148 protein-coding genes, 2 tRNA genes, 3 pseudogenes and 1 riboswitch are annotated in these 169,386 nt (G+C 63.6%); of the genes and pseudogenes, 72 read left to right on the forward strand and 81 right to left on the reverse strand.

Annotation, left to right across the window (positions count from 1 at the left end; all coding sequences use genetic code 11):
* Positions 1 to 103 precede the first annotated feature (103 nt).
* The gene (locus ADIAG_RS09930; protein WP_007271222.1) at positions 104 to 1,939 is read right to left on the reverse strand and encodes a glycoside hydrolase family 15 protein; all 1,836 of its coding nucleotides are present in this window, start codon (positions 1,937 to 1,939) and stop codon (positions 104 to 106) included.
* A 127-nt stretch (positions 1,940 to 2,066) separates the two neighbouring features.
* Between ADIAG_RS09930 and ADIAG_RS09935 the strand changes: the two genes are divergently transcribed.
* From ADIAG_RS09935 to ADIAG_RS09950, 4 genes are all read left to right on the forward strand, one after another.
* Positions 2,067 to 3,443: a sensor histidine kinase gene (locus ADIAG_RS09935; protein WP_007271223.1), complete on the forward strand. Its 1,377-nt coding sequence runs from the start codon at positions 2,067 to 2,069 to the stop codon at positions 3,441 to 3,443.
* Positions 3,440 to 4,132 (forward strand): response regulator, encoded by a 693-nt coding sequence (locus ADIAG_RS09940; RefSeq protein WP_007271224.1) that lies wholly within the window; start codon positions 3,440 to 3,442, stop codon positions 4,130 to 4,132. The genes ADIAG_RS09935 and ADIAG_RS09940 overlap by 4 nt, the downstream gene beginning before the upstream one ends.
* 141 nt (positions 4,133 to 4,273) lie before the next feature.
* Positions 4,274 to 5,155, forward strand: a complete 882-nt coding sequence (locus ADIAG_RS09945; protein ID WP_007271225.1) for an ABC transporter ATP-binding protein — start codon at positions 4,274 to 4,276, stop codon at positions 5,153 to 5,155.
* Positions 5,152 to 6,384: an ABC transporter permease gene (locus ADIAG_RS09950; protein WP_007271226.1), complete on the forward strand. Its 1,233-nt coding sequence runs from the start codon at positions 5,152 to 5,154 to the stop codon at positions 6,382 to 6,384. Before ADIAG_RS09945 ends, ADIAG_RS09950 begins: the two co-directional genes overlap by 4 nt.
* Positions 6,385 to 6,472: 88 nt before the next feature.
* Here ADIAG_RS09950 and ADIAG_RS09955 read toward each other — a convergent pair whose 3' ends face one another.
* The 3 genes from ADIAG_RS09955 to ADIAG_RS09965 all read right to left on the reverse strand — a co-directional run bounded on the left by ADIAG_RS09955 (position 6,473) and on the right by ADIAG_RS09965 (position 11,081).
* On the reverse strand, positions 6,473 to 6,709 hold the full coding sequence (locus ADIAG_RS09955; protein ID WP_007271227.1) for a helix-turn-helix domain-containing protein: 237 nt from the start codon (positions 6,707 to 6,709) through the stop codon (positions 6,473 to 6,475).
* Positions 6,709 to 7,389: a hypothetical protein gene (locus ADIAG_RS09960; RefSeq protein ID WP_007271228.1), complete on the reverse strand. Its 681-nt coding sequence runs from the start codon at positions 7,387 to 7,389 to the stop codon at positions 6,709 to 6,711. The genes ADIAG_RS09955 and ADIAG_RS09960 overlap by 1 nt, the downstream gene beginning before the upstream one ends.
* Positions 7,390 to 7,541: 152 nt before the next feature.
* Positions 7,542 to 11,081 (reverse strand): bifunctional proline dehydrogenase/L-glutamate gamma-semialdehyde dehydrogenase, encoded by a 3,540-nt coding sequence (locus tag ADIAG_RS09965; protein ID WP_007271229.1) that lies wholly within the window; start codon positions 11,079 to 11,081, stop codon positions 7,542 to 7,544.
* 233 nt (positions 11,082 to 11,314) lie between these two features.
* Between ADIAG_RS09965 and ADIAG_RS09970 the strand changes: the two genes are divergently transcribed.
* From ADIAG_RS09970 to ADIAG_RS09985, 4 genes are all read left to right on the forward strand, one after another.
* Positions 11,315 to 12,253 carry a LysR substrate-binding domain-containing protein gene (locus ADIAG_RS09970; protein WP_007271230.1) on the forward strand — a complete coding sequence of 313 codons (939 nt, stop codon included), beginning with the start codon at positions 11,315 to 11,317 and terminating at the stop codon, positions 12,251 to 12,253.
* Between the two features lie 190 nt (positions 12,254 to 12,443).
* Entirely contained in the window at positions 12,444 to 13,976 is a 1,533-nt protein-coding gene (gene putP / locus ADIAG_RS09975) for a sodium/proline symporter PutP (protein ID WP_007271231.1), read from the forward strand.
* Between the two features lie 109 nt (positions 13,977 to 14,085).
* Positions 14,086 to 14,487 carry a DUF4282 domain-containing protein gene (locus ADIAG_RS09980; protein WP_007271232.1) on the forward strand — a complete coding sequence of 134 codons (402 nt, stop codon included), beginning with the start codon at positions 14,086 to 14,088 and terminating at the stop codon, positions 14,485 to 14,487.
* Positions 14,488 to 14,638: 151 nt separating this feature from the next.
* Positions 14,639 to 16,159 carry a S10 family peptidase gene (locus ADIAG_RS09985; protein ID WP_007271233.1) on the forward strand — a complete coding sequence of 507 codons (1,521 nt, stop codon included), beginning with the start codon at positions 14,639 to 14,641 and terminating at the stop codon, positions 16,157 to 16,159.
* A gap of 73 nt (positions 16,160 to 16,232) precedes the next feature.
* On the opposite strand, the gene ilvD is transcribed toward ADIAG_RS09985, so the two are convergent.
* On the reverse strand, positions 16,233 to 18,101 hold the full coding sequence (gene ilvD / locus ADIAG_RS09990) for a dihydroxy-acid dehydratase (RefSeq protein WP_043474357.1): 1,869 nt from the start codon (positions 18,099 to 18,101) through the stop codon (positions 16,233 to 16,235).
* 78 nt (positions 18,102 to 18,179) lie between these two features.
* Here ilvD and ADIAG_RS09995 point away from each other — a divergent pair, with 78 nt between their 5' ends.
* From ADIAG_RS09995 to ADIAG_RS10005, 3 genes are read left to right on the forward strand one after another with little or no spacing between them, the layout of a single operon-like run.
* Positions 18,180 to 19,049 (forward strand): helix-turn-helix transcriptional regulator, encoded by an 870-nt coding sequence (locus tag ADIAG_RS09995; RefSeq protein ID WP_007271235.1) that lies wholly within the window; start codon positions 18,180 to 18,182, stop codon positions 19,047 to 19,049.
* 9 nt (positions 19,050 to 19,058) lie between these two features.
* A complete protein-coding gene (locus ADIAG_RS10000) occupies positions 19,059 to 20,459 on the forward strand; it encodes a DUF1731 domain-containing protein (RefSeq protein ID WP_007271236.1) in 1,401 nt (466 codons plus the stop codon).
* Positions 20,452 to 20,979 carry a methylated-DNA--[protein]-cysteine S-methyltransferase gene (locus ADIAG_RS10005; RefSeq protein WP_007271237.1) on the forward strand — a complete coding sequence of 176 codons (528 nt, stop codon included), beginning with the start codon at positions 20,452 to 20,454 and terminating at the stop codon, positions 20,977 to 20,979. The genes ADIAG_RS10000 and ADIAG_RS10005 overlap by 8 nt, the downstream gene beginning before the upstream one ends.
* A gap of 20 nt (positions 20,980 to 20,999) precedes the next feature.
* Here ADIAG_RS10005 and ADIAG_RS10010 read toward each other — a convergent pair whose 3' ends face one another.
* A complete protein-coding gene (locus ADIAG_RS10010) occupies positions 21,000 to 21,776 on the reverse strand; it encodes a DeoR/GlpR family DNA-binding transcription regulator (protein ID WP_007271238.1) in 777 nt (258 codons plus the stop codon).
* Positions 21,777 to 22,027: 251 nt separating this feature from the next.
* Between ADIAG_RS10010 and galT the strand changes: the two genes are divergently transcribed.
* From galT to ADIAG_RS10025, 3 genes are all read left to right on the forward strand, one after another.
* Positions 22,028 to 23,164, forward strand: coding sequence for a galactose-1-phosphate uridylyltransferase (galT, locus tag ADIAG_RS10015; protein ID WP_007271239.1), 1,137 nt, complete (start codon positions 22,028 to 22,030; stop codon positions 23,162 to 23,164).
* Entirely contained in the window at positions 23,161 to 24,321 is a 1,161-nt protein-coding gene (gene galK / locus ADIAG_RS10020) for a galactokinase (RefSeq protein ID WP_007271240.1), read from the forward strand. Before galT ends, galK begins: the two co-directional genes overlap by 4 nt.
* 275 nt (positions 24,322 to 24,596) lie before the next feature.
* Positions 24,597 to 25,019, forward strand: a complete 423-nt coding sequence (locus tag ADIAG_RS10025; protein WP_007271241.1) for a hypothetical protein — start codon at positions 24,597 to 24,599, stop codon at positions 25,017 to 25,019.
* An 87-nt stretch (positions 25,020 to 25,106) separates the two neighbouring features.
* Here ADIAG_RS10025 and ltrA read toward each other — a convergent pair whose 3' ends face one another.
* From ltrA to ADIAG_RS10040, 3 genes are all read right to left on the reverse strand, one after another.
* On the reverse strand, positions 25,107 to 26,531 hold the full coding sequence (ltrA, locus tag ADIAG_RS10030; protein ID WP_235045878.1) for a group II intron reverse transcriptase/maturase: 1,425 nt from the start codon (positions 26,529 to 26,531) through the stop codon (positions 25,107 to 25,109).
* 457 nt (positions 26,532 to 26,988) lie between these two features.
* Positions 26,989 to 27,061: transfer RNA gene (locus ADIAG_RS10035), tRNA-Ala, on the reverse strand.
* A 231-nt stretch (positions 27,062 to 27,292) separates the two neighbouring features.
* Complete coding sequence (locus ADIAG_RS10040; protein ID WP_007271243.1) at positions 27,293 to 28,768, reverse strand: zinc ribbon domain-containing protein; 1,476 nt, start codon at positions 28,766 to 28,768, stop codon at positions 27,293 to 27,295.
* A 627-nt stretch (positions 28,769 to 29,395) separates the two neighbouring features.
* Here ADIAG_RS10040 and ADIAG_RS10045 point away from each other — a divergent pair.
* Positions 29,396 to 30,004 (forward strand): TetR/AcrR family transcriptional regulator, encoded by a 609-nt coding sequence (locus ADIAG_RS10045; RefSeq protein WP_007271244.1) that lies wholly within the window; start codon positions 29,396 to 29,398, stop codon positions 30,002 to 30,004.
* A gap of 16 nt (positions 30,005 to 30,020) precedes the next feature.
* Here ADIAG_RS10045 and ADIAG_RS10050 read toward each other — a convergent pair whose 3' ends face one another.
* Positions 30,021 to 31,253, reverse strand: coding sequence for an MFS transporter (locus ADIAG_RS10050; protein ID WP_007271245.1), 1,233 nt, complete (start codon positions 31,251 to 31,253; stop codon positions 30,021 to 30,023).
* Positions 31,254 to 31,463: 210 nt separating this feature from the next.
* Positions 31,464 to 32,717: an NAD(P)/FAD-dependent oxidoreductase gene (locus ADIAG_RS10055; RefSeq protein ID WP_007271247.1), complete on the reverse strand. Its 1,254-nt coding sequence runs from the start codon at positions 32,715 to 32,717 to the stop codon at positions 31,464 to 31,466.
* 250 nt (positions 32,718 to 32,967) lie between these two features.
* On the opposite strand from ADIAG_RS10055, the gene ADIAG_RS10060 reads away from it, so the two are divergent.
* A complete protein-coding gene (locus ADIAG_RS10060) occupies positions 32,968 to 33,954 on the forward strand; it encodes an endonuclease/exonuclease/phosphatase family protein (protein ID WP_007271248.1) in 987 nt (328 codons plus the stop codon).
* 11 nt (positions 33,955 to 33,965) lie between these two features.
* On the opposite strand, the gene ADIAG_RS10065 is transcribed toward ADIAG_RS10060, so the two are convergent.
* From ADIAG_RS10065 to ADIAG_RS10075, 3 genes are all read right to left on the reverse strand, one after another.
* Positions 33,966 to 34,637, reverse strand: coding sequence for an alpha-ketoglutarate-dependent dioxygenase AlkB family protein (locus ADIAG_RS10065; RefSeq protein ID WP_007271249.1), 672 nt, complete (start codon positions 34,635 to 34,637; stop codon positions 33,966 to 33,968).
* Positions 34,638 to 34,703: 66 nt separating this feature from the next.
* The gene (locus ADIAG_RS10070) at positions 34,704 to 35,858 is read right to left on the reverse strand and encodes a N(5)-(carboxyethyl)ornithine synthase (protein ID WP_007271250.1); all 1,155 of its coding nucleotides are present in this window, start codon (positions 35,856 to 35,858) and stop codon (positions 34,704 to 34,706) included.
* Between the two features lie 136 nt (positions 35,859 to 35,994).
* A complete protein-coding gene (locus ADIAG_RS10075) occupies positions 35,995 to 37,191 on the reverse strand; it encodes a hypothetical protein (RefSeq protein ID WP_152426118.1) in 1,197 nt (398 codons plus the stop codon).
* A 219-nt stretch (positions 37,192 to 37,410) separates the two neighbouring features.
* Between ADIAG_RS10075 and ADIAG_RS10080 the strand changes: the two genes are divergently transcribed.
* Positions 37,411 to 37,878, forward strand: coding sequence for a hemerythrin domain-containing protein (locus ADIAG_RS10080; RefSeq protein ID WP_007271252.1), 468 nt, complete (start codon positions 37,411 to 37,413; stop codon positions 37,876 to 37,878).
* A gap of 37 nt (positions 37,879 to 37,915) precedes the next feature.
* Positions 37,916 to 39,100: a DUF4232 domain-containing protein gene (locus ADIAG_RS20190; RefSeq protein WP_007271253.1), complete on the forward strand. Its 1,185-nt coding sequence runs from the start codon at positions 37,916 to 37,918 to the stop codon at positions 39,098 to 39,100.
* A 23-nt stretch (positions 39,101 to 39,123) separates the two neighbouring features.
* On the opposite strand, the gene ADIAG_RS10090 is transcribed toward ADIAG_RS20190, so the two are convergent.
* Positions 39,124 to 39,196: transfer RNA gene (locus tag ADIAG_RS10090), tRNA-Ala, on the reverse strand.
* A 78-nt stretch (positions 39,197 to 39,274) separates the two neighbouring features.
* A complete protein-coding gene (locus tag ADIAG_RS10095) occupies positions 39,275 to 39,484 on the reverse strand; it encodes a helix-turn-helix domain-containing protein (protein WP_007271254.1) in 210 nt (69 codons plus the stop codon).
* Between the two features lie 402 nt (positions 39,485 to 39,886).
* Here ADIAG_RS10095 and ADIAG_RS10100 point away from each other — a divergent pair, with 402 nt between their 5' ends.
* Positions 39,887 to 40,363 carry an Lrp/AsnC family transcriptional regulator gene (locus tag ADIAG_RS10100; protein ID WP_007271255.1) on the forward strand — a complete coding sequence of 159 codons (477 nt, stop codon included), beginning with the start codon at positions 39,887 to 39,889 and terminating at the stop codon, positions 40,361 to 40,363.
* A 32-nt stretch (positions 40,364 to 40,395) separates the two neighbouring features.
* Here ADIAG_RS10100 and ADIAG_RS10105 read toward each other — a convergent pair whose 3' ends face one another.
* From ADIAG_RS10105 to ADIAG_RS10120, 4 genes are read right to left on the reverse strand one after another with little or no spacing between them, the layout of a single operon-like run.
* Complete coding sequence (locus ADIAG_RS10105; RefSeq protein WP_007271256.1) at positions 40,396 to 41,532, reverse strand: acyl-CoA dehydrogenase family protein; 1,137 nt, start codon at positions 41,530 to 41,532, stop codon at positions 40,396 to 40,398.
* Between the two features lie 59 nt (positions 41,533 to 41,591).
* On the reverse strand, positions 41,592 to 42,524 hold the full coding sequence (locus ADIAG_RS10110; protein ID WP_007271257.1) for a cytochrome b/b6 domain-containing protein: 933 nt from the start codon (positions 42,522 to 42,524) through the stop codon (positions 41,592 to 41,594).
* 58 nt (positions 42,525 to 42,582) lie between these two features.
* A complete protein-coding gene (locus ADIAG_RS10115) occupies positions 42,583 to 43,551 on the reverse strand; it encodes an electron transfer flavoprotein subunit alpha/FixB family protein (RefSeq protein ID WP_007271258.1) in 969 nt (322 codons plus the stop codon).
* Between the two features lie 14 nt (positions 43,552 to 43,565).
* Complete coding sequence (locus ADIAG_RS10120; RefSeq protein WP_007271259.1) at positions 43,566 to 44,330, reverse strand: electron transfer flavoprotein subunit beta/FixA family protein; 765 nt, start codon at positions 44,328 to 44,330, stop codon at positions 43,566 to 43,568.
* A gap of 418 nt (positions 44,331 to 44,748) precedes the next feature.
* On the opposite strand from ADIAG_RS10120, the gene ADIAG_RS10125 reads away from it, so the two are divergent.
* Positions 44,749 to 46,044, forward strand: a complete 1,296-nt coding sequence (locus tag ADIAG_RS10125; RefSeq protein ID WP_007271260.1) for an MFS transporter — start codon at positions 44,749 to 44,751, stop codon at positions 46,042 to 46,044.
* Between the two features lie 249 nt (positions 46,045 to 46,293).
* On the opposite strand, the gene idi is transcribed toward ADIAG_RS10125, so the two are convergent.
* The 4 genes from idi to ADIAG_RS10145 all read right to left on the reverse strand — a co-directional run bounded on the left by idi (position 46,294) and on the right by ADIAG_RS10145 (position 50,900).
* Positions 46,294 to 46,824 carry an isopentenyl-diphosphate Delta-isomerase gene (gene idi, locus ADIAG_RS10130; RefSeq protein ID WP_007271261.1) on the reverse strand — a complete coding sequence of 177 codons (531 nt, stop codon included), beginning with the start codon at positions 46,822 to 46,824 and terminating at the stop codon, positions 46,294 to 46,296.
* A 139-nt stretch (positions 46,825 to 46,963) separates the two neighbouring features.
* Entirely contained in the window at positions 46,964 to 48,490 is a 1,527-nt protein-coding gene (locus tag ADIAG_RS10135) for an APC family permease (protein WP_007271262.1), read from the reverse strand.
* Positions 48,491 to 48,589: 99 nt separating this feature from the next.
* Positions 48,590 to 49,468, reverse strand: a complete 879-nt coding sequence (locus tag ADIAG_RS10140) for a universal stress protein (RefSeq protein ID WP_007271263.1) — start codon at positions 49,466 to 49,468, stop codon at positions 48,590 to 48,592.
* Positions 49,469 to 49,475: 7 nt separating this feature from the next.
* Positions 49,476 to 50,900 (reverse strand): flavin monoamine oxidase family protein, encoded by a 1,425-nt coding sequence (locus tag ADIAG_RS10145; protein WP_007271264.1) that lies wholly within the window; start codon positions 50,898 to 50,900, stop codon positions 49,476 to 49,478.
* A 116-nt stretch (positions 50,901 to 51,016) separates the two neighbouring features.
* On the opposite strand from ADIAG_RS10145, the gene ADIAG_RS10150 reads away from it, so the two are divergent.
* Positions 51,017 to 51,694: a TetR/AcrR family transcriptional regulator gene (locus ADIAG_RS10150; RefSeq protein WP_235045879.1), complete on the forward strand. Its 678-nt coding sequence runs from the start codon at positions 51,017 to 51,019 to the stop codon at positions 51,692 to 51,694.
* Between the two features lie 37 nt (positions 51,695 to 51,731).
* Entirely contained in the window at positions 51,732 to 51,971 is a 240-nt protein-coding gene (locus tag ADIAG_RS10155) for a hypothetical protein (protein ID WP_007271266.1), read from the forward strand.
* Between the two features lie 88 nt (positions 51,972 to 52,059).
* Here ADIAG_RS10155 and ADIAG_RS10160 read toward each other — a convergent pair whose 3' ends face one another.
* The 3 genes from ADIAG_RS10160 to ADIAG_RS10170 form a co-directional block, all read right to left on the reverse strand.
* Entirely contained in the window at positions 52,060 to 52,446 is a 387-nt protein-coding gene (locus tag ADIAG_RS10160; RefSeq protein WP_007271267.1) for a hypothetical protein, read from the reverse strand.
* 181 nt (positions 52,447 to 52,627) lie between these two features.
* Entirely contained in the window at positions 52,628 to 53,128 is a 501-nt protein-coding gene (locus ADIAG_RS10165; protein WP_007271268.1) for a DUF456 domain-containing protein, read from the reverse strand.
* A gap of 53 nt (positions 53,129 to 53,181) precedes the next feature.
* Entirely contained in the window at positions 53,182 to 53,370 is a 189-nt protein-coding gene (locus ADIAG_RS10170; protein WP_007271269.1) for a hypothetical protein, read from the reverse strand.
* Between the two features lie 211 nt (positions 53,371 to 53,581).
* Between ADIAG_RS10170 and ADIAG_RS10175 the strand changes: the two genes are divergently transcribed.
* The 4 genes from ADIAG_RS10175 to ADIAG_RS10190 are packed head-to-tail and all read left to right on the forward strand — an operon-like array spanning position 53,582 to position 58,447.
* On the forward strand, positions 53,582 to 54,340 hold the full coding sequence (locus ADIAG_RS10175) for a LamB/YcsF family protein (RefSeq protein ID WP_007271270.1): 759 nt from the start codon (positions 53,582 to 53,584) through the stop codon (positions 54,338 to 54,340).
* Positions 54,337 to 55,980, forward strand: coding sequence for a 5-oxoprolinase subunit B/C family protein (locus tag ADIAG_RS10180; protein WP_007271271.1), 1,644 nt, complete (start codon positions 54,337 to 54,339; stop codon positions 55,978 to 55,980). The genes ADIAG_RS10175 and ADIAG_RS10180 overlap by 4 nt, the downstream gene beginning before the upstream one ends.
* The gene (locus ADIAG_RS10185; RefSeq protein WP_007271272.1) at positions 55,977 to 57,719 is read left to right on the forward strand and encodes an ATP-binding protein; all 1,743 of its coding nucleotides are present in this window, start codon (positions 55,977 to 55,979) and stop codon (positions 57,717 to 57,719) included. Before ADIAG_RS10180 ends, ADIAG_RS10185 begins: the two co-directional genes overlap by 4 nt.
* A gap of 47 nt (positions 57,720 to 57,766) precedes the next feature.
* Positions 57,767 to 58,447, forward strand: coding sequence for a GntR family transcriptional regulator (locus ADIAG_RS10190; RefSeq protein WP_007271273.1), 681 nt, complete (start codon positions 57,767 to 57,769; stop codon positions 58,445 to 58,447).
* Between the two features lie 17 nt (positions 58,448 to 58,464).
* Here ADIAG_RS10190 and ADIAG_RS10195 read toward each other — a convergent pair whose 3' ends face one another.
* On the reverse strand, positions 58,465 to 59,229 hold the full coding sequence (locus tag ADIAG_RS10195; protein ID WP_007271274.1) for a SurA N-terminal domain-containing protein: 765 nt from the start codon (positions 59,227 to 59,229) through the stop codon (positions 58,465 to 58,467).
* 47 nt (positions 59,230 to 59,276) lie between these two features.
* Between ADIAG_RS10195 and ADIAG_RS20195 the strand changes: the two genes are divergently transcribed.
* Positions 59,277 to 59,927 carry a hypothetical protein gene (locus ADIAG_RS20195; RefSeq protein ID WP_007271275.1) on the forward strand — a complete coding sequence of 217 codons (651 nt, stop codon included), beginning with the start codon at positions 59,277 to 59,279 and terminating at the stop codon, positions 59,925 to 59,927.
* Positions 59,928 to 59,954: 27 nt separating this feature from the next.
* Here ADIAG_RS20195 and ADIAG_RS10205 read toward each other — a convergent pair whose 3' ends face one another.
* Both ADIAG_RS10205 and ADIAG_RS10210 read right to left on the reverse strand, forming a co-directional pair.
* The gene (locus ADIAG_RS10205; RefSeq protein WP_007271276.1) at positions 59,955 to 61,205 is read right to left on the reverse strand and encodes an MFS transporter; all 1,251 of its coding nucleotides are present in this window, start codon (positions 61,203 to 61,205) and stop codon (positions 59,955 to 59,957) included.
* A gap of 114 nt (positions 61,206 to 61,319) precedes the next feature.
* Complete coding sequence (locus tag ADIAG_RS10210) at positions 61,320 to 62,594, reverse strand: MFS transporter (RefSeq protein WP_007271277.1); 1,275 nt, start codon at positions 62,592 to 62,594, stop codon at positions 61,320 to 61,322.
* A 182-nt stretch (positions 62,595 to 62,776) separates the two neighbouring features.
* On the opposite strand from ADIAG_RS10210, the pseudogene ADIAG_RS22125 reads away from it, so the two are divergent.
* A pseudogene (locus ADIAG_RS22125) lies at positions 62,777 to 63,112 on the forward strand (adenosine deaminase); the annotation flags it as partial.
* A 263-nt stretch (positions 63,113 to 63,375) separates the two neighbouring features.
* Here the strand turns inward: ADIAG_RS22125 and ADIAG_RS10220 are convergent.
* Complete coding sequence (locus ADIAG_RS10220) at positions 63,376 to 64,191, reverse strand: putative hydro-lyase (protein WP_007271279.1); 816 nt, start codon at positions 64,189 to 64,191, stop codon at positions 63,376 to 63,378.
* 59 nt (positions 64,192 to 64,250) lie between these two features.
* Positions 64,251 to 65,468, reverse strand: a complete 1,218-nt coding sequence (locus ADIAG_RS10225) for an NRAMP family divalent metal transporter (protein ID WP_043474371.1) — start codon at positions 65,466 to 65,468, stop codon at positions 64,251 to 64,253.
* A 581-nt stretch (positions 65,469 to 66,049) separates the two neighbouring features.
* Here ADIAG_RS10225 and ADIAG_RS10230 point away from each other — a divergent pair.
* Entirely contained in the window at positions 66,050 to 67,507 is a 1,458-nt protein-coding gene (locus ADIAG_RS10230) for a GuaB1 family IMP dehydrogenase-related protein (RefSeq protein WP_007271281.1), read from the forward strand.
* A gap of 7 nt (positions 67,508 to 67,514) precedes the next feature.
* On the opposite strand, the gene ADIAG_RS10235 is transcribed toward ADIAG_RS10230, so the two are convergent.
* The 3 genes from ADIAG_RS10235 to ADIAG_RS10245 all read right to left on the reverse strand — a co-directional run bounded on the left by ADIAG_RS10235 (position 67,515) and on the right by ADIAG_RS10245 (position 69,977).
* Positions 67,515 to 67,988, reverse strand: a complete 474-nt coding sequence (locus ADIAG_RS10235; protein ID WP_051059905.1) for an Lrp/AsnC family transcriptional regulator — start codon at positions 67,986 to 67,988, stop codon at positions 67,515 to 67,517.
* Positions 67,989 to 68,120: 132 nt separating this feature from the next.
* The gene (locus ADIAG_RS10240) at positions 68,121 to 68,573 is read right to left on the reverse strand and encodes a DedA family protein (protein ID WP_043474539.1); all 453 of its coding nucleotides are present in this window, start codon (positions 68,571 to 68,573) and stop codon (positions 68,121 to 68,123) included.
* Between the two features lie 117 nt (positions 68,574 to 68,690).
* Positions 68,691 to 69,977: an MFS transporter gene (locus ADIAG_RS10245; RefSeq protein WP_007271284.1), complete on the reverse strand. Its 1,287-nt coding sequence runs from the start codon at positions 69,975 to 69,977 to the stop codon at positions 68,691 to 68,693.
* A 203-nt stretch (positions 69,978 to 70,180) separates the two neighbouring features.
* On the opposite strand from ADIAG_RS10245, the gene ADIAG_RS10250 reads away from it, so the two are divergent.
* Entirely contained in the window at positions 70,181 to 71,014 is an 834-nt protein-coding gene (locus ADIAG_RS10250) for a hypothetical protein (RefSeq protein ID WP_007271285.1), read from the forward strand.
* Here the strand turns inward: ADIAG_RS10250 and ADIAG_RS10255 are convergent.
* From ADIAG_RS10255 to ADIAG_RS10265, 3 genes are all read right to left on the reverse strand, one after another.
* Positions 71,011 to 71,370, reverse strand: a complete 360-nt coding sequence (locus tag ADIAG_RS10255) for a Rieske 2Fe-2S domain-containing protein (RefSeq protein ID WP_007271286.1) — start codon at positions 71,368 to 71,370, stop codon at positions 71,011 to 71,013. The two genes, ADIAG_RS10250 and ADIAG_RS10255, sit on opposite strands and share 4 nt — an antisense overlap.
* Before the next feature lie 80 nt (positions 71,371 to 71,450).
* Positions 71,451 to 72,662, reverse strand: a complete 1,212-nt coding sequence (locus tag ADIAG_RS10260) for an NAD(P)/FAD-dependent oxidoreductase (RefSeq protein ID WP_007271287.1) — start codon at positions 72,660 to 72,662, stop codon at positions 71,451 to 71,453.
* A gap of 244 nt (positions 72,663 to 72,906) precedes the next feature.
* On the reverse strand, positions 72,907 to 74,829 hold the full coding sequence (locus ADIAG_RS10265) for a BCCT family transporter (RefSeq protein ID WP_007271288.1): 1,923 nt from the start codon (positions 74,827 to 74,829) through the stop codon (positions 72,907 to 72,909).
* Between the two features lie 419 nt (positions 74,830 to 75,248).
* On the opposite strand from ADIAG_RS10265, the gene ADIAG_RS10270 reads away from it, so the two are divergent.
* Positions 75,249 to 76,109 carry an alpha/beta fold hydrolase gene (locus ADIAG_RS10270; protein WP_007271289.1) on the forward strand — a complete coding sequence of 287 codons (861 nt, stop codon included), beginning with the start codon at positions 75,249 to 75,251 and terminating at the stop codon, positions 76,107 to 76,109.
* A 182-nt stretch (positions 76,110 to 76,291) separates the two neighbouring features.
* The gene (locus ADIAG_RS10275) at positions 76,292 to 76,756 is read left to right on the forward strand and encodes a PaaI family thioesterase (RefSeq protein ID WP_007271290.1); all 465 of its coding nucleotides are present in this window, start codon (positions 76,292 to 76,294) and stop codon (positions 76,754 to 76,756) included.
* Between the two features lie 24 nt (positions 76,757 to 76,780).
* Here the strand turns inward: ADIAG_RS10275 and ADIAG_RS10280 are convergent, their stop codons facing one another.
* Positions 76,781 to 77,350 carry a helix-turn-helix domain-containing protein gene (locus ADIAG_RS10280; RefSeq protein ID WP_007271291.1) on the reverse strand — a complete coding sequence of 190 codons (570 nt, stop codon included), beginning with the start codon at positions 77,348 to 77,350 and terminating at the stop codon, positions 76,781 to 76,783.
* 129 nt (positions 77,351 to 77,479) lie between these two features.
* Between ADIAG_RS10280 and ADIAG_RS10285 the strand changes: the two genes are divergently transcribed.
* Positions 77,480 to 78,289 (forward strand): IclR family transcriptional regulator, encoded by an 810-nt coding sequence (locus ADIAG_RS10285; RefSeq protein ID WP_007271292.1) that lies wholly within the window; start codon positions 77,480 to 77,482, stop codon positions 78,287 to 78,289.
* Between the two features lie 80 nt (positions 78,290 to 78,369).
* Here the strand turns inward: ADIAG_RS10285 and ADIAG_RS20200 are convergent, their stop codons facing one another.
* The 7 genes from ADIAG_RS20200 to ADIAG_RS10320 all read right to left on the reverse strand — a co-directional run bounded on the left by ADIAG_RS20200 (position 78,370) and on the right by ADIAG_RS10320 (position 84,965).
* On the reverse strand, positions 78,370 to 78,840 hold the full coding sequence (locus ADIAG_RS20200; protein WP_007271293.1) for a hypothetical protein: 471 nt from the start codon (positions 78,838 to 78,840) through the stop codon (positions 78,370 to 78,372).
* Positions 78,840 to 80,432, reverse strand: coding sequence for an AMP-binding protein (locus tag ADIAG_RS10295; RefSeq protein ID WP_007271294.1), 1,593 nt, complete (start codon positions 80,430 to 80,432; stop codon positions 78,840 to 78,842). Before ADIAG_RS10295 ends, ADIAG_RS20200 begins: the two co-directional genes overlap by 1 nt.
* Positions 80,429 to 81,277: an SDR family NAD(P)-dependent oxidoreductase gene (locus ADIAG_RS10300; protein ID WP_007271295.1), complete on the reverse strand. Its 849-nt coding sequence runs from the start codon at positions 81,275 to 81,277 to the stop codon at positions 80,429 to 80,431. The genes ADIAG_RS10295 and ADIAG_RS10300 overlap by 4 nt, the downstream gene beginning before the upstream one ends.
* 67 nt (positions 81,278 to 81,344) lie before the next feature.
* Positions 81,345 to 81,890: an aromatic-ring-hydroxylating dioxygenase subunit beta gene (locus ADIAG_RS10305; RefSeq protein WP_007271296.1), complete on the reverse strand. Its 546-nt coding sequence runs from the start codon at positions 81,888 to 81,890 to the stop codon at positions 81,345 to 81,347.
* Positions 81,891 to 81,928: 38 nt separating this feature from the next.
* Positions 81,929 to 83,140 carry an NAD(P)/FAD-dependent oxidoreductase gene (locus tag ADIAG_RS10310; protein WP_007271297.1) on the reverse strand — a complete coding sequence of 404 codons (1,212 nt, stop codon included), beginning with the start codon at positions 83,138 to 83,140 and terminating at the stop codon, positions 81,929 to 81,931.
* A gap of 51 nt (positions 83,141 to 83,191) precedes the next feature.
* On the reverse strand, positions 83,192 to 83,536 hold the full coding sequence (locus ADIAG_RS10315; protein WP_007271298.1) for a bifunctional 3-phenylpropionate/cinnamic acid dioxygenase ferredoxin subunit: 345 nt from the start codon (positions 83,534 to 83,536) through the stop codon (positions 83,192 to 83,194).
* 64 nt (positions 83,537 to 83,600) lie between these two features.
* On the reverse strand, positions 83,601 to 84,965 hold the full coding sequence (locus tag ADIAG_RS10320; protein WP_007271299.1) for an aromatic ring-hydroxylating oxygenase subunit alpha: 1,365 nt from the start codon (positions 84,963 to 84,965) through the stop codon (positions 83,601 to 83,603).
* A gap of 430 nt (positions 84,966 to 85,395) precedes the next feature.
* Between ADIAG_RS10320 and ADIAG_RS10325 the strand changes: the two genes are divergently transcribed.
* Both ADIAG_RS10325 and ADIAG_RS10330 read left to right on the forward strand, forming a co-directional pair.
* Positions 85,396 to 86,724 (forward strand): MFS transporter, encoded by a 1,329-nt coding sequence (locus tag ADIAG_RS10325; protein WP_007271300.1) that lies wholly within the window; start codon positions 85,396 to 85,398, stop codon positions 86,722 to 86,724.
* Positions 86,725 to 86,857: 133 nt separating this feature from the next.
* Complete coding sequence (locus ADIAG_RS10330) at positions 86,858 to 87,307, forward strand: PaaI family thioesterase (protein WP_007271301.1); 450 nt, start codon at positions 86,858 to 86,860, stop codon at positions 87,305 to 87,307.
* A 19-nt stretch (positions 87,308 to 87,326) separates the two neighbouring features.
* On the opposite strand, the gene ADIAG_RS20205 is transcribed toward ADIAG_RS10330, so the two are convergent.
* Positions 87,327 to 88,115 carry a TetR/AcrR family transcriptional regulator gene (locus tag ADIAG_RS20205; protein ID WP_235045880.1) on the reverse strand — a complete coding sequence of 263 codons (789 nt, stop codon included), beginning with the start codon at positions 88,113 to 88,115 and terminating at the stop codon, positions 87,327 to 87,329.
* Between the two features lie 34 nt (positions 88,116 to 88,149).
* Here ADIAG_RS20205 and ADIAG_RS10340 point away from each other — a divergent pair, with 34 nt between their 5' ends.
* From ADIAG_RS10340 to mhpA, 9 genes are all read left to right on the forward strand, one after another.
* Positions 88,150 to 89,091, forward strand: a complete 942-nt coding sequence (locus ADIAG_RS10340) for a 3-carboxyethylcatechol 2,3-dioxygenase (protein WP_007271303.1) — start codon at positions 88,150 to 88,152, stop codon at positions 89,089 to 89,091.
* On the forward strand, positions 89,088 to 89,894 hold the full coding sequence (locus ADIAG_RS10345; protein ID WP_200859387.1) for a 2-keto-4-pentenoate hydratase: 807 nt from the start codon (positions 89,088 to 89,090) through the stop codon (positions 89,892 to 89,894). The genes ADIAG_RS10340 and ADIAG_RS10345 overlap by 4 nt, the downstream gene beginning before the upstream one ends.
* Positions 89,895 to 89,942: 48 nt before the next feature.
* Complete coding sequence (locus tag ADIAG_RS10350) at positions 89,943 to 90,881, forward strand: acetaldehyde dehydrogenase (acetylating) (protein WP_007271305.1); 939 nt, start codon at positions 89,943 to 89,945, stop codon at positions 90,879 to 90,881.
* A gap of 17 nt (positions 90,882 to 90,898) precedes the next feature.
* The gene (gene dmpG, locus ADIAG_RS10355; RefSeq protein WP_007271306.1) at positions 90,899 to 91,927 is read left to right on the forward strand and encodes a 4-hydroxy-2-oxovalerate aldolase; all 1,029 of its coding nucleotides are present in this window, start codon (positions 90,899 to 90,901) and stop codon (positions 91,925 to 91,927) included.
* A 167-nt stretch (positions 91,928 to 92,094) separates the two neighbouring features.
* The gene (locus ADIAG_RS10360) at positions 92,095 to 92,697 is read left to right on the forward strand and encodes a cysteine hydrolase family protein (RefSeq protein ID WP_007271307.1); all 603 of its coding nucleotides are present in this window, start codon (positions 92,095 to 92,097) and stop codon (positions 92,695 to 92,697) included.
* A gap of 128 nt (positions 92,698 to 92,825) precedes the next feature.
* On the forward strand, positions 92,826 to 93,614 hold the full coding sequence (locus ADIAG_RS10365) for an SDR family NAD(P)-dependent oxidoreductase (RefSeq protein ID WP_007271308.1): 789 nt from the start codon (positions 92,826 to 92,828) through the stop codon (positions 93,612 to 93,614).
* Positions 93,615 to 93,665: 51 nt separating this feature from the next.
* Positions 93,666 to 94,637 carry a zinc-binding dehydrogenase gene (locus tag ADIAG_RS10370; protein ID WP_007271309.1) on the forward strand — a complete coding sequence of 324 codons (972 nt, stop codon included), beginning with the start codon at positions 93,666 to 93,668 and terminating at the stop codon, positions 94,635 to 94,637.
* 29 nt (positions 94,638 to 94,666) lie between these two features.
* Positions 94,667 to 95,374, forward strand: coding sequence for an IclR family transcriptional regulator (locus ADIAG_RS10375; RefSeq protein WP_235045881.1), 708 nt, complete (start codon positions 94,667 to 94,669; stop codon positions 95,372 to 95,374).
* 161 nt (positions 95,375 to 95,535) lie between these two features.
* Complete coding sequence (mhpA, locus tag ADIAG_RS10380) at positions 95,536 to 97,260, forward strand: bifunctional 3-(3-hydroxy-phenyl)propionate/3-hydroxycinnamic acid hydroxylase MhpA (RefSeq protein ID WP_007271311.1); 1,725 nt, start codon at positions 95,536 to 95,538, stop codon at positions 97,258 to 97,260.
* 58 nt (positions 97,261 to 97,318) lie between these two features.
* On the opposite strand, the gene bioD is transcribed toward mhpA, so the two are convergent.
* Genes bioD through bioB form a run of 5 tightly spaced genes read right to left on the reverse strand, consistent with a single transcriptional unit; the run spans position 97,319 to position 103,061 of the window.
* On the reverse strand, positions 97,319 to 98,131 hold the full coding sequence (gene bioD, locus ADIAG_RS10385; RefSeq protein WP_235045882.1) for a dethiobiotin synthase: 813 nt from the start codon (positions 98,129 to 98,131) through the stop codon (positions 97,319 to 97,321).
* Complete coding sequence (locus ADIAG_RS10390) at positions 98,095 to 99,264, reverse strand: cytochrome P450 (RefSeq protein ID WP_007271313.1); 1,170 nt, start codon at positions 99,262 to 99,264, stop codon at positions 98,095 to 98,097. Before ADIAG_RS10390 ends, bioD begins: the two co-directional genes overlap by 37 nt.
* Positions 99,261 to 100,475 carry an aminotransferase class I/II-fold pyridoxal phosphate-dependent enzyme gene (locus tag ADIAG_RS10395; protein ID WP_007271314.1) on the reverse strand — a complete coding sequence of 405 codons (1,215 nt, stop codon included), beginning with the start codon at positions 100,473 to 100,475 and terminating at the stop codon, positions 99,261 to 99,263. Before ADIAG_RS10395 ends, ADIAG_RS10390 begins: the two co-directional genes overlap by 4 nt.
* Positions 100,459 to 101,835 carry an adenosylmethionine--8-amino-7-oxononanoate transaminase gene (gene bioA / locus ADIAG_RS10400; protein WP_007271315.1) on the reverse strand — a complete coding sequence of 459 codons (1,377 nt, stop codon included), beginning with the start codon at positions 101,833 to 101,835 and terminating at the stop codon, positions 100,459 to 100,461. The genes ADIAG_RS10395 and bioA overlap by 17 nt, the downstream gene beginning before the upstream one ends.
* A complete protein-coding gene (gene bioB, locus ADIAG_RS10405) occupies positions 101,832 to 103,061 on the reverse strand; it encodes a biotin synthase BioB (protein ID WP_043474561.1) in 1,230 nt (409 codons plus the stop codon). The genes bioA and bioB overlap by 4 nt, the downstream gene beginning before the upstream one ends.
* 279 nt (positions 103,062 to 103,340) lie before the next feature.
* Between bioB and ADIAG_RS10410 the strand changes: the two genes are divergently transcribed.
* The 3 genes from ADIAG_RS10410 (at position 103,341) to ADIAG_RS10420 (ending at position 107,088) form a co-directional block, all read left to right on the forward strand.
* On the forward strand, positions 103,341 to 104,450 hold the full coding sequence (locus ADIAG_RS10410; RefSeq protein WP_007271317.1) for a CdaR family transcriptional regulator: 1,110 nt from the start codon (positions 103,341 to 103,343) through the stop codon (positions 104,448 to 104,450).
* An 83-nt stretch (positions 104,451 to 104,533) separates the two neighbouring features.
* The gene (locus tag ADIAG_RS10415; protein WP_007271318.1) at positions 104,534 to 105,739 is read left to right on the forward strand and encodes a glycerate kinase; all 1,206 of its coding nucleotides are present in this window, start codon (positions 104,534 to 104,536) and stop codon (positions 105,737 to 105,739) included.
* Positions 105,733 to 107,088 (forward strand): GntP family permease, encoded by a 1,356-nt coding sequence (locus ADIAG_RS10420; RefSeq protein WP_007271319.1) that lies wholly within the window; start codon positions 105,733 to 105,735, stop codon positions 107,086 to 107,088. The genes ADIAG_RS10415 and ADIAG_RS10420 overlap by 7 nt, the downstream gene beginning before the upstream one ends.
* Before the next feature lie 200 nt (positions 107,089 to 107,288).
* On the opposite strand, the gene ADIAG_RS10425 is transcribed toward ADIAG_RS10420, so the two are convergent.
* Positions 107,289 to 107,627 (reverse strand): bifunctional 3-phenylpropionate/cinnamic acid dioxygenase ferredoxin subunit, encoded by a 339-nt coding sequence (locus ADIAG_RS10425; protein ID WP_007271320.1) that lies wholly within the window; start codon positions 107,625 to 107,627, stop codon positions 107,289 to 107,291.
* A 514-nt stretch (positions 107,628 to 108,141) separates the two neighbouring features.
* On the opposite strand from ADIAG_RS10425, the gene ADIAG_RS10430 reads away from it, so the two are divergent.
* From ADIAG_RS10430 to ADIAG_RS10440, 3 genes are read left to right on the forward strand one after another with little or no spacing between them, the layout of a single operon-like run.
* Positions 108,142 to 109,458: a quaternary amine ABC transporter ATP-binding protein gene (locus ADIAG_RS10430; protein WP_152426119.1), complete on the forward strand. Its 1,317-nt coding sequence runs from the start codon at positions 108,142 to 108,144 to the stop codon at positions 109,456 to 109,458.
* Positions 109,458 to 110,303: an ABC transporter permease gene (locus ADIAG_RS10435; RefSeq protein WP_007271322.1), complete on the forward strand. Its 846-nt coding sequence runs from the start codon at positions 109,458 to 109,460 to the stop codon at positions 110,301 to 110,303. Before ADIAG_RS10430 ends, ADIAG_RS10435 begins: the two co-directional genes overlap by 1 nt.
* Before the next feature lie 56 nt (positions 110,304 to 110,359).
* A complete protein-coding gene (locus ADIAG_RS10440; protein ID WP_007271323.1) occupies positions 110,360 to 111,268 on the forward strand; it encodes a glycine betaine ABC transporter substrate-binding protein in 909 nt (302 codons plus the stop codon).
* Positions 111,269 to 111,555: 287 nt separating this feature from the next.
* Here the strand turns inward: ADIAG_RS10440 and ADIAG_RS10445 are convergent, their stop codons facing one another.
* The 5 genes from ADIAG_RS10445 to ADIAG_RS10465 all read right to left on the reverse strand — a co-directional run bounded on the left by ADIAG_RS10445 (position 111,556) and on the right by ADIAG_RS10465 (position 118,236).
* Entirely contained in the window at positions 111,556 to 111,945 is a 390-nt protein-coding gene (locus ADIAG_RS10445; protein WP_043474377.1) for a hypothetical protein, read from the reverse strand.
* Between the two features lie 79 nt (positions 111,946 to 112,024).
* The gene (locus ADIAG_RS10450; protein ID WP_007271325.1) at positions 112,025 to 113,395 is read right to left on the reverse strand and encodes an FAD-dependent oxidoreductase; all 1,371 of its coding nucleotides are present in this window, start codon (positions 113,393 to 113,395) and stop codon (positions 112,025 to 112,027) included.
* Between the two features lie 142 nt (positions 113,396 to 113,537).
* Entirely contained in the window at positions 113,538 to 116,252 is a 2,715-nt protein-coding gene (locus ADIAG_RS10455) for a multicopper oxidase domain-containing protein (RefSeq protein ID WP_007271326.1), read from the reverse strand.
* Positions 116,253 to 116,281: 29 nt separating this feature from the next.
* The gene (locus ADIAG_RS10460; RefSeq protein ID WP_007271327.1) at positions 116,282 to 117,526 is read right to left on the reverse strand and encodes a hypothetical protein; all 1,245 of its coding nucleotides are present in this window, start codon (positions 117,524 to 117,526) and stop codon (positions 116,282 to 116,284) included.
* A gap of 2 nt (positions 117,527 to 117,528) precedes the next feature.
* The gene (locus ADIAG_RS10465) at positions 117,529 to 118,236 is read right to left on the reverse strand and encodes a helix-turn-helix transcriptional regulator (RefSeq protein ID WP_007271328.1); all 708 of its coding nucleotides are present in this window, start codon (positions 118,234 to 118,236) and stop codon (positions 117,529 to 117,531) included.
* Positions 118,237 to 118,371: 135 nt separating this feature from the next.
* On the opposite strand from ADIAG_RS10465, the gene ADIAG_RS10470 reads away from it, so the two are divergent.
* Entirely contained in the window at positions 118,372 to 118,692 is a 321-nt protein-coding gene (locus ADIAG_RS10470) for a DUF2249 domain-containing protein (RefSeq protein ID WP_007271329.1), read from the forward strand.
* 290 nt (positions 118,693 to 118,982) lie between these two features.
* Here ADIAG_RS10470 and ADIAG_RS10475 read toward each other — a convergent pair whose 3' ends face one another.
* Complete coding sequence (locus ADIAG_RS10475) at positions 118,983 to 119,414, reverse strand: VOC family protein (protein ID WP_007271330.1); 432 nt, start codon at positions 119,412 to 119,414, stop codon at positions 118,983 to 118,985.
* A 154-nt stretch (positions 119,415 to 119,568) separates the two neighbouring features.
* Between ADIAG_RS10475 and ADIAG_RS20890 the strand changes: the two genes are divergently transcribed.
* A complete protein-coding gene (locus ADIAG_RS20890; protein ID WP_007271331.1) occupies positions 119,569 to 120,195 on the forward strand; it encodes a MarR family winged helix-turn-helix transcriptional regulator in 627 nt (208 codons plus the stop codon).
* A 303-nt stretch (positions 120,196 to 120,498) separates the two neighbouring features.
* A riboswitch (SAM riboswitch) is annotated at positions 120,499 to 120,617 on the forward strand.
* A 41-nt stretch (positions 120,618 to 120,658) separates the two neighbouring features.
* Entirely contained in the window at positions 120,659 to 121,204 is a 546-nt protein-coding gene (locus ADIAG_RS10485) for an OsmC family protein (protein ID WP_007271332.1), read from the forward strand.
* A gap of 90 nt (positions 121,205 to 121,294) precedes the next feature.
* On the opposite strand, the gene aztD is transcribed toward ADIAG_RS10485, so the two are convergent.
* Complete coding sequence (gene aztD, locus ADIAG_RS10490; RefSeq protein ID WP_235045883.1) at positions 121,295 to 122,602, reverse strand: zinc metallochaperone AztD; 1,308 nt, start codon at positions 122,600 to 122,602, stop codon at positions 121,295 to 121,297.
* Positions 122,603 to 122,855: 253 nt separating this feature from the next.
* On the opposite strand from aztD, the gene ADIAG_RS10495 reads away from it, so the two are divergent.
* Together ADIAG_RS10495 and ADIAG_RS10500 are read left to right on the forward strand one after the other, a co-directional pair.
* Positions 122,856 to 124,598: a bifunctional metallophosphatase/5'-nucleotidase gene (locus tag ADIAG_RS10495; RefSeq protein ID WP_007271334.1), complete on the forward strand. Its 1,743-nt coding sequence runs from the start codon at positions 122,856 to 122,858 to the stop codon at positions 124,596 to 124,598.
* Between the two features lie 607 nt (positions 124,599 to 125,205).
* Complete coding sequence (locus ADIAG_RS10500) at positions 125,206 to 126,723, forward strand: amino acid permease (RefSeq protein ID WP_007271335.1); 1,518 nt, start codon at positions 125,206 to 125,208, stop codon at positions 126,721 to 126,723.
* 17 nt (positions 126,724 to 126,740) lie between these two features.
* On the opposite strand, the gene ADIAG_RS10505 is transcribed toward ADIAG_RS10500, so the two are convergent.
* The gene (locus ADIAG_RS10505; RefSeq protein WP_007271336.1) at positions 126,741 to 127,910 is read right to left on the reverse strand and encodes an MFS transporter; all 1,170 of its coding nucleotides are present in this window, start codon (positions 127,908 to 127,910) and stop codon (positions 126,741 to 126,743) included.
* A 215-nt stretch (positions 127,911 to 128,125) separates the two neighbouring features.
* On the opposite strand from ADIAG_RS10505, the gene ADIAG_RS10510 reads away from it, so the two are divergent.
* Both ADIAG_RS10510 and ADIAG_RS10515 read left to right on the forward strand, forming a co-directional pair.
* A complete protein-coding gene (locus ADIAG_RS10510) occupies positions 128,126 to 128,515 on the forward strand; it encodes a DUF1304 domain-containing protein (RefSeq protein WP_007271337.1) in 390 nt (129 codons plus the stop codon).
* A gap of 41 nt (positions 128,516 to 128,556) precedes the next feature.
* Entirely contained in the window at positions 128,557 to 129,567 is a 1,011-nt protein-coding gene (locus tag ADIAG_RS10515) for an NADP-dependent oxidoreductase (RefSeq protein ID WP_007271338.1), read from the forward strand.
* 19 nt (positions 129,568 to 129,586) lie between these two features.
* Here ADIAG_RS10515 and ADIAG_RS10520 read toward each other — a convergent pair whose 3' ends face one another.
* Both ADIAG_RS10520 and ADIAG_RS10525 read right to left on the reverse strand, forming a co-directional pair.
* Positions 129,587 to 130,321 carry a FadR/GntR family transcriptional regulator gene (locus tag ADIAG_RS10520; protein WP_235045884.1) on the reverse strand — a complete coding sequence of 245 codons (735 nt, stop codon included), beginning with the start codon at positions 130,319 to 130,321 and terminating at the stop codon, positions 129,587 to 129,589.
* Positions 130,322 to 130,490: 169 nt separating this feature from the next.
* Positions 130,491 to 132,224, reverse strand: coding sequence for an L-lactate permease (locus ADIAG_RS10525; protein WP_007271340.1), 1,734 nt, complete (start codon positions 132,222 to 132,224; stop codon positions 130,491 to 130,493).
* Positions 132,225 to 132,465: 241 nt separating this feature from the next.
* Between ADIAG_RS10525 and ADIAG_RS10530 the strand changes: the two genes are divergently transcribed.
* From ADIAG_RS10530 to ADIAG_RS10540, 3 genes are read left to right on the forward strand one after another with little or no spacing between them, the layout of a single operon-like run.
* On the forward strand, positions 132,466 to 133,266 hold the full coding sequence (locus ADIAG_RS10530; RefSeq protein ID WP_007271341.1) for a (Fe-S)-binding protein: 801 nt from the start codon (positions 132,466 to 132,468) through the stop codon (positions 133,264 to 133,266).
* Complete coding sequence (locus tag ADIAG_RS10535) at positions 133,263 to 134,768, forward strand: LutB/LldF family L-lactate oxidation iron-sulfur protein (RefSeq protein ID WP_007271342.1); 1,506 nt, start codon at positions 133,263 to 133,265, stop codon at positions 134,766 to 134,768. The genes ADIAG_RS10530 and ADIAG_RS10535 overlap by 4 nt, the downstream gene beginning before the upstream one ends.
* Positions 134,769 to 134,772: 4 nt before the next feature.
* Positions 134,773 to 135,411, forward strand: a complete 639-nt coding sequence (locus tag ADIAG_RS10540; protein ID WP_007271343.1) for a LutC/YkgG family protein — start codon at positions 134,773 to 134,775, stop codon at positions 135,409 to 135,411.
* 68 nt (positions 135,412 to 135,479) lie between these two features.
* Here the strand turns inward: ADIAG_RS10540 and ADIAG_RS21195 are convergent, their stop codons facing one another.
* Positions 135,480 to 135,911 carry an IclR family transcriptional regulator domain-containing protein gene (locus ADIAG_RS21195; protein WP_007271344.1) on the reverse strand — a complete coding sequence of 144 codons (432 nt, stop codon included), beginning with the start codon at positions 135,909 to 135,911 and terminating at the stop codon, positions 135,480 to 135,482.
* Positions 135,912 to 135,917: 6 nt separating this feature from the next.
* The gene (locus tag ADIAG_RS21200; RefSeq protein WP_007271345.1) at positions 135,918 to 136,301 is read right to left on the reverse strand and encodes a helix-turn-helix domain-containing protein; all 384 of its coding nucleotides are present in this window, start codon (positions 136,299 to 136,301) and stop codon (positions 135,918 to 135,920) included.
* 269 nt (positions 136,302 to 136,570) lie between these two features.
* Here ADIAG_RS21200 and ADIAG_RS10550 point away from each other — a divergent pair, with 269 nt between their 5' ends.
* Positions 136,571 to 137,608: an MFS transporter gene (locus ADIAG_RS10550; RefSeq protein ID WP_007271346.1), complete on the forward strand. Its 1,038-nt coding sequence runs from the start codon at positions 136,571 to 136,573 to the stop codon at positions 137,606 to 137,608.
* A 133-nt stretch (positions 137,609 to 137,741) separates the two neighbouring features.
* On the opposite strand, the gene ADIAG_RS10555 is transcribed toward ADIAG_RS10550, so the two are convergent.
* A complete protein-coding gene (locus ADIAG_RS10555; protein ID WP_007271347.1) occupies positions 137,742 to 139,472 on the reverse strand; it encodes an L-aspartate oxidase in 1,731 nt (576 codons plus the stop codon).
* A gap of 80 nt (positions 139,473 to 139,552) precedes the next feature.
* Between ADIAG_RS10555 and ADIAG_RS10560 the strand changes: the two genes are divergently transcribed.
* From ADIAG_RS10560 to ADIAG_RS10575, 4 genes and pseudogenes are all read left to right on the forward strand, one after another.
* Positions 139,553 to 140,500, forward strand: coding sequence for a LysR family transcriptional regulator (locus tag ADIAG_RS10560; RefSeq protein ID WP_007271348.1), 948 nt, complete (start codon positions 139,553 to 139,555; stop codon positions 140,498 to 140,500).
* 248 nt (positions 140,501 to 140,748) lie between these two features.
* Positions 140,749 to 141,588, forward strand: coding sequence for a DUF4184 family protein (locus ADIAG_RS20210; RefSeq protein ID WP_007271349.1), 840 nt, complete (start codon positions 140,749 to 140,751; stop codon positions 141,586 to 141,588).
* 363 nt (positions 141,589 to 141,951) lie between these two features.
* Positions 141,952 to 142,436 (forward strand): annotated as a pseudogene (locus tag ADIAG_RS10570) (nucleoside deaminase).
* A 160-nt stretch (positions 142,437 to 142,596) separates the two neighbouring features.
* A pseudogene (locus ADIAG_RS10575) lies at positions 142,597 to 142,944 on the forward strand (hypothetical protein); the annotation flags it as partial.
* Here ADIAG_RS10575 and ADIAG_RS10580 read toward each other — a convergent pair.
* The 7 genes from ADIAG_RS10580 to ADIAG_RS10610 all read right to left on the reverse strand — a co-directional run bounded on the left by ADIAG_RS10580 (position 142,888) and on the right by ADIAG_RS10610 (position 151,482).
* On the reverse strand, positions 142,888 to 143,514 hold the full coding sequence (locus ADIAG_RS10580) for a nucleotidyltransferase family protein (RefSeq protein WP_007271352.1): 627 nt from the start codon (positions 143,512 to 143,514) through the stop codon (positions 142,888 to 142,890). The pseudogene ADIAG_RS10575 and the gene ADIAG_RS10580 overlap by 57 nt on opposite strands.
* Positions 143,515 to 145,323: a plasmid pRiA4b ORF-3 family protein gene (locus ADIAG_RS20215; protein WP_007271353.1), complete on the reverse strand. Its 1,809-nt coding sequence runs from the start codon at positions 145,321 to 145,323 to the stop codon at positions 143,515 to 143,517.
* A 389-nt stretch (positions 145,324 to 145,712) separates the two neighbouring features.
* Positions 145,713 to 147,599, reverse strand: coding sequence for a plasmid pRiA4b ORF-3 family protein (locus tag ADIAG_RS20220; RefSeq protein ID WP_007271354.1), 1,887 nt, complete (start codon positions 147,597 to 147,599; stop codon positions 145,713 to 145,715).
* A 206-nt stretch (positions 147,600 to 147,805) separates the two neighbouring features.
* The gene (locus tag ADIAG_RS10595) at positions 147,806 to 148,798 is read right to left on the reverse strand and encodes a glycine betaine ABC transporter substrate-binding protein (protein ID WP_007271355.1); all 993 of its coding nucleotides are present in this window, start codon (positions 148,796 to 148,798) and stop codon (positions 147,806 to 147,808) included.
* Positions 148,799 to 148,800: 2 nt separating this feature from the next.
* Positions 148,801 to 149,583 carry an ABC transporter permease gene (locus ADIAG_RS10600; RefSeq protein WP_007271356.1) on the reverse strand — a complete coding sequence of 261 codons (783 nt, stop codon included), beginning with the start codon at positions 149,581 to 149,583 and terminating at the stop codon, positions 148,801 to 148,803.
* A complete protein-coding gene (locus ADIAG_RS10605) occupies positions 149,580 to 150,848 on the reverse strand; it encodes an ABC transporter ATP-binding protein (RefSeq protein WP_007271357.1) in 1,269 nt (422 codons plus the stop codon). The genes ADIAG_RS10600 and ADIAG_RS10605 overlap by 4 nt, the downstream gene beginning before the upstream one ends.
* On the reverse strand, positions 150,841 to 151,482 hold the full coding sequence (locus ADIAG_RS10610) for an ABC transporter permease (protein WP_007271358.1): 642 nt from the start codon (positions 151,480 to 151,482) through the stop codon (positions 150,841 to 150,843). The genes ADIAG_RS10605 and ADIAG_RS10610 overlap by 8 nt, the downstream gene beginning before the upstream one ends.
* Positions 151,483 to 152,248: 766 nt before the next feature.
* Between ADIAG_RS10610 and ADIAG_RS10615 the strand changes: the two genes are divergently transcribed.
* From ADIAG_RS10615 to ADIAG_RS10640, 6 genes are all read left to right on the forward strand, one after another.
* Complete coding sequence (locus ADIAG_RS10615) at positions 152,249 to 153,856, forward strand: N-acyl-D-amino-acid deacylase family protein (RefSeq protein ID WP_007271359.1); 1,608 nt, start codon at positions 152,249 to 152,251, stop codon at positions 153,854 to 153,856.
* The gene (locus tag ADIAG_RS10620) at positions 153,853 to 154,488 is read left to right on the forward strand and encodes a bifunctional 4-hydroxy-2-oxoglutarate aldolase/2-dehydro-3-deoxy-phosphogluconate aldolase (RefSeq protein WP_007271360.1); all 636 of its coding nucleotides are present in this window, start codon (positions 153,853 to 153,855) and stop codon (positions 154,486 to 154,488) included. Before ADIAG_RS10615 ends, ADIAG_RS10620 begins: the two co-directional genes overlap by 4 nt.
* A gap of 74 nt (positions 154,489 to 154,562) precedes the next feature.
* Positions 154,563 to 155,405: a fumarylacetoacetate hydrolase family protein gene (locus tag ADIAG_RS10625; RefSeq protein WP_007271361.1), complete on the forward strand. Its 843-nt coding sequence runs from the start codon at positions 154,563 to 154,565 to the stop codon at positions 155,403 to 155,405.
* 94 nt (positions 155,406 to 155,499) lie between these two features.
* Positions 155,500 to 155,964 (forward strand): ribonuclease E activity regulator RraA, encoded by a 465-nt coding sequence (gene rraA, locus ADIAG_RS10630; RefSeq protein WP_007271362.1) that lies wholly within the window; start codon positions 155,500 to 155,502, stop codon positions 155,962 to 155,964.
* A 206-nt stretch (positions 155,965 to 156,170) separates the two neighbouring features.
* Positions 156,171 to 156,821 (forward strand): SDR family oxidoreductase, encoded by a 651-nt coding sequence (locus ADIAG_RS10635; RefSeq protein WP_007271363.1) that lies wholly within the window; start codon positions 156,171 to 156,173, stop codon positions 156,819 to 156,821.
* 90 nt (positions 156,822 to 156,911) lie between these two features.
* The gene (locus ADIAG_RS10640) at positions 156,912 to 158,465 is read left to right on the forward strand and encodes a long-chain-fatty-acid--CoA ligase (protein ID WP_007271364.1); all 1,554 of its coding nucleotides are present in this window, start codon (positions 156,912 to 156,914) and stop codon (positions 158,463 to 158,465) included.
* Positions 158,466 to 158,481: 16 nt separating this feature from the next.
* On the opposite strand, the gene ADIAG_RS10645 is transcribed toward ADIAG_RS10640, so the two are convergent.
* The 8 genes from ADIAG_RS10645 to ADIAG_RS10680 all read right to left on the reverse strand — a co-directional run bounded on the left by ADIAG_RS10645 (position 158,482) and on the right by ADIAG_RS10680 (position 168,566).
* The gene (locus tag ADIAG_RS10645) at positions 158,482 to 159,126 is read right to left on the reverse strand and encodes a class I SAM-dependent methyltransferase (RefSeq protein ID WP_235045885.1); all 645 of its coding nucleotides are present in this window, start codon (positions 159,124 to 159,126) and stop codon (positions 158,482 to 158,484) included.
* Between the two features lie 172 nt (positions 159,127 to 159,298).
* On the reverse strand, positions 159,299 to 160,144 hold the full coding sequence (locus ADIAG_RS10650; RefSeq protein ID WP_007271366.1) for an HpcH/HpaI aldolase/citrate lyase family protein: 846 nt from the start codon (positions 160,142 to 160,144) through the stop codon (positions 159,299 to 159,301).
* Positions 160,145 to 160,591: 447 nt separating this feature from the next.
* On the reverse strand, positions 160,592 to 161,992 hold the full coding sequence (locus tag ADIAG_RS10655; protein ID WP_007271367.1) for an LLM class flavin-dependent oxidoreductase: 1,401 nt from the start codon (positions 161,990 to 161,992) through the stop codon (positions 160,592 to 160,594).
* Positions 161,989 to 163,245, reverse strand: coding sequence for an acyl-CoA dehydrogenase family protein (locus ADIAG_RS10660; RefSeq protein ID WP_007271368.1), 1,257 nt, complete (start codon positions 163,243 to 163,245; stop codon positions 161,989 to 161,991). Before ADIAG_RS10660 ends, ADIAG_RS10655 begins: the two co-directional genes overlap by 4 nt.
* A complete protein-coding gene (locus ADIAG_RS10665; protein WP_007271369.1) occupies positions 163,242 to 164,951 on the reverse strand; it encodes a dipeptide ABC transporter ATP-binding protein in 1,710 nt (569 codons plus the stop codon). Before ADIAG_RS10665 ends, ADIAG_RS10660 begins: the two co-directional genes overlap by 4 nt.
* A complete protein-coding gene (locus ADIAG_RS10670) occupies positions 164,951 to 165,916 on the reverse strand; it encodes an ABC transporter permease (RefSeq protein ID WP_007271370.1) in 966 nt (321 codons plus the stop codon). The genes ADIAG_RS10665 and ADIAG_RS10670 overlap by 1 nt, the downstream gene beginning before the upstream one ends.
* Positions 165,913 to 166,932 carry an ABC transporter permease gene (locus ADIAG_RS10675; protein ID WP_007271371.1) on the reverse strand — a complete coding sequence of 340 codons (1,020 nt, stop codon included), beginning with the start codon at positions 166,930 to 166,932 and terminating at the stop codon, positions 165,913 to 165,915. Before ADIAG_RS10675 ends, ADIAG_RS10670 begins: the two co-directional genes overlap by 4 nt.
* Positions 166,929 to 168,566 (reverse strand): ABC transporter substrate-binding protein, encoded by a 1,638-nt coding sequence (locus ADIAG_RS10680; protein WP_235045886.1) that lies wholly within the window; start codon positions 168,564 to 168,566, stop codon positions 166,929 to 166,931. Before ADIAG_RS10680 ends, ADIAG_RS10675 begins: the two co-directional genes overlap by 4 nt.
* Positions 168,567 to 169,017: 451 nt before the next feature.
* Here ADIAG_RS10680 and ADIAG_RS10685 point away from each other — a divergent pair.
* A partial coding sequence (locus ADIAG_RS10685; protein WP_043474382.1) for an LLM class flavin-dependent oxidoreductase occupies positions 169,018 to 169,386 on the forward strand: 369 nt, incomplete at its 3' end.

Below are 169,386 nucleotides of genomic sequence, written 5' to 3' on the forward strand. Positions count from 1 at the left end.
CTCAGCCCATGGGGCACATCGAAAATTCTTGCACACGCCGGGGAACCTCTCAAGTGTTCTTCGGCGAGCGCCGAGGCGTGAACCGAATGCCTGCTGCCGGAGCCTAATGGGGGCCGCTGCGTGCCCTGTACGGCCGGGTGCCTTCTGCCTCGGCGATGGCGTCGGCTGCCCGGATCAGTCCCAGGTGTGAGAGCGCCTGCGGAAAGTTCCCAGCCATGTGTCCCGAGACCGGATCGAATTCCTCGGCAATCAATCCCACGTCGTTCACGATCCCGGCCAGCTTGGCAAAGAGCCGCTTGGCATCTTCGAGGCGCTCCGAATGGGCATACTGTTCCACCAACCAGCAGGTGCACACCAAAAAGGGGAACTCCCCCGGCGGTAAGCCATCCCCGCTTACCTCGGTGCGGTAGCGGCGGATGTACCCGTGCTCGTCGATGAGGTCCTTTTCGAGTTGCGCGACGGTGCCCAGCATCCGTGGGTCGGCGTAGTCAACGAACCCGACCTGGGCCAGTACCAGCAACGAGGCGTCCACTTCGGTGGTGGCATAGGTCTGGGTAAACGAGTCGAGGTCTTGGTTGAAGCCCTTCGTCAGGATCTCCTCGCGCAGTTCATCCCGGGCGCGCTCCCACCTCTGCGTGTCTCCCGCCTGACCATGGTGTGTCACCGCGCGCACCCCGGCATCCAGAGCTGCCCACATCATGACCCGCGAGTGGGTGAAGTATTGCGGCGTTCCGCGCATCTCCCACAAACCGTGGTCCTTGCGTTTGAGGTTGTTGAGCACGTATTTGAGCAGGGCCTTTTGCAGCGGCCAGGAGAAGTGGTCCTCGCGGGCGCCCATGGTGCGCAGGTCATCCAGCGCCACCATCACCTCCCCGACCACGTCGCCCTGGTATTGGCGCACTGCCGCGTTGCCGATGCGCACCGGCTTGGCTCCCCCGTACCCGCCCAGGTGCTGCAGGATCTTCTCGGGCAGCTCTCGCTCCCCGCCGACCCCGTACAAAATCTGCAGGTTCTCGTGGTCGCCGGCGATGGCCCGCAGCAACCAGTCACGCCACCTCAGGGCCGCTTCCTCGAACCCGTGGGTCATCATCACCTGCAAGGTCATGGCCGCGTCCCGCAACCAGCAGAAGCGGTAGTCCCAATTGCGTTCCCCGCCAAAGAACTCGGGCAACGAGGTCGTGGGGGCGGCCACGATGCCCCCGGTCTCCCGGTGCGTCAGCGCCTTGAGCACCAACAGCGAGCGACGCACCAGCGCGTCGTGGGACTCGTGCTGCGGGATCTTCGCGGCCCAGTCCTGCCAGATCCGTGAGGTCTGCGTCATCGCCAACCCCACATCGCTGGCCGCGGGGATCGCTGCTTCACCCGGATAGCAATTGAACTCGAAGTCGTACACGTCCCCGGCACGGACCTCGAAGGTGTCGCGGTGCGTGTGGTGGCTGGCCTTGGGCAGCCGTGCGGCATGGAGCACCGCGGCATTCGGGCCGGCGACCGCCACCAACGACTCGGTGCCCTGCACCGGGTCGAAGTTACGCCGCACCCACGGCGGCACCTTGCCATATCCGTAGCGCATGACCAGCTCGTGTTCGAAGGTCATGGTGCCCGAGAGCCCCTCGACGCGGCGCATGATGCTGGAGTCGGGGTCCTCCATGGGCATGAAGTCGGTGACCAGCACCTGCCCGGTGTCGCTGGCCCACAGGGTGCGCAGCACGAAGGAGGAATCAAGGTAGTTGCGGCTCACCACCTCGCCGTGAACCGGGGCCAGCAGCCAGCGACCGTTTTCCGGGCCGCCGAGCATCGCAGTGAAGACCGATCCGGAGTCGAACCGTGGGACACAAAACCAGTCCACCGACCCGTGCTTCGAGACAAGTGCGGCGGTGCGTTGGTTCGAGAGCAACGCGTAGTCCTCAATGAAAGTGCCCATGTGGCCAGCCAATCGCATAAACCGCTCCCAGACAAGGGAATTTTGGTTGCAGTGCCGCAACAAGAAACTCCGGCTCACCTCGCCGTGAGATAAGTTCATGGGTGGGTCCAACACCCACCAGTACTTGCACTGCTAAGGACGAGACATGAAATTCCTGGCCCTGCGCCAACGCTTTTTGCCCGGAAACTTCCCGCCCGAGGGCTGGGAACGCCCGCAACCGACCCCCGAGTTGCTGCGCCGGGACATCTGGACGGCACTGGTCATGGCGGCGGTGGCGCTGCTCGGCATGGAAATGATGCTCAGCTTCGGCGACGGGGAGAACACCCCGGACCGGGCCCTGAGCTACCTGGCCACGGTGGCGCTCATCCTCCCGTTGGCGGTGCGGCGCCGCTTCCCCATCAGCTCCATGCTGGTGCTCTCGGCGATGTTCATCGGGTTCGGCACCTGGCTTCCGCAGGTGATGATGCAGCTGGCCCCGCAGGTCGCCTACTTCGCCGGACTCTACTCGGCGGCCAGCTGGGCCAGGGACCGGCGGGCACTGCGCCTGGCGCTGTCCGGGGTGATCATCACGATGTTCCTGTGGCTGGTGGTGGGCCTGACCAACGTCAAGTTGTTCTTCGGTACGGACCTGGATCTGCCGCAGGCCTTCGAGACCACCGGACTCATCGACCCGGTGGTGGCTTGGGCCGGATACAACTTCCTGGTGAACCTCTTTTACTTCGGCGGAGCCATCTATCTGGGGCTGGCCTCCTGGCGCAGCTCCTGGCAGCACGAGGTCGTGGTGGCGCAGGCGGCGCAGCTGCGCGAACAGGCGGCCGAGCTGGCCCGCCGCGCGGTCATCGACGAACGGCTGCGCATTGCCCGGGAACTGCACGACGTGGTCGCCCACCACATCTCCGCGGTCGGGGTGCAAGCCGCCGCGGCCCGGATGGTCCAGCCGCGGGACCCGGAACGTGCCACGGAACTGATGCGCGGCATCGAGGAGTCGGCGCGCCACGCGGTGGGCGAGACCCGCTCGCTGCTGCGCGTGCTGCGCCACGAAGAAGCCGACGGACCGGCACAGCCCGGTCAACGTTCCCCCGAGCCATCGCTGGCCGAGCTGCCGGCCCTGGTGGAGCAATCGGCCCGCGCCGGGGTGCGCGTCGAGCTGATCACCGTTGAGCACCGAGAAGGGTTCTTGGAGGGAATCGGCGCCGGCCTGGGTTTGGCCCTGTACCGGATTGCCGCCGAGTCCCTGGCCAACGTGCGTGAACATTCCACCGCACGCAGCGCGGTCCTCTCGCTGCGCAGCGGTAGGGACGATGCCGGGGAATGGGCCGAGGTCGAGGTGACCGACGACGGCAACGCCCGACCAGGAACTGCCGGAAGTGGCTTCGGTCTGCGCGGGATCACCGAGCGCGCCGAGCTGCACCACGGACTGGTGGACATCGGACCGCGCTCCCCCGCCGGTTGGCGCACCCGTGCCCGACTGCGCACCCAGCACACGCTCACTCCCACCCCCGTTGAAGGACAGAGACCATGAGCCCCATCCGCATCCTGATCTGCGACGACCAGGCTCTGATCCGTTCCTCGCTGGAATTGATCCTGGGCACCGAGGAGTCCTTCGAGGTGGTGGGCACCGCCGCCGATGGGCAGGGGGCCGTGGACGCGACCCTGGAACTGCGCCCCGATGTGGTCCTAATGGACATCCAGATGCCGGTTCTCGACGGGGTCGGTGCCACCGCGAAGATCACCGCCGCCACCGATGCGAAGGTCGTTGTGCTAACCACCTTTGACCGCGACGACTACCTGTTTGCTGCCATCGATGCCGGGGCCAGCGGCTTCCTGTTGAAGAATACCGAACCGGAAATGATCATCCAGGCCGTGCAGGCTGCCGCCGGAGGCCAAGCGCTGCTCTGCCCCGAGGTCACCTTGCGCATCATCCGGCGCGGCACCTCGGGCACGGAGGAGCAGTCCGCGGCAGCACCGCAACCAGCGCTGTCGCCCGAGGACGCGAGGGTGCTCGGGGAGCTGACCAATAGGGAACGCGAGGTGCTGATCAAGCTGGCCTCGGGCCTCTCCAACGCCGAAATTGCCGTGGCGTTGTTTGTCTCCGAGGCCACGGTGAAAACGCACCTCTCCAACGTCCTGGCCAAAGCCGGAGTCAGGGACCGGGTCCAAGCGGTGGTCTTCGCCTACCGTGCCGGACTCATCCCTTCGACGGAGAGCTGAGCCCCGACCCCGCCCGGCGGGGTGCGAAGTTCATTCCTTTGAGCGATCCGTCATAGCGGGCGGCCGCATAGATTAGAAACCAGGCAAGCACGGGCGCTATCAATGGTCCTGCGCATCAACCCAAGGCAAAGGAAAACACTGGTGTTAGAGGTACAGAGTCTCACCCGGAGGTTCGGGGATCGGACGGTGCTGGATGAGGTGTCGTTCGCGGTTCCGGCCGATGGGATGACAGGGTTCGTCGGCGCCAACGGGGCCGGCAAGACCACCACCATGCGCATCATCATGGGGGTGCTGAAGTCCCATTCCGGCACCGTGTATTTCAACGGCACGCAGCTGGCCGACACCGACCGGGCCCGCTTCGGCTATATGCCCGAGGAACGTGGCCTCTACCCCAAGCAGCAGGTGCTCGACCAGCTCCAGTACTTGGGCCAACTGCACGGCATGAGCAGGGCCGATGCCCGCACCGAAGCACTTCAGTTGCTGGATCGCTTTGGCATCGCCGATCGCACCAAGGACAAGCTCGAATCGCTCTCCTTGGGCAACCAGCAGCGCGTGCAGGTGGCCGCCTCGCTGATGCACCACCCCACCGCACTGATCTTGGACGAACCGTTCTCTGGGCTAGATCCGCTGGCCGTGGATTCGATGACCTCGCTGTTGGCCGAACGCGCAGCGACGGGGGTGCCGATCCTGTTCTCCAGCCACCAGCTGGATCTGATCGATGCGCTCTGCGACAACCTGGTGGTGCTGGCCGGAGGCAAGATCGTCGCCTCCGGAACCGCTACCGCGTTGCGGGCCCGGGCCAGCGCCAAACATGTGGTGGTGACACCGCCGGATGCCGGCTGGCTGCGCGAGCAGCCCGGGGTGCGCGTGCTGGATGTCGCGGGCCCGCGCGCGCTGGTCGAGTTCGATGATGAAGGCACGGCCCAGCGGATCCTACGCACCGCGGTGGATCGCGGTGCGGTCACCGAGTTCGCCCCGCAACGTCCCTCGTTGGCAGAAATCTACCGGGAGGTCATCCGATGAGCACCACCAAGCTGGGCACCAGGCCCGCACCCACCCCGACCCCGTCCACCGGCAAGCAAGACGCCCCGTGGCTGATCGTGACGCTGCGCGAGGTCACGGTGAAGATCCGCGACAAGTCCTTCATCATCTCCACGCTGATCACCCTGGCGCTCATCGTCGGCTCGGTGGTGTTCTCCGGAATCATGGCCGACAAGACCACCACCTCAACGATCGCCTTCGCCGAGAACAGCAGCACCGCTGCACTGGTGACTTCGGCCAACCAGCTGGCCCTGGATGATCAGAAGAACATCGAGTTGATCGCCAACCCGGTGGTCGATGAGGACGCCGGCCTCCAGTTGCTGCGCGACAAGGAAGCCGATCTGGTACTCACGCCCACCCCCGAGGGCTTCAGCATCACCGGACTCAGTGACGTGCCAGCCAACATCCAGTCCCTGCTCGCCGACGCGGCAGAGACCCAGGCCTTGGACTCCAACGCGGTCAAGCTTGGCGTCACCCTCGAGGATCTGACCGCAGGGTCCACCGTCACCCAGGTGCTGCTGGAGGGCAGTCAGGAACGTAACTCCATGGCGATGGTCATGGGCTTCATCTTCTCGTTCCTCTTCTACATGTCGGCGATGATCTTCGGCATGCCGATCGCCAACTCCGTGGTGGAGGAAAAGCAGAACCGCGTGGTGGAGATCTTGGCCACCGCCATCCCGATCCGCCAGCTGCTGGCCGGCAAGATTCTAGGCAACCTGATCTTGGCCATGGGGCAGTTGTGTCTGTTCGTCGGCATCGGGCTGCTCGCGCTGAACATGATGCCCACCGAAATCCCGTTCATCTCGGTGCTCTTTGCCACCGCAGGCTGGTTCCTGGCCTTCTTCCTGGCCGGCTTCCTGATCCTCGCGGCGGTCTGGGCGGCCTTGGGCGCCATGGCCTCACGCACCGAAGACCTGCAGCAGTCCACGGGTCCGGTGATCATGGTGCTGGTGGCGGTGCTGTTCACCGGCATCTACGCCAAGGGCACGTTGCTGGTGGTGGCCTCCTACGTCCCGGTGATTTCCTCGGTGGCCATGCCCATCCGGTTGCTGAGCACCGACGTGCCGTTGTGGGAGCCGATCGCTTCGCTGGGCGTCGCCATTGCCGCGGCCTGGGTTATGGTGTTGATCGGTGAGCGCATCTACCGCCGGGCCATCATGCAGACCGGCGGCGCACTGTCCTGGCGCAAGGCTCTGAAGCTCGAAGATTAGCCCCCCTCCCAAACCGAAACGGCCGTGGTGTGTGATCCCCTGAAGGGGATCACACACCACGGCCGTTCATTTTGCAGTATCACAGGAGCTATTTTTCCAGCACTAGCAGCTCACCGATCTCGCATTCCAAGGCTCGGCAGATTGAAACGAGCGTGCTGAATCGGATGGCCTTCGCCCGGTCATTTTTCAGCACCGAAAGGTTCACAATGCTGACCCCCGCCAGCTCGCCCAGACGGGTCAGTGTCATGACGCGATCCTGCAACAGCTCATCGAGTCGACAGTGCACACCACTGCCCAGCTCGATCTCGTCTTTTCGCCGTCCCATCAAACCAATCCGTCGGTCGCTTGGTGCAGTTTGATGCCACGTCGCATGACCAGCGACAGCAGGATCAGCACGACGCCGATCGCCAGCAGGGAATGGTTCGCGTCCTGGAAGCTGAATTGCGCGGAGCTGGCAACCCAGCTGATATCTCCGGGATCCTCCGGCAGTCCAAGTGCAGTACCGGGGAGACCGAGTTCCAGCACGGCCAGATGCGTTGAAACATCCTTGAGCCACGGCGCAAGCAGTGCCGCGGCTGCCGCAAGCGCGCCCAAGACAAGAAGGGTCCAATGGACCAGCGCGGTAAATGGTTGGTTTTTCCAGAGCCGTCGGCAGATCAGGATGACGGCTACGCAGCCGGAAATAAACACAAGGAAGTACAGGGCTTCGGAAGCCGCCAACGCAAGACGTGGCCCGGCGAGGCTCTCGTAGCTTTCTATGTTCGCAGTTCCGTAGGTGACGAAGGATTCTCCCGTGGTGCTGCGAAGATCCGGCACCGAATTCAACGGAGTCACCAGGGACGCTTCGAAAAAGAAGGACTGGGTGAAGTGCACCGCGGTGAACCACACGAGGTATAACACCGCCAGCAACCCTGCCGCCGCCGCAAGTCCAGCCACTGACAGCAAAAATGTCCGGCCCCCGAGGTGGCCCAGTTTTTGCACCGTGCTATCCACGTTTCTGCTCACAACGCACACCTTAACGATTGTCGATAATAACGATAATCGTTAACTTACGTGGCTGCGCCGATGACGTCAAGCGACAACCACGACCGCAAAAGGGCCCGCGGCCTTCCCTTTTGGAGGAATGCCACGGGCCCTCGTCGCCAGGAGCCTACTGCTTAGATGATCGAATCGCTGAGGTGGTTCGGGGTACCGAAGCGGTGTGCGGTGATGGAGATTGCCTGCTCGCGCAGGAAGGTCAGCATTTCCACACGTCCCGCGGAGACCACGTTGCTGCCGTAGATGGCAACATCGGGCTTGCCGTCGGTGGCTTCTGCCACGTCCATGACCGAGCCGCCGATCAGGCGGATGCGGGCGCCGGAGTCAGGGCCGGTCTTGGCTGCCAGACGAGCGGCACGGGTACCGAACGCCTGCGCGTCTTCGATAACAACGACAGCCGAGGATTCGGTCAGCACCGCACGGATTGCCGCAGGCACTTCGGTCGACGAAGACACCGTGACACGGGATCCGGCGGCGATACCCGCGGCAACCACGCGCACCAGCTCGGCCAGGCCGTGACCGGAGGTCTCATGCTCGAAGCGAATGGTGACCGGCAGTGCGCGGTAGCGGAACACGTTGCGCTCGGCATGCAGGCCGGAGACGTCCTTGGCGGTGTTGAACTCGTTGATCCAGGCATCGTTATCCGAGGCCAGTGCGGATTCGAGCCAGGTGAGGTCGGCTTCATCCAGTCCGGATTCGCGCGAGGCCTTCAGCAGTGCCGCCGAAGTCGCCGAGAGCATGCCCGCGGCGGTGGCCACCGGGGCGTCTTCCCAGGTGCCCATGCCCACCAGGTAGTTCGGTCCGCCGGCCTTGGTGCCTGCACCGATGGCCGACTTCTTCCAGCCGCCGAAGGGCTGGCGCTGCACGATGGCACCGGTGATGCCGCGGTTGATGTAGAGGTTGCCGGCCTGGATGTTCTCCAACCAGTAGCCCATCTCCTCGGAGTCCAGCGAGTGCAGGCCCGAGGTGAGCCCGTAATCGATGTCGTTGACGATGGCCACTGCCTCTTCGAGGGTTTCCGCGGTCATCACGCCGAGGATCGGGCCGAAGTACTCGGTGAGGTGGTACTCGGAGCCGCGCTTGACTCCCGAGCGGACGCCCGGGCTCCACAGCTTGCCGGACTCGTCGAGCTGCTTGGGCTCAAGCACCCACTTCTCGCCCTCGCCTAGGGTGGTCAACCCGCGCAGCAGCTTGCCCTGCGCTTCTTCGATAACCGGGCCCATCTGGGTCTGCGGGTCGCTGGGGTAGCCGACCTTCAGCGAGCGGATGTCATCGATGAGCTGGTTGTGGAAGCGCTTGGATTCCGCTGCGGTTCCCACCAGGATCACCAACGAGGCTGCCGAACACTTCTGCCCAGCGTGGCCGAAGGCCGAAGCCGCGACATCCTTGGCGGCCAAGTCCAGGTCCGCGTGCGGGGTAACGATCAGCGCGTTCTTGCCGCTAGTCTCGGCCAACAACGGCAGGTCCTTGCGGAAGGAACGGAACAGCTGGGCCGTCTCATAACCGCCGGTCAGGATCAACCGATCAACACTCGGGTGGCTGACCATCGCGGTGCCCAAGGAGCGCTCGGAAAGCTGAACCAGCTGCAACACATCGCGCGGCACGCCTGCTTCCCACAATGCCTCGACCATGACGGCGCCGGAGCGTGCGGCTTGGCCTGCGGGCTTGATGATGACCGAGGAACCGGAGGCCAACGCCGAGAGCGTCGAACCTGCCGGGATAGCCACGGGGAAGTTCCACGGCGGGGTGACGACCGTCAGCTTCGAGGGCACGAAGGTGGCGCCATCGGTCGTTTCCAGATCCAGTCCACGCTGGGCGTAGTAGTGGGCGAAGTCGATGGCCTCGGAGACCTCGGGGTCGCCCTGGTCCAGGGTCTTGCCACATTCGGAGCCCATGACCTCGAGCAGGTCGGCGCGGTGCGTTTCCAGTGCTGCACCGGCACGGTGCAGGATGGCGGCGCGGGCGGCGGCGCCCATTCCCTGCCATGAGGCGGAGGCGGCGACGCCCGTCTCGACGATCTCGTTGAGCTCATCCTCGGTGCGGATCAGGGCCTTGGCCACCGCTTCCTTGCCGAGGGTGGAGGCTTCCATCTTGTTGACGATGGCCCGGCCCCAGGCGCGGTTGCCCGGCAGGTCCGGGTCGGTGTCCGGGGTGTTGGAGAAGTCGGCGGTGCCATCGGCCAGTGCGGCCAGTTGGGCTTCGACGGCCTCGGTGTCCACGATGTTGCGGTCCTGGATGCGGTGCGGAGCCGGGACGCTGTCATCCAGATCTGCTAGCGAGGCCAAGAAGCGCTGCTTCTCACGCTCGAACAGGGCTTCGTTCGAATCCAGCTCGAAGACCGCGGACATAAAGTTTTCCTGGCTGGCGCCTTCTTCTAGGCGACGAATCAGGTAGGCAATGGCTACGTCGAACTCGGCGGGGTGAACCACCGGCGTGTACAGCAGCAGACGCCCGACGTCCTGGCGGACGGCCTCGGCCTGGCCGGTGGCCATGCCCAGCAGCATCTCGAATTCGATGCCGTCGGTGACGCCGCGGCCCTGGGCCAGCAACCAGGCCAGAGCGATGTCGAAGAGGTTGTGGCCGGCGATGCCGATGCGCACGTTCTTGACATGTTCGGGGCGCAGCGAGTAGTCGAGTACCGACTTGTAGGAAGTATCCGAATCCTGCTTGGTGTGCCAGGTGGCTACAGGCCAGCCGTGAACGTTTGCTTCGGCCTGTTCCATCGGAAGGTTTGCACCCTTCACGACGCGCACCTTGATGGGGGCTCCGCCGCGGGCCACGCGCTTGGCTGACCATTCCTGCAGGTGAATCATGGCCGAAAGGGCATCGGGCAGGTACGCCTGCAAGACGATGCCTGCCTCAAGATCAAGGAATTCCTCGAGGTCCAGGAGCCGGGTGAAGACCGCGATGGTCAAATCCAGGTCCTTGTATTCCTCCATGTCCAAGTTGATGAACTTTTTCTTGGGCGCGGAGGAGGCAGCCAGACGGTAAAGCGGAATGAGCTTTTCCACGATGTGGGCCACGGCCTCGTCGAAGGCCCAGTGGTTGTGCGGGGCAACGGTGGAGGAAACCTTGATGGAGACGTAGTCGACGTCGTCGCGGGCTAGCAGCTGGTGGGTTCCCTCGAGGCGGCGGGCGGCTTCGCTCTCGCCGAGGATGGCCTCGCCCAGCAGGTTGAGGTTGAGGTCGATGCCTTCTTTTTTGATCTTGGAGATCGAGGCGCCGAGCTTCGCGTCGGTGGCGTCGATGATCAGGTGGCCGACCATCTCACGCAGCACGCGGCGGGCGATCGGGACCACGATGCCCGGAAGAATCGGGGCCATGGTGCCACCCAGTGCCACTGCCTGGCGCATGTACCACGGCAGGAAGGAGGGGACCTTGGGAGCCAGTGACTTGAGGTTGCGAGCAGCAACCTTCAGGTCTTCGGGGCGGATTACTCCATCAACGAATCCGACGGTGAAGTCCAGCCCACTGGGGTCCTTCAGGACTCCTGCCAGCTGTGCAGCGGAGGCGTCCACTGGAAACTTCGACCCCTCAGTGAGCCAACGGCGCACCAATTTGATCGTCTGGTCGGCGAGGTCCTGAGGGCGGACTGACGGCGTGCCGTCGGCATCCAGGGCCGCCGGAACTACACGTACGTGCGGGGTCGTTAGTGACACGTCTGCTACTCCTTACAAGGAATGGGTGGGGTGATGCGGAATACCACTACCCATCTTGCACGCGTATGACGGCACATTGATAGGTGGGTTCACCAGCAAGTATGGACTGAACCGACACTTAAGCGAAAGTGAATAAAGCCGAAGGATTTACTTCGGGTTTCCCAATGTATTCTAGGACTCACTGAACCTCTCTGTTTGGGGGTTCCCCCTTTGGCCGTCAGGAGCGTCCTCTCATGTTGGAAATCCGCCGTCTGCGACTGCTGCGCGAACTGAGCATCCGCGGCACCATCGCCGAAGTTTCCGACGCCCTGAGCTACAGCCCTTCCTCGATATCCCAGCAGCTCTCCCTGCTGGAAAAAGAAACAGGAGTGCCCCTGCTGCGCAAGGTGGGCAGGCGCTTGCACCTGACCCCGCAGGCCGAGGTGTTAGTCGCCCACACGCACGAGCTGCTTGATTCCATGGAGCGCGCTGAGGCAGATCTTGCCTCGACGCAGCCGACAATTGCCGGTACGGTGCGCATGGCCGTCTTCCAGACCGCGGTGCTCTCGCTGATCCCTTCGATGTTGCGAGAGCTGCGCCAAAATTTCCCGCACCTGCGGGTGGAAATGGTGCAGCACGAGCCAGAAACGGCGCTTCGCGAGACGTGGGCGCGGGATTTTGATCTGGTTGTCGCCGAGCAGTACCCCGGGCACGCGGCCCCGCACTATGCGGCACTGGACCGCAAGCTCCTGGCGCACGACACCATCCGACTGGCTCTTCCGGAACGCAACGATGCGATGCCCGCCGAATTCCACCACGTCACCTCGATCGAGGCCGCGGCATCCCTGCCTTGGGTCATGGAACCGAGAGGAGCCGCATCACGCCACTGGGCGGAGCAGGCCTGCCGCACCGCAGGCTTCGAACCCGATGTGCGTTATGAAACCGCCGACCTACAGGCCCACGTGCGACTGGTCGAGTCCGGCAATGCCGTCGCGCTACTTCCGGACCTGGTGTGGGCCGCCCGCACCCGCGAGCTACGCATCGCCGACCTACCAGCGGCGCCGCAGAGAACGATTTTCACGGCCATGAGACATTCCTCGACCCAGCACCCCGGGCTGCTTGCCGTGCGTAATGCGTTGCATCAGCAGGCGCAGGGGCTTTCGGGGATCAATCCAGCCGAACAATCCATGTAATCCAGGTCACAGGCGTGTAACGGCGCGGGTGCTGCTCTTCGGCGTAGGTTGTTTTTACCGACATATTCATAGACGGTTACTAAACGACAGGTACGTGTCGAGCAGCAGCACCATCGCTTCGCCCGGCAACATACATTCCTTTCGGGGATCACTTTTCCCCGGCTCGCCCAACCTTCATGAGGTCCACAACATGTCCGACTCAACATTCCAGCTGATAGCCATTGCGGTGTATCTCGCAGCAATGCTCGGCATCGGTTACTTCGCTTTCAAACGCACCAACAACATCGACGACTACATGCTCGCAGGCCGCGGTCTGAAGCCCGGGGTTTCGGCGCTCTCGGCCGGCGCCTCGGACATGTCCGGCTGGCTCCTGATGGGCTTGCCCGGCGCCATCTACCTCAACGGCCTCATCGAAGCCTGGATCGCCATCGGCCTGACCATCGGTGCCTGGCTGAACTGGAAGTTCGTCGCCCCGCGCCTGCGCTCCTACACCGCGGTGTCGCAGAACGCGATCACCATCCCCAGCTTCTTCGAGAAGCGGCTGAAGGACAACAGCCACTTCCTGCGCATCGCCGCCTCGGTGATCATCCTGGCGTTCTTCACCTTCTACGTTTCCTCCGGCATGGTGGCAGCAGGTAAGTTCTTCGAGTCTTCCTTCGGCTGGAACTACTTCACCGGCTTGTTTGTGGTCGCCGCAGTCACGCTGGTCTACACGCTCTTTGGAGGATTCCTCGGAGCCACCCTGACCGACGTGGCCCAGGGCCTGCTGATGTTTGCCGCACTCATTGCGGTACCGATTGTCGCGATCTTCCAGGTGGGCAACATCGAGGATATCGCCAACAAAATCACCACGGTCAACCCGGATGCTCTGAACCTGTTCTCCAGCTTCAACGGCAGCACCAACGGTTTCCTGGCCGCCGTGGCCATTTTCTCCACCGCAGCCTGGGGGCTGGGCTACTTCGGCCAGCCGCACATCATCGTGCGCTTCATGGCCCTGCGCTCCCCCTCCGAGGCCAAGACGGCCCGCCGCATCGGCATCGGCTGGATGGCCATGACCGCAATTGGCGCGATCATCACCGCCCTGGTGGGCATCGCCTACTTCTCCGATAACCCGGCCAAGGAAATCACCGACCCTGAGACCGTATTCCTACTGCTGAGCCAGGTCTTCTTCCACCCGTTTGTTGCAGGACTGGTACTCGCGGCTGTTTTGGCGGCCATCATGTCCACCATGTCCTCGCAGCTGATCGTGTGCTCCTCGGCCCTGGTCGAGGACCTGTACAACATCGCCGGCAAGAAGCTGAGCCCGAAGCGCGAAGTCGTGCTCGGACGCACCGGCGTGCTGGTTGTTGCCGTCGTCGCCGCATTGCTGGCGTTGAACCGGAACTCGAGCATCCTCGAGCTGGTCTCGTTCGCGTGGGCCGGATTCGGTGCCGCGTTCGGCCCGATCGTCTTGCTGAGCCTCTACTGGCGCAAGCTGACCTCCACCGGCGCCCTGGCGGGCATGATCACCGGTGCGCTGACCGTATTCATTTGGGGCAACATCGACGCGCTTGCCTCGAACATGTACGAGATCGTCCCCGGCTTCGTGCTGAACCTCGTGGTCACCGTGCTGGTGTCCCGTGCCACCTACAAGCACAACCCACTCATCGAGGAAGAGTTCTCCGCGATGGAGGCCGAAATCGAAGAAAACGCTCCGTACGTGGCTTCCGAGCCACAGCGGTAGTCGCGCAACATGCCCCCTCACCGTTTCCGGTGAGGGGCGTTTTGTGTTTGACTGGAACCGAAAGATCATCAATCGCTTATACATAAGTTGAGAAAGGGAGAGTTGACCCGTGAAAGAACTTTTTGATTTCAATTTCGACAGCTTTGTAACCCCCAAGATCGTCAAGATCGTATACGTCTTGATCACCATCGGCCTGGGTATTCTGTACCTGATCATCGTGATCAGTTCCTTCATGTCCGGAGAGACGGCGCTCGGCTTCCTCTCCATGATCATCATTGGCCCTCTAGTGGTGCTGATCTATCTGGCGCTGGCCCGCATGGGCTTGGAATCGCTGGTCGCCACAATCCGCACCGCTGAGAACACCGGTGAACTGGTCCGCCTGTCCGGCGGCACGGCACCGGGAAACACTCCTCCTGCACCCGGCGGCTACCCGGGCGGCCCGTCGTTCGGCGGACCCGTTGATCCGCAGGCACCGCCGGCGAACCCGTACCAGACCCCGCCGCAGGCCTAATCATTAGCTGACGCAGGCCGCCGGGGCGGCGGGCCGGAAAACCACTACTGCACGTGGTTTACCGGTCCGTCGCCCCGGCTTTTTTCATTCCCGTTTCCTGCCGTCTGCCAGGTACTGCCTGCTGCTGGTCATCGCCGGTAGGATGCACAGCATGCCCGACGCCCCAGAAGTCACCCCCACCGCAGCAGAGTCCGTCCCCACACCCGAAGTCTCCGATGATTTTGTGATCAAGAGCCACAGCACCGCCTCCGGGCTGCGCTACACCAGCACCACCGGCCGCATGGTGCTGCGCAAGGAAGAGGACTCGGCGGGTAAAACCAGTGGGTTTACGGCGAAAGCCGAAATCTTTCTCGTCGCCTACACCGCCGACAGCGCCGCGGATTCCTCGCCGGCAACCGGTACCAAAGCGCGGGCGACCAAGCCTGCCGGTCCGGTGGGTGCCAACCGCCGTCCGGTGGTGTTCGCCTTCAACGGCGGTCCCGGTTCGGCCAGCCTATGGCTGCACATGGGGCTGCTCGGTCCGCGGATCGTTGACTCGGGCGATGTGGGGAACATGGTTCCGGCACCCTACGGCGTGATCGATAACCCCGAGTCCCTGCTGGAGCATGCCGACGTGGTGATGATCGACCCGGTCAATACCGGCTTCTCCCGCGTCGTTGACGGCGGAACCACCGACGAGTTCCATTCCTTCACCGCCGACCGCGACCTGGTGGCGGAGGTCATCCGGCTCTGGGTGACCCGCAACCAGCGCTGGCTCTCCCCCAAGTACCTCATCGGGGAGTCCTACGGGACCATGCGCGCCGTGGCGGTGGCCCGCCGCCTGCAGGAAGCCCACGGCATGAACGTGAACGGGCTCGGGCTCATTTCCACGGTGTTGAACATGTCGACACTGGATTTCGCTCCGGGCAACGACACCCCCTATCCCCTGCATCTGCCGACCTACGCCGCCATCGCCCACTACCACGGCCGCCATGGCAACCGTCCGCTGCCAGAGGTGCTCCGGGATGCCGAGGACTATGCCTCCGGCGACTATGTGATGGCCCTGCATCTGGGTAACCGACTCTCCAAGCGCAAGCTCGACTCCGTGGTCAAGCACCTGGCGGAGATCACCACGCTCTCCGAATCCTTCATCCGGCGCACCAACCTGCGCTGGGACTACATGGAATTCGCCACCGAGCTGCTGCGTGACGAGGGTCTGATGGTCGGGCGCATCGACGGCCGCTTCACCGGGGTTCCCCCGCGTCTGCAGGAGTCGCACACCTGGCACGATCCGTCGATGCGCGCCATCACCGGGCCCTACGCCGCGGCCATCAACCACTATGTGCGCGCCGAGCTCGGCTACGCCTCGGATTTGCCCTATGAGGTGCTCACACCGCGGGTGCAACCGTGGAGTTACGATGGGTTCGAGGGCACACCGGTCGATGTCACCGGGGATCTGGAGCGGTTGCTCATCGAGATCCCGGAACTGCGGGTACACGTGGACTACGGGTACCACGATGGAGCCACCCCGCACTATGCCGCGGAGTATGTCTGGGCGCATCTCTTAGTCCCCGCAGCCGCCAGGGAACGTATCACCCACCATTACTACAAGGCCGGGCACATGATGTATCTGGACCCCGCGGTGCGCGCCGCGCAGCTGGCCTCGCTGGCCACCTTCGTCACCGGCGAGTAGTACAGCGGCCCCTGAGTGGGAATGGTTCCGGGGACGCCGCTGCAGCTTGGCGTCCCCGGAACCGCTTGCTGGCTTAGGCCAGGACTCCGCTCGGCTGGTTTAGCAGCGGCACGTGGCGCACCGCGCCCTTGTCTGCCGACTGGGCGAAGGCCGCGTAGGCCCGCAGTGCCGGTGAAACCACCCGGTCCCGGTCACGGGGTTGGTAACCGATGCTCGATTCCAGCACGTCCCGGCGCCGGGCCAGTTCCTGGTCAGTGACTTCCAGCGTGATCGAGCGGGCCGGGATGTCGATGGAGATGGTGTCGCCGTTTTCCACCAGCGCGATGGCGCCCCCTGCCGCGGCCTCGGGCGAGATGTGCCCGATCGAGAGCCCCGAGGTACCACCGGAGAAGCGGCCGTCGGTGATCAGCGCGCATTTCGCCCCCAGCCCCAGACCCTTGAGGAAGGAGGTGGGGTAGAGCATTTCCTGCATGCCCGGGCCACCGCGTGGACCTTCGTAGCGGATCACCACGACGTCGCCGGGGACAATTTCCTTGCTCAGGATCGCGGTGACCGCGTCGTCCTGGGATTCGAAGACCACAGCCGGGCCGGAGAAGCGGAAGATCGACTCGTCCACGCCAGCGGTTTTCACCACGCACCCATCCAGGGAGATGTTTCCGCGCAGCACGGCCAGGCCGCCCTCGACGGAGTGTGCGTGTTCCATCGAGTGGATGCAGCCATTGGCGGCGTCCAGGTCCAAGGTGTCCCACCGTTCGGACTGGGAGAACGCCTCGGCGGAGCGCACGCAGCCGGGGGCCGCATGGAAAAGCTCGGTCGCGGTGTCCGTGGCCTTGCCGCCGCGGATATCCCAGTCATCGAGCCAGGAACGAAGCTCGGTGCTGTGAATGGATCGGACATTGTGGTTGAGCATCCCGCCACGGTCCAACTCCCCCAGGATCGCGGGGATGCCCCCGGCGCGGTGGACGTCCTCGACCAGGTAGTCGCCGTTGGGGGCGACCTTGGTCAGGCAGGGGGTGCGGCGGGAGATCTCATCGATGTCATCGAGCGTGAAGTCCAGCTCGGCCTCCTGCGCGGCTGCCAATAGGTGCAGGATCGTATTGGAGGAGCCTCCCATGGCGATGTCCATGGTCATGGCGTTCTCGAACGCGGGGCGGTTGGCGATGGCGCGCGGCAGGACCGAGACGTCATCGTCGAAATAGTAAGACTTGGTGATGTCCACGATCGCGCGCCCGGCATCCTCGTACAGGTCCTTGCGTGCGGTGTGTGTGGCCAGCGTGGTGCCGTTGCCCGGCAGGGCCAGGCCCAGGGCTTCGGTGAGGCAGTTCATGGAGTTGGCGGTGAACATCCCCGAGCAGGAACCACAGGTGGGACACGCGGCTTCCTCGACGCGCAACAGGTCTTCGTCGGAGACCGAGTCGTTGACGGCGTCGGCGATGGCGGAGATCAGGTTCAGGCGCTTGCGCACCGTGCCGTCCACCAGCACCGCCGTGCCGCCTTCCATCGGTCCGCCGGAAACAAACACGGTGGGGATGTTCAGGCGCATGGCGGCCATCATCATGCCCGGGGTGATCTTGTCGCAGTTGGAAATGCAGATCAGCGCATCGGCGCAGTGGGCGTTGACCATATATTCGACGGAGTCGGCGATGAGGTCGCGGGAGGGCAGCGAGTACAGCATTCCGCCGTGGCCCATGGCGATCCCGTCGTCGACGGCGATGGTGTTGAATTCGCGCGGGATTCCCCCGGCCTCGAGGATCGCATCGGAGACGATGCGACCCACCGGCTGCAGGTGGGTGTGGCCGGGGACGAATTCGGTAAAGCTGTTCGCCACGGCGATGATCGGCTTTCCGAAGTCGGAGCCCTTGACTCCGGCGGCGCGGAGCAGGGCTCGGGCGCCGACCATATTGCGGCCGTGGGTGACTGTTCGTGAGCGTAATTCAGGCATTGGACCAGTCAACCAGCAACGTTGCGGTGGCGGAAGACGCTCCTAATACTAGTAGTGGCAGTGATAGATTTATCTTCAATGAGTGATGGACGAAGACAAGAACTAGGGCAGTTTCTGCGCGATCGGCGCGGCAACTTGGTCCGGGCGGAGCTGGGACTGCCACCGATCGGCCGCAACCGCACGCTGGGACTGCGCCGCGAGGAGATTGCGGCCTTCGCCGCGGTCAGCATCACCTGGTACACCTGGCTTGAACAGGGCAGGGACATCAACGCCTCCCGTCAGGTGCTCGAATCCATCGCCCGGGTGCTCACCCTGACCAGTGCCGAAACCGCCTATGTGCTGGCGTTAGGCGGATACACCCCGACGCCGTCGAACGAGGTCATTACCGTCGAGCAGGCACCGGAGCACCTGCAGCGGCTGCTGGACACCTTCGATTTTCCGGCGTTCGCCGTGGCACCCGATTGGGGCATCGCGGGCTGGAACCGCGCCTACGCTGGCCTCTACACGCGCATCGCCACCGTGGACCCGGAACAGCGGAACCTGCTCTGGCTCATCTTCACCGACCCGCACCTGCGCAAGATGCTGCCCGACTGGGAAGAAACCTCACGACACTTTGTCGCCGAATTCCGTGCCGAAGCCGGCGCCCGCCTCGGCTCGGCGGCCCACACGACATTGATCAAACGGCTCAGCGAAGCCAGCACACAATTCGCCAAACTCTGGGCCGACCGCGGCGTGGAACGCTTCGCCTCCAGACAACGCGTCTTCCTGCACCCGGTGGCCGGCGAGCTGGTCTTCGAGCAACACCGATTGGTGCCCTCGGATGCTCCGGAGCTGCACCTGGTGATGTATGCCCCGGTGCCGGGCACCCCGACCAAGGAACGGCTGCAGATACTGCTGGAGGACAGGGTGCCGCCAGCGGCATATCCGCTCGACCACAACGTTGGCTAAGCTGGGCTAATGGCATGGCAGCGCACGCAAACCCATTTTCTTGCACTTCCCTCCGCGACACTCTGGGAGGTATTGCGCGATCCGGGACGTGTTCCCGAATGGAACCGCGCCGTGGCAAAGCTGGAGCCACACACCCGGCCCGTGGTCGCCGGAACCTCCTTGGACCTGGTCCCGGCAGGAAACCTGATCGGGCCGATCCATGCCAGAACCGCGCCCCAGGCAGTGGTCACCCGGGTGGAACCAGGCAAATCAATGACGTGGCGCCAACCCCAGCCAGGCGGCCATCTGCTGGTGCACTTACAGCTGCGCGATGTCCCCGGCGGCACCGAGCTGACCCAGCAGTTGACTGTTACAGGTCCCCTGTCCGCGGCATTTACCGAAACCGCTGCCAAACCAATCGCCGCGAACTTCGCCGAAAACTGTGCCCGGCTCTACACCGTGGCCGGCGGCCAGACGGCAAAGAACCTGCGGATCGTGATTGCCGGTGGTCACGGATTCCTGGGCTCGCGGGCCGCCGCTGATCTGCATTGCCGCGGACACGAGGTCGTGGTCCTCACCCGCCGGAAACGCGCCGACAGTCCTTACCAACAGCAGTTGTGGGACGGGAAGTTCCAGGGCCCGTGGTCCACCACATTGCACAAGCCCGGTTACCAGACAGCCGTGCTGAACCTGGCAGGTGAACTGGTGGACCTGCCGCCCACCGAATCCAACATCAAGCTGCTGCGCTCCTCCCGGATCGACGCCACCGGCGCTCTGGTGGACGCCTCGAGGGCCGCAGCGGCACCCCTGGCAGCATTCCTGCAGTCCAGCACCACCGCGATCTTCGCCGACGCCGGGGAAACACGCCTCACCGAATCATCCCCACTGCCCGTGGGTGCGGCCGCACTGCCCCAGATGACAGGCGTCGCCCAGCCGTGGGAAGAAGCGGCGGCAGGTGCCAACACCGAGCACCTGCACATCCTGCGCACCTCTTTGGTGTTTGAGCAGGAAAGTCCGCTGGTGGACCGGCTCTCCCTGCTGGCTCGTGTGGGCCTCGGCGGTCCGGTGGCCGGTGGGGAACAGTGGGTCAGCTGGATCCATTTGGCCGACTGGCTGCGCATCGTCCGCGCGGCACTGGGACTGGAGGAACACGTTTCGCTCCCGGACGGGGTCCTGCATCTGGCCGCACCGCACCCGGTGCGCAACCAAGACATGATGGCGGCCCTGCGGGCCCGACTCGCACCGGGCCCCTTGCGCCGCTTCTTCCTGCCGACTCCCGCCCCGGTATTGGCCCTCGGCGCCAGGGTGCTGCGCACCGATCCTGCGCTAGGAAGCACCGGACGGCACGTGACCTCGGAGGTCCTGGCGAGGGCCGGATTCACCTTCGAACACCCGGACTTCGAGACCGCGTTGGACCAGGTCCTTGGCTGAGGCACGGCGGTTACGCCACGCACTGACGGATTCGCCCGCCGGGCCGCTGCGGATCGTTGCCTCGGAGCGCGGGATCTCCGGGATCTATTGGCAAAACCATGCCCATCCCCCGGGGCCAGAGGTCCTGGGAGAACGACTGCCCTCCCCCGATGCCGATGCGCTGGTTAGCCAATGCGCCACGGAACTTGCCGAATACTTTTCCGGGACGCGCAAGGAATTCGAGGTGCCTTTGGATGCCCAAGGTACCGAGTTTCAGCACCGCGTCTGGGAGCAGCTGTCCCGCATCCCGTGTGGCGAATCGCGTTCCTATGGCCAGCTCGCCCTGGCACTGGGGGACGTCAAGCTGACCCGGGCGGTGGGCACCGCCAACGGCAGGAACCCGATTTCCATCATCGTCCCGTGCCACCGGGTCATCGGCTCCGATCGGTCACTGACCGGCTACGCCGGTGGGCTGGAAGCCAAGTTGTTCCTGCTTCGTCTCGAAGGCATTGAACCGGCGGCCGAGGCGACACTGTTCTAGATGTTTATCCTTGAACCGCGTCAGGCCAGGATGAGGCTGTCCAACGACTGCCGCAAGATGTTCTGGGCCTCGGGATCCAGACGGTGGCCGGAGATCAACGCATCGACCTGGCCCAACGGGACGATCTGACACAGGCCCGTCACTCCCCACTTGGTGTGGTCGGCCACGATGATTTGCTGGGCCGCGGCCTTGATAAACGCCTGGTTCGTCTGCGCCTCCAACATGTTCGGGGTGGTGAACCCGTCTTCCGCCGTCATGCCGTGCACCCCCAGGAACAGCAGGTCAACATGCAGCTGTCCCAGGGCCGACAACGAAAGCGGACCGACTAGGGCGTCGGAAATGGTTCTGATCCCGCCGGTGAGGATGATGTTCTGGCTCGGGTTGGCCGCCGCATAGAAGACTTCGGCGATGCGTGGGGAGTTGGTCACCACCGTGAGGTCCTTGATGCCGGTGCATTGGGCGGCCAACGCGTACGTGGTGGTGCCGGAGTTCAGGGCGATGGACATGCCCGGTCTCACCAGCCCCGCGGCCGTTTGGGCGATCGCCTGCTTTTCGCCGGATTCCAGTGCGAGCTTGTGCACAAACCCCGGCTCGTTGCTGGTCGGGGCGGCATCCAAGGTGGCCCCACCATGCACCTTCACCAAGGCGCCGCGAGCTGCCAGCGTGTTGAGATCGCGGCGCACCGTCATCTCCGAGACCCCCAGCTCGGCGGCCAGCGAGGTCACACGCACCTGCTCGCGTTCACGCAGTGCATCGAGGATGCGTTGGTGGCGGGCGCTGGCCAGCATCTCGGTCATGGGGATTCCGTTCGTTCGGGCGTTTGGTCAGATTCCAATGGTAGCGAAGAACCGAACACAAAGGCGCAAAACATGTTCGAAGTTGCGCGACTTGCGTCGGATTCGTCGGGGTCACGGAAAAGTTTCCGCGGCTTACTAATGCCTAGGAACCGATGAGAGTCATATATTTGGCGAGTTTCATCCAAAGTTGTGTTCCGATAGAATGTGATCGGAATTGTTTGATTATTTCCGTTTTCGCTCAAGGAGCACCTGTGGACCAGAATCTAAGCCAGGCCGAACCCGTGCGATCAACCCTTGCTGACGGTCGTGAACTGCTCTACTTCTTTGACGGCGGAAAAACCCCGGTGGGATTCGTACCACCCAAGGACACGCGCAGCCTTCCTGCCCGACCGGCGCCCTCCGACCTGCGTTACGACGCATTGGCCGGAGAATGGGTTTCCTTTGCCGCGCACCGGCAGACCCGCACCCACCTGCCGGCCGCCAGCGACTGCCCACTGTGCCCCACCGGTGCTGGCATGGCCGGGGAGATCCCTGCGAACACCTACGACGTGGCGGTCTTCGAAAACCGTTTCCCGTCCTTCGGTCCGGAACAACACCTCGGGCAAGGTTCCGCAACACTCGGCGCCGCACATCCCGCCCACGGCCGATGCGAGGTCATTGCCTTTGGTCCCGGACACACCGAATCCTTAGCGACGCTGGGCAGCGACCGAATCCGCACGGTCATCGATGCCTGGGCCCATCGCACCGCCGAACTTGCGGTCATGGACGGGGTCGGGCAGGTCTTCCCCTTCGAGAACCGCGGCGCGGAAATCGGGGTGACGCTGCACCACCCACACGGCCAGATCTACGCCTACCCTTATACGACGCCGCGCACCGATAACCAGATGGCCAGGGCCGCTGCACACCGGGCCAGCACCGGCAGGAACCTGATGGCCGACATCCTTGACTTCGAGATTTCCGATGGACGCAGGATCCTTGAACGCGGCACCCACTTCACCACCTTTGTCCCATTTGCCGCACGCATGCCCATCGAGGTACATCTGGTGCCGCACCGCCAGGTGGGCGGCCTGGACGAACTCAGCGAAGCCGAACGCACCGAACTGGCCGAGATGTACCACCGGCTGCTGCAGTGCGTCGATGGCCTGTACTCCACCGACACCCCCTACATCGCCGGCTGGCACCAGGCCCCACGGTTCCACGAGCACCGCTCCGAGGCACGTTTGCACCTGCAGCTAACCTCCCCGCGCCGCGCCGAGAACAAACTCAAGTACCTTGCCGGATCGGAGGCCGCCATGGGAGCCTTCATCGGAGACGTCACGCCCGAGGCCGCCGCTGCGGCCCTGCGTGAATCAGCAGCCCGACTTCAGAGAAGGACCGAGGAGAAGTGAACTCCGACGCTGTGACATCCCTAGCCGGGACCTTCGCCGCCCTCTACGGCGCAGCCCCCGATGCCTACTTTGCTGCCCCGGGCCGGGTGAATCTGATTGGTGAACACACCGACTACAACGAAGGCTTTGTCCTACCCTTCGCCATTGACCGCGTAGCAACCATCGCGATCAAGCTTCAGGAGACCGGTGGCGTCCGGCGCCTGCGTGTGGCCTCCACCCAGGGCGGGCCCGTCGTGGAGGCCGCATTCGATGGATTGGTGCCCGAGTCCGTGGCCCCATGGGCCAGGTACGTGGCAGGGGTCTTCTGGGCCTTGGAGCAACAGGGTTTGCCGATGCCCGGAGCAGACGTGCTACTCGATTCCTCGGTACCCATCGGGGCGGGACTTTCTTCCTCGGCCGCCATCGAATGCGCCGTGGGCCTGGCTTTGAACACCCAGCTGGGGCTGGGCTTGTCCCGCGAAGAACTTGTGCTGATCTGCCAGCGGGCGGAAAACGACTTCGTCGGGGCACCTACGGGCATCCTGGATCAATCGGCCTCGCTGTTGGGCACTGCCGAACATGCGTTGTTCCTCGACTGCCGCAGCAGGGAAGCAGTGCACGTCCAGCTGCCGTTGGAGGCCGCGGACCTGGCACTGCTGGTGATCGACACTCGGGTCAGCCATGCGCACGATTCGGGCGGTTACAAGGAACTGGTGGCAGCCTGCACCCGCGGGGCCCAGGAATTGGGTGTACCGGCCCTGCGCGATGTCGGCATTGAACGGCTGGTCGAGGCCCAACAGGTCCTGGCACCGCAGATCTACCGGCGGGTCAAGCACATCGTGACCGAGAACCAACGGGTCCTGGACACGGTGGAGCTCTTGGGCGCCCGGGGGCCGGCGGCGATCGGCCCACTGCTGACGGCAAGCCACGTCTCGATGCGCGACGACTTCGGGATCTCTTGCGATGAGCTGGATCTGGCGGTTGATACGGCGATGGCTGCCGGCGCCCTAGGTGCGCGCATGACCGGTGGCGGATTCGGCGGATCGGCCATTGCGCTGATCCCCGCTGCGCGTGCGGATGACGTGTCCGCTGCGGTGCGTGAGGCATTTGCCCGTGCCCACTACCTCGCCCCGGAGATCTTCTCCGTGATTCCCGGACCTGGGGCCCGGCAGCTGTAGCCAACGCGGCAGCATGGTCGCCCACCGGGCAGCGACAGATTCGCCACCTTCGGTAAGACTAGACTCCGGCCGATGACCGCGCCAGTGGGACTTGTGCTGGGGTCGCTGAGGTGTGCGAAACGATCTAGCTGAACCCGACGGACCACTTCTTGCTCCGTGGCTCCAGTGCCCGATTCCCAGCTAATTCCCCGTCCCCGCGCCTATTATGGGAGGGAACAATGCTCTGGCGCGCTTGCCCGGTGCATAGGTTCGGTGCAGGAAAAAGAGGTAGTCAGATGGATCGCGTCGCCATTGTCTATTACCAGCGGGATGCCCGGGCGAAGTTGCTTGCCGCAGAGCTTGCCGCCCAGTTGAAAGTCCATGCGCTGCGTTCCGAGCTGCTGGCCGTCACAAATTCTTCGGCCCACGAGCTGATCTATTTTGACGCCATGGTGCTAGTTGGACCGGTGCGGTTCTCACGCATGCACGGCCTGGCCTTGGTCACGGCGGTCTTCGGTTTCCGCCCGGTGGCACTGCTGATCAGCGGAGGCACGGACGGCAAACGAATCCTGCGCCGGCTTCCCAAGCACATGCGCGGTGAAGTGCCGGTTTTCATGGCCGGTGACGATGACCCGCAACCCAACGGGGTCTCGCATCTGGTGACTTGGTTGCGTGCCATGATCGGGTTTTCCGGATATCGCGCCATTCGGTTGAGCTGAGGCCCACAGAATTGTTAATGGAGTAGGTGGGAGGGTTTGCCTCCCACCTCTCACACCACCGTACGTGCGGACCTCGCATACGGCGGTTCACTGGGTCGTTTGAAACCGATCCCACGCTTGGCGAAAGAGCAACGGGCCTTGATCAACCCAGTGTTCGTTGGGCAATGCCCTCTTAAGGATGGGCGATCCCGCGATACGCCAATATGCGCGACTGCTCATGCCCCACTGATACGCCAAATCTGGTCGTATCCCGAGCTTGCGCAGGTTCGTGACTCCCGTCCGCGGTCGCTTCCATTCCTTCCACCGGATCTGCCGCACCCGACGCCTAAACCACGTATCCAGATCGGAGAACTTCTTCGGTGTCTGTGACAACCGGAAATAGCCCATCCAACCCCGGACATAGCGGTTCAATCGTCCGATGCGGTACCCCATGGACACACTCCACTTCCGCGAAGTCAGAGCACGGATACGATCCTTCATGCGTTTGAACGCCTTCGGAGCAATCCTGATCTTGACCCCGCCCTTGACGAAGTAGAACCCGAAACCCAGCAATGTTGCAACGTTCGCTGGATTGATCGTGGACTTCTGCCGGTTCACCCGAAGCGACAGGCGCTCCTCAAGCACTTTCGTGGCTTGATCAAGCACCCGGATCGCGGCCCTCTTCGATTTCAGGAACAGCCGGATATCGTCGGCATACCGCACAAAGCGGTGCCCCCGACCCCAGAATTCCTGGTCAAAATCGTCAAGCATGACGTTCGAAAGCAACGGTGACAAGGGAGAACCCTGAGGCGTTCCCTCAAACGTTTCCCGTCGAACACCATCGGCCATGATCCCCGCCTCAAGATAGCGGCGAACCAACTTCAAGACCCGTTTGTCTTCCACTTTCCGCGCAACCCTGGCCATCAGCATGTCGTGATTAACCCGATCAAAGAATGCATCAAGGTCAACTTCAACCACCCACCGATACCCTTGGGAGATCACCGTTTGGGCGACCTTCACCGCATCGTGGGCGCTTTTGCCCGGCCGGAACCCATAAGACACCGGCACGAACCCCGGCTCGAAAACCGGGGACAGGACTTGCGCGAGAGCTTGCTGGATTAAACGATCCAGCACGGACGGCACCCCCAACATCCGTTGGCCGCCGTCAGGTTTCGGAATCATCACCTGACGCACCGGCAACGGTGCATACGTGCCAGCGTCCAACGCTTCGCGGGTCTCCGCCCAGTGTTCAGCCAGCCAGTCACGAAGATCCTCCGTGCCCAGCCCGTCAACACCGGCGGCGCCCTTGTTGCGTTCGACGCGTTTCAACGCGACCAACAGGTTCGCTTGGGAAAAGACACGTTCCCACAGTTCCTGTCGATCCCTGACGTCATCCCCGATATCCGCCGGAATCTCACTACTACGCACAGACAGGGGCCCTCCCGGATTCACCGGTACTTCCAACAAACCATCTGCTCCGCTCTCCACGGATTTACTGCGATGCCAATGAGTCACGAGAAATATCGCTTCCAATCATCAATTCCCAGCGTTCGGCCCTTCCCCACCACCAACAAGATTCCGGTGGGTACTATGGCGTCTGCTGACTTCTGCCCCGTCAGTCACGACCCTTAAGACCGAGCCGCTTCACCCCAACCGCTGGTGATGCACCGGGACAGATCTCCCCAGATAAGAACATTTACTTTCCCCCTGCCGCCGCCGCATTTACACACTGGCCGTTTTGGTGGAGCGGGCTTCACCGTCTCGTGCCGGCTTACCCCAACCAGCATGCCTTCTATGCGGTTCGTGTCCCTCGGTGCAGGGTTTTGCCTCCGGCTTCCTTCCCACCCCACCTCGCGGTGACGCAGCTGCCATTGGCTAGAAGTTAAACCACCTTCTCCTTCAGAGGACTTTCACCTCCAAGCAAATGCCCATGCTGGGCGTACAGACACGAAAGGCCCCAAACTAGAAGTTTGAGGCCTTTCGATTTTCGTGGAGGTAAGGGGATTCGAACCCCTGACCTTCTGCATGCCATGCAGACGCGCTACCAACTGCGCCATACCCCCGAAAAGGTTTGGTTCCGGACTTTCCCGAAGGGCTCCCGAACCGAGATAACAATCTACAGCACCCTGATGCCCAAACACCAATCGCCACCGCACGCCCCATGACAAGTGACCCCTGAACATCGACTTTCACGACACCGAACACGCTGGAACATGCACCTAAATCGACCGAGAATGACGTCCATCACAGTACGAAATTGTATGGAATTCCATGGAACCCCCCGCTCTTGCCGGTCAGGCAGCCAAAGCTGCCTGACCGCCCGGGGCCCCGGCAAGGCCCGGGTCCGCTCCAGTGGCCGGTCTCAGACCCCAGCGCTGCCGGTGTCGTTGATCGAGCCGTTGGAGGGTGTTTCTCCGCTGCGACACGCTGGTGTGATCCTTAGGGGGGAACGAACGTCGTTCTCGGATGACACGTGCGGCGTTGATGTCGCAGTGGAGTTTCTTCCCGCAGAACCGGCACCCGAAGTGCCTGCCCCTGCGGTTGCTTTTTGCGGTGTACCCGCAGCCTGAGCATTCCTGGCTCGTGTACGCGGAGCCCACCTCGGTGACAAGGATCCCGTACTTTGGTGTGAGCGCCGCGAGGCGGGCTTTCACACAGGCGCGTCCGGTGCGGGTGAGCAGCCGGTTCATGCGCCGGGACATGCCATGGCCGCGGAAATCCAGCTTCTCCACCACCAGCTCCATCACCCGTTCATCCCCGCCGTCGCGGGCGAGGATGTTCAGCACCCGCCCGATTTCGTTGGTGACAAAATCCTTGATGCGCTGGTTGAGGGCCCGGTATTCGGGGTTGTCACGGAGTTTGAGGCCGCGGGATTGGTGTTCGGCGGCGATCTCGTTGAGCCGCTGGTCCCAGGATTTGAGGGTGTGGAGCATGGCTTGGCCCAGGAGCCGTCCGTCGCTGGTGGCAAACAGGGCATTGGCCAACCCGAAATCCAGGCCCACCACGATCTCGGTTTCTCTTTTGGGTGCGTCGGGGGTGTTCAGCAGCAGGGAGATCGCCGCCCCGGCGGGTTGCCCGGCCCCGGTGGTTTCCAGATGGAGCTGGATGACCCCGGCCAGTCTGGCCCCGGGTTGGGCTGCCAGGTTCTCGAAGTACGAATTGTTTTTCAGTGGGATACGAACTGGCTTGCCACGAGAGAGGGTGGCGACAGTGACCCACCAGGAGTATTCGGTGGCGCCGGTGGGGCGTTCGGGTTTGGCGATGATCGAGTCCAGGAGAAGGGTCCGCACCCGGGAGAGATCAGGGCGTCGAATCTTTCGGGAGCCGAGGTGTTTGGCCAGGTGGCGGGCGAGCTTCAGGTCGGCCGGTTCCACCGGCACCCACACGCACTGCTCGGGATGTGCCTGGGCCCAGGCGTGGGTGACATGGACCAGTTCCCCGCCGACGGCCTGACTCCAGGGCAGGATTATTTCGGTGGCCCACCAGGCGTGGCGCGAGTTGATGCGATAGAGGGTGGTGCGCTGGATTCCGGTCAGGGTGGAGGCGGTGATCGTTTCGCGGACGACGGCTTCCAGCAGGGCCAGCCAGGAGACGTGGGCCGCATGGACCTGGTTTTGCGCGGATTTGACTTGCCGGGCCGACAATTCGGTGTTGAAGGGTAGGCAGGTAAGGATCCTCCACTTGGGCAGAGGCGAACCGGCCTGAAGTTCCCGCACGGTCAGGGAGGAGAGATTCGCCAGGGTGTCCCGGAAGGCGGGGAATAGGGCCATGAGGGCTTGTTCCTTGCAGGGGTTGGCGGCCAGTTGGTGGCGGTGGGCGGTGATCATCCCAAGGCCCGGGTGGGGTGCGAGATGCCATCGGGTGGGTGCCACCGAACCCCTGGTACGACGTGATGTCGTTGCGTGATCTCTGCTGTGTGCATGTATTCACTTTAGGTGTGGGCCCCGACACTTTGGACTCGCCGCGGGCGGGCTGTGGATTGCGGTTTCCCCGGGAAACGCCAATGCCCGGGGCCATGGCCCCTGCCAAGGGTTCGCCCTTCGTATACCGGTCGGGGTCCGCACCATGGTACGGGGTTGCGCTACCTGCGCGACCGTGTATCCGGACTTACCCCAACCGGCATGAATTGACGGGTGCAAACCAATACTTGCACCGAGAAGGTCCATGGTTATGGATCTTTTTCCATGGAATCGGTGAACTAGTACGAACACCACCGTCGCCGGCCGTGGCAGCTGCACTCGTTCTCGCCCAGAATACCGATTCCCCGGAGCCGTCCACACCGGGCATTCCATGCTCCCCTGAACGACACCTCAGGCCTATCGAAACAAGAACCCGAGAGCGGTGGGTTAAATGTTGGGTTAATTAGCGCTGAACGATTTTGTCGCTAGTCTAGCAATATGGCAATCCGTGGTTCATACGCAAAGGGCATCGCAAAGCGTGCCGAAATCCTTGATGTAGCGCTGGAAGTATTCGCAACAGAAGGCTACCGTGGCACGTCCCTGAGAAAAGTCGCGAGCCTCTGCAATCTCTCCCTGGCCGGGGTCATGCATTACTTCGAGTCCAAGGAGGACCTGCTGGTCCAAATCTTGCGCCGCCGCGACGACGCCAATACCATCGCGGGAACCACCGAAGAGCAAGAGGACGCCTTTGCCGCCGCCTTGGGTCGGGGCCCCAGCGAACCCGGACTGGTCGCGCTCTACGTGACGATGGCGGCCGCCGCAGCGAACCCCGAGCACCCCGCTGCCGCCTACTTCCAGGAACGGAACGCGAAACTCATGGAGTTGTCCGTGGATTCGTATTACAAGGACAAGCACCAGCCTGGAGCCGAAGAGCTCGACTATTTCCGTGCCATGGCACGAGTCATCCTTGCGGCCGCCGATGGCCTGCAACTGCGCTGGCTGGTCGATCCGAGCGTGGATGTCGCAGGTGATATCAAGCTGCTGACGAAAGCGACCAGGGAGAGCATGAGCCTGAAGCTGAAGCAGTGGGCTCCCGCGTCCGAATAGCCCGTTTCCTTTCTGTCTAGCGGTCCCGGGCGGAAGCCAGCTTCTTGGCCCGCAGACCGGTGGCCAAAGCCAGGAGCAGTCCCAGCAGGGCTAGTCCCGCACCGAGGAACGCCGGTGCCCGATATCCCATCCCCGCGGTGATGACCGCCGCGCCAAGCGCGGCCCCGAGGGCATTGGCAACGTTCAGGGCCGAGTGGTTCAACGAGGCGGCGAGGGACTGAGCGTGTGGTGCGGAGTCCATGAGCAATGCCTGAAGCGCGGGAACTAGCAGCGATCCGGTCGCGCCGAGGATGAACACCAGTAAGAGGGTCGGAGCCGCGTGTGTGGCTACCAGACCAAAGATCGCCATGAAGATCACCATGGCGGAGGTGGCAACGTAGATGGCCCCCAGGACTGACCAATCGGCCAGGCGTCCGCCGACCAGCGAACCAGCCACCATCCCGATCCCATAGAGGCCAAGCACCAGCGGAACCATGGTGATCGGCAGCCCGGTGACGTCGGTGAGGATCGGGCTGATGTAGGAGTACACGGCAAAGAAGCCACCGAAACCGACGATTCCCGTCAACATGGCCATCCAGACCTGTCCGCTGCGCAGGGCGGTTAATTCCCTGCGGATGCTGGCACCCTCGTGTGCCGGGGCGAAGGGCACGAAGGCGCGGATGCATATCCAGGTCACCGCACCAACCAGTCCGACAACGGCAAACATCCAGCGCCAGCCGAAGCTCTGCCCCAGGAACGTGACCACCGGTACACCCAGCACGTTGGCCACAGACAGGCCCAGCATCACCCAGGCGATGGCGCGCCCGCGCATGGACGCCGGAACCAAGGTGCCGGCCAAGATGGCGGCGATACCAAAATAGGCTCCGTGCGGGAGCCCGGCCAGGAAGCGGGATACGAGCATCCACTCGTAGTTCGCCGCGAAGATCGAGCTCAGGTTTGCCACGGTAAAGAACGCCATGAGCCACAGCACCATGGTCTTGCGCGGGACCTTGGCACCCAGTGCCGTCAGGATCGGGGCACCCACCACGACGCCCAAGGCGTAGGCGGAGATCAGCAGGCCCATTTGTGCGTTGCTCACGCCCAGATCAGCGGCGCCTTCCTGAAGCAACCCCATGATGGCGAACTCGGTGGTGCCAATGCCGAACCCGCCCATTGCCAAGGCAATCACGGCCCACAACAGGGCCTTGCCCGAAAGCTGAGTCGATTTGGCTGGCGACAAATGGGTGGGTGCGGAGGCGTCTTGATTCACGGATACCTTTTCAGGATGCTGCTGGAAAGCGAAATTTGGTCGTTGCGGGCTCGTTGAGGCCATATACAGCCTACGCGCAGGTACCTGTCGCCGAAGGAAAAAGTGTCCTCGCCCACCTGTGCAGGGAATTCGTCGCCCGACGCTGACACGACGCATGCCCCCGCCGCGGGCGGGGGCATGCGGGCGCCGGCCATGAATCCGGATGGATTCTCAGAGAGACAGTAGGTCGTTGCCCATGTCCTGGAGCGTCGCTACGGGAATAGCCTTCCCGATCATGGACCGCAGATGGTCGTTGACATCCCAGATGTTCACGTTCATGGCAGCGCTAATGGTCCCTTCACGCACCCAGAAAATAATGAACTCACCCGAGGCCATCTTTCCGCGAACCACCGCTACATCATCGGTCTGGCGGTCCCCCACATATTCCATGCCCAGATCGAATTGGTCGGTGAAGAAGTAGGGCAACCAGTCATACGATTCATCGCGCCCCAGGATCGTGGCGGCGGCGAGCTTTCCCTGACGGATGGCATTGTCCCAGTGCTCCACACGCATCGTGCGTCCCAGGGTGGTGTTGTAGGCCTCGGCGATGTCCCCCATGGCCAGGATGCTCGGATCGCTGCTGCGCAGGTGCGCATCAACCACGACACCGGTGACGACCTCCAGGCCTGCGGCAACGGCCAGCTCGTTGTTGGGCACCGCACCGATGGCCAACAGGACCAGGTCCGCCGGAATGTCGCCGGTCCCCGTCTGGACAAGCAACTTGCCGTCAATACCCTGTCCGATGCCCGATACTTTGGTGCCGAAGCGGCATTGCACCCCGTTGGCGATGTGCAGTTGAGCTACATGGGAGCCGAAATCGGCGCCCATGGCAGTGGACAATGGGACCTCGTCCGGGGTCAACACCGTCACCTCCAGGCCGGCGGCCCGAGCCGAGGCTCCTACTTCCATCCCGATCCATCCAGCACCGATGATGACCAGGGCCTTGTCTGACACCAGGTGGTCCTTGAGCCCTCTGGCGTCTTCCAACGACCTCAGGGTGAGGACCCCGGGCAGATCCCAGCCGGGCATATTGGCGTCACGGCCACCCAACCGGGACCGGCAACCGGTGGCGAGCACCAGATGTTCATAATCGATGCTGCTTGAATCCGAGAGTTCCACGCGCTTGGCTGAGGCATCGACCGATTCTGCCGTGATGCCTAAACGCAGCACCACCTTGTTCTCGGCGTACCAGTCGGCGGGAAATGGTGCGAGCTCCTGGGCCGGTTTGCTGCCTTGGAGGAATTCCTTGGACAGGGGCGGCCTTTCATAGGGTACTTCGTCCTCGGTGGCGATGATCGTCACCGCCTTGGTATAGCCGCCATCGCGCAATGCCCGGACGCAGTGAGCGGCGGCGAGTCCCCCACCAACCACCACGGTTCCCAGTTCCTGCTGTGTTGTCGGCCGTGCCGATGATGCTGCTTCCATGGTGTTCGTCTCCTGCCGTGTTCGGGTCTCGCCGCCTCGGGAGAATGCGGGATTGCGGTGGTGACCCTAGGTATTCTCCATCTTCAGAATGTCATCTTGTACCCACGGAGTCGAGAGCGGGTGAAGCACACACATAAGTAGCTCACCAACGGTGCAAGGCAACGGCATGGGAACCGGTTGATAGGTGTCAGGGAGGATTTCCAGCCGACATCCATGCACCAGACAGCTGCATGTGGGATTCTTGGTAACGATGCCTGATTACTCGACCCAGCCGCGTGCTGCCAAGCGAACACCACGGTCTCGCTCGCGCCCCAGAAAATTCCTCCGCTTCTTGGTGTTCCTTGGTGCCTTGGCGGCGTCGTTGCTGATCGCTTTTCATACGCGCATTCCCGATCGCCTGGGTTTGGGGCTGCTCGTGGACAACGCCGCCCCGTGGTTCGGCTTGCTCATACCGGTGTTGCTGCTTGCGGCGTTGGTATCCCGCAGTAAGACTTCCCTTGTGGTGCTCTTGGTCCCGATCCTGACCTGGGTTGCAGCATTTGGTCCAAGCATCATTCCGCTTTCGTGGACCGCACCGGAAGCAGCGGCCCAGACACTGGTGTTGGCGAGCCAAAACATCAAGGCCGGAACCGGAGCAGCCGCGCAATCGGCACTCGAGCTGGCTGCGGATGGAAGCGATGTCATCGCGCTGCAGGAACTTGATGCGGACAGCGCCAACAAAGTCACCGATTCCCTGGGCGCTGCGTACCCCCACCATTTTGTGGTTGGCACCGTCGGGGTGTGGAGCAAGTATCCCCTGGAAGGTTCCCGGTCCCTGGACCTGGGGCTCGGCTGGAAACGTGCCTTGAGAACACAGGTGGTCACCCGAAACGGCGAGGTCCAGCTTTACGTCATCCATGCTGCCTCGGCCCGCCCCAACGATCACATCGACCGCGACGTGATGCTGGACGAATTGGCCTCCACGGTGGAAACCGATCCCCAGAAGCATGTGATCGCCTTGGGCGACTTCAATGCGACCAGCACCGATCGTTCCTTCGCAAGGATTTCCTCGGTCCTGAAGGAACCCAACCAAGACGATGGACTTTTCGGCTTTACGTGGCCTCGGGACCCCTTTGGCATGATGCGTCTTGACCATGTGCTGGTCCGCGGGCTTGAGGTTACTTCGAACACCACCGTCCCGGCGGGGATCAGCGACCATCTGGCCGTTCGTGCCACAGTGAACCTGCCCGAGTCATGATCCCGAACGGGTCAGTCAGTCAGTCCGGTGACCCGCATGGTGATGTTGATGCGTCCGCTTTCCATCCCGCATGCTTCGGGTGCGGTTCCGGGCATGACCTTGGTGACGCCATGGTAGGCGAGGCGTGCCGGCCCTCCGAAGACAAAGAGGTCCCCCGAGGCCAAGGAAATATCCTCGTAGGGTTTGTTTCGGTTCCGAGTGTTGCCGAATCTGAAGGTGCAGGTGTCCCCGATGGATAATGAGACCACCGGGGCGACCGAACGTTCGTCGCGGTCCTGGTGCATGCCCATCTTGGATTCGTTGCCGTAATAGTTCACCAGGGCGGTGTCCGGGGTGTAGCTCTCCGCCTGTGCGGCATCTCCCGTTGCGGCGTATAACGCCTTGCGTCCCAAGCGCACCATCCAGTCGGGAAAGGCCAGGACCCGGTTGCCGTTGACGTCAACGGCTTCACGCGTATACGTGTAGGGCCGCCAGTGCCAGCCCAGGCAGAGGGTCCGGACCGACATTTCGTGGTCGCCGATCTTCGCCGCGCGCGGCGGCACCGGGCCCCTCCCCCATTCGTGGAAGCGTTCAACAATCCAGCGCTGTTCCTCCACGCTCAACCAGTCCGGAATCCACACAGCACCGGGCGCGAGTTCGCGTCGGGGTCGTTCCAGGAAGCTGTCCGAAAAGAGCATGCCCATGATCGGTCTCCTTGCTTGCTGGAACGCCCCAGATTGCGGGGCCGCGCGCCCCTCATGAGCGTCGCGTTAGCTGACGTTAGCCGCGTGCGGGTATTCCGCGCTCCGGTGTTGGAATTCGAGAATAGCCGGATTCCGGATCACACCGTCTTGGATTTCAATGGCGCGATCAATGGTCTCGTTTTTTTTCCATGCCGCAGGCCCCTCCAGCACTACGTCCAGGAACGGCAGGAGCCCGTCGCTGATTTCCCAGCTTGCGGAGTTCCAGAGGTACGACGGCGAGTGATCGACCGCGTAGTAGTTGATGTTCTGGCCCACGCTGAACATGGGGTCAACGAACGTGGTCGGCTTGGCCCATTCGAAGCCCATGCCCTCATCACAGGAAACATCGACGATGATGCTTCCCGGGGTGAACGCGCCGAGATCCTCGGTGCGCAGGTACATCAAGGGTGCGTTAGGGTCCTGCAACGTGCAGTTCACCACGATGTCACTCTCGGCGAGGAACGGTGCCAAGGGCAACTTGCCCTCATCGGTGATCACTTCGCTGAGGTTCGGTCCGCCATCGTGCTCAAACTGCACCAAGGTGGCTCCGTGAATGGGTGCGGCCACGGCAGCCACCGAGCGGCCGGTAAGTACTCGCACATCGTGGATCCCGTGTCCCCGCAATGCGGTGACGGCACCGCGGGCGGTCGCCCCGAATCCGATGACGACGGCAGAAAGCCGGCGTCCGTAGTCACCGGTGACGCCGCAGAGCTGCAACGCATGAAGCACCGAAGCGTAGCCTGCCAACTCATTGTTCTTGTGGAAGACGTGCAACCCGAAGCTACCGTCCGTGCCCCAGTGGTTCATGGCTTCGAAGGCGATGAGGGTGAGTTGCTTTTCCACGGCCAGCTGCGTGAGCGCAGTGTCTTGGACGCAGTGTGGCCAGCCCCAGAGCGTTTGGCCTTCGCGCATTTCCTCGAGGTCGGCCAGCTGTGGTTTGGGCAACAGCACGATATCCGCGGAGGCCAAGACTTCGATGCGCGACGCGATCTTGCCGACAAAAGGTGCCAATTGTTCATCGGTTATTCCACACGGTAACCCGTATCCGGATTCAACCATGATGCGCTCCCGGAAGCGCTCGTCGATTCGTTCAAAGTGCGCTGGGTGGATCGGCAAACGCCGTTCGTCCGTCTTGTGCGAGGTGGCAATTACGCCCAGTGAAAGGTCGTTCGTCAAGCTCATGCGTGGTGTTCTCTTCCTATGTGGAGAGGGTCAAAGTGACCCGCCCCATAGTGGCCACAGTACACTGCCAAGTTTTTTCGCATCTTCAATTGGCTGTTCCAACCAGTGATCGACCGTTGGAAATGCGTGGTGTTTATCAGCGCTCCAGGTCCCAGTTCTGCGGCTTTTGGGCATGCGCCTCATCGACGGTGATCTTGTCGTTTCTAATCAGCCACGCCGCATAAAGCTCGCGGCGACGATTCATGATATTCCCGGCTGTAAGCATGAACGGTGATAACGATGCCATGCCGATTGCGAACGCGAAAACATAAATAACGAACTCGGGGTCCGAGGTACTCCTGGCGATCAAGGCGCCTGAGATGAAAATGGCGGCGGAACCCACATATCCGGCAATGGCACTTCCGCGGTTGGCCCGCGCCGACCAAGACAAGTTCTTTGCGTAGAACTTTGCAGGGGCAGGTTTCCCCCGGAGATCAAGTTTCAAGAGGAAGGCACCAATGGAGCAGCACACGGCCATGATTGCCGCGGCCACCAGCACGGGAACAATCCAGTGATCGTATTCTTCCCCCAGCGCCCATTTGGCACCCAAGATCGGAGCTAGAAAGCACGTTAAGAACGGACCCATCAAGACCAGCGCCCAGCCGCGAGAACGTTTCCCTGCATAGCCGAAGGCCTGCAGTTCAAAGCCGGAGGGCTCGCTGTCGATGATACTCGGGCCGGGTACGACGTCCCGGACGGTTCGTGGCGATGAGCCGGAGGATTTCCCGTGTCTGGACAGATAACCGGAGTAAAGCTCATCACGATGCAACCGCATGTATCTGGCGCGAAGAAGACCCAGGACTCCGATGGCTATCCCTACCCACATTCCGAACAGAATGCTCGACACCCGAGGAAGCTCCGGGCCCCACGCCAGGAGCACGACGATCGTTGAATAGATGGCCCCCAGAACCACCAATATGATGCTGGTCTTTTTGTCGTTTCGAATGGACTGGTCTGCCACGGCAAATGCAACGGACGGCCTGATACGGGCCAGTGCCGCCACGCCTGCTGCGGCCAGGCAGACGAGCAACACTAGGATGCCGAAATCCGTCATTAGGGCCGCGCCCCACGGCTCGACACGAGTAAGCCAGCGCATCAACAGTGTCGCCCCCGAAGCAAGGTAAATGCCGGAGCCGAAGAGAACAATATGTAGGAGCCGAATTCGTCGTTGCACATACCCCAAGGCCATGTATTGGAATTCGAGGGGATCTGGGATCAGCGGATCTTCAACGGTGGGGTCGTAGCGTTGTTTCATTCGATTCGATGCTCCGCCATTCGCGATGGGTGGTTCCATGCTCTTCAAACTTCGCAGCACCCGAAAAACAAGATTACACTCCGTTTGCCCACCGATTGAGTTTACGTGGGTCTATGTTCTGCAACGCTGCCCGGTTTGATGGCTGCACTGTATTTCATGGTTTGGCTCGGCTTGGTATCACCCCCGCTAACGGCTCCGGGTCTGTGGGTACCGGGGCTTAGGCTGAAGGTGACACATTCCCTCGGCCCAGGACGGATCATGGAACACCGGACGTTGCGTACCGCACTTGAAGCAGAACACCGCGATATCGATGGCGGGATCGAAACCTTCTTGGAACAGGTCTCCGAGGAACTCGGATCTACCGAAGAACTTCGCCGTTCATTGGCCGGTTTGCGCCGACATATTTACCTCGAAGAGGAGTTCTTGTTTCCTCCGTTGAAATCCGCTGGCTTGATGGGGCCGATCTTCGTCATGGAACGCGAGCACGGTGCCCTCTGGAAAGCCATGGATGAGGTGGATGGTTTGATCGCAGAGAACGACGGAACTGCCGTCCATAAGGCCTGCACCCACATGCTCGAGGTCCTGGCCAAGCACAATGCCATGGAAGAAAAAGTTATCTATGCGCAGGCCGATGAATTACTGGATCAGTCGGCAGGCCGCGAGCTATTGGAGTTCATGGAGTCGGGTTCCGCGCCTGCGGGTTGGGTGGCTCATTCTGCCCGCTGAAAGGGGTGCCGGAGAGACACCGATTAGACTCTCCGACATGGGCAATCAGAAGAAATCCGTGATCGTCACGGTGTGGGTCACAGCAGTGGCGGGGCTGGCATGGCTGCTCAGCGGAGCGATTCGCGGCTGGTTGTTGGGGCACCCGACGCGGCTCCCCGGCCAGTTTGTGGCGCTGCTCTTCCCAGAAACCCTGGCACGGAGGACCTGGCAGTCGGTCGAACCATGGCCGGCACTACTCGCCTTGGCCTCGGTCGTCACCATGATGGCCATCACCGCATTCTTCGTCTGGGTGATCGTGACCCGTTCCGAGCACAGATCTCCTGGTCAACGGCTTGGTTTCTTGTCGCTATGGATGGGTGTGGTGCTGGCCGCTTTCAGTACTGCTGCATTCACCTCACTCGGCTACATCGTGGCGACGTGGCCACCTGCACGCGTGGCGGCCCTGCTCGATGGAATTGAGCCCTTATTGTTCGCCGCAGGTTACTGGGGAATCATCTGGGGCTGGATTCCGGCTTGGGTCGGATCGCGACTGACACGATCCGCGGAGTCTTCTCACAAGCACAAGCCCGCGACCAAAAGATCCACGGAGTTGGTCCTGCTTCTCAGCGCCGGGGTCCTTGCGGTGGCGCTGATGGCGGCGTTCCCAGCTGCACACCGCTCCACCGAAGAAGCCCGTGCCATGTCAGAACCGAGTCCGCCGCCGGTACAGACCCCGGAACCGGTGGTGTACGGGTCCCCCGAGGTATCCCACGCGTTTCAGCCACCAGGTAAGAACTGGTGCGAGGGTGACGAGGTGGCGATTTCATGGCAGGAGCCGGAGGGAGCGACAGGGCACCGAGGCATGCGTTTCGAACTGACGAATACCGGAACCGGGCCTTGCCTACTGGAGTCCTACCCCGATATCGCCTTCGATAACGTGGATGGTTGGGCCATGGACGTACTAGTTGTCCACGGTGGATCGTTCATGACCGATGACCCCGGAGTTTCGGCGGTCACGGTGTTGCCCGGGCAGGGCGCCCAAGCATTCCTGGGCTGGAACGCCATGGCGGCTGCCGGCGATATGCGTACCGGCACCATGTTGGTAGCGCCCTACCCCGGGACATTGCGCCACAGCTCACCGGTTGATTTGGACATCATCGACGGCGGCGCAGTATCTCTCACCGCATGGGCACCGATCAAGGAAGAGTCTGCGGCAATAAAAAACACCCGCCCTAAACCGTGAGGTTTCGAGCGGGTGCCGATGTGTGGAGCTTAGGGGAATTGAACCCCTGACCTTTTCGTTGCGAACGAAACGCTCTACCAACTGAGCTAAAGCCCCGGGTCGAGGGAGAATCCCACAACATTTTTAGCCTAGACCCGCGGTGGCTTACGCGCAAAATCGATGGGTCCACCGCACCTAGGCTTCGTCTTTCTCCGCAGCGCCGGCGTCAATGGATTCCCGCGCTGCGGTGTATTGACGCTGGATATAGGCTTCCAATTCGCTGCGCTCCACGCGCCAGACGCCACGACCGCCGATCTTGATGGCGGGAAGATCACCGCTGCGCACCAAGGAACGCACCTGTGGCAGGTTTACATTCAACTCGTCGGCGACGTCTTCTAGACGCATGAACCTCATGTATTGAAGGCTACCCGTTGGTGCGATTGCCCAACCGCCTTCAGACACTATTGTGGATAACTTTTGTCCATTCGGGCCGATGAATCGCACCGTGCAGCCCAAACGACAAGAGTGGCCAGCGGTGACTCCAAGTTCTTGGAATCGTTGCGGACCACTCTTAGTCTGCGACCTGAGACCTTGTAGGCCAACCTGTAGCGCGCCCGGGATTTGGTCCCGCTACGGGGGTCTGCTCTCCGTAGCTTGTGACCTTGGTTGAGCTTCTAACAACTACTAAAGCAACAACCGGGCATACCGCGCAACACAGTTGGGGTTCACTGATCATTCTGACTAACATGGAGCGGTAGCCACCGAACAACTTGGTCAATCTGACTGAACATAGGCAAAGGAGCCCGGATGACGCCGGAATCGTACCAACTCGACGATACGGACAGGCGCATTCTCTTGGCCCTGGACGAGGACCCACGGGTCCCCACCATGATGCTGGCGCAACGCTTAGGACTGGCTCGCGGCACCGTGCAAACCCGTATGGAACGGCTCGCTGCTTCCGGCGCATTGCGGCCCAACTCCAGCCGCATCAAGCCCGCATCGATCGGACGAGGAGTCTCGGCCATGGTCAGTGCGGAACTTGACCAGTCTCATCTTGACGAGGCGATAGAAGCCTTGCGTAGGATCCCTGAGGTCCTTGAGTGTGTGGCCCCGGCCGGCGACACCGACCTGCTTATCCGCGCGGTGGCTACCGATCCCGACGATCTCTACCGGGTCAGCGAGGAAATCCGGCTGTGCCCGGGAATCACCCGGACCTCAACCTCGATGATCTTGCGCGATGTAATCCCGTATCGCACCACGGAGCTTTTGAACCGCCTCCGTTAGCCAACGGCGCCCATCTTCAGGGCGCCGACCGGCTAACGCTCCACGGCCAGGCGTCCAACGATCAGCCGCATGATTTCGTTGCTGCCCTCCAGGATCTGGTGCACCCGCAGATCGCGCACGATCTTCTCGATCCCGTATTCGGAGAGGTAACCATAGCCACCGTGCAACTGCAGGGCGGTGTTGGCCGCGTTGAATCCCGCGTCAGTGGCAACGCGCTTGGCCATGGCACAGAGTCGCACGGTGTCCTTGGTGCCACGTTCCAGGGCGTCGGCGGCCCTCCAGATCATGGTGCGCGCGGTTTCCAATTCGATTTCCATATCGGCGATGGCAAAGAGCAGTGCCTGTTGGCTGATCAACGGTTTGCCAAAGGCCTCGCGTTCCTTCAGGTAGGCAATCGATTTGTCCAGTGCTGCCTGGCCGCCGCCGATGGAGCACGCCCCAATGTTTACCCGCCCTCCGTTCAGGCCCTTCATCGCGATCCCGAACCCTGTGCCTTCTTCACCCAGACGGTTTCCCACCGGGATGCGCACGTCTTCCATGACCACCTGACGGGTGGGTTGGGCGTTCCAGCCCATTTTGGCTTCTAGTGCTCCGAAGGAGAGGCCTTCGGTGCCGTCGGGGACGATGAATGCTGTGATCCCTGCACTGCCGGTGTCTGCGGTGCGCGCCATCACCAGATACACCCCGGAGGACCCGGCGCCGGAGATGAACTGCTTGGTCCCGTTGAGCACATAGTGCTCCCCATCGAGGACCGCACGGGTGCTCAGTGCAGCGGCGTCGGATCCCGCCCCGGGCTCGGTGAGGCAGTAGCTGCCCAGCGATTCCATGGAGCACAGCCCCGGTAGCCAGGCGGCATGCTGCTCGTCGTTGCCGAACTTGTCGATCATCCACGCGACCATGTTGTGGATGGAGATGTAGGCAGCGATCGTGGGATCGGCCTTGGAGAGTTCCTCGAAAATCAGCGCGGCGTCCAGCCGGCTCATGCCCGAGCCTCCGGATTCTTCCCTCACGTAGATGCCGCCCATGCCCAGTTCCCCGGCCTGGGCCAACACGTCCACCGGGAAATGGTGGTCACGGTCCCAGGCTGCTGCGTGCGGGGCGATGTTCTCGGTAGCGAAGTCGGCCACCATCTCCACGATGGAGACTTGGTCCTCGGTCAGGTCAAACATGCGGTGCTCCCTTGGGGCGTTGGTGGTGTGCACGGACGAATTTCGACGGCCTGAGCCGGCTATTTGCCGACCTTGCCGGTCAGCGAGGCCAGCGGGCGTAGGAACACCGGCTGAGCCAGGAACCAGACGCCCACGATGACCACGATGGAGACCGCGAACAGGATCAGGCCCGTCCAGGATGTGGTGTCGTTGGAGGCGTACATGTGGTTCAGGTTGCGTAGGGCGCCGGTGGCCAGCACCAGGGCCACGTGCACCACGGTGAAGGCGACGAAGTAGATCATCACCGGGAAGTGCAGGGCGCGGGCCGCTTCCATCGGGTAGGCCTTGTTCAGGGCCACGGCCTTCTTGGGCCAGGCTCCGGACATCCGCAGTCCGGTGATGATCGCTAACGGAGCGGCGATAAAGACGGTGGTGAAGTAGGCCAGTAGCTGCAGCGCGTTGTAGTTGACCCAGCCGTCCTCGATCGGCCAGTTTAGCGAGAGGTATTGCAACCCCGCGGAGAGCGCGTTGGGGAATACGTCCCAACTGGTGGGCACGATGCGCACCCACTGGCCGGAGGCGAAGAGCACGATGATGAACACGATGCCGTTCAGGACCCACAGGGCGTCCAAGCACAGGTGGAACCAGAGCTCGAGGCTGATGCGTGCTGGTGCGCCCTTGGTGCGGATCAATCCCTTGTTGTTGCGCACCCAGTGCGCCGCTGGGCGCGTGGTGGTGCGCACCTGCCAGCCGGTGCGCACGATGAGCACCAGGAAGAACATGTTCAAAAAGTGTTGCCAACCCAACCATGCGGGGAAACCCGTGGGTGAGCCATCGGGCAGTGCCGAATGCCCGGTGTAGGTTTCCATCCATGTTTTGACCGGTTCGAGGGTGACCAGCCAACGGGCCGCGAAGACGGCGATGAGCAGCAAGACGACCAGGGATCCGGCGATCAGACCGGCTCGCGCCCATTTGTTGGGTGCCTGCTTATGGGGGGTGGACCGGGCGGTCATCTGTGGTGCCTCGCGTTCGTGGGTGGGTGTGGATATCCGGGCAGGTGCCGCAGGTTCGCTAGGTGCGGGCCTTGAGCAGCTCAATCACCTGCGGAACCAGCGTAAAGACATCTCCGACGATCCCCAAGTCGGCGATCTCGAAGATCGGGGCGTCCTCATCCTTGTTGATCGCCACGATGGTCTTAGCCGTCTGCATCCCGGCCCGGTGCTGGATGGCCCCGGAGATCCCCAAGGCGATGTAGAGCTGCGGGGAAACCGAGACGCCGGTCTGCCCGACCTGCGCATTTTGCGCAATGTACCCGGCGTCCACCGCAGCGCGGGAGGCACCGACCGCGCCACCCAGGGCGTCGGCAAGTTGTTCGACCAGGGAGAAGTTTTCCGCCGAGCCCAGCCCTCGGCCACCGGAGACCACGGTGGATGCACCGCGCAGCTCGGGCCGCGAGGATTCCTCGGGGACATCGGCGAAGGACTCGATGGTGGCGTTGGTCGTGCTGCTCGGCGCCGGGGTCACCTCGAGCAGTTCTCCTGCGGCCGGGGCCCCCGCCTCGTCGATGGCTCCGCTGCGCAGCGTGATGATGGGCAGGGCGCCGCTTACCTGGGCGTCCACGGTGTAGTTCCCGCCGAAGACCGAGTGCTCGGTGACGATTGAGTCCTCGGCCATCCGCACGTCTACGACGTCGGCCAGCAATCCGCCGCCGGTGCGTACAGCCAGTCGGCCGGCCGCCTCGCGACCGTCGGTCGATGCGGCGATGAGCACCGCGGCCGGGGCGTGGGCGCCCACGGCGTCGGCCAGGGCATCGACCAGCGGGGTGATCAGGGTGCTGTTGGCCGCAGGGAATTGCGCGGCGTGAATGTGTGCGGCGCCGAGTTCGGCCAGTTGGGCCACGGTCTCGGGGCCCAGGGGCTCGGCGGTGGCGGTGACCGCCACGGGGGTGCCAAGCCGTGCGGCGACCGCGAGCAGGCCGCGGGCGGATGGTGCGAGGTGTCCGGTGTGAGTCAGTTCCACCAGTGCCAGAATATTTGCCATGTTCTTCTCCGTTGCTAGATCAGGCGCCGGGAGGCGAGGAAGTCGACGAGTTGTGCCGCGGCGTTTCCGTCATCGGTGATCTTGGCCCCCGCGGTGCGCGGCGGGCGTTGGGATACTTCCAGCACCGAGCTGGATATCTGCCCGGTATCGCCGAGTTCCGCCGCGGAAAGTGTGCTCACCGGTTTGCGTTTGGCGCCCAGGATGCCCTTGAAGTTGGGGAAGCGGGCCTCGGCAAAGCGTTCGGTGACGGTGACGATTGCCGGATATGCGGCCGATACATCTTGGGTTCCTGCCTCGGTGGCGCGTTGACCGCTGACCGATTGCGCTGAGATGTCGGCGGCGACCAGGGAGCCGAGCAGTGGAAGGCCGAGGTGCTCGGCGATCATGGCCGGAAGCATCCCGGCCCGCCCGTCGGTGGACTCGTTGCCCGCGATGAACAGATCCGCACCGGTGTCGCGCAAGGCCGCTGCCAGCACCGATGCGGTGACGACCAGGTCGGCCCCGGCCAGTCCGTCATCGAGGACGTGGATCCCGGAATCGGCACCCATGGACAACGCCTTGCGGATCGACTTGAGGGCTTCCTTGGGGCCCATCGTGGCCACAACGACCTCGGTGGACTTGTCCCCGTCTTTCACGCTCAGAGCCAATTCAAGGGCGCGTTCGGTGATCTCATCGATCACCGCGTCGCTTGCCTCCCGGTCCAGTCGCCCGGTGGCGGGATCCAGGATCCGCTCCTCGGCGGTGTCCGGGACTTGCTTGATCAAGACCACGATTTTCATGCGTTTACCTCATCAGTTGTGCCGTGCCGTTCACTCATTGGCGACATTACTAGGAAGCGGGAAAATTTACTAGGTCTTCCTACTAAATTCTGTCTCGACAATTTTCTCCTCAAAACATCCATTCGCGAACTGACCAGCGGATACTACAGTTGCTCACGGTGTCGACGATCGTTCCCATCGGTTTTTTCGGGACGGGGAGAGGAACTTATGCGGCACCTTGGTGGACAACACAGGCCTCAGGTAAGCGCGAAAAGGATGCGTCGAATGAGGTGCACATGAGATCTCATAACCGGTGGGCATTTGCCGATGCGCGGTCTTTATGTCGCCTCAAACGTCAGTGTCGAGGAGTGTCCCAACCCCTGTCGCTGACATGCTGGGTGACCCATGACACAGAACCACAAGTGGAGCCGCCCGAACCATGAATGGCGTCAAAGAAGCCGCCGTAGTACTTCGCCATCGGCAGTTTCGAAGCTTCTGGACCGGACGAGTGGTTTCGTCGCTCGGTTCGGCCGCTGCCCCGATAGCCATCGCGTTCGCGGCACTCGAAGCAGGATGCGGAGTCGAATGGTTGGGCTTCATTCTCGCCCTGAATATCGCTCCCCAGGTGCTCCTCCTGCTCGTCGGGGGCGTGCTGGGCGACAGGGTTCGACGTGACCTGGTGATGGTCATTGCGAACGCGGTCTCCGGGGTGGTGCAAGTGAGCATAGCCATCCTGATTCTGACCGGCGTGGCTGAGCTTTGGATGCTGGCAGCTTCCGTCTTCCTCCTGGGTGTGGCCTCCGCCTTTTTCCAGCCGGCTTCCCAAGGTTCAATCGTCCAGCTCGTTCCCGCAGAGTTACGGGTAGCCGCGAATGCGGTACTTCGGCTGCCCTTGAATGTCGCGAAGGTGCTGGGCCCGGCACTTGGCGGTCTGGTGGTCGCGCTGATCGGCCCGGGGTGGGCGCTGGCATTCAATGCGTCCACTTTTCTTGTGTCGGTATTTTTCTTGGCTTCGATCCGGTTGCCTCAACCGATCAAGAGCAAGGCCTCTGCGCTATCGGCCTTCCGAGCAGGCTGGATGGAGTTCAGCGCTAGGAGTTGGTACGTCATCATGGTGGCGCAGTCCACCGTCACGGTCCTTATGTGGCTGGTCGGATTCCAGCTCTTCGGACCCGTCGTTTCCCACTCGTCCCTCGGTGGCGCCTTCGCGTGGGGATTGATCAGCGGTGGCTTTGCTTTCGGATTAGTCGGAGGATCATTGGTCGCCGTGGCGGTTCGACCCCAGCGAGTGGGGATCACGGTGTCGGTCTGTTTGGCTGCCCAGGCACTGCCGCTGGTGGCCCTGGCTTTTGTGGCCCCGCTCTGGTTGATCGTCGCTGCAGCCGTCTTCGCTGGCGTCGCCCTTGATATTTCGATCGTGTCCTGGTCGGCATTCTTTCAGGAGCAGATTCCAGAAGGTTTGCAGTCACGGCTCTCTTCGATCAGTACCTTTGGGCAGTTGCTTCCCGTTCCAATCGGTTATGTATTATTCGGGTTGCTCAGCGGTTACTTCAGCAACACCGTGATGGTGAGCCTCATGTCGGGGATCCTTGTGGTAGCTGCGTTGCTGCCACTGCTTCTGCCTTCCATTCGCCACTTGCGGCTGGGGCAGGCGACCGAGGAGTCCGTCGCTGGTGCTGATGTTCTGTCACCGGAATTGCTGGCGAAGACGAGCGCAACTGAAGGATCGGCCTAAACGCCACGTTTTGATTCTCCGACCCACGGCGGCAATTCCGGTGAGTGTCCACCTCTCGGGGCCACACAGGCCGGGCCCGGGGATACTGAAGACCACCGGGGTTGGGGGGCACTGTCGGTGGCTGCCGGCCACGCCGCGGGCCGAGCTTCACCATGGCGCAGTTCCACAGTGGGCGCGACCGAGCGAAGACGTGCCGGCGCTGCCCTGGACCTTCCGACTTGATGCTCGGGACCGAGTTTCCGGGACCCGCTATTGCAGGTTTTCCTCCAGCGAGCCCTGGGCGATCTGCTCCAGAAGCCAGGGAGAAAAGGCGAAGGGCGTTGCCCGGGCCGCTGTCTTCAGGCCCTGCGGGTCCACCCACGCGTATTCGGCAACCTCATCTGGGTTGGGGGCCAAGTCCCCGGTGATGCGCGCGGTGAAGACCGGGCAGATTTCGTTCTCTACGATCCCCGAGGCGTCCACCGCACGGTAGGCGAAGTCGGGAAGTAGCGGGGCGATCGAGTCGATTCTCGTGCCAAGCTCCTGCTCGGCACGCCGGGCCATGGCGTCCTCGAAGGACTCGCCCTCCCCCGGGTGCCCGCAGAAGGAGTTGGTCCACACCCCTGCCCAGGTTTTCTTGGACAACGCACGCCGAGTCATCAGCAGCCTTCCCTCCCCGTCAAAGAGGTAGCAGGAAAATGCCAGGTGCAGCGGCGTGTGTGCGGTGTGCACGGTGGCCTTGGCAGCGGTTCCAATGCGGGTGCCGTCTTGATCCAACAACACCACAAGTTCCTCGCTCATGACTCTCTTTCGCTCCAAAGTGTGGGCCCAAGCCCCGGGGATTCCATTCTCCCATGCCTCGGCGGGCACGCGGACAGCGCCCGCCGGAAGGGAAATTTCCCCGGCCCGCGGGCGCCACACTTCCGAAGGGCCACCGCGCCTAGGACATCCGTTTGAGTGTCTCGCCCTTGAAGAACCCGGGGTGGCGCACCCGCTGGTAGAACATCACGCCCACGCCCAGCAGCAGTACGCCCATGCCGAGAATGAATACCATGCCGAGCCCGCCGATGTTGGATCCCGAACCGTAGTCGGGGCTCATCGAATCGCGCGCCGTGCTGGCGAACATCACCAACAGGATCACGCCGCCCACCAGCGGGGCCAGGAATTTGAAGAAGCAGCCGCGCGCGGTAGCGAATGCCTCGCGGCGGAAGTACCAGACGCAGGCCAGCGCCGTGACCCCGTAGTAGAAGCAGATCATCAGGCCCAGCGCCGTGATGGTGTCCCACAGCGCGTTTTCGCTCAGCAACCGGGTCACGACATAGAACACTGCCGAGGCGGCGCCAGCGGTGATGGTGGCCGTGGAGGGGGACATAAAGCGCGGGGAGATCTTCCCGAAGCTCTCCGGCAGCGCCTTGTAGAAGCCCATGGCCAGCAGGGTGCGGGCCGGGGAAACCATGGTGGACTGCAGCGAGGCGGCCGAGGAGGAGAGGATCGCCAGCGACATCAGGATCGCGAACGGGCCCATGACAGGTCCTGCTAGTACCGCGAAGATCGATTCTTGGTTCTCCGGGTTTCCTGCACCCAGCCCGGTCTCCCCAATGCCCGCGTAGGAGATCACCGACAGCGAGATGATCATATAGATGGCCATGATGATCAGGATCGTCAGCGTCGCGGCTCGGCCCGGGACCTTGTCCGGATTCTTGGTTTCCTCGTTCATGGTCAGGGTGACATCCCAGCCCCAGAAGATGAAGATCGACAGCGAGACGCCGGCTGCGAAGGCACCAAAGGTCGGCACCGCCAGCGGGTTGAACCAGTCCAGAGACACGGGGGTGGCATCGAACGCGGTGCCGTTGGCTACGTGGCTGAAGGCGGCCACGGCAAACCAGGCCAACACGATCAGCTGGAAGGCGACCAGCCCGTATTGGAAGGCCTTGGTGGTCTGCATTCCGCGGTAGGAGATCCAACAGGCGGCGGCGATGAACACCAGCGTGGTGGGGATGTTGACCCACAGATTCTGGGTCAACTCCGCGATGGCGGCATTGCCGGTGAGCTGCGCGATCAAGATGTAGAAGAAGTCGACCGCGACGGCGGCAAGGTTGGAAAGCACGATGATGGTCGCGGCGATGAGCCCCCAGCCGCCCATCCAGCCGATCCAGGGGCCGAAGGCGCGGGTGGCCCAGGTAAACGAGGTGCCCGAGTCCGGCATCGCGGAATTCAGTTCACGGTAGCCCAGGGCCACCAGCAGCATCGGCAGGAACCCTGCCAAGAAGATCGCGGGAAGCTGGGTCCCAACCTCGGCGACGGTGGGGCCCAGGGCCGCGGTCAGCGTGTAGGCCGGGGCGATGCAGGAGACGCCGATGACCACGGCGCCCAGGACACCCACGGTGCCCTTGGCCAGCCCCTTCTCGCCCATGCCCGTTTCGAGGGACCGTGTGGTGGTGGAATCGGTCGCTGGTTCATGACTCATGGTTGGTTTCCTTCATCCGTGGCGTGGTGCCGGGTTGCCCCGGTTCCGGCGGACGGACGGGGTTGGTGGGGCATGACGCATCGCCATATGGCGATGCGGTCAGGACGCGGGCTCTTGGGTGTGGTGGTTCCGCGGGACCACCAGCAGCGGCACCGGGAGGGTCCGCAACATGCGCTGGGCGGTGGAGCCCAGGAAGAGCCGGTGCTTGCGGGCCAGGCGGCTGGAGCCCACCACGGCGATCTCGCCGTCCTTCCAGTCGATTTCGCCGATCGCATCGTCGAGGTTGTTGCCCGAGGCAATGGAGATTTCCGCACCGAGGTCAAGGTCGGCCAGCAGCGCCTCGATGTTGGCGCGCATGGCTGCACTCGAGTCGTCGCGTTCCGGGGCCGGTTGCCCGGAAGCGTCCTGGGCCGCCAGCGAGATGATCCGCAGTTCCAGGCCCTGGGCGGCGGCAACATCTGCCGCGGACTGCACCACGGCCCGCGCCCCGGGGCGGGTGCCCACGAAGGCGGTGACGCGGCCCAGTTTCCCTTCGGCCCGATGCAAGGCGGCCACCGCGCCGGGGGCGCTCATGGCCACCGGCAACGGGGAGGCATGCAACAGTGCGCTGGTCACCGTGCCCGGGGCAAAAAACCCGGCGACATGGCGCTTGCGCCCGCCGAGCACGATGGCACGGGCCCCGGTTTCCTGGGCCAGCTCGATCAGCCCTGCCGCAGGGGAGGTCACGGCCCGGGCGATCACTCGGGCGGTGTGCCCTTCCGGCACCAATGCCAGGGCCTCGCCTGCCCAGGCATCGATGCGGGCGGCCAAGATGGAGGAGTATCCGTGGTCGCCGCCCGGGTAGTTCGCCGAGAACGGGGTATGTTCGGGCAGCACGATGGCAATATCCAAGTGGGCTCCCGGTCCACCGAGGGCCGCGGCCAGGGCGATGGCTTCGGCTCCCCGCGCGTCGGCGGTGTATCCGATCAACAGTCGCATGGGAAACTTAGGCCTCCAGCGAATCGCGGGTGCCGAACAGCGAGCGGACCCCGTCGTACGCCGGTTCCGCGTCGGTGCCGTCGATGGCGGAATTGATGCGCACCGCGGTGCGCCGACCCATGCGCACCGCTCCGTCCACGTGCTGGTAGCCCTCGCCGGCCAAATCCGAGGAGGAGAAGTAGATCGGTCCGACGTTCTTGTTCTGGTCCGGGCCGAAACGGAACAGCCCGCCCAGGTCGTAGCTGGTCGCGTAGGCACCGCGTGTCCATTCCTCGGAGCCGAAGTCCGAGAGGTAGAAGACCTTCGCATCCAGGGCCTGGGGGCCGAGGAAGTCGGCGAAGCCCTCGAGGATGGCGGCCTTGCGTTCGTCTTCGGGCAGCTCGAACATCGCGTCAGCCTGCGTGTCCGAGATGAAGCCGACCAGGGTGCCGGTGCTCTCCCCGAGGTAGGTGTTGTCGTAGATTTCCTGCACGATTCCGGTGGGCCTGAAGCACGTGCCCGAGAGTCCGTCTTCGCGCCAGAACGGGGTTTCGTAGACGGCGTGGACCTTGATGACCAGGCCCATCGACTGGTGCTGGTGGGTGACGTGCTGGCGTCGCGGCAGCGGCGGGTTGTAGGAGATGCGCGAGTAGAGGTTCGGTGGGACAGCGATGATGACCTTCTTGGCGTTGACTGTGACGTCGGTGCCGTGGGCCCGCACTCCTTGCTCGGACCAATCGAGCTTAAGCACCGGGTTGTTCAGGAAGACGTCCTGGCCCAGGACCTTGGCCACGGCGATCGAGACACCCTGCATGGTCCCCACGATGCGCCGGTCCAGGATGAAGTCCTCGTCCACGAGGTTGGCGAAGGACCCCGCGGAGGCGGACATCAGCAGCGCCTGCAGCGCGGAGAAGGTGTGGGCGGGTTTGGTGAGCATGCCGCCGGCGATGAACAGGCCGACGTTGTTGCAGGCCGCTTCGTCGGTGGAGAGGGTACGCAGCCAATGGTGGAAGGAGATCATGTCCAGTTCCTCGGCGCGCGGGTGCTCCCATGGGGCGTCCGGGTCGACCTGTGCGGTGAGTCGGTCCATCTCGGCAATGAGCCGGTTCATTTCTGCCACCGTGGATTCACCAACCGGGAAGTCCTCGCCGGTGTAGACGGTGCGTTGACCGGCTTCGGATATGTAGACCGAGGCGCCGGCCTTGTAACGCTCGTAGGTCTCGATGCCCAGCTCCTCGATCAGCGAGTACAGGCCGGTCTGGTCCGGGGAGATCCACTGGCCGCCGATCTCGATGGTGGCTCCGTCCATGTCTTCGCTCCAGGTGCGACCGCCGACGCGGTCGCGTGCCTCGAGCACTGCTACTGATTTTCCGGCCTTGCGTAGCTCGTAGGCTGCGGTTAGGCCAGAGGGGCCGGCTCCGATGATGACGACGTCGCGATCCAGGATTCTCATGGTTCCCACTTCTTCCGAGGTTTTAAATGAATGTCGTTCATTTACTAGACTGGTTCTATAGTAAGGCATAAAGTGCAGTGTTGTGAAGTAGGCCACGTCAGGAGCGGACTTTGAATGTGAAGCAGGAACCGGGATCTCCCGCCAGGGAACCGCGCCGTCGCGCGGGCAGGCCACGGTCGGTGGTGCTGGATCGCGAGCTGATCGCCCAGGCGGCACTGAAGCTTGTAACCACTGGTGGCTACGCCTCGCTGACCATGTCGGGCGTGGCCAAGTCGCTATCGGTCTCGCCCTCGGCGCTGTACAACCACGTGGAGTCCAAGCAGGAGCTCATGCAGTGGATCCAGGAAATCGTGATGGACGGGGTCGACTCAACGGTCTTCGAAACCCTGCCACTGGCTGAAGCGCTGATGGCCTGGGCGGTGACCTACCGCGATGTTCTCGCCGGGCACGCACCGCTGATTCCGCTCATCGCGGTGTTGCCGGTTTCGGGGTCTCCACACACGCTGGAAATGTACGAGAAGGTCGCCGCCGGATTCGCCCGAGCCGGGTGGGAGTCCGCGCAGATCGTCCCGGCCATCGTGGCCATTGAATCGTTCATCTTCGGCTCGGCACTTGATGTCACGGCCCCGCTGGACATCTTCGACCCGGGACCGAATGCCGGAAAAATCCCGAAGTTCGAATCCGCACTGGCCGCGCAACGTGCCAGTGGCCAGCCCAGCGCCGATGCAGCATTCAACACCGGGCTGCGAGCCATCGTGGGCGGGCTGGTCGGTTCCGGCGACCGGCGCCATTGATCCTTGTCAGCAGTGGATCACACACTAGTCTTGGGGCATGACACAAACCCCTGAACGCGGCACGAGCCCAATCGGCCGACTCCTGGCCAAACTGAGCGCAAAAAACTGGATCGCGGTGCTGGGCGGAATCCTGGCCGTGGTCTTCATCCTGCAGAACCACCAGCGCGTGAGGATCGAGTTCCTTTTCCTGGATACGAGAGCCCCGTTGTGGATTTCCCTCGGTGCCGTGCTGCTGATCGGTTGGATCATCGGACGGTTTTCTTTCCGCAAGCGCTGAGCACCCCCTGACCCATAGAAAAACGCCCCGTTGGAACACCCGCCCAAGGGCGTGGTTCCACGAGGCATCGGATAACACGCGCTGATGACTACATCATCGGGGTACTCATGACCTGCATCATCAGTTCCGGGTCCCCGAACTTAACGATAACCCAGCCCATGCCGCCAATGAAGGCCGCCGAGGCGAGCGCCCAGGCGCCGGTGAGCTTAGCCATGAACCGGATTTCCTTGCGGCTGACAGGCAGCCGGTCGGCTGAGTAATCGTCGGCGGCCTTGCCGAACCGCTCGGCCGGGGTAAGCGCGGCCATGGCGTTGAGGCTGACGAGGAAGTTCGAGGCCGTGTCGACGCTGCCATCGACGAGCCGAGCACGGGTGAGGTTGTTCTTACGGTCCTGGGTCATCTCAACAATGCTGGACCCGTGGCGGGCCAACAAGATGTCTTCACCCAATGGCATTGCCTTGCGCACCAACAACATTCACTATCCCCTTTTCGCTCGCGGGGAAAGCCGACACCCGCACATATCTCGATCGTTACAATATCGAGATTACGTGCACATTCTCACTCTCATGCACTATTATGCGCTTTCGGTTGGCAAGCTCACAGGGGGGTGTGGCCCGCGCCGCCCCAAAGCCGTGGCCCGCCACACATCAAGGGTCTTACCGTGTATAAAAATGCACAATGACGCCGATCATCCACACCGACGACGCCAGGGCCGCGCAGCCGAATTCAACCAGCACGCCCAAGCCCATGGCCTTGAGTGCCGCACCGGAGGAACGCAGCGCCGCGCCGAAGTCCCTGCGCCGCCAGTACTCCCCCACGATCAGGCCCAGTGCGAAGCCGGCAAAAAGTCCCACCACCGGAACCACAAACATGCCCACTATCGCCAATGCGATGGCCAGGAGGATCGATCCGCGCGGAATCTGCTGTTGCTTCAGGTTCCGGCCGGTGAACACCGTCGAGGCGCTCCACCCGGCGAGCGCGATGCCGATGCCGATGCCCGCGCACCACCAAGCGGCGGGGCTACCTAGGATCCAGCCCCAGGCCAGCAGCGTGCCGATGGCCAACAGGCTGCCGGGGAGCACGGGAATAACCGTGCCCAGCACGGCGATCGCCAGGAGCAACCCGGCACCGAGGGTCGTGATGATTTGAAGGTCCACGATCCCAAGTCTGGCAGGTGCGACCCCCGGAAGGACGTGACGCGCCGTAGGCTTTAGTCTCCGACGATGGCCCAACTGCCGGCGGCCTTGTATTCACTGTCGAAGATGTCTTCCCCGGCGCCGGCCTCCATGGGGTAGTTTTTGAGGTTTCCAGCCCAGTAGCGCAGTGCGCGGCCCAGTTCTGCTTCGGGGTCCACCTTCATGGCCTCGGTGTTCATGTCGACTTCGAAAATGAATTTCACGTGCCCACACTCCTTGGTTCGCGCCGGCGCCGGTTTTGGAAGGCACCGCCGCCTATGTTTTCCCATCCTAGGTGCCCGTTTGCCGGTTGGGCCATGACGAAACGCGCGACCGGGTGGAGCGCCCGGCAAAAACTCCTCGCGAAAGATTGTTGAACAATCCGTCTTATTGGTGCATCCTTTAAGGAACCACTACAAGAGACGGGGGTCACAGATGACTTACATCGACCTGAATTCCGACGTCGGGGAATCCTTCGGCAACTGGTCCATGGGCGACGACGCCGCCATTTTCACCTCCGTATCCTCGGCAAATGTTGCCTGCGGATTCCACGCAGGGGACCCCAGCACCATTGCGGCGACCTGCCGCGACGCGCTCGCCGCGTCCGTCACCATCGGCGCCCACGTCGGCTACCGGGACCTGGCCGGATTCGGCCGCCGCTTCCTTGACTGCTCCCCCACGGAACTCGCCGATGACGTGCTCTACCAACTCGGTGCACTCGAGGCACTGGCCCGCGCGGCAGGCTCCGAGATCAAGTACGTCAAGCCGCACGGCGCCCTGTACAACACCATCGTGCACCACGAGGCGCACGCCCAGGCCGTCATCGACGCCATCGTCGCCTTCGGCTCCCAGCTTCCGGTGCTGCTGCTGCCCGGCTCCGTGGCCCTGGCCAAGGCGGAAGCCGCCGGGCTGCGCCCCGTCGCCGAAGCCTTCGCCGATAGGAACTACAACCCCGACGGCACCCTGGTCTCCCGCCGCGAAGCCAACGCGGTATTGCACGATGCGGCAACGGTCACCGCCAACATGGTCCGGCTGGCCACCGAGGGCACCATCGTGGCCATCGACGGCTCGGTGATTCCGATGAATGCCGAAAGCATCTGCGTCCACGGGGACACCGCCGGCGCCGTGGCCATGGCCACGGCCGTGCGCCAGGGACTCCAAGACGCCGGCGTCAGCATCAAGAGCTTCGTATGAGTGTGCTTGGCACCCGCTTTGCTGGCACCCGGTCGGTGTTGGTCGAACTCTCGGATCTGGACTCGGTACTGGCCCTGGGCGCCATATTGGAGGCTTCCCCACTGCCGGGCCAATGCGATCTGCTCACCGCGGCCTCCACCATCCTGATCAAGGCCGACTCCTGGGCCAACGCCCGCAGCATCGCCGCGGCGATCCCGGCGCTGGAACTTGGCACCGCGGCGCCGGACACCGGCTCGCTGGTATCCATCGATGTGCATTACGACGGCGAGGACCTAGAGGAGGTCGTCAGGCTCACCGGGCTGAGCCCCGAGGCAGTCATCAACGCCCACACCTCCCAACAGTGGCGGGCCGCCTTCGGTGGGTTCGCCCCCGGATTCGCCTACCTGCATAGAGAAAACCAGCTGTTGCAGGTACCGCGCCGCGACACCCCGCGCAAGGCGGTCCCCGCCGGCGCCGTCGCCCTGGCCGGGGACTACTCGGCCATCTACCCGCGCATCTCCCCCGGCGGCTGGCAGCTGATCGGGCACACCGATGCGGTGCTCTGGGATCTGCAACGGGAAAATCCTGCGCTGATCCGTCCGCAGGACCGGGTGCAATTCACCGCCTCCCGCGCCTCGCTGACCCTCTCCACCCCTGCCGCTCCCCAGGCAGCCCCCGTCTCTGTGGCGCCGGGCTCCCCCAGCCTGGAAATTCTTGACCCGGGACTCCAATCCCTCATCCAGGACCTGGGCCGACCGGGGCTGGGCAACCTCGGGGTCTCCGCCGCGGGTGCTGCCGATACAAGCTCGGCCCGCGCCGCCAACCGGCTGGTGGGCAACTCCCCCTCGGCGGCACTGATCGAAAACCTGCTGGGCTCCATGACCCTGCGCGCCATCGGGGACGCCGTCCTGGCCGTGAGCGGAGCCAACGCCGAGCTGCTGATCACCCCGGTGGACACCGACGACTTCCACGAGGAACGCGTGGCCCCCATGAACACCCCCTTCGCCTTGCTGGACGGCGAGACGCTGGTGCTCTCGCCAACCGGCGGCGGGCTGCGCAGCTACCTGGCCGTACGCGGAGGCTTCGATGTCGCTCCGGTGCTGGGCTCCTGCTCCACCGATTCCATGTCAGGGATCGGGCCCGCCCCGCTGGCCGCCGGGACCCTGCTGGGCATTAACCCCATCCACGGCGCCCATGTGGTGGGCAATCCCGAGCCTTCCACCTTGCCCCGCCCCGCGGCCGACGGCTGCCACATCTTGCGCATTGCCCCGGGCCCACGCGAGGACTGGTTTGGCGGCGCGGGCCTGGAGCAGCTGACCGGCCAAACATGGGTGGTCTCGGCCGAGTCCAACCGGGTGGGCGTCCGGCTGGCCCTGACCGACGGGGCCGAACCGTTGGAGCGGATCCGCACCGGCGAGTTGGCCTCCGAGGGCGTCGCCGTCGGTGCCCTGCAGGTTCCGCCCTCCGGGTTGCCGGTGCTCTTCCTGGCCGATCACCCGGTCACCGGCGGTTACCCGGTCATTGCCGGGCTCATCGCCGAAGACGTGCCCGCCGCGGCGCAACTGGTCCCCGGCACCCGCATCCGCTTTGAACTTGTTGATCCGCTGACCCACCATCCACTTGCACCGCTGACCGCGCGTACCGAAGGAAACCCAGCATGAAGAAGATCCTGATCGCCAACCGCGGCGAAATCGCCGTCCGTATTGCCCGGGCCTGCGCCGATGCCTCATTGGTGTCCGTGGCCGTGTATTCGGACCCCGATGCCGATGCGCTGCATGTGCGCCGCGCCGATGAGGCCTACGCACTGGGCGGCACCACCGGGGCCCAGACCTACCTGGACATCGACAAGATCCTTGATATCGCCGCCCGCTGCGGCGCCGACGCGGTGCACCCGGGCTACGGCTTCCTGTCCGAGAACGCCGACTTCGCCCAGGCCGTCCTGGACTCCGGGCTAATCTGGATCGGGCCCACCCCGGACGCCATCCGCGCGCTGGGCAACAAGGTCACCGCCCGCGAGATCGCCGTGCGTGCCGGTGCCCCGCTGGTGCCGGGCACCGATGGGCCGGTTCAATCCGGTGCCGAGGTCCGTGCCTTTGCCCAGGAGTTCGGGCTGCCGGTGGCTATCAAGGCGGCCTTCGGCGGCGGAGGGCGCGGGATCAAGGTGGTGCGCACCTTCGAGGAAATCGACGATGCCTTCGACTCCGCGGTCCGCGAGGCCACCGCCGCCTTTGGCCGCGGCGAATGCTTCGTCGAACGCTTCCTGGACAAGCCCCGCCACGTCGAGGCCCAGGTTCTGGCGGACACCCACGGCAACGTCGTGGTGGTCGGCACCCGTGACTGCTCGTTGCAGCGCCGCAACCAAAAGCTCGTCGAGGAGGCCCCGGCCCCGTTCCTCAGTGATGAACAGCGCACCTCCATCCATGCCTCGGCCAAGGCCATCTGTGCCGAGGCCGGCTACGTGGGCGCAGGAACCGTCGAATACCTTGTGGCTCCCGACGGGCTGATCTCGTTCCTGGAGGTCAACACCCGGCTGCAGGTCGAGCACCCGATCACCGAGGAAACCACCGGCGTGGATCTGGTGGCCGAACAGTTCCGCATTGCCAATGGCCAGGAAATCAGCTTCACCGAGGACCCGGTGCCCACCGGGCACTCCTTCGAGTTCCGGCTCAACGCCGAGGACCCTGCCCGTGGCTTCCTGCCCGGCCCTGGACGCATCACCGCCTTTGAAGCCCCCACCGGTTCCGGCGTGCGCGTGGATTCAGGGGTGCGCACCGGTTCGGTGGTCCCCTCGCACTATGACTCCCTGATGGCCAAGCTGATTGTCACCGGTGCCACCCGCGACCAGGCGTTGCGCCGGGCCAAGGTTGCCCTGGATGAGATGGTCATCTCCGGGGTGCCCTCGGTGTTGCCCTTCCACCGCTCGGTGGTGCGCAATGCGGACTTCACCAACAATGACGCCTACGGGGTTTACACCACCTGGATCGAAACCGAGTTCGCCGAAGAGCTGGCTTCCAGCCCGGAAATCGCTGCGTCCGAACCCGATGCGGAGCGTGAGACACTGACCGTCGAGGTCAACGGCAAGGCCATGCACATCGGTTTGCCGGCCTCGCTGGTTGCCTCGATCCGCCACGGCGGCACGGGTTCGGCCCTGGAGGCGTCCGCCGACACCGTGGCCACTGCCGCCAACGAGGCCACGGTGCTGGCCCCCATGAACGGGAACCTGGTCAAGTGGGTTGCCGCCGAGGGTGCCACGGTCGCCGAGGGCGATACCGTGGCGGTGCTCGAAGCCATGAAGATGGAATCGAATATCACCGCGCACCGCGCCGGGACCTTCAGCCAAGGCACCCATGAACCAGGAATGCCGGTGGCTCGCGGCGAAGCACTCGGGAACATCGCTTAACGCATCAGGTCCCGGGCACGGGCTTGGAATAGATTGGATGAATGCCCATGAACCCCATGATCTCTTCCCTGCCGCTGGCCGAGGGATCGACCCACGCACACACCGGCGCGTGGGTCGCAGCGGTGCTGCGCTCCCGCATCGCCGAGGGTGCACTGTTGCCCGGCGCCAAGCTCTCCGAGCTGGCGCTGGCCCAGGCCATGGGAGTTTCCCGCAATACGCTGCGGGAGGCCTTCGCGGTCCTGGACCACGAATTGGTCCTCACCCGCATCCCCAACCGCGGAGTTTACGTTTCCTCCCCCGGCCCCGAAGGCGTGCGGGAGATCTATTCGGTGCGCCGGATGATCGAACCCGCCGCGGTGTTGTGGGCCCCGAATCTTGATGTCGAGGCCCTGTCGGCGGTCATTGGCGATGCCCGCGCCGCGCTGGCGGAGGGCGACATCGCCAAGATGGCCGATGCCAACCAGTGCTTCCACGAGGAACTGGTCCGCGCCACCGGCAGCCGACACCTGCAGGAGCTGATGACCAAGGTCCTGGCGCAGATGCGCCTGGTCTTCCACGCCATGGGAGACGCTCCGGACTTCCACTCGCACTATGTGGAATTGAACGCCGGGTTGGTGGAACTCTTGGTGGCGGGGAAACGCGAGGAGGCCTCGGCGCAGTTGCGCGGCTACCTCGACCGCGCCGAGGCCGAGCTCTTGGCCCACCTGGAGGTCGGCGAAGAGGAATAGGACGCAGCGCCAAGGTCCTACATGTTCAGGGTGATCTTGGCGTCCTTGCGCAGCGTCTCGGTGTATTTCTTGACAGCCGCGCCTTCCTTCTGGAGCTTGAGCTGCTGTGCCAGCTCCTTCTTGATGTCATCGTACTTCGGCGCCTTGGCACCCTTCTCGTCCGTGGTCGACTGGCCCTTGTACTGGTCAAGAACGACCTGGTAGGCGGCCTTGGTTTCCTTTTCGGAGGGCTTGAAGTCGCCTACCTCTTTGGAAATCAACCGCTCGACCTCAAGCTGAGTCTTCAGCTGCAGACGCACCGCGTCCTCGTTCAGGCCTTGCTTGTCCATGGCTGCCAAGAACGCCTTGGTGTCCATCTCATTGGACTTGGCCACGTCACCGAGCGCTGCCGTCATGTCTTTCTCCGTGGCGAAGATCTTCTTCTTGGCCGCCTGTTGGATCAACAGCTCGGTGTTCACCAGACCCTCCGCGGTCTGCTTGCGCAACTGTTCTTGATCCATTTTTTCACCGGACATTTCCGCCTGCTGCTGGACTTGGGCGAATTGGCCTTCATAGATCCGCACGAAATCGTCCTTGGTGATCTCTTCTCCGTTGACGGTGGCGACCACGTCGGGGACCTTGGACACATCGGGCGTCGGACCCTCGGCTTCCGCCGCCGCAGATTCTTCGGCGGCCTCACTGGATACCGCAGCCGCTTCCGGCTCTGCCGCGGCACTGCATCCGGTCATGAACGACAATGAGGCGACCAGCGCCATGGATAGAACCCATTTTTTCTGCAACATAAACTCCCAGCATTTGGATAGACCCTTGGAAGACTAACAGGCGAAACATGGCGGTCGCTGGACACCCGGTGGCCCGCTGGATGGCAGGGGCTGTTTCCAAGCACCCCGGGGCGCAGCACAACGCTGAGGCAACGTTGTTGCCACCGGCCTGTCGATTAGTGCACCGGTCGTGGACGCTGGGGCCCAGGAGGCGGACGTCAATCGCGGCGGTGCAGGCGGCACGCTGTGCCCGGGTGTTGCTGTCCGGAGCCTTCAGCGCGGGCCCGGTGCTGGCCGTCGCCGGGTGCGCCGCCCCCATCCACACGTCCGATCCGTGCATGCCGCCGGCTTACACCCTAGAATCCCCGGTCGCTGCCCCGGGCGAAACCCTGGGGATATCGGCGCCCGGTGCCACGTGCAACCCGGGCTACGGCAAGGATGCCCAGGTGCGCATCGAACTCGTCGACAACCAGCAGCAGGTCGTGTCCACCGAGCTGGCTCCGATGTCGGATGACGGCGCGTTCACCCACGACCTGCGCATCCCCGGTGGAACCACGCCGGGTTCCTACGGCATCACGGCCATTCCGGATGGGCTGGATTGGTGCGACGACACCGGCCGCGACAACCGCTTGTGTGTCGCCGACCTCGGGGTCAATGGCATATCCGCGGCCCGTGCATCCTGTGCCGTGCCCCGAATCGGGTTCCAGGTCACCACGTGACCGGTGGGCGATCGGGCACCACCTGGGTCAGTGGGTCGATTGTTCGTGCCCATGCTCGAGAGGCAGCGGTTCGACCCGCTCCAGGGCGTGGGGCAGGAACCTGCGCGAGTTCGTCCCGATGAAGGCCAGGGACACCAGGGCCAGGCCCATCATGGCGGCCATGATCCAGGCGCCGTCGGCCCATTGCGCGGCCACCGCGACCGCGGTCGGGGCGAGGAAGCCCACGTAGGCCAGCGTGTAGAAGAACCCGGTGAGCTTGCCCAGCTCGTGGGCCGCGGCCAGCCGCTGGATCTCCAGCAACCCGCCGACCATCAGCAGCCCGTTTCCGCAGCCCAGCACCGCGGATGCCACCAGCCCCAGCGCCGGGCTTGGCAACAGGATTGCCGCAAGCAGGGAGGCCAGACCCACGAAAACGATGACGGTGCCGGTGAGCAGCGAGCGGGCCGAAACCACGGTGTCCAGCCGGCGGGCCAGCGGCTGTATCAGCACGCTGCAGCCCAACGTGATGGCCACCGCGGCGGTGGCGTACGCCAGCCGCCCCTCCCCCAGCCCGGGGATGACGGCGGGGACGACGGCAAATCCGGTGGTGCCGGAGGCAAACACCCACAGCGCCGCCGGCGCGACCACCAGCCGGAACCGTTTGCGGGCCTGCGGGTTGGCGGCCTGCGCTTGCGCGGCCCCGCCTAAGGAGGCTCCTGCTCTGCGGGTCTCGGGCAGCCTGGCCACCACGAAGAGCACGGGAACGCACAGTGCGATGTGCACCGCGTACGGGAGGAACGCCGGGGCGGGGGCGTTGTTGGCCAGCAATCCGCCGACCACCGGGCCGAACCAGAACCCGGCGCTGGTCAGCAGGGACGCACGCCGGGCTCCCGAGCCTGCCACCGAGTGCAGGTCCCACGGCGCCTGGGAGAGTTCCTTGACCCAACTGGTGGCGGCGGCCATCACCAGACCCGTGGCGACGCCGGCCATGAGGCGCCCGGCAAAGAGCGGAAGGGCCCCGAAGATCGAGCCCATCATCGCCACGTTGGCCGCCATGGACAGGGCCACGGCAAAGAGGGTGATGTGTTTGCGCCCGGTCCGGTCCGAATAGCGCCCGCCAAGCAACAACGCCGGCACCAGGCCCAGCACGTACACGCCGAGCATCGAGGTGACCATGACCTCGGAGAAGCCGTGCTCCTGCCGGTAGTACACCAGCAGGGAGACGAACTGGTTCGCGCCCCAGCCGACCATCATCAGGCTCAGTGCTGCGGGGAACCAGGGCTTGGGCGTGCGGGACATCGGGATGTGTACTCTTGGCTTTCGTTCGGCGGGGATCGGTGAAGAATTCAGGAAACCGTGCATACCAGTGTTTCACGCCCGGCCGGACCGCCCAGCGTCATGACGAGCCGGCGGCTACCGGGTCGTTTCGGGCCGGGCCCGGCGCACCTGGCGGGACTCGACCCGCTCCAGGGCATGCGGCAGGTGCTTGCGCGAGTTCAGCGCGACGACGCCCAACGAGATGGCGCACAGCACGATGGTCCCGGCCATGATCCACGTGTTCGAGACCCACTGGGCGATGAACGCCACCGCGGTCGGCGCGAGGAACCCCGCGTAGGCCAGCGTGTAGAAGAACCCGGTCAGTGTGCCGAGCTCGTCGGGACCGGACGCACGCTGCAGCTCAAGCAGCCCGCCGACCATCAGCAGCCCGTTGCCGCAGCCCAGCAGGGCCGCCGCCGCGAGCCCCAACACCGGGCTGTTCAGCAGGATCGCGGCCAGCACGGTGCCCATGCCCAGCAGCACCACCGCGACGCCGGTCAGCAGCGAGCGGGCGCTGCTGGTGGTGTCTACGCGGCGGGCCAGCGGCTGGATGAGCACGCCGCAGCCCATGGTGATCGCCACCGCCACGGTGGTGTAGGCCAGGCGTTCTTCCCGCATGGCCGGGACCATTTCAGGGATGACGACAAACCCCATGGTGGCGGCCGCGAAGACCCAGGGTGCAGCCGGGGCGATGACCGCCCGGAAGCGCTTGCGTCCGGCGCCGGAGCGCGGGGCGGGGGCACCGCCCGAGGCTACCGGCCTTGCCACGCTCGGGACCGGGCGCGGTTGCCGCTTCCTGGTTTCGGGCAGCCGCACCAGCACGAAGAGCAGCGGGACGCAGAGCAGGATGTGCACCACGTACGGGACGATGTCGGGCACCGGTGCCCAGGCCACCAGCATCCCGCCGGTCACCGGGCCAAGCCAGAAGCCCGCCGAGGTCAGCAACGAGGCCCGCCGCGCCCCGGAGCCCGGCACCGAGGAGGCGTCCCAGGGCAGCTGGGAGAGTTCCTTCACCCAGCTGGTCGCCGCGGCCATGGCCAGGCCCGTCGCCGTTCCGGCCAGCAGCCTGCCGATGACCAGCGGCACCGGGCCGAAGGCCGAGCCCATCAGCGCAAAGCTGGCCGCCATGGACAGGGCCACGGCCAGGATCGCCAGCCGCTTGCGTCCGGTGCGGTCCGAGTAACGGCCACCCAACAGCAGCGCAGGGACCAGGCCCACCACGTATATGCCCAGCAGCGAGGTCACCAGGACCTCGGAGAATCCGTGCTCCTCCCGGTAATGGACCAGCAGCGACACGTACTGGTTGGCACCCCAGCCGACCATCATCAGGCTTAGCGCCGCGGGGAACCAGGGTTTGGCGGGGCGGGACATGGCTGAGATCTCGATCCTTCAACGGGCGGTGGCATGCGTGCTTGCTGGCAAGTGTTTCATGGTTTGACCCCATCAACGGGGTTGATGACTTGGCGCAGCACCGTCCGGGTTGCGGCGCGCCCGATACACTGGGTGGGGTGGGTGAACAGCCCCGGCAATGCCCGAATCCCGAGCAGCCAGCACCCGCCCTGGTTGAGCGGCTGGTGGCAGGACAGGTGCCGCTGACCGTGTGCCCGCTGTCAAACGTGCGGCTGCGAACGGTTGACACCATGGCCGGGCATCCGTTGCGGCGGATGCTGGAGGCTGGACTGAAGGTGTCGATCCACTCGGATGATCCCGCCTACTTCGGCGGCTACCTGGACACGAACTTTGCCGCGGTCATCGGGCAGTTCGAGCTGAGCCGCGGGGAGCAGGCGGTGCTGGCCCGGAACTCGATCGAGTCTTCCTTCCTGGAGGAGCCGGCGAAGGCGCGCCTGTGCGCCGAGGTGGACGTCTGGCTGGCCGCCGAACACCTGTAGCCGGCAGTCAAGGGCGCCCGGGAAGCGAACGGCTGGGAACAACGGTCGCTTCCCGGGCGCGGGATGCACGGCCATCGGGTTCCTGGGGGGAGAACCGGGCCGCGCTTCCCACGGGCGTCGACGCTGGGCAGCAGCCCGGCAACGACGGCCCTTTGGAGCGCCAGGAAGAACCCTGCATGGGGGGGGGGAACAGGGACTTCCATGGCGGATCGAGGACCACGAACCGGCTCCCGCTGAAACCGGCTCGTGGAAGAGCTGCCTTGCTAGGGCACCAGGTAGTTGCTGTCGCGGGCGTCGGTGATCAGCATGTGCCCGGGCGCGTGGCCGATGGCCAGCGCGGGCCTGGATTCCATGACGGCGGCCTGTGGGGTGACCCCGCAGGCCCAGAACACCGGGATGTGCCCGGCGGGGATGTCCACCGGATCGCCGAAGTCGGGCTTCGACAGATCCATGATGCCCAGTTCCTCCGGGTTGCCGATGTGCACCGGGGCCCCGTGGACCGCCGGGTAGCGGGAGGTGATGCGCACGGCATCGGAAACCTGGGAGGCGGGGATCGGACGCATCGACACCACCATGGGCCCGGACATCGACCCGGCCGAGGCGCTGCGGATGTTCGACTTGAACATCGGTACGTTCACACCCGCCTCGATGTGGGCGATCTGGATGCCGCCCTCCATCAATGCGGTCTCGAAGGTGAAGGAGCAGCCGACGATGAAGGTGACCAGGTCATCGCGCCAGTACCCGGTCAGGTCGGTCGGTTCGGCGACCTTCACGCCGTTTTCGTAGACCACGTACTTCGGCACGTCGGTGCGGATGTCCCCGCCCTTCAGCAGTTCCCCGCTGGTCTCCCCGGCGTCCAGCACGCCCAGGATCGGGCAGGACTTGGGGTTGCGCTGGGAGAAGAGCAATACGTCGAAGGCCTGGTCTTTGGGCACAATGATCAGGTTTGCCTGCGCGTAGCCCAGGGAGAACCCGGCGGTGGGCACCGCCAGTCCGTTGCGGAAGAGTTCACGTGCCTGTGCCGGGGAGAGAGTGGTGCGATCCTCCGGAAGCATGGTGCTGCCTGGCGTGTTGGTCATGTGAGGTGTTTTCCTTTCGGAAAGCTCGAGGCTGGGGATCAATGGCGCGGGCGTGGTGGTTAGGCCCAGAGCTTGGATAGGCCGGCCAGCGAGTTCCAACCCAGGTAGAGGGTCAGCAACCAGGTCGCGACACCGATTCCCAGCAGCCACTTGGGGTAGGCGTAGCCGTGCAGCAGGTCCCGGCGGCGCCATGCGGCGTAGAGCAGGATCGCAAAGCCGAAGGGGAGGATCAGTCCGTTGAAGGCGCCGGCGAAGATCAGCAGCGTCTGCGGGGCTTGACCCAGGAAGAGGTAGATGACCGCACAGACCGCGATGAAGGCCACGGTGATCAGGTTGCGGGTGCGCTCGGGGGTGGTGGACTTGGTGATGAAGGAAACCGAGGTGTACGCGGCGCCGATCACCGAGGTCAGTGCCGCGGCCCAGAGGATCACGCCGAAGGAGCGCATCCCGATCTCGCCTGCCGCATGGCCAAAGGCCTCGGCGGCCTTGTTGTCGCTGGTGAGCACGACGCCGCCGGCGACTACGCCGAGGATTGCCAAGAAGAGCAGCACGCGCATGATGCCGGTGACGATGATGCTCAGGATCGAGGTCCTGGTGATGTCCTTGACGTTCTCGATGCCGGCCGCACCGGAGTCGAGCATGCGGTGGGCGCCGGCGTAGGTGATGTAACCGCCGACGGTGCCGCCGATCAGCGTGGTGATGATCAGGAAGTTGATGTTCTCCGGCATGACCGAGTTCTTCAAGGCCTCGCCCACCGGAGGTGCGGCGACGATGGCCACGTAGAGCATCAGCAGGATCATGATGGCACCGAGCAGCACCACGATCTTGTCCAGGGCCATGCCTGCACGCTTGGACAGGAAGATCAGGATCGCCACGACCGCGGAAAGGATGCCGCCGATCTTGGGGTCCAGCCCCATCATGGCGTTGACACCCAGGCCGGTTCCGGCAATGTTGCCGATGTTGAAGACCATGCCGCCGATGAAGACCAGGGCAGCCAGGGCCCAGCCGATGCCGGGGAGGATTTTATTGCCCAGTTCCTGGGCACGGAGTCCGGAGACCCCGATGATGCGCCAGACATTCAGCTGGACGGCGATGTCCACCAGAATCGAGACAAGGATCGCGAAGGCGAACGATGCTCCGATCTGGACGGTGAATTCGGTGGTTTGGGTGATGAAGCCCGGCCCGATGGCGCTGGTGGCCATGAGGAACATGGCGCCGAGCATTGCTGTGCGCCGGGCTGAAGCACTGAGCTTCGGTTTTGTGCCTGGAGTGGTCATGATTCCATCCATCGGGTTGCGGGTGACTGCTGTCACAGGGTGGGGAGCGATGAGAAGTACATTACAGGTTGTTGAACAATCCTGGCAAGAGGTTGTTCAACAATCTTTGTCGGTTGGTGGCGCGGCCAGCTCCGGTTTCAAGAATGCACAGCAGGTCCGGCATCCAGCACGGGGCCCCCGTGGGCGACGGGACGGTGCCCAGGTTGGACCGCGCGTGCACGGATCAGGCAGTCGACATGGTGTGGGTCCGGCCCCATCCGCTTCGACGCAGCGGCGCACGTCAGGTGATCGTTGTGCGCGCATTCGAAGCGCGGGAAACGCGTCGGCCATGACGAAGCCCTTGAACCGGCGGCCACGCGGGTTTCGGGCCGCTCCGCCCTCTCACGGTAACCCCAAAAGGTCAGGAAATTTGGTGCAGGACGCGTCTCTCAATCGGGAAAATTTCACCACGGAAAACACCCGTCCGCCCTGCATTCTGCTTCCGACTCCGAAACCCGTAGCATCCTGCCCATCCCCCATGCCGCAGTGTCTCAGTGTCGCACCTCACGCACCCCGGGGCCTGTGGGTTGTAGCCTGAGCGGGTGAAGTTTCTCAACGATATTAACCCCGCCCACGACCTGACCTACAGCGATACCTTCATGGTGCCCTCACGATCGGCGGTGGCATCCCGCTCCGGAGTGGACCTGACCACCCCGGATTCCGTGGGCACCACCATCCCGCTGGTGGTCTCCAATATGACGGCGGTGGCCGGCAAGCGCATGGCCGAAACCGTCGCCCGACGCGGCGGGATCACGATCCTGCCGCAGGATATTTCTCCGCTGGCCCTGACCGACATGGTCTCCCAGGTCAAGGCAGCCCATCCGGTGTTTGAAACGCCGATCACGGTAGATGTCAACGACTCGGTCTCCATCGCGTTGGCGTTGCTGGGCAAACGCTCGCACGGGGCCGCAGTGGTGCTCGACGGGCACCAGCCGGTAGGCATCATCACGGAGAAGGACTGCCAAGAGGTCGACCGATTCACCCCGATTTACCAGGTCATGACCTCCGAAATTGTCACGGCGTCCAAGGACGAGCACCTGGATTCGGTTTTCGAGACCATGGCCGCCCGGCACCTGGGCATGGTTCCGGTGCTCGATGGCGAACACCTCGCCGGGGTACTCACCCGCAAGGGCGTGCTGCGTTCGGCCCTCTATACCCCGGCACTTGATCCGGCCGGCCGGCTGATGGTCGGTGCCGCGGTGGGCATCAACGGAGATGTCGGATCCAAGACCCGGGAACTACTTGATGCCGGGGTCGATGTCCTGGTGTTGGACACCGCCCACGGCCACCAGGAAAAAATGCTTGAGGCCCTGCCGGTGGCCGTGGCGGCCCGCGACGACTTTGCCCAAGGCACCGGGCGCCGAATCCAGGTTGCCGCCGGCAACGTGGTTTCGGCCGCCGGCACCATCGATCTGGCACGCGCCGGAGCCGACATCCTCAAGGTCGGGGTGGGCCCCGGTGCCATGTGCACCACGCGGATGATGACCGGAGTGGGGCGCCCGCAATTCTCCGCCGTCTTGGAATGCGCCACTGCGGCGCAGGAATCGGGCGCCGAGGTCTGGGCCGACGGCGGGGTCAAGTACCCGCGCGATGTCGCACTCGCCCTAGCCGCCGGGGCCGCCAGCGTCATGATCGGCTCCTGGTTCGCCGGGACCTATGAATCGGCCGGGGACCTGGCCTCCGACGGGGACGGCCGGCTCTACAAGGAAAGCTTCGGCATGGCCTCGGCCCGCGCGGTCAAGCAGCGCACCAAGCACCAATCGGCCTTCGACCGGGCGCGTGCGGCGCTCTTCGAAGAGGGGATCTCGCACTCGCGGATGTATCTGGACCCGCAGCGTCCGGGGGTGGAGGATCTTATCGATTCGATCGTTTCCGGGGTTCGCTCGGCCTTCAGCTATGCCGGTGCTGACTCGATTGCGCAGTTCCGCGAACGGGCCATCGTGGGTGTCCAGTCGGCTGCCGGATACGACGAGGGGCGACCACGCGAAGTTTCCTGGTAGGTCTTCGTTACAGCCAGGGCACGGCGCCCTGGCTGTGTTCGAAGACCAGCGAGGTCTGCGTGGTGGCAACGGCGGGATTGGCCGACAGGTTATCAAGCACGAATTGGCGTACGTCCTTGGAATCTCGCACTGCCACGTGAATCAGGAAGTCGTCCGCTCCGCCCAGGAAGAACAATTGGGTGACCCCGGGCTTGGCACGCATCTCCTCGGCGAAGGCCGACATCAGGTGTCGGGCCCCGGGGCGGATCTTCACGAAGATCAAGGCCTCCAGTGCGTGACCCAGAACCTCGGGATCAATTTCCAGGGTGAAGCGGCGGATGACACCGGCCGAGCGCAGGGCGTTGAGCCGCGCCAGGCAGGTGGAGGGGGCGATGCCCAGTTCCTCGGCCAGCGAGTTGTTGGTGCGCCGCGCATTTTCCGTGAGCATGCGCAGCAGTCCGCGGTCGATGTCATCAAGCTCGACGGGATTGACCTGGTGCATGTTTTTTTGGGTGATGGCCACGATGCTGCCCGGCTTTCGCAAAGATTCATTGGTTTCCTGAATCGTACCGATGTTTCTTTGCCTCGGGGATCAACTCGCCGCAGGAAGGACGCTTTCGGGAGGTTAGGCTCGTCAGCCGTTGCGGCGGCGATGACGGATCCACGCCAAGGTGATGATGACCAATACCAGTGCCCCGGCAACGATCCACTGCCAACCCAAGGCCAGCCAAGCGTAGACCACGGCCATGCCCACGGTGGAATAGATGGTGGCCCAGATCAGGCAACCGACCACGACGGCCGGAAGGTAGCGCAGCACCGGCATCCTGGCGATGCCCGCGCTGGCATTTACTGCTGTCTGGATGCCCACGGTCATGAACGAGAGCGGGATGGCAAAGATCCCCCATCGCTGGATGAAGCGCTCGGCACGGCGGTAGATCGGACCGGTCAGCACATGCTGGAAGCGGGTGTGTTTCACCCCGGAGGCAATGCCACGGCCGATCCAGTAGGTGCTGTTGGCCCGGGCCATGGAAAGCAAAAAGAGGAACGCGAAGGCCCAACCAAAGGGCGCGTCTCTTAACCAGTCCATGAGCCCCAGCATATCGGTGTAGGCAGCACGCTTCGGGCTTTGGTGAGCTAGCAGACAATGAGCGCCCCGGGTGTCGGTTCCCTCCTCGAATGAGTGCTTAAAACGTGGGTGGGGTGGCTACGGCACCGAGCGGATGTTGCGCACCAGCAGTGCGCCGCAGATCCCGATGAGGGCCGCGACAATGAACAGTGCGGTATACCCGCCGAGCAGCTTCACCGAGATGAACGCCAGGGTCGGGGCGATGACCTGCGGCAGCGCGTTGGCCACGTTGATCACTCCCATGTCCTTGCCGCGGCTCGTGGCCGAGGGCAGCACCTGGGTCAGCAGCGCGAAGTCCACGGCTAGGTAGGCTCCAAAGCCCAGTCCCAGCACCGCGGCACCGAGGATGGCCCCGGTGAAGTTCTGCGACACGGCAATGATCAAGGCGGAGCAGGCCACCACGATCGAGGAGCCGATCACGTAAATCTTCCGCTTGCCGCTCCTGTCGCTGACCGGGCCCACGAGCACGGCGCTGATGATCACCATAACCGCGTAGATTCCTGTCAGGATCAGCACCCCGCCGGCCGGGTTCGGGTAGCGGACCACATCGGTGAGGAAGAACAGCAGGTAGACGATCGTCATTTGGTTGCCGGTGTTCATCATGAAACGGGTCAGCCAGGCCCAGCCGAAGTCGCGATGAACCATCGGGTTGATCCAGAAGCCCTTGAAGAAATCCAGCAGATTGAAGGACTCCCGGAATTCGCGCGGCAGGGGCGGGTCATTGGGTCGCACCACATAGGGGATCACCGAAACCACCAGGGCCGCGGCGCAAATGAAGTAGCCCACGGCAATGTTTCCGGAAATCACGAAACCCACCACCGCCCCGAGCAATACCCCGACGGTCTGCCCCATGGCGGCCAGTCCCCCGATGGCACCGCGCCGGCGTTCGGGCACCCGGTCCGGGATCGTGGCGGTGACCGAAGAATATGCGGCGTTAGCCCCGGCTTGAAGCCCGCACCAGCCCAGCAGCATGAGCCCCACGGTGGTGGCCCCGGAGAGCAGCAACAGCGACGCGGCACCCAGAATCGCTCCAGCGAGGATCCAGGGGGAACGCCTACCCATCTTGGAGACCGTGCGGTCGGAGAGTGCACCGAAGAGCGGATTTGCCACCAATGCCACGGAGGCTCCGCATGCTGTGACCAACGACAGGATCGCTTCCTTGGACCCTGCATCAATCTCGGTGGCCTGCAAGCCCAGCAACACGTTGATGGGCGCAAAAAAGACGATGTTGATGCCGATATTAATGGCAACGATCGAGGCAACCCAACCGGCCTTGACGTTCTTGGTCGGGCTGCGGAGCGCCTCGGGCAGACCGGATTCTCCACCACCGGCCAACGCCGTGGGGTCGGTGGGATTGCTGGGCACCTAGATCACGCTCGAAAGCATTCCGGCACCAGTACCGAGTACGAGCGAACCAACGAGGATCCAGGTGATCATTTTGACGCGTTTACGAATTGATTCCATGGTTCGTTTATCGTAGGCGAGTTCAAGCACGGATGCCCCATCCCACGAAGTGATATTGCGCGGGCCGCAGTTCCAATCCCGCGAAGACAGATTACGCTATTGGCATGAGCAAACATGGATCCGGGCAACGCCTGTGGGCACCGCGCCACAGCGGTTGGACCCTGGCCCACCATTTGCTGCCTTCCTTCGTCTTGTTCGCGTTCGTTTCGGCCACTGGAACCTATGCCCTCCTGCATGGCCGCCCGGTGCTCTCGACCGCCTTGTTCGCCAGCGCTCTGGCCGTGCTGATGGGTATTGTTTCAGCCCTCCGGCGCCCCACCGCCGATCAGCCGGTCCAGGAAGCCGCGGTTGCCACCAGCACCGGCACCCGCGCCGCAACCTGGTTCCCGATGGTGCGAACCTCGGCCGTATGGGCTGCTGCAGTGATGGGACTGGCGGTGGTGATCTTGGTGGCCAGCATTGCCTTGAGCGCCAGGCTGCTGTTCATCCACAGTTATGACCCGCTGCTGTTGATTCTGTTGCTCGCCGTGTTGCTGGTCATGGGCGGGGTCTACGTCCTGAACCGTGGCATCCATATGGCTCGGGTGGCCGCGACCGCCCAGGAACCCGGCGTCTATCTGACGCGGAGCCGTATTCTGCTCTACGGATCGCGGGGAACCCAGGAAATTTATTGGAACGACGTCACGGGGATCACGGAGGCGGATCCGCCGCGCCGTAGGCCGCTGGGCAAGCGAGGTCCGGCGTGGATCGTGCTCTCGCAATCGTTGGAGCAACCCGGAGCTCGGGGGAAACTGGTGATCCCGGTCCATGAGTTGTCGGCAAATCCCGACCAATTGAAGCGCACGCTCGATCATTATTGGGTCCATGCCGCCGAACGGCTGGAACTTGGCACCGAGGCCGCTCTGCTTCGTGTGGAAGGATTCATCCCACTGGATTAGGTTCGGGTGGCTGCGGTCCCGGGGTACAGCAGCACCCTGTCCTCACGGACCTCGATCCGGTGGGTACGGGCGTCACGGACCGCCGGTAGGCACAGGACACGGCCGTCCGGCAGGCAAAAACGCGAGGAGTGCAGCGGGCATTCGATTTCCTCGCCCTCGATCCACCCTTCCGAAAGCGAGGCCACCTCGTGTGGGCATTCGTCATCCAGTGCGTAGTAGCTCCCGGTCTCGGCACGAAAAAGCCCGATGTCCTCCTGGTACCCGCTTGTTTCCGTGGGGATCAGCAGTGCGGTGCCGGGCTCAAGCATCTCTGTGGTCCCCAGGTCCACCGCCGGCAACCCGGTTCCTTCTCGCATGTTCCCCACCCCTGATCCTTGGTCTTTCCCCTCAGTCTGACTCCTGTCCAGCCACCGGGGCAAGGGGACAGGCCTACTTTCTAGCGAGCGAGTTTCTTCAGCGCGATTCCAGGATCGGCGAGCGATTCGGGAGGAACAATGATGCCCCGGTCGATGATGCGGCGTGCTGCCCGGATGGTCAATCCCCCGTCGATGGACGCCGCTCCGAGCATCCGCCCGTCTTCGGCCAGGTGGAACGCGGCGATCGGATCTTCGCCGGCCAGGCGCAGCACCGTGGCGCCAACCCCATTCATGTCCCCCACGCCCTCGACGTGGGTCCCGTGGCGGTCGGACCAGAACCACGAGGCTCCATGCACCGGAAGTTCCTGCTCCAGGATGGCTGCGGCAGCCGTGGCACCGGTGTTCATGGCGTATTCCCAGTGCTCCCCGCGGCGCTCCAGTGACCCATCAGGGTTCCTGGTGCGGGCCATGTCACCGACGGCATAAATCAGCGGGTTCGATGTGCGTTGGTTTTCATCGACGAGCATCCCGTTCTCGGTTTCCAGTCCGGCCGCCTGGGCGAGCGCGGTATTGGGTACGATGCCAATACCCACCAGCACCTCGTCGCAGTCGATGCTTCGGCCGTCATCGAGGATGAGGCTATGACCGTGGGTGGTCTTGGAGATGTCCACCGGGGTCCCATGGACCAGGGTGATTCCGGCATCCAGATGCATGGCATGCAGCCGGCGAGCCAGGGCCTGGCCGACGGCGGGGACCAACGGCGGGTCAACCGGGTCGATCAGGGTAACTTCCGCGCCGAGGGTCCGGGCCGAGGATGCCACCTCCGCACCGATCAGCCCGGCGCCGACGATGACCAGGCGCATTCCTGGGGTGGTCTTTTCCCGCAGGACATCTGCATCCTCCTTGTTGCGCAGGGCGAGCACGGTTTCCAGGTCTCCGCCGGGGATCGGCAGCGGGCGGGGTGAACCGCCGGTGGCCAATACCAGCCGATCGGCATGCACTCGCCGCCCATCCGCGAGCTCTACGCCTAGGTACTCGGTATCCAGCTTCCGCACCGTGCCGCGGATCAACTCGACGCGGTGCTCTGCGTACCATTCGGCCGGGGCAAGTGCGATCCCCGCGGTGTCCTTCTGACCCAGCAGGTAGGCCTTGCTCAATGGAGGCCTGTCGTAGGGGATCCCTGCGGGGTCGATGATGCTCAGCGCTCCGGCATAGCCACGGGCACGCAGGTTCTGCGCAACCGTGAATCCGGCTAGGCCACCGCCGATGACCAGAATCGATTCAATGCTCATGGGGGGATGTTGCCGATCCGTTGATAAATGAATGGGCGCGTGGTCTATGGGAGCAAGCACCCGGGGTCTTGCTCCCATTATCCCGCGCTGACAGGCTTCCGCACAAAGTCGCGGTCCCGCCTCAGGCACCGCCAAATATTCGCGGTGCTCACCAAGCGGCGCCACCGGGCGGGGCATGGGAACACCGGTGGGGCCCGGATAAGGATCCGGGCCCCACCGGCGTACGGCAGGGATTTCGGCGAGGTCAGACCGTGGGCTTCACCTCGTCGTCCTCCTCCTGTGCCGGTGGCTCGCCGCCCTGGTCGAGGTACTCCTGCGAGGACTCGAACTCCGGCGTATCGAAGGTCTGTCCGGCGAGGGGGTCCTTGTGCTCGCCATTGATCTGGATGGCCCCGGTCCGCGGATCCACGCTCGTGGCCTCGGGGTCAACATTGCGGAAGGTGATGACTTGATTCGGCTCCGCCGGCTCGGATTTCGATCGACGCTCCCCCTCGCTGAACCCGGAGAGCGACGTCGTGGTGCCCCCGATGCCGCGCAGTATCCGCCGGCTCGTGGCGTGCTCCGGGTCGGGCCGCATCTCGGGGGCGGTGGTAGCGGTGACCTCCATGTAGTTGGGCATCGTGGCCACGTCGTGGCGGAAGGCCCGCGTCAGCGAGATGCAGGCCAACAGGAGGATGATCGAGAACGGCGCCGCCGTCGAGATCGAGAGCGTCTGCAGGGCGGTCAGTGCGGCGCTGCCGCCAACCACCAGCAGCACGGCCGCCGCGACCCCTTCCAGCACGGCCCAGTAGATGCGGGTGGATTTGGGTGTATCGGTGCTGCCGCCGCTGGCGAGCATGTCGATCACCAGCGATCCGGAGTCCGAGGAGGTGACGAAGAAGAAAACGACAACGATCATGGCAATGACGCTGAGCACTGTCGCGAACGGGAACGCATCGAAGAACGCGAACAGCGCCGTCGTGGAGTCCACCGCCCCGTCTGTGACCATATTGACAGTGCCCTCGCGCTGGAACAGAATCGCGGAGTCGCCGAAGATCGTGAACCAGACCAGGCTCACCATCGTCGGGGCCACCAGCACGCCGAGGATGAACTGACGGATCGTGCGGCCGCGGGAAATCCGGGCAATGAACATGCCCACAAACGGCGCCCAGCTGACCCACCAGCCCCAGTAGAAGATCGTCCAGTCGGCCTCCCAGCCGTCGGTCGAGAACGGCCCGACGTGGAACATGATCTCGGGCAGGAAGTTCAGGTAGTTGCCCAAGTTCTCGGGGAACGCCTTGAGCAGGAAGATCGTCGGGCCCAGGACGAACACGGCGAGGGCGAGCAGCGCCGCGACGGACATATTGATGTTCGAGAGCCACTTCAGGCCCTTGTGCACGCCGGAGACCACCGACCATACCGCGATCGTGGTGATGAGGGTGATGATGACGATAATCAGCCAGTTTGAGGACTCCGCCCAACCGAGGAATTCGAACCCGCCGATGATCTGGCTGACGCCGAAACCGAACGAAGTCGCGATGCCGAAGAGCGTGCCGACGATGGCGACCGTGTCGATAGCGTGCCCGATCCACCCTTCGATGCGCTCACGGCCCAGCAGCGGCTCAAGCAGCCAGCGCACCGCCAGCGGACGGCCACGGCGGAAGGACATGTAGGCAAGGCCGAGGCCGACGATCGAGTAGATCGCCCACGGGTGCAGCCCCCAGTGCAGCATCACGGAGCCAAACGAGGTGTTGATTGCTTCGGTCGTTTCCCCTTCGACACCGAGCGGAGGGGTGATGTAGTGGCTCATCGGTTCGGCCACAGAGAAGAACACCAGACCGATGCCCATGCCGGCGCTGAAGAGCATCAAGAACCAGGAGACGATTCCGAATTCGGGCTTCTCGTCGTCGCGCCCGAGCCGGATGCGCCCGATCTTCGAGACGGCAAAGTAGATCGCGAACGCCAGGAAGACGTTTACGACGATGACGTACCACCAGCCGACGCCGTTGGAGATGATGGAATTGAGCTTGCTCGTGGCCTCCTCAAGCTCGTCGCCGGCCACCCTGCTGAGGACCACCGTGATCAGCAGCAACGAGATAATCACGATGGACGCCGGAATGAAGACCGGCTTCAGGATCTTGGACCGGGGCGGCGAGGCTGTTCGCCGGTCTGTGGACGAGGAAGACATTTCAGTACCTCTTTCGTCGTGTTGGGTAGCGCTCGGGCTGCCAACGCGTGGAGACTTTCCCTAGAACGTAACACAACGTGAGGCAGCTCACGCCCTGCAAGTTTTCCCTGGAATGCTCGCCGCCGGGCGGCTCGCGCCGGGGCACCTTCCACCTCGGGCCCATGCCCGGCAGCACCATCCACGCTCCGGGACGGGCCTGCCCAGGCGACAGGACGCTGGGAGGCGCCGGGTTCGGGCACGGATTTTTGCACTCATGCAAACTCTTGTTGCCTAATCGCATCTCTTATATGGGTGACGCGGCTTCTGCCTCATCCACTTCGTGCCGCACCTTGGCACGGACCATCCCCAGCCGAGCTGACGCGCGTCTAGGGTGGATCTAATCCATCTTCCGATTCACCGATTTTCGCAGGAGTTTCACGATGACCGTCACCCAGATTCCCGATTACACAACCGATGCCTTCTTCGGGCTCGAAGACAAGTGGCTGGAAACGGCCGAGGGCGAACTCACCCACTACCACGAGCTTGGCGAGGGCACCCCGCTGCTGTTCCTGCACGGCTCCGGCACCGGCGTCACCGCCGCCGCCAACTGGTGGCTGAACCTGCCGGAACTGGCAGAGGCCGGCCGCTGCATCGCCATCGACTCGGTCGGCTACGGCCAGACCGTCGTGCCCGAGGGCATCGAATACGGCATCAAGGAATGGGTCCGCCACGCGGTCCGCGTCCTGGACGCCCTGGGCATCGAGAAGACCTGGATCGTGGGAAACTCCATCGGCGGCTGGGTCGCCATGCAGTTCGCCATTGACTTCCCCGAGCGTCTGCTCGGTATCGTCTCCATGGGCACCGGCGGAGCCAAGAAGACCGCAGCTCTCTCCGGACATGCTAAGCCCGAGCTCTCCGAGGCCGGCATCCGCCGCACCCTCGAGCAGTTCGTCGTGGACAAGGCTCTGGTCACCGACGAGCTGGTGTCCCTGCGTTACGCCTCGGCCCTGAACGACACCGCATCGGACCGCCTGGTCGACGTTGTCACCGCACGCGACCGCGACCGCGATGCCCTCCCGCTGGATTTCGAGGTCCTGGGCAAGCTCGAGATCCCGGTGCTCCTGATCCACGGCATGCAGGACGTCGTCATTCCGGTGACCCGTACCCACGAATTGCAGGGAGTCATCCCCACCGCCGACGCTCACATTTTCAACCAGTGCGGCCACTGGTCGCAGGTTGAACGTGCCAGCGAGTTCAACCAGGTCATCAAGTCATACCTCGCACAACACATGGCCAAGTAGCCCCGACATATCACCATCAGCGAAGCCCCGCAGGTCCCGACAAGGACCGGCGGGGCTTCCGTGTTCCGGCCAACGGCATGACCCCTGCCCCCGCCAGACACACACCCCTAAACTGAGGAATATCCTCTGGCCGACCGAAAGCGGTCTCGCCACCAAGAGCACCACCACGGGAGTAAATCAACATGCAGATTTGGTCGCACAACATCGATGTCCAGGACCTCAACGACAAGGGCAAAGGCACGTTGAATGCGGCACTAGGCATCGAAATCACCTCGTTCACCGAGAATACGCTGACCGGTCGGATGCCGGTCAACGAGCAGACGATCCAACCTGCCGGGGTATTGCACGGCGGGGCTTCCGTGGCCTTCGCCGAGACTTTGGCCTCGTGGGCAGGATCGCTGGCGGTGGACGACTCACGTTTCCATGTGGTCGGTCAGGAAATCAACGCCAACCACTTGCGTGCCGGCATTTCGGGGCAGTGGGTTCAGGGAACCGCCAGCCCCGTTCACCTTGGGCGCAAGACCCATGTGTGGGAAATCCGGATCACCAACGAAGACCACAAGCTCGTGTGCATATCGCGATGCACACTGGCGGTCTTGGAAATCCCCGGACAGTACACCCGCGCCGAGGAACGAACCGGATCCTAACAACCGAGGCCGTACCGGCGGCGGTCAACCTTTGGAAGCAAACTGCGCCACGTGTGGCGCTGTGCTGGTGATGTGCAGCAACGCCTTGGCCTCGAGGGCGCCGAAGGCGTGCTCGACATCGGCAGGGAAACGCAAGAAATCGCCTTCGAAGAGCCGCACAATTTCGGTTCCGTAACGGATATCCGCTGGTCCTTCAATGACATAGACCTGGTGAAGCGAGCCGGTACTCAAGGTAGCGCCCTTGGCGCTTTCTAGCGGCACCTCGACAGCCAGCAGTTGGGTGCGTACATAGCCTGAACCATAGATCTGGTCGAGCTCCCGGGTGGGCCCCTGGGGTTTGGTGCTCCACGACCCGTCGGCCTTGCGACGCATGAGCACGGGCGATCCCCACTCGGTGAGCAGTCCGCCGATACGAATACTTAGGGCACGAGCCACTTCCTCGAGCGTGCCGATGGTGGGGTTCCCCTGGCCCTGTTCAATCTTGGACAGGGTCTGCTTGGAGACGCCCGCCCGGCGGGCCAGTTCCCCGAGCGAAAGCTCCCGTTCCATTCTGATGCGCTGGATATTCCGTGAAATCACGTGGTTTGTCGCCATGATTCAATCGTCACTTATAACTGACAAATTGTCATGTTTGACTTACTTCTTTTTCCCCGTGACACTAGTAGCACGCCCGGAAACTCGCAAGTATTCTCATCCGGGCCGCGATCTTGGAGGTTTCCCACAATGTCCCCGAGCCCGGTGCCGCAACGCGACGACCGTACCGCAGTAGATAAGGCCATGTCGCTACTCAACGCCTTCGGCCAGGACTCGGTGGGTGGTGTCGGCGTCAGCGAGCTGGCCCGCCGCGCGGATTTATCCAAGTCAACGGCCTTCCGTCTGCTGGGGATGCTGCAGCGAAACGGTGCGGTGGAGCGAGCAGGAAACGCCTACCGCTTAGGCAAGATGATCCTGAACCTCGGAGACACCCAGGAGTCGGCCGCGCACGGGCGGATGCGCGACGCGCTCACGCCCTACCTCGCCGACCTCTACGAATTGACCAAACAGACCGTCCATCTGGCGGTCCTGCAGGGCTCCAACGTCGTTTATCTCAACAAGCTTTATGGGCACCTGCAGGTGCGCAGCCCCTCCCGGATCGGCGGTCAGGCGCCTGCCTACTGCACCGCGGTGGGAAAGGTGTTGCTGGCCTTCGACTCCACGAACGCCGATGAGGTCCTGCGCGGCGAGCTCCCGGCGTGGACACCGCACACCCTCACGGATCCGGAGGCACTCCGGAGCGAACTGGCCACGATTCGCAAGGATCATGTGGGCTACGATCGGGAGGAAATCCTGATGGGGCTTAATTGCATTGCAGCCCCGGTCATGGGACCCGGAGGAAAGCCAGTGGCAGCCTTGTCGATTTCCGGGCCCACCGGGAAATTCATCCCCGACTCGCAGTCCGAGGTACTGCGCAAGGTCTGCTACGCGGCCTCACGCGCCGTCGCCGCGGTCAGCGCACGCCAACGCCAGCAGCTTCGCCACGCACAAACAGTCTAGAAACTCTTAACGAACCAGAAGGGGTATCGCCCGGGGCGCAATCGTCCCGGGCGATACCCCTTCTGCTGTCGAGACAGTATCTAGACGGTGGGGACCTCGTCGATGTTCCGCGATTCTTCCAGAACCCACGCTGGTTCGGCCGTCAGCAACGCAAATGATCCTCGATTCAGATCAACGTCCACGACAAATCTGTACCCGGCTGCCTCGGCGACGCCAATGGCTTTCAGGTCCTCTTCCTCGCACGCCACGACCAAACGACGGCACGCGGGGTCCTGTGACATGACGAATTCCGAAGCCAACTGGATCGCTTCGGCCGGGGCTCCCTCCTCGGGAACTAACAGCCTGTCGCGCAGCCCCGAAGGGTAGGTGGCGGCAAATTCGGATTCAACGATCCGCTTCACACCCACCGTGGCCACGTGGTTTCCCTCGTGCCCTATGGCAAGCGCGGTTCCGCCGCCCAGTCCTGCTGCCACGGGCTCGCAGGTCCATTCAGGGCCCAACGCGTCGGGCCATTTGAGCAAGTCGACATCGTCGTGGTGATGATCGGACATTACTTGACCTCCAAGGTTTTATTGGCCAGCAGCCGAACCGCTGCCTTGTCCAGTTTCCCGGACCCGTTGCGCGGTACCGAACCGGTGAGGATGAGCCGCTTAGGAAGCTTATAGCGGGCCAGCAACCCGGCGGAGAATTCTCGCACGTCCTCGATGCTCGGCACGGTGCCATCGACACAACTCAGCACCGCGACCACGGCTTCTCCCCACTGGTCATCGGCCACTCCTACCACCGCCACATCCAGTGCCCCGGGGTATTCCATCAGGGCACGTTCGACCTCGGCCGGGTATACGTTCTCGCCTCCGGTGATGATCATGTCCTTGAGCCGGTCGACCACGTAAAGGAAACCGTCGGCGTCTCGATAACCAATGTCTCCGGAACGGAACCACCCATCGCTGAAGGCGTCCTCCGTGGCCTTGGGATTGTTCCAGTATCGCCGGGTGACGTTGGGTCCCTTGACCCACAGCTCACCGGTTTGCCCGGATTCTTCGACATCGATGGAGGTCAGCGGATCAACGACCTTGATCTGCGTGAACGGCATCGGCACCCCGCAGGAGCCCGGACGCTGATGAGTCAGCTCGGCCGGAAGATACGTGGCGAAGGGAGCGGTCTCGGTCAACCCCCAAGCCTGCTGCACTTCCACACCTTTGGCCTGGTACTGACGCAGCAGAATGGTGGGTACCGGGGCGCCGGCGCAGATCAGGGCGCGCAGTGACTCGATCTTGGAATCGGCGAACTCGTCGGTTTGGGCCATCGCCGAGAGCATCGCTGGCACCAAGAACGCCTGGTTGACTTGGTATTCTTCGATGTCTTTCAATGCTTGCCGGGGATCGAAGGTGCGCCGGACCACCACATGTCCACCACGAACCATGACCCTGATGGTGAGGGCGTTGAGCCCGCCAATGTGGAAGAGCGGTGCTACCGCGAGGTTGGTGTCCCCGCGGCGGGTGTCCACCAACGAATCCACGTTCACGGAGTTCCACCAGATATTGCCGTAGGACAGTTCCACGCCCTTGGGCTTTCCGGTGGTACCGGAGGTGAACATGAGGATTGCCAGGTCATCCTCGTCGGCACCCTGGACGGCGGGGTCGGCGGCGTCCGCTACATGTTCGGCGATCCACGTCGATGCGGGGGTCCACGGTGCGTCGATGGCGGAGGGGTTCTCGATGGCGTGGTCGTCGTCGATGAGCAGCAGGACCATGTCGCCGATTTCAACGTCCGGGTAGCCGAGCATGGTCTCGATGGTCTCCAGGTGTCCGGGTTCCACCAGGAGCACCCGCGGGGCGCTTTGTTCCAGCAGTCCGGCGATTTCGCGGGGCGCCAGACGGAAATTCAGGGGGACAAATACCGCTCCGAGCCACCAACAGGCGAACATGGTGCGCATGAAGGAGACCGAGTTCAGGCCCAAATACACCACACGGTCCCCGGGCTTCACCTCGGCGGCGTGCAATGCCGTGGCTTGTTCGCGGACCTCGGCGAAAAACTCGGCGTTGTTCCACGTCCGTCCCTCGTAGGTGAGCAGCAGCTGTTCGGGGAAATATATGGTTTGGCGCTCGAGGCCAACCACTGGGTTGCGGTCGATGAAGCTCACAGGTTATCTCCTCCAGCTGATTGAGCGCCGAACCCACGTACGGCAATGCCGCCGTCCGCTGGGATGATGGCGCCGGTAATGTTTCCCGCGTTGGCTGCCGAAGCCAGTAGGACGTATGAGCCAGTGAAGTCCACCGGATCGACCGAGGCGTGGTGCAGCGGGATCAGCGGGTTGTTCCCGGTGATTTCCGAGCGCGCAAACGACTCGGAGATCTTGCGGTCTTCCAGACCCGTGGAGCCCGGTCCGCGCAGGTCGGTGTCCATCCCGCCCACGGCCACCCCGTTGACCCGGACCTTGGGCGCGAGCTCGTAGGCAAGCTGCGTGACCAGGCCGCGGGCAGCGAATTTTGCTGCCGTGTAGACCGGTCCGCCGCCGGCGGGATGGAAGGATGCGTTGGACAGGGTCATGACAACCGATCCATTAGCCGCGACCAGTTCCTTCCATGCTGCCTGGACGGTGAGCAGATATCCCTTGACATTGATCTCGAAGAGTTCGTCGAAGCTGTCACCAAGCTCCTGGGCCGAAAGCCTGGTCAAGGAGCGGTTGAAGTCCCAAATCCCCGCGTTGGGCACCACGGTGTCAAGTTTCCCGAAACGCGACACCACCTCCGCAACGGCGGCTGCCAATGCATCGGCATCGCGTACGTCACCGGCGATGGCCATCATCCGCGACGGGTCGGCGGAGGCGTCAACGACCGCCTGCAACTTCTGCGCATCCCGGCCGAAGATCGCCACGCTGGCTCCTTCGGCGAGGTATCGCTCGGCCACCGCACGTCCGATGCCGGAGCCTCCTCCGGTGATCAGTGCGACGTTGCCCTCGAGCCAGCCTGCTGCCGTGGTGCTCATGATCTGCTCACTCTCGTGTTCTTTCATAGAATTTTAGGGACGGGTGCCGAGCGTGGCGGACGCCGGGTTAGAAGAAGGTGGACAGGTTCTTGGCCTGCAACACGTTCGCGTCGAAGAGGATCTCGCGTGTGGCCACCTTGAAGCCGCCATCGGGCTGCATCCTGATCACGTCGGTACGCCCGCCTGCATAGATGTCCGTTTCGGTCTGCAGGCGGTTGCGGTAGACCAGGAAGGCGCAACGCACGGTGAGCTCGTTCTCCCCGGTGTGCCGCACCATCACGTTGGAAATGAGGTGACGGGTGCGCGAGGGCGGATCCTCGGCCCAGGCCATGCCCGAGTCGTATCGGCGGATGCGCCAGGCCAAGGAATCCTTGGTTTCGTCGAAGTACGCGGCTTCTCCGGGCTGCCCGATGGACAGGGCCGCCTGGCGGCGAAGCCGGTTGGTGCGCAGCGGGGCAAAATAGAAGAGGTCTTCGTCGAAGATCTCCAGCCAGTCGGCAAAGCGCCCGTCATCGAGCAGTTCGGCCTCGTAGAAATAGAACTGTGCCACGGCATGGGTGAGTTCGGCGTCGGCCAGACGCACCTGGAACTCGGTGTCTGTTTCCTGGGTCATGATGTTTCCGTTTCTCTTCTCATCGTGGCCGCGTGCTGCTAGCGGGCCAATTTCTTCAGCGGGGTGGCCGGGTCGGCCAGGGCAAGCGCATCGACCTTGATCAGGCGGTCGATGATCCGCCGGGCAGCCCGCACGGTCAGGCCGCCGTCGATGGCCGCGGCCCCCAGCATCAGGCCCGCCTCGTCAAGGCGGAAGGCTGCGATCGGCACCCCGTCGAGCATCCGCACAATGTGTTCGCCTTCCCCATGCATCGAGCCCACGCCTTCGACGTGCACCCCGTGCCGGTCCGACCAGAACCAGGAGGCTCCGTGCACCGGCAGATCCTGTTCCAGGATCGCGGCGGCCGCCGAGCTACCGGCGTTCATGGCGTGTTCCCAGTGCTCGGCGCGGCGCAGTAACGTGCCGTCGGCCAGCCGGGTGCGGGCGGAGTCCCCCACGGCGAAGACTCGTGGGTGCGAGGTGGCACCGCGTTCGTCCACCAATACCCCGTTGTCGGTGTCCAGTCCGGCTGCTTCGGCCAGTTCGGTGGCGGCGGTGATGCCGATGCCCACCAACACCACATCGGCCTCGATGGTTTCCCCGGTGGACAAGGCCAGACGGTAGCCCCGTGCGTCGTGGGTGATTTCCTCCGGAATCCCTGTCACGGTGCGCACCTGGTGTTCGGCGTGCATGGCGTGCAGGCGCGTGGCCAACACTTCGCCGATCACCGGCACCAACGGGATTTCCACGGGATCCACGAGCGTGACCTCCGCACCGAAGCCGCGGGCCGATGAGGCGGTTTCCGCACCGATTAGCCCGGCGCCGACGATGGCCAGCCGGACCCCGGGTGCCAACAGGCTCCGCAGGCGGTCGGCATCGTTTTTGGTGCGCAGTTCCAGCACCCCGGGTAGGTCCCCGCCGGGGATCGATAGTCGGCGGGCCTTTCCACCGGTGGCCAATACCAAGCGGTCCGCGGCCAACACACGGCCGTCTTTCAACGTTGCGGTGCCGGCGTCGGGGTCCAGTGCTGCCACCGTGCCGGTGACGATAGTGACATGGTTTTCTTCGTACCAGCTGGCCGGGGCCAGCGCAATGCCGGTGGCATCCTTGGAGCCGGCCAGGTAGTCCTTGCTCAGCGGCGGGCGGTCATAGGGCATGCCCTCCGGATCGATGATGGACAGCATCCCGGCGAAGCCGCGCTCGCGTAGTTCCTTGGCGGTGGTGAAGCCGGACAGGCCGCCGCCGATGATCAAAACTGATTCGATGCTCATCGATTATTCCTTGGGATTCTGGTGCGCGGGAAGAATAGTGAAGATGCGGATTTAGGCGTCGACGACGCTGACGGCTGGGTAGAGCAGCACATCTTGGCCGGAGACCTCGACCTTGTGGGTGCGCGCAGCGATGGTGGCCGGCATGCACAACGCGGTACCCGATTTCAGGCAGAACTTAGCCGAGTGCACCGGGCATTCGACTTCGGTGCCTTCGATCCAGCCGTCGGCCAGCGATGCGGTTTCGTGCGTGCAGGTGTCATCAAGGGCGTAGAAGTTTCCGTCTTCGGCGTGGAAGACGGCGATGTCCTGGTCGGTGCCGTTTTCTTCGGCGGGGATGACCCGTGCTTCGCCCTCGTCGATGTCGTCAATGGTGCCGATGTTGATTGCTTCGCTCATGGCGGTGTTCTCCTGACGTGGAAGTCTTCTGGTGGTTACCGGCAGTACCTGCCGGATCGCAGGCTTATTCGCCTGCAGGGGCCGGCGCGGGGTGCTCGTGCCAGGCCGGGGTGTTCATCAGCTTGCTCCAGTGCTTGTAGAAGCTTCGGCCCGCGGCGTCGGAATACAGTTCGGAGGTCTGACCGGGGTAGACACCGTCTTCCTTTTCCGAGCCGATGCCCATCTGGAAGTTCAGCGGGACCGAGTTGGTGATAAAACCATCGGAGATCGCCTGGATCTCGGACCAGTTCTCTCCGTCGTCGGCTTCAAAGATGCCCGAGGGGCCGAAGGTGCGCAGGTTGTAGAGACGCTGGGCGTCCTTGACGTCGTCGGGCATCGACTTGTCCACCAGGATCCAGGCCCAGACCTCGATCTTGTTAGGTCCCTTGGGATGCCAGATGCGGATCGAGCCGTTGACCGGCAGGTAGGAGAACGAGGGGAAGACTGTGGCGTGGCCGGTGGTCATCGGGCCCTCCACCGCCGCATCGCCGAGGCGTTCGCGCAAGGCCTCGTAATCGTAGTGCTCGTGCACGGCCTGGGCATCGAAGCGGGATTTGGGGTGCGTGGGGAAACCTGCCCCATGCCCGTTGGGCGAGACATATTGGCGCCCGGGGGTCGCAACAATCTCGGTCTTGGGGCCCTTGCCCGTCGGGGACATGACCATCAGCGCCGAAGCGTGGGACATGTTCACGTGGTACCAGTCGGTGGCGAATTGTTCGGCGGCGAGCTTCCAGTTCCCTTCCAGCTCCCACTTCATCACCCCGCCCATGACCTCGGTACCTTCGGGATCGCGGTCCAGCATCGCGTCCATGTAGTAACGCATATCGCCCAGGGTATCTTCAAGGTCCTCGGCGTCCTTGTCCCAGTTGGCGAAGAGCAGGCCCTTGTACTCGGACAGGCGCGGCACCTCGATCAGGGACCAGTCCTTCTTGTCGAAGTCTTCCGGGTAGGCCTTCTCGTTGGGTACCGTCTTCAGCGCACCGGCCAGGTCGAAGGACCAGCCGTGGTAGGTGCAGGTGAACATCTTGGTGGCGCCGGCGTCGGCACGGCACAGCCGCACTCCGCGGTGGCGGCAGGAGTTCAGGTACGCGCGGATCGTCTTGGTCTTATCCATGGTGACGATCACCGGGTCTTGGCCCATGAAGGTAGTGAAAAAGTCGCCGGGCTTCTTGAACTGGCTGGTGTGTGCCAAGAAGAGCCAGCTGCGGGCGAAGATGCGACGCATTTCCTGATCGTAAATCCCCGGGTCGGTGTAGATGGACCGGTCGATGAGTCCGCCCTCGGTGTCGACCAAGGCCGAGACATCGATGTTCTTCGGGCCGTGTTCGGGGCCGCGCATCTTGCCGATGGCTGCGTTCGCCTCAGAGGGGCAGTGTTCCGTGGTGCTCATGTGGATCGTTTCCTCCTGGGCGCTCGCCGCCCGACGGATCATTGGGGATGTGGTCTTGACCTCTATCACACCGGAGTCGGGCACAAAGCACCAATGTCCGTGCCGAACCTCAGCACACCCGGCCGTGTCAACATGGGCCGAAACGCCCATTTTCCGCGGTCGGCGATCCCCTCGCGGTAGGGCCTGTCTGGTGCCGGCGCAGGCGCCGGGGTGGACCAAGTGCAGCACCTTAACGGTTCCACGGGAACCACCGAAACATGTCGCCGGATCGGGCTGTCGATGCCATCGCTGTTATCCCGTGGGCACCTTCGGTGGCGTCGTGCCACGTTCACCTCGCGTTCCGCACCGTGGCACGCGGAGTGGGTCTTCTGCAGCAGTGCCCTCCATGCTTCCATGTGACACAACTCGCAAACCTCACCACGGAGTCACTATGGCAAACCAATCCCCCACCGGGCTGGACACCTCCCAGCACCACCTCGAGATATCGCCCAAGGCCCGACGCCGGGCACTGGTATCCAGCTTCTTGGGCTCGACGGTCGAATACTACGACTTCCTGCTCTACGGCGCCGCCGCAGGGCTGGTCTTCCCCCACCTATTCTTCCCGGACACCATGGACCCGGGGTTGGGGACCGTCCTGTCCTTCGTGATCCTGCTGGCCGGCTACATTGCCCGCCCGGTAGGCGGTGTGCTCTTCGGCCACTTCGGCGACAAGTTTGGCCGCAAGAACATCCTGTTCATCACGCTGATGATGATGGGCATCGTTTCCGTTGCCATCGGCCTGATGCCGACCTATCACACCATCGGCATCGCGGCCCCGCTGCTGTTGGTTCTGTTGCGTGTCATCCAGGGCCTGGCCGTGGGCGGCGAGTGGGCCGGTGCCACACTGATGGCGGCCGAACACGTGCAGGAAAAGAACCGTGGCTTCGCCGCCTCGATCGCGGTCACCGGCGGTCCGACCGGCTCAGTGTTGGCCACCCTAATCCTGGGTCTTTTCGCCGGCCTGCCCGAGGAGGACTTCCTGGCTTGGGGCTGGCGCGTCCCGTTCCTGCTGTCCGCGGTCCTGGTCATCATCGGTCTGTACATGCGCTACCGCGTGACCGAATCTCCGGACTTCCTCAAGGCCAAGGCCGAAGGCGCAACCAGCACCGGAATGCCGCTGACCCGGGTGCTGCGCGATTACCCGAAAGAAACCATCCTGGGCACCTTGGCCGTGGCCGGCCCGCTGTTCATGCAGGCCATGCTGGCGATCTTCATGGTTCCGTATGTGGTGTCCACCGGTGCGGTGGACCGACAGACCGCGCTGATGATGCTCACCGCTTCATCCTTCGTACACATCTTCGCCATCCCGTTCTTCGCCTGGCTCTCGGACCGTTACGGTCGTCGCCCGGTGATGCTCGGCGGGGCACTGATTTCTGTGGCCCTGGTATTTCCGATGTTTGCGATGTTCAACTCCGGGGTGTTCTGGATGGTGGCGCTGGGCTTCATGGTCGGAAACCCGATCATCCAGGCGTCGATGTACGGACCGATCGGCGCTTTCCTGGCGGAGAAGTTCGACACCGAGTCCCGCTACACCGGGGTATCGATCACCTTCCAGGTCGGTTCGGTGCTTGGCGCAGGTCTGGCCCCGCTGATGAGCCAATGGTTGGTCGGGCTGGAGAACGGCGGCGGAACCAACAACATCGCTTGGTACTTCATCTTCCTGATTGCCGTCGGCGCCGCGTGCGTGCTGCTCTCCAAGGAAACCCTGAAGCGTAAGTAATCGTTCACCGGCAGCCCGTCCGCCCCGCGGCGGGCGTGCTGCCAGATGGCACCCGGCTACCCTGCTCGGGTGCCATCAATGGTTAAGGTGGGAGACAACGCCCCCACCCCCTGACATCTGGAGGAAAACCATCATGGCACTACCGGCAACCCTGTCCGAATTCACCGCACGCTGGGATAAGTTCCGCGATTCGCTCGGTTTCGAGGACATCACCTTTACGCTGCGGCTGACCCCGCATGCGGTCACGGAAGACTCGATGAGCTTCTCGATGCCGCTCTGCGATGAGCTGTCGCAAGCCAATGGGATGTTTGCCGCGGCATCGCTCTTTGGTGCCGCAGACATCGCCGGAACCTTCCTGGCCATGAATGCCTACGCCGATGCCGGACAGTTCCCGCTGGCCGTGCAATCGAATGTGAACTTCATGTCCAATTCCAAGTCCGGTCCGGCCGTGGCCACCGCGCGCATCCTGCGCGGCGGCTCCTCGGTGGTCGTGGTCGAGGTCCAAGTCGCCGACGCCGAAGCCAAGGCGCTGGTACACACCACCTTCACCTACGTGCTCAAGGAACGCCGACTGGGAAAATAGTTGCTTCGCGGTACCTCGTTCAGCGCACCGGCGGATCCAACAGCGAACTAAACATGGCGCTGGCTCGCACCACGGCAGATTGCCAGTCGTTTGCAAATTCCTCCGGATCCTCGGTGAACGCGTAGCGAGTGATGGTCCCGGCCAGCAGCACCAAGGCGTGCTGCGCGCCGGGATCATGAGGCAATTCGTGGGCAAGCAACGCTGCCTGATGCGGCTTGAGCCGCTCAATGAGTGCGTCGGCCACCAGTTGTTCTGCCGCTTGGACGTGAACATGGGTGCGCCGACGCAGCTCGGGAAAGGCCCGCACCATTTCACGGCGTCGGCGAAACCCCTCCCCTGCTTGCGTGCTGGTGTTCAGCACCGCGGCCAGAAGCTTGGCGGTTCGGGGCAGAACCTCCAACTTTGAAGAAACAAATTCCTCCCAATCGGCTTCCGGCAGCCAGGGGGCGCGGGTGCCGAGCACCGCATCTTCCTTGGTGGGGAAATAATTGAAGAAGCTGCGCCGCGAGACTTCCGCTTCCGCGGCGATGGAATCAACGGTGGTCGCCGCGAGGCCTTTCTCCAGCACCAATAGCACCGCTGCCTCATGGATCTTCATCCAGTGCTGATTTCGGCGGGCAGCGCGCGCACCCTGATTCATCTCATTCATTCTTAGATTATGCACTAGTGCACGATTGATGGGTGCCAAGCAATTCCAGAATTTCCTTGGAATCTCGGACTTCAACGAAAAAGAGTTATTGGTTCGTGCCGCCCAATGGAACAGAGACGTGCCTTCGCACCCCACATCGGATGGAATGAGAACAAGCAAATTTTCCAGTCACCAACCGAATGGAGCGCCAGGAATGCAACAAGCACTGATCGCCATGTCGCACTCTCCCTTGCTGGAGCACACCAATCCACCCGAGGACGTCAAGGCTGCAGTCGAGGCGGCGTTCGATCATGTCCGCGCCTTCGCCAAGGACTTCAACCCGGATCTGGTCGTGAACTTCGGTCCTGACCACTACAACGGTTTCTTCTACGACCTGATGCCCCCGTTCTGCGTCGGCTACGAGGCGCTGGGAACCGGCGACTACGACTCGTGGGATGGGCCGATCAACGTCCCGACCAACGAGGCCGAAAAGCTGGCCCAGTACATCATTGACCAGGACATCGACACCGCGATCTCCCGCAAAATGGAAGTTGACCACGGGGCAGTGCAGCCCATGGAAATCATCTTCGGCGGGTTGGACACCGTCCCGGTGATACCGATCTTCGTCAATTCCGTGGCCCGCCCCTTCACCAAGGTTTCGCGCGTGCGCAAGTTCGGCCAAGCCGTCGGCGAGTACTTTAAGGATTCGGACAAGAAGGTCCTGTTCATCGGCTCCGGCGGCCTGTCCCACGATCCACCGGTCCCGCAGATCGCCACCGCAACCGAAGAACAGCGCGCGTTCCTGACCGACGGCCGCAAACCCACCCCCGAGGCACGCGCAGCCCGCCAGGCCAACACCATCAATACGGCCATCAAGTTCGCTGCCGGCGAGGCCGACATCATGGACCTGAACCCGGAATGGGACCGCGCCTTCCTCGAGGTCTGCAAGTCAGGAAACGTCGAGGGCTTCGATGCCTACACCGCCGATGAGATGGATGCGGTTGCCGGGCACTCCTCGCACGAGGTCCGCACCTGGGTCGCCGCCTACTCGGCGCTGCGCGCCTGCGGCGAATACGAAGTCGACTACGAGTTTTACAAGCCAATCAAGGAATACATTGCCGGATTTGGCGTGACCACCGCGGTATTGAAGAAATGAGCGAACCCATCATGAGCACCGAACGCACGCTACTTCTGGATTCTCTGGCCACGGATTTGCTGACGGCCACCGAAACCCTTGAACCGATTGCCCCATTGCGCGACCGTGTCGAGTCCATGAACGTCAACGATGCCTACCGCATCCAAGATATCCAGCTGCGCGCCCATGTTGCCGCCGGCCGTGTGTTGGCAGGGCGCAAGGTCGGACTGACCTCACTGGCCATGCAGAAGCAGCTCGGCGTCGACTCCCCCGACTTCGGATTCTTCTTCACCGACATGGTCCACCACGAGGACGCACAGATCGCTGCCGATTCCTTCATCTCCCCCAAGGTCGAACCCGAATTCGGATTCGTCTTGAAAGAAACGCTGACCGGCCCGGGTATCACCCGCGAACAGGCTGCCGCAGCCATCGGGGAGATCTACGCGGCAATCGAGATCATCGATTCACGCATCGCCGATTGGGACATCAAGCTGGTGGACACCGTGGCAGATAACGCCTCCTGCGGCGCCATCGCCGTCGGAACCACCCCGCTGGAGGTACAGGTTCAGGACCTCGGCGCGGTCGAGTGCTCGCTGCTGATCGACGGCGAAAAGCGCTCCACCGGGACCGGCACCGATGTCATGGGCGACCCCGTCGCCCCGTTGGCCTGGCTGGCCAACGTGCTGGGCGAACAGGGTGTGTCCCTCGAGGCCGGCCAGCTCATCCTTCCCGGTTCCTTCACCGGAGCCCTTCCGGTCATCGCCGGCCAGTCCGCCACCGCGGACTTCGGATCCTTGGGCTCACTGAGCATCAACTTCATCTAATCTTCCCCCTTTTTCTTCGTTACCTGTCACTAAGGAAGTACCCACGCCATGGCTAAAAAGACAGCCGCAATCGTCGGCTCCGGCAACATCGGCACCGATCTGATGTTCAAGATCATGCGCCGTTCCACCAACGTCGAGGTCAAATACATGATCGGTGTCGACCCCGCCTCCGACGGGCTGGCCCGCGCCGCCCGCCTCGGGGTGACCACCTCCGCAGAGGGCGTGGACTGGCTGCTGGCCCAGGATGAACTGCCCGACTTCGTCTTCGAATGCACCTCCGCCAAGGCCCACGAAGCCAACGCACCGAAGTACAAAGCCGCCGGCATCCACGCCATCGACCTGACCCCCGCCGCCGTGGGTCCGTACCTGGCACCGGTAGTGAACCTAAATTCACTGACCGACACCATGAACGTGAACATGATTACCTGCGCCGGTCAGGCCACCACCCCGATCGTCGCCGCAGTCTCCTCCGTGGTTCCGGTCGAGTACGCCGAAATTGTTGCCTCCATCGCCTCGAAGTCCGCCGGCCCCGGTACCCGCGCCAACGTGGATGAATTCACCGAGACCACCGCCAAGGCCCTCGAAGTTGTCGGAGGTGCCAAGCGCGGCAAGGCCATCATCATCATCAACCCGGTCGAGCCGCCGATGATGATGCGCAACACCATCTACTGCATGATCCCGGCCGAGGCAGCAGTCGCCGGTGCCACCCAGGATGCCATCCGCACGGCCATCGATGCCGCCGCTGAATCCATCCGCGACTACGTCCCGGGCTACGCCCTGCGCCTGGAACCACAGTTCGATCAAGCCCGGGATGACTGGGGCGGCTTCGGGCGCGTCGGCATCTGGGTACAGGTGGCCGGTGCCGCCGATTACCTGCCCGAGTATGCAGGAAACCTGGACATCATCACCGCAGCGGCGACCCGCACCGCGGATCTGCTCTCCGACAAAATCGACGCCGCGCGTGCCACCGCGCCGGCCAACTCATAAGAACGGGGAAGCACACCATGACTGCACCCATGAACACCACCTTTGACATCCGGATTACCGACACCACGCTGCGCGACGGCTCGCACGCCATGAGCCACCAGTTCACCGAGGAACATGTCCGCTCCGTGGTCCGCGCACTGGATGATTCCCGCGTTGAGGTCATCGAGGTCACCCACGGCGATGGCCTGGGCGGGTCCTCCTTCAACTACGGCTTCTCCAAGACCCCTGAACTGGACCTGATCAAGGCCGCAGTGGACGAGGCCAAGGCCGCGAAGATCGCCGTGCTGATGCTCCCGGGCCTGGGCACCATCCACGATCTGAACCAGGCCTACGACGCCGGAGCATCGGTGGCCCGCATCGCCACCCACTGTACCGAGGCAGATGTCTCCATCCAGCACTTCCAGCACGCTCGCAAGCTGGGCATGGAAACCGTTGGCTTCCTGATGCTCTCCCACCGGGTCTCCCCGGAGGAACTGGCCGTCCAGGCACGCATCATGGCCGATGCCGGCTGCCAGTGCGTCTACGTGGTTGACTCGGCCGGCGCGCTGATCCTAGATGATGTTTCGGACCGCGTTTCGGCCCTGGTCGCAGAGCTGGGCGATGACGCCCAGGTCGGCTTCCACGGCCACCAGAACATGAGCTTCGGCGTCGCCAACTCGGTATTTGCCGTTCGTGCCGGTGCCAAGCAGATCGACGGCACCCTGATGGCGCTGGGCGCCGGTGCGGGCAACTCCCCCACCGAGGTCCTCGCCGCGGCGTTCGACCGCCTGGATATCAAGACCGGGGTTGACATCCAGGGCGTGATGGCCGCGGCCGAGGACGTCGTCAAGCCGTTCATCACCCGTATGCCGGTCATGGACCGCGCCTCCATCATGCAGGGCTATGCAGGGGTCTATTCCTCCTTCCTGATCCACGCCGAGCGCGCGGCCGATCGCTACGGCGTTCCGGCCTACCGGATCCTCGAGGAGATCGGCAAGGCCGGCTACGTCGGCGGCCAGGAAGACATGATCGTAGACGTTGCCGTGCAGCTGGCTGCCGCCCGCTAAGCGCTTCGCTTTCTCTCTGTTGGAGGTGGGCCCAAGCCATTGGCTTGGGCCCACCTCCATATCTAACGCGAAAACATCCACAATGCTCTCGGTGCTTTGCGACCACCAATCCACTCACATGGCTAGGCAGTGCCCAGGCCTGTTACTGATTGTCAGAAGGAAAATCCATGAGCTCTCTTAACCCGAAATCAACCGCAGTGCTCGCCATCCATCTCCAGCACGATATCGTCTCCGAAAACACAGCATTCGGATCCATTTTCAACCAACAAGTTGTAGCAAATGATGTCTTGGCCAAATGCAATAAGGCGATGCAGACGGTACGTGACATGGGCGGCACCGTGGTTTTAGCCCGGATTGCCTTCAACCCAGACTATTCAAATTTGGTTCCAACTCTTCCGCTGCTGCAGATGGTCCTTCAAGCCGGCTGCCTTAAAGACGGCGAACATGGAGCAGAACTCGTTCCGCAGGTCGAAGTTGGGCCCGAAGACGTGGTGTTGACCCACCAACGTCCAGGCCCGTTCACCGACACGAACTTGCATGAATTATTTCAGGCGAAAGGCATCGAAAACGTGTTGGTGTGCGGCGTCGCAACAAATGCCTCCGTTGAAGGTGCTGCGCGGCAGGCCAGCGACCTTGGCTATTCAACCTTCGTAGTCTCAGATGCGAGTTCCGCGGCCGATCAGGCATCCCATGATGCGTCGATTGGTTCTCTGGGTCTCTTCGCACAAATGATCACCGTCGAAGAAATCAGCACAGTGTTTAGCACATAGACAACAACCCCGCCGGCTTGTCGAGCAATTTTGTGGTTTCCCATATTTGCGGCCCCCGTCAATCGCCGTTGTGCCGCTACCCGGCACGTAGCCTATTGACCGAGGCTGACTGCGGCGATGATGGATTAATGCTTTCCTCACCTAATTTCTCTTCAGCGGATCTAGCCGGCGCCGGAGTAGTTGTCACCGGTGCGACCTCGGGCCTAGGCGCCGCCACCGCCCGCCTCTTTGCCGCGCGCGGCGCCCACGTGGTAGTGTGCGGACGCAATGAATCAAGGGGAACCACCTTGGCCGCAGAAATCGGCGGCGTTTTCGCCCGCGTGGACGTACACGACGAGGAATCCATGCGGGCCGCCATGGCCTTGGGTTCGCTGGCCCCGCGAGGACTTCGGGTTGCCGTGTCCGCTGCGGGCTCGGCAATCATCGAAAAGACCCTGAGCCGCGACGGCACGCACTCACGGGCGTCTTTCACCGAGCAGCTGCAGACCAATCTGGTCGGATCGTTCACGCTGTTGACCGAGGCGGCGGCGACTATGGCCCAGAATGAGGCCGAGGCCGATGGATCCCGCGGGGTCATCGCGCTCACGAGTTCGGTCGCGGCCTATGAGGGACAGATGGGTCAGTTGGCCTACGCCGCCTCCAAGGGCGGGGTCAATGCCATGGTCCTTCCCGCGGCACGTGACCTCGCACGTCACGGAGTCCGTGTCCTCGGCGTGGCCCCGGGCGTCTTTGACACCCCGTTCATGGACGTCCTCAGCGACGAGGCCAAGTTGGGCATCGGCGCCGCCGTGCCCTTCCCGCAACGACTCGGGCACGCCGACGAGTTCGCCCATCTGATGCACTCGTTGGTAACCAACCCTATGCTCAACGGCGAGGTCGTCCGCCTCGACGGCGCACTGCGCCTGGGCATGCGCTAAGCACCACAACCAGTCCAAACACCCCCTATCGTCCCCGGAGATCCAACCGCCATGCTTGCAGCCGTCGCCCACGCGCAGAACCCGTCCGACCCGCTTTCTTGCCTCGAGCTTCGCGAGGTTCCCACACCGGTCCCCCCGGCAGGCTGGACCCGCATCAAGGTCAAGGCCTCGTCAATGAACATGCACGATGTGTGGACCTTGCGCGGGGTCGGGCATGATCCCAAGAACATCCCCATCATTCTCGGTTGCGACGTGGCCGGGGTGACCGATGACGGGCGCGAGGTCATCATCTATCCGGTAATTGCAGATCCTGACGCAGGCAACGGGGACGAGACCCTAGATCCTAACCGTGCCCTTCTCTCCGAACAGCACGACGGCGGCTTCGCCGAATACATCGTGGTGCCCGACCGTTGCGTGATCCCCAAGCCCCATCAGCTCTCCTTCGAGGAGGCGGCCTGCCTGCCCGTCACCTGGTCAACCGCCTACCGCATGCTCTTTACCCAGGGACAGCTCAAGGCCGGGGACCGCGTGCTGGTCCAGGGCGCCGGCGGCGGGGTCGCCTCCGCGGCGATCGCACTGGCCGCGGCCGCAGGTGCCACCGTTTACGCCACCAGTCGCACCGAGGAGAAGCGTGCGCTGGCCTTGGAACTGGGCGCGCATGATGCGTTTGAATCCGGTGCCCGACTTCCCGAGCGCGTGGATCTGGTCATCGAAACGGTGGGAGAGGCCACCTGGGGGCATTCATTGCGGTGCCTGCGACCGGGCGGAGCCATTGTCATCGCCGGTACGACCTCAGGCACCAGTCCCGAGGCGGATCTGGGGCGCATCTTTTACCAGCAGCTGCGGGTGCTCGGCTCTACCGGGTCCACGCGCCACGAGATGGTCGCAATGCTACGCATGCTGGCCACCACCGGACTCCGGCCGCGCATCGACCGTGTGTTGCCCCTGGAGCGTATCCATGAGGGATTCGCGGCCATGATCGCCGGCGAAACCCAGGGCAAAATCGTCATCACCGTCTCCTGAATCCCGGGCACTATGTCATGATCAAGAACGTGAACGAACCAACTACCGCCCCCTCGCCAACCGCCTCACGCACCGCAGGATCCCAGACTCTGGCCCGCGGGCTGGAGGTGTTGCGCCTGGTGGCAGGCACCCCGGCAGGTCTGAGCATCAATGAAGTTGCCGAGCACGCGGGTATCCATCGCACCGGTGCTTACCGGCTACTTAATACACTCTGCGATGCCCAACTGCTGCACCGCGGCGCGGATAGTCGCTACCGTGGCGCCGCGGGGCTGCTCACCCTCTCGGCCTCGGCCTATCATTCGCTGCTGGCCGCCGCCGAGCCGGTGCTACGCAGGTACGCCGATGAGCTGGGCGCCACCCTGGCACTGATTGTCCGCGAGGGGGCAGAGGCCATCGCCCTGCGGGTCACCGCACCGACTTCGGGCACATATCACGTCTCGTTCGCCGAGGCCTCGCGGCATCCATTGGATCTGGGGGCCGCGGGCCACGCGATCTTGGCCAGCGAGCCGGAGAACATCGGAGAGGATCCCCGCGTCACCGCCGCCCGGACCCACGGATATGCGCAAACCTTCGGCGAGGTCGAACCCGGCATGCACGGCCTGGCGGTACCGCTGGCCCGCGACATCTGCGGTGTCCCCGCCTGCCTGAACCTGATCACCGTGCGGCAAGACCAAGCCACCTCCGCCGTCGCAGTGTTGCAGCAAGCTGCCCGCGCGCTCGAGGGCTCACTGACCTAGCCTTCCGTACCCCATGGGCGACCGACGCGGCACCTCCGTGCCAACTGATGGCACGACTGCTTTGACGTGCATCACAGGGACTGGTGAAATAGGTATCACTAGTTGTGCAGATACCGATTAGGTTGTGCACTATTTACACACACGGAAAGTTTGATGTGGCCATGAATAACATCCCCGCCAGCGAAGTCCTGATCATCGGAGCCGGTCCCGCCGGCCTCATGCTCGCCAACATCCTGGGGATGTACGGCCGCAGCGTCACGGTACTCGAAGCCCGCGACGAGCTCATCGACTACCCGCGCGGTGTGGGCCTCGATGACGAATCGCTGCGCACCATCCAGACCGTCGGCCTGGTCGACACGGTGCTGCCACACACCGCACCGCAACACATCATGCGTCTGGTCAACGGCGCAGGCAAAACCATCCTGATCAACAACCCGCAAACCCAAGAATTCGGTTGGGATCGCAAGCACGCCTTCATCCAGCCCGAGGTCGACAAGTCGCTGTACGAGGGCCTGGCCCAGTATTCCAACATCAACGTGCACTTCGGCCACCAGGTCGAGGACGTTATCGAGGACGAATCCGGTGTCACGGCCCTCGCCTTGGTCACCGGCGCCGACGGCACACAAACCGAACGCCGCTTTTCCGCGCAGTACCTCGTGGGCTGCGAGGGCGGCAAGTCCCCGACCCGCAAGCGCATGGGCGTGGGCTTCGAGGGAGATTCCCCCTCCACCCGCTGGCTCGTGGTCGATGTCGACAACGACCCGCTGGGAACCCCGAACGTCTTTTTGGGCGCGGATCCCAAACGTCCGTATGTCTCCATTGGGCTGCCGCACGCGGTGCGTCGCTGGGAGTTCATGCTTCACGACGGCGAGGACGAATCGGTGGTCACCTCGAAGGAATGGGTGGCCGAGATGCTCAAGGACCACGTTCCCGACCCGCACAACCTGTCCTATATCCGCCGCCGCGTTTTCACCCACCACGGACGCGTGGCCGGATCCTTCCGCAAGGGCCGCCAAGTCATTGCCGGCGACGCAGCACACCTGATGCCCGTCTGGATGGGTCAAGGCTGGAACTCGGGCATGCGCGATGCCACCAACCTGGGCTGGAAGCTCACCAGCATCCTGACCGGCACCGCCGGCGAGGACATCTTGGACACCTACACCTCCGAGCGCAAGGACCATGCCAAGGCCATGGTCGACTTGTCCATGACCTTCGGCTCGGTCATCAAACTCACCAACCCGCTGGCCGTTGCCGCCCGCGACGCTGCCTCCGCGGTACTCAACCTCTTCCCCTCGGCCAAGAGCTACTTCTCCGATATGCGCTTCAAGCCGATGCCGCGTTACACCACCGGCGTCCTGGCCGATCCCACCACAAAGGCCTCGGGAACCGCTGCCGCACGCCTCACCAGCAGGCTGATTCCGGTACTCACCGCCAACAACAAGGTCTCCCCCGTCGGCGTCCAATTCCCCCAGCCGCGGGTGAACTCCACCCTGGGTGAGAACCTGCTGCTCGATGACGCCATTGGTAATTGGTGGACCGTGCTGGTCTGGGGCAACGATCCTGTCGATGTGCTGCCCACCGCCTCCATCAAGGCCCTTGAGGCGCTCGGCGCCAAGCTGGTGGCCCTCGTTCCCGAGACCCAGCGCGAATGGGCCGAGGAAAACATGAGTGACGGGGTACTGGTATTGGGCGATCACACCGGCCGCATGAAGAAGTGGTTTGACGAACGTCCGACCCCGATGATCTTCCTGCGTCCGGACCGCTTTGTTGCCGGGGCCTGCCTGCACCAGAATGGGCCCGCAACGCTTCAGGCCATCTTGGACTCCATGGGCCGCGCCGCCGAACAGCACCGAGCAAAGTCACAAGGTTCCACGCTGTCCGTATAGGTGCCCGGACCGCCCCGAACCACCATGACAGACACGGTCCCTGCCCTGCCTGCGGAACCTAACCCGCTGAGCCCCGGCTAGGTGCCGCGTGGGCAAGAGCCGGTTGGTCATCGAACACCGGGGCCATCTTCCGGCCGGCCGCATGCAGGATCCGCTGCGTCGTTTCCTTCTCCACCGCCGAGGCGGCTGCCGCCGAGGCGGCTGCCGCCGGAGGACCGGGCACCCAGGTCCACCGGTTCCGCTGCGCCAGCTCGCGCAGGTTCGTCCGGTTCCGCTCATGCAGGGAGGTGGGTGCTGCAGGGAAACTTCCGAGCACCAATACGCCGTCGACAAAGCCGCGGGAGACCGCGGCTTCCAGGGTCAGCGCAGTGTGGTTCAACGTGCCCAGGTCCGGACGGGCGACCACCACCAAACGTGCTCCCAGCGCGCGGGCCATGTCGGCGATGGTTTCCCCCGCAAGTGTCAGGGACACCAGCAGTCCGCCGGCACCCTCGACGATGACGACCTCGTGCTCGCGCGCCAGTGCTTGGACGCGCCGCACGTGGTCCGCTAGGGTTGGCAGAGCTTCCGCCGCGGCGATCCCGCCGGAGTGCAGGGCGGCGTCCACCGGAGCCATGGGATCGGCCAGCCGGGCGCCTTCTTCCAAGGTCAGTGCCCGCGGATTCCCGAGCCAGTGACCGATCGAGTGCACATCCCCGCCCTGCCCGGGTTCCACACCGGTTTGGGTCGGCTTGTAGATGGCAACCCGCGCGCCCCCTTCCAGGGCGCAGGCGGCCAGGGCTGCGGTGACAACGGTCTTGCCGACGTCGGTGTCGGTCCCGGTGACCACAAGGATCATGTCGCTGCCCCCGCCGCGGCCAGCGAGGTCCACACCGTCCGGGGTGCCTGGAAGGAGAGCAGGTGCATCCAGTCAGGTTCCGGGCCGGCCGGCTCGAGGCCCGGCAGGGCGCGTGCCGCGGCATTCAGGACCACCTCGGTTTCCATCCGGGCCAGCCCCGCGCCCAGGCAGCGGTGGATCCCGAAACCGAAGGCCAGCGAATCGTCGTTCTCCTCCCCCAGGACCCCGCCGGAGAGCTTGAGCACCAGCTGCTCCCCTTGGGCAAAATGTTCCCCGTCCAGTTCGGTGTCCGCGGCGACGCTTCTGCGCCAGGTCGGTACCGAAGAGGCCTGCGCCAGCACCTGGCCCACTAGGTCCGCAGCGGATTCTTTTTCGGTGCACCGGGCCCAACGGCGTTCGTGCAGGGCGGTGCGCAGCGCGGTCTGGATCAGCATGGCGGTGGTTTCCTGCCCGGCGATCATCAGAAAGTAGCCCAGCGAGCGGATCCTCGCCGGGTCGAGCCCGGAGTGGTGCAACGCGGCATAGAGGTTCGAATCGTCGCGGGCCACCGCCTCGGCCACGGAGGTGTCGAGCCAGGCATGGAATTGCGCGGCGCTTGCCGCAAGTTCCTTCTGGCGTTGCGCGTCGGGCCAGCCCCAGAAGAGCTCCAGCGAGTCCCGGCTCCAGCGCTTGAGCTCCGCGACCGGCGGGATCGGGACCCCGGTGAGCCGGTGCATGACCTCCGGTGGGATCACCGCGGCCAGATGGTGTGCCAGATCGATGCGCTCGCCGCTGCGGTATTGCTCCGCAAGCTCCGCGCAGATCCCTTGCACCCGCTCCCTGATGGGCCCGGCCTGTGCGGCCACCTTCGCGGGGCTGAAGAACCTGGCCACCACCCGGCGGACATTCAGGTGCTCGGCCCCGCCGGCGCTGGCCAGCACCGGCGGCAGCGAGAACCGCTGGGCGGCCAAGATGCGCAGGGCAGCAGGTTCCAGGTCGATGGCCGTGTCCAGGGCGTTCTCGGGCGTAAAGTCCTCGGGGCGCAGAAGGATCCGGCGTACCAAGCCGGGGTCCTCGATGCTGCGGTAGCGGCGGTTGATTTCTTCCGGGTAGGCAGCGGGCAGCGGTCCGTCCAGCGGCGCCCGCTCGGCGAGCGTTGCGTGCCGGGCCGTCATAGGGCAACTCATGATTCTTCCTCCAGGATGGTGGCGGCAATGGTGTGCAGGGCGGCGAGCAGCTCGCGCCGGTGGTGGTTGGCGTGGGCGGTGATCCTCAGCCGGGAGATCCCGTCCGGGACGCTCGGTGGACGGAAGCAGGCCACGGCGATGCCGCGGGCGCGCAGGGCTGCGGCGGTGCGCACCGCGATGGCGGCGTCCGCCATGGTGATCGAGTGCACCGCGCCGGCACCCCGCTCGATGCGCCCAGACAGCTGCGGCACCGCGGCCAGGGTGTCGTGCACCAGGGCGGCGTTGCGCCCCAGCCGTCCCAACAGCTGAGCGTCGGCCAGTTCCAGGGCGGCCAGTGCGGCGCCGGCGGCGGCCGGGACCAGCGCGGTGTCGAAGAGGAAGGTGCGGGCGGTGTTCACCAGGTGCTCGCGCAGCAACCCCGCCGCTTCCCCGCCCAGTAGCACCACCCCTCCTTGGGCGCCCAGGGCCTTGGAGAGCGTGGCGGTGGCGATGACGTGCCCTGCCCCGGCCAGTCCGGCGGCGCGCAGAGCCGATCCGGTGTGCGTGGCGGCCAGCGAGTGGGCTTCGTCGATGAGAAGCAGCGCTCCGAACTCGGTGCACAGTGCACCCGCGGCGGCCAGGTCGGCGGCGTCCCCCAGCACCGAATAGACGGATTCGAGCACCAGGGCCACGCGCGGGGCCGGTGCAGGCGAGTCGCGGTTTGCCTCAAGCAGCGCCCTGGCGGCGTCGAGGTCGTTGTGTGCGGCGGTGGCCACCCTGGCCCCGGAGAGGCGGGCGCCGTCGATCAGGCTGGCGTGGGCGTGGGCGTCGAGGATGAAGTGGCTGCCCGGTCCGCCCAGGGCCTGCAAGACACCGAGGTTCGCGGTGTATCCGCTGGAAAACACCAGCGCTGCAGCCCTGCCGGTGTAGTCGCACAGCGCCTCCTCGAGCGCGGTGTGCACCGCCAGGGTGCCGGTGGCCACGCGGCTGGCGGCGGCACCTGCCCCGTGGCGGGCAGCGGCCTCCCCGGCGGCGGCACGCACCGCCGGGTGCGCACCAAGGCCCAGGTAGTCGTTGGAGGCCAGGTCCACCAATTGCCCGCGATTGCTCTCCACCCGGTGCAGCCCGCGGGCCGCGCGCACCCTCGCCCGTCCGCCCAGCCATCTCTCCCATGTCTCCGGAACCGCCGTGTGCGCCTCGGCGGCCGGGGCGCTGCTAGGAGCCGTGGACATGTTCCACCGCCGCGACAAGGGCCGCGCCCAGTAGCCGAATCTCGTCCCTGCTACTGATGTAGGGCGGCATGACGTAGAGCAGGTCGCGGAAGGGCCGCACCCACGCCCCCTGGCGGACCGCGGCCGCTGTCACCTCTGCCAGGGCAACAGGTTCGTGCAGCTGGATGACGCCGACCCCGCCCAGCACGCGCACGTCTTTCACGGACGACAGCGCGGCGGCCGGGTCGAGGGCTTCTCGCAGCCCTGTTTCCAGCGCGGCAATCTGCTCGCGCCAGGGCGCATCGGCGGCGCGCGGGTCGCCTCCGCCGGTGAGCAGTCCCAGCGAGGCGTTGGCCACCGCACAGGCCAGCGGGTTGCCCATGAAGGTGGGCCCGTGTAGCAGCGCCGAGCCGCTGCCGTACGCCCCGTCCAGGGCGCCTGCGACCTTCGGGGTGCAGAGCATCGCGGCCAGGGTCAGGTAGCCGCCGGTCAGCGCCTTGCCCACGCACATCACATCCGGCACCACGCCCGCCCATTCGCTGGCAAACAGCGTGCCGGTGCGCCCGAAACCGGTGGCGATCTCATCGAGCACCAGCAGCAGGTCGTGTTCGTCGGCGATCTCGCGCAGCACGCGCAGCGCAGCCGGGGCATAGACGTACATGCCCCCCGCGCCCTGCAGGACCGGCTCGGCAATGATCCCGGCCAGTTCCGGGGCATGGGCCGCGGCCAGCGCGCGGGCCTCGGTTTCCCAGACGGTAAACTCGGCCGCATCGAATTCCCAGCTGCCTTCCACTGTCAGCCGGGCGGCCGGGGGCCGGGGCAGGAAGAGTTGTTCGGCCCCGGGACGGGCGAAGGCCGCGTGCATGCCGTCGACCGGGTCGCAGACGCCCATCGCCGCGAAGGTGTCCCCGTGGTAGCCGCCGCGCAGCGCGGCGAAGCGCTGCCGACCGGTGTGCCCGCGGGCGTGGTGGTACTGCAGCACGAGCTTGAGCGCGACCTCCACGGAGATCGACCCGGAGTCGGCCAGGAACACGTGGGACAGGTCGCCCGGGGCCATGGCCACCAGCCGCTCGGCCAGTTCCACGGCAGGGGCGTGGGTCAGCCCGCCGAACATCACGTGGCTGAACGAATCGATCTGTGCGTGGGCGGCGGCATCCAGCACCGGGTGGCGGTAGCCGTGCACCATCGACCACCAGGAGCCCATGCCGTCGATTACCTCGTGGGTGCCATGAGCGTCCTCGAGCGTGAGCCGCACACCCTTGGCCCCGGTGACCGCGTAGCGAGCACCGGCGTCCAGGGAGGCATAGGGGTGCCAGAGCAGGCCGGCGTCCCGGGCCAGCAGGTCCTGCCCCTGGCTCACCAGGCTGGTTGCGGCGTTCATGCGTTGGGGATTTCCCCGGTTCCTGCACCGCGGCGACGCAGCACCGGTTCGGCGCCGTGGGCCGGGCCGCAACCCAGGGAAGCCCCCGCACCGCAACCGGAACCGCAGGAACTTCCACATCCCGGGGCCTCGGTGGCGGCAGGGGCTTCGTCTGCCCGGTGGCGCAGGCGTGCAGCGAGCTCGGCCGGGTCGGTGTCCTCCTGGCCCAGGATCACGTACCCGGAGTCGGAGATCATTTCCAGGTCGCGGCGCGCATCCTGGCCCTCACTGGTGAGGTAGTCGCCGAGGAACAACGAGTTGGCCACGGCCAGCGCGGTGGCCTGCAGGGTGCGCAGGTGCATTTCGCGCCCGGCGGCCATGCGCAGTTCGGCGGAGGGTGCGGCCAGGCGGACCAGGGCCAGGATGCGCAGGCACGCCAGCGGGGTCAGGTGCCAGGTCCCGGCCAGCGGGGTGCCGTCGAAGGGCATCAGGAAGTTCACCGGAATCGAGTCGGCTTCCAGCTCACGCAGCGCGAAGACGGCCTCGACGAGCTGCTCGGGGGTCTCGCCCATGCCCACGATGAGCCCGGAGCACGGGGAGAGTCCGGCGTCCTTGGCCGCCCCGATGGTGTCCACACGCTCGGCGAAGGTGTGGGTCGAGCAGATCTCCGGGTAGAGGGATTCGGCGGTGTTCAAGTTGTGGTTGTAGGCATCGGCACCGGCGTCGCGCAGCTTTTGCGCCTGCCCGTCCTTCAGGATCCCCAGGCAGGCGCAGACCTCCACCTGCGGGTTCTCGTCCTTGATCTGGCCGATCATGGTGGCCACGCGGTCCACGTCGCGGTTGCTGGGTCCCTTGCCGGAGGCGACCATGCACACACGTGAGGCGCCGCCGGCAATGCCGAGCCCGGCCTGGTGCACGGCCTCGTCGGGCTTGAGCCAGGTGTACTTGAGGATCTCGGCTTTGGAACCCAGGCGCTGGGAGCAGTAGGTGCAGTCCTCGGGGCAAAGCCCCGACTTGAGGTTCACCAGGTAGTTGACCTTCACGGTGTTGCCGAAGTGCTTGCGGCGCAGGGTTCCCGCCGCGGCGATCAGTCCGAGGGTGGCCTCGTCCGGGGTCTGCAGGACGGCGAGCGCTTCGTCGGTTGTGAGCCGGTGTCCGGCATCGATGCGCGCGGCCAGCTCTGCGGCATCCAGGATCCCGTTGGAGGCAGCTGCGGCGGGCGCAGGGATGGTGTTGGTCGTGGTCATGGCGGGGGGCCTTCCGGTCGGGCGCTTCTCGGCGGTGACATGGGAGTCCGGGCCATGCACAATGCATTCCGAACATCACGTTGAACACCGTTCAATGATTCTTGCACCACACTACTCAACAGTTGAACACTGTTCAACTGCATTTCCGCCGCCTCGTCTATCGCCCCGATTCAGGGACCGGTACCGCATGGGTCGGGGAGGTGCCGCTGCCCGGCCCGAGGGCGCCGGGCGACACAGGGGAACGGTCCCGTGGAGCAAGCCGGACCATAGACTTGGCCCATGCCCGAAACACCCTTACATCAGCTGCTGGGCCGCGAGCTGGCCCAACGGGTCCTGGACCACATAGCCCCCGCACTGCACCACAACGTCAATGTCATGGACCGCAACGGAATCATCATCGCTTCACGCGACCCGGCAAGGCTAGGGACTCTGCATCGTGCCGCGCTGGCCGTCGCCTCCACCGGCGAACCCGCAGTCATCAGCGACGAAGAGGAAAACGGCGGCATGCGCCGTGGCGTCAACTTGCCCCTGGCCAATAACGGAGAGATCCTTGGTGTCATTGGCGTGACCGGGGACCCGGCGGTGGTCCGCCCGGTGGCCGAAGTACTGGTACTGACCATCGGTCTGCTGATAGCGCGGGAACAGGAACTGGACGCCACAGCCAGACGAGAGGCACGCGATCTGGATTTACTCTCTCGTCTGGTCAACGGCGCACCTGACCCGACGATCACCCTCCGGCAGCTCAGCGAACAGCACCCCGTGCTCGCAGGGCCCTGGCGGATCACTGCAGTGCTGGATTCCACGCTTCCCGAGCCTTCCCCGCCACCACTTCCACCATCCCGCTGGCCGCATGAAAGCCGACTCGGATCCGGAGGGCTCTACCGTTTTGCCTCCTTCCGGGGTGCGTTCTGGATCGTGGCGCGGGCAACCGAGGACCCTGCCCGAATCCGCACACTACTAGGGCCCGACCCCTCGAAAATTGTCATCCACGGCGGCCCCTGTGCAAGTGTTGAAATGCTGCATGGCTCTGCGCGCACCCTGGGGGTACTGGTGGCCAACCACGGGCTGCTTCCCAGCGGCCGCCAGCATTTCGGGCAGGCAGAGCTGTCCGCAGAGCTTGCCGTCGCATGCCTTCCCGCAGATCTCAGGGCCCACCTGGCCGCACGAGTGCGCGGGCTATCGGACATCCAGCTCGACACCCTGGCGGCGCTGCTCAACTCCGGCGGATCTCTGGCAAATGCGGGACGCCGACTTCACCTGCACCGCAACACCATCGTGCAGCGCATTGAGCGGATCGAACGGCTCACCGGCCTCGATCCCCGCGACCCCGCCAACAGGCCGTGCCTGTCGATGGCATTGATCGCAGATCGGCCAAACCGTGCACAATAACCACTAAAGCTCCTGCTCCGAGGAGTATTAGTGGTGACTTTGCCCGTATCGAAGTGGCGGCACACACACTAACGTTGAGAGGCATGAGCTCCACCCCTTCCACAGTCATCGTGGCCTGCCCGGATTCATTCAAGGGTTCCGTCGACGCAGCCGGCGCCGCAGCAGCCATGGCTGCCGGCGCGCGCTCAATCTTCGGGCCCGACGCAACCATCATCGAAATTCCCCTGGCAGACGGCGGCGAAGGATCACTCGATGCGCTGCTGGCCAGCTGGGAGCGCTCGGCCCTGACGCTCCCCGTGCACGATGCCATCGGCCGGAAGGCCACCGCCCGCTACGGGCTCTCCGCCGACGGACAAACCGGAATGATCGAAGCTGCCGAGGCCAACGGGCTCCCCCAGGTCAGTGACGTTCCCTTGCAGCCACTGCGCGCCGACAGCCGCGGAGTCGGCGAGATCGCCCGGCACTTGCTGGATGACGGGGTCTGCGAGATCATGCTGTGCATTGGCGGATCGGCCAGCACCGACGGTGGTACCGGATTCCTCAGCGCACTGGGCGCCAGGTTCCTTGATTCCGCCGGAAGCCCCGTTCCCCCGGGCGGGGCAGGACTGTCCCAGATCGCAAAAATCGACCTTGAACAACTGCACCCCGCAGCCACAACCACCAGCTGGCAAATCGCTGTCGACGTCAACAACCCCCTGTGCGGACCACAGGGTGCGGCCAACGTATTCGGCCCACAAAAGGGTGCCAACGAGCGGGACATCGCCGTATTGGATGCGGGCCTCGCACATCTGGCACGGGTCCTTGCCAAGCTGACGGACGGTGACGTCACCGAGCTGCTCGACTCCCCCGGCGCGGGAGCAGCAGGCGGCCTGCCGCTGGCCCTGGTTGCGTTGCTTGGAGCCCGCACCATGCCCGGATCCCAGATGATCTCCGACGCGTTGGACCTGCCCCGGGCCCTCTCCCTGGCCGACGTGGTGCTGACCGGCGAAGGCCGGCTCGACATGCAGTCCCTAGGCGGGAAGGTGGTTGACGCCGTGCGTCGGCTCGCCCCGAACACCACCCCCGTGGTGGTTATTGCCGGGGCCGTTGAACTAGATTCGGCGCGCTGCCGGGCCGAGGGCCTCAGCGCCGCATTTTCCCTCGCCCGCGGGCCGGCCACCCTCGAAGACCTGACCCGGGACGCTGCTGAGCTCATCGAGGATGCCGCAGCACAGGCGTGCTCCCTCATCGAAACCGCATCAACGACGATTCGCACCTTCGGACTCTCAAGGACAAACGACCCATGTTAGACATACTGATTCTGCTCCTGCTTGTGGTGGCCATCGTGGCGGTCACCGCAAAGCTCAAGATCTCCCCCTTCCTCGCGTTGCTGGGTGCCGCCTTCGTCGGAGCGTTCGCTTTCCGGCTGCCGGCCGAAGAAATCATTCCGACCATCACCACTGCCTTCGGCAACACCATGGGCAGCATCGGACTGGTGATTCTGTTTGGCACCATGATCGGTGTCATCCTCGAGCGTTCAGGCGGAGCCATCGCCATGGCCGACGGGCTCATCAAGGTCATTGGTACGCGTTTCCCGACCCTGACCATGAGCGTGATCGGCTACATCGTTTCGATCCCGGTGTTTTGTGATTCCGGTTTCATCATCCTGAACTCGCTGCGCAAGGCCATGGCCGAGCGGGCCAAGGTATCCCTTGTCGCCATGTCGATTGCGTTGATGACTGGCCTCTACGCCACGCACACCATGGTTCCCCCGACCCCCGGGCCATTGGCCGCTGCGGCGAACCTGAACGTTGTTGATTCCCTCGGTCTGCTGATCGCCTTGGGTCTGGTGGTCGCGGCCGTTTCGGCCGGCGCCGCGCTGCTCTACGCCAATTCCTTCCTCAAGAAGGACATTGAGTTACTGCCCCTGGCTGCCGAGGACACCGAGGTCAGTTACGAGGAATTGCGAGCGGAATACGGCAAGCTGCCTTCCGGGTTCATGGCATTCCTCCCGATCTTGCTGCCCATCGTGCTCATTTGCCTGGCCTCGATCGCCAAGCTGCCCTCGGCGCCCCTCGGCGCGGGTACCGGCTACGAGGTGTCGGTATTCCTGGGGACCCCCGTTATTGCCTTGGCCCTGGGCCTGATTGCCGCGATCTTCCTGCTTCGCGGCCACGGAAAGCTGTCGAGGTTCAACACACAGATCTCGGATTCGATCCTGCTGGCTGCTCCGATCCTGCTGATCACCTGTGCAGGAGCGGCCTTCGGCGGGGTGCTGGGCAAGAGCTCCATCACGGGGTTTCTCTCCGAAAACCTCGCCACGCTTGGCCTGGGTATCGCCGTACCATTCATTATTTCCGCCGCGCTGAAGACCGCTCAGGGGTCCTCCACCGTGGCCATGGTGACCACCTCGGCGATGATGCTGCCGCTGCTCGAACCGCTGGGGCTGAACCAGGGCGCCGGCCCGGTGCTGGCCGTCTTGGCAATCGGCGCCGGAGCCATGGTTGTTTCCCACGCCAATGATTCCTTCTTCTGGGTGGTTTCCCAGTTCAGCCGGATTCCGACGGCCACTGCCTACCGCACGTTGACCCCAGCCACCGCGATCCAGGGTGTTTCGGGATTCATCGCCGTGTGGGGTTTGAGCCTCGTGCTGATCTGACCCCTGGCACCGGCTCCGCAGCAGCGCATTTCGGCGCAGGCGGCGCCCCCTGGGGCGGCTTGCCGTGCGGGTCTTTATCCGTCCACGGTGCAGAACGGGGGCCGCGCTTGATGCGCGGCCCCCGTTCTGGGTCGTTTCACCGTGGTGCTGCTGGGTACCGGAGGCACCGCACGAGGTGCGCCACCGGGCCAGCAAGATTTCTAGACCGCCGGGGTATCGGGGTAAAGCAGCAGTTCCCCGTCCTTGACCTCGATCTTGTGGGTGCGTGCAGCCACGGTAGCCGGCAGGCAGAGTGCGGTGCCGGACTTCAGGCAGAACTTGGCCGCGTGCACCGGGCATTCGACCTCGACGCCTTCGATCCAGCCATCGGCCAACGAGGCGGTCTCATGGGTGCACTCGTCGTTGATGGCGTAGAAGTTTCCATCCTCAGCATGGAAAACTGCGATGTCCTCCTTGGTGCCGTTCTCCTCGGAGGTGACGACCATGGCCTCGCCTTCCTCGATGCTGTCGACGGAACCGATGTTGATTGCCTCGCTCATGGGGATGCCTCCTGGTCTTCCATCGCCGCTGCGCATCGCGCCAAGGTGATGGATAGGTGTAAAAGTGTGTTCCCATCATCCCGCGCTTTGCCCCCACTGCCCAACCGACGAACCGCCACGGAGCCAGCCCCCGCATTGCCAGGGGCATCATGGCCGGGGTCCATGACGCCGAACGGACCCGGAAACCTCCACCAATCCATCGGCACGAAACTTGATCGTCAGTGGTCGTCACGGCGATTATCCACGTCGCAGCGCAATTTTGCGCACCACCAACATCACGATGTAGTAACTCCGGCATTTGCGCATGAACACGCGGCCAAATCGCGGCTCAGCGGCCTTCGGAGCTTCAAAAAGGGCCAAAATCCCTGTTTCTGCCGGGAGTCGACTGCTAGCGTGGTGCTCCTAGTCTCATCCGTTGCGAGAGGCTCACTTCGCCGACCGCAACGGCCCTGTGATCCAGAATGCACAAATCGTGTCGCCGGATCTTCCGCGCTTCACGTGGATGGAACCTCGCATGAACTCAGCATCAGGGACGGCTTCACCGGCCCTACGTGTCGCCAATGCCTATAAGGTGTTCGGACGTAGACCCCAAGAAGCGGTGAAGGCCCTCAAAGACGGCCAAACGCGTCAAGAAGTGGAGCCTATGGGCACCGCGGCCGTCATTGACGCGTCATTTGATGTCAAGCCGGGTGAAATCTTCGTCGTCATGGGACTGTCCGGCTCGGGCAAGTCGACGTTGATCCGGATGCTCAATGGCCTATGGCCCATGACCAGCGGATCGGTCCATATTGGGGACGTGGACATTTCCAAGATCTCCGGCAAACGTCTGCGCGAAGTTCGGCAGAAGAGCATCTCGATGGTATTCCAGCACTTCGCCCTGCTGCCGCACCGTACCGTGCTGGAGAACGCCGCCTATGCCCTGGAGATCCAAGGCGTAGACAAAAAGAAGCGCACCGAACTGGCCACCGCAATGCTTAACACGGTGGGGCTCACCGGTTGGGGAGATAAATACCCCGGTCAGCTCTCCGGTGGCATGCAGCAGCGCGTCGGGCTGGCCCGTGCCTTGTGCTCGGAGACCGATATCCTGCTCATGGATGAGGCCTTCTCCGCCCTTGACCCGCTGATCCGCCGCGATATGCAAGAACAACTCGCTTCCTTGCAGGCGGATCTGGGCAAGACCATCATTTTCATCACCCACGACTTGAACGAGGCCATGTTCCTTGGCGACCGGATTGCGGTGATGCGCGACGGGGAAATCGTGCAGATCGGCACTCCCGACGAAATCCTCACCTCCCCTGCAGACGAGTACGTGTCTTCGTTCGTCCGCGATGTTGACCGCACCCGTGTGCTCACCGCAGGCGGTGTCATGCAGAACCCGCGTGCCGTGGTCTCGATCAGCGGCGGAGCACGAGCTGCCCTGTTGACCATGCGTGAGCAGCAGACCTCCGGCGCGTTTGTCATCGACCGCAACCGCAACTTCCGCGGCATCGTCACCGACCGCGACACCCAGGGGTTGGCCGACCGCGGCGGATCGGATCTCACCGAGATCCTCACGCGCGCGGACGACGCAATCTCCGCAGACACCGCGCTCAACGACCTCTTTGGCCGCGCTGTGGAAAGCAGCACCCCCCTGCCTGTCGTCGATGAGCAGGGACGGCTGGTCGGTGCAGTGGCCCGCGCAACATTGCTGGCCGCCTTGGGCAACGTGCCATCCAGCACCAGCTCAATGGGGATCCTGACCCCGGGTCAAACCGCAGGAAACGACGATGGCAGCCAGAAACCAGGAATTTTCACCCAGGATCCATCCGGTGAAGAGGGAGGCACACTCTAATGGACGAATTGTTCCGGATTCCCGTCGGCAAGTGGGCAGAAACAGGCCTTGACTGGGTCATTGCCAACCTAGGAGCTTTTTTCGACGGCCTCAAGGCCTTCTTCGCTCAGTTCTACAACGCACTGGACTGGGTCCTGTCGACGCCACCCTTCTGGGCGGTGATCATCGTGCTTGCCGCTCTGGCGTTCTGGCTCAAGGGCTGGAAACTATCGTTGGGCACCATCCTCGGGTTCTTGCTGATCTATGGCATGAACCAATGGGACAACGCGATGGACTCACTGGCCTTGGTGCTCGTGGCCAGCCTTGTCGCGGTGGTCATCTCCGTGCCCTTGGGCATTGCTTCTGCGAAGTCCACCACCGTCTCCAACATCGTCAAACCGGTCATGGACTTTCTGCAGACCATGCCGGCCTTCGTCTACCTGATTCCGGTGCTGCTGTTGCTGGGCATCGGACCTGTTCCGGGCATCGTGGCCACTATCGTCTTTGCCTTGGCCCCCGGAGCCCGCTTCACGGAACTAGGTATCCGTTCCGTGGACAGCGAAGTCGTCGAGGCCGGCCAGGCCTTTGGCGCCTCGCCCATGCGCATCCTGCGCCAGATCCAGATCCCGTTGGCGATGCCCACCATCATGGCGGGCATCAACCAGATCATCATGCTCTCCCTGTCCATGGTCGTCATCGCCGGAATGGTTGGCGCCGGCGGCCTCGGTGGCGCGGTCTACTCGGCATTGACCGGCCTGAACACGCCGCTGGGCGTGGAATCCGGACTCGCAGTTGTCGTCTTGGCGATCTTCCTGGATCGCATCACAGCGTCGCTGACACATGTCAAGAAGCACGTCTCAGCGTAATTAGTCTCCAATTTTCGGCACCTGTCACTTTGGGGGCCACCAAGAAAGGTAATTTCATGAACAAGAAACTCGCATCATTGTTGGCCGTGGCTGCAGCCTCGGCCCTAGCGCTCACCGCTTGCGGATCGGGCGAAAGTGAAGGGTCCGACGCAGGCTCCGGCGTAGACAACGGAGATCAGAAGGAATTGACCATTGGCGTGTTCGCCGGTTGGGACGAAGGCATTGCCGTGTCCAACCTCTGGGAGCGCATCTTGGACAAGAAGGGCTACGACGTCACGCTGACCAGCGCCGATGCGGCACCAGTCTTCACCGGCGTCAGCACCGGGGACTTCGATATGACGATGGACGTCTGGCTGCCCGAAACCCACGCAGAATACATTGAGAATTACGGCGACAAGGTCCAAGAACTGGGCACCTGGTATGAAAATGCCAAGCTGACCATTGCGGTCAACGAGGACGCGGACATCACCTCGCTGGATGAGCTCGCCGACAAGGCCGACATGTTCGACAACCGCATCGTGGGCATCGATCCCGGCGCGGGACTGACCAAGGCCACCAAGGAACGAGTCATCCCAGGTTACGGCCTGGAGGAGATGGACTTCGTGACCTCCTCGACCACAGCCATGCTGACCGAGCTGAAGAAGTCCACCGACGCCGGAGACAACATCTTGGTGACCCTGTGGCGCCCGCACTGGGCCTACGACGCATTCCCGATCAAGGACCTAGAGGATCCCAAGGACACCTTGGGCACCGCCGAACTGATCAAGACCTACGGCAGCCTCACGTTCAAGGAAGACTTCCCCACCCTCGCGGGTTGGATGGCGGACTTCAAGATGGACGATGAGACTCTCTTCTCACTGGAAAACGCAATGTTCAACGAGGCCGACACCGAGGACTACGCACCGATCGTGGATGAGTGGATCTCCGAAAACCAGGAATGGGTCGATTCGCTGACCGCCGAGTAATCCTCGCGCAGCACTCTTCCAACGGCCCGGGCCGCTTGGGTACACCAGCAACATCATGGTGAACCCAAGCGGCCCGGGCTTTTTGGCTGCCTGCCGCAGCTGCCCTCGGCACGTGGACGGGCTCCGCAGCGCCGGTGAACGATGGTGGGTACTTCTGCTGCCGGCAGTACCGGCAGGAGCGCCCGGACAACGTCCGGGTACGAGTGCTGTTGGTCGGCCATAACGGATGGTGAGCCGCCCCTGGGTGCGCCGCATCAGGCGATCATTGCCCCGCCGTTGCCCGTGGTTTAGAGGTTGGCGATGACTGAAAGGACCCGGATCAGAACGAAACCGACCAGCAGGCCCGCGGCCGTCCAGTATAGGAAGCGTACCTGCGAGCGAGGCCTTTCCAGTTGCCAGGAACCGGTCTTGTCCTCGCGGTAATACACCAGCGATCCGTCCGCGGGCTCACTGGGCCGTTCGAGCACCAGCAGCTCGCTACGGACCGTGCCGTCCGCGGTGTGGAAGACCAGGCAGTCTTGCCCCTCGAGCACCGCGATCCGGTACTCCGCGCTCATCCAGCCCGCATCCCGGCGGCGTTCGGCCAGCGCAAAGGCATAGAAACCACACGCGGCAATCAACGCCACCCACCCAATGAGGTTGAGTGCCGGGCCTAGGCTGATCAACAGGTCTCGCACCAGATCATCTTATGGTCTGCAACGGCACGGACGTACATCGACGCTTCACTGCGTCACCGAGTTCCCGCCCGGTGCGGAGTCAGCGGGTGAACGAGCCCAGTACCTCGTTCAAGGCCTCGGTTGACGAGGGGTGGGTGAAGATGGAATCGCGCAGCGTCGCGGAGGTCAGTTCCTGACGCATGGCCAAAGCCACCAGGTTGATGACTTCTTGGGAATCCACGTGCATCAGTGCTGCGCCAAGGATCTGGTCGGTATCCGCATCCACCACGAACTTCACGATGCCGCGAGGATCGCCCACGATCTTGGGCCGCGGCATCGCAGCGATCTCGGCGACCTTCTTCACCGCCACCTTGATCGACAACCCTTGGGCCCCTGCCTCATCCTCGCTCATCCCAACCCTGGCCAGCGGTGGGGTGGTGAAGATCGTATAGGGGACGGCCACGCGGTCGGCCGTCGAACGTTCCCCCGTGCCCAAAATCGCGTCGGCAACAATGCGGTTGTCATCCAGGGAGACATACGTAAATTGCTGCCCACCGTTCACATCGCCCAGCGCATAGACACCCGGCGCGCTCGTGGCCAAATGCTCGTCGACCTTGATCGCCCCGGAATCGGTCAGCTCGATGCCCGCGGTCTCCAGGCCTAGCCCCGCGGTTGCCGGCTTCCGGCCCAGGGCGATGAGCACCGCGTCGGCCACGACGCTGCGGGCTTCGCCGTGCTGCTCGTAGTGCACCCGTGCGGTGGCCCCATCTTCTTCGATCCGCTGCACACTGGCGCCGGTACGCACCTCAACGTCCACGTCCGACAGTGCGGAGAGGACCTCGGCGGCAACATCCTCATCTTCCCTTTTCAAGGCCCTGGCCCCGCGGTCAAGGACCGTGACCTTCGATCCGAAGTGGGCGAACATGGAAGCGAACTCGGTGCCGACGTAGCCACCGCCGACCACCACCAGCCGCTGGGGCAACGGGGCATCTTGCAAGGTGGTCGAATCGTGGATGCGTCCGCCAACCCGCGCACCGCCCAGGTCCGGGATCGCCGGGAGCGCACCGGTGTTGATGATGATCCGCTTGGCCTCGAGCTCAAGGCTCTCGTTTCCCGCCTCGACCTTAATGCGGCGGGGGCCGATGAACGTGGCCCGGCCGGTAATGGTCATGACAGCGTTAAGGTCATCAAGCATGGAGAAGTTCTTGGCTCGCATGGCGGCGGTTAGCTTGTCCCGACGGGCCACTGCTGTCTGGAAGTATTGCGGATCAAAGTCGTTGCCGATGTTGTTCTCCGCATCATGGATCAGCGTCTTGGTGGGAACACAGCCAATGTTGATGCAGGTGCCACCGTACATCTGCGCCGAGGCTTCGATGATGGCCACACGTTGCCCTGCGCGGGACGCGGTTCCTGCCAGCGTTTTGCCGCCCTTGCCCCAGCCAATAACCAACAGATCAAGTTCGTGTTCCATCAAGCGCTCCTCGCTTCCTCGGAAATGTTGTGCTCACTACGCCCGCGTCTGCTCTGCGACGCAGTGCACGGTCAAGAAGAAGGCAGTCGCGGCTAGCCCAACTCGTTGAAACGCTGGACCCAAGTCGTTGAAACGCTGCTCTCTATTTGGCTACCTTGAATACTCCCTGGGCCCCGCGTTCGGCGTCGATCATCACGTGGGACACGAAGGGATAGTTGCCGGCCTCGGGGAATTCCAGTTCAACGAAACCGCCCTGTGCCACGCCGAGCGCCAGTGCCTGGCTTCCACCTTCCGTCCCGTCTCGCTGATCGAGCAGGTAGTTGCCTTCCAGCCATGTGGTGTCGAACTGCCCGCCGATGACGTGGAACGAGGAGGCACGGTTGGGCCCGATGTCCAGCAGCCAGATCCGTACCCGTTCCCCGACCTTGGCACGCAGCGGCCGGTGCACGTACTGGTTGGCGTAGCCGTTGAAGACCACCAGGTCCGGTTTTTCCGCCGCAAGCTTTTCGGTGTCCACTTCCGCGTCCTGGGCCCCGAGATAAAACTCTGACTGGGCCAACACATAGGACTTGTCGACCTCCGGGAGGTCGTCGGGTTCGATGACCACGGTACCGAACATGCCGTTGGCGATATGTGCGCTCATGGGCATGGTGGAGCAGTGGTACATCCAGATTCCGGCCCGCGTGGCGGTGAACTTATAGAGCAGGGATTCACCGGGGGCGATGGTGCGCATCGGTTCATCCGGTGCCAGCGCGCCGGCGTGGAAGTCGATGGAGTGGCCTATGGACCCGTCGTTGACCAGTGTGATCTCGAATGTGTCGCCGGCCCGCCCGTGCAGCAGCGGGCCGGGCGCGGTGCCGTTGAAGGTCCACAATTTTTGTCGCACCCCCGGGGAGACTTCCACGATCGCTTCCTCGGCGGTGAAGGTGGCCCGGTGGATGCTCGGCTTGCCGTCGGAGCGTTTGGGTTCCAGCGGCGGCAACGAGGCTTCGTGCGCCGTGAATTCCGTGCCCGGTTCGGCCATCAAATCCAGTGGTGCGGCGCTGGCGCCGGTGCTGGCGCCGGTGCTGGCGCCGGTGCTGGGCTCGGTGCTGGCGCCGGTGCTGGCGCCGGTGCTGGGCTCGGTGGAGTGGTTCATGGATTCGTGGCCGGACTCCGGGGCCGTGGCACCGGTGGCCTTGATATCGAGCACCATGCCCATTTGCCGGTGCCCCACGATCGAACACCAGGCAGCAACATCCGCGGTGATGACCCCCGCATCAAGCGTGGCGCTTTCGCCCGGAGCCAACCGTCCGCTGTTCGCCCCGGTGGCCAGGACCAGGTCGTGGGTTTCGGAAACATCGGTGTTCACCAGCTCGATCATCAGGTGGGTTCCGGCCGGCACCTCGATAAGCGCAGGGGTGAAGCGCATGTCAGCGGCTTCGACCTTCACGGTCTTGGTCTCGGTGGCAACCGGTGCCGAAGTTCCGTTGGTGGAGGTGTCTTGGTGCGCCGGTGCCCTGATGCCTGCCGTGGCAGGGTCGATGGCGATCCCAATGGCAATGGCCAGCACCACCGCCAGCAGCCCCGCGACGGCCTGTCCGGCACGCTGTCCGGCGGGCCGATCGCCCTCCGGTGCCATCCGTACCCGGGGTGCCGGGGTCCCGGCCGGCAGGCCCAGAGCCTGAATCTCGGCAGCCACCTTGGTTTTGGCTTGGCGGTGGGCGCGCAGCGCCATGACGAGCAATGGCAGGAAGCTGGCCATGGCCACCAAGTAGAGCACCGAACACAGTACGCGAACCAACGATGGCACCGGAATCACACAGGCCAGCAGTGCAGCATTGGCCGTGGCCACCCGCAGCACCGCGCCGCGGTCGAACATGGTGGTCGCCGCGCGCACGGGGCCGGGCCCGCCGCCGAGGGCCACCGGTACCAGGTAGGAGAGGGCGCCGAGCAACACTTGGGCGGCGAATCCTGCCGCCAGGTACGGGGTGATGGCGGCGAAGGCCCGTCCGGCTTGCTGCCAATCGCCGCTGATGAGCAGGACGACGTCCAGGGCTACGAGGCACCCGATCCACCAGCCGACGGCGCCGAGCATTGAGAGGGTGGAGAAGGTTTTAGGTGGCTTATTGCGGGCCACCTGGATGAAGGAGGAAGCCATCAACCCCAGACCCGCAATGTAGCCGGTGAGCCCCAATGCCGCGACCGGAAGCAAACCAAAGCCCGCACCGGCACCGGCCGCCAACGCGGAGATGGCGAGCACCGGAAGGGCTCGCTGGGAGTTCCTCGCGGCCTGATCGGCGATCCGGGTACGCAGCATCGTGGGCCACAACGTCACCAAGGTACCGGCCACCGTCAGTCCTACCCATCCCAAGACATTGAGTAAGACGTGGGACAGCATGATTTGTTCGTGCGTGCTCGAAATATTGCCGTGTGCCAGGATGGTGCCAAGCACCGCACCGACGGGGAGGAACGCGGCAGCGGCAATGTAATACTTCACCGAGGCGCCGAACCTCGAGGGCAGGGCCACGCGCATGCGGGTGAAAAGGTCCACACCGTGCCAGATCACCGAAGCGGCGATCAGGCCCGCCCCGGCGGCGGTCACCGGCCAGAGCGTGGATACCACCCCTGCGATGACCAGCATGGTGCCGCCGTTGAGCAGCAGCAAACGCCAATTCTGCTCCGCCCTCGACCGGGCCTTGGGCGGATTGCGCAGCAGCGCGTTGGAAAAGTATTGGGACCAGACCAGGATCGCGTGGGACACCGCCCCGAGCAGCAACAGGTGGATCATCAGCCAGCGCGGCGCGGGAAGCTCCCGGTGGACCAACGTCACGAGAACCAACAGCGTCAGCCAGAACGCGACCGGTAGATCGCGCATGGGCCAGAATCCTCTGGCCGGGTTCTTACTCACTTGGATGGCTCCCGTGGCGAAATGGAAAGTCCTGCACGCGGGGTCCGCGCGGCGGGGTTGGAAAGAAGGGAGGTGCTACCGGGAGAAGGTGGTCCGATGCCGAGGGAGTCAGACGGTGGCTTGGAACTTGTCGATGGTTGGGGTCGTGCCTGAGACTCCCCCATGAGCATCGAGGTGAGAGCCAGCAGCACAAAGAGCAGCACCGCAACGATGTTGGCCACCGCCCCGGCACGCCAGGCCCAGTCATGGCCCAGCCCGTTGCCGATCCACAGGCGCAGCAATAATCCCGCCCACAGCAAGATCGCAGGCACCCACATCATCGGCCGGTAGGGCAAAGGGCGGCGCAGGATCGCCGGGAGAATCGTGGAGGAGTGGGCAATGATCATGGAGAGCGTGAACCCCAGGAATACTGCGTGGATCACGGTGTCATAGGCGGCGCGTCCGCTGGGATATCCGAAGCACCAGGTCAGCGCCGCCACCAGCAGCCAGGCATAGGCGGCGAGCATGCATGCTGCCATGAATCGAGTGGCTCCCTGACCCCGGATGGTCCGGCGAGCCACATCGAGTACGAGCAACCATGCGGTGAGTGCTGCCAGCGCGACGCCGAAGACGATCGATCCCCATCCGGGAGCCAGCAGCGCAGCCACGACTGCGGCAGCCAGCAGTGCGGAAAGTTGTAGCACCCGCGTTCCGGCTTGGGGGCCCATGGTCAGATGTGCCAGTTCGACCCGTTCCCCGGCAATGGTCAGCACCAGGAACGCGACCAACCAGGGCAGCAACAGTGCCGTCTCCACCCCGCCAAGAAACAGCACTGCGGCTCCGGTGCCCAGTCCGGCGCCGAGCATTTGGATCAGTACCGCCTGGGCGCGTTGGCGTCGCCAGAGCGGAACATAGACCCAGAGAAGTCCCGCCATTCCGGCGAGCAACCCCAGCTTGCCAGCAAAACGCGGCAGCTCGGTCAGCAGCATCAACGACCCCAGTCCCAGGAGCAACGGGCTGAAATATCCCAGAGGCCTCCCCCAGGCGACGGCACGTTCAAGGGCAACTAGTGTGCCCACGAATCCCAGCGCCAACACCATCCCGTGGACCTCCGTCCAGGCAGCGGCGTTGATCGGTGCCGGCAGGTCCACAAGCTGCAGGGCAGCGTTGAGCCCGGCCAATAGGCTCAATGCGGCAGGAATCATCAACAGGGTGCGTGCGGGGATCGGTCTGAGGCGGCGGGGCGCAGGAGCCTTTTTCATGCTTATTCGGTGGTGCCGTCGGTTGCCCGGGCGCTCAGATGCAGGGCGCATTGCCCGGGAGCCGAGAATGGTGTCAGGGTGCTGTCGCTGCCGTCCAATCCCATTTCAGCGAATCCTCCCTGGATGATTCCCAGGTGCACGCCGCAGACAATCTCCGGGTGCTTGCTGGCGGCTTCGATCAGCGGGCAGCGGGTCAGCACCACGTGTTCGTTGGTCGCGTCCGGTTCGGGTGCGAATCCGATCTCTTCGAGCAGCTGGAGCATCTGGGAACGAGCGCCGGCCTCTGAGCTTCCGGAATGTGGCTCGCCCAGTTGCTCGAGGGTCAGGTCCTTGCCCCAAGCGCGGCCGGCTGCCACCGCATCCTGCACCGGGTGTTCGCTGCTTTCATGCAGAACGGTGGCCAGTGCCGAGGCCAACCCTGCGTACGGTGAGGGCTCGAGGGAAACCTTTGCTTTCCAGAGCCATGCCGGGCGTCCGCGCCCCTGAGCTACGGCACGTTCGCGGCTCAGGTATCCATCGCGCAGCAAGTCTTCCAGATGTGCTCGGACGGTGTTTTCGTGCAACCCGCTGCTCAGGGTAATGGCCGCAAGTGTGGTGGGTGTGGTTTGGACTTCGAGCAGTTCAAGAATCCGTAGGCGTGTGGGCGAGAGCGGACGACCAAAGGACGTGCGTTTAACGCCTTCCCGGATGCCATCGGCAGGGTCTCTCACAACGCGACCGGGACATTGAGTGACGCGCTGGGGCTGTTCAGATTGTTTTCCACGTAGTTAACTGTACTAAAATGATTCCAAGGTTGCCATTTGACTCTGGAAACCAACACCCGACGCGAGCAAAGGAAACCCATCGTGGCCGATATCGTCATTTCTTCCAACAAGGAAGAAGCCGAGAAGTTGAACCAACCCGCAGCCCATGAATGCGCGTGCGGCGACCATGACGCCGAGCTTCCCGAGCTCGACGCCAGGGTCATCCCACATGCAATTCGTCATGCGACCATTTTTGGGGCCCTAGATTCCCTCGCCGTTGGCGGTGGTTTGGTACTCGTGGCACCGCACAACCCGTTGCCGCTGCTGGACCAGCTCGAGGCTCGCGCACCTGGCGCATTTGAGATCAGCTACCTTGACGAGGGGCCAGAAGCCTGGCGCTTGCAGCTGATTCGCAAGTCCTAACAAGTTTGGGGGGGGAAATTCGTGGAACCAGTGCGCATGAGGACTGCCCTCACGAATTTTTTCTTTTCGGCTCGTGGACGCGGTGCCCGCGGCCTACTGAGAGTCGGCCAAACACAGGTCGGGGCCGAAGACCTCATGCCGAATGGCCGCGCGCCGCGCAGCTGTTTAGTGCCCCGCTGATCCGCCTCGGGACCCCGGGCAACAAAATGGACCGCCGCACCGACCTGTGCGAAGCGGTGTGCCCCTGCTGGGCGGTGCCTCTCCAGATACCGTCCCGGTGGTGCCGTGCTTTACTGGCCGGTTGTGGCTGGCCCGGCGATATTGACCATCCAGTCCACGCCGAACTTATCGGTGAGCATGCCAAACCAATCGCCCCACGGGGCTTGGGCAAGTTTCTCGCCGACGGTTGCTCCATCGCTGAGCTTCTTCCAGTATTCGGTGATCTCGTCCTTGTCGTCACCGCTGAGCGTGACGGAGATGGCGGTGCCCCCTTTCCATTCCATAGAGGCAGGGGTGTCGGCGGCCATCAAATTCAGGCCGTTGGGTGCACGCAAATGCCCGTGCATGATTTTGTTATCGTCATCCCGGTTTTCGGTCTTGGCAAACTCGAAATCAGAGAAGGGTCGTAGATCCAGTTCCCCGCCGAATACCGACTGATAGAACTCGAGCGCTGGACGTGCCTGATCGCGAAAGCTGATGTACGGATTGAGAATCGTGCCCATGATGCGCTCCATCGTTTGGCGGGGTTCAACACCAGCTATTGTGCCCGCAGGGACCGCCCGGGTGAACCCCTCAGGTCCGAGAACTTCCGGTGGGTTCGGTCGCTGTCCACCATCGAGGAAAGCATCATTCCGATCTGACCCCAATCAGTCGGGGATGCCTCGACACCAAGGCACTGCTCCGCGCGCCCAGCCCCAGCCGGATCCGCAGTACGACGCAACAGTCATCTATGCCACGACTAAGTACGCGATGGAGCAATTCGCAACTAAAATGATTCCCATGACTTCTCCGTTCTCCGACCCACTCCCTGACCGGGGACCGGCAGCAGAAAAAGCGATACTTGACCCACTGATCGAGGATGTGGAAAAAGAATTCTCCACGATGGTCATCATGGCGCGCCAAGCCATCCGCAAGCGCGCAGCTGCCGTGCATCCCGAGCTGCAGCCCTTGGGCTACAAGGTGCTGTCTCTGCTGGTGCGCGAGCACGCCCGGCAGCAGATCATCTTGGCAGAAGAGCTGCAAGTGGACAAGGCCACAATGAGCAGGATGATCAAGTGGCTTGAAGCCAAGGGATTGGTGACCCGTCAGCCGGATCCGGCTGACGGAAGGGCCATGCTGGTCAGCATCACCGATGCTGCACGCGCAGGCGTCGTTGAATCGAGTGCGGCCTCGCGCCAGCTGCTGAGGAACCGGCTGAATTCCTGGGAACCGGAAGAAATCAAGCGCTTTGCTGATCTACTTTCGAAGCTCAACGCCAACGACGCCTCCCGACGCCAGGGATAGCCCCGCCAACCCGAAGTCCGCGGCGGTCCGGCTTTTAGTGATTTCCAGGAGTTCGAAGTCCCATATTAAGGGATCCTCCTCGAGGGGCTTCACTTCAGCCAGCCGTTCGGGCCGAAAATCCCCGAACCGGCAGCGATGCAGATCCTTCGAGCAAACCCATCGTCATTCCCGAAATATTCGTTGCACCGGCTAAAATTGATGGCAGGTCAGTTGCTTCTTCGAACATTTTGCTGATTCGTTGTGAAGAAATGTTAAGGGCAGGCTTTGCGCCAACACCTTTGCTTCGGCAACACTCGTAGACAGAATCACGAGTTCCCGCCACTCACGACCCTGGTCGGCGGGACCGCAACCCTCTTCGTCATAGCGGGGTGCGCCAGGTGACGATTCGACGCCGCCTAACCGGGCCGGCGTAAGTATGGCGTTGTGCAAGGCCCCGCGCCAAACACGAAAGGATCGAACTTCCATGTCCGAAACCCTGATCGAAGAAACCCTGGAATCCGTTCGCGCTGAAAAGCTCACTGCCGCCGGCACTGCCTGGGGCGAACGAATCACTGCCAACACCGCAAGCGCAGCACTGACCTTCAAGGCCAGCGGTACGTCCACCGGATCGGTATCCAGCGAAATCACCGCGGGCAAGCACCGCTTCATCGTCGACGAGCCCGAGGCACTGGCCGGAGACGATGTGGCCGCCAGCCCCGTCGAGTTCGCCCTCGGCGCGCTGATTTCCTGCCAGGTCGTGGTCTACCGCCTGTACGCGCATCAGCTCGGCATCAAGATCGATTCCCTGGACATCAACGCCGATGCAGATCTGGACGTACGCGGCCTGTTCGGCATCGAGAAGTCCGTCCGCCCCGGTTTCGGCGAGGTCCGCCTCACCGTGAAGATCGATGGGCCGGAGACGCGTGAGCGCTACGAAAAGCTTCAGGCGGCAGTCGATGAGCACTGCCCGGTCCTGGACGTCTTCACCAATCCGACGCCGGTGAGCGTCGAACTGGTGACCGCCGACTAGCACCAGCAGGAACCTGCCGTGGGCCGGTGCCGTTCGAGGGGAACGGCACCGGCCCACGGCTTTCCTATTTTCTGACAGGTGAGCGTTCCCCTATCCCTTGATCGAAGTGATTTCGTTGGGAACCTCGGGCAGGGTCACCGTGCGCGCCACTTTTCCGGTTTTCAGGTCCACGAGGTGCAGGGCCTTGGTGGCCGGTTCGGTGATGTATGCGGTGTCCCCCGCTACGTGGATGCTCGGACGTGGCTGTTGCCAGTCAAGCGGTTCCTGCCAGGGGCCGACAACGTCGACGGATGTCTTCTCCTTGCCGGACTTCACGTCGTAGATGTGCAGCTTGCCGTCGGTCCCCAGCACCAGCGCGTCGCCATCGGCACTGCGAGCCAGGGACCTAAAGGAGTAGCTGTAATCGATGTCCACCAGCTCCATGGAGTTGGTCGCGGTGTCGGTCAGTGAGAACACCTTGGGGCGTTCGAGTTCGGCGTCCTGGTCCTTTTTGTAGTCGCCGAGCACGACGCTCGAGGCTTCGGAGCCGGCTTGGTTCCCGATCCGGCCGTAGGCATCGGGCGAATCGACCTTGGAGACTTTTTCGTCCTTGATGACCAGGATGCCATCCTCGCAGCCGACCACCACGGCCTGGTCCGTGGCGACCGCCTCGCCGTGGATTCCTGGGCACTGGTTCGACTCGGCCACCGTGGTGCGCCGGTGTTGCGCATTGGGTGCCGAAAGCAGCTTGACGGTGTTACGCGTTTCCTCGTTTCCGTTGGTCACCAGCAGCTTCCCCTCCGAGACCGGGACTGCCACCCCATGGTGGGCCTCGGGCAACGCCACCACCTCAGTTGCAGGCAGCGCCGCATTGTCCAGCTTGTCCGATGCAAAGATGCTGATCATTCCGGTGGCATCATCAAAGAGTGCGGTGCTTCCGGCGTGCACCACCGCGTGCCCGGGCTTCTGGGCAGGGAATACCAGATCAGTCAGCACGGGAACGCTGCGATAGTGGTGGGCGTGATCGCCGTGCGCCTCGGACCATGCTCCTGCGTCAAAGATCCGGAATCCCCCGGCGGTGGAGACCAGCGCTCTCCGTCCGTCGCCTGCGGGATTGACCCGGTTGAAGCCGGGTAGCGCGTGCTCGGAGACGACCCCACCATCGCGGGCATCCACCACCAGCAGACCTCCCTCATAGGTCAGCACCAGACGCGGCGTCGCGGCGCCGGCCTCTGACACCACCGGGACGCTAGGGATGGGCGCAGACCCGGACGCTGCCGGGACGGAACTATTCGAGGCGCATCCGGCCATCAGCGTTCCGGCGGCCAGGACTGCCAGAGCGGGCAGGCCCATGCGCCAGCGGCGCATGGAGGATCGAGCGGGCGGATTGCGGGTGTTGGCAGTTTCTTTTGTGAGCATGACGATAACACTAAGTTAAATGAGAATCATTCGCAACAGCAGACAAGGCTCCTCGTCGCCCCTGCTCCTACCAACTCCGCGGGAAGCGTTCTCCCCGGGTGCACCGCCCCACCGCCCGCCCGGACAGTTTGGGTGAAACGTCAAATATCCCTTTCACTTGGCGTCGTCGCTCGGTAGTATCGAGCCCACGTGTCGCCGGCAGGTTGCATCGGCCCGGCAAACGCCACTGATCACTTGCTTGAGGGAGAACAACGTGTCCAAGAAAATTCACCTGCGGCGCAATGCCCTGGTCGCGGCCGCAGCATTGACGCTGATGGCTTCCACGGCCCTCGGAGCGCCAGCCACCGCCGCACCGAATCCTAATGCCCCGGGGCAATCCAACAAGAACCAAAACCAGCCCACCACCACCATTGAACTGGTCGGCATCAACGACTTCCACGGACGCATCGAAGCCAACGGCGCCGAGGCCGGGGCCGCGGTGCTGGCCGGGGCAGTTAAGGAGTACAAGAGCAAAAACCGCAACACGCTTTTCGTCTCGGCCGGTGACAACATCGGCGCGTCCACCTTCACCTCCTTCTCACAGCAGGACAACCCGACCATCGACGCGCTCAAGGCCGCGGGACTCGACGCCTCTGCGGTGGGCAACCACGAATTCGACGGTGGATTCGATGACCTACTCAATCGCGTGATCCCACGCTATGGCGACGGAAACGCCGAGGCTGGCGCTGACTATGCACTCGGAGCCAACGTGTATGCCAAAGGGACCAAGACCCCTGCGCTGAAGGAATACACGCTGAAGAAGCTCAATGGGGTCACCGTCGGGCTGATTGGCACCGTAACCGACCAAACCGCCTCGCTTGTCACCCCCGCCGGTATCTCGGGCCTCGACTTCGGAGACCAGCTCGAGGCGGCAAACCGCGTCGCGGCACAATTGAGCGACGGCAAGAAGTCCAACGGCGAGGCCGATGTGATTGTGCTGCTGACCCACGAGGGCTCATCCACCAGCGATTGCGCAGCCATTGGGGCCGAGGACACCTCTTACGGGGACCTGATCCGCGGTGCCACCGGGAAAATCGACGCGATTATCTCCGGCCACACCCATGTGGGCTACTCCTGTTCCTACCCGGTGGACGGCTGGGCCGCGGGACTGGAACGCCCGGTGATGCAAGCGCACCAGTACGGAACCACGCTGGACACCCTGAAAATATCGGTAGCCAAGAAGCACAAGAAGATTGTGGGTCTTGAAGGAGGGCTCGTCTCGCTGACCACCATTGCCTCGGATGGGACCACGGTGCCGCGCTTTACACCCGTACCCAAGGTGGCCACGATCGTCGAGGCCGCGCTCGCCCAGGCCGAGGTCGTGGGCGCAGAAGAAATCGGGGCCATCAGCGCCGACATCACCCGCGGAGGAACCAACGGCTCCGACCGCGGCGTCGAGTCCACGCTGGGAAACCTGGTGGCAGACATGCATCTGTGGGCGACCTCCAACGAAGACTTCGGTGGAGCCCCCACGCAGATCGCTTTCATGAATCCCGGCGGCCTGCGTGCCGACCTGCTCTTTGGCACCGATGGCACCGTGACGTACAAGGACGCTGCCTCGGTCCAACCCTTCGGGAACACGCTGTTCACCATGGACCTGACCGGTGCACAAATCAAGGCGGTACTCGAGGAACAGTGGCAACCCGAAGGCTCCAGTCGGTCCAAGCTGCACCTGGGCATCTCCGAGGGCTTCACGTATACCTATGATCCGGACGCCGCACGCGGGGCGCACATCACCTCAATGAGCTATCAGGATGAGCCCATCGCCGAGGAAACGGTGTTCCACATTGTCACCAACTCGTTCCTTGCCGCCGGGGGCGATAACTTCTTCACCTTCGCCGAGGGAACCAACGTCGCAGACTCGGGCCAGATCGATCTGGTCGCCGGCATCGAATACTTCCAGTCACACACCTTGGTGGATCCCGCACCGCTCGGCCGGGCGCAGATCGACCAGTAACGCCGCACTAAATAAGCGGCCTTCAGGTTCCTCCGAACCCGAAGGCCGCTTATTTAGTGCCCCAGGTCAATCGTCCCCACAGACATTCCCTCGCACCTCGTCGCGGGTACATCGCGGCCCCGGCTCCGATTCCTTTTTTATGACAGCTTGGCGTCATAATAGGACTGTTGCAAATTTCCACCATTGGCGTCGTTTCCCGGGACCAGGGCCGTTCGGCCCGTCACCGACGACGCACCAGAGTCCACCAGACTCCAGGTCAATGACTGCGGCATGGTCTTGATCCAGTTAGAACACCCGCCGGGAAGCCATCTGTGCATCAGCAACGCTGTGTCTTGGGACACGCAAGAGTAAGGCCACTCGATCCATCATCTGTGGCTCACGACCCCGGATTCGCGCCCCCGCACCACCTGCGCTATGCCACCCCGATCCCCAAAGAACCTGCCCGCAACGGGCCTTGGCCGCACGGGGCGGACGGTAGCAATACAGCATCGCCGGCCACCGGCGCAAGGAGCGGGTCGGTACCTGTGACCCGGGTCGCATCAAGGCCCCTGGGTGGTGTTGCGTGACACCCATGAGCAGAACTTCCGTAGAACCCCAACCCGCTGCAATGGCGCATCGGGCGGCCTCCCAAACCGCCAAAACCGGAGCGGGCACCAAGCCGCCCGACAACGAACTCAAGCGCGGGCTCAGCGGACGCCACCTGCAGATGATCGCCATCGGCGGGGCCATCGGAACCGGGCTATTTGTAGCCTCGGGCGGCACGATTTCGCAGGCCGGCCCCGGTGGAGCACTGGTCGCCTACGCACTGGTCGGCCTGATGGTGTTCCTGCTGATGCAGTCCCTGGGCGAGATGGCTGCCAAGATCCCCGTCGCCGGATCCTTCCAGACCTTCGCCACCCGCTTCGTCTCGCCCTCCTTCGGATTCGCGATCGGCTGGAACTACTGGTTCAACTGGGCCATCACGGTGGCCGCCGAACTGGTCGCCGCAGGGATCATCATGGACTTCTGGTTCCCTTCAGTGCCCGGCTGGGTCTGGGCCGGGGTATTCCTGGTTGTGCTCACCGCGCTGAACGCACTCTCAGCCAAGTCCTTCGGCGAGTCCGAGTTTTGGCTCTCGCTGATCAAGGTCGCGGCAGTGGTGCTGTTCCTGATCGCCGGGGTGCTGATGATCTTCGGCATCCTCGGGGACAATTCCCCGGGAATGAGCAATTGGCAGAACCGTGAGGATGTGTTCCACGGCGGTTGGATTTCGATCATTTCGGTGTTCATGATCGCCGGGTTCTCCTTCCAGGGCACGGAGCTGGTCGGCGTTGCAGCTGGCGAAGCCAAGAACCCGAGGCGCGAGGTGCCCCGGGCCATCCGCTCGGTCTTTTGGCGCATCAAGATCTTCTACATCGGCGCCATCTTCATCATTGGCTGCCTGGTTCCCTTTACCGACCCGAGCTTGCTGGCCTCCGGCGAAGCCGACGTCGCGGCTTCCCCGTTCACCCTGGTCTTTTCACGGGCGGGCATCGCTTTTGCCGCCGCCCTGATGAACGCCGTCATCCTCACCGCGATCCTGTCCGCGGGAAACTCCGGGCTCTATGCCTCAACGCGCATGCTTTATTCCATGGCCCACGACGGCAAAGCGCCGAAGATCTTCGGCCGCACCAACTCGCGTGGCGTACCGATCCCGGCACTGCTGGCCACCGCCGCGGTGGGACTCTTCGGCTTCCTCTCGGCCATCGTCGGCCAGGGCGCCGCCTATGCCTGGCTGCTGAATGTTTCGGGCCTGTGCGGCTTCATTGTCTGGGCGGGTATCGCCGTGTCGCACTACCGCTTCCGGAGAGGTTTCCTGGCCCAAGGCAACACTGTCGATGACCTGCCATACCGCGCCTCGTTCTTCCCCATCGGCCCGCTGCTGGCCTTCGCGGTGTTGATCCTAGTGATTGCCGGGCAGAACTATGAGGCGGTGCTGGCCGGACGGGGCATGGAGGTGCTCTCCTCCTACATTGGCCTACCGATTTTCCTGGGCCTGTGGCTCATCCACCGACTCGTCACCAAGTCCAAGGTGGTCCCGCTATTGGAGATGGATCTCTCCGCCCCGGCGGACATCGAGGACGAACTCGCCGACCAGCAACGCTGAGCCGCGTTGCCGGCGCCCTATCCCACGCGTTGGGGTGTGGTGCGTCGGTAGCCGCTGGCAGCAAGGCCCAGGCACAGCTGGATGCCGGCCACCACGATTAGCAGCACCAGTGGCACGCTCCAGCCGCCGGTGACCGCGTACAGCAGTCCCATGCCGAAGGGGCCGATGGTGGCCACCAGATACCCGACGGACTGGGCCAGGGTACTCATCGCGGTGGTTTCCTCGGGCGTCTCGCCGCTGTGGGAGATCACCAGCAGTACCAACGGGAAGATTGAAAATCCGATGCCCAGCGTGATAGCGCACAGCCAGGCCAGGGACAGCGGTAGCACCAGCATTCCCACCAGTCCGGCGGCAACCGCCACCGAACACATGGTGAAGGCCCCGCGCAGCATCCCGTGCCTGTTGACCAGCCATAGCGAGAACATCGTCGCGGGGATCGTCACCGCCTGCATCACCCCCAGCATGAAGCCGGCATCGGTGGCATTCATCGAACGCGATATCAGGATGCTGGGCATCCAGCTCATCATGGAATATGCCATCAGTGATTGGACCGTGAACAGCCCGGTGATGACCATCCCGCGTTTGGTCTTGATCAGCGCCAGCGGATTGATGCTGGCAGGCTTCGGGCCGGTGTCTTCTCCGGAACGTGCCATGAGCAAAAACGGCAGGAATGCCAAGGCCGCGGCAAACGCCAGGAAACTCCAGGTGGCCAGCCCGATCGTCGGGGATCCCGCGGCCAGGGCCAGCGGGACGCTCAGTGCCGAGGCCGCTGTGGCACCCACCGACATGGTGATCGTATACAGGCCTGTCATCAACGAAATCCGGTCGGCGAAATTCTGCCGGATAAATGAGGGCATCGCCACGTTGCACAGGGCGATGCCGCACATCGCCGCGACGGTTCCGGCCAGCAACGCCCAGGTGGTGGGCAGCCCGCGCAGCGCCAATCCTGCGCCCAGCACCACCAGGGCCAGCAGCATGGTTCCGCCCAGTCCCAGACGCCGGGCTATCCACGCCGTGGACATGCCGGCCACGGCAAAGACCAGGGTGGGGATGGAGGGCAGCAGAGCGGCCACCAGCGGCCCGTAGCCCAAGAACTCCTGCAGGTCCACGAACAGCGGCGAAGCACTGGTGATCCCTGCCCGCAGGTTCATGCCCACCAGCACCACCGCCAGGATCGAGAGCACCATGAATCCACGCGGAAGTGGACGCGGTGGTGGCAGGGGAATCTCAGGGTGGGACATGATCACAGGTTACGGTGTCCCTTGTCTATGGAGCTAATGGCCTCTTCACGACCGGTAACCCTGCCCGGGAGCCCAGCGCACAACTGCGCCATGCCACCTTTATCATGGGAAAAGACCCCGAGTTTTGGAACGGGGCGCTCCTCCGAAAAGGATGTATTTGCATGTTGCTGCTCACCATGATTTTCGGAGGATTGGCCGCCGCCATTCATATTTACATCTTTGTCTTGGAATCGGCGGCCTGGGACCGTGCTTCCACACGCAAGGCCTTCGGGATCCGTTCCGATGCCGAGGCCGCCGCCACTAGGCCGTTGGCCTTCAACCAGGGTTTTTACAACCTATTTCTGGCGATCTTGGTGGGGCTGGGCATGGTCCTCTTTTTGGCGGGAAGCTCCGTGGCCGGGGCGACGCTGTTCTTTGCCGGGACCGGATCGATGTGTGCCGCCGCTCTGGTGCTGCTGTTTTCCTCGCCCCAGCTGGCCCGGGCCGCCTTCACCCAACTGGCGGCCCCCGCTGTGGGAATCATTTTGGGCTTATTCGCCTTGACCTCTTGATGAGGGGCGTTGTCCTTCGAGACGTCAGGAGTACACCACATATGTCAGATTCCATGAGTACAGAAATCCGATTGGCCAGCCGTCCCACGGGCTGGCCGACACCAGACAACTTTGAAACAGCAGTCATCTCCTTGCCGGAGCTGGCCGAGGGCGAGGTGCGAGTCGCCAACGAATTCCTCTCCGTGGATCCCTATATGCGCGGACGCATGAATGATGCCAAGTCCTACGCTGAGCCCTATGCGCTCGGCGAGGTCATGACCGGCGCGGCGGTGGGCCGCGTCATCGAGTCGCGGACCGCGGAGATCTCCGTGGGAGACGCGGTGCTTCACCACTTGGGTTGGCGTTCGGTCTCCCAGGGACCTGCCGCATCATTCCGCGTGGTCCAGGACATCTCCGGGGTGCCGTTGTCGGCCTACTTGGGAATCCTGGGCATGACGGCCTACACCGCGTATGTCGGTCTGCTGGAAATCGCCGGCCTGAAGGAAGGCGACAACGTCTTCGTCTCCGGTGCGGCCGGGGCAGTGGGCAGCGCCGCCGGGCAGATCGCCCGCCTCAAGGGAGCCTCCCGGGTCATCGGCTCCGCGGGTACCGCCGAGAAGGTCGAACAGCTGAAGGGTAAGTACGGCTTTGCTGCGGCGTTCAACTACAAGGACGCCCCGGTGCGCGAACAACTACGCGCGGCGGCACCGGAGGGCATCGATGTGTACTTCGACAATGTCGGCGGCGAGCACCTCGAGGCAGCACTGGATGTCTTCAACCGTGGCGGACGGGCGGCACTGTGCGGGGCGATTTCTTCCTACAACTCCACCGAGGCACCGGTGGGTCCGCGGAACATGGCCAACATGATTACCCAAGGGCTCAGCTTGAAGGGTTTCACCGTCGGGTTCTACCCGGAGCTGCACGAGGCCTTCATCAATGACATGTCCCGGTGGTTGGATTCCGGCGAGATCGTTTTCGAGGAAACGGTCATCGAGGGGCTGGAAAACTCCGTCCATGGTTTCTTGGAACTGATGCGCGGTGCCAACACCGGAAAAATGGTTATCAAACTCTAACCAGTGGCGTGCAGGGGGCCTAGAGCTGTCGCGATTCGGTGTAGAACCATTCGATATGTTCGCGCAGCAGCGTGGCCGCCGATGCCCCGTCGCCGGCAGCGACCGCCTGGTGGATCGAATGGTGCTGGGTGCGAAGCACCTGGGAAATATTCTGCCAGGCGTCGTCGCTGGTCACCGATTCGCTGACGTAATCGCTGATCGACAGCCGCAGGGATTCCATCATGGCTTCGATCACCGCGTTGCCGGCCAGCGAGGAGAGCAGCACGTGGAATTGCGCATCGAGGTCGTGGAATTCTTCGCGGTCCAGCCCGGGATCGTCCATGGTCGTGAGCAGGTCTGCGGTTTGGCGCAGCACCGTATCGCTGCGCACCGGATCGCTGGATAGGTCCGCCGAGCTCGCGGCCCAGGTCTCCAGCAGGATGCGGGACTCGACGATGTCGGCGACAGATAGCTGGCGCGATGCCACATGCAGTCGCAGGGTCGCCGAGAGCCCGATGGCAGGCTCTGAGATGACCACGGCGCCGGAGTTTGGTCCTGATCCGGCGGAGGTGCGCACCATGCCCATGGCGTCCAGGATGCGGATGGCGTCTCTGACCGAGGCCCGGGAGATGCCGTGGGTTTCAGCCAGGGCTCGCTCCCCGGGCAGTTGGTCACCGATCTTGATCTTGCCGGAGCGCAGGTCGGTTTCGATGCTTTTGAGCACCGTTTCATAGGCCCGCACCGGCTGCGGTGCATTCCGTGCTTTGCTGTTCAATGCTTTGCTTCCCCATGGTCAATGTTCATGTTTGGCCTGTGGCCACACAACGAATCAATCAATCCTAATGGGTGGCGGCCCGGCCCGCGGCCCCGTTTGGGGCAAGGAATCCTTGCCCCCTCACGGGGCCGCCTATCCACCAACGGCTTGAGCCGACGCCGGGTCCGGGCTACGGGGTCGGCAGCATCCAGCCCAGGATCGGAGTGGACTGCAGGTACACCAGCACGCAGAGCACCAGCAGCATGCTCACCGACCAGCCGGCGACCTTCTTCAAGATGACCGATTCCTTGCCTTCCATGCCCACCGCGGTGGCAGCGATGGCCAGGTTCTGCGGGGAGATCAGCTTGCCGACCACGCCGCCGGAGGTGTTGGCGGCAACCAACAGGTTGGGGTCGATGCCGGCGTTGAGGCCGGCAGTCTGCTGCAGCTTGGCGAACAAGGCGTTGGACGAGGTGTCCGAGCCGGTGACTGCGGTGCCGAGCCAACCCAGGATCGGGGACAGGAAGGCGAAGAACGCGCCGGTTCCGGCCAGCCAGGTACCGATGGTGATGGTTTGTCCCGACAGGTTCATGACGTAGGCCAGGGCCAAAACCGAGAGGATCGTGGTGGCTGCCCAGCGCATGTTGTAGATGGTGCGCCCGATTTCCAGGACGGCATCCGAGACCTTGATCTTGTATTTTCCGCCCGCGTCGTTGAGCGAGTAGACGATGGCCACGATGAGGCCGGTGATGAGCAGCAAGGTGCCAGGGTTCGAGAGCCACTGGAAGTTGTAGATCGTCGAAGAAACCGGGTTGCCCTCGCCGTCAAGCACGTGTCCGTAGAGCATCGGCCACTTGATCTTCACGTCGGTGGCGGCCAAGGCACCGGGGATGCTCACACCCAGCTTCCACAGCTTGGCAACGCCGAAGATGACGATGACCAGCAGGTAGGGGAAGAGCGCCAGGAAGGTCGGGCCGAGGCGCAGCTTGCGGTCGGAGGCGTCGTAGCCGGAGCCGGCCTGCGAAGCACCGTTCGCGCCGGTGCCGGCGGCACCCTGTGCGGCCTCGCCCACCAGGACGCGGGCGCGGGCTTCTTCGCGGCCCTTGGGGGTCCAGAAGCGCAGGAAGATGACTGCGGCACCCAGGCCGGCCAACGAGGCAACGATGTCGGTGAGTTCGTAGGAGAAGTAGGTGGCGCAGAAGAATTGGGCGACGGCGAAGGATCCGCCGATGACCAGGGCGGCCGGCCAGACTTCCTTGACGCCGCGTTTGCCGTCGAGGATGAACAGCAACAGGGTCGGGACGAAGATCGCCAGCAGTGGTGCCTGGTGTCCGACCATGGCGCCGATGTGGTTGGCGTCCAACCCGGTCAGTCCGGCGGCGGTGGTGATCGGGATGGCGACCGCGCCGAAAGCGACGGGGGCGGTATTGGCCACCAGGACCGCGGCCGCTGCACGCAGCGGCGCCATGCCCAGGGCCAGGAGCATGGTGGCGGTGATGGCCACGGGAGCCCCGAAGCCGGCCAGTGCCTCAAGCAGGCCACCGAAGCAGAAGGCGATCAGGATGGATTGGATGCGCACATCCCCGCCGCCGATCACGTCGAAGACGCGGCGCAGGTCCTCGAACCGTCCGGAGATGACCGTGACCTGATAGAGCCAGATCGCCATGATGACGATCCAGACCACGGGGAAGGCGCCGAATACCGCACCAAGTACTCCCGACATCAGGGTCATGCCGACCGGCATCTTGAATACGAAGATCGCCACCAGGATGGCAACCAGCAATGAAACCAGGCCGGAGACGTGCGCCTTGGCCTTGACCACGGCCAGCATGATGAAGAACGTCAACAGCGGCAGCAGGGAAATGAGGGCCGAAAGCGCAATGCTTCCGGCCAACGGTTCGGTGGATGGTGTGAATGTGTCCACTGGGCGTCCTTCGCGTGGGAGGTAGAGCGCGGATAAAGGGTGTGCGGTGGACGCCCTTAGACATCCGTGGTCGGACCACTATGGTCCGACCACACCAGCATAACCTAAGATCCGATCGCATGGTGAGTGGAGTCACAACTTATTTTTTGCGGAGCACATTCGCTGGACGTGGGCCCGATCACGCCATAGTATGGTCAGACCACATCAATTCCTCGGCTGAGCACGCCGGAAGGATCACTGAATGAAAATCGCACTTTTCGCCACCTGCATCGTTGATGCCATGTACCCGAGCACCGCACGTGCCACGGTCAAGATTCTCGAACGACTGGGCCACGAGGTCATCTTCCCCTCCGGGCAGGCCTGCTGCGGACAGATGCACATCAACTCCGGCTACATGGACGAGGCCCTTCCCGTGGTTGCCAACCACGTGCGGGCCTTTGAAGCCGAAACCTACGATGTGGCGGTGGCTCCCTCGGGATCCTGCGTGGCATCGGTCAGACACCAGCACCCGGTCCTGGCCGAACGCTGCGGCGATGCTGCCTTGAAGGCCCGCGCCGAGGCCGTGGGCGCCAAAACCTACGAACTGTCCCAGCTTTTGGTCGATGTCCTGGGCATCACCAACGCCGCCGAACAACTCGGCTCGCATTTCGCACACAAGGTCACCTACCACCCCTCCTGCCACGGCATGCGCTCGCTGAACCTGGGCGACCGCCAACTCGACCTGCTCAGGAGTGTCGGCGGCATCGAGGTCGCCGACCTTCCCGAGGCCGACCAATGCTGCGGATTCGGCGGCACGTTCGCGCTGAAGAACGCCGATGTTTCCACGGCCATGCTCGAGGACAAGGCGAAAAACATCGAGTCCACCGGAGCCTCGCTGTGCTCCGGCGGGGACGCCTCCTGCCTGATGCATATCGGCGGCGGGCTTTCGCGCACCAATTCGGACACCACCACGTTGCATTTTGCCGAAATTCTGGCCAGCACCATCGACGAACCGGTCTCCGTGACCGGTGAGGTCCTCGTAGGAAAGGCGGGCGTGCGATGAGCAACGTCTTCATGGGAATGCCAACGCTTCCGGTCTTCGGCGACGGCAACCTGCACATCGATGAACCGTTCCCGGACGCTGCCCACCGCGAACTGGGCAACACCCAGATGCGCGCGAATCTGCGCCACGCCACCCACACGATCCGCGACAAGCGTCTGAAGGTCGTGGGCGAGTTGCCCGACTGGGAAGAGCTGCGCGACGCCGGAGCGGCCATCAAGAACCAGGTCATGGCCGACCTTCCCGCGATGCTCGAAGAATTCGAAAAGAACTTCACCGCCCGCGGCGGGGTGATCCATTGGGCGCGCGACTCCCACGAGGCGAACAAAATCGTCGCCGACCTCATCCGCGAGCAGGACACGGACGAGGTCGTCAAGGTCAAGTCCATGGCCACCCAGGAGATCGGACTCAATGAGTACCTCGAGGAGCAGGGAATCTCGGCCTTCGAAACCGACCTGGCCGAGCTGATCGTCCAGCTGGGCCACGACAAACCCAGCCACATCCTGGTCCCGGCCATCCACAAGAACCGCACCGAAGTCCGCGACATCTTCCTGGCCGAGATGCCGAACGTGGACCCGAACCTCACCGATGATCCGCGATTGCTGGCCATGGCCGCCCGCGAGCACCTGCGCCGCAAGTTCCTTACCGCAAAGGTCGCAATCTCCGGCGCCAACTTCGCGCTGGCCGATTCCGGCACCCTGGCCGTGGTCGAGTCGGAGGGCAACGGACGGATGTGCCTGACGCTGCCCGAAACCCTGATCACCGTGATGGGCATCGAAAAGCTGCTGCCCACCAAGGACGACCTCGAGGTCTTCATGCAGCTGCTGCCGCGATCCTCCACCGGGGAGCGGATGAACCCGTATACCTCGCTGTGGACCGGCGTCACCGAGGGCGACGGACCGCAAAACGTGCACCTGGTCATTCTGGACAACGGACGCACCGCAGCCCTGGCCGACAAGTACGGACGCACCGCTCTGAACTGCATCCGCTGCTCCGCCTGCATGAACGTCTGCCCGGTCTACGAGCGCACCGGCGGCCACGCCTACGGCTCCACCTACCCGGGACCGATCGGCGCCATCCTCACCCCGCTGCTCACCGGCATCAAGAGTGAGGAAAACAGCTCGCTGCCCTACGCGTCCACACTCTGCGGCGCCTGCTATGACGCTTGCCCGGTGAAGATCAATATCCCCGAAATCCTCGTGCACCTGCGCGGAGAAGACGTGGATTCCAAGCGCGAAGAAAAGAAGCTTCCCTCGCAAATGGATTTGATGATGAAGGGCGGACAATGGGCGTTTTCCTCGGGCAAGCACCTGGGCCTGCTGGAAAAGGCGCTGCCCTTGGGCAAGCTCGCTGCCGGTCGAGACAAGAAGATCAAACGCCTTCCGGGCATTGCCGCAGGCTGGACCCAGTCCCGTGACATTCCGGCTCCCCCGGCGCAGTCCTTCCGCGACTGGTGGAAGAAGGACCATGAACCGGTAGCCCCCACCCCTGACCAGGAGAAGTAAGACGATGAGCGCCAAGGAAGAAATCCTCTCCCGCATCACCTCGGCCTTGCGTGATGCGCCGGCTCCCGAGCCGATCCCCCGCGAATACCGGGTCTCCTCGGACATGCCCGAGGCCGAGCTTATCGAGTTGCTGGTTGATCGGCTCGAGGACTACAAGGCCCACGTGGACGTCGTGGACCTGCCCCATCTACCGGCAACCCTTGCCGAACGGCTCAAGGACGCCACCAGCTTTGTGGTCCCGCACGGCATCGATGCCGAATGGTTGGTTGAGGCGGCACCCACGGATAGCGCGCGACTGCGCACCGACGCACCCGGTGCGGTCCTGAGCGTGACCGAGCTGGATCATACCGATGCGGTGCTGACCTCTTCGGCGGTGTCCATTGCCGAGTCGGGCACCATTGTGCTGGACGGAACGCCCAACCAGGGCCGCCGTGCCATCTCCCTGGTGCCCGACCACCACGTCTGTGTGGTTCCGGTGTCGTCCATCGTGCGGCTGTTGCCCGAGGCGCTGCCGCGCATGGACATCACCCGCCCGCTGACCTGGATCTCCGGTCCCAGCGCGACCAGCGACATCGAGCTCGAGCGCGTCGAGGGCGTACACGGCCCGCGCCAGCTGGATGTCATCATCGTCAAGGGGCTGTAGAGCCCCGTTCCACCACCGAATCCCCGTCTGCCAGCTAATCACGTGGCCGGCGGGGATTCGGCGTTTTGTTAGGTGACAGGAGCCCCGGTGAGGTCCGGCTTTTCATCATCCGGTACCTTGCCCAGTCGCTCCTCACGAACTTTGGCGGTGTGCAGGGCCTGTCCGACCAGACCTGCGTCAAACACCTGTCGAAATCGAGCCTGCGGAATGGACATACTGATGCCGCAGACAACTTCTCCGGCGGGGCCAGAGACGGCCACACCCAACGCACTGACGCCTTCCTCCGTCCCTTCGAAGTTGGCGGCAAAGCCACGATCCCGCACCGCGCCCAGTTCGCGCACGAGCGCGGCGTAGTCCTCTTCCGTAAGCCTGCGCGCCGTGGCATTTTCTCCGTGGTAGAGCCGTTCCAGCTCGCTCTGGTCGAGCATGGAGAGCATCGCTTTTCCCGCCGAGGCCCGGTAGGCCGGTAGCACCGCACCCTGCCGGTCTCCCACGCGCACGGGCCGCTATCCCTCCACGGTGGAGAGGAGTCGGACCTCCCCACCCACGCGCACCATCAGGTTCACAGTTTCCTTGACCGTGGCAGCTAGTTCCTCCAGTAGCGGGTGGGGCACGGCCCGCAATTCCCCGATCCGTCCGTGCCCCGCGGGACCGGCACCGAGCGCCGGACCGGGGATGTAACCGCGGCCTGTCGCGCGTTCGGCGAAACCGCGGTAAATGAGCATGGCCAGCAGCCGGTGCGCCGTGGATGGCGAGACCTCGAGCTCGGCGGCCGCGTCCTTGAGTCTGACGGATCCGTGGTCGCCCAACAGCTCGACCAGCTGCAGGGCGTGGTCAACCGATTCAATGGGGTATTGGGGGATCTTCCGACTAACCCGAACTTTCTGCACACCTGAATTACACGCTTTGTCACACTGAGACCAGCAACACTTGTAGCTATGACTTTATCCACAGGGAGCAGTGTCGCAGGTCCCATCGGGCATAACCCCGGTGACTCCTAGCAGCAGGGTGGGCCCAAGGCCCTCTCGCGCCGCAAGACCCTCATGGCCGTTGTAACGTGCTGGCTGCTGGTGGTGTTCGACGGGTACGACCTCATCATCTACGGCACCGTGCAGTCCTCCCTGTTGGCGATCGATGACTGGGGCTGACCCCGACGACGATGGGTACCATCGGATCGCTGGCTTTCGTGGGCATGATGATCGGCGCACTCGCGGCCGACCGACTCTCCGACATGCTGGGTCGACGCCGCATGATCTTGGCCTGCTCTATCATCTTCTCGAGCCTCACGGTCCTGTGCGCCTTCGCGCCGAACCCGTTGGTTTTCGGGGCCCTCCGCCTCCTCGCCGGAGTCGGCTTAGGTGGTCTGGTCTCCGCAGCCAATGCCATGGTTGCTGAACTTGTGGTACCGCAGCGCTGGCGCTCGACCATGGCCACGTTGATGATGTCAGGCGTGCCAATCGGCGGTTCAATCGCCGCGATCACCGACATCTGGGTCGTCCCGGCCTTCGGTTGGGAAGCCATGTTCTTGTTGGCTCTGGTTGCCTTGGTCGTGCTGGTTCCCATGGGTTTCCGCTACCTGCCCGAAACCTTGTCCTTCAAACACCGCAGTGGTCCGGGCGCACGTCGCGGATCCGGTTTTGGAGATTTGCTGCGCGCCCCCTATGCCGGAGCCTCGGTGCTCTTCGCCTTGGCTTCGCTGGCCATCCTCTTCGCTTGGTACGGTCGGGGCACCTGGCTGCCCAGCCTGATGGAACAGGCCGGATACGATCTGGGCTCCGCGCTGACTTTCGCACTGGCCTTGAATCTGGGTGCCGTGGCGGGTTCCGTCATCACCGCTTGGGCCGGAGACCGCTTTGGGGCGGCCCCTACCGCCGCAGTCGCGGCCCTCGTTGCAGGGATTGGACTGGCCGTCATCATGACCATGCCCCAGGTTGGAGTTGTTTATGCCATGTTGATCCTCGCCGGTGTGGGCATCCACGGCACTGCAGCGTTGCTGATCGCGGCTGTCGCCAATCACTACCCGGAGCGCTTGCGCAGCACTGCATTGGGTTGGGCGCTGGGCATGGGCCGCATCGGGGCCGTTGGAGCCCCGCAGGTCGGCGGGTTGCTGCTGGCCGAAGGATTCGGGGTCAACTCGAACTTTCTGGTCTTCGCGCTGGGAGCTGGCCTGGCCTGGCCGCGATCTTGTTCGCCGTGATCACCTTCCGCGTCAAGCCGGTGGCCGACCCGGCCCTTGCAAACTAACCGCCTCAATTGGCGGTGGCCCGGGCGGCCGCTCCCCCTTCGCGGGTGGACGGTCGCCCGGACCGTTGAAGGCGCCTCCAGGCCCGCTACTCTACGAGCTTTCCGGCGCTCGAGACCTCCTTGATCAATTCGGAGATCTCCGCTGGGATCTGCGGGATTGCCTCGCGAACGACGCCTTCACTGGGTGACCACACTAGGTTCACCCGCAGTGAATCATCCATCGCCGGGTAGTCGCTGCGGTTGTGACAGCCACGGGTCTCCCGGCGCTCGAGAGCCGCTTCAAGGGTGGCCCGAGCGGCCAACGCCGAACCCAACAGGTCAAACGCATGGGCGAGGTCCTGGAAGCCTGCGATATCCGGATGGATCCCGACGTGCTCCATGCGCCCTTCGATGTCGTCCAGCTTGGCCAGTCCGGCTTGCAGGCCTTCCTCGTCCCGGACCACGCCAGCATGGTCGGTCATCATGTTGCGAATAGCACGCTGCAGTTCGCGAACGTTTTCCTGTCCGTTCGCGGCCAGCAGGTCATCGATCTCGGCCCGAGCGTGGGCGAGTGCCTTGGCCGAACGCGGCTGGGACTCCAGGGAAGCCGAGTACTTGGCAGCGGCCCGCGCAACGATACGCCCGAAGACGAGCAGTTCAATGAGCGAGTTGCCACCCAACCGGTTGGCCCCATGGAGTCCGCTTGAGGCCTCGCCAATGGCATAGAGACCGTTGACATCGGTGCCGTGGTCCTCCGGACGTACCCAGACCCCGCCCATGGAATAGTGAGCCGTGGGTGCGATTTCGATGGGTTCTGCGGTGACGTCGAGCATCTGCACTTCAAGCATGGTTTGGTAGACACGCGGCAGACGCTCCATGATGGTTTCGCGCGGCAGGTGCGAGATATCAAGCCAGACACCGCCGTTTTTGGTCCCGCGACCTTCCTTGATCTCGGTGTAGGCGGCCAGCGCCACCCGGTCCCGGGTGGAGAGTTCCTTGCGGACAGGATCGTAGCGTTCCATGAACCGCTCCCCCAACGCATTTCGCAGGATGCCGCCCTCGCCGCGGGCTGCCTCGGAGATCAGCGTGCCTGCGGCACTTTCGGGTTCGATGATGCCCGAGGGGTGGAACTGCACCAGTTCAGGATCGCGCAGCCGTGCTCCGGCGTCCACGGCCAGACGGAAGGCATCTCCGGTGTTTTCGTCGCGGCGCGAGGAAGTGCGACGCCAGATGCGAGTGTGTCCGCCCGCCGCCAGGATCACCGAGTCGGCATGGATGAGGTAACGCTTGCCGGTGTTGATGTCGAAGCCATAGGCACCGAAGACCTGGTTGTCCTTTACCAAAAGGCGGGTGATGTAGACCGAATCAAGAATCGGGATCTGCAGCTGTTCGGCACGGTTCACCAAACTGCGTTGGATTTCCAGCCCCGTGTAGTCTCCGGCAAAGGCGGTGCGGCGGAAGGTGTGGGCGCCGAAGAAGCGCTGGGAGATGCGCCCGTCCTCTTCACGGGCGAATCCCATGCCGTAGCGTTCCAGGTCGTGGATCCCCTGGGCGGCTCCGCGGGCGACAATTTCGACCGTGTGCGGATTGGCCAGCATGTAGCTTTCCTTGATGGTGTCCGCAGCATGCTGCTGCCAGGAGTCTTCCTTGTCCATGGTGCCAAGGGCGGCGTTGATGCCGCCGGCGGCGAGCGACGTATGGGCGTCGTTGCGCGGCCGCTTTCCCACGGCGAGAACGTCAACACCCATTTCTGCCAGCTCGATTGCGGCTCGCAGGCCAGACCCGCCGGTGCCGATGACCAAGACGGTGGTGGAGATTTGCTGTTCGTTCGGGTTCATTGTCCTCATGTCTTCAACGCTAGGAACCTTCCCACGATTAGTCCAATGAATCTTCCTGTTTGATCCGATGCATATAAGCTATGAACATGAATCTGGAACAGCTCCAAAGTTTTGTGGAAGTGGCCCGCATCGGCCATTTCACCCGCGCCGCCGCGCATCTGCACCTGGCTCAACCTTCCCTTAGCCGGCAAATCTCCACCTTGGAAACCGACCTCGGTGCGGTGCTCTTCCACCGGGTCCGGGGCAACATCTCACTGACCGCCGCCGGCGAATCACTGCTTCCCTTGGCCAAGCGCATGCTCGCCGATGCCGACAGAGTTCGCCACGAGATGCAGGAACTTGCGGGACTGGCGAAGGGGCGGGTGAGACTCGGCGCCACACCGACGCTGTGCGTTAGCCTCGTCGCCGACGTGTTGACCTCGTTCCACGCGGCATACCCCGGCATCGACCTGCACCTGAGCGAACGTGGTTCACGCGGGCTGCTCGATGAACTTGCCGAGGGAACACTCGATCTGGCACTCATCACCACTTCCGAGGAACCAAGCCCCAGCGTAGCGAGCTTGCAACGACTCCCGCTACTCACCGAGGAGTTGGTTGTCGTCGCTGCTGCCCACAGTCCACTTCTGGGAAATTCCGGGTCCCTCACACTGGAACAGGTGGCTCTTCTTCCGCAGATCTCCTTCCATGAAAGCTACGACCTCCGGGCCACCACCATGGCGGCCTTCCACGAAGCCCGCCTGAGCCCCCATATGGTGCTCGAAGGGGCAGAAATGGACGCGGTGCTGCGCTGCGTGGAGCGCGGTTTGGGCATCGCGGTGGTCCCGGCCATGGTCTTGGCCGACCGACCCGGCCTGCAATCGGCCAGGCTCACCAACCCGCGGCTCACACGCTCGATCCGCTTGGCCCACCGCAAGGACCTGCAGCTCACACGCGCCGCGGCCGCCATGCAAGAGATGATCATCAAAACCGCCGACATGCTCTCGTTAACCGCCGCCGGGAAAAACGGCATGGTCCTGCGGGCACTCTAGGATTCCGGCGGCTCACCCCGGGGCTCGGGAGCGGGCTTGCCACACCTCGATATTCCTGTCCGCATGGATTCACCGGCGGCAGGCGGCACGGCACGGTTCTTGCGGCCCGGAGCTGACCCTCCAATGTGGCGGTGCCAACACCCGCTTCGCAAGCACTACCGCCGGGCTGCGATTAGGCTTGGGGCAGGCCCATTCGCAGCATGCATCCGCCGCACTGTGGGCCCCGAAACAACTTTTCAAGGACCCACTTGCCTTTTACACTGGCCCACCCGGCTGCCATCTTGCCCTTCCTTCGTCAACCATTCGTGCCGATCGCATTGATTGCCGGCGCCATGGCACCGGACATCCCCTACTTCGCGATGGTGTCATCTACCAGCGAGTCTTGGTACGAACCGTTTCTCAACGGCACCAATTCACATGACTTCGCCCAGATCCTGAGCGTCGGCCTACCTCTGGCACTGGTCCTGGCCGGCTTCCTGTGGCTGGTGGCACGTCCGCTGCGCTGGGCCACGCCCGATGCCTGGCTGCCCACCAAGACCCCCGCGACGGGCCGCAAGCCGAGCAGCGCAAGAATCGCGCTGTGGACCTTCTACTCACTGATGCTGGGCTTGGTCACCCACCTCGCATGGGATTCTTTGACCCATGGGGGTGGCCGGGTGGTCCAATTGCTCCCGGTCCTCTCCACCGAGCTGTTCAGCGGGTTCCCTGCCTATCGGATCCTGCAGCATCTGAGCACCGTGGTCGGCTTGCTCGTGCTGCTCTGGTGGTACGTCAAACGGGTGAAGGCATCACGCGCGGCAGACACCAGCACCGAGACGTCCGTAACCAGGTTTCGGACCGCACTTGTCGGATTGATCTTGCTCGTCCCGGCAGCACTCGCCGCCGGCATCGGCGTTTCGCACGAGCTCACCGTCAACGCCGAGCTCGGGGCCGGCATCGGTGTCGAACTCGGGATCGAGTCGCTGCTGTGGATCGCCATTACCCGTGGCGGCGCAGCATTGCTTCTCGCCGCGACCGCCTATGGCCTCGTCTGGCAGGGCACGGCGCTGTTTATTTGGCTCCGAACCCGGGCTCATTCCCGAGCCTGATTTCCACATTCCCGCACGACCCTCACAACCCGGCATCGGCCCATACCAACACCTGAATCCAGACGTCGCCCTCGACGAGGCACCAGACTTCTGGCTGCCCGGACCCGCACGGAATCGGGCACTCAAACTTTCACGATGCAGATAAACTATTCCAAATCAAAAGTGGTGCAGATCATTTTTCCTTGGCTATCTTGGTGTTTGCTTGTCAAGGGCGGATTTTCCACCCTGCAGGGGAGATTGACTACCAGGCGCAACTAATCCATCAGCCGTTTCGAAGCTGCGGAGGGTCGCCTGGGACAGGTCAAAAATCCTAGGCTTCCACACTCCTGCGCTTCGTCTGGAGCACAAGGAGGTCGCACCGTGATCAGCACCAACCTTTCAGCAACAAACCTCGGCGAAGCCGTCGCCATCGCGGCGGAGAACGTCCGACATGCCGGGGCCCGTTCGGGGCCCTGATCGTCACCGCAGACGGATCACGCTTCGAAGGCGTCAACCGGGTCACCGCCAACAACGACCCCACCGTCCACGCCGAGGTCACCGCCATCCGCGCCGCCTGCGCGACCCTTGGCACCTTCGATTTGTCGGGGCCGGTGTTCTACACCAGCTGGGAACTCTGCCCCATGTGCCTGGCTTCGGCTCTCTGGGCCCGGGTCTCCCGTGTTCTCTTCGCCGCCGACAGGCACGAAGCAGCAGCCGGATTCGACGACGCAGCATTCTACGAATCCTTCGAGGGCACCCCGGCCGATCGCTCCGCGCTGATGCCAGTCGAACGCATCACCGATGACGGCTTCGACCACCGGGAGCCCTTCACCCTGTGGTCAAACCTCGACCCCCGTATCGAATACTAGGGCCGGCGAGAACCATGACTCTCACCAATTCGAACCGCGCAAAGATCCAAGATCCCGCGCCACCACGCTGAACTAGTCCCTCACTGCTTGAACGCCTGTTCGAGATCGGCGAGCGCGGCTCGAGTGTCAAGCGGGAAATCCGCGGCGGCGTCGTCACCTACTCTTTGAGGAAGTACTCATCGATGAGGACGGACGGGTGAGTACCGAGGTACTGCGGCAATATCACATCCCCCGCTTTGCCGATGTGCCACGCAGCGAGATCTATTTCGCCGCAACCAGCGATGCGTTGGGGCCGCGCGGGGCCAAGTCCATGAGCGAGTCCCCGTTCAACCCCGTTGCCCCGGCCCTGGCCAATGCGCTGCGTGATGCCACGGGCCTACGCTTCGCCTCCACCCCCTTCCGTCGCGACGACGTGTATCTGGCGTTGGAGGACGCAGGATTAGTTCCGCCGCTAGTTACCGCCGCCGAGCAGGTGCAGGTCGGCAACGGTGTCGATATCCAGTCCTGAGTCCACATCGGAGCAGTCAACCAGGTCAATCATGTCCGGGTGCGCGGCCAGGTAGGCGCGGGCTCCGGCGTCGGAGGTGGCAGCCGACGCGGCCAAGGCCGTGTGCTCCGGGGCGAAGAGCACCGGGTGTCCGCGTCGCATGGAGGTACCGCCGCGCCGGTATCCGGCGGCGGTGATCCGTCCGGGTCGGTGCGCCTCCAGGATCCGGCGGACCGCCTTCGCGGCCAGGCCGGGCTGGTCCACCAACGCCACCAGGGCGGACGACCCTTGTGGCACTGCTTCCATGCCCAGGGCGAAGGAAGAACCCAAGCCGCGGGCCCACGCATCGTTGACCAACACCGTGAAGTGTTCATCCAGTTCCAGGTTCTGCGCCACGTGTTCGGCCTCGGCGCCCAGAACCACCAGCACGTGCGCGCACCCGCCATCGAGCAGGGCGCCCAGCGCGGATTCCAGCAGGGTGTCCCCGTTGGCCTTGCGCAGCAGCGCCTTGGGCCCCAAACCCAGGCGCGACCCGTTGCCGGCGGCCAGCAGGACTCCGGTTGCCCTGGGGTGATTGCTCTCGGCATCCATTTAGCGGAATTTCTCCAGGACGGCGTTGACCATGTCCTTCTCGAAGGCCTTCGGGTCCAGCTCGTGCCCGTCCTCGAGTCCGAACCATCCCCGAAGCCATTCATAGTCGGGGTGCTCGGGGTCGTTGGACGCCTCGATCTTGTCCGCCCAGCCCCACGGGCCTCCGGTGTCATCGAGCGGCGCCATGCCGCGTCCGCCGGTGCAGGAGGGAAGCTTCCCCGCGTCCTGCGTCTCAAGAATTTTTTCCAGGGTGATCCGGTGCTGCCAATTGTCGCCGAAGTCGTAATCGTAGAAGAGCACTTCCTTCTCGTGCTGCAGCACCTGGGCGAGTAGCACCGTTGACTCGTGGATGTGGGCTTTTTCCCAGGGTGCCGACTCCACGTAGTCGTTGGAGTAGGTGGTTCCGTCCTTTCCGGGCTTCCGGAACAGATGCAGGTGGCTGTTGTCCCAGTCGAAGGCGGCCTGGATGAGGTCGTGGAATTCGTCGAGTGCGATTCCTGCAGGCACGCGCAGGCGGCGCCAGACCGGTGGCGAGGTGTGCTGGATCATGACTTTGAGCTCGTAAGCTTTCTTCGCATTGGCTGGCTTTTGGGCGTATTCCGGCTCCTGGTCGGGGTCATCGGAGAACACAGTTTTCACGGCCACCCAGAGGTGTTCAGGCACCCTTACGTGGGTGTCGAGTTCCACGAATCCCAGTTTTTCAAGCTCCTGGAACTGCTCCAGTGCCGTCTTGGTCAGGACCTCTTCGAAGGTGGGTTCCGCCTCCGATTCTGCGCCTGACTCAAGTGCGAGCATGTCGATCGGCAGCGGTTCGTTGCCGCACCCCAGGCTGAGTGCCGTCTTGTTCACCATCCACAGCAACGAACCGATCATCGGTTTTGCCATGACGGATTCCTCGCGGGCTCGCAGCACGCACAGCGCCAACTTCCGCGCCGCGTCCAGCGCTTCCTCTTCCGTGGCGTCCAGCCCCAACCCGTGCCGCTGGGCCGGCGCAGCGGTGTTCGCCCGGATCTGCAGCAGGCCGGCCGCCACCAGTCCGTGCCACACCATGCCCAGCAGCGGCACCTCGTTCATGGAACGGACCACGGCCACGGCGTCAGGTTCATCCGCGGCGTCCCCGGTTTGGACGGCGTCGGGCATCAATGATTCGAACCCTGGCAGCACGTCTTCGGCCATCCGTGACTTCTTGGTTAGTCCCGCCCCACGGGCAGACACACCCAGGCAGGCGGCCGCGGCCGCGATGTCACCAAGCTTCAGCGTCCCGGTGGCCGTGACCGGCTTTCCGCTGTCGACCCATTCGAGCAGCGCCGTGGCGTGCTGCACCAGCGCCATGGCTTCAAAGGCCCCCAGCTCGACGTCCCGAGGAATGTCGGGGATGATGATCTCCGGTATCTCCAGCATGGGGACCTCGTCCCCGATGCCGAACAGGTAGTCGAGGTCGTTGAAATCGTTCTGGGTTCCGGTCCACAGGTCGTTCTTCGTGAGGAATTCGAGGTAGAGATGGAAATCCTCGAGGACCAGCAAGATATCGTCGCCCGACTCCGCTTCCAGCATTCCCATCACCACCGTGGCGTCTTCGGATCTCAACGCCGTGATATGTGGCGCGTCCGCAACTTCACCGAATTTTGCCAAGACCATGCGCGTGTTTTCCAACACATCCAGTGCGTCTTCCTCCGGCCCGACGGCGTGGTTGAACCATTCCATGAATCGCGGCAGCAGGGGCGCCAGCATCTTCTCGATGGCGTCCTCGGCGGGCCCCTTGCCTTGTTCCGCTGCCAGCGGCGAACTGCTTGTGCTTTTCTTGGTCATGAAACTCCGAATCAGGGGATGGGGCCGGTTCTCGTGGACAACGATATGCGGCGGTCGTCTGCCGCCGCAATTTGCTCGCAGTAAGTCAGTCTTGAACGCAGCGTGTCAAGGTTTCGGCGGGTCTTGGCACGACGGGAAGGTATGCAGGAAAATCGGGAACGGCCCTCGTGCAGAGATCTGCGCGGTTGCCGTTCGGTAGACCATTCCCCACCGTCTCTTCGAGACCGGCCTTCTGCCGGCCCAGGGCGTTGATCTCGGTGCACCGGGCTCATGCTTTGCCACGCACCGATGCCCACCCCACGGCATCAGGCGAGACCGTGCGTCAGCGAAAGCCGACGGCCCGAAGACCACGGATCACAGGTGTACATGCACCCTGGCTTCCGCGAAGCCTACCCGAGGAGATCCTGGAATTGGCGCAGTCGCTTGTTGATGGCCTTGATATCGAATTTCTCGGGGTCCAGGGTTTCGCCTTCCTCCAGGCCCATCCAGTCCATGCGGTCCTCGTGCGCGGGGTGTGCCGGGTCCTTGATGGCCTCAAGCAGCTCGAGCCAGCCCCAGATGCCACCGCAGTCGTCCTCCGGTGCCATCCGCGCCCCGTCAAGGCACCGCGGGACTGCACCTGCATCCTTCAGCGGAAGAATGTTTTCCAGCGTGATCAGGTGCCGCCAGTTATCCCCGAAGTCGTAGGTGTACTCGAGTTTCGAGCCCTTGCGCTTGAAAACATCCGAGAGTGCAACGGTGCGTTCTTCAACGTTCTTGTCCGTATAGGGGGATGCTTCAAAGTCGCCGCTGGAGTACGTGGTTCCGTTCCTGCCGCCGGCTTGGAACTCGTGCAGATGGCCGCCGTCCCAACCGAAGGCACTCTGGATGATGTAGTGGAGGTGGCTGAGGCGTGCGCCGTTGGGGACCGTGACGGTTCGCCAGATCGGGGGCGTGAGGTCCCGGAGCGCGATCTTCAATTCGAGCACGGCGGTGCTTTTGGCCGGAGTCGTGTTCCGGCGCATTTCGATCTGCGGTTCCTCTCCCCCGCTGGGCAAACCGTAGAATTCACCGTAGTCATCCGACGACTTTTCGAAGACGGTTTTCAAGCTACCCCACAAGTGCTTCGGCACCCTCACATGTGTGTCCAGGGACAGCAGCCCCAGCTCCTCCAGTACCGTGAACATGCCCAGCGAAGCGTTGGCCAGGAGGTTGGTCAGGTACTCTTCCCCGTCCGGATCCAGGTCCTCGTCGAGTTCGAACTTTTCCATCGGCATGGGGGTTTCGGTGCACCCCATGGTGAGCACCGCCCTGCGCAACATCCCTATGGGAGTTCCCAGCGGTCCGGCATCCCGGATTTCATCTTCAAACCGTTGCAGGATGCTCGTCGCCGTTTTCCGGTACGTTTCCACACGCCGGGCGGGGGTGGAATCCGCTTCGAACCCGTGTCCCTGACGAGGGACCGCCTTCGTGGAACCGACCTCGATGAGCTCCGCGTCCTGCAGGCACCGCCACATCATCTCCAGTTCGGGCACGTCATTCATGCTGCGGACCACCAAGGTGGGCTCCTCAGCGTCTTTGACCTCCAGTGACTCGAATCCCGGCAGCGCCGGGGCATCACTGCGCTGCTTTCCCTGTCGCTGGCCGCGGGCCTTGACACCCAGGCTTGCGGCGGCTGCTTCGATGTCGCTCAGTCGCAGTACGCCCGTGGAGGTCACGTCTTTGCCCGTGCCGATCCATTCGAACAGCGCCCCCACCTGTGAAATCAGGGGCATGACTTCGAATGCCGCAAGTTCTTCGTCCTCCGGGATCCGGGGCACCATGATTTCGGGGAATTCGGGCACCGGGAACTGCGCTTCTTCATCGACGAAGTCATGCACCGCATCGTAGTCATGATCGGTCCCGGTCCACAGACCCATTTCGCCCAGGAAGTCGATGTAGAGATGGAACGCGTCGGCCGCCATGTCGGTGTCCTCACCGAGCACCGCTTCGAGGGCGTCAAAGGCCCGGACCGCTTCGTCGGTGGTGAATGCGGTGACGCTTGGCACGGCATCAACTTGGAGGAATTCGGCGAGCACCACACCGATGACCTTCAAACAGGCCAAGGCCTCCGCTGCTTCACCCTCGCTGCGTTCAAACCATTGCACGAAGCCCGGAATCATGGGAGCCAAGAGTTTTTCTGCACGGAACGCACCGAGCGACACGGCCGAGCCATGACGCGGATTCCCGGGCTTTTGCGCAGGACCCTTGCGATTGCGCTGCTTCTTGCCCGACTTGCTGGTCTTTTTCTGCGACATGGGACTCCGTAGTAAAAGAGAAAAACAAAAAACAACAACTGTCTCCACGATATTCTTGGCCGCTTGTGGCCGCAATCGATGACGGGCAGTCAGGCTACGCGGCCACAGGTCAGTGGCCCGGATCCTCATCGGATACGGCGCTGCCCCGGGGTTGGTTTCATATGAAACCAACCCCGGGGCAGCGCTTCGAGGCAGATTCGATGATGCTACGGCTCCGAGATGAAGCCTTCGCTAACCATCCAATCAAAGGCGACATCCGCCGGTTCGCGTCCGTTGACGTCGACCTCCAGGTTCATACCCTGCAGCGCCTCATCGGTCAGCAGCGGGGAGATCTGGGCAAAGATTTCCTCGATCCCGGGGTACTGCTCGGCAAATTCGCCAAAGAAGACCGGGGCCACGTTATAGGCCGGGAAGTACCCCTTGTCATCTTCCAGCACCGTGAGATCCAAGGCCTTGATGCGGCCGTCGGTGGTGAAAACCTCACCGAAGTTGCAGGAGCCGTTATCGGTGGCGCTGTAGATCGCACCGGTGTCGTAGAGTCCGACGTTGGATTCCGGCACCGAGGAGGGGTCCCCGCGCTTGAGTCCGTAGAGTTCCAACAGCGGGTTCAAGCCGTCGGAGCGGGAGTTGAACTCCGCGTCGACGCAAAAGGTGAGTTCCTTGGGGTCTAGGTCTTTGAGCTGGGACAGCTTGGAAATCCCGCCCAGCTCCTCGACTGCTTCGGAGCGCACGGCCATGGCGTAGGTGTTGTTCATCGGCGCCGGGGCTCCCCAGACGATCCCGTTGCCCACATCCTGGTCATGGACCTTCTGCCACTGCGTGGGTTGGTCGGCGATGCCTTCCTCATGACCCAGGTAGGTCATCCACGCCGTTCCGGTGTAGTCCCACATCATGGTTGCCTGGCCGGAGTGGAGCAGTTCGCGTGCCGGCTGGCTGCCGGGCACATTGGTGAGGTCGTTGACCTTGAACCCTGCGGCCTGGCCGGCCAGCACCGCGATCTTGCCCAGTACCAGCTGTTCGGTGAACGCCTTGCTGGTCACCGTCATGCTCGCATTTTTGGGCAGGTCCGGCAGCGGGCTGATGCTTCCCGGGCCCGCGGGCGGAACATAGGTGGCCGCCGGGGCCAGCCCGCAGCCGCTCAGCAAGATGCCGGCGAGCGCTAGGACTGCGGTTGAGCTGATCCATTTTTTCGGATTCATGATTAGAGTCCTTTCGGCCGGGCGAGCTGCTCCACGACACGGCCAAGCCAGTCGATGAGCAGTGCCAGCAAGGCGACCAAGAGGGAACCTACCACCAGCACGACCGTGAGGTTCAGGTTCACCCCGGTGATGATCAAGATACCCAGGCCACCGCCGTTGATGAACGCGGCCAGGGTGGCGGTTCCCACCAACAGCACCAGCGCGGTGCGGATGCCCGAGAGCATCACCGGAACAGCCAGCGGCAGCTCGACCCTGAAGAGCACGGCCATGGAACTCATGCCCATGCCGCGTCCGGCTTCCACCAGTCGCTCGTCAACCTGCTTCAGACCCACCATGGTGTTGGTGAGCACCGGGAGGATCGCATAAAGCACCAGGGCTCCCACCGATGCCCAAAAACCGAATCCGAGCCAGAAGGCCAACAGGACCACCAGTCCGACTGCGGGCGCGGCCTGTCCAATGTTGGCGATGGCCATAACCGGACCGGTCAAACGGCGCAGGGCAGGACGGGTCAGCACGATGCCCAGGGGAATCGCGATGACCAAGACAATCAGGGCGGCGACCGCCGTCAGTTGCAAGTGCTCCACGGTGTAACCCCACAGGGTGGCCGGGTCCAGGGTGGTGCGTTCGGTGTCGGACAGCTCGGCGTTGAACACCCAAGCCAGCAGCGCAACCAGGGCGACCAAAATCCCGACCACTTGCACACTCAACACCCGCCAGGGGTGTTCGACGTTCAGCGCAGGAATATTGGCCTGGGCCAGGTCCGGTGAGACCATCGCGGTACTCATCGGGGTTCCTCCACCGGGTGCTGAGCGGACTCGCCGTCGGCCTCGCCCGCCATCGCGTTCTCCACCGAGATGGCGGGGATGGCACCGGAGTTCAGTCCGACCGGGGCCTCGCTGTCCGCGGAAGCGGAGGAGTTAGCCTGGGCGATGGCTTCCATGATGGTCTGCACGTTGATCAGCCCGCGGAAAACATCGCGGCGGCCGGTGACCACCGCGGTCTCGGAGCTGGCCACCAGCATGGTGTCCAGTGCGTCGTTGAGCGTGGACTGATCGCTGACTACCGGCATCGAATCATCGACGGTGTCGTCGATGACCTGCATCCGGGAGAGCTGTCGACGAGAAAGCCGGCGTGCCGGTCGCTTGCGCGAGTCCAGCACCACGGCCAGCTGTTGGCCGGCTCCTTGGAGCCGGGAGAGCACGGCGCTGGCCAGCTCGCCGGGCGTTGCCGTGACTGCGTCAACCAGTTCAACCTCGTTGACTCGGGTCAGGGTCAGCTGTTTGAGCCCGGCACCGGAGCCGATGAAGTTCTCCACAAAATCGTTGGCTGGGTTCGCCAGGATGCGTTCGGGAGAGTCGTATTGCACCAGCTGGGCACCCTCGTCGAACACGGCGATCCAATCGCCAAGCTTCACTGCCTCGTCGAAGTCGTGGGTGACCATAACGATGGTCTTCTGCACCTCGGCCTGGATGTTGAGCAGTTCGTCTTGCAGGCGCTGGCGCGTGATCGGGTCAACGGCACCGAACGGCTCGTCCATGAGCAGGACCGGCGGATCGGCAGCCAGGGCCCGTGCCACACCCACACGCTGCTGCTGCCCGCCGGAGAGTTCCTTCGGGTAACGGTCGCGGTAGACGGCCGGGTCCAGTGAGACGAGCTCCAGCAGTTCATCCACGCGTGCGGAGATCTTGGCCTTGTCCCACCCCAGCATCTTCGGGACGATGGCGATGTTGGCGGCCACGGTCATGTGCGGAAAGAGACCGCCGGCTTGGATGACGTAGCCGATGCGGCGGCGGAGCGTATCCCCGTCCATCTGGGTGACGTCTTCACCGTCAATGACAATCTTGCCATCGGTGGGTTCGATGAGCCGGTTGATCATTTTCAGGGTCGTGGTCTTGCCGCAGCCCGAAGGTCCGACGAGCATGACAATGCTTCCGGCGGGGATTTCCAAGGTCAGTCCGCCAACGGCCGGCTTGATCTGGCCGGGGTACTGCTTGGTGACTTCGTCAAGCAGGATTGATGCGCCAGTAATGGCGCCGGATGGTTCAGACACGGATACCTCGCGGGGTGGTAAGTCGGCCGATGCCGATCAGAATGAGATCAAGAATGAAGGCCAGGATGACCACGCCGATGACACCGACGAGCACGGAGTCAAGGGCCTTGGCGCCGCCCAGTCGGGAGAGGCCGGAGAAGATGAATCCACCAAGGCCCGGGCCCAGGGCGTAAGCGGCAATGGCCGCCACTCCCATGACCATTTGGGCCGACACCCGGATGCCGGAGAGGATGACCGGCCACGCCATAGGAAGTTCGATGGTGGCCAGGGTTCGCATGCGGCTCATGCCGATGCCCCGCGCGGATTCAACAACGGACGGGGAGACCCCTGCCAAACCAACAATGGCATTGCGCACGATGGGCAATGCGGCGAAGAAACTCACGATGATGACTGCCGGGGTGACACCAAAGCCGAAGGGCGCGATCAGCAAACCGATGGCGGCAAAGGACGGCACCGTCAGACCGATGGCTGAGATGCCGTTGGCCAGGGATGACAGAGACTTATTGCGGTAAACCAGTGCCGCGATGACCACAGCGATAACCGTTGCGAGGATCAGGCACTGCGCAACTAGTGAGAAATGCTGCCACGAGGCAAACAATATTTGGCGGTATCTTTCGCCAATAAATTCAAACACATCAAAACCTGCTTCACTATGGTGACGTAGCGTGCTCTCGTCGGCCAAATGGCCTTGGACACAGTGCAAACATACGGGAACAGCGGCACAGCACCTACTTGAAGAGACGTCGGCAAAGAGTTTCAGACGATTTCATATTCCACCCAATTGTCTTGAATGTATGCATTAGTCCGCCCATTCATTACCATTTCTAGCGACCACGGCAAGATCCGCGCATCCACTGACCAAGCAGCACGTCATCAGGGGGGCCGGCCTGCTTCGACGTGCCCACATCCTCCACCACGGAATCCTGGATCGAGATCTCGAAAACTGCAGGTTTCCCACCCTCGATACGCACCAACCGAGGTAAGGGGCATCACAATTGAGCTGTTGCTTAGCTGCCGCGTATCAGTCCCCGGCCACGAATGGCACTTAGCGCTCTTCCCCGTACCACTCGCCTTCGCCATCTGGTGATAATTGGTGCTGTCCACGGCATGTCAAGGTCCCCACAGTAGGCGGCCGATGGAGCAGTTCGGCGCAGAGCCGCGCCTGCGGCCACACTCCGACGCGGCGGTGCATTGACGGAATTTTCGCGACCGTGTTAGACATGGAGCCTGTGTGCCCGTATTTGGCGCCGAACTTCCGGGTACTTTGCCGAATGACCTCTTTATAAGGAAATTGCCGTGCATGCTCTCTGCAATCAAGACATGATGGTCTCCGCTTGCACCCTCTCCGATGCCCACCCGAACGATGGCCCCAACGGCTCTCCGCTCGCGGGCTCCCGCTGATGCGGCCCGGGGAGGCAAACCCGCCGGCAGCACGCACAGCCATCACCCGCACCCGCATTATCGATGGTGCCGGCGGCCCCGAATATCAGGGCGACATCATCCTCGAAGGCGGGTCCATCACCGAGATCCTGGCCCCGGGTGGCTTCCAAGATGACGGATCAACGGTGGTCATCGATGGTGCGGGTCTGGTGACGTGCCCCGGGTTCATTGATCTGCAGGGAACCTCGGGGATTGCCCCGTTGCTGGATCCACCACGACATAGCGCCTTGACCCAGGGTGTAACCACCGAGGCAGCAGGGCGGGAGGGGCCCGTGTGCGCCCCGCTCACCACCGATTCCGCAGCCGCCCTGCAACGCGCGCTCTCGGATACGAAGCGGACATGGGCAGACCAGGGAATCCAGTGGCGCACCGTCGGAGAGTATTTGGACCGGGTCGATGAGGGAACCGGAACCAATATCGCCTATCTGGTGCCATTGGAGGCAGTACGCACCGTGGCCGGGTCGATGTTGCCCGCCGAGCCCACGGCCGAACAGCTGGTCACCGAGGTCAAGGCCGTGGCCGATGCCTTGGAGCAGGGTGCGTTTGGCCTCTGCTCAGTACTGGCTGATTCGCTGAATGACGGTGCAGGAAACACCGAGCTCGAGGCACTCTGCGCAGCCGTTGCGGCATACGACGGGCATTGGGCTGCGTTCCCTGCCTCGGCGGCCGCTCCCGTGATTGGATCCCTTTCACGAAGCATTGATCTAGCCGCAACCACCGGTGTGCGACTCCACTTGGGAGATCTCTGCGCCACTGAACAGTTGCTTCCGGAGCTACTGACCTTGCTCGACGACAGTGGGGCGACGAACCCCCACCTAAGTTGTGGCTCCCACCCATATCTGCAAAGCCCGGGCACCTTGCTCTCCCTCCTGCCGGGCTGGGCCCGGGCCGGAAACCCCACAGAAATCTTGGAACGTCTCGAAGATGCCGACACCGTGGAACACATCCGTGCCGAGCTTGAAGCTGCCGGCACCGTTGAATGGGCAGAGGTGACCGTTGCCGAGGTTGAATCAGATCGGCTAACCATCTTGGTGGGGCAGGACATCGGACGGATTGCCGCCATCCAGTCCGCGGACCCCGTCACCACGGTGGTGCGCATCCTGTGCACCGATGCGCTGGCCACGACCATCCTGCACCGGGCCGGAAGCGAAGAGTCCCTGCGCGGAATCGCGGCGCACCGCACCCACGTCGGTACGGGCACCGGGTCAATTTCCAGTCAGCACCCCGGTACCTGGGGCGCATTTGCGCGCTACGTAGGTCACGAAGCCAGGGACGTCGATCTCATGGACCTGCCTTCGGTGATCCACCAGCTGACCGCACGCCCGGCAGCTGTCCTGAACCTCACCAATCGCGGGGTACTGAGCGTGGGAAGAGCCGCCGATGTGCTGGTTTTCGACGCAGATGCCATTATTGATGTGGCCACCTTTGCCGATCCACGGCAACCGGCGGCAGGAATCCACCATGTGTTTGTCAACGGCGTGCCCGCCGTTTCCGCGCATCTACCCACCTCGGCCTTGGCCGGCCGCGCACTGCGTCGCGGCCCGGAAGGAACCACGAAAACCCCATGAATACACTGGAAATGATTGAGCTTCTCCACCGGGACAGGACCCTTGCGGTAGTGCGCACAGAGGCCATCACCGATGCCGCAGAGCTCTGTGGTGCCTTGGTTTCCGGAGGCATCAACGCAGTAGAACTGACCTTCACCACCCCCGATATGCTGACCCATCTGGCCCGCGCAGCGGCCACCGAAGACATCCATGGAGCCATCGTCGGGGCCGGAACGGTGTTGCATGCCGATCAGGCCCGCGCCGCAATCGACGCTGGTGCCCGCTTCATCGTTGCCCCGGGAATCCGCACCGACGTCGCGGAAGTGGCAGTCCAGGCCGGGATTCCCTTCTGTTTGGGCGCCATGACCCCCACCGAGGTCGCCATGGCCCTGGATCTGGGAAGTGCGATGGTAAAAATCTTCCCGGGCGCCGTGTTGGGCTCGCGCTACCTCGTGGAGCTGCAGGGGCCCTATCCTGGTGTGCGCATGCTGCCCACCGGCGGCATCACCCTGGCCAACGCCAATGAATTCCTCGAAGCCGGGGCGTTGGCCGTATGCGTCGATTCCGCGGTAGCGCCAGGAGCCTTGGTCGCGGCCGGTGAGCACGAGGCCATTGCCCGGCTTGCGGCCGAATTCACCGCAGCTATCCACTAACGAAGGCTGAAGGTCTGGCGACAAGATGCGTCACCGATGCACGTGGCAGGCGGCGCATGTGATGGGATGATCGCATGAAACTAGCTACCTTGCGCCGTCGTGGGGCATCCGCAGGCACCTTTGCCGCAGTGATCATCGAGGAGTCCTTCGCCGAGCTCGAAGGATTCGCCGATGTCGGGGCTTTCCTGGCCGCAGATGTGCAGAGCCGCACCGCTGCCCTGGGTGCCGCGGCAGGCTCCGCCACCCCCTTGGCAGAAGCCGTCTACGCCCCGTTGATCCTCAACCCGGCCAAGGTCTTCTGCATTGGGCTGAACTACCGCAACCACATTGCCGAGGTCGGCAAGGAGGAACCTGAGTTCCCCACGGTCTTCACCAAGTTCGCCTCCTCGCTTACCGGCGCCCATGACGATATTGAAATCCCTGCCGAGGACCACCGTATCGATTGGGAGGGCGAGCTGGCTGTCATCATCGGCGACCCCGGGCGCCGCATCACCGAGACCGATGCCCACAAGCACATTGCCGGCTATGCGGTATCCAACGACGTCTCCATGCGCGGCTACCAGGGCCGCACCACTGAGTGGACCCAGGGCAAGTGCTGGGACGCCGCTTCCCCGTTGGGCCCGTGGCTGGTCAGCGCCGAAGACTTCGCCGCCGGAGCGAAAATCACCACGCGCGTGAACGGCGAAGTGGTCCAGGAGGATTCGACGGCAGATCTGGTCTTCTCCCCCGCCGCACTGGTGGCCTACCTGTCGGTGTTTAACGAGCTGCGCCCGGGCGATGTCATCCTCACCGGTACCCCCGCCGGTGTGGCCCTGGGACGGCGCAACGAGGTCGGCCGCCACCCATGGCTTAAGGCCGGGGACGTGCTGGAAACCGCCATCGAGTCGCTGGGCAGCAGCCGCAACACCTTCAACTAATCTGCAAGGCGGGCCGATTCCCCTCGGGGAACGGCCCGCCTCTGTTGCGTCACACCGTGTGGCATTGTCGATCCAGACTCGTAAGCTAAGTCCCATGACATTTGCTACGTGCGACCTCTTTGACGCCGATGAGTCCCTGCAGTCGGTTTCCCTGCAATTGAAGAATCTCGGTGCCCACCCGCGTTTCAGCGGGCCGGTCCGCACCGTGCGTTGCTTCCGCGATAATGGTCTGGTCAAATCCCTACTCAATTCCCCCGGTGACGGTGCGGTGCTGGTCGTCGACGGTGCAGGATCGCTGGAATCCGCGCTGATGGGCGACATGATCGCCGCCGCCGCGGTGGACAACGGCTGGGCCGGGGTCGTGATCAACGGGGTCATCCGCGACAGCGTGGCGCTGGCCCAAACCCCGCTGGGCATCAAGGCGCTGGGCTCCAACCCACGCAAAAGCGCCAAGGACTCTCTCGGCGAGGTGGACATCACCGTGGAATTCGGCGGTGTCGTCTTCAGCCCCGGGGCGATCCTGCATTCGGACGAGGACGGCATCCTGGTCTCTGCATAGGCGGGCCCGCCTCCAGAATTCGGAAGGCTCAGATGATCGGCCGCGGTCAAGCCAAGTGCCGTCTCCAATCGTTTATTCCCGACTATGCCTTCCGGGCAATCTCTGTGCGTTTGCCCGCTTCGCGAAATGCTCTTGTGTAGGCTCATAAGAGACACGATTCCGGGCGCACCGCCTCGGTCCAGCACCACGTGAGAGACAGGTAAACCATGAAGATCACCATCATTGGCGGACACGGCAAGATCGCCTTGCTGGCATCGGCACAGTTGGCACAGCGCGGGGACACCGTCACCTCGATCATCCGCAATCCTGACCACGTCGAGGACGTCTCGGCCACCGGAGCCACGGCTCTGGTGCTTGATGTCGAGAGCGCTACGGCCGCAGAGATGGCCGACGCCTTCGCAGGCTCGGAGGCTATTATCTGGTCGGCCGGGGCCGGCGGCGGAAGCCCCGACCGCACCTACGCGGTGGACCGTGATGCGGCCATCCGTGCCATGAACGCCGCGGAACTCGCCGGCGCCAAGCGTTTCATCATGGTTTCCTTCCTGACCGCCAGCACCGAATACCTGGTGCCGCTCGATGACCCGTTCTACCCCTATATGGCCGCGAAGATCGCCGCCGATGAGCACTTGCGCGGCAGCGGCCTGGATTACACCATCCTGGGTCCGGGCGTGCTGACGCTCGAGGAGGCCACCGGCACCCTGAACCCGACACCGGACCCGGCCGCCAAGAACCCCACGTCCCGTGCCAACACGGCCTTGGCCATCGTTGCTGCGCTGGATGAACCCTCCAGCATCGGTAAAACCATCAACTTCGCCGACGGAGACACCCCGGTGGCCCAGGTGCTGGCCGCACAGTAGCCATGTGGCGCCCGTGATTCATTGACAGTCACGGGCGCGGGACGCAGGATGGGAAATAGCCAAACCCGCATCCGTCTTGGGAGTCCTTCCGTGAACGCACCAGCTCCAAACGCCACCTTGTCCGTCGCAGCAATCTTGGCAGAGGGCGCCAAGCGCCACGGCGAGTTACCGGCCATCACCCTGGGCTCAGTGAGCACCAGCTACAGCGAGTTGTGGGACCAGACCCGGGCCTATGCCGGGGCGCTGCGTGCGGCAGGGGTGCAAGAAGGTTCGAGGATCGCCATCCTGATCCCGAACGTCACCGACTTCGCCCGGGTCTACTACGCCGTACTGTCACTCGGGGCGGTGGCTGTGCCCATCCATGCTCTACTCAAGCGGCACGAGATCGAATACATGCTCACCGACGCCGAGGTGACACTCATGGTGTGTGCGGCTCCGCTGCTGGGTGAAGGGGCGCCCGGCGCGTTGGCAGCCGGCGCTGCGGTCCTGACGGTGCTCTCCCCCGAAGCCGGTGATTTCCCCCGGCTTGAGGACCTCGCCGCGGTCGCCGACCCGATCGACACCTATCTTCCGCGCGGCCCCTTGGACATCGCCACGATTCTTTATACCTCCGGGACCACCGGCAAACCCAAGGGCGCCTTGGGCACCCACTTCGCACTGGTCGAACAGGTCAACGTGCTGCTGATGAACACCTTCGATATGCGCAGGGGAGACAAGATCTTCGGCGGGCTGCCGCTCTTTCACACCTTTGGACAGACCGTGGCCCTGAATACCGGGCTGCGTGCGGGGGCCGAAATCTTGTTACTGCCCAAGTTCACCGGCGAGGCCGCACTGTCCATGCTGATCGATGAAGGCGTGAACATCTTCATCGGGGTGCCCACCATGTATGTGGGGCTGCTGGCCGCGGCCAAAAACCGCCCGGAAGCCGCACCCTCACTGCGCTACGCGGTCTCCGGCGGTTCCGCCCTGCCACTGACCATCCTCGAGGGTTTCAGCGAGCACTTCGGTGCAGTCATTCATGAGGGTTACGGACTGACCGAGACCTCCCCGGTGGCCTCCTTCAACCATGTGGGTCTCGAGCCGCGCGCCGGGACGGTGGGCCAACCGATCTGGGGTGTGGAGATCGAGATCGCCCGCCCCGAAGTACACGATGCCATCGAGCTGCTGGATGTCGGGGAACTGGGTGAAATCGTGGTCCGTGGACACAACCTCTTCTCCGGGTACCTGAACCGGCCCGAAGCAAGTGCCGAGGCCGTGGTCGACGGGTGGTTCCGCACCGGGGATCTGGGCACCAAGGATGCCGAGGGTTACGTAAGCATCGTGGACCGGAAGAAAGACATGATCCTGCGCAACGGCTACAACGTGTACCCGCGCGAGGTCGAAGAAGCACTCATCACCCATCCGGAAATCACCAATGTGGCGGTCTTCGGGGTGCCCGACGACACCCATGGGCAGGAAATCGTGGCCGCGGTGACCCTGCAGGCAGGAAGCCTGTTGGATGCTGCAGGCATCGGCGACTATGCCAAGGAACGGCTCGCCGCCTACAAGTACCCGCGCCTGGTGCAGATCGTGGCCGAGTTCCCGCTGGGTCCCAGCGGGAAGATCCTCAAACGTGAATTGGTGACCCGCTACTCCGCAACGTGAGCACCACCGCGTCCGTTCAGGACCAGGTGGCAGTGCCCAGGCTGAGTGCCGATTCAAAGCGTGGGGCACCAGGTAAATAGAAGGAATCCAGTGCGGTGATGCTGAAGCCGGCATCCCGCAGCATGCCCTCGACGGACCGGGTGAGGTGGCACCCGCCGGTCAGGGCCTTCTGGACCGGTTCCACCCGGCGCTGGAAGCGTTGGACCTTGGCCTCCGGTGCCAGACCGTGCTCGAGGAAGTGCAGTGTGCCACCGGGTTTAAGCACCCGGGCGATCTCGGCCAGGGCCGCAGCAGGATTCTCTACGGTGCACAGGGTAAAGGTGCTCAGCGCGGCATCGAAGCTATCATCGGCCTCTGCCAGGATCTGGCCGTCGAGCGATCCGCGCTCGATGCCGATGGCCGACGCCGTCCGGGCCGGGGCTGAAAGCCGCCAGGCGGTGTCGGAGGGCTCAATGGCGACCACACCGGTGACCGCCGCGGGGTAGTGCCCGATATTTGTTCCCAATCCGAATCCCAGCTCCAGGATCTTCCCGGCCAGTCCGGCACAAGCTCTGTCCCGATACGGAGCGAGCATGGTGTTGCCACAGGAGCGAGCAACAAGTCTGGGCAGTACGTGTTTTTCATACCACCCGGCCATCAGCACCGACCCTGCCCGCAACATGTTTGTTCTTGATTCATGGCACCAGACTGGGCCCGCCTGCCGTGGCACACAAGGAACGGAGAAGAGGCTCCTGTATTGGCCTGCTGTACCCTGCCGTGGGAGAAAACAGTCCGGCCCCCCGGACCGCAGAGGAATCTGAGGTTCGGGGGCCGGATTAGGCATGGGGGTTCGCTTAGGCGTTCCACAATCCGTAGGAGTCCGCCAGATCGGCGATTTTTTGTGCACGGGCCAAACGCGGAAGGTAGGAACCATCGCCCACCGAGGCTCCGGCGGCGTGCGCCTCAAGCATTTCATGGGCCCAGGAGAGCTCATCGGTGTTCGGCGACAGGCCCAGGTTGATCTCATCGACTTGGGTGCGTGAAAGAGCCAGCTTGCCGGTCATGCCCATCGAGGCGGTAACGGCGGAGTCGGCAAGCACTTCGGCGGAATCTGCGCCCGGGGCTGGGGGTCCGTCGATGGCGCCTGGCAGCTTGCCCACACGCGAAGCGACCACGAGCTTGCCGCGGGCGTAGGCCAGTGCCAGCGGGTCACCGGAAACGCCGGTGTCCTTACGGAAGTCGTTGACGCCGAAAGCCAGGCGGAAGGTGCCAGGGGCCGAGGCGATGGCCGTAGCATTTTCGATGCCCAGGGCAGTTTCAACCAGGGCCAGTACCGGGGTGCCGGCCTGCAACCGCATGGCGGTGTAGGTGACCTGCTCGGGCTTTTCGGTCATGGCCAGCATGACTCCGCGCAGGCCCGGCGCCTTGGCCAGATCGGCTAGGTCCTTGGCCCAAAAGTCGGTGTCGATTCCGTTAACGCGGACCCAGGCCGTCATGCCCGTGGACAAGGCCTCGACCACGGCCTCGCGTGCGGCGACCTTTTTATCGTCCGGCACCGCCGCTTCCATGTCGAAAATAATCGAGTCTGCCTCAGAGGCCAAAGCCGGGCCAAAGTCCTCGGGTTTCGAGGCATTGACAAGCAGCCAAGATCGGGAAAGTTTTGCTGGAAGGTTAGCTGCGCGACGGTTACGGAATGCCATGCCTCCAGCCTACCGACTTCACGAGCCAAGGGACCACAAAGCAGGGCAAAGAGCGTCTTCCATGTCGCATTCTGTGTGAAAGCCCTAGTTATTGTGACCGGGCAAACAGAGCTGAGGCTCGGCTAGCGAAAAATCGTCGTAAAGTTTTGGAGCGAACTTTTATATCCTCCTGATCAGCTCCATGGTTTTCCGCCGTCGCCGCCCGCAGATCCACGACTCCAGCAAGGTCGATTTATCCGGCGTATTGATCATGAGCTAAGCGGCATGGACCGGGGCACCGGCTCAGGATAGGGCCTTCTAGATATTGGGCGTATCAGGGCGCCGTGAGTGAATATTGTGGATAATTTTCTGGCGCACGCCAAGACGCCGGGATCAAGGTTCCAAGGCAGGGGAACCTTGAACCCGCCGTCCGTGCGGTTGCCGAGGGCGTCCGTGTTGGGAGCTGGGCTAGCTCCCGGCTGTCACGAATTCCGGTGGGAGTGCGGTGGCCCGCGGTCCGAAGGCCCCGCGGTAGGCGGCACCGGGGTGGTTTTCCGGCAACCTGTCGCGCCCGAAGATCTTGTGGCGCAGCGTGCCAGGTTCATAGGCCGTCTTCGCCAGCCCGCGGGCCTGGAGGGTGGGCAGGATGCGTTCGTTGAATTCGAGGTAGGTGTCGGGGAGCCGCCAGTTGATCACGTTGATGCCGTCAATGCCCGCCTCCTGCCAGGCCGAGAGCTGGTCTGCGATCTCCTCAGGTTTCCCGGCCACGACACCGCGTTCGATGCGGTTCTTGGCCAGGTCGGCCAACGTGGGTTCACGGTCCGGGGTCGCGGCGCGCAGCCAGTCCACGTGTCCCTGTCCCCCGTTGTTGGGGATGTTGCGCAGCTCGGTGTCCTCGGGCAGTCGGGAGCCATCGGGCAGAACCCCCAACGAAGAATGGGTCAGGTATCCCAACACCGAGGTGTATCGTTCGAGCTCTTCTCGCTTGGCATCGACCTCGGCATGCGTGGAACCGACGATGAAGCTGATGCCTTGGAAGAATTTGAGGTCCTCTTCCCGGCGCCCGGCACGAACCACTTCGGCCCGGGCATTGTCGGTGTGGATCTTGGCTCCGGCCGGGTTGGGCGGGCCGATGAACACCGCCTCGGCGTGCTTGGCGGCGAAGCTGATGCCCCGCGCAGAGCCTCCGGCTTGGAAGAGCAGCGGGGTGCGCTGCGGGGAGGGCGAGGGCAAGTGCGGGCCCTCGACCTTGTAGCGGGCACCAACGTGGTTGATCTTGTGGATCTTCGACGCATCCGCATAGCGCTCGCCTTGCTTATCCACCAGCAACGCATCCTGGTCCCACGATCCTTCCCAGAGCTTGTAGGCGACATCCAGGTATTCGTCGGCCCAGTCATAACGGGCATCGTGTTCGACCAAGGCGTCGAAGCCGAAGTTGCGTGCGGCATTTTCCTGGGTGCTGGTGACGATGTTCCATGCGATGCGGCCCTTGGAAATGTGGTCGAGGGTGGAGACTTGGCGGGCGAAGTTGAACGGATGGTTCTGCATGACATTGGAGGTGTAGGCCAACCCGATGTTCTTCGTGGCCACGGCCAGGGCGCCGAGCAGCACCGCGGGATCGTTGGACGGGATCTGCAGCCCCTCGTGTACGTTGTCCACGTATTGGCCGTCGGCCGGGCCGTAAAGGCCCGTGACATCGGCGAAGAACATTGCGTCGAACAGGCCCTCTTCCAGGGTCTTGGCCAGTTCGATCCAGAGGTTCACGTCGTTGAACTCGTGCTGGCGTGCCTCGGGGTGGCGCCATTGGCCGTGGTGTATGTGGCTGGCGGTGTTCATCAGGAATGCGTTGAAAAGCAGCGGCTTGCTCATGTGTTTGTTCCCTTCGGGGCGCTGGTTCCGACATAGATGGGGGTGGTGAGGTGATCCCCGGTCAGGCGTTGCTGTCCCACGGCACGGGCCCGGTAGATCACCGGATTGTGTTGGCCCAGCACCCGGGCATTGCGCCAGTGGCGGTCAAGACCCCGGGTTTCGGAGGCTGCCGAGGCGCCCCCGACCTCAAAGAGCCGGTTGGCCACGTCCAGGGTCTGCTCGACCACAAAGATCTGTGCCTCGGAAAGTTCGGTATCCAGTTCGGCGGTGGATTCGGCGTCCAGGGTCCCGGCTGCCGAGCGTGCTGCAGCGTCCTGGATACGGGAGCCGACCGTGTCAAGGACGGAGTCGATGGCAAATACCGTGGAGCTGATCCGTCCCACGACCTCTTGGATGAGCGGATCGCGCTGTGCGGATTCCCCGACTCCGTGGAAAAACGTCCGGTCCCGTCCCTGGACATAGGCGATGGCATCGCGTCGCACGGCCCGAGCGATCCCGCCCAGGGCCACCAACAAGATGCCTTGGACGTAGGCTGCGCCGAATCCGATTCCTTCCACCCCGCCGGAGGCATCGATGTTTTCGGGGGCGACCTCGACGTTGCTGAACCGGGTGGTGCCGGAGGCGGTCAGCCGCTGGCCGAACCCATCCCAGTCGTCAAGCAGTTCCACACCGGGGTCGTTGCGGTGCACGCTCACGCGCACCGAGTCGCCGGCCGCGGTGTCGGCACTGACTTTGATCCAGTCGGCATACAGGCTGCCGGTGCTGTAATACTTGGTGCCATTGAGCACCGTCCGCCCGGCCTCCTCGGTGAGGAGGGTGGAGTTGGTTCCGGGCTTGTTTCCCTTTTCCGTGGTGGCGTTGCCAAACACGTCCCCGGCCACGACGCGTGGCAGCCAGCGTTGCCTCGCAGCGGTGTCTGTGCCTGAGACCAGGGTTTCCACCGTGGTGAAGTGCGCGCGCAGTGCTTGGACTAGGTTGGAGTCAGCGGCGCCGAGCTCGCGCAGCAGTTGCAGCGACTGGGCCAGGGTGGCTCCGGCTCCGCCGAAAGCCACCGGGACCCTGATCGCGGTGAAACCCGAGGCTTTGAGCAGTGCGATGGCCTCGTGCGCCAGGGTGCGGGTGGCCTCGGAGTGGATCGCGGTGGCGGCGATGGCTTCGAATACCGGTGTGAAGCGCTCCAGTAGGGCCTGGGTCGTCGGCGCTGGTGCGGCATCCGGGTGTACAACGGCTGTGCGTTCAAGACTGATGGTCATGCTTTTCCTCCGGTCGGGGTGGGGTATAGCCGCGGTGCAGCGGACAGAAGTTTTTTGGTGTAATCCTCGGCCGGGTTGGCAAAGACCTCCGCGGTGCGTCCGGCTTCCACGACCCTGCCGGCTTCCATCACGACGATCTCGTCGCTGATGTGTTGTACGACGCCCAAGTCGTGGGAGATGAACAGGTAGCTGAGCTTGAATTCGGATTGCAGCTCATCAAGCAGGTCCAACACCTGGGCCTGGATGGAGACATCAAGTGCGGAAACCGGTTCGTCGCAGATGATCACCTCGGGCCCCGGGGCCAAAGCGCGGGCAATGGCGATGCGCTGGCGCTGGCCGCCGGAAAGGCGCAGCGGCAACCGGGATTCCATAGAAGCGTCAAGCCCCACGGTTTCCAACAGCCGGATGACCTCGTCACGGCGTTCGGCCGCAGGGAGCGCTCGGGAATCGGGCAGCGCATCGGCCAGGATGCGGGCCACGTCCCATTGCGGGTCGAAGGATCCCAGCGGGTCCTGGTAGATGGAGGTGATGTGCCTGCGCTGCGGCCGGCGCTGCTTCTCCAAAAGGGTGCTCCACGGATTTCCCAGTAGCTTCACTTCCCCGGATTCCGGGGCGGTGAGCCCCAGGGCCATGCGCGCGACGGTGCTCTTGCCGGATCCGGATTCCCCCACGATCCCCAGTGTTTGCCCGCGGTTCAGGGCGAAGGAGACATCATGAACGGCGACTCGCGGCGAGCCGTCGGGGTTGCGGTAGGTCTTGCGCAGCGACTCGGCCACCAGGACCGGACCCGCGTGCTCCCGGGTGGCGTCGGCCGCGCGGTCGGCGCCAATCAGCGCGTGCTGGCGCACCGAGATCCCTGCTCTCGCGGGCGCAAGCCTGGTGCCGCGCGGCTTGTCGGTCGGCACCGCGCGCAGCAGGCGTTGGGTGTACTCGTGTTGCGGGTTCCCCAGCACCTGGGCCGTTGGCCCGGTCTCGACGATTTCGCCTTGGCGCATCACCGCAATGCGGTCGGCCAGCTGCCCGACCACCGCGAGGTCGTGGCTGATCAGCAGCAACGAGGTCCCTGCGGCCTTGCGTTCGGCCAGCAGGTCAAGGATCTGCTGCTGGACCGTAGCGTCCAGGGCCGTGGTGGGTTCATCGGCAATCAGCAGGGCCGGGTCCAAAGCGATGGCGGCCGCGATGAGCGCGCGTTGACGCAGCCCGCCGGAGAGTTCCCCGGAGCGCTGGTTGATGCGCTGTTCGGGTTCCGGGATGCCGACGGCTTCGAGCAACCCCAGCACCGTGTTGGTGCGTGCCGCAGCCGAAAGCTTGGTGTGGATGCGCAGCGAATCGGCGATCTCGCGGCCGATGGGTCGCAGCGGGTCAAGGGAGACCAGCGCGTCCTGCAGGACGTAGCCGATGTCGGCGCCGCGGACCTTGCGCCAGGCACGGTCGGAATTGCGGCGCAGGTCCTTGCCCCGCAATTGCAGGGTCTGCGCCTGGATCACGGCGTTGGCTCCGGTCAGACCGATCAGGGTGCGGGCCGTCACCGATTTGCCGGATCCGGATTCGCCGACGATGGCCAGGCATTCACCAGCGTGGATCTCGAAATCGATGCCGTGGACCGTGGGGGTCGACCGGGTTTTGGACCCGAAGGCGATTCGCAGGTCCCTGACCTTGATGACGGGTTCGTTGTCGGTGAAGGGCGTAGTGGTTGGTTGCGACATTACTTGTCCTTGAGATTGCGTTGGATGCCGTGGCCCAGCAGTGTGGTGGTTGCTGCGCTGAGCACGATAAAGAGGCCCGGGAAGACCGTCAGCCACCAGGCGTTTCCGATGTAGAGCCGGCCGAGCGAGAGCATCGATCCCCATTCAGGATCCGGCGGCGTGGCGCCGAGGCCCAGGAAACTCAGCGAAGATGCCCAGACGATGGCTTGACCGACCCCGAGGGTGGCCAGCACGAACAGCGGTGCTGCAACGTTGGGCAGGATGTGGTGGCGGATGATGAAGGCACGGGACTTGCCTTGCACAATCGATGCCTCCACATAGCCGGAGCCGCGGATCGAGAGGACCTGGGAGCGGATCATCCGGGCATAGCCGGGCGCCGCGGAGAGCCCCACGGCGATGGTGGTGGTCACGACGCCGGGTCCCAGGATGGTGATGACCAGCAAGGCCAGCAGCAGGCCGGGGAAGGCAAAGAGGACTTCGAGGAAGCGCGAGACGCTGAAGTCGACGGCGCGGGTTCCGAGGCCGGCAACGGCACCCAGCACCAGGGCCAAGCCGAGGCCGATGACCGTGGCCAGGATGCCGATCAACAGCGAACTGCGGGCACCGTGGATGACCCGGGAGAAAACGTCGCGCCCGGATTCGTCGGTGCCGAACCAATGCGCTGTACCGGGTGCGGTAAAGGCCTCGGCGGGGTTCATCTCCAGCGGTCCGCTGGGGGCCAGCACCGAGGGGATCACTGCCGCGGCAATCAGCCCCAGCAACAAGACGAGCGGGGTGATGATGCCGGGGCCCAACGTGCTCACCGTGGACCAGGCGCCGGATGTGAACGACGGGTGTGCAGCGGCCTTCGAGGCACGGGTCGCTTCCAAGGCCGCCGGTCCTTCCAGGACTGTGGTTTGAATGCTGTGGGTCATGGCTTCCTCCGGGTCGGTGATGGTTTTGGACAGGTTTGTGTCAGTGCTCATGCCGCACGCAACCGGGGGTCGGCCAGGCGTTCCGCGAGGTCGCTGAGCAGCGTGACCAAGATGTAGATCGCGGCGACCAGAACCACCACTCCGAGCACCACCGGCACGTCCCTGACGAGTACCGATTGCAGCAGCGTGCGGCCGATGCCCGGGCGTGCAAAGACGGTTTCGACAACTACTGCCCCACTGATCAAGGAGCCCATGGCCCAACCCGAGAGTCCGATGCCAGGAAGCGCTGCATGGCGCAGCGCGTGGCGCAGACTGAGCGAGACCTCGGATTCCCCGCGTGCCCGGGAGGAAATCGCGAACGGAGAGTTCATGGCGGTGAGCATCGATTCACGCATGACCTGTCCTAGGAATCCAGCCAGCGGAACGGCCAAGGTGAGCACCGGAAGAATCAGCCCCTCAACCCCGGGGGCCCCGCTGGTGGCAGGGAGCCATTGCAGCCTGACGCTGAACACCAGGATGAGCAGGCTGCCAAGCCAGAAGTGTGGGACCGCCGCCGAAACGACTTCGAGCAGGTTACCCACCAATGTGGCGGCCTTGCCGCCGCGGGCCGACCAGAGCGCGAGGCCCAAGGCAAGCACCCAAGCAGTGGCCAAGGCCAAGACCGCGAGCACCAGGGTGTTGCCTAGTTGTTCGCCGAGTACGTGGGCCACGGGTTCGCGCAACTGGTATGAATCCCCTAGGTCACCTGTCACGAGTTTCCCGAGGTAGGCACCGTATTGGACCAACATTGGCGCGTTGAGGCCATTGAGCTCGCGGGTTTGTTGGCGCACTTCTTCGGTGGCGTTGTTGCCCGGACCGCCCAGCAGTGCATCCACAGGGTCGCCCGGGACCAATCGCATGGCAAAGAACGCCAGGGTCGCGACGGCCCACAGGACTCCTGCGGCACCCAGGGTGCGGAATCCCGTCAGTCTAAGGACCGATTTGAGCCGAGCCTTCGCCGCGTTGTCTTGTATGGCAGGCGCTGCAACGGAGTCGGCGGGGGTGCGGTTATCTGTATCGAGGCTCATGATCGGTCCAACCAGGTGTCGTAGAAGGTGGGCATGCCCAGCGGGGAGAGAAGCTTCACGCCTTCAACATCGGAGCGGAACCCGAGACGGGTCTGCTGGTCGAAGATCGGCAGCGAAAGGTACTGTGCATCGATGAGTTTCTGGGCCTTGGCGTAAAGCCTTCCGCGTTCAGTTTCGTTCCCGGTGATGGCGGCCTTGTGCAGTGCCACATCGATGGCGTCGGCGGCCGGACCGGCCAGACCGTTGTTGTTGGCGTGGTAGCCACCTTCGATGACCGAGGGAATGTGCGCGGAGTCGTAGACGATGTTCAGCACCGAAGGAGAATTCTTCGTGTAGTACAGCGGCGAGATTCCGTAGTCCCAGGCGTATCGCTTGGCGTTGAAGCTCGCCGGTTCCTCCTGGCTGATGACCAGCTCGAAACCGACGGCCTTGGCACTGTGCTGGAACTGTTCAAGAACCGAGACCGGAATGAGGATGCTGTCGTTTTGGATCACGCTGGTGGACAGCCTTTGGCCGTCCTTGGTCCGGTAGCCCTCTGCATCCCGCAGAGTCCAGCCCGCTTCATCCAGAAGCCGGTTGGCCTTGTCCACATCGGTGGAGTAGGCCTCGGGATTTTGCCGGTTGAACTTCGTGATGCTGCTGAGCACCGAATTTGAGCGCGGCACCGTGCTCATGAAGATGGATTTCAAAGCCGCGTCGACGTCCACCGAGCGCACGAATGCCTCACGGACACGTACGTCGGTGAAGGCGCCCTCCGTGGTGTTCAGCGTCAGGTTCACCACGTGTCCGGGCCGGGAACCAATCAAGGTGTCAAGGGCCGGGTCGGCCTTCGCGGCGACGGCATTCTGTGGCTGCAAGACATCGATGACATCGACCTCATCTGACTGCAGGGCGGCAAAGCGTGCAGCATGGTCTGGTAGGAAGCGCCAGATGATCTTTTCCAGATACGCGGGACCTGTATGCCCGGCTGTGGGTGCCGGGGTGTGATAATCCTCGTTGCGGGTCAGGACCACTTCTTGCTGTTTTGACCAGCTTTCGACCTTGAAGGGGCCGGTGCCCACCGGGGAGAGGCAGTTGGCCTCGGCCCCGCGTGCCAGCGCTTTCTGCGACTGGATCGGCACCCAGACCTGGGCAAAGTGTTCAAGGAGCGCGTTGTCGGGTTCGGAGAGGTGCAGCCGCGCGGTGAATTCGCTGATCTTTTCGACCGATGCCACCTTCTCCACGGCAAGGATGCCGGTGCTGGAGAGCGTCTGGGGGTCTTTGATGTAGGCGACGTTCTTGACGATAGTTTCGGCGTTGAGCTGCTGGCCGTCGGTGAAGTGGACGTCCTGGCGGACCGTGATGTCGAGGGCAAGCCGGTCCTTGGACCATTTCCAGCTCTTGGCGAGCCATGGAGCAATCTCGCCGTCTTCATCCTGGAAGAACAAGGGTTCAAGGTATTGGGTGGCGACCAACGCCTGCGGCACGCCTCCACCCACGATCGGATCAAGACACGACGGTTCGGTGTCGCCGGTCGCGTAAACCAAGGTGCCACCCGAGATCGGCTCCCCGCTTGATCCGGCTGCAGAGTCTGCATGGACGGCTCCCCCGCATGCGGTCAGGGCCAGCAAGGCAGCCACCGTGGCGAGCGCCAAGGGAAGGCGTTTCTTGAAATCCGCAGGTTGTGCGGAACGTCCTTTATCCTGGGGAGGGAAAGCGCTCGGGTGTTCTGCCCGGTACGCCGGCTGGCGGTTTTTCACGGTGGTACTCCTGCTGGTTGTGGGGTGCTTGGCCTTGGTGTCAGGGATCGGAACCTGAACTGGCGAGATGCCTGGGATATTTCTATCCGTGTCCGGTGCCCGCACGCCACCAGCAGGTCTTGAACGCTTTGTCTGGGTACTTACCCCGAAATATGCAGTCACATGACGTGGTTTTGCGTCCTGTGAGTCGTCACGACGGGGTCATAAAAGGACATCTGGAGTCCCTGCGCTTCGCAATCGTCATTCCTGGTCCCGCGGCTGAAAACATCAGTCAACACCAGCGATTCCGAGGGCCTCCCGGCCGCCGGAGGACGGATCCAGCCGCCGACTTACAAGGAGCAACATTTTGGGCAAGCCACTTCATTTCAATGCGTTCGTCATGAATACGACCAGCCACATCCACCACGGCCAATGGCGCCGACCGGACGCGGGCCAGACCGAGTTCAATGACGTCAACACGTGGGTCGAGCTGGGCCAAACACTTGAGGCGGCAAAGTTCGACGCGATGTTCTTCGCCGACGTCTCGGGGCTGTACGGAGACTCAGACGCAGACTTCGACGTCTACGCCAACGAGGGCCTGCAGATGCCGTCGAATGATCCAACGGTGCTCCTGGGCGCCCTGGCGGTGAGCACCAAGCACCTCGGCCTGGCGACCACCTCGAACGTGGTGCAGAATCATCCCTACAATTTCGCCCGGCAGATTTCCACGCTTGAC

Source organism: Paeniglutamicibacter gangotriensis Lz1y, assembly GCF_000348945.1.
GTDB lineage: Bacteria > Actinomycetota > Actinomycetes > Actinomycetales > Micrococcaceae > Paeniglutamicibacter > Paeniglutamicibacter gangotriensis.

Bases quoted from the DNA above. Each gene is read 5' to 3' on its own strand.
- ADIAG_RS10560 (WP_007271348.1), top strand. From the start codon at position 139,553: ATGAACATGAATCTGGAACAGCTCCAAAGTTTTGTGGAAGTGGCCCGC.
- ADIAG_RS10625 (WP_007271361.1), top strand. From the start codon at position 154,563: ATGAAACTAGCTACCTTGCGCCGTCGTGGGGCATCCGCAGGCACCTTT.
- ADIAG_RS10075 (WP_152426118.1), bottom strand. From the start codon at position 37,191: ATGGAACCACCCATCGCGAATGGCGGAGCATCGAATCGAATGAAACAA.
- ADIAG_RS10095 (WP_007271254.1), bottom strand. From the start codon at position 39,484: ATGCGTCTAGAAGACGTCGCCGACGAGTTGAATGTAAACCTGCCACAG.
- ADIAG_RS20890 (WP_007271331.1), top strand. From the start codon at position 119,569: ATGCCTCGACACCAAGGCACTGCTCCGCGCGCCCAGCCCCAGCCGGAT.
- ADIAG_RS10140 (WP_007271263.1), bottom strand. From the start codon at position 49,468: ATGCGACTGTTGATCGGATACACCGCCGACGCGCGGGGAGCCGAAGCC.
- ADIAG_RS10205 (WP_007271276.1), bottom strand. From the start codon at position 61,205: ATGTCCCGCACGCCCAAGCCCTGGTTCCCCGCAGCACTGAGCCTGATG.
- ADIAG_RS10065 (WP_007271249.1), bottom strand. From the start codon at position 34,637: ATGGGCATGCTCTTTTCGGACAGCTTCCTGGAACGACCCCGACGCGAA.
- ADIAG_RS10655 (WP_007271367.1), bottom strand. From the start codon at position 161,992: ATGAGCAAGCCGCTGCTTTTCAACGCATTCCTGATGAACACCGCCAGC.
- ADIAG_RS10180 (WP_007271271.1), top strand. From the start codon at position 54,337: ATGAGTGTGCTTGGCACCCGCTTTGCTGGCACCCGGTCGGTGTTGGTC.
- ADIAG_RS10265 (WP_007271288.1), bottom strand. From the start codon at position 74,829: ATGTCTTCCTCGTCCACAGACCGGCGAACAGCCTCGCCGCCCCGGTCC.
- ADIAG_RS10420 (WP_007271319.1), top strand. From the start codon at position 105,733: ATGTTAGACATACTGATTCTGCTCCTGCTTGTGGTGGCCATCGTGGCG.
- ADIAG_RS10475 (WP_007271330.1), bottom strand. From the start codon at position 119,414: ATGGGCACGATTCTCAATCCGTACATCAGCTTTCGCGATCAGGCACGT.
- ADIAG_RS20190 (WP_007271253.1), top strand. From the start codon at position 37,916: ATGGGCAATCAGAAGAAATCCGTGATCGTCACGGTGTGGGTCACAGCA.
- ADIAG_RS10410 (WP_007271317.1), top strand. From the start codon at position 103,341: ATGCCCGAAACACCCTTACATCAGCTGCTGGGCCGCGAGCTGGCCCAA.
- ADIAG_RS09970 (WP_007271230.1), top strand. From the start codon at position 11,315: ATGTTGGAAATCCGCCGTCTGCGACTGCTGCGCGAACTGAGCATCCGC.
- ADIAG_RS10615 (WP_007271359.1), top strand. From the start codon at position 152,249: ATGCGGCCCGGGGAGGCAAACCCGCCGGCAGCACGCACAGCCATCACC.
- ADIAG_RS10025 (WP_007271241.1), top strand. From the start codon at position 24,597: ATGGATCGCGTCGCCATTGTCTATTACCAGCGGGATGCCCGGGCGAAG.
- ADIAG_RS10270 (WP_007271289.1), top strand. From the start codon at position 75,249: ATGACCGTCACCCAGATTCCCGATTACACAACCGATGCCTTCTTCGGG.
- ADIAG_RS10155 (WP_007271266.1), top strand. From the start codon at position 51,732: ATGACACAAACCCCTGAACGCGGCACGAGCCCAATCGGCCGACTCCTG.
- ADIAG_RS09955 (WP_007271227.1), bottom strand. From the start codon at position 6,709: ATGGGACGGCGAAAAGACGAGATCGAGCTGGGCAGTGGTGTGCACTGT.
- ADIAG_RS10450 (WP_007271325.1), bottom strand. From the start codon at position 113,395: ATGGAACACGAACTTGATCTGTTGGTTATTGGCTGGGGCAAGGGCGGC.
- ADIAG_RS09940 (WP_007271224.1), top strand. From the start codon at position 3,440: ATGAGCCCCATCCGCATCCTGATCTGCGACGACCAGGCTCTGATCCGT.
- ADIAG_RS10115 (WP_007271258.1), bottom strand. From the start codon at position 43,551: ATGGCAAATATTCTGGCACTGGTGGAACTGACTCACACCGGACACCTC.
- ADIAG_RS10260 (WP_007271287.1), bottom strand. From the start codon at position 72,662: ATGAGCATTGAATCGATTCTGGTCATCGGCGGTGGCCTAGCCGGATTC.
- ADIAG_RS10505 (WP_007271336.1), bottom strand. From the start codon at position 127,910: ATGGTGCTCTCGATCCTGGCGGTGGTGCTGGTGGGCATGAACCTGCGG.
- putP (WP_007271231.1), top strand. From the start codon at position 12,444: ATGTCCGACTCAACATTCCAGCTGATAGCCATTGCGGTGTATCTCGCA.
- ADIAG_RS10500 (WP_007271335.1), top strand. From the start codon at position 125,206: ATGGCGCATCGGGCGGCCTCCCAAACCGCCAAAACCGGAGCGGGCACC.
- ADIAG_RS10595 (WP_007271355.1), bottom strand. From the start codon at position 148,798: ATGAATCCGAAAAAATGGATCAGCTCAACCGCAGTCCTAGCGCTCGCC.
- ADIAG_RS10370 (WP_007271309.1), top strand. From the start codon at position 93,666: ATGCTTGCAGCCGTCGCCCACGCGCAGAACCCGTCCGACCCGCTTTCT.
- bioA (WP_007271315.1), bottom strand. From the start codon at position 101,835: ATGAACGCCGCAACCAGCCTGGTGAGCCAGGGGCAGGACCTGCTGGCC.
- ADIAG_RS10635 (WP_007271363.1), top strand. From the start codon at position 156,171: ATGAAGATCACCATCATTGGCGGACACGGCAAGATCGCCTTGCTGGCA.
- ADIAG_RS09935 (WP_007271223.1), top strand. From the start codon at position 2,067: ATGAAATTCCTGGCCCTGCGCCAACGCTTTTTGCCCGGAAACTTCCCG.
- ADIAG_RS10195 (WP_007271274.1), bottom strand. From the start codon at position 59,229: ATGTTGCAGAAAAAATGGGTTCTATCCATGGCGCTGGTCGCCTCATTG.
- ADIAG_RS10055 (WP_007271247.1), bottom strand. From the start codon at position 32,717: ATGGAAGCAGCATCATCGGCACGGCCGACAACACAGCAGGAACTGGGA.
- ADIAG_RS09930 (WP_007271222.1), bottom strand. From the start codon at position 1,939: ATGCGATTGGCTGGCCACATGGGCACTTTCATTGAGGACTACGCGTTG.
- ADIAG_RS10185 (WP_007271272.1), top strand. From the start codon at position 55,977: ATGAAGAAGATCCTGATCGCCAACCGCGGCGAAATCGCCGTCCGTATT.
- ADIAG_RS10175 (WP_007271270.1), top strand. From the start codon at position 53,582: ATGACTTACATCGACCTGAATTCCGACGTCGGGGAATCCTTCGGCAAC.
- ADIAG_RS10665 (WP_007271369.1), bottom strand. From the start codon at position 164,951: ATGTCGCAACCAACCACTACGCCCTTCACCGACAACGAACCCGTCATC.
- ADIAG_RS10510 (WP_007271337.1), top strand. From the start codon at position 128,126: ATGTTGCTGCTCACCATGATTTTCGGAGGATTGGCCGCCGCCATTCAT.
- ADIAG_RS10100 (WP_007271255.1), top strand. From the start codon at position 39,887: ATGACGCCGGAATCGTACCAACTCGACGATACGGACAGGCGCATTCTC.
- ADIAG_RS10395 (WP_007271314.1), bottom strand. From the start codon at position 100,475: ATGTCCACGGCTCCTAGCAGCGCCCCGGCCGCCGAGGCGCACACGGCG.
- ADIAG_RS09950 (WP_007271226.1), top strand. From the start codon at position 5,152: ATGAGCACCACCAAGCTGGGCACCAGGCCCGCACCCACCCCGACCCCG.
- ADIAG_RS10110 (WP_007271257.1), bottom strand. From the start codon at position 42,524: ATGACCGCCCGGTCCACCCCCCATAAGCAGGCACCCAACAAATGGGCG.
- ADIAG_RS10515 (WP_007271338.1), top strand. From the start codon at position 128,557: ATGTCAGATTCCATGAGTACAGAAATCCGATTGGCCAGCCGTCCCACG.
- ADIAG_RS10060 (WP_007271248.1), top strand. From the start codon at position 32,968: ATGCCTGATTACTCGACCCAGCCGCGTGCTGCCAAGCGAACACCACGG.
- ADIAG_RS10485 (WP_007271332.1), top strand. From the start codon at position 120,659: ATGTCCGAAACCCTGATCGAAGAAACCCTGGAATCCGTTCGCGCTGAA.
- ADIAG_RS10345 (WP_200859387.1), top strand. From the start codon at position 89,088: ATGAGCGAACCCATCATGAGCACCGAACGCACGCTACTTCTGGATTCT.
- ADIAG_RS10425 (WP_007271320.1), bottom strand. From the start codon at position 107,627: ATGAGCGAGGCAATCAACATCGGTTCCGTCGACAGCATCGAGGAAGGC.
- ADIAG_RS10675 (WP_007271371.1), bottom strand. From the start codon at position 166,932: ATGAGCCTCGATACAGATAACCGCACCCCCGCCGACTCCGTTGCAGCG.
- bioB (WP_043474561.1), bottom strand. From the start codon at position 103,061: ATGACCACGACCAACACCATCCCTGCGCCCGCCGCAGCTGCCTCCAAC.
- ADIAG_RS10390 (WP_007271313.1), bottom strand. From the start codon at position 99,264: ATGAGTTGCCCTATGACGGCCCGGCACGCAACGCTCGCCGAGCGGGCG.
- dmpG (WP_007271306.1), top strand. From the start codon at position 90,899: ATGACTGCACCCATGAACACCACCTTTGACATCCGGATTACCGACACC.
- ADIAG_RS10040 (WP_007271243.1), bottom strand. From the start codon at position 28,768: ATGGCCCTATTCCCCGCCTTCCGGGACACCCTGGCGAATCTCTCCTCC.
- ADIAG_RS10530 (WP_007271341.1), top strand. From the start codon at position 132,466: ATGAAAATCGCACTTTTCGCCACCTGCATCGTTGATGCCATGTACCCG.
- ADIAG_RS10555 (WP_007271347.1), bottom strand. From the start codon at position 139,472: ATGAACCCGAACGAACAGCAAATCTCCACCACCGTCTTGGTCATCGGC.
- ADIAG_RS10435 (WP_007271322.1), top strand. From the start codon at position 109,458: ATGGACGAATTGTTCCGGATTCCCGTCGGCAAGTGGGCAGAAACAGGC.
- ADIAG_RS10120 (WP_007271259.1), bottom strand. From the start codon at position 44,330: ATGAAAATCGTGGTCTTGATCAAGCAAGTCCCGGACACCGCCGAGGAG.
- rraA (WP_007271362.1), top strand. From the start codon at position 155,500: ATGACATTTGCTACGTGCGACCTCTTTGACGCCGATGAGTCCCTGCAG.
- ADIAG_RS10235 (WP_051059905.1), bottom strand. From the start codon at position 67,988: ATGCACCAGGTCAATCCCGTCGAGCTTGATGACATCGACCGCGGACTG.
- ADIAG_RS10645 (WP_235045885.1), bottom strand. From the start codon at position 159,126: ATGTTGCGGGCAGGGTCGGTGCTGATGGCCGGGTGGTATGAAAAACAC.
- ADIAG_RS10600 (WP_007271356.1), bottom strand. From the start codon at position 149,583: ATGAGTACCGCGATGGTCTCACCGGACCTGGCCCAGGCCAATATTCCT.
- ADIAG_RS10430 (WP_152426119.1), top strand. From the start codon at position 108,142: ATGAACTCAGCATCAGGGACGGCTTCACCGGCCCTACGTGTCGCCAAT.
- ADIAG_RS10105 (WP_007271256.1), bottom strand. From the start codon at position 41,532: ATGTTTGACCTGACCGAGGACCAAGTCTCCATCGTGGAGATGGTGGCC.
- ADIAG_RS10080 (WP_007271252.1), top strand. From the start codon at position 37,411: ATGGAACACCGGACGTTGCGTACCGCACTTGAAGCAGAACACCGCGAT.
- ADIAG_RS10360 (WP_007271307.1), top strand. From the start codon at position 92,095: ATGAGCTCTCTTAACCCGAAATCAACCGCAGTGCTCGCCATCCATCTC.
- ADIAG_RS10300 (WP_007271295.1), bottom strand. From the start codon at position 81,277: ATGAGCACCACGGCAGCAGGCTGGCTCGAGGGCAACGTCGCACTGATC.
- ADIAG_RS10125 (WP_007271260.1), top strand. From the start codon at position 44,749: ATGAATGGCGTCAAAGAAGCCGCCGTAGTACTTCGCCATCGGCAGTTT.
- ADIAG_RS10315 (WP_007271298.1), bottom strand. From the start codon at position 83,536: ATGAGCGAAGCAATCAACATCGGCACCATTGACGACATCGACGAGGGC.
- ADIAG_RS10000 (WP_007271236.1), top strand. From the start codon at position 19,059: ATGGCATGGCAGCGCACGCAAACCCATTTTCTTGCACTTCCCTCCGCG.
- ADIAG_RS10240 (WP_043474539.1), bottom strand. From the start codon at position 68,573: ATGGACTGGTTAAGAGACGCGCCCTTTGGTTGGGCCTTCGCGTTCCTC.
- ADIAG_RS10190 (WP_007271273.1), top strand. From the start codon at position 57,767: ATGAACCCCATGATCTCTTCCCTGCCGCTGGCCGAGGGATCGACCCAC.
- ADIAG_RS10340 (WP_007271303.1), top strand. From the start codon at position 88,150: ATGCAACAAGCACTGATCGCCATGTCGCACTCTCCCTTGCTGGAGCAC.
- ADIAG_RS10670 (WP_007271370.1), bottom strand. From the start codon at position 165,916: ATGAGCACTGACACAAACCTGTCCAAAACCATCACCGACCCGGAGGAA.
- ADIAG_RS10280 (WP_007271291.1), bottom strand. From the start codon at position 77,350: ATGGCGACAAACCACGTGATTTCACGGAATATCCAGCGCATCAGAATG.
- ADIAG_RS20200 (WP_007271293.1), bottom strand. From the start codon at position 78,840: ATGTCCGATCATCACCACGACGATGTCGACTTGCTCAAATGGCCCGAC.
- ADIAG_RS10225 (WP_043474371.1), bottom strand. From the start codon at position 65,468: ATGACCACTCCAGGCACAAAACCGAAGCTCAGTGCTTCAGCCCGGCGC.
- ADIAG_RS10540 (WP_007271343.1), top strand. From the start codon at position 134,773: ATGAGCGCCAAGGAAGAAATCCTCTCCCGCATCACCTCGGCCTTGCGT.
- ADIAG_RS10660 (WP_007271368.1), bottom strand. From the start codon at position 163,245: ATGACCATCAGTCTTGAACGCACAGCCGTTGTACACCCGGATGCCGCA.
- ADIAG_RS10320 (WP_007271299.1), bottom strand. From the start codon at position 84,965: ATGAGCACCACGGAACACTGCCCCTCTGAGGCGAACGCAGCCATCGGC.
- ADIAG_RS20215 (WP_007271353.1), bottom strand. From the start codon at position 145,323: ATGACCAAGAAAAGCACAAGCAGTTCGCCGCTGGCAGCGGAACAAGGC.
- ADIAG_RS10210 (WP_007271277.1), bottom strand. From the start codon at position 62,594: ATGTCCCGCCCCGCCAAACCCTGGTTCCCCGCGGCGCTAAGCCTGATG.
- ADIAG_RS10310 (WP_007271297.1), bottom strand. From the start codon at position 83,140: ATGAGCATCGAATCAGTTTTGATCATCGGCGGCGGCCTGTCCGGCTTC.
- ADIAG_RS10220 (WP_007271279.1), bottom strand. From the start codon at position 64,191: ATGACCAACACGCCAGGCAGCACCATGCTTCCGGAGGATCGCACCACT.
- ADIAG_RS10350 (WP_007271305.1), top strand. From the start codon at position 89,943: ATGGCTAAAAAGACAGCCGCAATCGTCGGCTCCGGCAACATCGGCACC.
- ADIAG_RS10440 (WP_007271323.1), top strand. From the start codon at position 110,360: ATGAACAAGAAACTCGCATCATTGTTGGCCGTGGCTGCAGCCTCGGCC.
- ADIAG_RS20220 (WP_007271354.1), bottom strand. From the start codon at position 147,599: ATGTCGCAGAAAAAGACCAGCAAGTCGGGCAAGAAGCAGCGCAATCGC.
- ADIAG_RS09995 (WP_007271235.1), top strand. From the start codon at position 18,180: ATGAGTGATGGACGAAGACAAGAACTAGGGCAGTTTCTGCGCGATCGG.
- ADIAG_RS10070 (WP_007271250.1), bottom strand. From the start codon at position 35,858: ATGAGCTTGACGAACGACCTTTCACTGGGCGTAATTGCCACCTCGCAC.
- ADIAG_RS20195 (WP_007271275.1), top strand. From the start codon at position 59,277: ATGGCGGTCGCTGGACACCCGGTGGCCCGCTGGATGGCAGGGGCTGTT.
- ADIAG_RS10250 (WP_007271285.1), top strand. From the start codon at position 70,181: ATGAGCAAACATGGATCCGGGCAACGCCTGTGGGCACCGCGCCACAGC.
- ADIAG_RS10305 (WP_007271296.1), bottom strand. From the start codon at position 81,890: ATGACCCAGGAAACAGACACCGAGTTCCAGGTGCGTCTGGCCGACGCC.
- ADIAG_RS10325 (WP_007271300.1), top strand. From the start codon at position 85,396: ATGGCAAACCAATCCCCCACCGGGCTGGACACCTCCCAGCACCACCTC.
- ADIAG_RS10330 (WP_007271301.1), top strand. From the start codon at position 86,858: ATGGCACTACCGGCAACCCTGTCCGAATTCACCGCACGCTGGGATAAG.
- ADIAG_RS10255 (WP_007271286.1), bottom strand. From the start codon at position 71,370: ATGCGAGAAGGAACCGGGTTGCCGGCGGTGGACCTGGGGACCACAGAG.
- ADIAG_RS10160 (WP_007271267.1), bottom strand. From the start codon at position 52,446: ATGTTGTTGGTGCGCAAGGCAATGCCATTGGGTGAAGACATCTTGTTG.
- ADIAG_RS10365 (WP_007271308.1), top strand. From the start codon at position 92,826: ATGCTTTCCTCACCTAATTTCTCTTCAGCGGATCTAGCCGGCGCCGGA.
- ADIAG_RS09985 (WP_007271233.1), top strand. From the start codon at position 14,639: ATGCCCGACGCCCCAGAAGTCACCCCCACCGCAGCAGAGTCCGTCCCC.
- ADIAG_RS10285 (WP_007271292.1), top strand. From the start codon at position 77,480: ATGTCCCCGAGCCCGGTGCCGCAACGCGACGACCGTACCGCAGTAGAT.
- ADIAG_RS10580 (WP_007271352.1), bottom strand. From the start codon at position 143,514: ATGGATGCCGAGAGCAATCACCCCAGGGCAACCGGAGTCCTGCTGGCC.
- ADIAG_RS10045 (WP_007271244.1), top strand. From the start codon at position 29,396: ATGGCAATCCGTGGTTCATACGCAAAGGGCATCGCAAAGCGTGCCGAA.
- ADIAG_RS10620 (WP_007271360.1), top strand. From the start codon at position 153,853: ATGAATACACTGGAAATGATTGAGCTTCTCCACCGGGACAGGACCCTT.
- ADIAG_RS10415 (WP_007271318.1), top strand. From the start codon at position 104,534: ATGAGCTCCACCCCTTCCACAGTCATCGTGGCCTGCCCGGATTCATTC.
- ilvD (WP_043474357.1), bottom strand. From the start codon at position 18,101: ATGCCTGAATTACGCTCACGAACAGTCACCCACGGCCGCAATATGGTC.
- idi (WP_007271261.1), bottom strand. From the start codon at position 46,824: ATGAGCGAGGAACTTGTGGTGTTGTTGGATCAAGACGGCACCCGCATT.
- aztD (WP_235045883.1), bottom strand. From the start codon at position 122,602: ATGCTCACAAAAGAAACTGCCAACACCCGCAATCCGCCCGCTCGATCC.
- ADIAG_RS10535 (WP_007271342.1), top strand. From the start codon at position 133,263: ATGAGCAACGTCTTCATGGGAATGCCAACGCTTCCGGTCTTCGGCGAC.
- ADIAG_RS10275 (WP_007271290.1), top strand. From the start codon at position 76,292: ATGCAGATTTGGTCGCACAACATCGATGTCCAGGACCTCAACGACAAG.
- ADIAG_RS10010 (WP_007271238.1), bottom strand. From the start codon at position 21,776: ATGACCGAGATGCTGGCCAGCGCCCGCCACCAACGCATCCTCGATGCA.
- ADIAG_RS10455 (WP_007271326.1), bottom strand. From the start codon at position 116,252: ATGCGCGATCTACCGGTCGCGTTCTGGCTGACGCTGTTGGTTCTCGTG.
- ADIAG_RS10460 (WP_007271327.1), bottom strand. From the start codon at position 117,526: ATGAAAAAGGCTCCTGCGCCCCGCCGCCTCAGACCGATCCCCGCACGC.
- mhpA (WP_007271311.1), top strand. From the start codon at position 95,536: ATGAATAACATCCCCGCCAGCGAAGTCCTGATCATCGGAGCCGGTCCC.
- ADIAG_RS10550 (WP_007271346.1), top strand. From the start codon at position 136,571: ATGGGTACCATCGGATCGCTGGCTTTCGTGGGCATGATGATCGGCGCA.
- ADIAG_RS10650 (WP_007271366.1), bottom strand. From the start codon at position 160,144: ATGGCATTCCGTAACCGTCGCGCAGCTAACCTTCCAGCAAAACTTTCC.
- ADIAG_RS10145 (WP_007271264.1), bottom strand. From the start codon at position 50,900: ATGAGAATCCTGGATCGCGACGTCGTCATCATCGGAGCCGGCCCCTCT.
- ADIAG_RS10135 (WP_007271262.1), bottom strand. From the start codon at position 48,490: ATGAGTCATGAACCAGCGACCGATTCCACCACCACACGGTCCCTCGAA.